Origin of the sequence: Dokdonia sp. Asnod2-E02, assembly GCF_045063915.1 — a bacterium.
Classification (GTDB): Bacteria; Bacteroidota; Bacteroidia; order Flavobacteriales; family Flavobacteriaceae; genus Dokdonia.
In genome coordinates this window covers 230687-461372 of the sequence record NZ_JBEFNX010000005.1, presented here as the reverse complement: position 1 = coordinate 461372, position 230686 = coordinate 230687, and the positions used below count along the sequence as shown (strand labels likewise).

General features: G+C 36.5%; 197 protein-coding genes and 1 other RNA gene (1 of these 198 only partly in view). 69 read left to right on the top strand and 129 right to left on the bottom strand.

Translation table 11 applies throughout. The features are described 5' to 3' along the window. From ACJJVM_RS01985 to clpB, 4 genes are all read right to left on the bottom strand, one after another. Positions 1-898 carry the 5' portion of an ATP-binding protein gene (locus ACJJVM_RS01985; RefSeq protein ID WP_405210627.1) on the bottom strand. 323 nt of this gene lie to the left of the window's left edge, so 898 of the gene's 1221 nt are visible here — the first part of the coding sequence; the start codon lies at positions 896-898; its stop codon lies beyond the left edge, outside the window. Positions 899-1234: 336 nt separating this feature from the next. Beyond that, positions 1235-1933 (bottom strand): hypothetical protein, encoded by a 699-nt coding sequence (locus tag ACJJVM_RS01980; RefSeq protein WP_405210626.1) that lies wholly within the window; start codon positions 1931-1933, stop codon positions 1235-1237. A gap of 244 nt (positions 1934-2177) precedes the next feature. Next, positions 2178-3104: an SMI1/KNR4 family protein gene (locus tag ACJJVM_RS01975; protein ID WP_405210625.1), complete on the bottom strand. Its 927-nt coding sequence runs from the start codon at positions 3102-3104 to the stop codon at positions 2178-2180. 213 nt (positions 3105-3317) lie between these two features. Then, positions 3318-5924 carry an ATP-dependent chaperone ClpB gene (gene clpB, locus ACJJVM_RS01970; RefSeq protein WP_405210624.1) on the bottom strand — a complete coding sequence of 869 codons (2607 nt, stop codon included), beginning with the start codon at positions 5922-5924 and terminating at the stop codon, positions 3318-3320. A gap of 231 nt (positions 5925-6155) precedes the next feature. Between clpB and ytxJ the strand changes: the two genes are divergently transcribed. After that, a complete protein-coding gene (ytxJ, locus tag ACJJVM_RS01965; protein WP_021779014.1) occupies positions 6156-6548 on the top strand; it encodes a bacillithiol system redox-active protein YtxJ in 393 nt (130 codons plus the stop codon). Here ytxJ and ACJJVM_RS01960 read toward each other — a convergent pair. The 14 genes from ACJJVM_RS01960 to uvrA (ACJJVM_RS01895) form a co-directional block, all read right to left on the bottom strand. Continuing rightward, complete coding sequence (locus tag ACJJVM_RS01960) at positions 6545-6694, bottom strand: hypothetical protein (protein WP_035324834.1); 150 nt, start codon at positions 6692-6694, stop codon at positions 6545-6547. The two genes, ytxJ and ACJJVM_RS01960, sit on opposite strands and share 4 nt — an antisense overlap. A 344-nt stretch (positions 6695-7038) precedes the next feature. Then, positions 7039-7164, bottom strand: a complete 126-nt coding sequence (locus ACJJVM_RS01955) for a hypothetical protein (protein WP_262485470.1) — start codon at positions 7162-7164, stop codon at positions 7039-7041. Positions 7165-7566: 402 nt separating this feature from the next. Then, positions 7567-10047, bottom strand: a complete 2481-nt coding sequence (locus tag ACJJVM_RS01950) for a M56 family metallopeptidase (RefSeq protein ID WP_405210623.1) — start codon at positions 10045-10047, stop codon at positions 7567-7569. Between the two features lie 4 nt (positions 10048-10051). After that, positions 10052-10405, bottom strand: a complete 354-nt coding sequence (locus ACJJVM_RS01945; protein WP_405210622.1) for a BlaI/MecI/CopY family transcriptional regulator — start codon at positions 10403-10405, stop codon at positions 10052-10054. Positions 10406-10620: 215 nt separating this feature from the next. Continuing rightward, positions 10621-11889: an amidohydrolase gene (locus ACJJVM_RS01940; RefSeq protein ID WP_405210621.1), complete on the bottom strand. Its 1269-nt coding sequence runs from the start codon at positions 11887-11889 to the stop codon at positions 10621-10623. Between the two features lie 150 nt (positions 11890-12039). Beyond that, positions 12040-13488 (bottom strand): RagB/SusD family nutrient uptake outer membrane protein, encoded by a 1449-nt coding sequence (locus ACJJVM_RS01935; protein ID WP_298350409.1) that lies wholly within the window; start codon positions 13486-13488, stop codon positions 12040-12042. 19 nt (positions 13489-13507) lie between these two features. Next, entirely contained in the window at positions 13508-16498 is a 2991-nt protein-coding gene (locus tag ACJJVM_RS01930; RefSeq protein WP_405210620.1) for a SusC/RagA family TonB-linked outer membrane protein, read from the bottom strand. Between the two features lie 350 nt (positions 16499-16848). Beyond that, positions 16849-18129, bottom strand: a complete 1281-nt coding sequence (locus ACJJVM_RS01925) for an amidohydrolase (RefSeq protein ID WP_405210618.1) — start codon at positions 18127-18129, stop codon at positions 16849-16851. 47 nt (positions 18130-18176) lie between these two features. Then, positions 18177-19565, bottom strand: coding sequence for a M28 family peptidase (locus tag ACJJVM_RS01920; RefSeq protein ID WP_405210617.1), 1389 nt, complete (start codon positions 19563-19565; stop codon positions 18177-18179). 114 nt (positions 19566-19679) lie between these two features. Next, positions 19680-20474 carry a sugar-binding protein gene (locus tag ACJJVM_RS01915; protein WP_405210616.1) on the bottom strand — a complete coding sequence of 265 codons (795 nt, stop codon included), beginning with the start codon at positions 20472-20474 and terminating at the stop codon, positions 19680-19682. 5 nt (positions 20475-20479) lie between these two features. Then, positions 20480-21259: a T9SS type A sorting domain-containing protein gene (locus ACJJVM_RS01910; protein ID WP_405210615.1), complete on the bottom strand. Its 780-nt coding sequence runs from the start codon at positions 21257-21259 to the stop codon at positions 20480-20482. A gap of 37 nt (positions 21260-21296) precedes the next feature. Further along, complete coding sequence (locus tag ACJJVM_RS01905) at positions 21297-22160, bottom strand: hypothetical protein (protein ID WP_405210614.1); 864 nt, start codon at positions 22158-22160, stop codon at positions 21297-21299. Positions 22161-22208: 48 nt separating this feature from the next. Further along, positions 22209-23051, bottom strand: a complete 843-nt coding sequence (locus ACJJVM_RS01900) for a hypothetical protein (protein WP_405210612.1) — start codon at positions 23049-23051, stop codon at positions 22209-22211. Between the two features lie 46 nt (positions 23052-23097). Continuing rightward, positions 23098-25893: an excinuclease ABC subunit UvrA gene (uvrA, locus tag ACJJVM_RS01895; protein WP_405210610.1), complete on the bottom strand. Its 2796-nt coding sequence runs from the start codon at positions 25891-25893 to the stop codon at positions 23098-23100. A 247-nt stretch (positions 25894-26140) separates the two neighbouring features. Between uvrA (ACJJVM_RS01895) and ACJJVM_RS01890 the strand changes: the two genes are divergently transcribed. Continuing rightward, on the top strand, positions 26141-26725 hold the full coding sequence (locus tag ACJJVM_RS01890) for an RNA polymerase sigma factor (protein ID WP_038600795.1): 585 nt from the start codon (positions 26141-26143) through the stop codon (positions 26723-26725). 279 nt (positions 26726-27004) lie between these two features. Here ACJJVM_RS01890 and nth read toward each other — a convergent pair whose 3' ends face one another. Then, the gene (nth, locus tag ACJJVM_RS01885) at positions 27005-27679 is read right to left on the bottom strand and encodes an endonuclease III (protein ID WP_021779031.1); all 675 of its coding nucleotides are present in this window, start codon (positions 27677-27679) and stop codon (positions 27005-27007) included. A gap of 177 nt (positions 27680-27856) precedes the next feature. On the opposite strand from nth, the gene bcp reads away from it, so the two are divergent. Beyond that, positions 27857-28312, top strand: coding sequence for a thioredoxin-dependent thiol peroxidase (gene bcp, locus ACJJVM_RS01880; protein WP_405210609.1), 456 nt, complete (start codon positions 27857-27859; stop codon positions 28310-28312). A 70-nt stretch (positions 28313-28382) separates the two neighbouring features. Here the strand turns inward: bcp and ACJJVM_RS01875 are convergent, their stop codons facing one another. Then, positions 28383-29840: a hypothetical protein gene (locus tag ACJJVM_RS01875; RefSeq protein ID WP_021779033.1), complete on the bottom strand. Its 1458-nt coding sequence runs from the start codon at positions 29838-29840 to the stop codon at positions 28383-28385. A gap of 127 nt (positions 29841-29967) precedes the next feature. On the opposite strand from ACJJVM_RS01875, the gene ACJJVM_RS01870 reads away from it, so the two are divergent. Beyond that, positions 29968-30759, top strand: coding sequence for an MBL fold metallo-hydrolase (locus tag ACJJVM_RS01870; RefSeq protein ID WP_405210608.1), 792 nt, complete (start codon positions 29968-29970; stop codon positions 30757-30759). A 2-nt stretch (positions 30760-30761) separates the two neighbouring features. Beyond that, positions 30762-31253 (top strand): hydrolase, encoded by a 492-nt coding sequence (locus ACJJVM_RS01865; RefSeq protein ID WP_405210607.1) that lies wholly within the window; start codon positions 30762-30764, stop codon positions 31251-31253. Position 31254: 1 nt separating this feature from the next. Here ACJJVM_RS01865 and ACJJVM_RS01860 read toward each other — a convergent pair whose 3' ends face one another. From ACJJVM_RS01860 to ACJJVM_RS01825, 8 genes are all read right to left on the bottom strand, one after another. Beyond that, positions 31255-31905: an alpha/beta hydrolase gene (locus ACJJVM_RS01860; protein WP_405210606.1), complete on the bottom strand. Its 651-nt coding sequence runs from the start codon at positions 31903-31905 to the stop codon at positions 31255-31257. Between the two features lie 21 nt (positions 31906-31926). Then, on the bottom strand, positions 31927-32256 hold the full coding sequence (locus ACJJVM_RS01855; protein ID WP_405210605.1) for a DUF4870 domain-containing protein: 330 nt from the start codon (positions 32254-32256) through the stop codon (positions 31927-31929). Next, positions 32256-33509: a dihydroorotase gene (locus ACJJVM_RS01850; protein WP_405210604.1), complete on the bottom strand. Its 1254-nt coding sequence runs from the start codon at positions 33507-33509 to the stop codon at positions 32256-32258. Before ACJJVM_RS01850 ends, ACJJVM_RS01855 begins: the two co-directional genes overlap by 1 nt. Further along, on the bottom strand, positions 33506-35431 hold the full coding sequence (locus ACJJVM_RS01845) for a BatA domain-containing protein (protein WP_405210603.1): 1926 nt from the start codon (positions 35429-35431) through the stop codon (positions 33506-33508). Before ACJJVM_RS01845 ends, ACJJVM_RS01850 begins: the two co-directional genes overlap by 4 nt. A gap of 40 nt (positions 35432-35471) precedes the next feature. After that, a complete protein-coding gene (locus ACJJVM_RS01840) occupies positions 35472-36665 on the bottom strand; it encodes an ATP-binding protein (RefSeq protein WP_405210602.1) in 1194 nt (397 codons plus the stop codon). Between the two features lie 75 nt (positions 36666-36740). Next, entirely contained in the window at positions 36741-37505 is a 765-nt protein-coding gene (locus ACJJVM_RS01835) for a TIGR02757 family protein (RefSeq protein ID WP_405210601.1), read from the bottom strand. A gap of 63 nt (positions 37506-37568) precedes the next feature. Next, the gene (locus ACJJVM_RS01830) at positions 37569-38234 is read right to left on the bottom strand and encodes an ABC transporter ATP-binding protein (RefSeq protein ID WP_405210600.1); all 666 of its coding nucleotides are present in this window, start codon (positions 38232-38234) and stop codon (positions 37569-37571) included. Positions 38235-38286: 52 nt separating this feature from the next. Beyond that, on the bottom strand, positions 38287-40758 hold the full coding sequence (locus ACJJVM_RS01825) for a DUF5916 domain-containing protein (RefSeq protein ID WP_405210599.1): 2472 nt from the start codon (positions 40756-40758) through the stop codon (positions 38287-38289). Between the two features lie 129 nt (positions 40759-40887). On the opposite strand from ACJJVM_RS01825, the gene folE reads away from it, so the two are divergent. From folE to hutH, 3 genes are all read left to right on the top strand, one after another. Continuing rightward, positions 40888-41484 carry a GTP cyclohydrolase I FolE gene (gene folE / locus ACJJVM_RS01820; RefSeq protein WP_298350452.1) on the top strand — a complete coding sequence of 199 codons (597 nt, stop codon included), beginning with the start codon at positions 40888-40890 and terminating at the stop codon, positions 41482-41484. A gap of 52 nt (positions 41485-41536) precedes the next feature. Continuing rightward, positions 41537-41848: a hypothetical protein gene (locus tag ACJJVM_RS01815; RefSeq protein WP_298350454.1), complete on the top strand. Its 312-nt coding sequence runs from the start codon at positions 41537-41539 to the stop codon at positions 41846-41848. Positions 41849-42179: 331 nt separating this feature from the next. Then, positions 42180-43688: a histidine ammonia-lyase gene (gene hutH / locus ACJJVM_RS01810; protein ID WP_405210598.1), complete on the top strand. Its 1509-nt coding sequence runs from the start codon at positions 42180-42182 to the stop codon at positions 43686-43688. Here the strand turns inward: hutH and ACJJVM_RS01805 are convergent. The 3 genes from ACJJVM_RS01805 to ACJJVM_RS01795 all read right to left on the bottom strand — a co-directional run bounded on the left by ACJJVM_RS01805 (position 43680) and on the right by ACJJVM_RS01795 (position 47203). Next, on the bottom strand, positions 43680-44045 hold the full coding sequence (locus ACJJVM_RS01805) for a hypothetical protein (RefSeq protein WP_298350458.1): 366 nt from the start codon (positions 44043-44045) through the stop codon (positions 43680-43682). The genes hutH and ACJJVM_RS01805 overlap by 9 nt on opposite strands. Before the next feature lie 78 nt (positions 44046-44123). Then, entirely contained in the window at positions 44124-44507 is a 384-nt protein-coding gene (locus ACJJVM_RS01800) for a hypothetical protein (RefSeq protein WP_298350460.1), read from the bottom strand. A 143-nt stretch (positions 44508-44650) separates the two neighbouring features. Beyond that, positions 44651-47203, bottom strand: a complete 2553-nt coding sequence (locus tag ACJJVM_RS01795; RefSeq protein WP_298350462.1) for an ATP-dependent Clp protease ATP-binding subunit — start codon at positions 47201-47203, stop codon at positions 44651-44653. Positions 47204-47456: 253 nt separating this feature from the next. Here ACJJVM_RS01795 and gyrA point away from each other — a divergent pair, with 253 nt between their 5' ends. Together gyrA and ACJJVM_RS01785 are read left to right on the top strand one after the other, a co-directional pair. Next, complete coding sequence (gene gyrA / locus ACJJVM_RS01790; protein ID WP_035337046.1) at positions 47457-50003, top strand: DNA gyrase subunit A; 2547 nt, start codon at positions 47457-47459, stop codon at positions 50001-50003. A gap of 63 nt (positions 50004-50066) precedes the next feature. Further along, entirely contained in the window at positions 50067-51314 is a 1248-nt protein-coding gene (locus tag ACJJVM_RS01785) for a tetratricopeptide repeat protein (protein ID WP_405210597.1), read from the top strand. Between the two features lie 81 nt (positions 51315-51395). On the opposite strand, the gene ACJJVM_RS01780 is transcribed toward ACJJVM_RS01785, so the two are convergent. Together ACJJVM_RS01780 and ACJJVM_RS01775 are read right to left on the bottom strand one after the other, a co-directional pair. Next, positions 51396-52145 carry a C40 family peptidase gene (locus ACJJVM_RS01780; protein ID WP_298350467.1) on the bottom strand — a complete coding sequence of 250 codons (750 nt, stop codon included), beginning with the start codon at positions 52143-52145 and terminating at the stop codon, positions 51396-51398. Between the two features lie 18 nt (positions 52146-52163). Continuing rightward, the gene (locus ACJJVM_RS01775; protein ID WP_405210596.1) at positions 52164-53345 is read right to left on the bottom strand and encodes an acetyl-CoA C-acyltransferase; all 1182 of its coding nucleotides are present in this window, start codon (positions 53343-53345) and stop codon (positions 52164-52166) included. A 138-nt stretch (positions 53346-53483) separates the two neighbouring features. Between ACJJVM_RS01775 and ACJJVM_RS01770 the strand changes: the two genes are divergently transcribed. Continuing rightward, the gene (locus ACJJVM_RS01770; RefSeq protein WP_405210595.1) at positions 53484-55532 is read left to right on the top strand and encodes an HD family phosphohydrolase; all 2049 of its coding nucleotides are present in this window, start codon (positions 53484-53486) and stop codon (positions 55530-55532) included. A 98-nt stretch (positions 55533-55630) separates the two neighbouring features. On the opposite strand, the gene ACJJVM_RS01765 is transcribed toward ACJJVM_RS01770, so the two are convergent. From ACJJVM_RS01765 to purL, 10 genes are all read right to left on the bottom strand, one after another. After that, positions 55631-58039, bottom strand: coding sequence for a thiamine pyrophosphate-dependent enzyme (locus ACJJVM_RS01765; RefSeq protein WP_405210594.1), 2409 nt, complete (start codon positions 58037-58039; stop codon positions 55631-55633). A 184-nt stretch (positions 58040-58223) separates the two neighbouring features. Beyond that, a complete protein-coding gene (locus ACJJVM_RS01760) occupies positions 58224-61055 on the bottom strand; it encodes a metalloprotease (protein WP_405210593.1) in 2832 nt (943 codons plus the stop codon). Positions 61056-61200: 145 nt separating this feature from the next. Continuing rightward, on the bottom strand, positions 61201-61890 hold the full coding sequence (locus ACJJVM_RS01755) for a TIGR00730 family Rossman fold protein (protein ID WP_298350478.1): 690 nt from the start codon (positions 61888-61890) through the stop codon (positions 61201-61203). 52 nt (positions 61891-61942) lie between these two features. Beyond that, complete coding sequence (gene uvrA / locus ACJJVM_RS01750; protein ID WP_405210592.1) at positions 61943-64774, bottom strand: excinuclease ABC subunit UvrA; 2832 nt, start codon at positions 64772-64774, stop codon at positions 61943-61945. A 163-nt stretch (positions 64775-64937) separates the two neighbouring features. Further along, on the bottom strand, positions 64938-65372 hold the full coding sequence (locus ACJJVM_RS01745; protein ID WP_405210591.1) for a methyltransferase family protein: 435 nt from the start codon (positions 65370-65372) through the stop codon (positions 64938-64940). Between the two features lie 67 nt (positions 65373-65439). After that, entirely contained in the window at positions 65440-67209 is a 1770-nt protein-coding gene (locus ACJJVM_RS01740) for a long-chain fatty acid--CoA ligase (protein ID WP_298350485.1), read from the bottom strand. A gap of 129 nt (positions 67210-67338) precedes the next feature. Continuing rightward, complete coding sequence (locus tag ACJJVM_RS01735) at positions 67339-69717, bottom strand: M14 family zinc carboxypeptidase (protein WP_405210590.1); 2379 nt, start codon at positions 69715-69717, stop codon at positions 67339-67341. A 132-nt stretch (positions 69718-69849) separates the two neighbouring features. Continuing rightward, a complete protein-coding gene (locus tag ACJJVM_RS01730) occupies positions 69850-70647 on the bottom strand; it encodes a type 1 glutamine amidotransferase domain-containing protein (RefSeq protein ID WP_299149524.1) in 798 nt (265 codons plus the stop codon). A 79-nt stretch (positions 70648-70726) separates the two neighbouring features. Next, a complete protein-coding gene (locus ACJJVM_RS01725; protein ID WP_081965027.1) occupies positions 70727-71227 on the bottom strand; it encodes a Crp/Fnr family transcriptional regulator in 501 nt (166 codons plus the stop codon). A 192-nt stretch (positions 71228-71419) separates the two neighbouring features. Continuing rightward, positions 71420-75079, bottom strand: coding sequence for a phosphoribosylformylglycinamidine synthase (gene purL, locus ACJJVM_RS01720; protein WP_405210588.1), 3660 nt, complete (start codon positions 75077-75079; stop codon positions 71420-71422). Positions 75080-75251: 172 nt separating this feature from the next. Here purL and ACJJVM_RS01715 point away from each other — a divergent pair, with 172 nt between their 5' ends. After that, positions 75252-78548, top strand: a complete 3297-nt coding sequence (locus ACJJVM_RS01715) for a GEVED domain-containing protein (RefSeq protein WP_405210587.1) — start codon at positions 75252-75254, stop codon at positions 78546-78548. 86 nt (positions 78549-78634) lie between these two features. On the opposite strand, the gene ACJJVM_RS01710 is transcribed toward ACJJVM_RS01715, so the two are convergent. Beyond that, on the bottom strand, positions 78635-79669 hold the full coding sequence (locus ACJJVM_RS01710; RefSeq protein WP_405210586.1) for an endonuclease: 1035 nt from the start codon (positions 79667-79669) through the stop codon (positions 78635-78637). A 9-nt stretch (positions 79670-79678) separates the two neighbouring features. After that, the gene (locus ACJJVM_RS01705; protein WP_405210585.1) at positions 79679-80890 is read right to left on the bottom strand and encodes an RsmB/NOP family class I SAM-dependent RNA methyltransferase; all 1212 of its coding nucleotides are present in this window, start codon (positions 80888-80890) and stop codon (positions 79679-79681) included. 69 nt (positions 80891-80959) lie between these two features. On the opposite strand from ACJJVM_RS01705, the gene ACJJVM_RS01700 reads away from it, so the two are divergent. Further along, the gene (locus ACJJVM_RS01700; RefSeq protein ID WP_405210584.1) at positions 80960-82084 is read left to right on the top strand and encodes a WD40/YVTN/BNR-like repeat-containing protein; all 1125 of its coding nucleotides are present in this window, start codon (positions 80960-80962) and stop codon (positions 82082-82084) included. 4 nt (positions 82085-82088) lie between these two features. Here the strand turns inward: ACJJVM_RS01700 and ACJJVM_RS01695 are convergent, their stop codons facing one another. From ACJJVM_RS01695 to ACJJVM_RS01680, 4 genes are all read right to left on the bottom strand, one after another. After that, complete coding sequence (locus tag ACJJVM_RS01695; RefSeq protein WP_299149537.1) at positions 82089-82547, bottom strand: hypothetical protein; 459 nt, start codon at positions 82545-82547, stop codon at positions 82089-82091. Between the two features lie 2 nt (positions 82548-82549). Further along, entirely contained in the window at positions 82550-83086 is a 537-nt protein-coding gene (locus ACJJVM_RS01690; protein ID WP_405210583.1) for a hypothetical protein, read from the bottom strand. A 33-nt stretch (positions 83087-83119) separates the two neighbouring features. Further along, positions 83120-83635, bottom strand: a complete 516-nt coding sequence (locus ACJJVM_RS01685) for an RNA polymerase sigma factor (RefSeq protein ID WP_366875527.1) — start codon at positions 83633-83635, stop codon at positions 83120-83122. 357 nt (positions 83636-83992) lie between these two features. Further along, a complete protein-coding gene (locus tag ACJJVM_RS01680; protein WP_013752207.1) occupies positions 83993-84859 on the bottom strand; it encodes an RNA polymerase sigma factor RpoD/SigA in 867 nt (288 codons plus the stop codon). Positions 84860-85066: 207 nt separating this feature from the next. Here ACJJVM_RS01680 and ACJJVM_RS01675 point away from each other — a divergent pair, with 207 nt between their 5' ends. Next, a complete protein-coding gene (locus ACJJVM_RS01675) occupies positions 85067-85513 on the top strand; it encodes a Dabb family protein (RefSeq protein WP_405210582.1) in 447 nt (148 codons plus the stop codon). Positions 85514-85589: 76 nt separating this feature from the next. Then, positions 85590-87341 carry an ABC transporter ATP-binding protein gene (locus ACJJVM_RS01670; RefSeq protein WP_405210581.1) on the top strand — a complete coding sequence of 584 codons (1752 nt, stop codon included), beginning with the start codon at positions 85590-85592 and terminating at the stop codon, positions 87339-87341. An 8-nt stretch (positions 87342-87349) separates the two neighbouring features. Here ACJJVM_RS01670 and ACJJVM_RS01665 read toward each other — a convergent pair whose 3' ends face one another. Continuing rightward, a complete protein-coding gene (locus ACJJVM_RS01665) occupies positions 87350-87730 on the bottom strand; it encodes a DUF2237 family protein (protein ID WP_405210580.1) in 381 nt (126 codons plus the stop codon). A 145-nt stretch (positions 87731-87875) separates the two neighbouring features. On the opposite strand from ACJJVM_RS01665, the gene ACJJVM_RS01660 reads away from it, so the two are divergent. Then, positions 87876-88238: a DoxX family protein gene (locus tag ACJJVM_RS01660; RefSeq protein WP_021779076.1), complete on the top strand. Its 363-nt coding sequence runs from the start codon at positions 87876-87878 to the stop codon at positions 88236-88238. Here ACJJVM_RS01660 and ACJJVM_RS01655 read toward each other — a convergent pair. Further along, positions 88231-88581 carry a DoxX family protein gene (locus tag ACJJVM_RS01655; RefSeq protein WP_052084125.1) on the bottom strand — a complete coding sequence of 117 codons (351 nt, stop codon included), beginning with the start codon at positions 88579-88581 and terminating at the stop codon, positions 88231-88233. The genes ACJJVM_RS01660 and ACJJVM_RS01655 overlap by 8 nt on opposite strands. An 80-nt stretch (positions 88582-88661) precedes the next feature. Then, a complete protein-coding gene (locus ACJJVM_RS01650) occupies positions 88662-88976 on the bottom strand; it encodes a hypothetical protein (RefSeq protein ID WP_405210579.1) in 315 nt (104 codons plus the stop codon). Between the two features lie 387 nt (positions 88977-89363). Here ACJJVM_RS01650 and ACJJVM_RS01645 point away from each other — a divergent pair, with 387 nt between their 5' ends. Continuing rightward, a complete protein-coding gene (locus ACJJVM_RS01645) occupies positions 89364-89810 on the top strand; it encodes a cold-shock protein (RefSeq protein WP_021779079.1) in 447 nt (148 codons plus the stop codon). On the opposite strand, the gene ACJJVM_RS01640 is transcribed toward ACJJVM_RS01645, so the two are convergent. Continuing rightward, the gene (locus ACJJVM_RS01640) at positions 89807-90379 is read right to left on the bottom strand and encodes a pseudouridine synthase (protein ID WP_298350519.1); all 573 of its coding nucleotides are present in this window, start codon (positions 90377-90379) and stop codon (positions 89807-89809) included. The two genes, ACJJVM_RS01645 and ACJJVM_RS01640, sit on opposite strands and share 4 nt — an antisense overlap. 57 nt (positions 90380-90436) lie before the next feature. Here ACJJVM_RS01640 and ACJJVM_RS01635 point away from each other — a divergent pair, with 57 nt between their 5' ends. Continuing rightward, positions 90437-90940: a hypothetical protein gene (locus ACJJVM_RS01635; protein WP_405210578.1), complete on the top strand. Its 504-nt coding sequence runs from the start codon at positions 90437-90439 to the stop codon at positions 90938-90940. On the opposite strand, the gene rlmF is transcribed toward ACJJVM_RS01635, so the two are convergent. The 4 genes from rlmF to ACJJVM_RS01615 form a co-directional block, all read right to left on the bottom strand. Further along, positions 90941-91789: a 23S rRNA (adenine(1618)-N(6))-methyltransferase RlmF gene (gene rlmF / locus ACJJVM_RS01630; RefSeq protein WP_405210577.1), complete on the bottom strand. Its 849-nt coding sequence runs from the start codon at positions 91787-91789 to the stop codon at positions 90941-90943. 122 nt (positions 91790-91911) lie between these two features. Continuing rightward, positions 91912-92196 carry an acetyltransferase gene (locus tag ACJJVM_RS01625; protein ID WP_299149554.1) on the bottom strand — a complete coding sequence of 95 codons (285 nt, stop codon included), beginning with the start codon at positions 92194-92196 and terminating at the stop codon, positions 91912-91914. Between the two features lies 1 nt (position 92197). Beyond that, positions 92198-93598 carry an exonuclease domain-containing protein gene (locus tag ACJJVM_RS01620; RefSeq protein ID WP_405210576.1) on the bottom strand — a complete coding sequence of 467 codons (1401 nt, stop codon included), beginning with the start codon at positions 93596-93598 and terminating at the stop codon, positions 92198-92200. A 97-nt stretch (positions 93599-93695) separates the two neighbouring features. After that, positions 93696-93971, bottom strand: coding sequence for an EF-hand domain-containing protein (locus ACJJVM_RS01615; protein ID WP_021779085.1), 276 nt, complete (start codon positions 93969-93971; stop codon positions 93696-93698). 207 nt (positions 93972-94178) lie between these two features. Between ACJJVM_RS01615 and ACJJVM_RS01610 the strand changes: the two genes are divergently transcribed. The 7 genes from ACJJVM_RS01610 (at position 94179) to mqo (ending at position 109454) form a co-directional block, all read left to right on the top strand. Further along, positions 94179-95279 (top strand): alkene reductase, encoded by a 1101-nt coding sequence (locus ACJJVM_RS01610; RefSeq protein WP_405210575.1) that lies wholly within the window; start codon positions 94179-94181, stop codon positions 95277-95279. A gap of 70 nt (positions 95280-95349) precedes the next feature. Beyond that, positions 95350-96396 (top strand): NAD(P)-dependent alcohol dehydrogenase, encoded by a 1047-nt coding sequence (locus ACJJVM_RS01605; protein WP_405210574.1) that lies wholly within the window; start codon positions 95350-95352, stop codon positions 96394-96396. 143 nt (positions 96397-96539) lie between these two features. Further along, positions 96540-98867, top strand: coding sequence for a choice-of-anchor L domain-containing protein (locus ACJJVM_RS01600; protein WP_405210573.1), 2328 nt, complete (start codon positions 96540-96542; stop codon positions 98865-98867). A gap of 154 nt (positions 98868-99021) precedes the next feature. Beyond that, positions 99022-104067 carry a translocation/assembly module TamB domain-containing protein gene (locus ACJJVM_RS01595; protein WP_405210572.1) on the top strand — a complete coding sequence of 1682 codons (5046 nt, stop codon included), beginning with the start codon at positions 99022-99024 and terminating at the stop codon, positions 104065-104067. 4 nt (positions 104068-104071) lie between these two features. Next, a complete protein-coding gene (locus tag ACJJVM_RS01590) occupies positions 104072-106342 on the top strand; it encodes a BamA/TamA family outer membrane protein (RefSeq protein WP_405210571.1) in 2271 nt (756 codons plus the stop codon). Positions 106343-106394: 52 nt separating this feature from the next. Further along, positions 106395-107648, top strand: coding sequence for an NAD(P)/FAD-dependent oxidoreductase (locus ACJJVM_RS01585; protein ID WP_405210570.1), 1254 nt, complete (start codon positions 106395-106397; stop codon positions 107646-107648). 321 nt (positions 107649-107969) lie between these two features. After that, on the top strand, positions 107970-109454 hold the full coding sequence (gene mqo, locus ACJJVM_RS01580) for a malate dehydrogenase (quinone) (RefSeq protein ID WP_405210569.1): 1485 nt from the start codon (positions 107970-107972) through the stop codon (positions 109452-109454). A gap of 190 nt (positions 109455-109644) precedes the next feature. Here mqo and ACJJVM_RS01575 read toward each other — a convergent pair whose 3' ends face one another. The 13 genes from ACJJVM_RS01575 to mnmE all read right to left on the bottom strand — a co-directional run bounded on the left by ACJJVM_RS01575 (position 109645) and on the right by mnmE (position 124121). Continuing rightward, the gene (locus ACJJVM_RS01575; RefSeq protein ID WP_405210568.1) at positions 109645-110232 is read right to left on the bottom strand and encodes a hypothetical protein; all 588 of its coding nucleotides are present in this window, start codon (positions 110230-110232) and stop codon (positions 109645-109647) included. Between the two features lie 226 nt (positions 110233-110458). Continuing rightward, entirely contained in the window at positions 110459-111316 is an 858-nt protein-coding gene (locus ACJJVM_RS01570) for an alpha/beta fold hydrolase (protein WP_405210567.1), read from the bottom strand. A gap of 392 nt (positions 111317-111708) precedes the next feature. Continuing rightward, positions 111709-112644 carry a hypothetical protein gene (locus tag ACJJVM_RS01565; protein WP_405210566.1) on the bottom strand — a complete coding sequence of 312 codons (936 nt, stop codon included), beginning with the start codon at positions 112642-112644 and terminating at the stop codon, positions 111709-111711. A 524-nt stretch (positions 112645-113168) separates the two neighbouring features. Next, complete coding sequence (locus tag ACJJVM_RS01560) at positions 113169-114950, bottom strand: DUF262 domain-containing protein (RefSeq protein WP_405210565.1); 1782 nt, start codon at positions 114948-114950, stop codon at positions 113169-113171. Between the two features lie 534 nt (positions 114951-115484). After that, positions 115485-116120: a hypothetical protein gene (locus ACJJVM_RS01555; protein WP_405210564.1), complete on the bottom strand. Its 636-nt coding sequence runs from the start codon at positions 116118-116120 to the stop codon at positions 115485-115487. Between the two features lie 152 nt (positions 116121-116272). Further along, a complete protein-coding gene (locus tag ACJJVM_RS01550) occupies positions 116273-116950 on the bottom strand; it encodes a restriction endonuclease (RefSeq protein WP_405210563.1) in 678 nt (225 codons plus the stop codon). Then, entirely contained in the window at positions 116947-117444 is a 498-nt protein-coding gene (locus ACJJVM_RS01545; RefSeq protein WP_405210562.1) for a hypothetical protein, read from the bottom strand. The genes ACJJVM_RS01550 and ACJJVM_RS01545 overlap by 4 nt, the downstream gene beginning before the upstream one ends. Positions 117445-118175: 731 nt before the next feature. Further along, a complete protein-coding gene (locus ACJJVM_RS01540) occupies positions 118176-119177 on the bottom strand; it encodes an HNH endonuclease (RefSeq protein WP_405210561.1) in 1002 nt (333 codons plus the stop codon). Further along, on the bottom strand, positions 119119-120216 hold the full coding sequence (locus ACJJVM_RS01535) for a DNA cytosine methyltransferase (protein WP_405210560.1): 1098 nt from the start codon (positions 120214-120216) through the stop codon (positions 119119-119121). The genes ACJJVM_RS01540 and ACJJVM_RS01535 overlap by 59 nt, the downstream gene beginning before the upstream one ends. Then, the gene (locus tag ACJJVM_RS01530; RefSeq protein ID WP_405210559.1) at positions 120213-121424 is read right to left on the bottom strand and encodes a DNA cytosine methyltransferase; all 1212 of its coding nucleotides are present in this window, start codon (positions 121422-121424) and stop codon (positions 120213-120215) included. Before ACJJVM_RS01530 ends, ACJJVM_RS01535 begins: the two co-directional genes overlap by 4 nt. A 5-nt stretch (positions 121425-121429) precedes the next feature. Beyond that, the gene (locus ACJJVM_RS01525; protein ID WP_405210558.1) at positions 121430-121633 is read right to left on the bottom strand and encodes a helix-turn-helix transcriptional regulator; all 204 of its coding nucleotides are present in this window, start codon (positions 121631-121633) and stop codon (positions 121430-121432) included. A 484-nt stretch (positions 121634-122117) separates the two neighbouring features. Next, positions 122118-122420 (bottom strand): hypothetical protein, encoded by a 303-nt coding sequence (locus tag ACJJVM_RS01520; protein ID WP_405210557.1) that lies wholly within the window; start codon positions 122418-122420, stop codon positions 122118-122120. A 312-nt stretch (positions 122421-122732) separates the two neighbouring features. Next, a complete protein-coding gene (gene mnmE, locus ACJJVM_RS01515; protein WP_298350600.1) occupies positions 122733-124121 on the bottom strand; it encodes a tRNA uridine-5-carboxymethylaminomethyl(34) synthesis GTPase MnmE in 1389 nt (462 codons plus the stop codon). Between the two features lie 78 nt (positions 124122-124199). Here mnmE and ACJJVM_RS01510 point away from each other — a divergent pair, with 78 nt between their 5' ends. Next, positions 124200-124565 carry a DUF4870 domain-containing protein gene (locus ACJJVM_RS01510; protein ID WP_405210556.1) on the top strand — a complete coding sequence of 122 codons (366 nt, stop codon included), beginning with the start codon at positions 124200-124202 and terminating at the stop codon, positions 124563-124565. Here the strand turns inward: ACJJVM_RS01510 and ACJJVM_RS01505 are convergent. Next, entirely contained in the window at positions 124557-124838 is a 282-nt protein-coding gene (locus ACJJVM_RS01505; RefSeq protein ID WP_298350603.1) for a DUF3817 domain-containing protein, read from the bottom strand. The two genes, ACJJVM_RS01510 and ACJJVM_RS01505, sit on opposite strands and share 9 nt — an antisense overlap. 59 nt (positions 124839-124897) lie before the next feature. Further along, positions 124898-125998: an esterase-like activity of phytase family protein gene (locus ACJJVM_RS01500; RefSeq protein ID WP_405210554.1), complete on the bottom strand. Its 1101-nt coding sequence runs from the start codon at positions 125996-125998 to the stop codon at positions 124898-124900. A gap of 157 nt (positions 125999-126155) precedes the next feature. Here ACJJVM_RS01500 and ACJJVM_RS01495 point away from each other — a divergent pair, with 157 nt between their 5' ends. Further along, positions 126156-126872, top strand: coding sequence for an SDR family oxidoreductase (locus tag ACJJVM_RS01495; protein ID WP_021779112.1), 717 nt, complete (start codon positions 126156-126158; stop codon positions 126870-126872). Between the two features lie 59 nt (positions 126873-126931). Here the strand turns inward: ACJJVM_RS01495 and ACJJVM_RS01490 are convergent, their stop codons facing one another. After that, positions 126932-127315: a hypothetical protein gene (locus ACJJVM_RS01490; RefSeq protein WP_405210553.1), complete on the bottom strand. Its 384-nt coding sequence runs from the start codon at positions 127313-127315 to the stop codon at positions 126932-126934. A 109-nt stretch (positions 127316-127424) separates the two neighbouring features. On the opposite strand from ACJJVM_RS01490, the gene ACJJVM_RS01485 reads away from it, so the two are divergent. Continuing rightward, positions 127425-127934: a DUF6155 family protein gene (locus tag ACJJVM_RS01485; RefSeq protein ID WP_405210552.1), complete on the top strand. Its 510-nt coding sequence runs from the start codon at positions 127425-127427 to the stop codon at positions 127932-127934. 104 nt (positions 127935-128038) lie between these two features. Further along, a complete protein-coding gene (locus tag ACJJVM_RS01480; RefSeq protein WP_035324756.1) occupies positions 128039-129562 on the top strand; it encodes a DEAD/DEAH box helicase in 1524 nt (507 codons plus the stop codon). Between the two features lie 81 nt (positions 129563-129643). Here ACJJVM_RS01480 and ACJJVM_RS01475 read toward each other — a convergent pair whose 3' ends face one another. Then, the gene (locus ACJJVM_RS01475; RefSeq protein WP_405210551.1) at positions 129644-130951 is read right to left on the bottom strand and encodes a dipeptidase; all 1308 of its coding nucleotides are present in this window, start codon (positions 130949-130951) and stop codon (positions 129644-129646) included. Between the two features lie 147 nt (positions 130952-131098). Next, complete coding sequence (locus tag ACJJVM_RS01470; RefSeq protein ID WP_405210550.1) at positions 131099-132349, bottom strand: hypothetical protein; 1251 nt, start codon at positions 132347-132349, stop codon at positions 131099-131101. Between the two features lie 331 nt (positions 132350-132680). Between ACJJVM_RS01470 and ACJJVM_RS01465 the strand changes: the two genes are divergently transcribed. Further along, positions 132681-132821 carry a hypothetical protein gene (locus ACJJVM_RS01465; RefSeq protein ID WP_021779118.1) on the top strand — a complete coding sequence of 47 codons (141 nt, stop codon included), beginning with the start codon at positions 132681-132683 and terminating at the stop codon, positions 132819-132821. A gap of 198 nt (positions 132822-133019) precedes the next feature. Beyond that, entirely contained in the window at positions 133020-134417 is a 1398-nt protein-coding gene (locus ACJJVM_RS01460) for an NAD-dependent succinate-semialdehyde dehydrogenase (RefSeq protein ID WP_405210549.1), read from the top strand. A 37-nt stretch (positions 134418-134454) separates the two neighbouring features. Here the strand turns inward: ACJJVM_RS01460 and ACJJVM_RS01455 are convergent, their stop codons facing one another. Further along, a complete protein-coding gene (locus ACJJVM_RS01455; protein ID WP_298351371.1) occupies positions 134455-135699 on the bottom strand; it encodes a multidrug effflux MFS transporter in 1245 nt (414 codons plus the stop codon). A 106-nt stretch (positions 135700-135805) separates the two neighbouring features. Beyond that, on the bottom strand, positions 135806-136306 hold the full coding sequence (locus tag ACJJVM_RS01450; RefSeq protein ID WP_405210548.1) for a pyridoxamine 5'-phosphate oxidase family protein: 501 nt from the start codon (positions 136304-136306) through the stop codon (positions 135806-135808). Positions 136307-136606: 300 nt separating this feature from the next. On the opposite strand from ACJJVM_RS01450, the gene ACJJVM_RS01445 reads away from it, so the two are divergent. The 3 genes from ACJJVM_RS01445 (at position 136607) to ACJJVM_RS01435 (ending at position 141080) form a co-directional block, all read left to right on the top strand. Beyond that, entirely contained in the window at positions 136607-137326 is a 720-nt protein-coding gene (locus tag ACJJVM_RS01445; protein ID WP_405210547.1) for a hypothetical protein, read from the top strand. Positions 137327-137871: 545 nt separating this feature from the next. Continuing rightward, on the top strand, positions 137872-139596 hold the full coding sequence (locus ACJJVM_RS01440; protein ID WP_405210546.1) for a purine-cytosine permease family protein: 1725 nt from the start codon (positions 137872-137874) through the stop codon (positions 139594-139596). Then, the gene (locus tag ACJJVM_RS01435; RefSeq protein ID WP_405210545.1) at positions 139596-141080 is read left to right on the top strand and encodes a mannitol dehydrogenase family protein; all 1485 of its coding nucleotides are present in this window, start codon (positions 139596-139598) and stop codon (positions 141078-141080) included. Before ACJJVM_RS01440 ends, ACJJVM_RS01435 begins: the two co-directional genes overlap by 1 nt. A gap of 128 nt (positions 141081-141208) precedes the next feature. Here ACJJVM_RS01435 and ACJJVM_RS01430 read toward each other — a convergent pair whose 3' ends face one another. Continuing rightward, positions 141209-143356, bottom strand: a complete 2148-nt coding sequence (locus ACJJVM_RS01430) for a response regulator (RefSeq protein ID WP_405210544.1) — start codon at positions 143354-143356, stop codon at positions 141209-141211. A gap of 370 nt (positions 143357-143726) precedes the next feature. Between ACJJVM_RS01430 and ACJJVM_RS01425 the strand changes: the two genes are divergently transcribed. Continuing rightward, complete coding sequence (locus tag ACJJVM_RS01425; protein ID WP_021779126.1) at positions 143727-144287, top strand: DUF4494 domain-containing protein; 561 nt, start codon at positions 143727-143729, stop codon at positions 144285-144287. A gap of 180 nt (positions 144288-144467) precedes the next feature. Here ACJJVM_RS01425 and ACJJVM_RS01420 read toward each other — a convergent pair whose 3' ends face one another. The 9 genes from ACJJVM_RS01420 to ACJJVM_RS01380 form a co-directional block, all read right to left on the bottom strand. Further along, positions 144468-145235, bottom strand: coding sequence for a hypothetical protein (locus tag ACJJVM_RS01420; protein WP_405210543.1), 768 nt, complete (start codon positions 145233-145235; stop codon positions 144468-144470). 207 nt (positions 145236-145442) lie between these two features. Next, positions 145443-146288 carry a YceI family protein gene (locus ACJJVM_RS01415; RefSeq protein ID WP_405210541.1) on the bottom strand — a complete coding sequence of 282 codons (846 nt, stop codon included), beginning with the start codon at positions 146286-146288 and terminating at the stop codon, positions 145443-145445. Continuing rightward, entirely contained in the window at positions 146264-146668 is a 405-nt protein-coding gene (locus ACJJVM_RS01410; protein WP_405210540.1) for an OB-fold protein, read from the bottom strand. Before ACJJVM_RS01410 ends, ACJJVM_RS01415 begins: the two co-directional genes overlap by 25 nt. A gap of 1 nt (position 146669) precedes the next feature. Beyond that, positions 146670-147212, bottom strand: coding sequence for a YceI family protein (locus ACJJVM_RS01405; protein WP_405210539.1), 543 nt, complete (start codon positions 147210-147212; stop codon positions 146670-146672). A gap of 10 nt (positions 147213-147222) precedes the next feature. After that, positions 147223-148137, bottom strand: a complete 915-nt coding sequence (locus ACJJVM_RS01400) for a DUF5777 family beta-barrel protein (protein ID WP_299150243.1) — start codon at positions 148135-148137, stop codon at positions 147223-147225. Positions 148138-148434: 297 nt separating this feature from the next. After that, complete coding sequence (locus ACJJVM_RS01395; RefSeq protein WP_021779133.1) at positions 148435-148683, bottom strand: cold-shock protein; 249 nt, start codon at positions 148681-148683, stop codon at positions 148435-148437. 124 nt (positions 148684-148807) lie between these two features. Further along, complete coding sequence (locus ACJJVM_RS01390) at positions 148808-150823, bottom strand: M13 family metallopeptidase (RefSeq protein ID WP_405210538.1); 2016 nt, start codon at positions 150821-150823, stop codon at positions 148808-148810. 33 nt (positions 150824-150856) lie between these two features. After that, positions 150857-151426 carry a hypothetical protein gene (locus tag ACJJVM_RS01385; RefSeq protein WP_405210537.1) on the bottom strand — a complete coding sequence of 190 codons (570 nt, stop codon included), beginning with the start codon at positions 151424-151426 and terminating at the stop codon, positions 150857-150859. Positions 151427-151505: 79 nt separating this feature from the next. Then, positions 151506-152333: a winged helix-turn-helix domain-containing protein gene (locus tag ACJJVM_RS01380; protein WP_405210536.1), complete on the bottom strand. Its 828-nt coding sequence runs from the start codon at positions 152331-152333 to the stop codon at positions 151506-151508. A 156-nt stretch (positions 152334-152489) separates the two neighbouring features. Here ACJJVM_RS01380 and ACJJVM_RS01375 point away from each other — a divergent pair, with 156 nt between their 5' ends. Further along, on the top strand, positions 152490-153056 hold the full coding sequence (locus ACJJVM_RS01375; RefSeq protein ID WP_405210535.1) for a YceI family protein: 567 nt from the start codon (positions 152490-152492) through the stop codon (positions 153054-153056). On the opposite strand, the gene ACJJVM_RS01370 is transcribed toward ACJJVM_RS01375, so the two are convergent. Together ACJJVM_RS01370 and ACJJVM_RS01365 are read right to left on the bottom strand one after the other, a co-directional pair. Beyond that, the gene (locus ACJJVM_RS01370) at positions 153053-154339 is read right to left on the bottom strand and encodes a DEAD/DEAH box helicase (RefSeq protein WP_405210533.1); all 1287 of its coding nucleotides are present in this window, start codon (positions 154337-154339) and stop codon (positions 153053-153055) included. The two genes, ACJJVM_RS01375 and ACJJVM_RS01370, sit on opposite strands and share 4 nt — an antisense overlap. A 43-nt stretch (positions 154340-154382) precedes the next feature. Beyond that, positions 154383-154832, bottom strand: a complete 450-nt coding sequence (locus ACJJVM_RS01365; RefSeq protein ID WP_298350666.1) for a KTSC domain-containing protein — start codon at positions 154830-154832, stop codon at positions 154383-154385. A 355-nt stretch (positions 154833-155187) separates the two neighbouring features. Between ACJJVM_RS01365 and ACJJVM_RS01360 the strand changes: the two genes are divergently transcribed. After that, entirely contained in the window at positions 155188-155514 is a 327-nt protein-coding gene (locus ACJJVM_RS01360; protein ID WP_298350668.1) for a hypothetical protein, read from the top strand. Between the two features lie 183 nt (positions 155515-155697). Beyond that, positions 155698-156027 (top strand): YtxH domain-containing protein, encoded by a 330-nt coding sequence (locus ACJJVM_RS01355; RefSeq protein WP_405210532.1) that lies wholly within the window; start codon positions 155698-155700, stop codon positions 156025-156027. Positions 156028-156106: 79 nt separating this feature from the next. Here the strand turns inward: ACJJVM_RS01355 and ACJJVM_RS01350 are convergent, their stop codons facing one another. Beyond that, positions 156107-157036: an EamA family transporter gene (locus ACJJVM_RS01350; RefSeq protein WP_405210531.1), complete on the bottom strand. Its 930-nt coding sequence runs from the start codon at positions 157034-157036 to the stop codon at positions 156107-156109. Between the two features lie 133 nt (positions 157037-157169). Here ACJJVM_RS01350 and ACJJVM_RS01345 point away from each other — a divergent pair, with 133 nt between their 5' ends. The 16 genes from ACJJVM_RS01345 to ACJJVM_RS01270 all read left to right on the top strand — a co-directional run bounded on the left by ACJJVM_RS01345 (position 157170) and on the right by ACJJVM_RS01270 (position 173784). After that, positions 157170-157742 carry a Crp/Fnr family transcriptional regulator gene (locus ACJJVM_RS01345; protein WP_298350673.1) on the top strand — a complete coding sequence of 191 codons (573 nt, stop codon included), beginning with the start codon at positions 157170-157172 and terminating at the stop codon, positions 157740-157742. 53 nt (positions 157743-157795) lie between these two features. Beyond that, positions 157796-158551 (top strand): acyl-CoA desaturase, encoded by a 756-nt coding sequence (locus ACJJVM_RS01340; protein ID WP_405210530.1) that lies wholly within the window; start codon positions 157796-157798, stop codon positions 158549-158551. A gap of 698 nt (positions 158552-159249) precedes the next feature. Continuing rightward, the gene (locus ACJJVM_RS01335; RefSeq protein WP_405210529.1) at positions 159250-159567 is read left to right on the top strand and encodes a DUF6660 family protein; all 318 of its coding nucleotides are present in this window, start codon (positions 159250-159252) and stop codon (positions 159565-159567) included. Positions 159568-159616: 49 nt separating this feature from the next. Next, positions 159617-161803, top strand: a complete 2187-nt coding sequence (locus tag ACJJVM_RS01330) for a TonB-dependent receptor (RefSeq protein ID WP_405210528.1) — start codon at positions 159617-159619, stop codon at positions 161801-161803. A gap of 2 nt (positions 161804-161805) precedes the next feature. Further along, the gene (locus ACJJVM_RS01325; RefSeq protein ID WP_405202333.1) at positions 161806-162219 is read left to right on the top strand and encodes a Fur family transcriptional regulator; all 414 of its coding nucleotides are present in this window, start codon (positions 161806-161808) and stop codon (positions 162217-162219) included. A 56-nt stretch (positions 162220-162275) separates the two neighbouring features. Continuing rightward, positions 162276-162638: a DUF3703 domain-containing protein gene (locus tag ACJJVM_RS01320; RefSeq protein WP_405210527.1), complete on the top strand. Its 363-nt coding sequence runs from the start codon at positions 162276-162278 to the stop codon at positions 162636-162638. Next, on the top strand, positions 162635-164587 hold the full coding sequence (locus ACJJVM_RS01315; RefSeq protein WP_405210526.1) for a heavy metal translocating P-type ATPase: 1953 nt from the start codon (positions 162635-162637) through the stop codon (positions 164585-164587). Before ACJJVM_RS01320 ends, ACJJVM_RS01315 begins: the two co-directional genes overlap by 4 nt. Positions 164588-165374: 787 nt before the next feature. Beyond that, the gene (locus tag ACJJVM_RS01310; RefSeq protein WP_405210525.1) at positions 165375-165908 is read left to right on the top strand and encodes a hypothetical protein; all 534 of its coding nucleotides are present in this window, start codon (positions 165375-165377) and stop codon (positions 165906-165908) included. A 647-nt stretch (positions 165909-166555) separates the two neighbouring features. Then, positions 166556-167065, top strand: coding sequence for a hypothetical protein (locus tag ACJJVM_RS01305; protein WP_405210524.1), 510 nt, complete (start codon positions 166556-166558; stop codon positions 167063-167065). A 34-nt stretch (positions 167066-167099) separates the two neighbouring features. Then, entirely contained in the window at positions 167100-167501 is a 402-nt protein-coding gene (locus tag ACJJVM_RS01300) for a hypothetical protein (RefSeq protein WP_405210523.1), read from the top strand. 133 nt (positions 167502-167634) lie between these two features. Then, complete coding sequence (locus tag ACJJVM_RS01295; protein WP_405210522.1) at positions 167635-168006, top strand: DUF2200 domain-containing protein; 372 nt, start codon at positions 167635-167637, stop codon at positions 168004-168006. Positions 168007-168540: 534 nt separating this feature from the next. After that, entirely contained in the window at positions 168541-169998 is a 1458-nt protein-coding gene (locus ACJJVM_RS01290) for an arginine decarboxylase (RefSeq protein WP_405210521.1), read from the top strand. A 34-nt stretch (positions 169999-170032) separates the two neighbouring features. Continuing rightward, on the top strand, positions 170033-170971 hold the full coding sequence (gene speB / locus ACJJVM_RS01285; protein WP_405210519.1) for an agmatinase: 939 nt from the start codon (positions 170033-170035) through the stop codon (positions 170969-170971). Then, positions 170961-171935 carry a deoxyhypusine synthase family protein gene (locus ACJJVM_RS01280; protein ID WP_298350695.1) on the top strand — a complete coding sequence of 325 codons (975 nt, stop codon included), beginning with the start codon at positions 170961-170963 and terminating at the stop codon, positions 171933-171935. The genes speB and ACJJVM_RS01280 overlap by 11 nt, the downstream gene beginning before the upstream one ends. Positions 171936-171937: 2 nt before the next feature. Next, positions 171938-172258, top strand: a complete 321-nt coding sequence (locus ACJJVM_RS01275) for a hypothetical protein (protein WP_405210517.1) — start codon at positions 171938-171940, stop codon at positions 172256-172258. After that, the gene (locus ACJJVM_RS01270; protein WP_405210515.1) at positions 172258-173784 is read left to right on the top strand and encodes a GNAT family N-acetyltransferase; all 1527 of its coding nucleotides are present in this window, start codon (positions 172258-172260) and stop codon (positions 173782-173784) included. Before ACJJVM_RS01275 ends, ACJJVM_RS01270 begins: the two co-directional genes overlap by 1 nt. A gap of 43 nt (positions 173785-173827) precedes the next feature. Here ACJJVM_RS01270 and ACJJVM_RS01265 read toward each other — a convergent pair whose 3' ends face one another. The 25 genes from ACJJVM_RS01265 to ACJJVM_RS01145 all read right to left on the bottom strand — a co-directional run bounded on the left by ACJJVM_RS01265 (position 173828) and on the right by ACJJVM_RS01145 (position 202836). After that, positions 173828-175162 carry a capsule assembly Wzi family protein gene (locus ACJJVM_RS01265; protein WP_405210514.1) on the bottom strand — a complete coding sequence of 445 codons (1335 nt, stop codon included), beginning with the start codon at positions 175160-175162 and terminating at the stop codon, positions 173828-173830. A gap of 95 nt (positions 175163-175257) precedes the next feature. After that, positions 175258-177273: a polysaccharide biosynthesis protein gene (locus ACJJVM_RS01260; RefSeq protein WP_405210513.1), complete on the bottom strand. Its 2016-nt coding sequence runs from the start codon at positions 177271-177273 to the stop codon at positions 175258-175260. A gap of 3 nt (positions 177274-177276) precedes the next feature. Continuing rightward, the gene (locus tag ACJJVM_RS01255; protein ID WP_405210512.1) at positions 177277-178413 is read right to left on the bottom strand and encodes a DegT/DnrJ/EryC1/StrS family aminotransferase; all 1137 of its coding nucleotides are present in this window, start codon (positions 178411-178413) and stop codon (positions 177277-177279) included. A 5-nt stretch (positions 178414-178418) separates the two neighbouring features. Then, entirely contained in the window at positions 178419-179381 is a 963-nt protein-coding gene (locus tag ACJJVM_RS01250) for a UDP-GlcNAc--UDP-phosphate GlcNAc-1-phosphate transferase (protein WP_405210511.1), read from the bottom strand. Next, entirely contained in the window at positions 179381-180310 is a 930-nt protein-coding gene (locus tag ACJJVM_RS01245; protein ID WP_405210510.1) for an NAD-dependent epimerase/dehydratase family protein, read from the bottom strand. The genes ACJJVM_RS01250 and ACJJVM_RS01245 overlap by 1 nt, the downstream gene beginning before the upstream one ends. Further along, complete coding sequence (locus ACJJVM_RS01240) at positions 180300-181436, bottom strand: glycosyltransferase family 4 protein (RefSeq protein WP_405210509.1); 1137 nt, start codon at positions 181434-181436, stop codon at positions 180300-180302. Before ACJJVM_RS01240 ends, ACJJVM_RS01245 begins: the two co-directional genes overlap by 11 nt. A 78-nt stretch (positions 181437-181514) precedes the next feature. After that, the gene (locus tag ACJJVM_RS01235) at positions 181515-182891 is read right to left on the bottom strand and encodes a phenylacetate--CoA ligase family protein (RefSeq protein ID WP_405210508.1); all 1377 of its coding nucleotides are present in this window, start codon (positions 182889-182891) and stop codon (positions 181515-181517) included. Positions 182892-182985: 94 nt separating this feature from the next. Next, positions 182986-184284, bottom strand: a complete 1299-nt coding sequence (locus ACJJVM_RS01230; RefSeq protein WP_405210507.1) for a glycosyltransferase — start codon at positions 184282-184284, stop codon at positions 182986-182988. A 27-nt stretch (positions 184285-184311) separates the two neighbouring features. After that, positions 184312-185481, bottom strand: coding sequence for an EpsG family protein (locus ACJJVM_RS01225; protein WP_405210506.1), 1170 nt, complete (start codon positions 185479-185481; stop codon positions 184312-184314). 114 nt (positions 185482-185595) lie between these two features. Next, the gene (locus tag ACJJVM_RS01220; protein WP_405210505.1) at positions 185596-186180 is read right to left on the bottom strand and encodes an acyltransferase; all 585 of its coding nucleotides are present in this window, start codon (positions 186178-186180) and stop codon (positions 185596-185598) included. Continuing rightward, on the bottom strand, positions 186177-187499 hold the full coding sequence (locus tag ACJJVM_RS01215; RefSeq protein ID WP_405210504.1) for a lipopolysaccharide biosynthesis protein: 1323 nt from the start codon (positions 187497-187499) through the stop codon (positions 186177-186179). The genes ACJJVM_RS01220 and ACJJVM_RS01215 overlap by 4 nt, the downstream gene beginning before the upstream one ends. Positions 187500-187564: 65 nt before the next feature. After that, positions 187565-188662 (bottom strand): hypothetical protein, encoded by a 1098-nt coding sequence (locus tag ACJJVM_RS01210; RefSeq protein WP_405210503.1) that lies wholly within the window; start codon positions 188660-188662, stop codon positions 187565-187567. Position 188663: 1 nt separating this feature from the next. Then, positions 188664-190961 carry an SLBB domain-containing protein gene (locus ACJJVM_RS01205; protein ID WP_405210502.1) on the bottom strand — a complete coding sequence of 766 codons (2298 nt, stop codon included), beginning with the start codon at positions 190959-190961 and terminating at the stop codon, positions 188664-188666. Between the two features lie 164 nt (positions 190962-191125). Then, positions 191126-192211, bottom strand: a complete 1086-nt coding sequence (gene wecB / locus ACJJVM_RS01200) for a non-hydrolyzing UDP-N-acetylglucosamine 2-epimerase (RefSeq protein ID WP_405210500.1) — start codon at positions 192209-192211, stop codon at positions 191126-191128. A gap of 3 nt (positions 192212-192214) precedes the next feature. Next, entirely contained in the window at positions 192215-193186 is a 972-nt protein-coding gene (locus ACJJVM_RS01195; protein ID WP_299150176.1) for a Gfo/Idh/MocA family protein, read from the bottom strand. Positions 193187-193191: 5 nt separating this feature from the next. After that, positions 193192-193773: an acyltransferase gene (locus tag ACJJVM_RS01190; protein ID WP_405210499.1), complete on the bottom strand. Its 582-nt coding sequence runs from the start codon at positions 193771-193773 to the stop codon at positions 193192-193194. A gap of 129 nt (positions 193774-193902) precedes the next feature. After that, complete coding sequence (locus ACJJVM_RS01185) at positions 193903-195297, bottom strand: UDP-glucose 6-dehydrogenase (protein ID WP_405210498.1); 1395 nt, start codon at positions 195295-195297, stop codon at positions 193903-193905. Positions 195298-195378: 81 nt separating this feature from the next. Then, positions 195379-196386, bottom strand: coding sequence for an NAD-dependent epimerase/dehydratase family protein (locus ACJJVM_RS01180; protein WP_405210497.1), 1008 nt, complete (start codon positions 196384-196386; stop codon positions 195379-195381). Between the two features lie 8 nt (positions 196387-196394). Beyond that, positions 196395-197195, bottom strand: a complete 801-nt coding sequence (gene cysQ, locus ACJJVM_RS01175; protein WP_405210496.1) for a 3'(2'),5'-bisphosphate nucleotidase CysQ — start codon at positions 197193-197195, stop codon at positions 196395-196397. Then, positions 197192-198067, bottom strand: a complete 876-nt coding sequence (rfbD, locus tag ACJJVM_RS01170) for a dTDP-4-dehydrorhamnose reductase (RefSeq protein WP_405210495.1) — start codon at positions 198065-198067, stop codon at positions 197192-197194. The genes cysQ and rfbD overlap by 4 nt, the downstream gene beginning before the upstream one ends. After that, entirely contained in the window at positions 198068-198622 is a 555-nt protein-coding gene (rfbC, locus tag ACJJVM_RS01165; RefSeq protein ID WP_405210494.1) for a dTDP-4-dehydrorhamnose 3,5-epimerase, read from the bottom strand. Next, positions 198622-199476 (bottom strand): glucose-1-phosphate thymidylyltransferase RfbA, encoded by an 855-nt coding sequence (rfbA, locus tag ACJJVM_RS01160; protein ID WP_405210493.1) that lies wholly within the window; start codon positions 199474-199476, stop codon positions 198622-198624. Before rfbA ends, rfbC begins: the two co-directional genes overlap by 1 nt. Continuing rightward, positions 199476-200519, bottom strand: a complete 1044-nt coding sequence (rfbB, locus tag ACJJVM_RS01155; RefSeq protein ID WP_405210492.1) for a dTDP-glucose 4,6-dehydratase — start codon at positions 200517-200519, stop codon at positions 199476-199478. The genes rfbA and rfbB overlap by 1 nt, the downstream gene beginning before the upstream one ends. Continuing rightward, positions 200519-201799 carry a nucleotide sugar dehydrogenase gene (locus ACJJVM_RS01150; RefSeq protein ID WP_405210491.1) on the bottom strand — a complete coding sequence of 427 codons (1281 nt, stop codon included), beginning with the start codon at positions 201797-201799 and terminating at the stop codon, positions 200519-200521. Before ACJJVM_RS01150 ends, rfbB begins: the two co-directional genes overlap by 1 nt. 38 nt (positions 201800-201837) lie before the next feature. Next, entirely contained in the window at positions 201838-202836 is a 999-nt protein-coding gene (locus ACJJVM_RS01145) for an SDR family oxidoreductase (RefSeq protein WP_298350766.1), read from the bottom strand. A 158-nt stretch (positions 202837-202994) separates the two neighbouring features. On the opposite strand from ACJJVM_RS01145, the gene ACJJVM_RS01140 reads away from it, so the two are divergent. Beyond that, entirely contained in the window at positions 202995-203486 is a 492-nt protein-coding gene (locus tag ACJJVM_RS01140) for a Dps family protein (protein ID WP_021779185.1), read from the top strand. An 82-nt stretch (positions 203487-203568) separates the two neighbouring features. Here the strand turns inward: ACJJVM_RS01140 and ACJJVM_RS01135 are convergent, their stop codons facing one another. From ACJJVM_RS01135 to ACJJVM_RS01120, 4 genes are all read right to left on the bottom strand, one after another. Beyond that, the gene (locus tag ACJJVM_RS01135; RefSeq protein WP_405210490.1) at positions 203569-204123 is read right to left on the bottom strand and encodes a 1-acyl-sn-glycerol-3-phosphate acyltransferase; all 555 of its coding nucleotides are present in this window, start codon (positions 204121-204123) and stop codon (positions 203569-203571) included. A gap of 5 nt (positions 204124-204128) precedes the next feature. After that, positions 204129-204848 (bottom strand): 3-deoxy-manno-octulosonate cytidylyltransferase, encoded by a 720-nt coding sequence (gene kdsB, locus ACJJVM_RS01130; RefSeq protein WP_405212157.1) that lies wholly within the window; start codon positions 204846-204848, stop codon positions 204129-204131. Positions 204849-204979: 131 nt separating this feature from the next. Further along, the gene (locus ACJJVM_RS01125; RefSeq protein WP_405210489.1) at positions 204980-205540 is read right to left on the bottom strand and encodes a DUF4126 domain-containing protein; all 561 of its coding nucleotides are present in this window, start codon (positions 205538-205540) and stop codon (positions 204980-204982) included. A gap of 179 nt (positions 205541-205719) precedes the next feature. Beyond that, positions 205720-207156: an ATP-dependent RecD-like DNA helicase gene (locus ACJJVM_RS01120; protein WP_405210488.1), complete on the bottom strand. Its 1437-nt coding sequence runs from the start codon at positions 207154-207156 to the stop codon at positions 205720-205722. A gap of 114 nt (positions 207157-207270) precedes the next feature. On the opposite strand from ACJJVM_RS01120, the gene ACJJVM_RS01115 reads away from it, so the two are divergent. From ACJJVM_RS01115 to ACJJVM_RS01105, 3 genes are read left to right on the top strand one after another with little or no spacing between them, the layout of a single operon-like run. Continuing rightward, positions 207271-207921: a hypothetical protein gene (locus tag ACJJVM_RS01115; RefSeq protein ID WP_298350777.1), complete on the top strand. Its 651-nt coding sequence runs from the start codon at positions 207271-207273 to the stop codon at positions 207919-207921. Beyond that, positions 207884-208705, top strand: a complete 822-nt coding sequence (locus ACJJVM_RS01110; RefSeq protein WP_405210487.1) for a DUF3822 family protein — start codon at positions 207884-207886, stop codon at positions 208703-208705. The genes ACJJVM_RS01115 and ACJJVM_RS01110 overlap by 38 nt, the downstream gene beginning before the upstream one ends. Continuing rightward, a complete protein-coding gene (locus ACJJVM_RS01105; protein ID WP_405210486.1) occupies positions 208702-209262 on the top strand; it encodes an RsmD family RNA methyltransferase in 561 nt (186 codons plus the stop codon). The genes ACJJVM_RS01110 and ACJJVM_RS01105 overlap by 4 nt, the downstream gene beginning before the upstream one ends. A 93-nt stretch (positions 209263-209355) precedes the next feature. Here ACJJVM_RS01105 and rnpB read toward each other — a convergent pair. The 4 genes from rnpB to ACJJVM_RS01085 form a co-directional block, all read right to left on the bottom strand. After that, an RNA gene (rnpB, locus tag ACJJVM_RS01100) (RNase P RNA component class A) lies at positions 209356-209676 on the bottom strand. Between the two features lie 58 nt (positions 209677-209734). Then, positions 209735-212314 carry a phosphoenolpyruvate carboxylase gene (locus ACJJVM_RS01095; RefSeq protein ID WP_405210485.1) on the bottom strand — a complete coding sequence of 860 codons (2580 nt, stop codon included), beginning with the start codon at positions 212312-212314 and terminating at the stop codon, positions 209735-209737. A 315-nt stretch (positions 212315-212629) separates the two neighbouring features. Next, the gene (locus ACJJVM_RS01090) at positions 212630-214699 is read right to left on the bottom strand and encodes a M16 family metallopeptidase (protein WP_405210484.1); all 2070 of its coding nucleotides are present in this window, start codon (positions 214697-214699) and stop codon (positions 212630-212632) included. After that, positions 214699-216018 carry a M16 family metallopeptidase gene (locus ACJJVM_RS01085; protein WP_405210483.1) on the bottom strand — a complete coding sequence of 440 codons (1320 nt, stop codon included), beginning with the start codon at positions 216016-216018 and terminating at the stop codon, positions 214699-214701. Before ACJJVM_RS01085 ends, ACJJVM_RS01090 begins: the two co-directional genes overlap by 1 nt. A gap of 227 nt (positions 216019-216245) precedes the next feature. Here ACJJVM_RS01085 and ACJJVM_RS01080 point away from each other — a divergent pair, with 227 nt between their 5' ends. The 4 genes from ACJJVM_RS01080 to ACJJVM_RS01065 are packed head-to-tail and all read left to right on the top strand — an operon-like array spanning position 216246 to position 219704. Next, positions 216246-216893 carry a DUF4159 domain-containing protein gene (locus ACJJVM_RS01080; RefSeq protein WP_375252444.1) on the top strand — a complete coding sequence of 216 codons (648 nt, stop codon included), beginning with the start codon at positions 216246-216248 and terminating at the stop codon, positions 216891-216893. Between the two features lie 12 nt (positions 216894-216905). Further along, positions 216906-217400 (top strand): TrmH family RNA methyltransferase, encoded by a 495-nt coding sequence (locus tag ACJJVM_RS01075; RefSeq protein WP_405210482.1) that lies wholly within the window; start codon positions 216906-216908, stop codon positions 217398-217400. A gap of 25 nt (positions 217401-217425) precedes the next feature. Beyond that, positions 217426-218523: an AI-2E family transporter gene (locus ACJJVM_RS01070; protein WP_298350802.1), complete on the top strand. Its 1098-nt coding sequence runs from the start codon at positions 217426-217428 to the stop codon at positions 218521-218523. After that, positions 218523-219704: a THUMP-like domain-containing protein gene (locus tag ACJJVM_RS01065; RefSeq protein WP_405210481.1), complete on the top strand. Its 1182-nt coding sequence runs from the start codon at positions 218523-218525 to the stop codon at positions 219702-219704. Before ACJJVM_RS01070 ends, ACJJVM_RS01065 begins: the two co-directional genes overlap by 1 nt. A 2-nt stretch (positions 219705-219706) precedes the next feature. Here ACJJVM_RS01065 and ACJJVM_RS01060 read toward each other — a convergent pair whose 3' ends face one another. Further along, complete coding sequence (locus ACJJVM_RS01060; protein WP_021779201.1) at positions 219707-219946, bottom strand: DUF1456 family protein; 240 nt, start codon at positions 219944-219946, stop codon at positions 219707-219709. Positions 219947-220195: 249 nt separating this feature from the next. On the opposite strand from ACJJVM_RS01060, the gene ACJJVM_RS01055 reads away from it, so the two are divergent. After that, the gene (locus ACJJVM_RS01055) at positions 220196-220390 is read left to right on the top strand and encodes a cold-shock protein (RefSeq protein ID WP_021779202.1); all 195 of its coding nucleotides are present in this window, start codon (positions 220196-220198) and stop codon (positions 220388-220390) included. Positions 220391-220483: 93 nt separating this feature from the next. Beyond that, entirely contained in the window at positions 220484-221266 is a 783-nt protein-coding gene (gene rluF, locus ACJJVM_RS01050) for a 23S rRNA pseudouridine(2604) synthase RluF (RefSeq protein WP_021779203.1), read from the top strand. 74 nt (positions 221267-221340) lie between these two features. On the opposite strand, the gene ACJJVM_RS01045 is transcribed toward rluF, so the two are convergent. The 3 genes from ACJJVM_RS01045 to ACJJVM_RS01035 all read right to left on the bottom strand — a co-directional run bounded on the left by ACJJVM_RS01045 (position 221341) and on the right by ACJJVM_RS01035 (position 222951). After that, positions 221341-221517 (bottom strand): hypothetical protein, encoded by a 177-nt coding sequence (locus tag ACJJVM_RS01045; protein WP_405210479.1) that lies wholly within the window; start codon positions 221515-221517, stop codon positions 221341-221343. A 62-nt stretch (positions 221518-221579) separates the two neighbouring features. After that, the gene (locus tag ACJJVM_RS01040; protein WP_298350816.1) at positions 221580-222266 is read right to left on the bottom strand and encodes an SIMPL domain-containing protein; all 687 of its coding nucleotides are present in this window, start codon (positions 222264-222266) and stop codon (positions 221580-221582) included. 52 nt (positions 222267-222318) lie between these two features. Further along, positions 222319-222951 (bottom strand): rhomboid family intramembrane serine protease, encoded by a 633-nt coding sequence (locus tag ACJJVM_RS01035; protein WP_035324710.1) that lies wholly within the window; start codon positions 222949-222951, stop codon positions 222319-222321. Positions 222952-223015: 64 nt separating this feature from the next. Between ACJJVM_RS01035 and ACJJVM_RS01030 the strand changes: the two genes are divergently transcribed. Continuing rightward, on the top strand, positions 223016-223927 hold the full coding sequence (locus ACJJVM_RS01030) for a lysophospholipid acyltransferase family protein (RefSeq protein ID WP_405210478.1): 912 nt from the start codon (positions 223016-223018) through the stop codon (positions 223925-223927). Between the two features lie 2 nt (positions 223928-223929). Here the strand turns inward: ACJJVM_RS01030 and ACJJVM_RS01025 are convergent, their stop codons facing one another. Together ACJJVM_RS01025 and glmM are read right to left on the bottom strand one after the other, a co-directional pair. After that, a complete protein-coding gene (locus ACJJVM_RS01025) occupies positions 223930-225435 on the bottom strand; it encodes an aminotransferase class V-fold PLP-dependent enzyme (protein ID WP_405210476.1) in 1506 nt (501 codons plus the stop codon). Between the two features lie 86 nt (positions 225436-225521). Further along, positions 225522-226910 carry a phosphoglucosamine mutase gene (gene glmM / locus ACJJVM_RS01020; RefSeq protein WP_035337156.1) on the bottom strand — a complete coding sequence of 463 codons (1389 nt, stop codon included), beginning with the start codon at positions 226908-226910 and terminating at the stop codon, positions 225522-225524. Between the two features lie 167 nt (positions 226911-227077). Here glmM and ACJJVM_RS01015 point away from each other — a divergent pair, with 167 nt between their 5' ends. The 4 genes from ACJJVM_RS01015 (at position 227078) to ACJJVM_RS01000 (ending at position 230553) form a co-directional block, all read left to right on the top strand. Continuing rightward, positions 227078-227662, top strand: coding sequence for an acyl carrier protein phosphodiesterase (locus ACJJVM_RS01015; protein ID WP_299150822.1), 585 nt, complete (start codon positions 227078-227080; stop codon positions 227660-227662). Positions 227663-227666: 4 nt separating this feature from the next. After that, positions 227667-228017, top strand: a complete 351-nt coding sequence (locus tag ACJJVM_RS01010; protein ID WP_035337160.1) for a hypothetical protein — start codon at positions 227667-227669, stop codon at positions 228015-228017. 21 nt (positions 228018-228038) lie between these two features. Further along, entirely contained in the window at positions 228039-229730 is a 1692-nt protein-coding gene (gene ggt / locus ACJJVM_RS01005; RefSeq protein WP_405210474.1) for a gamma-glutamyltransferase, read from the top strand. A 136-nt stretch (positions 229731-229866) separates the two neighbouring features. Beyond that, on the top strand, positions 229867-230553 hold the full coding sequence (locus ACJJVM_RS01000) for a hypothetical protein (RefSeq protein WP_405210473.1): 687 nt from the start codon (positions 229867-229869) through the stop codon (positions 230551-230553). The last annotated feature ends 133 nt before the right edge of the window (positions 230554-230686 follow it).

The window sequence follows — 230686 nt, the reverse complement described above, 5'->3', positions numbered from 1 at the left end:
TAGTTTGTAAGATATTTTTATCTGTATATAATTCAATTTTATCCTTTGGACTGTAGCTCAAAGAAATATTCTTGGCTTTTGATATTGATCTTTTTAGAGTTATTACTTCAACTATTTCTTCTGATAATGTGATTTTTTCTGGATTAAAATGAAGTTCTTTAGTTTGTGATTTTACCCAGGTTAATAAGTTGTCTAGTAATGTTAATGTATTCTTGGTTAAAGAATTTATTAGAAAAATATATTCTTTGGCTTCTTCATTCTCCGTATTGTTTAAATTCTCAATAAGTAGTTCCGAAAGGCCATTTATACCATAAAAAGGGCTTCTTAAATCGTGGGCAATGATTGAAAACAATTTATCCTTAGTTTTATTAAGCAGTTTTAATTGTAAATGGTTCTCTTTGATTGCGTCTTCTTGTTTTTTACGCTCGGTAATGTCTGTAGAAATTCCGCACAGTCCTACTATCTTGTTTTTATCATTTTTATCAAATAGGGGAGATTTAATTTCTAAAAATACTAATCTATTTCCGTCGTTATCTTTTGATTCTACTTCAAAATTTGTGTTCTCCCCAAGCTTTATTATGCTATCGTCAATTTTGGATATTACCTTAACGGTTTCTTTGGGAAAATAGCTTGAGTCATCACTCCCTTTTAGTTCGTTATCTGTACACTCAAAGAATTTGAGTGTTTTCTTATTAGCATATACATACTTTTTTTGATTGTCTTTTATGTAGATGTATGTGTCTAATTGATCTAAAGTAGATTCTAAATAGTGGATTCTACTATTTGCTTTCTCGTTGATACGTTGGGCTTGTTTAATATGGTCTGTTACTCGATCAAGCTCTAATTGCAAAAATTCATTTTGCTTCTTTAATTCCTTATAAGTAGGTTCTCTATTCATTAGTAAATACTAGTTTTTAATGCATTCTTAAAAGAACAAAATCATTAAAATAATGGGTGAAATCTAGAGGTAAATTTCAAATTGTTTAAAATAGGACTTCACATAAAGCAAGTACAGCTCCGACAACTATTGGAACTGCAGATGAGCCTATTTGATTGTTTTTTAATTGATTTTCTAAATATACAAGTATTTAAGAAAGATGACGCTTTCGCGAAAGGGTAATTTGAGATAGTCTCTGCTGTTAGAATTATGGATCAAAATTAGCTTAAAAGCTTGAGCTTAGCGCAGCCGAAGTAGACTGGTTTTTTAACTCAGATCTTCGTTGCCAGTATTTTTTTATTCATCAATTCCAATATATTGTAATTCGTTTTTTGTTTTTGAAAGTTGAAAGTGAAAGTGAACAGTTCCATCTTCCAGAGGTTCTCTTATATAGTATTCTCGGTTAAGATAATTCTCTGTTTCAAAATTCAATTCTTCAAAAGTTTCATAGTCCGCGGAAGGAAAATTATTTCTAAAATCTTCAACTTCTAAAAATCCTTTAGATTCTCTTATTTCCGTTGCAATTCTCGATTTGTCGGAATCTGAAATTTGAATTTTTAGTGTGTGTGCATAGTCCATAAATCCACCACTTTCATTTTTCAGAATTTTGAAGTCATCTTTTAATTCAATATTATGTTTCTCTAATAACTTTCGAGCGTCATTTTTGCTAAAAGTCCAGTCACTTATCCAAGGTGACATACATAATAGGATAAAACCTAAAGTCAAAAATGATGAGATATATTTTCCAGTTTTAGGTCTTTTAAATATTCTAAAAGTCCAGTAAGTCAAAAATATGATTTGAAAGACCAAAATAAATGGCCAAATGAAAATCACGAGAAATTCCAATTTAGCTAATATTGTCCAAGCAATTGTTAAGCTTAAAATAACCCCTGTTATAATTCCAGTTATTTTATTTCCGACTTTAAAAGGTAGCCAAAAACAAAGGACGGTTAATCCGAATAAAATTAAACTTGTTATAATATTGAAGTGGTTCATTCAAATTACTAGCAACAGGCCACAACATAAAGCGAGTACAACTCCATTGACTATTGGAACTGCAGATGAGCCTATTTGATTGTTTTTTAATTGATTATATAAATATACAAGTATTTGAGAAAGATGACGCTTTCGCGAAAGGGTAATTTGAGGAAGGCTCTGAGGTGTGAATTATTGATTGAAATTAACTTAATGGCTTGTGCTGGGTGCAGCCGAATTAGGCTTGTTTTTACTCAGTTCTTAGTTAGGTGCAGTTTTTTATTTGTTTATATACTTCGTGAATATGTTTTTCAGAAATAAATTGTTTTGGATTCTCATTCATTTCTTTAATTGACAAATCCAAGAATTCGTCAAAGCTGTCAGCTAAAACAATCATTTTTTCCTCATCACGTCCGAAAATAATGATTTGACCTTTTACTCCATTTATGTCAGGGTCGAGATCAATTCCAATAAAATTCCCTCCAAAATCGTGAAAAATAGGTAACCACTTATAATGGAAATATTTCTTTTTGATTTTATCTTTTGGATAAGAAGAAAAATCAATTTCATCTTCCCAAACATAATCTTTCCTTTCTACTGTAAATTTACCATCTGGTGTCATATCAAATTCTAAGCTATCCCAATTGTAGTTTTTCTGTTCCAATTGATGAAGTTCTCTTCCAAGAGCAAAAATTTTGTCTGAATACTTTTCTTTCACCTTAAAGTTTTCGGTTTGACCATTTTCATACTTGACCATAACTCCACTATATGATTCGTGTGAAGAATTAAATGATGCTTTCTCCCATTTTTTAGAGAAAAGCCCAAACTTTTTTTTATTTGGAATAGATTTTAAAAACAATTCCGAAATTCCATTGAGTATTTCTTCTGCCTTTTTTTGGTTAATTATTTTTCGTTCAGTTGGTTTAACAAGACTTAATGCAAAATCAAGATTTGATATTACTTTTTTAGTTGATATGAATTCAAGTCCGAATAAAATTCCATATTGATTACCTCCTTCACCATTGAATTTAGAATAAACCTCAACAAATTCTTTTGGTAGTTTTTCAGATACCATTTTTTCTATCTGAGCAAAATCATTCTCACCACTTCCTATATTAATTTCATTGACTTCTTTCTCAAAATTTTCTGCAGTCCACTTGGAAATATGTTCAATTTTTTCAGTTATGGTCATAGTTTAGTCAAATTGTAGTCAATAGCCACCACACAAAGCGAGTGCTCTATTTTATGATGTGCCTATTTTGATTGTTTTTTAATTGATTGTTTAAATATACACTTATTAGTGTATTTGTTACCGCACAAAGAATCTGAAAAACTCACCATTTAGCCACAAAAAAAGTGGATACCTATTGCTAGATATCCACTTTATATAATCATCAATCAATCTTTATTCTTCTTCTCCTGTGCGTTCTCCTTCGTTTCTAAAGACGAGTTTGTCGTCAAAGGAATCTACGAGTATCACACTGTCTGATGCTACTTTACCGCTCAAAATTTCTTTTGATAACTGGTTAAGCACCTCGCGCTGCATTGCTCGTTTTACAGGTCTTGCCCCATATTCTGGCTGGAAACCTGCTTCGGCAAGGAAGTCTATGGCTTGCTTTGTTGCGTCTAGCGTGATATTCTGCTGTGAGAGCATCTTTCTAATACCCTTGAACTGTAGTTTTACAATATCACGTATATCTTTTCGCGTAAGCGGACTAAACATTACAATGTCATCTATTCTATTTAAGAACTCTGGACGTATGTTTTGTTTTAATAATCCTAGCACATCTACCTTTGCAGACTCCATTGCAGCATCTACATCTGGAATTGCCTCAAAACGCTCTTTTATGATATGACTACCCATATTTGACGTCATTATGATAATCGCATTTCTAAAGTCGGCAGTGCGGCCTTTGTTATCTGTAAGTCTACCTTCATCAAGTACTTGTAACAACACGTTAAACGTATCTGGGTGTGCCTTCTCAATCTCATCGAGTAACACCACAGAGTAGGGGCGACGTCGCACGGCCTCCGTAAGCTGGCCACCTTCATCATATCCCACATATCCTGGAGGTGCTCCCACCAGACGGCTCACACTGTGACGCTCTTGATACTCACTCATATCTATGCGCGTCATCGCATTCTCATCATCAAAAAGATACTCTGCCAGTGCCTTTGCAAGTTCTGTTTTACCTACACCGGTTGTTCCTAAAAATAAGAACGAACCTATTGGCTTTTTCTGATCCTGCAATCCTGCACGGCTGCGTCGTACGGCATCACTCACGGCAACAATAGCCTCACGTTGTCCTACCACACGTTTGTGCAACTCATCTTCTAGCTTGAGTAGCTTCTCACGTTCTCCCTGTAGCATTTTTTGCACTGGGATTCCTGTCCATTTTGCAACGACCTCTGCAATGTCTTCGCTGGTTACTTCTTCCTTAATAAGCGAAGTATCTGCTTGACTTGCAAGATCCTTTTGTAGCTCCTCAAGATGCTCTTGAGCCTCTTTTATTTTACCATAACGTAGCTCTGCAACTAGGCCATAGTTTCCTTCTCGCTCTGCTTTTTCGGCTTCTAGCTTGTAGTTTTCTATGTCTTGTTTTGCACTTTGTACACTCTCTACAATATCCTTTTCAGATTGCCACTGTGCGTTAAGATCGTTGCGCTCCTCTTTAAGGTTTGCTAGATCTGCACGTAGGCTTTTGAGCTTATCTTCATCTTTCTCACGTTTTATCGCCTCAATCTCAATCTCTAGTTGCATCACACGACGGTCTAACACATCCAGCTCTTCTGGCTTAGAGTTGATTTCCATTCGCATTTTTGCGGCAGCTTCATCCATCAAGTCAATCGCCTTGTCTGGTAAAAATCTGCTCGTGATATAGCGCTGTGATAACTTTACAGCAGCAATGATAGCATCATCCTTAATACGCACCTTGTGGTGTGTCTCATACTTGTCTTTAATACCACGTAAGATAGAAATAGCACTCTCTGTATCTGGCTCATCTACGGTTACCTTCTGGAATCTACGCTCGAGGGCCTTATCTGCTTCAAAGTATTTTTGATACTCATCAAGCGTGGTAGCACCTATGGCGCGTAGCTCCCCACGAGCAAGGGCAGGTTTTAAGATGTTTGCCGCATCCATCGCACCTTGACCACCACCGGCTCCCACTAGGGTGTGTATCTCATCTATAAAGAGTACAATATCGCCATCACTTTCTGTTACTTCTTTAATTACCGCCTTAAGACGCTCCTCAAACTCTCCTTTAAATTTTGCACCCGCAATAAGCGCTCCCATATCCAGCGCAAATATTTGCTTGTTCTGTAGGTTTTCTGGGATATCACCATCTACAATTCTATGTGCAAGACCTTCGGCAATAGCTGTTTTACCCGTACCTGGCTCTCCTACTAGTATAGGGTTGTTTTTGGTACGGCGTGTTAAAATCTGTAAGATGCGTCGTATCTCTTCATCTCTACCTATCACGGGGTCTAGCTTGCCTGTGCGTGCTAGTTCGTTAAGGTTTTTTGCATACTTGCTTAGTGAGTTATACGTCTCTTCTGCACTTTGTGAGGTCACACGGTTACCCTTGCGCACTTCTGTAATAGCAGCTTGTAAGTGCTTCTCAGTCACCCCTTGATCCTTTAAGATCTGGGCTACTTTACTTTTTGTTCCGAAAATAGCGAGTATAAGATGCTCGATAGAGACATACTCATCATTCATATTTTTGGCAATAATATTAGCCTGAGTGATTGCTTTATTTGCTTCTCTCCCTAGCATTATATCACCACCAGACACCTTAGGATAACTCTCAAGGGTGCTGTCTAAAATTTGCTGTAATAAAGGCACATTTACATCAAGTTTTTGAAGCAAGAAAGGCGTTACGTGCTCATCTACTTCAAAAATTGCTTTAAAAATGTGCTCATTTTCTATTTGCTGGTGACCTAGCTCTTGAGCAATTTGCTGTGCTCGCTGTATGGCCTCCTGCGACTTTATCGTAAAATTGTTAATATTCATTTCATATGTTTTAAGAGACCATTACTTGCTGTAAAGCGCTTGCTAATGATTTCTGGTTGTACTTTTTTTGAGAGACAATAGTCAAGTATTGTTCCAAGACCGTATTACGACATAATGTCTTGTGAAGGCTTGAATTAACTGACTTTATGACTTATTTAAGAACTATTTTACGCTTTCGCGAAAGCGTAACACAGACACAACGACTACCTTTGTATAAAAGCATATTGAAGAATGGGAATATTTAATTCGATTTTTGGAGGAGATAAAGAACCTCAAGAGGAAAAAACACCAATGCCGTGGAAACAACTTACCACACTCGAGCAACTGGATCAAATCGCAAAAGATTCTGAAACGAAGCCACAGGCGATATTTAAGCACTCTACAACTTGCGGTATAAGCCGTATGGCAATACGCCAGCTAGAGGCACAATATGATATAGACCCAAACCAGCTAGATATTTATTACTTAGACCTCAAGGCGTACAGAGAAGTGTCTAATGAGGTGGGATATAAATTTCAGGTAATGCACCAAAGCCCGCAGATTATATTGATTAAGAATGGAACCGCTGTGTATTCTGACAGCCACGGAGCGATAAGCGCACAAGCACTTGCCGAAAAGATTTAACCTAACGCTTTTTTTGTCACCCACGTTCTATAGCCAATAATGGCAAGCTGAAACTTTGTGGCTTGTGTAAGGTCAAGACCACGTTTTGAATAGGAGGGAAGTACTGCCTTATTAACTTTGGCAAGAAATTTATAGAGTGTTTGCATACCGTCAAAAGTAGCTAAAAAACAAAGCCGTAACGCAATGCGTTACGGCTTTATTAGTTGGCTAATTCTGCTACGCGTTATGATAGTTAAGTAAAACTATGTACGTGTGCTTTTATGTGGTCCTTATGCGTCTAGCAGTTGGGTTGCTAGATGCGGTAGGAGGTGCAGGATATATTATCCTATTAGTATTTCTAAAATGGTAATGATTACTTGTGTCATAATGAATGGGTTTGGATTGAAAATGATTATTTAAAAAAATGATTGATGAATGAAAATTGATTGATGAATGATTGATTGATTGATGAATGTGATTAATTGACGAATGTGATTAATGATTACTATTATTACTTACCTAGTTGTAAAAAGGTCGTTACAATGTAAGAGATGCTAAGGCTTACCATAAAGATGGTATATAGACCTAATACTTTGTTTGTTTTTACTTGTTTCTGAGTGTGGACTGGCGTTTTCATAATAGTGAGATTTTGATTAGTAATTGTATCGTTGTTTGTTATTTATGAAGCAAAGAAGTCACCTTGAGCTCGATAAAACAAATAGAAAAGAAGTTTTTAATGAAATTAACAGCAATATTGTAACTAAAAAAACAACAACACTTTATATGTGTAATGCAATTATCTCCGATTGAGTTAGTAACTGTAACCTGTGCTGAATGATATTGCCGTATCTGTTAGTTTTGTAGAGGGTTTTTGACCTCTTTTGAAAATCTGTAGAGGAAAATGGGCTATAAATATGCTTAAAATGGTGTTTTCATCATTTTTGTCCAGTTTTTTACAAGAGACTCTTGTAAAAAACAGCACATAAAAAAAGTCCACTTTCTAATGGAAAGCGGACTTAAATACTAATTGAGGATATATTTAATAGGTGGTATCTATCTGAATTACTCCGTTCTTTCCTTTTTTACCATAAAGCTTAATTGCTTTCTCACCTTTATATATAGTAACACTCTTAATAAATGTAGGATCTAAGGCATCTATCATTTCTTTAGAAGCCTCTTTATCATTTATGTAATAGATTGCTTTATCAAGCCCACCACGTTTTATCATATCTTCTTCACGAGATAACGTCTTTGATTCTTCTTTACTTTTATCTTCTGCCGTGGACTCCTTGGCATTTACAAGTTCTTTATAGAGGGCATCACTCTCTTGTATCTGCACTCCCCATCTATTGTAAAATTTTCTTGATCTATCTGGGGTTTCTACATAGTAGTATGTGCCGTTTTCTAAAGTGACATAACCCGCTTTATTATTTTTAGCTGTTTTCTTAAGCTTTTTTCTTTTCGATTTAATACCCTCACGTTGCTCTTTCATTTGCATTTTCATACTATCACGTCTAGCCATTATGTACTGGCGCATAGAGTCGCTTTGTGCACGGCCTTGCAGGTTTCTACGTTCATCCATACGAGCGCGTAGTTCTTGCTTACGAACCGCCATACCTGCACGTAGGCTATCTCTATTGCTCAATAACGCCTTACGACGTTCTTCCATCTGAGCTCTCAAATTGTCATATGAAGCTTTTGAACCTTTATCCATATTTACATTACCCATACCCGTAAAACCATTTTCATCTTTATAGATGTAAATGTCATTAATAGGCTTAGGTGTTTGTAAGGTGTAGTTCTTATTATTACCCTTATCATCTATGAGATTAATTGCAATACTTGTAATCTCTTGACTCTTATTCCTTTTAATACCACTCACCTTGAGAGTAGCGTTGTGCTTTTCTCTCATTACTTTACTGAGTCCATCAATCTCCCAGTCTAATGTGTTTTTAGTAATGATATAGTTATAAGTTTCTTGTACTATTCGCGATACTACTCGTCTGGTGTCTGCCTTGGGACTGCTGTGTACAATGAGCGCACCGTCTTGTGCAATAGTTCCGTAGGCTTTGATAGCTTGGGCAGGAGGTAAGCTTGTGATACTATCACCTGTGACTCTTTTCTCTTTTTCTTCGCCCAGTACAACGTTATTATTCACAACTATAACGGGATTAGGTCCTAGTGCATCCTTTGTCGTATTATTTTCTTTAGCTGCTGTTTTTTCTGTATTTACAGCAACCTTCTCATCTGTGATGATTGTTTTATCTGGAGTGATGTTTATAAATGTGCCATCTTTTTGTTCCATTACAACAATCTCCTGTTCCGTATTAACCATTAGACTATAGCCTTCCCAAGAGGTATTTTCTTTTGCATTAAAAGAGAATTTATTGGTAAAAGCTTCTTGGTTTTCAAACTTCGCTTGTAGAAAGAAACCAGTAAGCGTGTTTTTTGCATTGAATTTTCTTTTGTTAAACTTAATGGCTACGTTCTCCCAGTGGTTTGATACATAGGCTTCTATTCGATCTAGTTTTGCCGGAGTGGTATTGCTATCTATAAAGAAAACATCTCTACCTTGATTTGCATAGGTGGTGTCTTTTTCCGCTTTCGCGAAAGCGGTATTATCCTCCTCCACATAATTAGTCACTTCTTTTACATTAAAAGAGTACATAAAGAGCGCAAGCACGGGAATGATAAGTGATAGCCTCCAAAGATTGTTTTTGTGGGATTGTGGTGTATTGATCATAACGATTCGTTTTTTGATAAATGATTGATAAAATTGATTAGTAAGTGCTGGGGCAAATGAGGGGGATGAGACCTGTACCAGCGTGCGTTGATATTGTTTTGGATTCTTAATTTCTTGTATAGCTTGGTGATCTGCTAGGTATTCTAGATTTTGCTCAAGACTGTTTTTATACAACCAGGCAAATGGGTTACACCATTGTACCACAAGCGTTATTTGAGATAAGAGCATATCTAGAGAGTGCCTTTGCTGTGCGTGCACTTTTTCGTGAGCGATAATCATCTCTAGTTCTTCTGGCGTGTGAAGCGCAGGATTGTAAACAATTTTTGAAAAGAAAGAAAACGGACTTATCGCTCTTGTAACTGCTACAAATGTATAGTGCCCTTTTGTACTGCGACTGCCAGATGCAATGAGCTGTCGTAAGGATATGTATTGCGCACAAAGCCTAAAGAGCATTATACAGATACCTATTATATATATTATGACAAGTACTTGCCACCAGTTTATAGCCTGTTCTACAGGTTGCGGTGCTACAGCGATGGGTGCAGTGTTTACTGAGCTTATATCCAAAGCGGGCATCACAAGCGCTTGCGAGGGTATAATCACCTCGATCTCACGTGTAAATTCTATAAAAGGAAGTGTGATAGCAGCAATGATACCGGCTATAAAGTAATGCCTTTTTGCGGTAAACAAGGTGTTTTTATAAAGTACGGTTAGGTAGATTACATAGAAGAGCCCGAGTATGGAGGCGCTTTTTGCAAGGAGTATGAGCGTTTCCATAAGCTTATTTTTCTTCTATGATTGCTAGTATTTCTCTAAGCTCATCTGCAGAGATCTTTTCTTCTTTGGCAAAAAAGGAAACCATATTCTTATACGAGTTACCAAAATACTTTTGACTAGTCGTCTCCATAAACTCCTTACGATAGGATTCTAAAGACACAGTAGGGAAGTACTGGTGTGTTTTTCCAAAGGCTTGGTATCCTACATATCCTTTATCTGCCAGATTTCTTATAATGGTAGAAACTGTATTATAATGATTCCCTTCTGGTAATGCGGCTACGACCTCTTTTACAAAGGCGCGCTCAAGCTTCCATAAAGCGTGCATAACCTGTTCTTCTTTATTTGTGAGTTTATCCATAAGAAACAATTTTATAATAGCGCTTTGCAAGCGATTGTATATTAGTGATTTGATTGATGATTCAAACATACAACGAAAAATATAGTTAAACAACTATTTTTATAGTTATATAACGAAATTTATAGTTTATGAGGGATTTGGGTATAAAAAAACCGTAAATAACTTATAACTATTTACGGTTTAATGTAGCTCAATCTATAATGCTAGAGTAGGGGTTATTGCCCTAGATAGTCTTGTGTCATTTGTACAAACGTTTTTACACCTAGAAGCATCCCACTTTCATCTATATAAAAATCTGGTGTGTGGTGCGGGAACGCCTCTGTGGTGCCTGGAGTTTTACCTCCTAAGAAGAAATAAAGCCCAGGAACTTCTTTCTGAAAGAATGAAAAGTCTTCTGCACCAGTAATTGCTTTTATCACGTGTACGTTTTCTTTACCAGCCGCCTTCTCTAGTGAAGGTACCATCTGGCTCGTAAGATTTTCATCATTATATGTAATAGGATACCCTTCAGGTATGGTAATGGTCGCTTCTGTGCGGTAAGCCGCAGCAATAGCCGGTACCATTTCCTTCATACGGTTATTAATATAGGTTTGCATATCATAATCTAGTGTACGTAATGTACCTACTATATGTGTTTCTTCTGGTATAATATTACTACGTACTCCCGCATTAATTTTACCTATAGATAATACTGCAGCCTCGTCTGTGAGTGGGATCTCACGTGATATGATGGTTTGTAAACCATCTATAATTTTTACGGCAGCCATAATAGGGTCACGACTAGTCCACGGGGTTGAGCCGTGACTTTGTTTTCCTTTTATATGTATCTCAAAGCTCTGTGAAGCCGCCATAATTCCGCCAGGCTTATAGGCTATGGTATTTACATCTTGCCCAGAACCTATGTGAAGGCCAAAAATGGCATCTACATCTGGGTTTTTGAGCACATTTTCTTTTACCATAAGCTCTGCACCACCTTCTTCGCCAGGAGGCGCACCTTCCTCGGCTGGTTGAAAGATGAATTTTACGGTTCCTGCAAAGTCATTATTTTTTGCAAGTATCTCTGCCACGCCCATAAGGATTGCGATGTGTGTATCGTGACCACAAGCGTGCATTACAGGCACGGCCTCACCACGATATTCTCCCATTGCTTCAGATTTAAACGGTAAGTCTGCACGTTCTTTTACGGGTAATCCATCTATATCTGCTCGTAGTGCGAGTACTTTTCCTTTACGCTTTCCTTCTAGTATGCCCACAACTCCAGTTTTGGCAACACCGGTTTGTACCTTCATCCCTAAGGATTTGAGGTGTGTGGCGATTTTTTCGGCAGTTTTAAACTCTCTGTTTCCTAGTTCTGGATTTTGATGAAAATCACGACGCCACTCTATGACCTTAGATTCTATATCATTAATTTGTTGCTCTAGATTGTTTTGCGCTTTCGCGAAAGCGAATACCAAAAAGGCTACTGCTGCGAGTTTTAGTTTCATAAGTATGATTTGCTGTTTAATAGTGCTTAATTTACAAATGATTTATGAAACAAGAGGTCATAATAAAGTGATAGTTTATAGAAAATAAGACATAAAAAAATCCCTAGTGGCTAGCTAGGGATTTAATACATCTAGTGGAATCTAAATGATTTAGTATCCTGGGTTTTGTTGTAGTTGAGATAACTCAATCTCTCTATTAGGAATAGGGAAGATTGTTTTATCTGCTCCAAATGCGCTCTCAACTTCGTTAGGCATTCCTGCTCTTCTTAAGTCAAGACCGTTTCTTAACAAGTCCATTCTACGTTGCCCTTCAAAGGCAAGTTCTTTACGACGCTCATTTAAAATATCGTCAAGTGTTACAGCTGTAAGTGCTACAAGACCTGCACGTGCTCTAAGTAGGTTGATATCTGTAAGTGGATCTGCACCTATAGATGAACCGTTTCTTAAGTTAGCCTCGGCTCTTGTAAGGTATGCTTCAGTAATTCTAAGTACTGGTGCGTTATCTGCATTGTTTATTCCATCAGGAAATTTTGCTGTAAATAAACGATCATTACCTGGCGCAGACTCTCCTATTTGTACAAGATCAGTATATCTAGCATCTGGTACTGGGTTACCTTCATCATCAAGAAGTGGGTTTCCATCTTCATCGATTTGGAATTCTTCAAGGTAAGCCGCAATTAGGTTATCGCTAAAAGGCGCATCACCACGACCAGTAGGAGCAGGGTTAGTAAGACCTGAGAATCCTTCTCCAGAATCTTGACCATCTGCAGAGGTGTTTACTAATGTAAATAAGTGCTCTGGTGATTGGTCATTAAAGAATTCATAATTCTCTGCTAGTTGGAAAGAACTGTTTATCGCATCGTTAGATAGGGTAGCAGCTTCTTCAAAACGCTCTTGGTATAAGTACAGACGTGCTAGTAACTGCTGTGCAGCTGCTTGCGTTGCTCTAGAGTTATCACTGTTAGTAAGTGCAGGAATTGCATCTACAAGATCAACTTCAATCTGAGTGTGAATCTCATTAAGTGTTGCTCTTTTTGGGAATAACTCCTCATCTGTTGCAGATGTAGGGTTAACTGGGTTAACCACTAATGGCACAGCAAGGTTTGTGCCACCACCTACTTGAAGTGGCTGTGCAAAAAGATCTGCTAGCTTAAAGTATACAAGCGCTCTCATAAACTTAGCCTGAGCTATAACATTTGCTCTACTTTCTTCTACAAAAGTTTCATCTGCAATTTCTGGTACGAAAGCAATGATTCTGTTTGCGGCATTAATTACCTCATAATTGTCATCATAGATTCCTTGAATAGAGGTGTTTGTAGATCTCGTGTCATAAGTTCTGATGTCATTAAATGTTGGGAAAGACCCTACAAAGTCAATGTTATCAGATTGCCATTCTGTAGCTAGGGCAGAAGTACCGTTAAGTACATCATCTTGCTGTGCAAGACTATAAACCCCTACTAGTGCACCATTTGCACCTGCTTCACTAGAGAATACTTGCTCAGGAGACTGATCGTCTTCTGGAAGTATATCTAAATCGTCCTCACAAGAGTAGAACCCTACGCTCAAAAGGAAAATAAGTGTGTATTTAAAAATTTTCATATTATTATTTGGTTTTATATTATAATTGGATCGTTGCTCCAAAGATGAAAGACTTTGATTGTGGTGGAGTAAAGAAAGTTTCTCCTTGTCCTAAAGCAGCACTAGTATCTGTAACCTCTGGGTCTATACCTTCTAAGTCACTTCCTTTTATAGTAATAAGGTTTGTTGCCGTAGCATATAACCTGATGTTTTTAAGGTGCTTAGTCTTTTCTAATACAGACTTAGGTATTGTATATCCTAATGTTATATTCTTAAATCTTAAGAAAGAACCATCTCTTAACTGTGCAGTAGATCTCTGTGCAAATGTGCTAAATGTTGGGCTGTCAAAAGCAGGTACAAAAGCATTGTCTCCTGGTTGTTGCCATACATCTAATAAAGCAGCTCTATTGTTAAATGATCCTGAAGCAGCGTTATCTGTAAAACGTAAACCGTCTACATAGATATCGTTACCAACACTAAAGTTAGTTAAAACGTTTAAGTCAAAGTTTTTGTACTTGAACGAGTTTGTAAGTCCTCCTACAAAGTCTGGGTTTGCATCTCCTGCAATAACTCTATCTGTAGATGGGTTAGGGTTTGTAGTTGCATTACCATCTGCATCTAGCCACTCTGCATCACCAGTTTGTGGGTTTACACCTTTGTAACGTACTAAGTAAAATGTGTTAATAGACTCACCTACAATAGCTCTTTGAGAAGCAGATCCAGCTATAAACTCTCTTCCTTCTGTATCAATAGATGCTCCTGGTAAAGAGATTACTTCGTTTGTATTGAAACCTATGTTAAGAGTTGTTGTCCATTTGAAATCACCATCTCTAAAGTTATTAGAAGTAAGACTAACATCAAAACCTCTGTTTTCAATCTCACCTACGTTACGAGCAATAGTATTATTTGTACCTGCTGCAGTAGAGATAGGAAGTGGAAGGTTTAAGATAAGGTCATCTGTTCTCTTCTTGTAATAATCAACACTAAAAGAAAGTCTGTTGTTAAACAGGTCTCCTGCTAGTCCAATATCAAAAGCTTTAGAACGTTCCCATTTTAAATCTGGGTTTGGTGCAGAAACAGGAGCAAGACCAGCTTGATCATTGTACTGTCCAAAAGTACCACCACTGTAAAGCGCTAGAGACTGGAAGTTACCTATACGATCGTTACCTGTTGTACCGAAACTTGCTCTAAGTTTAAGGTTATTAATCCAAGAGCTATCTTCTAAGAATTTTTCTTCAGAAAGGTTCCAAGCACCACCTAGTGCGAAGAATGTACCAAAACGGTTATCTTCTCCAAAACGTGATGATCCATCACGACGTAAAGAACCTTCAAGAACGTATTTACTGTCATATGCATAGTTAACACGTGCAAAGTAACCTACAAGGCTGTTTGCCGTAGCACTAGATGTAGTCGTAGTCTTTTGTGCAGCAGACTCAATGTTTAAACTAGAATCACTAGCAAAACCTGTACCTGCAACCGCAATAGTTCTAATTGTATTCTCTTCATAAGAGATACCTGCTACTGCTCCTAAATCGTGCTTATCTCCGAAAGTAGTATCGTAGTTAAGTGTGTTAGTAAGGATGTAACGGTTGTCTTGAGCATAAAAGTTAGATCCTGTTCCTCCTGGTGAGTTAAGTTCAAAAGAACGTTGCTGCTCTTCAACAAGAACTCTATCTATACCAAAGCGAGAGTTAAAAGATAATCCATCCATTAAAGAAACCTTTGCAGATACGTTACCTGTAGTTCTTGTTACGTCAGAATTATTGATATCAAGTGATTCAATTGCAATTGTGTTTGCAATAAAACCAGTGTTTACCAGGTTTCCATTCTCATCTCTAGGTTCTACCCACGGACGGATTAAGTAAGCAGAAGTAAGTGGAGCAAACGTACTGTTTTCTGCACCTACACGGTCAAACTCATTTCTTGTTATCCCTATGTTTGCACCTATTTCTAACCAATCTGTTGCAGTGTGGTTAATGTTTAAACGACCAGCACGTCTTTTTAAATCATTACCAATGATAAATCCTTCTTCATCTTTAAAGTTAGTACTGATGTAAAAAGAAGTTTTCTCACTACCACCACTTACAGATGCATCTATATTATTTGAAATACCCGTTCTAGTAACACCATCTACCCAGTCAAAACTTCCTTGAGGAAGATCTGCAGGATTATCTATTCCAAAATAGTTTGCATCTACAGCATATTGTCTAAACTGATCTGCATTCATCATTTGAAAAGTGTCTGTAGACTCACTGATTCCTGTACTAACGTTTAAAGTAACAGTAGTCTGTCCTCCTTTAGAACCAGATTTTGTTGTCACAATTACAACACCATTAGATCCACGTGAACCGTAGATAGCAGTTGCCGAAGCATCTTTTAATACAGAGATAGACTCTATATCATTTGGGTTAATGTTTGCTAGTGGGTTAAGACCTTGGTTTGCACCTTGGTTAGATGTAAGATCTGTGTCGTTAAGTGGTACACCGTCTACAACAAATAGTGGTCTAGATCCAGATGATACTGAAGCGACACCTCTAATTTTAATAGTAGGAGCTGCTCCCAGTACTCCAGAAGATTGTACAACCTGTACACCTGCTGCTTGACCTTGTAGTAACTCTTGTGGAGAGTTTGCCGGGATATCTTTAATAGCATCCTGACCAATTACAGATACAGATTGAACATTTTTCTTTTTTGTTTGTGATCCAAAAGCTACAATAACGACCTCATCCAGTGCATTATCTTCTTCTAGTGTCACATTAATAATAGACTGATTTCCTACAGGAATAGAAACTTCTTTAAAGCCTACATAGCTAAAAATTAATACATCTGTTGATGATGCTTCTATAGAGAAGTTTCCATCAAAATCAGTTTGGGTACCCGTAGTGGTACCTTGAATTAAAACACTGGCTCCTGGTAGCGGGCCATTTTGTTCTTTCACTGTACCTGTAATTGTTTTCTGAGCAAAAGTGACTTGCGCCATAAAGCCTAGAAGAGCCAAAAACAGATACTTTTGGATAATAGTTTTTTTCATTTATGTATGTTTTTAATGATGCGATAAAATTATTCATTTGGCCTAATCGTTAAGAATGTCACATCACAATTAACCTAAGTTTATCATAAATTTAAGAATTCACATTTTATGTTAATTTTTCTTACAAAAATCCTTTAACATTTATAATTGATTGAAAATCTATCAAGTAGGAATTTTCTTAACATTTTCAAGTTTATTTTTTAATAAATGTTTAACAAAAATCGCTCTTAAAGTTTACCTTAAGGTAACATTGCTCTTAACATATATTTATGATAATTATATCTTAATTAAAACCAAAAAAGCGCCTCTTCACAAGGAAGAGACGCTCTTTAAATCGTGTTTTGTTTAACTTATTTCGAAAGGTAATCTACTGTAAGCTGACTAAGGGCTTTTACACCTAGCTGAAATCCGCTTTCATCTATATAGAAATCTGGCGTGTGATGCGGAAAAGCTTCTTTGTTTCCAGGAGTCATTCCGCCTAAAAAGAAATAGAATCCAGGCACTTTTTCTTGAAAGAAAGAGAAATCTTCACCACCAGTAACTGCTTTCTGTAATTTTACATTTTCGGCACCGCTTACTTTTTGAAGTGTTGGTAATGATTGCGCCGTAAGATCCAGGTCATTATAGGTTACCACAGTCATATTTTGCCATTCAATTTCTGCCTCACCACCGTAAGCCTTTGCAATGTCGCGTGCCATCTCATTCATACGTCTTATGATTTTCTCACGCATATTTGGATCAAGCGTACGTACAGTACCTATCATTTCTGCACTTTCTGGTATGATATTAAAGCGTAATCCAGAAGTTATCTTACCCACAGTTATTACGGCAGCCTCTTCTGTTAAGTTACTCTCACGAGAGATAATACTTTGAAAACCGTCTATAATTTGAGCAGAGATAAGAATAGGGTCTACACCAGACCACGGCTGGCTACCGTGTGATTGCTTTCCTTTTACTTTTACAACAAAGCGCTCTGTTGCGGCCATAGTCCCTCCAGGTTTATATCGTATAGTTCCCGCCGGGGTAGCGCTATTAATATGTAACCCAAAAATGGCATCTACCTGAGGATTTTGTAATACACCTTCCTTCACCATAAGTTTTGCACCTCCTTCTTCACCTGGTGGTGGTCCCTCTTCTGCAGGTTGAAAGACAAACTTTACAGAACCTTTTATTTTATCCTTATTCTTAGCCAGTACTTCTGCAACACCCATAAGTATAGCCGTGTGAGTATCGTGACCACAAGCGTGCATTACACCAGTTTCGGCACCTAGGAACGTAGTGGTAACATTAGATTTAAAAGGAAGATCATTACGCTCTGTAACTGGTAATGCATCTATATCTGCTCGCAGTGCAACCACTTTGCCCGGTAAGTCTCCTTTTAAAAGTCCTACAACACCAGTCTTTGCTACACCGGTTTGTACTTCTATACCCAGTGATTTCAAGTGTTTGGCTATTTTTTCGGCGGTTTTAAACTCTCTGTTTCCTAGTTCAGGGTTTTGATGAAAGTCTCTGCGCCATTCTATTACTTTATCTTTTACTGCAGCGATGTCTTGATCAAAAGAGGTTTGCGCTTTCGCGAAAGCGGAAACTAAAATAGTCCCTACAATGCATAAGGTTTTTGTGTATTTCATATAGTTGTTATTAAGCAGACCCACATTTGAGTCTATATGGTATTAGGTTAATCTCTTATAATAGTGCTAGGGAATGCTACTGGACTCTCGTGACCATCTTTACCTACAGCAGCTACACCAAAGAAAAAGTTATCTATCACAATACCTTTAAGAGTGGCACTTGTACCACTTGTAATAAGTCTTGAGTTATCCCAAGTAGGAGAGGTGGTGTCTCTCCAGTACACTTTATAAGCTACTGCGCCCTCTACGGCATCCCACTGTAAACGTGCATTTGCCTCAACAATACCACCTATACCTACATTACTAGGAGTAGGAGGCGCCCAGGCGATGCTTGCAAGGTTTAAGGCATTTACGGCTGTAAGTTTTGCATTATATGGGAAGTTTACGTGCTCAAAAGTATCTCCATAATTGATTCCATTTTCTGTACGTATGTCTTGGTGTTGCTGTGTATAATTTTCGTGTGCTTCCATTATACGTATTCCAGCAAAACCAGCATCGTTAAAAGGTCTGTGGTGACCACCACGACCAAAACGATCTAGTCTATAAATCATCATAGGGTTCATCTCTGGCATATACGTCTTTGTGGTTTTGTAAATAAAACGAGCTAGTTGTCTTGATATACCATCTACCTCACCGCCATAAAAACGTCTTGCGTTGCGCTGTCTCTCTGTCTCAGTAGGAGGGACTGGCTCAGAAAATATTCTAAAGGTTCTATTATCTATTACCCCATCTACACCTTCTATATTACCTATCATATCATTGTTCATAATACCTATAATCTCCCAGCCTTGCTCTTTTGCGTAAGCTGCGAGCCCTTTTCCTCCAAAGAGTCCTTGCTCTTCTCCAGAGAGGCCTACATATATGATACTGTTTTCAAAAGTATATTTTGATAATACTCTTGCCGCTTCTAGTGTACCAGCCATACCGCTCGCATTATCATTTGCCCCAGGAGCGTCATCTGTATAATTTGTAGGATCAGAAATTCTACTATCTATATCACCGCTCATTAGTATGTAACGGTTAGGGTACTTGCTGCCTTTTTGTACGGCTACAACATTTACTACTTCTACATCCTTTACAATACGAGGGTTTGTACCTTTTTTTACTAAATCACTCTGGTAAAAAACATCTAGACAGTTATTACAAGCTTGAGATGTTTTTTCAAATTCACTTTTTATCCATCTTCTAGCGGCGCCTATGCCGCGAGTGTTTGAAACGGTATCACTTAAGGTGTGCCTTGTTCCAAAATCTGCAAGTTTTTTTACATCTGCCCGTAATCTGTCTTCAGATACGGCATCTATGATATCATAGATTCTTGTATCTGTTTGCGCTACACTTGTACCTATAGAAAGGCAAAATGTAAAAGCAGTAAGTACAGAGGTAGTGATGAGTTGTTTTGGATTTGGAATGTGTAGGGTGGGTAAATTTCTTAACATTGATATAAAGTATAAATTTTTGTTTTAAAGATAGTAAAGAATGTGTTGATGTGTAGACCGCTTTCGCGAAAGCGTGTATATAAACCTTACAGCTGAATTACAGCAACCGAAGATTTACTCCACGAGCTCAATAGTGCCAAAAATACCTGCGTCTATCCAGCCTCTGTTTTTATCTTCACCTGGCACAGCTACAGAGCCTATAAAGTTTTCTCGCTCTTCACTTGCATCATTATCACAATAGGCTAGGGCAAAGCCCATTTTTTTATTAGGTGCTAGTATTTTTTGCTCGTTCACACCACCATCTTTATAAGTAGCATCATAGATGGTCATCTTACACTCCCACAGCATCGTATTTTCTCCTACACTTGTAGTTTTAGATTGTACGTGGCTATTGTATAATGTAGGTGTTTTACCTGGAGCAACATCTACCACATTGCCGTCTAGAGCTACGTGATATGCAAAGGCATTGTGGGTAAACTGGTGACCACCACCAGAGTTGTCTTCATCTATAAAAATCTCTAGGCAGTCATCATCCCACCATAGGGTGAGTGGGTCTTTTTCTTTATCATAAATTACGTCATCTGTAATTTCTGCAAGTATATATAAGGCCTCTGGAGTCCAAGCAAGTTTGTAACGACCAGCGAAGTCTTGTGCAGTATAATCATCTCCTAGCCATTTTTGATCTAATTGTTGCCAGCTCACACTATTCCATATGGGATCATCTGCCTTTCCGTCCAGCTCTGGTGCAATAGTGGCCTTTTGAACTTGTAGTAACTGGTGGTCTATCTTATTATTAGGTATCTCGCTTGTATCTTCAACAAGGTCTGAAGATGGGGATACAGTTGTTGTAGATTCTTTACAGCTCGATAATGCGAGTGTGAGTAAACAGATGGTTAATAGGTGTTTCATTAATATTATAGTTTGTTGATTTTTTGAGTAATAATACCAGAGCTTGTAAAGACTTTTACAAAATAGATTCCGGACGGTGTGGCACTAAATGTTACAGGTGATAGAGTAGCCTGCGAGACTATTAATTTTCCTGTGATATTGTAGATTTCGAGTTTCTGAACGGCTGTGCCTGGAGCGCTTATATGTAGCGTCTCGCGTACTGGGTTAGGGTAGATTACTATATCATTTTGTGTGGTAACTTCTTCTATATCTAGAGTTCCTGAAACTACAAATCTAAGCGTAGCCTGAGAGTTAGGTCCTGTTTGATTAAGCCAGAAGGTATAAGTTCCGGTAGGTAGTGGTGGGGTAAAGCCTGTGCCTAGTTGCCCAATTTGTGGTAGTAAATCTGTATCTAGATTACCGCCACCGTACGTCATACCTCCTAGTAAATCACTTGCCGTTGTAGTCATTGCATCTGTTGTAAACGCATTGCCTTCTTGCAAGCCTATAAATGCCTCATTATTGGTGCCCTCTGCGGTATATCCGTCAAGAACAAGTTGATCTAGCTGTAAATCTGGAGGTAATGTAATCGTGATATAATCTATATCACGAGGATTACCCTGTTGGTCTGCTGTAATGCTATTATCTCCTACCTCGAGAATAAAAGGACCACTAGGAGCGTCAAATTGGTCTGAGAGGTCACCGTCAGTCCCCTCATTATAAGTAAAGCCTTGAGCAGTGACAATTACAGATGTGAGTATGAATGTCATACTCAAAATAAGCTGCCTATTCATTTTTGTCTTCATTGCGCTCTTGTTTTTCATCTTTATGATAGATAAATGATTACTCAGATTTTGGTTGTGAGATTGTAGATACAATAGCAATCTGATTACCACTAGGCGCAATAGCAAACCGTGTGATGTCTTGTAGCGCAGTATCTTTAAAACTATGGAAGACCTTCCACGCGTTTTTGTTTTTTACAAAAATGGTATTCCCCTTTGCCGCAAGTAATCGACCATCTGGTAGCCAGTTTATATCTTCTACGCCCTCATCTAGCGGTATTATGTTTTTTATCTTTTTTGTAGCTGGGTCAATAGATTTTACCATCCAGGGTTGTGAAGTTTTGTCTATAAAACTTACCAGATGAGTATCAGGTATTTTATGAAAAGATCTACCTACTGCTATCTTCAGGTCTTCTGTTTTTTTACTATCTAAGTGATGAATTACTAGATGTAAATTATCTTTAACAATATCTGCTCCTACAATGGTATTCTTGTCAAACCAAGTATAGTAAGCCACTACCGCATCTTTAACTAGGGTAGGAGTTTCTGTTTTTCTAGGTAGGTAGTGATATAAACGCTGTAAGCCATCTGGATCTAGACGCACTGCAGAGATTCCTCGTGTACCCATCATAAACTGCGGAGAGTATTCTCCTCCTTGAGTGCTTATGTTAAACTGTTTTGAAGTGCCTCTCGTATACTGTATGATTTCTGTTTGCCCTTCAAGAGTACCAGCATAAATAATCACATTATCTGCCAGAAATTGTGGCTGGCTGTCATAGCCTTTATTTTGACTAATGTTTTTTTTGTTGTTAAGCACAGGTTTTTCTTGCGTGGCATCGATATCAAATAGAAAAATCTCTGTATTAGATTGTGACCTCACAAACGTAATTGAAAACAGAAGTAACAGTAGTAATAGGTTTTTCATAATTAAACGTGTTGATGGTTTTTGTTACGTTTTCGCGAAAGCGTGATACTACATTTCTCGAGGTTTTGTTGAGTCATAATCACTATCTAGATCATCTGTCTCATAAATACTATCACTAGCATAAGTCGTTGATGACGAATCATAACTTGTTTTATTTTTATTTGATCTCAGATCGTGAGGTTCAAGGCTGTTATATGAAGAGCTAGTAGCACTAGATGAAGATAAATAGGTGGTTCCTGTCATTTTATTCCAGGCGGGAACTCCTAAAAAATCACTTAGTGTTACAGCATCTGTTTCAATACTCTTTCTGTGGCCGTGATCAACAATATTATAACGGCTACCATCTTCAAATACAAGGTTAATCTCATAGCTGGTGTAAGAGCTTTTATCACCACGCACACGCTCTGGTAAAATTTGTAAAGCCTTTATCGTGTCTAGCTTGAAATTATGTGCATCTTCTTGCACAGCTAGGCTTGTTACTTCTTTCTTTTTACTTCTATGAAAATAGCCTGATGACTTATTAAATGTAATTGTAGTATTGAATTTTTTAATTATAAAGATCCCTACACCAATAAAAATAAGAGGGATTAGTACAAAAATTAACGCTTCTACCTTAAAGCCTGTTTTAATAATAGTTGTAGTTCCTACAAGGATAAATACTATAGGGAAAATAATAAATAGTGCACCAAGTATTTTTCCAAAAGAGGAGGCTTTATATTGAAGTTCGCTATCAGAGATTTTTACTAAGCTTTTGGTCTTGAAGTTTGCGCCACCGCCAGCCTTAGGTGACCAACTAACCTTACTGGCAAGCTCATCATTAAATACACCAGGATCAAAAGCTGTAGTTTTTGTAGCTTGAACGAGGTTTTTTATAAAATTAGAAAGTCCCATTGTACTAAAATAGGACTTTCGGAGGTAATATCTAATTAGTAGATGCTTAGAGTTTTTCCTTTAAGTATGTACCGGTAAATGATTTCTTATTTTTTGCAACTTCTTCTGGTGTTCCGGCCGCTACGAGTTTTCCTCCATTTTTACCACCTTCTGGTCCCATATCGATAACATAGTCTGCACATTTCACAAGGTCCATATTATGCTCTACAACAATGATAGAGTGACCTTTTTCAATAAGAGCCTCAAAAGAAGCTAGGAGCTTTTTTATATCGTGAAAGTGAAGTCCCGTAGTAGGTTCATCAAAAATGAATAGCGTCTTGTCCTTTGTAGTTCCTTTTACGAGAAAGCTTGCAAGCTTTATACGTTGTGCCTCACCACCAGAGAGGGTAGAAGAGCTTTGTCCTAAAGTTACATATCCTAGGCCTACATCTTGAAGTGGCTTTAATTTACGTGTTATTTTTGCCTCATTATGTTCTGTGAAAAATGACACCGCATCGTCAATAGTCATCGTGAGGATATCGTCTATATTTTTACCATTAAAAGCTACCTCAAGCACTTCTTTTTTAAATCTCTTGCCTTTACACGTCTCACATACAAGATGCACATCTGCCATAAATTGCATCTCTATAGTTACCTCGCCTTCACCTTTGCAAGTCTCACAGCGACCACCATCTACATTAAAAGAAAAGTGCTTTGCTTTATAATTTCTTATTTTACTAAGTTTCTGACTTTCAAATAGTTTTCTAATATCATCGTAAGCTTTGATATAAGTTACCGGATTTGATCTAGAAGACCTTCCTATTGGGTTTTGATCTACATACTCTATGGTTTTTATGTTATCATAATTACCGGTGAGTTTTGTAAACTGTCCTGCTTTCTCACCATAACCTCCTATTGCTTTAAGCATAGCAGGGTAGAGAATCTTACGCACAAGTGTAGACTTACCACTTCCAGAAACACCTGTAACAGCCGTAAAAACTCCTAGAGGAAAACGGACATCTACATTTTTAAGATTATTTTCTCGAGCACCTATAACCTCTGCATAGTATTTTGAAGTTTTACGCTTTTTAGGTACCTCTATTTCTAATGTTCCATTCAGATATCCTGCCGTGAGTGACTCACTTTTAAGAATATCATCATAGTCACCTACTGCAACTACGTCACCCCCAAAGGTTCCTGCTTCAGGGCCTATATCTATTATGAAGTCTGCTTGTTTCATAATATCCTCATCGTGCTCTACTACGATGACTGTGTTGCCTAAATCTCTTAGAGACTTAAGGACCTCTATGAGTTTTTCTGTATCTCTAGGGTGTAAACCTATGCTAGGTTCATCAAGAATATACATAGAGCCTACAAGGCTACTACCTAATGATGTGGCGAGGTTAATACGTTGTGACTCACCACCAGAGAGAGTATTAGATTTTCTATTAAGTGTGAGATAGTTGAGTCCTACTTTTTGTAAAAACTGTAACCTACTTTTTATTTCTGTAAGTAATCGCTTTGCTACCGTAGTATCATATTCATTAAGCGTTAATCCATTAAAAAAGTCTTCTACTTCGTTAAGTGGTAACTCTACAAGGTCTACAATGTTTTTTCCTCCTATCTTCACGTAAGTTGCCTCTGGGCGCAGGCGTTTACCTTTACAGGTATTACATTTTGTCTTACCGCGGTAGCGAGAGAGCATCACCCGGTTTTGTATTTTATAAGCTTTAGACTCTAAGAATTTAAAGAACTTGTTGAGTCCGTCAAAGTGTGTATTACCTTCCCAAACAAGCTGCTGCTGTTCTTGCGTGAGTTCAAACCAAGGTTTGTGTATAGGGAAGTCAAACTTATATGCACGATTAACTAGCTGGTCTCTGTAATGACTCATACTATCACCTCTCCAAGGAAAAATAGCATTCTCATACACAGAGAGTGCCGTGTTAGGCACTACAAGATCTTCATCTATACCTATTACATCACCATAGCCCTCACAAGTAGGGCAGGCACCATAAGGATTGTTAAAAGAAAATAAATGTACGTTAGGCTCTAAGAATGACATTCCATCTAGCTCAAACTTATTTGAGAACTGGCGCCGTGAGCCGTCTTCCATTTTTTCTATAAAGAGCGTTCCTTTACCTTCAAAAAACGCCGTTTGTATAGCGTCTGAGAGACGATTTACAAAATCTTCATCTTCTGGATTTGTGATGATACGGTCTACCACAAGTAGGATGTCTTTCGCTTTAAGCTTAGAACCTATTTCGGCTACTTCATCTAGGCGTTTTACTTCTCCCTTTACTTGTATACGAGCATATCCTTGTTGTAAAAGGGCTTGAAGTTTTGATTCAATTTTTCTTCCTTTTTCTAAGTGAATAGGAGCGAGGAGCAGGAGTTTTTCTCTTTTGGTGAAAGCCAAAATATACTTTACCACATCTGTAACGGTATCCTTTTTTACTTCATTGCCAGACACAGGCGAGTAGGTCTTGCCTATACGGGCAAAAAGTAATTTGAGATAATCATAAATCTCTGTAGAGGTACCTACGGTAGATCTAGGATTTGTGCTGTTTACCTTTTGCTCAATAGCAATAGCAGGAGCAATACCTTTTATATAGTCTACCTTAGGTTTATCTAGCCTGCCTAAAAACTGTCTGGCATATGATGATAAACTTTCTACATAGCGACGCTGTCCTTCGGCATAGAGTGTGTCAAAGGCTAATGATGATTTACCAGATCCAGAGAGCCCTGTGATGACCACAAGTTTGTTTCTAGGGATAACAGCATTAATATTTTTGAGATTGTGGAGTTTGGCACCCTTAATGATAATATTCTTCTTAGGATTTACATCCTCAACGTCTATAAGCATCGCAATTCTTTAGATATCTAACAAAGATACCGAAAGTGTAGTGCTATTAAAACCGAGTAAAGACGGGTTTTAAGATGTTTTGATTAAAATATTGTGTAAATACCCTATTTTTTAAGAAAGGTTAACATAATTATTATATATTTACCGTTATAAACACAAAAACAAACTGCGTATAGCATAATACTACTTTATAAAATTTTGGGCTAGAATGGAGGTTCTAGCAATTTTAATCTACAAAGTGGTACTTATGAAAAGTGTTTTAATTACAGATGCTACGCTCGTTAGCAATTACATCAAAGGAGACGAAAAATCATTGGCTATGCTTATCGCAAGGCATAAGCAGCGTATATATAGTTTTATATACTCAAAGGTGTATGACCGCGATATCTCTGAAGATATTTTTCAAGATACTTTTATTAAAGTCATTAAAACGCTCAAAAAAGGAAAGTACAATGAAGAGGGTAAATTTTTACCTTGGGTAATGCGTATCGCTCACAATCTAGTGATAGACCACTTTAGACGTAATAACCGTATGCCTAAATTTGATAACACAGGTGAGTTTTCAATATTTTCTGTACTAAGTGATAATAGTCTTAATGCTGAGAAGCAAATGGTACGTGATCAAGTAAACAGAGATGTAAAACGCATCATTGAAGAGCTACCAGAAGATCAAAAGGAAGTACTTAAAATGCGTATTTACCAAGAGATGAGTTTTAAAGAAATCTCAGAGCGCACGGGAGTGAGTATTAATACTGCACTGGGTAGAATGCGTTATGCATTGATCAATTTGAGAAAAGTGATTGATACAAATAACATAGTTTTAACAAATTAACATAATAAGCCATACTTTTTTGCGTTCTTGATAAGAACCAAAGAAAATCCGAATGGCAAAACTTTACTCTAAACCTTCGTCAGGTAATAAAAAGACGACCCCATATGAACCAAAACAAGAGACTGTAGATTATCTCTTGAACTACTCTAAGGCTTTAAGTGTTATACATTATAAATCGATGAAGTTTGAAGCACTCATCAACTAAACTTTGAGAAAACCCCGACTAGTCATCGGGGTTTTTTTATGGGTTTTGAGTACGCTTTCGCGAAAGCGTAAAACTTATTTCTTCTTCTTTCTTTTGGCCATCATTTTTTCATAGTCTGCAAGTACTGTCTTACGGCCTATGGTTTTTGTAATGATATCTTTTTCTAAGTCCCATCCTCTAGCAGGTGAGTAATCACGGCCGTACCAGATGATTTGGAGGTGAAGATCATTCCAGAGATGTTCTGGAAAGAGGCGCTTTGCATCCTTTTCTGTTTGCACCACATTTTTACCATTTGTAAAGCCCCAGCGGTACATAAGTCTATGTATATGCGTATCTACAGGAAAAGCTGGTATACCAAAGGCCTGAGCAACAACAACACTTGCAGTTTTATGGCCGACAGCGGGAAACTCTGTAAGCTTCTCTATGCTAGCAGGTACAACGCCATTATATTTATCTATAAGGATTTGTGATAGCCCGTGTATTCCTTTTGCCTTCATAGGGGAGAGTCCTACAGGCTTTATAATCTCTCTTATTTCTTCTACGGTAAGCTTTACCATATCATAAGGATTATCTGCCACCTCAAATAATAGTGGTGTAATCTGGTTTACTCGTACATCTGTGCTCTGTGCACTCATAAGTACGGCTATAAGAAGCGTGTAGGGATCTTTATGATCTAGAGGGATAGGGATTTGAGGATAAAGTTCTTGTAGTGTATCTATAGTGAAGTCAACCTTTTCTTGCTTAGTCATTGCTTTATTGAGAATTTATAGCACCTTAAAAGTGTATTTCTTTTTGTTAATAGAGATAACTCGTAACTTTATAAAAGTGATGGTCTTTATGAGATGATCCTATTGTTATGTAAAGGTAATTAACCATTGTGAGATGTGAAATGAGATATCACAACCACAATAAATTTTAAATTGAAGATGAATACATTAGAAGTAGGGGATAAGGTCCCAGATTTTACTACAACAGATCAAGACGGAAATAGTGTAAGCCTTTCTGATTTTAAAGGGAAGAAGCTTATTGTATTTTTTTATCCTAAGGCTAGTACACCTGGATGTACGGCAGAGGCTTGTAATCTTAGAGATAATTATAAGGAACTACAAGACCAAGGCTACCACCTACTAGGTGTAAGTGCAGACTCTGAGAAGCGCCAGAAAAATTTTGCAACTAAGTATGAGTTTCCTTTCCAGCTTCTTGCAGATGAAGACAAGACAGTGATAAACGCCTTTGGTGTATGGGGACTTAAAAAGTTTATGGGTAAAGAATATGACGGCATACACCGTATGACCTTTAAGGTAGATGAGGAAGGTATAGTAACTGATGTTATCAAAAAAGTAAAAACTAAGGATCACGCTGCTCAACTGCTAGATGCTTAACAAGTGAATTAAAATCAAAAAAGCCTTAAGTAAAATACTTAAGGCTTTTTCTATTGCTATAATATTGATGCTATTTATCTGCTTCTAGTAATGCAGATGGTTGGTAACCGAATAGGTTACGAGACTTTATAAGTTCAGAAACGCCTTCTGGCAGCATTTCTTCCCATCCTTTTTCACCATCAGAAATCATACGTAATACTTCTCTAGAGAATATATCTGTGATTGCTGGATCATAATTTTCTATATCTAGTACTTTACCATTAAGCTTAAAGAACTTGTAAAGCTCTTTCATACGTGGGTGTACCTTAAGATTATCGCTTGTAGTGTACTCTCCAGTTTTAGAATCTTTCATAGGGTATAAGAATACCTTAAGATCTTTAAAGAATAATTTTCCAAAAGCCTCTAGTATACCTCCACTCAAGTGACGATAGTAGCTCGTGTCAAATATATCTATGAGATTGTTTACGCCCATTACTAGACCCATACGCTCTTTTGTGTAGTTTGAAAAATACTCAACTACACGGTAGTACTCTTTAAAGTTTGAGATCATCACTGTTTGCCCTAGTGAGCCTAACAGTCTTGCTCTTGCCATAAAATCTTCTTCATCTATATCTCCCTCTGCACGGAGGTTTGATAAGGTAATTTCAAAAATGGCCTCTGTCTTCTTCTCATTAACACGGTTTGCTTCTACAAACATTTTATATGCTTTCTCAAACATATCCATATTAACCTTAGTAACTGGTCTAAAGCTACCACGTAGGGCTAGAACGTTTTTCTTGTAAAGTAAAGCTGCTGGTAAGATGTTGTTACCTTTTGCATCAAACATTACGGCCTCTGTCATACCATTCTTTACAAGTTGTAAACTCATAAGACGGTTATCTACGTGTTCAAACTGAGGTCCAGAGAAGTTTATCGTGTCTATCTCTATCTGATCTTGATCTATGTGATCATACAGGTAACGCAATAAATTCTTAGGGTTATCGTGCTTGTAAAAAGCACCATATATAAGGTTTACACCTAGTGTACCTAGAGTTAACTGTTGTAAACGAGCATCATTTTCGTGAAAACGAACGTGTAAAATAATCTCATTAAACTCACCTTCTGGAGAGATTTGAAAACGTATACCTACCCATCCGTGTCCTTTATACTTCTTTGCAAAATCTATGGTAGCAACCGTATTTGCATACGTAAAGAAGATTTTATCTGGCTGTTTGTAACGAGATATGCGGTCTTCTATAAGCTTCATCTCGTGAGAAAGCATCTTTTTAAGACGCTTTTCGGTCACGTAGCGACCGTCATCTTCTACACCATATATAGCATCAGAAAAGTCTTTGTCATAAGCACTCATTGCTTTTGCAATGGTACCACTCGCACCGCCTGCTCTAAAAAAGTGGCGCACAGTCTCCTGTCCAGCACCTATCTCTGCAAACGTTCCGTATATATTATTGTTAAGATTTACTCTAAGAACTTTGTTCTTGAGGGGAGGTACCTTTTCAAAGTCTTTATCTCCTAAAATTGTAACAGCCATAGTATTGTTTTTTCCATCTTTTAATGGTTAACCAAAGATACAAAAAGGGTCTACTAGCCAAAAAAATAACTGTATTTTTGTGAGAGAATTATTAGCTATCACAGTTTCTTAATCTAGTTACACTTACGTGAAAATCACCTTTCTCGGTACCGGCACCTCACAAGGCATTCCCATTATAGGAAGCACGCATCCCGTGTGTCTTAGTGATGACGCACGTGATAAACGATTGCGCGTGTCTGTGCTCATAGAGTGGGAGGAGTATAACTATGTGATAGATTGTGGGCCAGATTTTAGACAACAGATGTTAAGTACGCTTTCGCGAAAGCGCACCCCAGCAGGCGATCCTGCTCCTTTACACGGTATATTATTTACCCACGAGCACGCAGACCACGTTGCAGGGCTAGATGATATAAGACCTTTTGTTTTTAGACAAGGTGATATGCCTATTTACGGACATAAAAGAGTGATTAAAAATCTAGAGGAACGTTTTGAATATATCTTCACTACAGAAAATAGATACCCCGGCGCCCCAAGTGTAACTTCTCACGAGGTTAAAAATAATGAACCAATCTCTCTGGGTAATATAGCGGTAACCCCTATAGAAGTTTATCACGGCGATTTACAAGTTTTTGGGTATCGCTTTGATAAAATTGCATATCTCACAGATGTAAAAACTATTGCAGATGAGGAGATAGCGAAACTGAAAAACCTTGAGATACTTGTTATAAATTGCTTACGTGAAGAGCCGCACAGAACGCATCTTAACGTTGATGAAGCTCTATCATTAATAGCTAGAATTAATCCAAAAAAAGCATATTTAACACATATAAGTCATCATCTAGGTTTTCACGCAGAAGCAGAAGCAAAACTCCCAGAAAACGTTTACATAGCCTATGATGGCCTTACCCTAACTACATAATTATGAGAAGAAATATTTTTCTATACCTATTTTTATTTGCAGCGTTGTATATCATTTTTCAATCTATTAATAGTAGTAAAGGTCTTGAGTATCAAGAACGCAGGATTAATAAACTTGAGAATAAGATAGCCAAGAAAGATTCTCTTTATAGCGTTCTGGAAGATAGACTTGCAAATACAGAGTACTTTACACTTTTAGGTAATGAAAACACAAAGGAATACTTTGATAATGATAACCTTGTTGTGGAAGATATTAAACCAGTTATAGTAGATGGTTTATATGCAAAGAATACGGCAAAGGGGAATGATCTTATAAACTTTGTAGGTGATGGGAGACCTTTTCAAATCAATCGTGTACAGGTTTTAAACCACAGATGGATTATAGCCGACTTCTCAGATGGTAAAAAATGGGGAGAGCTGCTAGTTGAATATTTTGTAAATGAAGATGGGTCTGTAGATTACAATCGTGTAGAAAGTTTAGTATATCCTAACTAAATTATACTTGCTCTTCAAGCCACTTTTTAAACTCATAAAAATTAGTAGGATGCACGCCGTGACCTACCGGAAACTCACTTAGAGTAGAGCTTATACCTACTTTCTCAAGGTAAGGAGGTGTTTTGCGAGCAGCATCTATAGGTATTACTTGGTCTACCGTACCGTGTGAGTTATATACATTGAGGTGCGCATAAGAAGGATTACTTTTAAGCTCAATAATTTCCTCATTAATATAGCCACTTAGACCTATCACATTTTTAATTTTTTCTGGATAGGTAAGAGCTACAGCATAGCTTAAAATGGTTCCTTGGCTAAAGCCTAATAACGTCACATTATGCTTGTCTAGTTTATAAGCTGTAATTGCTTCATCTATAAAATTTGCAATGAGATCTCTAGATTGACGTGCACCATCATTATCTGAAGATTTTACTCCATCTGGATCTATACTTATATGATACCACGCATTACCATACGGCTGCATTGCGATAGGAGCCCTCGCAGAAATTATGAAGTAATGATCTGGCAACTCTTCGGCAAAGCTAAAAAGATCTTCTTCATTACTACCATAACCGTGCAATAAGAGTAGGAGAGGAGCAGGTTGCGATGTTGTACTTACGGGTTTTCTAATTATGTGTTCTAGTGAGAGCTTCATAAATGTAGTGTTAGTCTAAGACTAGTTATTTCCTCCAAAAATATTTTGATAAAATGATCCTACTAAAGGGACCAGTTGTCTCTTTCCTTGAAAGGCAGAGATGATACCATATAACCAGAGGGCAAAAAATAGCACTAAAAACCCACCAGATGCCATAGGTATATTAAGATAGCTAAGGGGCATCATAATTAAGAAGTAGCTTAATGTTAATCCTAATGATTGTCTTAAGTGAAAGGCTGCAAATTCATTTTTTGACTCGCTATTTATAAAATAAGCTATGATAAGACCTACAAAGGTAATGTAGCTTACAACGGCAGCTGTTTTTCCTTCAAATACTGTGTTTTCATCCATTAGTTAAGTACTACTTGATTATTTGCTATAATACCATATACTTCTCCCTTCATCTTTTGGTTGAGGAAAATGGCGTTATGAGAACTAGACTTTATATGTTCTTTTTTAAATATACTTGTTCCTTTCGTTGAGAAAAGTGTGAGGTTTGCTGTAGCTTGTTCTTTTACTGGGTTCGTTTGTTTTGTAAATATTGCTCTTCCAGCGGTGAGCAAAGTGACAGCTCTCTTTTCTGACACGATGGTAAGAAGTGCCTTAAATGTAGCTTCTTGTGCGATGGTTCCATACATAGCATTGTCAAACTCTACATTTTTGCGCTCTATATCCAGCGGATTGTGATCACTCGTAACAGTATCTATAGTGCCATCTTTTACAGCCGCTACTAAGGCCTCTATGTGTTCTTTATTTCTAAGAGGAGGTAAGACTTTATAACGTGTATCAAAATCTTCTATAAGATCATCTGTAAGGCATAAATTATGAATTGCAACACTACAAGTGACGTTAAGTTTTTTACTTTTTGCAGCTCGTATTAAGGCAAGTCCTTCCTTTGTTGAGACTGTGGGTATGTGCAGTTTACCACCTGCATATTCTAGTATATGTAAATCTCTTGCTATCTGTAAACTCTCTGCAATGGCAGGTATACCTTTAAGGCCTACTCTTGTGCTCATCACACCTTCATTTACCATCCCTTTACCAGCTATTTGCTGCTCTTGCGGAAATGATAAAACAAGTCCATTAAATCCCTGTGTGTATTGTAATGCAATTTTAAGGAGATTTGGATTTTTAATAGGCGTCTGGTAATCGCCATAAGCGACCGCTCCAGATTGTTGCATATCATATAACTCTGCAAGATCTACGCTCTCACTATTTCGCGTAAGCGCACCTATAGGATATAATGATGTTGCGTGACCTTCGGCCATTTTTTTTACAAAAGTAACATCAGAGCTTGTGTCTACTATAGGATGTGTGTTTGGGTTGAGAGCCACTGCTGTAAAACCACTACTAGCTGCTACGTTAAGCCCGTTATCTATAGTTTCTCTCTCTTCATAACCAGGTTGACCCATACTCACACTCGTGTCAAACCAGCCTTGTGAGATGTATAAATCTTCTTTTTCTATGATGGTTTCTCCTTTAAGACTAGCGAGATTCTGGTTAATCTCTATAATCACACCATCTTTAATCCTGATATCTTGCGTTGAGCCGTGATACGAGCTCTCGGTATCTATGATTGTGGCGTTCTTTATGAGTACTTTCATTTATAGAATTTTAAAATCAGGATTTCTAATACTAGAAATAGTAAGGCAAAAATAATAAACCATTTCCAAAGAGATTGTATGTTATCTCTAGTCTCAAATGCATCAAATAAACTAGTAACACTGGTGTGATAGTTATCGTTTTTGTCTAGCTGTACGTACCTCAAGTTACTTTCTGACCTGTTGTAATTATAGCTTACTTGCTGTACCATTGTTGAGCCAGAGACTACATTATAAATACCTGCAGCTGCGGGGGTTTGTGTAGTAGTAATTTGCACTTTACTACCTTTAGACTGTTGTAGTGGTATGAGGTTATTTGAAGCACTTGTGTTTTGTTCTAGTGTTAAGATACCATCTTCTTGCAGTACGATAGGTATATCATAAACATTAGTCACACCGGCAGTCATATATAACTCTGGTAGCTGTAAACTCTGCCTAGCCATATTGTAAAAAGTAGGTACAATGAGTGGCGAACTTTTAAAGTTTGAATTTTTTTGAGCTATGCTTCCTGAGAAGGTATAAATGCCATTTTGTGTAGTAAGAAAATTGCTTCCATCTTGATATTTTAAAATAGGATCACCTCCAGAGATTACAAATGATTCACTTACAGATGGGTATTGAAAATTTTCTATTCTTGTATCAAAAACATCTCGATAAATAGGATGGTCATAGTTTATAGTTGTTACTAGTTTTTTCTCTTTACTAGTGTTACTTATTTGTAATGAACTCACATTTTGCAGTACGGTGCTATACGAGCTAGGTGATGTTGTACTGCTAGGTATAATGGTGCAGATTCCTCCCGCTTTCGCGAAAGCGTTTATAGCTCCACTTAATGATGGTGATATGTCTTCTACCTCATTAATTACGATATAGTTTACATCTGGTATGATGCTGTAATCTAAATCTTGAATACTAGTGGCTTTATACTCAAACTCTGGAGCTGTAAAGATGCGCTGTAAATAGCTAGAATTACCACCGTTAATAACCAGTACACGTATAGGTCTATCCTTGTTAATCGTAAAGAAAAGTGTGTTATCATAGGGTAATAATGGATCATCTATCTCTACGCGGCCTTCTATACCTGCTGTTGCGTCTACATCAAATACTACGGTAGCATCTAAGTTTTCGTTAAATGAAGCAGTTCCTTTTGCAAGTAATTTATTACCATCATATAAGGATACCGCGGTATTAGTCTCTCTCTTTTCAAGTGTTGAGATAGTTACTGAGAGTTCAATTCCTGAAGGTTTTCTTGAAGAAACGTAAATAGAATCGATGCTTACGTTGTTTTTTATAACTGGAGCTACCTGAATATAACTTTTTGTGATGGAAGCAACGTCTTGCTGGTATGTACTAGCATTATCTTGAAAATCTGATATAAAGACAAGTCGTTTACTTGTAGAAGCATCATTTGTAAATTCCTTCTGAGCTCTAAGAGTAATTGCCTCTTCAGATAATTGATTAGAAGTAAAGGGTAACTGGAGTAGGTCGTTTCTAATATCTTTAATAGTGATATCTCTATAGGTAGCATTATTAGTAAGCAATGTAAACTTTTGATCTTCCTTTATAGTTGTAACAAGATCTTGAGCAGCAGTTCTTAAAAGTTGGCCAGATGGACCTTTTGCTTGCATACTAAAAGAGTTATCTAGGTAGATTATGGTCTCTTTAGGTAAGGTAGCCTCGCTAGTCTCTGTAATAAAAGGTTGAGCAAAAGCAATGACTATTGCTGTTAGCGCTGCCATACGAGTGAGTAATACAAGCCATTTTTTTATGGAATTGCTTTTACGGGTCTGCGTTTTTATTTTCTTTAGAAATGCAACGTTTGTAAAAGACTCTGTCTTAAACTTACGTAACTGAAATAAGTGAACGAGAATAGGAATAAGCAGCAAGAACAGGGCATAAAGTAGTTCTGGATGTCTAAACTGCATAAGGGTTTTCTGATTTGTTCAAAAATAGATAAAAGACACTTTATCGCCTAATGGTAAAAGTGAAAATACTCCCTTTATTAACAGTAGAGTCTACGGTAATAACGCCACCTAGAGCTTCGACTAGTTTTTTTACTGTAGCTAGACCCATCCCGGTACCTTTATTACCATTACGATCATTTGTACCCATAGTCTTAAAAGGTTCAAATATAGTTGCTTGCATATCTTGTGGTATACCTACACCATTATCTGCCACAGAGATACTATAAAAATCTTTAGTTATATCACCACTTAGAGTTATCTCTGGATGCTCACTTGTGTTGTACTTAACACCATTATCTATAAGGTTAGATATAACTTGCTCTATAGCTACTACAGGTACTGCTTTAAGATTTATTGTATTTGCTAGAGAGATTATAATATCACCAGATTTATGAATGTTTTTCACCTCGTTTACAATAGTCTCAAGAGTTATATCTGCTCTTTTTGCCAGTAGTGTATCTGCTCTATAATACTCTAATAAGCCATCTATGTAATTTCTCATAGATTTTGCAGATGTGCTGAGATGACCCATAAACATTGTAAAATCTTCATCATTATCTTCTGCATAATCTTCAGATAATAAATTTACTAAGCCTTCTATACTTGCAAGTGGTGATTTTAGATCGTGAGCTATAAGCCTTGCAAAATCTTCTAGTCTATCGTTACGTAAAGCTGCCTCTTCTTGCGACCTCTGTAATTCTATATTCTGCTTATGGGCTTCAAATAGTAAAATCACTTGTTTTGCAAGACCTAGTAGCGCTTCTTGCTGTTGCTCGTCAAGTATTCTGGGCTTGTGATCATATACACAAAGTGTACCTAGTGCGTGACCATCTGCCGTTTTGAGAGGGACACCAGCATAAAATATTGCTTTAAAATCCTTTACGAGCGGATTATCTTGAAAACGCTCATCTAGACGTGCATCTTCTACTATAAAAATAGGTTTCTCTGTGAGTATTGCGTGCCCACAAAATGAGATATCTCTAGGTGACTCAGACATATCTATACCTAATCTAGATTTTAGAAAATTTCTATCTGCATCTAGAAGTGTAACTAGTGATATAGGGGTATCACATATATAAGAAGCTAGCTTTGTGATAGTGTCATAAGCCTCTTCTGGAAGTGTGTCAAGTAACTCATAGGAATGTAAAGCCTTGAGTCTTTCTTGCTCATTTACGGGTTGTTCTGGTTTCTTCACAGGTATAGATAAAACTAGTTAGTAGGTTTTAATATAGCGACATAACACGCCGCTCAAAGAATAATTAAAGATAAATTAAAAATTTTCAAAAGCACCGAGTCCAAATAGCGCAAAATCATATTTTACAGGATCATTAGGATCCATTTTTCTGAGGGCCTTATCTAGCTCTGCAAGGGTTTTACCATCATTTTGCTTTCGCGAAAGCAATCTCAGCTTCCTTGCAACATTGCTCGTATGTACATCAAGAGGGCAAGATAATAGGGCAGGAGAGATTGATTTCCATATACCGAAGTCTACACCACGGCTTGCATCTCTTATCATCCACCTTAAAAACATATTAATACGCTTTGCTGCTGAATTTTTAGACGGATCACTGACGTGCTTTTGCGTGCGAGGTAGGTGGTCTACCTCAAAAAATACTTTTTTAAAGTGAGTGATTGCGGGTTGTAAATCACCATCTTTAATTCCTGATAAAAAGACCTGTTCTAAGCCTCCGTGATTTGTATAAATATTTTGAAGCGCACGTATAAACGTTTCTAAATCGATACTATTAAAAGTACGGTGTACAAAACCGTCAAATAAATATGACTGGTCAGGATGATAATTTAAGACAAAATCGTGTGGAGTATTGCCCATTATATTCATCATTTTTGTAGCATTATTAATAATGCTCTTTCTATTCCCCCAGGCTATGGTAGCAGTAAGAAATGCGGCTATCTCAATATCTTCTTTAGTATCAAACCTGTGCGGAATTTGGATAGGGTCGTGGGGTATAAAATCATTGTTTTCATACTGAGCGGCCTTCTCGTCTAAAAATATTTTGAGCTCCTTTTTGTTCATCTTAAAATTAGAGATTAATACATAGTGTAGCCATCGCACAATAAGTACAAACTGCGTAGCCTTTTAAGAAGTTACAAAACTTCCATCTTTCATCACAAGTTTGCGATCTGCCATATCTGCAAGCTCTTCATTGTGAGTTACAATAATCACTGTTTGATTATACTCATCTCGTAGCTTGAAAAATAATTTATGTAGGTGATCTGCACTTTCTGTGTCAAGATTTCCAGAAGGTTCATCTGCAAGTATGAGAGAAGGATTGTTTATAAGTGCACGAGCGACAGCCACTCGCTGTTGCTCACCTCCAGAGAGCTCATTAGGCTTGTGGTCATAACGATGTGATAGGCCTAAAAAGTCAAGTAATTCTTTTGCTCTTTTTTCAGTAGGTGCTTTGTCTTTTTTTGCAATGTAGGCCGGTATACATACATTTTCTAATGCAGTAAATTCTGGTAGTAATTGATGAAATTGAAATATAAAACCTATATGCTCATTACGAAAGACACTCATAAGTTTTGCTTTCATACCAATGATCTCTTTACCATTAATATTAAGACTAGCATCTGCGGTTACATCAGGACTATCTAGCGTACCTATTATCTGCAGTAATGTTGTTTTACCAGCACCACTTTGCCCTACTATAGAGACGACTTCACCTTTATTTACAGTAAGTGAGACGTCTTTTAATACTTTAAGTTCACCAAAAGTTTTAGAAATATGCTGTGCCTTAACCATAAAAAAATTGCTTAGCTGTGAAAATACTATAATAACTTATTAGTCTAAGAAATTAAGAAACCTTTTTAAAGACGTGTTTAATATTATTATAGTCTATGAAGTAAGTTACTCTTAGTGATAATGTGTGATTAAGTGGTTCTTGAAAGAGGTTAGATAGACTTTCATTATACCCTATTGTAGATTGCTCATCAAACTTAGAAATTTGATTACGATAGAGTAGGGAAGCTTCACTCCCTGGAGCAAATCGCCATCTAAAACTTAAGTCTAAATTCCATACATTAAAATTTGCATTAGGGTCTCTACGCTCATCAAAATTATAATCTGCAATTTGAGACCTTGAGCCGTCATCATTGAGTGTATAATAGATATTACTACTATGATCTGAGGCTGCCCAGAAATTACGTAAACTAAGGTTTATGGCCTTATAAGGATCAAAATTAAAGTTTGCAGTAACTCTGTTTTCAAAAGACACTACATCTCTTAGTCCTAAAAAGACTTCAGTATCTGTATTATCTACCCACCCAAAGTTATTCTTTCTACTTGAGTAATTTGTAGCAAAAATAACAAGCAATTTTTCTGAAAATCGATATCGAGGAGAAAAATTAAAACTGTAATTAAACTGGTCTTGATTCCCAAACCATTGCCTTACCGCTCCTCCAGCATCAAATGCAAATTTCTTTCTAAAGTCTGTTGAGACAAAACCTCCACCACCTAAGTTAGACTCAAAAGTTACAAATCTACCATCTACACGTGGCTCAAAGTAATCTTGATTTTTACCATTAAGACTTAAGTTACCACCAAAGGCGAGTCGCTTTGTTGTAGCAAAAAATGAGTTAAAACGTATGCTGTTACGAGTTTTTACGCTGGGCTTGTATAAGCGCTGGTGGCGTACAGTAACATCAAATCTATAGTTATTAAATTTTCCCTTAGGCTGTATGAGTTGATAAGAACCTCCTAGAGTAAAATTATTGAAGTTGTTTCTAAAATTAACACCTAGATCATTTATATCAAGTTTAGTATTTGCAAAGTCGTGACCCACGCGATACCTCCAGTTCCCAGATATTTTTCTAAAATCAAATTCAGACTGAAAACCCGTAGTAGTCTCACCAGACTCTCTTACATTACTAAAAATCCCCCTACCAGATACATTATAGTTATTGTCCTTATCTGCAATGTCAAATACCCCTCCTGTAACATTTGCATTTCTAAAACCGCTACCGCTTCTTGTTACATTTGTATTTATGAGCGATACAGAAGAGTTTTGATTAAACTGTTGATCTAGTACAAAAACATTATAGTTAGATAAAGGTTCTATAAGCACCTCGCGACGTGAGGTCTCAATAATGCTACTGGTGTCGTCTTCGTCTATCTCTGTACGCTCTACTGTAGCAAAGGTTTTACTACCTATGGAGTTTAAAAAACCTATACCTAGGCCACCCTTTGTACGTCCAGATATTTTAATAGAGTTAAGTAATTTAACCTTTGCAGGGTAGTCTATAATTTCTTCACTTACAGTGTCGCTTTCTTCTAGAGTTACACTTCCAGTTGCAGGACCACCTATACGCCTTGAGAAAAAGATTCTCCCTTTATTAAACAAGTCAATACCTTCTGTAAAAAAGGCTCTGTTCTCACCAAAGGTTTGCTCAAAAGGACCTAAGTTAAGTACTACATTGTCAAAAGCTACTTGACCAAAATCTGGTATAAGCTGGGCGTCTAGTGTAAAACTATCCGTAAGACCATATTTAATGTCAAGTCCACCAGCAAAGTTTGTTTCTGTGTTTCCATCTTGAGAACTAACAGCAGTTTGTACAAAAGGAAAAAAAGTAAGTCGTACAGGAGGGTCTATATTACGTACTCCGGTTACTGTGCCATTATATTGTGTATCTCTGCCTATTCCACGTTCTATTCTGCTCCAAGTATGAGTCTCATTTTTATTTACAAGTCGTCTATAAAAATTTACACTCCAGTTTTGTACCTCACTCTCAGGAAAACGTAAAGCATTATAAGGAATACGATACTCAGCATACCAGCCTTTATCATCTCTAGATACTTTACATTCAAAAACCACATTAAAACCAAAGTCTCTTGTATTTTGAGTTACTCTCTGATCACCTATGGTTCCTGCGCTTGTTACATAAAATCTAGTTTCATTTATACCATCATCATAAGTGTTCAGAGCTACCATAAAATGATCTGCCTGAGCAAATACTTCATCACGCTGGCTAAACTGACTTGCAATATCTTTAGGGTTTGGGTCATATAAATATGCCGCAATGTAAATGGCTTTATCATCATATGCCATTTTAATCTCAGTGCGTTGATTTTCTTCTATAGTTCCTTCATTACCAGGCTCAAACATATGAAAGTCACCATAAGTGGGTAGCGTTTTCCAAATATTATCATCTAGTATCCCATCTATTTTTGGCACCTCGTCTATGCGCTCTGCGTTCAAGGTTTTTGTACCTTGAGAAAGTAGGTGGTTAGAATAGAGCAGACTAAGAAGTCCTAAAACAATAAAACGCATAAAAAAAGATTATTTGACCCAACAAATCTAGAGTTGTCATAGTGAGCAAACTCTAAATAAAAAGTTAAATATGAAAATTATAATGTTTAATAAATCGTATCTTTGGTTAAACAATTTTGAAACTAGAGAATGCCATACAGAAAATTTGAAGAGTACAACATCGAAGTAACAGAAGATGTAAAGAATAATTTTTCTTCTATAATAGAGAGCTTAGGAGAAGATACCACAAGAGAAGGTATTGTAAAAACTCCAGAGAGAGCTGCAAAGGCTATGCAATATTTAACCTCTGGTTATGAGATGGATCCTGCAGCGATACTCAAAGGTGCTATGTTTAAGGAGGACTATGATGATATGGTTATCGTAAAGAATATAGAACTCTACTCTCTATGTGAGCATCATATGCTCCCATTCTTTGGAAAAGCTCACATTGCTTATATCCCTAATGGACATATAGTGGGCCTAAGTAAACTCCCTCGTATTGTAGATGTTTTTTCTCGTAGATTACAGGTACAAGAACGACTTACTCACGATATTTTAGAGTGTATTAATACAACTTTGCAACCTAAAGGAGTTGCGGTTGTTATTGAAGCTTCACATATGTGTATGATGATGAGAGGAGTTCAAAAACAAAATTCTACTACCACAACTTCAGGTTTTAGAGGTCAGTTTGAAAAACAAGAAACACGTAATGAATTCTTAAAATTAATATCTTCAAATCTAGACTAATCATTTTTGGAATGTATTTTGATTAAACTAAAGTGTTATATTTAATACACTTATGGATAATCAAACTAATAAATTTAAACTTTTACTTATCGGACTGCTCATAGACGGGCTAGGCATAGTGACCTCAAGCTGGGTTTTACCAGTTATAGGTGACTTTGCAGACATTGCCTGGGCACCACTTTCTGCCTGGCTTATGACTCGATTATATAAAGGGACGGCCGGTAAGGTAGGAGGAGTAGTCACCTTTGTTGAGGAGCTAATCCCTGGGGTAGATATAATTCCATCATTTACGCTTATGTGGTTATACACCTATGTTTTTAAAGATTCAAAAGTGAGTAAAATGCTTGAGAACAAGTTAGATTAGTTCTCTCCATTGCATAATTTTTACGCTTTCGCGAAAGCGTAATTAGTAATCACATAATTTAATTTACTGTTATAAATAACTAATCTATTGTCATATTGTTAATCTAAATTGTTTTTCTGCAAATTTTTAATTGATGAAATACAATTGATTTTGTAATTTTTAAATATCTGATTTTCAATTTTTTAATTATGATTATCTTAATTGATATTGAAGATAAAATGAATTCTAAACTTTAGTAATCGCTTATTGTAAGATACTTTTTACGCTCTTGATTGTATAATTCTTAATTATATCATTGTTTTTTACGAAATTGCGTAAAAAATAAGACCATATGTCTCAAATACACTATATAAGTAGTGAAATTCTTGATCTAAAGACAATTGCTGCTATCTTAGAAGAGCATAAAAAACTACAACTTAGTGAGGAGAGTATCCTCAATATAAATACATCAAGAACTTATTTAGATAAAAAGATAAAGAACAGTAAGACTCCAGTATATGGCGTTAATACTGGTTTTGGAAGCTTGTGTAATGTAGCTATTCAAGACGAAAACTTAACTAAGCTTCAAGAAAACTTAGTAAGATCTCACGCCTGTGGTACGGGTGATTATGTGCCTAAGGATATCGTAAAATTAATGCTACTTCTTAAAGTGCAGTCCTTAAGTTATGGTCATAGCGGTGTGCATATTAATACTGTGCAACGGCTCATAGATTTTTTTAATTTAGACATTCTTCCCGTAGTTTATAACCAGGGATCTCTTGGCGCAAGTGGTGATCTAGCTCCTCTAGCTCATCTAGCATTACCGCTACTAGGTGAGGGTGAAGTGTGGAGTGGTGATACTATAATAAACGCTAGAGAAGCTCTTAAAAAGAATAAACTCTCTAAAATAACCTTACAATCTAAAGAAGGTCTTGCTCTCCTTAATGGTACTCAGTTTATGAGTGCTTATGGTGTAATTGCTCTCATAAAAGCACACAAATTATCATATCTTGCAGATGTGATAGGAGCAATATCTATAGATGCTTTTAATTGTAATTTATCACCTTTTAGTCCTCTTGTACATTATGTAAGACCGCATAGGGGCCAGATCAAAACTGCGGCTCGTATCTTATCTTTTCTTGATGACAGCGAGATTGCTGCCACAGAAAAAGAAAATGTACAAGACCCATACTCTTTTAGATGCATACCTCAAGTACACGGAGCTACTAAGGATGTTATAGATTTTACAACAAAAACATTTAAAACAGAAATTAATAGTGTTACAGATAATCCTAACATTTTTCCGGCAGATGATTTGATTATAAGTGGTGGAAATTTTCACGGTCAGCCCTTAGCTCTTGCTTTAGATTATTTATGTATAGCCTTATCTGAACTGGGTAGTATAAGTGAACGACGTGTTTACCAGCTAATAGGAGGTTTACGAGGTTTACCGCCATTTTTAGTAGATAGCCCTGGTCTTAATAGTGGTATGATGATACCTCAATATACTGCAGCAAGCATTGTAAGCCAAAACAAGCAACTTTGTACTCCAGCAAGTGTAGACTCAATCGTATCATCAAATGGACAAGAGGATCACGTAAGTATGGGAGCAAACGCCGCTACAAAGCTTCTTAAAGTTGTAGAAAATGTGGAAACATTACTATCTATAGAATTACTTAATGCAGTACAGGCATTACATTACAGGCAACCACTTCATACGTCAAGTTTTCTTCAGTCTTTTACAAAAAGCTATAGAGAAGTTGTACCCTTTGCAGATGAGGATAGAATCTTTGCTAACGATATTAAACTGGGAAAAACCTTTATAGGTAGCCTTAATATAGATCCAGAAGATTTATATTAAAACTTGTGATAACCAGTTTTTTGCATCTTCAACCGTTTTAAATGTTTCAAAGGGTTGATTAAAAAACTGTTTTTCGATAATGACGTTTGTCTCAATAACTGGATTTTGAGAAACAACAGCAATAGCTTTGAGTCCAAAATGATTTGCTGCATCTATATAAACAGTTGGGTCTACCGAGTAGGAGTGCTGTCTATGAGATAGATAGCCAAAAGGTTTTTTTTCAAAAACTTCGTTACAATAGGAGAGGAGCAACCTGTTAGATGCGGGGTCTATATGAGAGCCTTCTTTCATTATTCCGATAACAAGATTATCTTCTATGTGAAGTTCTCCAAATTCAAATTCTTTAGTAATTTTCAACGGATGTAGGGGATTTATTGAGCCGCAAAATTGATGAATTCAATTCAAATAGTAAAGAATTTTCCTATAAAAAATATGCTACTCTAAAAGCATTATATCTTTATGAATAAGAGCCTCTTCCATAGTTGCAAACAGTGCAAAAGGTTTACAGAAAAATAATTTTTCTATATTTTGAGCATCTTTAAAGTCTTTGTTGGGACTAACTACTATAAAACCTTTAAGGTTTTTAACCTTGGCAGTTTTTAAATAAATAGTAGGATCTATAGAGTAAGAATAAATTCTGTGGGTAATGTAAATAAAATTCCTTCCTGCAAAGTGGGTTTCTGCAACAGCTATTAATACATCATTAAAATTTGTGTGCACAGTTACACCTTCATCCATAATGACATATACATAGTCTTCATAGACCGTGACTTTGCCAAACGAGAATTCTAGTTGAATACCGAGTTGTAATTCTTTCATAAGTTGGGGATATTTGAATAGAATATAATTAAATGTAATTAAATAAATTATTAATTACCAGCACTTTAACTATTATGTAATTAAAAAATCCCTTACTAAACACTTAAGTTTAGTAAGGGATTTAATTTAATTATAAGAGATTTTTAGGACTCTGTAGTCTCTCCTTTTTTGATATCTATAATAAGTTCATCCTTATCTGTATCAAAATCCATAAAGATGCTATCTCCTTCTTCTAGCTTAGAGTTTATAATCTCTTCAGCTAGTGCATCTTCTATATACTTCTGTATAGCTCTTTTAAGAGGTCTGGCTCCATACTCTTTATCAAAACCTTTGTCACTTATGTAATCTTTAGCTTTCTCACTTAAAGATAGGTTGTAACCAAGTCCTTTGATTCTTGTAAAGAGTTTTTCTAGCTCGATATCAATAATTTTATGGATATCCTCACGCTCTAGTGCATTAAATACTACAACGTCATCTATACGGTTTAAGAATTCTGGAGCAAATGCCTTTTTAAGTGCATTTTGAATAACACTACGTGCGTTTTCATCTGCTTGAGTTTTACGAGATGATGTGCCAAAACCTACTCCTTGACCAAAGTCTTTAAGCTTTCTTGCCCCGATATTTGATGTCATTATGATAATAGTATTTCTAAAATCTATCTTACGGCCTAGAGAATCTGTTAAGAAACCATCATCTAGCACTTGCAGTAACATATTAAAGACATCTGGATGCGCTTTCTCTATCTCATCTAGTAAAACTACAGAGTAAGGCTTACGTCTTACTTTTTCTGTGAGTTGACCACCTTCTTCATATCCTACGTATCCAGGAGGCGCTCCTACGAGTCTTGAGATAGAAAACTTCTCCATATACTCACTCATATCGATACGGATGAGTGCATCTTGATTATCAAAAAGCTCTTTTGCAAGAACCTTTGCAAGTTGCGTTTTACCTACACCAGTCTGTCCTAAGAATATAAACGAGCCTATAGGTTTGTTAGGGTCTTTTAATCCAGCTCTGTTACGTTGTATTGCTTTTGCAACCTTTGCAACCGCCTCATCTTGACCTATTACGTTTTCTTTTATTGTTGCTGGTAGTTCTGCAAGTTTGTTACTTTCTGTTTGTGCAATGCGGTTAACAGGTATGCCCGTCATCATACTCACTACATCTGCCACATTATCTTCAGAGACAACTTCTTTATGAAGTTTAGAATCTTCTTCCCATCGCTCTTGTGCGATTGCAAGTTCTTTTTCTAAATTTTTCTCATCATCACGCAGCTTTGCGGCCTCTTCATATTTCTGCTTCTTTACCACAGAGGTTTTGAGTTCTCTTACCTCTTCTAGCTTATTTTCTAATTCTAAAATCTTTTTAGGAACATCAATATTAGTAATATGCACGCGAGATCCTGCTTCGTCTAGAGCATCTATAGCCTTATCTGGAAGAAATCTATCGGTCATATATCTATTAGTAAGTTTTACACACGCTTCAAGTGCCTCATCTGTATATGAGACATTATGATGCTCTTCATACTTACCTTTAATATTTTGTAGTATCTCAATTGTTTCTTCTACAGACGTAGGTTCTACAATTACTTTTTGAAAACGTCGCTCTAGAGCACCGTCTTTCTCAATGTGCTGGCGGAATTCATCTAGAGTTGTTGCACCTACACATTGTATTTCGCCTCGAGCGAGAGCAGGTTTAAACATATTTGAAGCATCAAGAGATCCTGTTGCTCCTCCAGCTCCTACAATGGTATGTATCTCATCTATAAATAAGATAATGTCATCATTCTTTTCAAGCTCGTTCATAACGGCTTTCATACGCTCTTCAAACTGCCCTCTATACTTTGTTCCAGCTACAAGGCTAGCAAGATCAAGAGTAACCACTCGTTTGTCAAAAAGGATACGAGATACCTTACGCTGTACAATACGTAGTGCAAGTCCTTCTGCTATGGCAGATTTACCTACTCCAGGCTCACCTATAAGGAGAGGGTTATTTTTCTTACGTCTACTCAGTATCTGTGATACACGCTCAATCTCTTTACTACGGCCTACAACGGGATCTAGTTTACCCTCGTCTGCCATTGCAGTAAGATCACGTCCAAAGTTATCAAGAACCGGAGTCTTACTTTTTTTAGTACCCTTAGGGGTTGTAGGGCTGTTAAAGGGGTTTTCCTTAGACTGCTCATCACCATTATCTGCATCATCGCTAAATGATTCAGACTTTATAGGTTCTATATATTCGTCGCTTTCGTTTGCCATCATTAGTTTAAATTGGTCTTTTACGTTGTCATAATCTACCTTGAGGCGGTTTAACAACTTTGTTGTTGGGTCATTCTCATTGCGTAAAACACAAAGTAGGAGGTGAGCCGTATTTATAGCAGAGCTTTGAAAAAGTTTTGCTTCTAAAAATGTTGTTTTTAGGGCGCGCTCTGCCTGTCTGGTAAGATGTAAGTTCTTCTTGTCATTATTTTGCAAGCTCACATTAGGATTTGCTGGACTTAAGATTTCTACCTTACGTCTCAAGTGCTCAAGGTCTATTTCTAGAGCTCCTAGTATATCTATCGCTTTACCGCTACCATCTCTTAATAAACCAAGCAGTAAGTGTTCTGTACCTATAAAATCGTGGCCCAGGCGCAATGCCTCTTCCTTACTATAAGCAATAACATCTTTTACTCTTGGCGAAAAATTATCATCCATATCTTTCCTCGTTCGTTCTTATGTAAATTTAAGCAAACTGGTTCAAAAATCATTCCGCTTAAAGTCCTCAGTCCAAATTACCAAAAATACCTGACAGTTTGCCCTACAATTAACAGGGTAGTTATTAAAAGAACGTGTTAAAATTTGTTGATAAATAGTACGCTTTCGCGAAAGCGTAACCCCATAAAAAATAACGAAAATGGTTACATTGCTATTTGTAAAAAATTTGACTTAAAATCTAATCAATTTATATATGGCTGAAGGAGAAAAGCTGATCTCGATTAATATTGAAGATGAAATGAAATCTGCTTACATCGATTACTCGATGTCAGTTATCGTATCACGTGCACTACCTGACGTGCGTGATGGTCTAAAACCAGTACACCGTCGTGTTCTTTACGGAATGCACGAGTTAGGAATACGAGCGAGTGGTGCTCACAAAAAATCTGCAAGAATAGTAGGAGAGGTACTAGGTAAGTATCACCCACACGGTGACACCTCTGTATATGATGCAATGGTACGTATGGCTCAAGAGTGGAGTTTACGTTATATGCTTGTAGATGGTCAAGGTAACTTTGGGTCTGTAGATGGTGATAGCCCAGCAGCAATGCGTTATACCGAGGCTAGAATGCGCAAGATATCTGAAGATATGCTTGCAGATATTGAAAAAGACACAGTAGATCACCAACTTAACTTTGATGATACCCTTAAAGAACCTACCGTATTACCTACACGTGTACCAGGGTTACTTATAAATGGTGCATCTGGTATTGCTGTGGGTATGGCGACTAATATGCCACCACACAACCTTTCTGAAGTTGTAGACGGTATACACGCTTACATAGATAATAATGACGTTACTATAGATGAACTTATGGAGCACGTAAAGGCTCCAGATTTTCCTACCGGAGGAACTATTTATGGTTATGACGGAGTACGCGAGGCTTTTAAAACAGGGCGTGGTCGTGTTGTAATGCGCGCCAAGGCAGAGTTTGAAGAAGTAAAAGGTAGAGAGTGTATCATTGTGACCGAAATACCATATCAAGTCAATAAGGCTGATATGATTAAGAAAACGGCCGATATGATCAACGATAAGAAGATCGAGGGTATATCTGCCATACGTGACGAGTCAGACCGTAATGGTATGCGTATCGTTTATGTTATAAAACGTGATGCTATCCCAAATATCGTACTTAACAAGTTATATAAGTACACGGCACTACAATCATCATTTAGTGTAAATAACATTGCTCTTGTAAACGGGCGTCCTGAGATGTTAAATCTTAAGGATATGATACACCACTTTGTTGAGCACCGCCACGAGGTAGTAGTGAGAAGAACAGAGTTTGAGCTTAAAAAAGCAGAAGCTCGTGCACACATACTAGAAGGTCTTATTATTGCTTCAGATAATATAGATGAAGTAATTGCCATCATACGTGCAAGTGCAAATGGTGATGAGGCGAGACAAAACTTAATAGAGCGTTTTAAACTCTCAGAGATTCAAGCAAAGGCTATCGTAGAGATGCGTTTACGCCAGCTTACAGGTCTAGAGCAAGACAAACTACGTAGTGAGTACGAAGAGATAATGAAGACTATAGAAGACTTAAAAGATATCCTTGCAAAGAAGGAGCGTCGTATGTCTATCATTAGAGAAGAGCTTCAAGAAATAAAAGATAAGTATGGAGATGAGCGTCGCTCTATTATAGAGTATGCAGGAGGTGATGTAAGCATCACAGATCTTATTCCAGATAAAAAGGTAGTGATTACTATCTCAAATGCTGGTTACATAAAACGTACATCACTTACAGAATACAAAACTCAAAATAGAGGAGGAGTAGGTACAAAAGCATCTACTACTCGTAATGAAGATTTCTTAGAGCATCTATTTGTAGGGACTAACCACCAGTATATGTTATTCTTTACACAAAAGGGTAAATGTTTCTGGATGCGTGTTTTTGAAATACCAGAAGGAAGTAAGACTTCAAAAGGTAGAGCTATCCAGAACCTTATTAATATAGAGCAAGATGACGAGGTAAAAGCATTTGTATGTACAGGAGACCTTAAAGATGAAGATTATATAAATAATCACTACATCATTATGGCGACCAAAAAAGGACAAGTGAAGAAAACAGCACTAGAGCAATACTCACGTCCTCGTACTAACGGTATCAACGCGATTACTATTAAGGACAATGATGAGCTACTGTCTGCAAAGCTTACAACGGGAGAGAGTCAAGTGATGCTTGCGCTTAAATCTGGTAAGGCAATACGCTTTGAAGAAAGTAAGACAAGACCTATGGGAAGAAACGCCTCTGGTGTTCGTGGCATAACTCTTGCTAATGATGAAGATGAAGTAGTAGGAATGGTGTCTGTAAACGATACAGAAAGTAACATCCTAGTTGTTTCAGAAAAAGGGTATGGTAAGCGTAGTAGTCTTGAAGATTACAGAATAACAAACCGTGGAGGTAAAGGAGTAAAAACAATCTCTGTTACCGAAAAGACTGGAGAACTAGTATCTATTAAAAACGTTACTGATGCAGATGATCTTATGATTATCAATAAATCAGGTATCGCTATAAGAATGGAAGTAGCTTCACTAAGAGTTATGGGACGTGCAACACAAGGAGTACGACTTATTAACCTTAAAGGAAACGATTCTATTGCCGCTGTCGCGAAAGTAAAAAGTGATGAGGACGATATAGATGATGAAGATGACACAGTAGATGGAACTCCAGTAGAAGGAGGGACAACTGCTTCAGAAACAACCCAAAACGAAAACTCTTCTGAAGAAGAAGAATAGACACATAAGGGTTGAGAAAAAAAAGAGTAATTTTGAAACCCTTATATTAATTAAACACTTATAATGAAAACTAAAATTTTATTTGCAATAGCATTTGCCGTAACGTCTATGGCTTTTGCACAAAAGAAGGAAGTAAAAGCAATCGAAAAAGCTATCAAATCTGGTAGCTATGGAGAGGCTAAGTCTTTAGTAGGAGCAGCAGATGCTCTTTTAGGCCAGATGGACGATAAGACTAAAAGCAAGTTTATGCTTTTAAAAGCTCAAGCATTTTTAGGAGTTGATAATAAAAATGTAGCAGACTTAACTAAGGCTGGTGAAGCATTTAAGGCTCTTGTAGGAACAAAAATGGATGGTCAAGCACAAACTGGACTATCTAACGTTGTAGCAGCACTTGTAAATAGTGCAGTACAAGATCAAAACACAGATAAATTTAGCGATGCTGGAGCAAAGCTAGAAAAAGCGTATGCTTTTAGTAATGATAATAAAGATTATCAATACTATGCAGCTTCAAACTATCTTAACTCAAAAGAGTATGATAAAGCTGCTGCTATCTTTGAAGATCTAATGGCTACCGGTTATACTGGTCAAGTAAATGAGTTTTATGCAGTAAATGCTGCTTCTGGAGAAGAAAAGAAGTTTGATAACAAACAAGAAAGAGATATCGTAGTTCTTTCTAAGGAATATGTAAAGCCTAGCGAAAGGTTGAGCGAGTCTAAAGAAAATGTTATTACTGAATATTTAATCAGCATCTACTCTTTTCAAGATAAGAATGACAAAGCACTTGCAATGTTAGATACTGCACTAGAGAAAAAGCCTAACGATGTAAAGCTTCTTACTTCAAAATCTAATATCTATTTAAAGATGGATAAGAAAGATGAGTACAGAGCTATCATTGAAAAAGTATTACAACTTGATCCTAATAATGCAGAACTTCACTATAACCTAGGTGTAACTGCAGATCAACAAGGTGATGACGCGACAGCTGTTGAATACTACAATAAAGCAATTGAGCTAGATGCTGGTTATGCAAATGCATATAATAACCTTGGAGCACTTATTTTAAGAAAAGATGCAACATTTGTAGATCAGATGAACAGCTTAGGTACTTCAAATGCAGATTTTGATAAGTATGAATCTCTTAAAGTTGAGCGTAAAGCAAACATCAGAAAAGCGGTAACTTATATGGAGAAAGTATTAGAGCTTAAACCAGATAATGCCGAGATAGCAAATAACCTACTTAACCTGTATCAAGTACTTGAGGATACAAATAAAGCAGACGCTATGAAAGCAAAAATTGACGCAATGAACTAATCATTGTTTCATATCCATAAAAAAACCCGCCAGTAAGGCGGGTTTTTTGTTTTTCAATATTCTCTTTAAGAAAATATATAATTAGATGATTTTCTTGATAACTCTTAGTTTATGTGTATGCGTACGTTTATGCACATTATATATACCAGAGTGATCTAATCTATCTATACGTACTTCACCGTGAGCGTGTATGATATAATTATCTTCCATAATAATACCTACGTGCGTTATAGCACCTTCTGCATTATCAAAAAATGCCAGATCTCCTGGTTCACTCTCTTCTATAAAACTTAAAGCTTCGCCTTGCGTAGCTTGCTGTGATGCATCTCTTTTAAGACTATAACCATTAAGTCTATAAACCATTTGTGTAAAACCACTACAGTCTATCCCAAAAGGAGTTCTACCACCCCATAGATAAGGAGATTTTAAATAAAGCATAGCTGTTTCTATAAGCTGTTCCTTACTGGTCTTTCCTGTGAAGCTGTTTCCTTCATAGGTATCTTTAAGCAAGCTTATATTTTCTACAGCAGCTCCTAGAACCACGGTAAGTAGTTGTTTGTGCTCTGTGGTTATAAACTGTACGGGATCTGTAGTGAGGGTGATAGGTTGCGCTTTCGCGAAAGCGTATTCATCCTCACTTATTTCTATATATTGCTTGTTATCTATCCAGCCCTCATACTTATCGTGTGAAAGTTTAATGCGGCTCCATTTTTTACGTTGCTCTACAACTTTAAAATGTTCACCATAGAGAACCTGGTTTACAAGTTCGCTAGGGTCCGAAGGTTCGGCACGCATTGGGACAATACTAAGCTGGCAGATACCGTAACGCATAGTTTTTATAAAATTCTCTTAGTTGTGATTTTCTATAACCATTGCAGATGCGCCACCGCCACCATTACAAATGGCTGCTGCACCTAGTGTAGCATTGTTTTGTTTTAAAACATTCATAAGGGTGATAAGTATACGTACACCACTACATCCTAATGGATGTCCTAATGATACTGCACCACCGTTTACATTTGTATTTTCATCTGTAAGACCTAATATTTTCATATTTGCAAGACCTACTACAGAAAATGCTTCGTTAAATTCAAAAAAGTCTATCTCATCTTGAGAAACTCCAGCTTTTGCAAGTGCTTTAGGTAAAGCCTTAGATGGAGAAGTGGTAAACCATTCTGGTTCGTGAGCAGCATCTGCATATCCTTTTATTGTACATAGCGGTGTGAGGTTGAGCTCTTTTGCCTTTTCTTCACTCATAACAATCACAGCTCCGGCACCATCGTTTATAGTAGATGCGTTTGCAGCTGTTACGGTCCCGTCTTTTGTAAAAGCTGGACGTAAAGCAGGTATTTTCTCCATCTTTACATTTGTGTACTCCTCATCACGATCTACAATAATATCGTCACCACGTCTTTGTGGTACTGGTACTGGTACAACCTCATTGTCAAATTTTCCTGCATCCCAAGCAGCCGCACTACGCTTGTATGATTGAATAGCATAATTATCTTGATCTTCACGAGAAAACTCATACTCTGTAGCACAAGCATCTGCACATACGCCCATAGCATTACCGTCATAGGCATCTACAAGACCGTCTTTTTGCATACCGTCTATCATAGATTGTGGTCCAAATTTATGACCGTTGCGTAGGTGTACATAATGAGGGATTCTACTCATATTTTCCATACCACCGGCTACTACAACATCTGCATCTCCTAGAGCAACAGCTTGAGCTGCCATCATCACGGCTTTCATACCTGAGGCACATACTTTGTTTACCGTTGTACAAGGAACAGTATCTGGAATACCAGCACCTAGTGCCGCTTGTCTAGCAGGAGCTTGACCTACACCAGCTTGTACAACATTGCCCATAAATACTTCATTTACAGAAGTGGGGTCAAGATTAATTTTATCTAGAGCTCCTTTTATAGCGATAGCTCCTAGCTTACTTGCAGTTACAGAGGATAATGACCCCATAAAACTACCTATAGGTGTACGTGCCGCAGCAACTATAACAACGTTTTTACTCATATTTTTTGTGTTTGAAGTGCTTAATTTTAGTCTTGCGAATGTAAGAAAAATTCTAAGATTTTTGAGGCTCGACATCAGTGTCTAAGGCTATTTGAAGCGATATTATTTTAGTACTTTAGCTTCTCACTAATATACCTTATGAGTACAACCGCACAGAAGTTTTATAAACATCAAGATCTTTTATATAAATTCTTGCTTATCATTATATGTGCTGGTTTTATAGTGTACTTTTTCCCTAAGAGTGGAAAATTTAAATATGAGATACAAAAAGGTTTCCCGTGGCAGTATGAAAACCTTTATGCAGACGAAGATTTTGCAATACTCAAAAGTGCAGACGAGATAGCAGAAGAAAGAGAGCAAATCAAGTCACAATCTGCAGTGTATTATGATTATAATCAAGATGTATTAGGTCAAGTACAGTCTGTTTTTAATACAAATTTTGATAAGGCCTTTCCAGATAGCATAACTTATAAGTTTGCAAAGCAAGAGCTTAGAGATTATGGTAACAACCTTCTTAGTAGTTTTTATAAAAAAGGAGTCGTAAAAGATAAACCAGTTTATAATACAGGTAGACTAGTCTATTTAAAAAGAGGTAACGAAGTTTCAGAAATGAAGCTGGATGAGATTACTGTGTTGAGTAACTTACCAGACGCATTAAGTGCTGCAACCCAATCTAGCACTTACAGGGACTACTCAAACAAATATCTACAAGCATTTTTTGATGGTTTAGAGGCAAATATTTCTTTAGATCAAGAACTTACTAGAGAGACACTTGATCTTGAGTTGTCGAGTATATCAGAAACTCATAATATAGTTCCTAAGGGAAGTATCATTATTGCAAGAGGAGAACTAGTAGAAGGAGAAAACCTTCAAAAATTATTATCTCTCAAAGAGAAGTATGAATCACAAAACATAAGCGAGTCTAGATATAACTGGGTGCTTTTTGGTTATGTGTTGCTTGTATTGCTAGCCTTAGTAATGCTGCTCCTTTTTATAAGAACTTATAGACCTTCTGTGTTTCTTAATAACACAAAAGTGACCTTTGTATTCTTTAATGTCCTGCTTATGGTTTTACTTACAACCATTGTGATAAAGTGGAGCCCACAGTATGTATATGCTGTACCTATGTGTATACTGCCTCTTATTATAAAGGCGTTTTTTGATGCGCGATTAGGGCTTTTTACACACGTTATTGCTATACTTCTTTTAGGGTTTATAGTTCCAGACAGTTTTGAATATTTCTTCTTACAAGTTATTGCAGGTATAGTAACTATTCTTACTGTACCAGAACTTTATAAGAGAGCAAACTTGTTTATTTCTGTTGGTCAAATAACATTAATTTACATACTTGCATATTTTGCTTTTCATATTATTAGTGAGGGAGGAGTAGAGGGGCTTGCCTGGCCAGATTTCGGTATGTTTATGCTTGCAGGGCTTGCCACACTCTTTGTGCAACCGCTTATATATATTTATGAGAAAATGTTTGGGCTCGTGAGTGACGTCTCACTTCTTGAACTTTCAGACACAAATAGTAAGCTTTTAAAAAGACTTGCAGATGAGGCTCCAGGGACTTTTCACCATAGTCTTAACGTTGCAAATCTATCAGAAGCAGCAGCAAATGAAATAGGGGCAAATGCAATGCTTGTACGAGTAGGGGCTCTCTATCACGATATAGGAAAGATAGAAAACCCTACAGATTTTACAGAAAACCAAGCCACAGGGATTAATAGTCACGACGACTTATCACCAAAGGAAAGTGCACGTATCATTATAGATCACGTTCTTAATGGTATTGAGCTTGCGCGAAAGTATAATCTACCAGATCGTGTCATAGATTTTATAAGAACTCATCACGGTACCAGTACTGTGCAATATTTCTACTTTAAGGAAAAGGAAAAAAATGAAGATGCTGCCCTTGAAGATTTTCAGTACCCAGGACCTCTACCATTTAGTAAGGAAACCGCTATTTTAATGATGGCAGATAGTGTTGAGGCGGCAAGTAAGAGTCTTAAGAATCCTACATCAACACTTATAGATGCTTTTGTGGAGAAGATTATCAAGAAGCAAATGGACGAAGATCAGTATCTAAATGCTGATATTACATTTAAAGAAATCCAGCAAATAAAGAAGGTTCTTAAAAAGAAGCTCAATAATATCTATCACCTTAGAATAGAGTACCCAGAGTAGGGAGTATGTTATTATTCCGCTTTCGCGAAAGCATAAAACTAAAAAACGAGACACATTATGTATCTCGTTTTTTTATAACTATCTATTTCTGTTTTAATCTATCGTAGTTTTGGAAAACTTGAAGGATTTGCCTCGTGCATCATTCCATATATCTTTTCAAAAATATCATCTGCAGATGGTTTTGAGAAGTAATCACCATCGGTACCATATGCTGGCCTATGCTGTTGTGCAGCGAGTGTTTCTGGCTTACTGTCAAGATATTTATAAGCATCTTGTTTGTTAAGTACTTCATCAAGAAGATAAGCACTTGCCCCTCCAGGCATATCCTCATCTATTACGATAAAACGATTTGTTTTCTTTATACTCTCAACGACATCGTGATTAAGGTCAAAAGGTAGTAGTGATTGTGCATCTATAACTTCTGCATTAATACCTACAGATAATAGATCTTTTGCTACGTCCATAATAATACGCAAAGTACTACCGTACGATAAAATTGTAATATCTGTACCTTCTTTTACAGTCTCTACAACTCCTATAGGTGTTTTAAATTCTCCTATATTAGTAGGTAAGTTTTCTTTTAGTCTATAGCCATTAAGACACTCTACAACTAGTGCAGGTTCATCACTTTCTAAAAGTGTGTTATAAAAACCTGCTGCTTTTACCATATTACGTGGGGTAAGGACATACATACCTCTTAACAGGTGTATAATCGCTCCCATTTGAGACCCACTATGCCAGATACCTTCTAGCCTGTGACCACGAGTTCGCACTATTAGTGGCGCTTTTTGCTTACCGTGAGTTCTATATCTTAATGTAGCAAGGTCATCACTCATTATTTGGATAGCATATAGTATGTAATCTAAATATTGAATCTCTGCAATAGGGCGGAGACCTCTCATAGCCATACCAATACCTTGACCTATAATTGTTGCTTCTCGTATACCTACATCTGCCACGCGCAGCTCACCATACTTTTCTTGCATTCCCTCAAGACCTTGGTTTACATCACCTATAGCTCCTGCATCTTCTCCAAAAACTAATGTATTAGGATATTTTGCAAAAATTGCATCAAAGTTATCTCTTAATACAACACGACCATCTACTAGGTTTTCTTCTCCGTAAGTAGGAGCAATAGCAGGTACAGACGTTGCACCATTACCATTCTCATTATATAAATGAGCACTGTATTGAGGCTGTATTTTTGCTGTGTAGTTATCTATCCACTCTATGAGTTGCGTTCTAGCTGGACTATCTTCTCCTATTGTAAACCTAAGCGCCTTTCTAGCTGTGCCTAAAAGATCAGACTTAAGAGCTTCTTTATTTTCTACTAGTGGTGTGAGTAGTGGCTTTATAAAACTACCGTTACTAGAATTACTTATAAGTGTTTCTAATATGGTAACAATTTTTTGCTTTTCATTTTTGATAGGATGTAAAAATGCTTCCCAAGCAGCTTTTTTACCATCTCTTACTTTTTTCTTAAGGTCTTTATCTATCACCTTAAGCTCTTCATCTGTAGCGAGTCCTTGATCTAAAATCCAGGTTCTAAACTGTACATTACAGTCAGACTCACGCTCCCACTGTAATCTATCTTGATCTTTATAACGCTCGTGTGAACCAGACGTAGAGTGTCCTTGTGGTTGTGTAAGTTCTACCACGTGTACTAAAACAGGTACGTGCTCTTTACGAGCAATAGCACCAGCACGCTCATAAGCATCTACTAGGGCAGGGTAGTCCCATCCTTTTACTTTTATAATCTCATAACCATTATCTTCTTCATCACGCTGGAAGCCTGCAAGAATTTTTGATATACTTTCTTTTGTAGTTTGATGTCTGGCGTGTACTGAGATCCCATACTCATCATCCCATACACTTATTACCATAGGTACTTGTAGTACACCAGCAGCGTTTATAGTTTCAAAAAATAAACCTTCACTGGTACTTGCGTTACCTATAGTTCCCCAAGCTACTTCATCACCGTTGTTTGAGAAATTTTCGCCTTGAGCTTCTTTTACATTTCTGTAAATCTTTGATGCTTGTGCAAGACCTAATAATCTAGGCATTTGCCCAGCCGTAGGTGAGATATCAGAACTTGAATTCTTTTGTTGTAGTAGGTTTTTCCAATTTCCATCTGGATCAAGACTATGAGTGGCAAAATGTCCACCCATTTGCTTCCCGGCACTCATAGGGTCAAAAGCGATATCTGTATGAGCATACAGACCTGCAAAAAACTCTTCTATAGAGAGATGGTCTATGGCCATCATAAATGTTTGATCACGGTAGTACCCTGATCTAAAGTCACCATTTTGAAAAGCACGAGCCCAAGCAAGTTGCGGCAACTCCTTACCATCACCAAAAATTCCAAACTTTGCCTTACCTGTAAGAACTTCTCTTCGTCCCAACAAGCTACACTCTCTACTCGTTACCGCAATGCGATAATCATTAAGTACAGATTGTTTAAAATCTTCATAAGATAAAGCTGCTTTAGTATCTGGTTTACTTGCCATAGGTATATTTGGATTAAGTCGTAAAAATAGCCAAAAGATTGTCGTAATGCAATACAGCAATGCGTTAAATACTTATAAAATTCGCACTAAAGCTGGCTTGATTTGACTTTATTTTTAAAAAAATGCAACAATCTTCTTTTCTATTGCGGATATGTCAACTGTAGAGCGTGTTTTTTGTAGACTTTTAATACCACTTTCGTGAAAACAACCCTATAACAGTATCAACACTTAATTGAAGTTGAAATCTTATTTTTTGATCATAGTTGGGTTGACCAATTTCCCACCCAAGGTTTGAATAAATCGGGAAGTACAACTCAAAGTAGTCATCTAGTAAACTTACTTGTATCCCGGAGTCATATACAAGCTCGCCATTTGCTCTTTTATTTTTTACAACACCTACGTCTCCATATGCATAGAAGTATTTCCAAAGAGTCGTACTAGCATTTGCTGTAAACATCCACTCGTTTGCAAATACAGGTGCAACTGCATCGAGTTGCGATTTAAAACCACCTTCTGCTATAATTATTTGTTGAGAGAACAATCCACTACTTTCAGAACGACCATAATAATTATAATCAAAAAGATAGTCTGTAGGTCTATCAAGTGCAAAACTAAAGAAATTGCCATCAGACTGTGTTTTGTTATACGTAAATACTCCTCCAAAAAGGCGCACATTAAGCTGTCTGTTATTTAAAAAGAGTCTTCTGTAAAAGATGCTTCCAGAGAGCTTACCAAAGTTTCTTGCAAATTGCACATCACCCATAAGATTAAGTGTGTGAATAATACCTGGATTAAACCGACTATATCTTAAATTAAGCACATCATAATTAGGTGTAGGCAGCGGTACTAGTGGGTCTTCTTGACGCTGCACACTCACATATCTTGCAGACACAAATTGACGCTTATCTGCTCGTAAATTTGAAGTTCTAAACCTCAAGTTTACAAAGGGAGTTACCCTAGTAAATAGTAAATCTGGAGCATAAGAAAATCTATTGCCAGAAATACCATAGCGCAGTCCATAAAGCCCTTGGTTTTGAAAATCGTGTCGGTATGATATAGAGGCACTACCTATGAGCTTTTTTGATTTGAGCCCTATCTGTGGTTCTATTTTATAGTTAAGTGCTTTTGTAAGTAATGTTTTATTATACAATTTTACTCCTGGAGAAAAACCATCATATATATTAAACTCTGCCACAGGCATAAAGAATAACTGGTTTTTTGAAGGGTTTTCAAAATCTTGAAAAAATTTAAATTGCAATGGCTTGTCTATGCCTAATAAAGCTCCAGGCTTTTCATAATTATTTCTAAGATTATTTTCGGGAACTATATTTTTATAATTGAGAACAAAACGATCTGCTTCTCCTTTAGGGTATGAAAGTGTGGTAAGCTTTTCTTTTCCAGAAACCCAACGTGTACTTGTAAGACTATCATCTTTAAAACTATAAACTGGTATAGGAGTTTTACGTCTCTTTTTATTCTTTACAGTTACGTAGATAGAATCTCCTTTTACCTTAGAGTTTTTAAGCGCATAATCTATACGCTCATTTGAGGTGATGTAGTCATTAAAAAACCAACTAACATCCTTCTCCGTTTTTTTAAGAACTAAATCCTTAAAAGCCTTAGATTTAATAGGCATAGAGGCGTTTGCTTCATAAAATGATTTTATGATTCCATCTAGTGCGTCATTATCTAGATACTCATTAAGATAAACTAAGCCCACACCACTTTTATAAGAATAGCCTATATTCTTGTTGTACTTTATGAGCTTATCATATGGAGTATTAAGACCTTGATCAAGGTTGAGTCTTGATATATGACTGTACAACACAGAAAACTGATCGTTAAACTCTAACTGTGATGCATAAAACTGCCTTACAAGCCAGTATTTATCTAAGCCACCCACAACTTTTAGGTCGGGATAAAAAGTGTCTATATAATTCTGCAGTAGGTATACTTTTATACCATCTATAAGCCACCTATCTGTACGAGGGTTTACAAGTAGTGTATTATTTACATAATTGTTTATGGTAGTTTTAAGGAGTTTAATCTCATACTTAAACCCATCTGGAAATGGGCTTATAAAGCTAGGCAACTCATTAAGACCATAAACAGGTTGCTCCCTATAATCTAAATCTGTTACGAGAATTTTATCAAACGGATAAGCTCCTAAGTTTTTATCAAGATAACCCGCAATACGATCTGTTATAACCGCTCTTATTTGAGGTGGGAGTGTACCATTATGCAAGTTTGACACAATAGTTACATAGTCTGTTTGTACTTCTTGATAATTAGAATTTTTAAGAAGAAATATTTTGGCATCTGTACGCTGTTTTCCGGTGAGACGTGTCAGCTTTTCGCCTTGAGCGTATGAAGAACCTTGAATCGCTTTTTCTAGATCTGTTACTAGTGTAAAGCCATTAGGTATAGAAAAACTAACGGTAATATCAGACTGCGGGAAGTATCTGTCATTAAGATTTTTATTACTGTAAAATTGCCATCCTCCATCATAAACCGCGGGTGTCATAAACCAGTATCGCAGGTTATAATCTCCATTGCGAGTAATTCCATAATCTGTAAACTTAGCATCTGGTAGTGTTATGTTGTATTGCAAATTTAAAGAAACCGTCGTGCCAGGTTGTATAGCCGTTTTGAGAAGTACTTTAATTATATCTGGAAAGCCTTCTGGGCGTGTATATTGTAAAATACCGTCTGAGCTGGATATTGCTTTAACTTTTGTAAAGCCACGTTCGGCATCTGTTGCTAAGTGAAATTTTTTCTCAAAAGACTCAGCAAATCTTTTTGCTAGGGGAGTAGTCTTACTAGAAAAACTATTTGCCCAGTCTGTGAGATATACCTCTTCCCAAACATCTGTAGAGTTGTTTTGTATAGAGATTTGTTGCTGGATGATAATGGATCTATCATCTGGCTGTAATTGAGCATTTATGGTCATCGCATTCTGACCTACCGCAACAAAGCTAGATATAATCAAAAATAGAAATGAGTAAAAATGTTTCAATATAGATGTAAATGGGGTTTATTATTAAAACGATATTAAAGGAGATTTATGATATGCACGGTGTTTAAACACTTTATAAATCTCCTTAAGATCTCTTAGTAAACTTGTATGGTGTAAGTTACGCTTTCGCGAAAGCGTAAACCTACTAGAAGTTAGGACTTAATTTATACTCATCATAGAAGTTGTTGAGTACTTCAATAACCTCGTCAGACGTGTCTACAAGGTGTATGAGATCTAAATCTCCTGCACTTATATTATTAAATGAGTCAAGCAAAGTTTCTTTTACCCAGTCCATTAAACCTCCCCAAAACTCAGTACCCACAAGAATGATAGGAAACTTCTGAATTTTATGAGTTTGTATAAGTGTGATTGCTTCAAAGAGTTCGTCTAGTGTACCAAAACCTCCTGGCATTACCACAAAGCCCTGAGAGTACTTAACAAACATTACTTTTCTTACAAAGAAGTAATCAAAGTCTAGACTTTTATCACTGTCTATATATGGGTTATCGTGTTGCTCAAACGGTAGTTCAATATTAAGCCCAACAGATGTTCCTCCTGCAAGGTGAGCACCGCGGTTACCAGCTTCCATAATACCTGGCCCTCCACCTGTGATGACTCCGTAACCGTTATCTGCAATCTTTTCGGCAACCTCTACGGCTAGTTTGTAATATTTGTGGTCTGGTTTTGTACGTGCACTTCCAAAAATGGATACACAAGGCCCTATACGGCTCATTTTTTCAAAACCATTTACAAACTCACCCATTATTTTAAATATGGCCCAAGAGTCGTTTGTTTTTTTCTCGTTCCAACCTTTTGGTCTACTTTCGTTGCGCATTCTAGTATTTTTATATTGTTAGTAAGACGTTTTTGCTATGTAAGCGTTGCGTCTAGTTCATTTCTTTTTTTAAGAACTCAGCCGTGTAGCCTTTATTCTTTTTAATTATTTGTTCTGGCGTACCTACGGCCACTACCTCGCCACCGCCTTTACCACCTTCATAACCTATATCAATTATATGGTCTGCAATTTTTACAACATCCAGATTGTGCTCAATGATAAGAATGGTGTTTCCTTTATCTACAAGCTTATTAAGAACTTCCATTAATACTCGTATATCTTCAAAATGGAGTCCCGTGGTAGGCTCATCTAATATATAAAAAGTATTGCCAGTATCACGCTTACTAAGCTCTGAAGCCAGCTTGATACGTTGAGCCTCTCCACCAGAAAGGGTAGTACTTTGCTGTCCTAGAGTTATATAGCCTAGCCCTACATCTTTTATAGTTTTTAACTTTCGGTGTATTTTTGGGATGTTTTCAAAGAAGTCTGTCGCCTCATTCATCGTCATTTCTAGTACATCTGCGATAGATTTACCCTTATAACGTATCTCAAGTGTCTCTCTATTAAAACGTTTACCTTGACAGGTCTCACATTCTACATATACATCTGGTAGAAAATTCATCTCTATAACCCTAAGGCCGCCACCTTTACAGGTCTCACACCTACCTCCTGTAACGTTAAAACTAAAACGTCCAGGCTTGTAGCCTCTTATAAGTGCTTCTGGAGTTTTTGCAAATAGACTACGTATCTCATCAAAGGCCTTTGTATAAGTAGCGGGATTTGATCTAGGCGTTCTACCTATAGGTGATTGATTGATGTCTATAACCTTATCACATTCATCTAGACCCTTTATACTCTTATAGGGCATAGGTTTCTTAACGCCATTAAAGTAATGTGCATTCATAATAGGGTAGAGGGTCTCATTAATAAGTGTAGACTTACCACTACCAGAAACACCGGTGACCGCTATCATTTTACCTAGCGGTATTTTTATAGATACATTTTTGAGATTATTACCCGTAGCACCTTTAAGCTCTATAAATTTCCCGTTTCCTTTTCTACGTTTTTTAGGGATTGTAATTTCCTTCTCTCCATTGAGATATTGTGCAGTAAGGGTGCTGTGATTTAAAAGTTCTTCTGGTGTTCCTTCACTTATAATCTCACCCCCATAATTACCAGCTTTTGGACCTATGTCTATCACGTGATCTGCACGCTCTATCATATCCTTATCGTGCTCTACAACTATCACAGAGTTCCCTATATCTCTAAGTGATACAAGGGAGTTTATAAGCTTCTCATTGTCTCGCTGGTGAAGCCCTATACTGGGCTCATCTAGAATGTAAAGTACTCCTACAAGTTGTGAACCTATTTGCGTAGCTAGACGTATACGTTGTGCTTCTCCACCAGAAAGAGACTTAGAGCTTCTGTTTAAGTTTAAATAGGTAAGACCTACATCTACAAGGAATTGTATTCTTGATTTTATTTCTTTTATAATTTCAGAACCTATCTTAAGTTGCTTTTCTGAAAGTCTCGAGTCTACTGTTTCAAACCAGTCTTTAAGCTCAAGGATATCCATAGATGCGAGGTCTGCAATGCTCTGGTTATCTACTTTAAAATAAAGAGATTCTTTACGTAATCGTGATCCCTCACAAACTGGACAAGCTACTTTATTCATATAGCTTTTTGCCCATCTTACGAGAGAGGTAGACTCACTATCTTTATAGGTGCTTTCTATAAAATTTGCGACACCTTCAAAATCTATTTTATAATCTCTTGTAACTCCTAGTTGTTTTGAAGAAACAGAAAATTTCTCATTACCTCCGTAAAAGATAAAGTCCATCGCCTCTTGTGGGATGCTTTCTATGGGGTCTGTAAGTTTAAAGTCAAAACGCTCTGCTATGAGCTGTAACTGTTTAAAAATCCAATTATTCTTTTTTGGACCGTGTGGGTCAAGCCCTCCAGCATTTATAGACTTTTTAGGATCTGGAACAATCTTTTTGGGGTTTACCTTATAAAGCTCACCTATACCATTACAATTAGGACAAGCACCCTTTGGCGAATTAAAAGAAAAATTATTAGGCTCAGGATTAGGGTATGAGATGCCGGAAGTAGGACACATCAAGTTACGGCTAAAATAGCGCACCTCTTGTGTATCGTGATCTAGCACCATAAGTACATCATCACCGTGATACATCGCAGTATTTATACTTTCGCGCAAGCGTTTACTATCCTCATCACTTTTTTTAACCTGCATACGGTCTATCACAATCTCAATGTCGTGCACCTTGTAACGGTCTACCTTCATTCCTTTTGTAATATCACGCACTTCACCATCTACACGCACTTTTACAAATCCCTGCTTCGCAATTTGTTCAAAAAGCTCCCTGTAATGCCCTTTACGAGAGCGTATGGTAGGAGCCAGTATATTTATACGTTTACCCTCATAACTCTCTGTAATGAGCTCCTGTATTTGCTCATCACTATAGCTCACCATTTTCTCCCCCGTATTGTACGAGTAAGCATCTGCTGCACGGGCATAGAGTAGGCGTAAAAAGTCATAAATCTCTGTAATAGTCCCAACGGTAGAACGCGGGCTTTTACTCGTGGTTTTTTGCTCAATGGCAATTACTGGAGATAAACCTAAAATTTGATCTACATCTGGACGCTCTAACCCACCCAGAAATTGTCTAGCATAAGCCGAAAAAGTTTCGATATAACGACGTTGTCCCTCTGCATAAATCGTATCAAAAGCGAGCGAACTCTTACCACTGCCCGAAAGTCCAGTAATAACAACCAGTTTTTCTCTAGGTATCATTACATCAATATTCTTTAGGTTATGAGCGCGAGCACCATATACTTCAATACGTTCTTCTTGTTCTGTCATAGAATTTTAGGCAAGTAACAAATTTACCGCTTTAAGGCTTAATTAGAAAGTGAGTACTACTATAAGAGATTGTTAATATTAATGCCTGAGCGTGGTTTTTTTACGCTTTCGCGAAAGCGTGATTCTACCCCATAAAACTATATGAAATTGCAAGATATTTTTTTTAAAACAATAACGGAATAAGACGGTAGGTTGTCTTCTTATATGCTTTATAGGTAGCTCCAAAATGACTTGACAGCAGTTGCTCTTCTCTGTAAATCTTTAAAATTAGCACTACAACAAGTGCTATATATAGCATTGAATTTATAATACTCAAAGGAATAAAAGCAGCCGGAATAAAAAATAAGAGAATACCCGTATACATAGGATTGCGCAAGATTTGATAAGGACCACGGGTTACTAAAGCCTCAGATTTAACCTCTGGCTGAATATTAAAATTACCGATACGCATTGCAAGTACTCCCCATAAAGCTATCGCAAACCCAAATACCTTAAACAACAGCGGTATATACTCCACACTAAAACTATCTGAACTGTAGAGTAGGGCGCCTATGAGGAAACCTTGAGCAATGACGAGTATTAATGAAGATCGAGACACGATGTTAAATTTACTAGGGTTTTATGTATTAAAAAAGGGTTACGATATCGTAACCCTTTTGAAAATTTTATAATCCGTAGATGTCATTGTAAAGATGAACGTAGTTCTCTTTAATGATTTTACGTTTAAGCTTCATAGTAGGAGTGAGGTGACCACCTTCTACGGTCCAAGCATCTGGCGTAAGTCTAAAGGCTTTTACCTTTTCCCATTTTGCAAAGCTCTCGTTTGCCTCATCAACTTCCTTTTGGTAGCGCGCTTGCACTTCTGGGTTTGCAATAAGATCTTTTTGTGAGGTGTAAGTCACATTTTTCATCTTTGCCCAGTCTTCAAGAAACTCAAAATTAGGTTGTATTAATGCAGCTGGCATTTTTTGCCCTTCACCTATAACCATTATTTGCTCTATAAAACGTGATTGCTTAAATCTGTTTTCTAATAATTGTGGTGCAACATATTTACCTCCAGATGTTTTAAACATTTCCTTCTTACGATCTGTAATTTTAAGGAAACCATCTTCATCTATGTGACCTATATCCCCCGTGTGGAAGTAGCCATTTTTAAGGACTTCGTTTGTCTTTTCTGCATCCTTATAATAACCTAGCATTACATTAGGTCCTTTTACAAGGATCTCTCCATCTTCTGCTATTTTTACTTCTACGTCCTTTATAAGCTTTCCTACAGTACCTATTCTAAAATTACCACCTCGCATATCATTTACAGAACATACTGGTGATGTTTCGGTAAGACCGTAACCTTCCATAACACCCATCTGCGCAGCATTGTATATTCTAGCTAGACGTGGTTGTAGTGCAGCACTACCAGAAGCAATCACTTTAAGATTACCTCCTAATGCCTCTTGCCATTTTGAAAAGATTAATTTACGGGCAATTGCAAGTTTACGCTCATATAACCATCCATTTTGACCATATGGCTCATATTCTAAACCTACATCTACAGCCCAGAAAAATAGTTTTTTCTTTATACCTGTAAGATCTGCTCCCTTTGCAATAATCTTGTCGTATACCTTCTCTAGTAATCTAGGTACAGCTGTCATAATCTCAGGTTTTACCTCCTTAAGGTTGTCTGAGATAGTCTCTAGCGACTCTGCAAAGTAGATTGCTACACTATTGTACTGATATAGATACGTAATCATACGCTCATATATGTGGCAAATAGGTAAAAAGCTCAATGCCTTTATGCCTTCGCCGCCAGTAGGTACACGTTCTGTACTTGATATGGCGTTACTCACAATATTTCTATGCGATAGCATCACGCCTTTAGGTCTACCGGTAGTTCCAGATGTATAAATAAGCGTAGCAAGGTCATCTGTCTTTACAGAATCCATAAGCGCTTGTACTTCTGGTTGATTACTATCATCTGCTCCTTGATCTAATACCTGTTGCCAGTTATCACAACCGTCTATATCATCAAAAGAGTATACCCCTTGTAATGATGGTACTTTATCTTGAGCTTCTCTAACTTTTGCTAGTGTTTCTGTACAAGAAACAAATACATATTTACTTTCAGAGTGATTAAGTACATATGCATAATCTTCGGCAGAGATGGTAGGGTACATAGGTACGTTTTGAGCACCTATTTGTAAAATACCTACATCACAGATATGCCACTCTGTGCGGTTAGTCATTGAGATAACTGCAATTTTATCATTAGGTTTTACTCCTAATCGTAATAGTCCTCTACTAAAAGCATTTGCTTTATCAATATATTCTTGCGTAGATGTCTTAATCCATTCTCCATTTACTTTCGTACATAGGGCATCAGGCAGGTTGTTTGTTTCCAGTTGATGATAAGGAAAGTCAAATAATCTAGTAATTTCCATAAGTTTCATTTAATTCGGTGACAAAATATGAAAAAATGCACGGTTTCTATTGAGTTATTCTTAAAATAAGGCACTATATTTTACAATTTGGAGATATTACATTGATTTACTATAAGATGCGTTTTTTACTTAATTCTTAACAATTTTAAAAATTGCACTGTTTTCCTCTGTTTCTAGTCTCAAAAAGTAAATTCCATCTGGTAGACCAGTATAATCTATAAACGCATTTCCTTGCTGTACTGTAGCGTTTGAAACTTCTTGACCTAAGACATTATAAACGCTGCTTGTGTATGAGCCTAGAGAAGTACGTACTTTTAATAGGTTCTTTACAGGATTAGGAAATAACTCAAAACCTGCTTTAAAATTTACATTTTCTACCTGCAGCGCCTCATCTGTAATTACAGAAAAATTAAGATCATCATAATAAAAGCCATCTCTTGTTACAGCTCCATCAGAAACAAGTCTGAATCTGGCCAAGATAACCTCTCCTATATAATCACTTAAATTAATTTCCTCAAATACCCAGTCATTCTGTACCCCATCATATAAAGGCTCTCCTACTGGTTGTGCATTAGTTCCTGCACTTGTAAAATTACCGCATTGTGGTTGCCAGCTGGCACCATTATCTGTAGATATTTCAAATTGTACATAATCCCAAGTATTTTCAATATCCCACTTTGCATAAAATGATACAGCTGCGGCTGTGCTTTGAGTAAGATCTATGGGGTCTGTAAGTGTGATACTACTATTTTCATTATCGCTATAATTACCAGAAGGTGAATCTGTAATAGATGATGAAGGTGATACAAAAGTGGAACTTGTTACTCCCCAGCTAGTATTCTCATAACTATCTATTGTATCTCCATTATCAAGAAATACATTAGTTAACGCTCCATATACTTTACTTACACGGATATTATTATCATAAAACCCATTGTTAACCACGAGGTCAAATTCTATACTATCACCTATCTCAATAGTAGGGTCTAGTGTATAAGTGATTGTTCCGCTAGCAGTTTCTAATGGCGCTAAAGCATCAAAATTTACCGCACTACCATTACTAGTAATATTGCTCGATACAGGGCTAAAGCTTACGATAAAGTCCCCAGTACTTGCAACTCCTAATCGTTTTAAATCAAAAGAGGTCGAGAGAGACGTGTTTTCTCCTACAAAGCTATTTGTAGTTTCTACAAGAGCACCATAGTTTGTTACCATCTGTGCAGCCGTAAGGTTCATAAACATCATCTCTTGTGAAATAGATATAATGTCACTTGCTGGTGGCCAGAAAGAAGTCCCTATCTCTGGAGTGAAGGCAAAAATCTTATCGTGAGTACCTACTGTACCATACATAAAATCATCACTCTCGCCAGCAAATGGATTGTCTCGTATAGGAGTATAACCGTTTATAGATGTGAGTTGCGCACCTAGACCTTGATACAATGCATCATCTGCCGTTGCGACATCTGCATACCCAAATGGATAGTACAACAACTCACCAAAGGTGTGATTATTAAGTGCCAGCACAAAGTTATGTTGCTCTACAAACCATTTTATTGCCTGATTTTCTATCTCAGAAAATGGCCCTGTACCGTGATAAGTGTTAGATCCCGGATTTGTAGATGATCCTGGGCCTCCCCAAGAGCCATTATTAGGATCTCCATTTATATGGTAATCATAATTTCTATTATTATCTACACCGTTGCCATTTTTTCTATTTTTACGCCATAGTCCACCTCCATTAGGATCGGTCACTTGATTATATAAATAACCATCTGGGTTAATCACAGGTACAAAATAGAGCTCAGTATTATCTACAATCGCTTTTACTTCTAAATTGTCCTCATAATTTTCTAATAAATACCACATATAATAAACAAGCTGCATAAGTGACATAGGCTCACGTGCGTGATGTATAGCCGTATATAGTATTTCTGGTTCGGTTTCATCTACGTTAGGGTTCTCACTTATTTTAAGCCAATATATAGGGTTAGAACCTATGGATGGTGTTACAGATGTATCTGGCTCGCCTTCTGTAAGAAAATCACTTATAGGTGACTTTGCAGTGATAAGTTCTGGGTACTGAGCCACCATTGCATCTACCTCTTCCAGAAACTCTTGGTAGGTGAGATATCCTCCCATAGAACCTTGATTAAAATTTACTGGGGTAGGGTAACTAGCTTCACTTGTTGAGCAGCTTGTGTTTTGTTGTTGAGATTGTGATCTATTGCTTTGAGATTTATAAAATGAGGCTACATCATTAATTAAAACGTCCACTTTATAACCACTTTGTCTAGCCAGATTAATCTCATCTGTAGAGAAGTCTGAGATTACAAAAGTACCGTCCTTATGGACTACGTGGTCTACGGCTACATCTAGATTTTTAAGATTTTGAAGCGTGTGGCTGCTAGATAGATATATTTTTGCTTTATGATATGTTAAAGGGGTTTGTTGCGCTTTCGCGAAAGCGTAAAATGTTATAACAACAAGCAGCGTAAGTAGTTTTTTCATCTAGTAGTCTTTATACAATAAGGTTTATAAAGATATAACACCTAAGCTTATGATTTTCCTACTTTTATGGTAAGAAAAAAGCCTAAGCTTATAAAGCTTAGGCTCTGGAATATCCACTATATTGAGGGGGAATTATAGGGATAATTTATGTAATAGTTTTTCTGCTACTAGCTCAGAAGAAGCTGGGTTTTGTCCAGTAATAAGAAGTCCATCTTCTACAGCAAACTCACCCCAGTCTGCAACTTTTTCATACTTTCCTCCGTTTGCAATGAGCATATCTTCTACTAAGAATGGTACTACATCTGTAAGTTGTACAGCATCTTCTTCAGAATTTGTAAAACCTGTAACACGTTTACCACTTACTAGTGGTGTACCATCTTCATTTTTTGTGTTCTTGAAGATAGCTGGTGCGTGACATACAGCAGCTACTGGCTTCTCATTTGCATAAAAGCTCTCAATAAGGGCGATAGAATTTTTGTCTTCTGCAAGATCCCATAATGGCCCGTGACCTCCTGGATAAAAAACAGCGTCATAATCTTCTTGACTAACCGTCTCTAGCTTAATAGTAGCAGCAAGTTTATCTTGCGTTTCTTGGTCTGCAAAGTATCTTTTGGTTGCAGGTGTTTGTGCATCTTCTGTATTACTTTTTGGGTCTATAGGCGGTTGTCCACCTTTAGGCGAAGCAAGTGTGATATTTACACCTTTGTCCTTAAGTAGGTAATATGGTGCAGCAAACTCCTCTACCCAAAATCCTGTTTTTTCTCCTGTGTCTCCTAAGTCTTCGTGACTTGTTAAAACAAATAGTACCTTTTTCATAGCATTTTCTTTTTTTGATTCTACATTAGTTAAAGTAGTTACTTCGTTTTCATTTCCTTGTTTACAAGACAATGCAACTGCAAGCAATACAATCGCTGTGAGCGTTTTTTTCATTAGTATTTTTTAGTTGACACAAAAATACAGTGCTCAATTTCTCAAAAAATTGATTTATGATAATAAAAGGGATTTTTAACTATCCTTTGGCAATTTCCTTGCGTATGCGGCTTAAACTTTCGGTAGTTATCCCTAAGTAAGATGCTATATGATAGTTCTTTACCGTTTTTTCTATAGTAGGGTAGGTGGTAATAAAACTGTGGTAACGTTCCCTGGCAGATAAGGAGATATTACCCAGAATACGCTTCTGAAAACTAGCAAAAGCTCCTTCCATTTTCTTTCTAAAAAAAGATTCAAGCGATGGGATGTTCTCGTAGAGATTATCTAGTTTTTCCTTAGGTAATTTATAAATCACCGCATCTTGAAGACACTCTATAGTGACAATGGCCGGCGCCTTTGTAAAGTATGCTGTATAGTCACTTATCCACCAGTCATTTATGGCAAACATAAGTGTGTGCTCCTTACCCACAGTATCTGTAAAATAGGAGCGTAGACAGCCACTATGCACATAGTATTGATCTATTACAACCTGGTTTACATCTATAAGAATTTCTCCTTTTTTTACTTCAATGCGCTCCATCCCTTGATTTATAAGGTTTATGGCTATAGTATCAAGATCTATGTTCTTAAAAATTTGGGTTATGATATTTTGATTTTCCAGGATTATAAAGTGTGGCGGTTTGAGTAAATATACGCTTTCGCGAAAGCAAAATAAAAACTCCCACTATCTTTAAAAGAGCGTGGGAGTCTATAAATATGCGATGTTGCTTTCTTATTTATTCTTCTCTACCCAAAGTCTTGCATTTACAAAAGCCTCTAGCCAAGGACTTAACTCGTCTGTATGTTGAGCAGGGTAGTGTGCCCAGTTCCAAGGGAAAGTAGATCGCTCTATGTGCGGCATAGTTGCAAGGTGACGTCCTGTAGTATCACAAATCATTGCGGTATTAAAGTCAGATCCATTAGGATTTGCAGGGTACCCTTCATAACCGTAGGTTGCTACAATATCATAAGCATCTTTGCCCATAGGTAAGTTAAACTTACCTTCTCCGTGTGATATCCATACGCCTAGCGTAGTACCTTCTAGTGAAGATAACATTACACTATTGTTCTTTTCAATTTTTACAGAGGTAAAATTGCTCTCGTGCTTGTGACTATCATTATGAGACATCTTTGCAAGTTGCTTATGCTCTGGATTGATAAGGTCAAGTTCTAAAAACAACTGGCAACCATTACAAATACCTACTGAGAGCGTATCCTCACGAGCAAAGAAATTCTTTATGGCCTTATTTGCCTTCTCATTATATTTTATAGCACCTGCCCAACCCTTTGCAGATCCAAGCACATCACTATTTGAAAAACCACCTACAGCTCCTAAAAACTGGATGTCTTCTAGCGTCTCACGTCCTTCTATTAAGTCTGTCATATGCACATCCTTAACATCAAAACCAGCTAGGTACATTGCATTTGCCATTTCACGCTCAGAGTTACTTCCTTTCTCTCTTAGTATAGCGGCTTTAGGTCTAGGTTTACTTGTGTCAAGTACTGGTTTTTTACCTGTAAAGTGTGCAGGAAATGTATAATCTAGCGCTTGATTTTTATAGTTGTCAAAACGATCTTGAGCAAGTCCATTTGCTGTTTGCTTATTATCTAGTAAGAATGAAGTTTTAAACCAAGTATCACGTAGTGAACTCACGTTAAGACCCATCTCGACACCATTGCTTTTAATTACAAGCTCTGCGGTATCTGTTACATTTCCTATTTTAAAGAAGGCTACATTATTTGCTGTAAGAACATCTTCTACACCAGCATCTGCCTGAAAGACAACACCAGCATTTTCTGAGAAGAGTAATTTTATAAGATCTTGTTCTCCTATTTCTGTGAGATCAAGACTTGCACCAAGATTTGTATCCGCAAAGCAAAGTTCAAGAAGTGTTGTGATAAGACCACCACTAGCTACATCGTGTCCTGCTTGTATTTTATTATCTTTTATTAACTCCTGTAATGTGTTAAAAGCTGTTTTGAAGTTATCATCACTTACAACAGTAGGAGCTTCATTACCTATGCTATGACATACTTGTGCAAAACTAGAACCACCTAGTTTATGACTATCACCAGACATATTGATGTAATAAATGGCGCCACCATCCTTTTGAAGTACTGGTTCTACTACTTGATTTATATTATTACAGCTACCAGCTGCACTTATCACAACGGTACCCGGAGCAATTACATCTCCATCTGGATATTTTTGCTTCATAGAGAGACTGTCTTTACCTGTAGGTACGTTTATACCTAGGTTAATAGCCATCTCAGATATAGCTTCTACTGCTTTGTAAAGTCTAGCATCTTCTCCTTCATTTTTACAAGGCCACATCCAGTTTGCAGATAGACTTACAGACTGTAATCCATCTGTAAGTGGCGCCCAAACAATATTAGTAAGTGACTCTGCGATACTGTTTTTACTACCAGCTACTGGGTTTATAAGTCCAGATACTGGTGAATGACCTATAGAGGTTGCAATACCTTCTGTACTCTTAAAATCCATAGCCATCACACCTACATTATTTAAAGGAAGTTGTAACGGACCTACACATTGTTGCTTTGCTACTCTACCACCTACACAGCGATCTACTTTGTTAGTAAGCCAGTCTTTACAAGCTACTGCTTCTAGCTGCAAGACCTGCTCTAAATAGTCGTGTATCTTACCTAACTCATAAGTTGGCTCTTTATAATTACGTGCTACCGTAACATCTGTCATTACTGTTTTAGGCGAACTACCAAACATATCATCTAGGTGCAAATCCATAGGACTTTTTCCTGTGGTAGCACTTTTAAATGTAAACCTGTGATCTGTCGTCACGTCACCTACTTCATACATAGGAGATCTCTCACGATCTGCTATACGTTGTAATGTATCAATGTCTTCCTTTCCTATCACGAGTCCCATACGCTCTTGAGACTCGTTACCTATAATTTCTTTTGCAGATAGGGTAGGGTCACCTACAGGAAGTTTATCTAAATCTATAAGACCCCCAGTATCTTCTACAAGTTCTGACAGACAGTTTAAGTGTCCACCAGCACCGTGATCGTGAATAGATACAATAGGGTTTACATCACTCTCCACCATACCACGTACAGCATTTGCAGCACGCTTTTGCATTTCAGGATTAGAGCGTTGTACGGCATTAAGTTCAATACCAGAGTCTAGAGCTCCTGTATCTGCACTTGATACTGCAGCACCACCCATACCTATTCTATAATTCTCACCACCTAGTATTACAATTTTGTCACCATCTTGAGGTGTATCTTTTAATGCCTGTTCTTTCTTTCCGTAACCTATACCTCCGGCTTGCATAATTACTTTGTCATAACCTAGACGTTGCCCATCTTCTTGATGCTCAAAAGTGAGTACTGAACCAACTATAAGTGGTTGTCCAAATTTATTTCCAAAGTCTGAAGCTCCATTTGATGCTTTTATAAGAAGGTCTATTGGGTTTTGATAAAGCCACTTTCTTTCTTGCATACCCTGTTCCCAAGGGCGGTCTTGCTCAAGCCTTGAGTACGGCGTCATATACACAGCAGTACCTGCTAGCGGTAAAGATCCTTTACCACCTGCTAGTCTATCTCTTATCTCACCACCAGAACCTGTAGCTGCACCATTAAACGGCTCAACCGTAGTAGGGAAGTTGTGAGTCTCAGCTTTAATAGAAATCACAGATTCAAACTCTTTTTCTGTGTAGTAATCTGGTTTGTCTGCCGTATTTGGTGCAAACTGAGTAGCCTTAGGCCCTTCTATAAATGCAACATTATCTTTATAAGCAGAGACAATCGTATTCGGATTTTCGGCAGAAGTCTTTTTAATAAGCTTAAATAGTGAAGATGGCATTTCTTCGCCGTCTATCACAAACGTTCCATTAAAAATCTTGTGACGGCAGTGCTCAGAATTTACTTGGCTAAAACCAAAAACTTCAGAGTCTGTGAGCGGTCTTCCTATTTTGGCAGCTACACCTTCTAGATATGCCACTTCCTCATCACTCAGCGATAGCCCTTCTTTTTCATTATATGCGGCAATGTCTGTTATAGGGAGAATTTCTTCTGGTGTAACCTCAATATCAAAAATAGTTTGGTCTAATGAATCAAACTGTTGAGATATCATTGGGTCAAAAGTTGTTTCCGCTTTCGCGAAAGCGAACTCTTCTATTCTCACAATACCCGTAATACCCATATTTTGAGTAATCTCAACCGCATTAGTACTCCACGGAGTAATCATAGCTGCACGAGGGCCAATAAAAAAAGCGTCAATAGTAGACGCTTCAATTTGTGGGGAGTTGCCAAAAAGCCATACAAGCTTAGCAATATCTTCTTGTGTAAAGTCTTGTGTAGTTTGCACCGCATACACAGTGCTCTGAGGGTTACCAAAAAAGTGGATCATCCGAGTGGTTTTGTTGTGTGTTTTTGAAAAAGTAAAATTACTTAATATTTATTTATGTTAATGGTAGGAATTAAGGAGATTGAAATGTTTATTAAATGAGTTGTTAACCACAAATGTGAATAAATTATTATTAAAGCTGTATCTTAAAGACTCACAATAAAATGTATCCAAAATGATAAGAAAATTACTTGCAATTTCTTTACTAGTAATGAGTATGTCGGTATTTGCACAAGAAACACAACCTGTTTCTACTGTTGGCACTGGAACTTATTTAGGTAAAACTGAACCCCTACGAGATTTCCCCACTCTTTCTTCAAGTCCAAGTTATGGATTTTCTGAACTCAATATTGTAGAAAATAATTTTGGTGTGTCACCCGGCGCATCAGAAAATGCGTTACCACTTAATGGAGATCCCATAGGGCAGCGTACGATGGGAGAAAATATGAGCTATGCGCCCATAGTAAACTTTGATGGAGCAAATGCTTCTGAAGGTCAAGCTACACCACCAGATCCATCTGGGGCTGTAGGACCTAATCACTATGTACAAGGTGTAAACCTTGTGATTAAAATATATGACAAAACAGGTACTCTACTAGCCGGGCCTACATCATTAGGAGAATTTTTAGGAAATGGCGCAAATAATGGAGATCCTATTATAATGTATGATCAACTTGCAGATAGATGGTTTGTAAGCCAATTTCAAACTTCAAATAATGCATTAATTATAGGTATATCTGAAACTCCAGACCCTACTGGTGCTTATTTCTTATATGAATATCCGCTAGATTCATTTCCAGATTATCCACACTATGCAATCTGGCCAGATGCTTATTACCTTACATCAAACAAGGGTGGCGCAACCACATACGCATTAGACCGTGATGCATTACTTGCTGGTGAAGCAAATCCCGCAATACAAGGTTTTAATTTACCTGGTGTTATTGCAAACCCTAATACAGTATTTAGCCCAGAACCGGCAAATCTAACAGGATTTTCATTTCCTCAGGGTGATGTGCCAGGCTACATTGTTTATTTACAAGATGACGGATGGGGTGCGGCTTTTGACCACCTTAAAGTATGGGAGCTAGATATAGATTTTGAAAACTCAGCAAACTCAACGGTATCTGCACCTTTAGAAATACCAACTGCACCTTTTGATTCTTTTATTGCACCTTTTGGAGCTGGAGAACTTGATCAACCAGGTACTACGAATAAAATTGATATGCTAAGTGGTATTATTTCTTATGCAGCAAATTATAGAACTTTTGAAGATCACAACTCTTGGCTTATCACTTTTAATGTAGATGTAAATAGTGATAATACCACATCTGGTATACGCTGGATAGAGTTACGTAATAGCGACACAGAGCCTTGGTCAATTTTTCAAGAAGGAACCTACGCACCAGATGATGGTAATAGCCGTTTTATGGGAAGTGGTGCTATGGATGCACAAGGTAATATAGGGCTTGCCTTTAATGTAGGTGGACCAGATCTAGAAGTAGGTATTAGTTATACTGGACGTTTTGACGGTGATACTCTAGGAGAAATGACAGCAGCTGAGGAAATCATAGTAGAAGGTGGAGGAGTACAGTCTAATACAAACCGCTTTGGAGATTATTCTCACCTTACTATGGATCCAGATAACTTTACATTCTGGCATACTTCAGAATATTTTTCTGCTGACAATTTTTGGAATACACGCATCGCGTCTTTTAATCTTTCTGCTGGTTTTGAAACAGATTTAGGTGTTCTTTCTATAGTAACACCAGAAGATGGAGCACTTACCAATGCAGAAACTGTAGAAGTTACTGTACGTAACTTTGGAACAGTAGCTCAAAGTGATATCCCTGTTACCTTAACCTTAGACGGTGTCGAGATTGCAAATGAAGTTATCCCTGGGCCTATTGAACCGGGTACTTCTATAAATTACACATTTACTGCTACAGCAGATATGTCTACAGAAGGACAGACTTATATACTTGAAGCTACAACTGGCTTATCTGGAGATCAGGCTGCTGTTAATGACTCTGCGATTAAAGAAGTTATGCACCTCTTTATGGCAGATGTAGGAGTAACAGCACTAATAACGCCTGTAGATGCATCGGGATTAACAGATGTTGAAACTATAACTGTAGACATTACAAACTTTGGTTCTCAAGATCAAACAGGTTTCCCTGTACAATACACAATAAATGGAGGCACTCCTGTTGTAGAAACGTATACGGAAACTCTAGCAGCAGCTAGCACAGCCTCATTCTCCTTTGCTACCACTGCAGATCTTTCTAGCATAGGTTCTTATGATTTTGTGATTGAAACTGCCTTACCTGGTGATCAAGTAGTAGCAAATGATGTGTTTACAACTACAATAGAAAATCAAGTATGCTTGCCAACAGCCCTATTAGGTTGTAATGTAGATGGTATTAAACAATTTATCCTTAATACAATAAGTGCAGATGATGGGGCAGATGGTTGTAATACTGAGCCAGACGGCAGCCCAGCTGGATATGCAGATAGAACAGACCTTAGTACAGAATTAAGTAATCTTGCAGGGTCAAATGTATATACACTGAGAGCAAGACAAAACTGGGGAGGCGGAGCCGGTGTTGAAGCGCTTTCTGTTTGGATTGATTTTAATGACAATGGAGGTTTTGAACCAGAAGAACAGCTTATAGCTGGTGAGTTTTTTCAATCATCAAATGTATTAGAAGACTTTACACTTACTATACCTGAAGGAGCGGCTCTAGGCTCTCACAGGCTTCGTGCAAAAGCAATTGACACTTCTGCAAATGGAGATATAAATAATCCCTGTAGTGATTTTTCTTATGGAGAAGTACACGATTATACAGTTCTTATAACAGACCAAATACAAACAGCAGATATTGGAGTAGTAGCTATCACAGCACCAGAGTCTGGTGTAGAGCTAGGTAATCAAGATGTTACCATCGAGATGTCAAATTTTGGTTCATTAGAGCAAATTAATTTTGATGTACAGTATACTGTTAATGGAGGTACTCCAGTTGTAGAAACTATTGATACTGCAATAGGTCCTGGGTCGTCTATCTCATACACTTTTGCACAACAAGCAGACTTAAGTGAAATAAATACTTATGAGTTTGAAGCTAGAACACTACTAGCATCTGACTCTAATGACACTAATAATGCGGCTACCACTACTGTGGAATCTACGCTTACGGTAGATGACTTAAGTACAGACTATACGGCACTTACAGTTACTAAACTTGAGAATAATAATTTTGATGTGTTGCTTACTACAAATTTTGAAGGCCGTGTATTTATAGGGCTCTCAAACATATTAGGACAACAATTGAAGTATAAGCCTATAGCGAAAGATGCAAACGGATATCGTGTCAACCTTGACTTATCAAGTCTTTCTTCAGGGATTTATGTTATCAAGGTAAATGACTTAAGAGGTGATTTTGTAAAAACAGCTAAAATTCTAGTTGAGTAAATTCAATTTTCAGCTTAATCAAAAAGGGATGGACCTCGTGGTCTATCCCTTTTTGATTTTCAAATAACTAGATGTAGTTATGTAAACTACCTTATGACTAGTCTCTTTGAAGCATCATTAATTTGTAATATATATATACCGGATGTAAGATTTGAAACGTCTAGTGTTTTATATCTTTTACGGTTAGAGGTAGTCTCATTATATAAAACTTGTCCTAATAAGTTATATATTTTTAAAGAAGTAATATCTTGATTGCTTTCAACTTGAACCAACGTATTTGCTGGGTTAGGAAAAATACTAGCCTCTATAAACTCAGAAGAAGGAGCAGAGAGCTCTCCCCAAAAATCCTCAGCAGGTTCGCCTCCCCAAATATTTGTAGCCAGTATAGGGTTGTCTATAAAGGGGTTTCTACTTCCATATTCTGCCTCTAGAGGGTCATTGCGTTGCATCTCTACGTCAGATACTGGATCTTCTACATTCCATTCTAAAAATAGTTGCAACATCTGTGTATCACCCTGTAATGGACCTTGTCCCACAAGTGATGGTAAACATTGCTCACCATAGCGCACATACATATACATCATCGCACGTGCAACATCACCTTTCCACTCATCACCAGGATACCAGTCACCAGAACCTACGTCACCAGAGTTTCCTGTGCCATCGTTAAACTTTTTTGAGCCTCGGTTACCATTGCGCTGCACATCACTAGGTCGTAAGTTATGGGGATCTGCTACGATACCATTACTACTATTACTAGCAGAACCCATAGCAGGGTTTGCTAGGCTACGTGGGAAGGTATGCTCTCTATTATACTCACAGTTATCTCCACCAAATTCATCATTTGATCTTGTAATATCTGTGGTACAGTTGCCATCGTTATCATTAAAGCCATAAATAAGTAAAACCTCAGAGTCATCCTCAGGATTGGCATCTGTAATTTTGGTAGTATCTCTAAAATCTCCGTAAGTATAATTTTCATTATAAACAGAAAGTTTTAACCGTAGCTCTTGCAACAATTCTGTACCCGTAAGATATACAGCTGTATCATCATAATACGATTGCTGCGCTATACTTATAATGGGTAGGAGTAAAAGTAAAAGTGAGGAATATCTTTTCATAGTCTTCTTTTATTGCTTTCGCGAAAGCAAAGCCATATAAAATCCATCATATCCAGATTTTGCTGGGCTTACTGTCTCTTCTTTTTCTAATTCAAATTTCTGACCCTGCTCTGTAGCCAAAAATGCTTGCACTTGTTCTTGATTTTCTCTAGGAAGAATAGAACAGGTTGCATACACCATCTTACCACCCTCTTTTAAAATCTTGCTGTAGCTCTGGAGTAAGTCTGCTTGACGCTGTACTACCTTATCTACAAAGTCTGGTTGTAATTTCCATTTTAAATCTGGGTTACGTTTTATAGTACCAAGACCTGTACAAGGTGCATCTATAAGAACCCGATCTGCAGAGTTGTATAGCTTTTTAAAGACTTTAGTAGAGGTAATTTCTCTTGTCTCGATATTATGTGCTCCTGCACGCTTAGATCTTCTTTTGAGCTCTTTAAGCTTACCAGCATAAATATCCATTGCTATTATTTGCCCTTTGTTTTCCATAAGAGCAGCTAGGTGAAGTGTCTTACCACCAGCTCCTGCACAAGCATCTACCACACGCATACCAGGTTCTACCTCTAGCATACGAGCAACCTTTTGAGATGAAGCATCTTGTACCTCAAAAAATCCATTTTTAAATGCTTCTGAGGTAAAAACATTTTTACGCTCTACAAGTTCGAGTGCATCTGGGTGGTTATCAAGTATTTTAGTATCTATATCTTGGTCTGCAAGTGTATTGCGCACTTCTTTTACCGTAGCTTTAAGGGAATTTGCCCTTAATACAACCTGAGCTTGCGTGTTAAGTGCTGCTAGCTCTGCTCCCCATTTTTTTCCGAGGGCTTTTTCACCCATCTCATCCATCCAGTCTGGAATAGACTCTTTGTATTTTCTAATTTTTGATAATTCATCAAAACGTCCTTTAATACGGCGAGTAGGGATAGGCTCCATTTGTTTCCAATCTGGCACCTCTATACCACGTAGTGTCGCCCACACTGCAAATAGCCTAAATAAATTAGGTCTACTATATGGTGCTTTTACCTCTGCAATCTCAGAGTATAAACGTTTCCATCTTACAATGTCATAAACTGTTTCTGCAATAAAACTGCGATCTCTTGATCCCCAGCGTTTATCAAATTTGAGAACCTTGCGCAGTACTTTATCTGCTTGTTCTCCATCATTAAATATCATTCCCAATGCATCTACTGCTGCAAAGACTAGATTTCTGTGTAATTTCATACTTTATTTTGAAGGTGCAAAGGTATTGGTTCTTGAATGAATAGTACTATTTTTACTAAAATTTTGACAATGAGAATACTATCTATTTTATCACTTTTACTACTTATATCACTTTCTTGTAAACAAGAGAGTAAAAACACGCAAAAAACAGAGAATGAGGTTATTACTCCTTTTTCTAACATTGAGATAGAATTTTTACACCAAGATAGTACGAGTATAAGAGCTATAGAAGTTACAGAAGATGCTGTAATGTATGCAGGAAGTAACGGGCATTACGGCATTTATAAACTAAACATTAATAATTTAAAGACTACAGATGCCGCCGTTGCATCACAATATGAAGTAGCAAATAAAGGGCGTATTGACTTCTTAGGCAAGAACCCTTCTTTTAGAAGTATAGCAAGTACAAGCAAGGCTTTCTACATATTGTCTATTGAGAATCCTGCATTGTTATATAGATATGATAAAGAGAGTAACGCTGTTACCTTAGTTTATACAGAGCAAAATGAAAATGTGTTTTATGATGCTATGACGTTTTGGAATGATAATGAAGGTATCGCAGTAGGTGATTCACTAGATGGATGTTTATCTATTATAGTGACTAGAGATGGAGGTTTAAGTTGGGGCAAGCTAGCGTGTAGCTCTTTACCAAATCAAATAGCTTCTGAAGGTGCTTTTGCAGCAAGTAATACTAACATAAAAACCATAGGCGATAAAACTTGGATAATTACTGGTGGAGGTACTTCACGTGTCTATTACTCTGGAGATAAAGGTAGAAGCTGGAATATTTATAGTACACCTGTCGCTCAGGGTAAAAGTACACTAGGTGCTTATACTATGGATTTTTATGATGAAAATCGCGGTATTATTTATGGAGGAGATTATGAGCAAGCTCAAGATAACAATGATAATATTGCGATAACAACAGATGGAGGTAAACAATGGCAGATTATAGCCTCTGGAGCAAATGATGGTTACAAAAGCTGTGTGCAATATGTGCCTAACTCAAATGGACAAGAACTTATAGCTTCAGGGTTTACAGGTATTTCTTACTCAAAAGATGGGGGAGAAAGCTGGTCACAAATCTCAGACGCACCGTTTTTAAGTTTTAGATTTGCAAACGACAGTACTGCATATGCTGGCGGTCGTAATGCCCTTGCAAAACTTACCTTTAAAAGAACTCGTAGTAACTAGCGAGTTATCTTTTGTCACGTTTGTGATTTTTATCACCACGTAACTTACGTATCAAGTCACGTCTAAAATCATTTTCGGCCTTCAGGAGGACTAATATCTTCTTTGAGGTGATTTTATCTTTTAAGCCGCTCAATAATTTTGTGCGTGCTTCAAGTTTTTGTTTTTCTAGTGCTTGTATGTTCTTTAATGTGGTTGTTGCAGTAGCCTCATCCATCGAGTCAAACTCAGACTTGAGCTCTCTCATAACCTTACGCTCGTTATCATAGATATCACCCATACGACCGTCATATATATTATATACCGGCCAGAAAGTTTGAGCCTCATCTGGGGTAAGTTCTAGTCGTTCTGTAATAAAGGCTACTTTAAGCGCTTTTATTTTCTCACGTTTACTTCCTTTATCTTCTTGTGCTATAGCTGTTGTAGCTATGATAAATGTGAGTACTAATGTTATATATGCTTTCATAATTAATCTATGTATAAATCAAAACCATCTACGCGCTCATCTAGATAATCTATAATAGTAGACTCATCTAGTGCGAGATCATTTTGAAGATCGTTTATATCATCTTCTGTAAGCCACTCTGCAAATTCTATGCCTTCTAGGTCTGCAGCGTCATCATCAAAATAAGCTGCAATAGAATTGAGATCTTCACTTGAAGAACTTTGTACTTGGGTCCAAAAAATACTTACCATTATAAGTAGTGCTGCCGCAATACCCGCAATAGGGTAGAGGTACTTCCTCAAACTAATAACCTTAGTCTGGCTAGCTTCAGCATTTAGATTTATAGTTGCGTCTTCATTACGCTTTCGCGAAAGCGTATCTAAAATATGTTCCTTACTCGTATCAAAATAATCTTCTGGTACTTCAAAAGCTGGAACAACAGTATTATGCAACTTTTCATCTAGTGCTATCTGACTTAATAACCGCTCTTTACTATCTTTAAAATAGTTTTCTGGAGTGGTGTAGCCTCTATCCTTTGGTATGTTGTTTATTGTTTTCACGTTACTTATGAGACGTTTAAAATGTCTAAAGGTTTAATCTTGAGTTAAAATGCTTGTTAATTTTTTTGTTGCGATGTGATAAGAACTCTTTAATGCGCCCACAGATGTGCCTAAAATCTCGCTTATATCGTCATACTTCATATCTTGATAGTACTTCATCTGGAAGACAAGCCTTTGCTTTTCTGGTAATTGTGAGAGTGCCTTTTCTAGCGCGATTTGTATATCACTACCTGTGAAGTAAACATCACTTTCTAGATTGTCTATTATTCTATCTTGTAACTCCTCACTTGATATCTGGGCTTGTTTTGCTCTTTTTTTTAGAAAGGTAAGCGACTCGTTTGTGGCGATTCTATAAAGCCAGGTGTACAGTTTACTATCACCCTTAAAGTTTTTTATACTCTTGTAAACTTTTATAAACACATTTTGAAGTACATCATCTGCATCTTCGTGATTTTTTACAATCCCTCGTATATGCCAATAGAGAGGCTTTTGATACGTGTCAAGTAATAACGAGAAGGACCTAGTGTCGTCCTTCTGGAGAGATGCTATGAGTTCTTGTTCTTCTATTTTAGTATACTTTTCTTAATTATTGGACTCTATAACTTGTAGAAGGTTTAATTATCTTCAATAATAACTTTATGGTAGTCTTTATTTAACATTAAAATTTCACTTTTATCGATAAAGTGCATTTTATAGCGATAAAATACACAAAATGCTTGTGAGCTTTAAAAACATCTTTTATATTTACACCATCATAAAGAAGTTGATTAATTTAAGAATACCCCAATTCATATATTGATTTAATGATTGATAAGTGCCTTACCCCAAATTGGGCATTTTTTATCTAACCTACTAAACTAAAAAAGCCCGTATAAACGGGCTTTTTTTATGAATTAGAACTACGTATTATCCTAAGTATTTCATTAAGATTTTACTCTTAGAGGTATGGCGCAATCTTTTAATTGCTTTCTCTCTAATCTGACGTACACGCTCACGACTTAGGTCAAAAATATCACCTATTTCTTGAAGTGTCATCGCTGGTTGATTACCTAAACCGTAGTTAAGACGTACAACCTCTGCTTCTTTTTCTGTAAGTGTATCTAGCGCTCTATTGATCTCAATACTTAGTGACTCTTGCATAAGCTCTCTATCTGGACGAGGTGACTCGCTAGAACTTAATACGTCATAAAGGTTATTATCATTTTCTCCTTCTGCAAATGGCGCATCCATACTAAGGCTACGACTCACGTTTTTAAGAGATATTTTTACTTTCTCCTCAGAGATATCAAGATACTTTGCAATCTCACCAGAGGTAGGCTTACGCTCGTGTACCTGCTGTAAGTATACCATTGCTTTGTTAATCTTGCTTATTTCTCCAATTTTATTGAGAGGTAAACGTACCGTACGTGCGTGCTCTGCTATTGCTTGTAAGATAGACTGTCTAATCCACCATACAGCATAAGATATAAATTTGAAACCTCTAGTTTCGTCAAAACGTTTGGCAGCCTTTACAAGCCCTACGTTTCCTTCATTAATAAGGTCAGAAAGTGATAGACCTTGGTTTTGATATTGCTTTGCTACAGATATAACAAAACGAAGGTTTGCGCGTGTAAGTGCATCTAGTGCTCGCTCATCTCCTTTTTGAATACGCTGTGCTAACTCAACCTCCTCTTCGGCAGTAATCAAATCTATCTTGCTCACATCCTGAAGATAATTATTCAGGGATTTCGTCTCTCTGTTAGTAACCTGCTTGGTGATTTTGAGTTGTCTCATATGGTATAATTGAATTAAAGTATATGGTTTAGTATAATCTAAATAAGAGTTAAAAACAACTATTTAACTAAACCTGTTAATTAATAGCCTCTGAAAGTAAGAAATATATAAGTACTTGTACTTTTTTACATTATACTCTCTGGCCTCTAATTAATTTATACGTAGAAATTTCTATTTTGTTACATTTATTAATAAAAATTATTTAAAATGAAAAGATTATTAGCCGTTATATTCTTATTACTAATGTGTTACGTCTCTTGTAATAATACTAGTAATGTCGAAAAAAGTAACTCTAAGGATACAATTACCTCAAAAGATAGTGATATATACACCACTTTTGACCCCACTTATGCACACGTTGTGTATTTCTGGTTCAAAGAGGGTACCACTCAAAACGATCGAGCACTATTTGAGAAGTCATTACGCACGTTTTTAAACAAGTCAAAATATGTAAAGACTAACTTTATAGGGACACCACCTAGAGCAACGCGTGATGTGGTAGATGATAGTTTTACTTACAATCTTATATTAAGTTTTGATTCGGCCCAGGCGCAGGAGGCATATCAAGATGAGCCTGCTCACAAAGTATTTATAGACGAGTGTGCTCATTTATGGGAGAAAGTTATTGTGTATGATGCTACCCAGATACTATAGTTAAAAAATACTTTAGAGATGCTATGTAATTATGAGTACGCTTTCGCGAAAGCGCATTTATAACTAGCTTTACCTTATGACAAAGAAAACAGATAAGAAGAGTAAAGTTACTATAGCATCAGCATTTAAATCAATTATCTGGCCGCGCCGCAAGCTAGTCTTTATAGGTCTTATTTTAATTGTTATAGGTAGACTCGCTAGTCTTGTTTTACCTTGGAAATCTAAGGCACTTCTTGATGATATCATTCCTAATAAGGATATGAGTGCTCTTTATGATCTACTCTGGCTCGTAGGTTTTGCATTACTCATACAAGCAATCACTTCCTTTTTACTCACCAGGATACTAAGCGTACAAGCACAGTACCTCATATCAGAACTACGTGCTCAAGTTCAAAAAAAGGTACTGTCATTGCCTATTAGTTTTTTTGACAATACCAAGTCTGGAGCTCTTGTATCTCGTATAATGAGTGATGTAGAAGGAGTGAGAAACCTTATAGGTACAGGGCTCGTTCAACTAGTAGGAGGAACGATTACTGCCATAGTCTCACTAGTATTATTAATAAGAATTAATGCGTTAATGACGTTATTTGTCTTTTTACCAGTAGCCATTTTTGGCTATGTAGCGTTGCGAGCATTTAAGTATATACGTCCCATTTTTAGAAATAGAGGTAAAATAAATGCCGAAGTAAAAGGAAGACTTACCGAAACGCTTGCAGGGGTGCGCGTCATAAAAGGTTTTGGAGCAGAGGCACAAGAAAATAAAACTTTTGAAGAAGGTGTAGACAAGCTATTTCAAAATGTAAAGAAAAGTCTTACTGCAACAGCAGTAATGACCAGTAGCTCTACATTTTTACTAGGTCTTGCCTCTGTAGGTATAATGGGTATAGGTGGTTACTTTATGATACAAGGGGAGATGACTACTGGTGAGTTTTTATTTTTTACACTCTTACTAGGTTTTATGATTGCTCCCATTGTACAAATGAGTAATATAGGCAGCCAGCTCACAGAGGCGCTTGCGGGCCTAGATCGTACAGAGGAGTTAATGAATATGACTCCAGAAGATGAGCTAGGTAATCGAGATGTTATACTTGACAAGCTACACGGTGATATTAAGTTTGATAATGTTTCCTTCTCTTACGAGAAAGGTAAACAAGTGATACATAACATCTCTTTTGAAGCAAAAGCTGGCACTACTGTAGCCCTAGTAGGAAGTTCGGGTTCTGGAAAATCTACCATTGCTGGACTATCTGCTACTTTTTTAAATCCCCAGGCAGGAGTGGTTTCTATAGATGGAGTGGATTTATCAAAAGTAAAACTGGCAAGTTTTAGAAAGTATCTTGGGGTTGTACTACAAGATGAGTTTCTTTTTGAGGGAACTATACGCGACAATATTTTGTTCCCAAGACCAGAGGCAAGTGAGGAGCAATTACAGCAGGCTGTAAAAGCAGGTTATGTAAATGAGTTTACAGATCGTTTTGAGGAAGGTCTAGATACATTAATAGGAGAACGTGGCGTAAAACTTTCTGGAGGACAGCGCCAGCGCATTGCCATTGCAAGAGCCATTCTTGCAGATCCTAAGATAATCATTCTAGATGAAGCCACTTCTAACCTTGACACAGAGAGTGAGGCGCTTATTCAAAAATCGCTTTCTGAGCTTGTAAAAGATAGAACTACTATTGTTATTGCCCACAGACTAAGCACCATTAAAAAAGCAGATCAAATTCTAGTGATAGAAGATGGGCGCATAGCAGAGCAAGGTACGCACGAGTCTCTCATAGCAAAGGAGGGAAGGTATTATGACTTATATACTTATCAAGCTAAAATCTAGGATAAAACCTAAAGAGCATAGGCCTCCAGTACCTCAATAGTTGTATACTCTAGTGCTTTTTGATGTGTAGCTGCTAGATTGAGTAGGGGAGCAACCCCAGCTTTTTCTGCTTCTAGCCAGCGCATTATGCAAAGGCACCATCCATCGTTAGGTTTAAGACCGGGAAAATTATATTGAGGTATAGGAGTAGAAAGATCATTTCCTCTAGTCTTGGTGTAGTTTAAAAATGCCTCGGTCATAACAGCACAAACTACGTGTGTGCCTCTATCTATACTTGCCGTGCGGCAGTAACCATCTCTAAAATAACCAGTCATAGGTTCTGTACAACAGCCTATAAGTGTTTCTCCGTAAACATTATATTCTATAGTAGATGATGGTGTATGACTCATTTCTAAAAATTTGTTAATGATTATAGCGTGTTCTTAATAAAGATATAAAGTTACGGTTATACCTTCTTATAATTATCACAATATGTAAATCCTTGTTTAATAAAAACGCTAAATTTATAAACAACTAATCATAAGAAAATTAAAAATGGATTATTTATCAATTATCTTAAAGTGTATTGTAGGACTAAGCATCTTAAACGTATGGTTACTGCGCACGGGTACATCTTCACAATGGAGAGGCGGTAATGCGAGCACGCTCAAAGAAGAGTTTGCACACTATGGACTATCAGAAAGTACAATGAAGATTGTAGGAACTATAAAATGTTTACTTGCTGTAGGTTTACTAGTTTCAATTTTTTATAGTCCGTTAGAATTTTATAGCGCCTTAGGTATTGCGATAATGATGGCTGGAGCTATTAGTATGCACCTTAAGGTAGGTGATGCTCTTAAAAAGTCTTTCCCAGCATTTTTATTTCTGGCAATTTCCGTTCTAATTATTCTTATCTAAGAACTATTAGATAATAGGCTAAGTAAGCATTGAGAACAAAAAATGTAAACGCAGGTAGTGAGGCAATAAAGCTATCTTTTATGCGAAGTCTTACAAACCATCCCAATAGCATAAGAAGTGAAATACCTATTAAGGCACTTATTTGTAATGGTCTATAAAAGAAACCTATAATAATACCCAAACCACCTAGTATTTGTGCAACACCAGTAATTTTACGTTGTGTTGCAGAGAGACCAAAACGTTTAAACTCGGTAGTCATAAAGTTTGAAGATAAACAACTTATGCCGTAGTATAAGAATGAAAACCCTATCAAACCTATAAGAATTATATGTGCTGTTTTCATAGTTAATAATTGTTTTACAAATGTACTACCCACATAAAATAAAAGCGACCCGTAGGTCGCTTTTAATATGATTATTATATCTATTTAATATACTGACTACTTTGCTCTTCTAAGTTTTCATTAGACTCACCACCTTGACTATAGAGCATATTTTCTTCATCTTTAATTCGGTTTGTAGTTTTTTTACTGGCCTGCGTTCTTCCTGGTACATCTAGGTCTTTACCAGCAAAGTCTACTTTTTCTGATCTATTAGTAAGAGCTACATCATCCCCACCATCTTGGCGTATGTTATTTTCAAAATCTTGACCTAAAACCTTAAGATCTTCTGGTGTAACATCAGAGTTGTAAGTAGTATCTGTTTTTTCGGCTGTAAGCTTATTGCTTGTATCTTTCATTGGTTTCATAATGTTCTTTTTTATTAAAGTTACGACTATGTACCACCTTTCAAGACTATTTTAACCCGCCACTAAGAAAAAGATAACAGACTTGTTAAAATAGTGGGCTGTCTTAACTTTTGACTTTACTGCCCCAAAAGACTTCTATATGTTATGTAAATAAGCTCTTAATACAACGTAGTAGTGTGTTGTAAGAATAATTACGCTTTCGCGAAAGCGTAAAAACCACTTTTAATTCCTATCTTTACAATAATCACAATATATGGCAAAGCATACTACAAGCAGAGTCACAGTTATTTATGTAAGTTCTTATAATAAATAGCGACTAATATGTGAACGTTAAGAGATATTCTCGCAACGTAATAATTAAACACGATAAAAGAGTTAATGGCTAGACCACAAGAAACCTTTGGTAAAAAAGAAAGAGAAAAGAAGAGGCTTAAAAAAGCAGAAGACAAACGCAAGAAAAAACTTGCCCGTAAAGAGAGCGGAGAGAAATTAAATGAGTTTGTATACGTAAACCACCTAGGTCAACTAGTGGATACGCCACCAGACCCGTCACTTAAAGAAGAAGTAGATGTAGAAGACATCGTTTTAGGAATTCCTAAAAAGGTAGAAGGTGATGAACCAGATCCTATAAAAACTGGTTTTGTAGAGTTTTTTGACTCTTCAAAAGGTTTTGGATTTATTAAAGATGCAGATACTCCAGAAAAGTACTTCGTTCACATATCTGAAGTTATAGAAGGAGAACTTAAAGAAGGAAACAAAGTTTCTTACGAAATAGAAAGAGGACAAAAAGGAATGAACGCTGTACGCGTTAATAAGATTACTTAAAGTAATTCTTTTACCTCAATAACTTGGCTAGGCTCCAGACCCTTTAGGGTTTGTGAGCCTATTCTTATTCTTACAAGTCGTAGTGTAGCAAAACCTACCGCGCTAGTCATCTTACGTACTTGTCTAAATTTACCCTCAGTAATGGTAATTGAGATCCACGGTGCTGGACCGTGTCGTAAGTCTCTTATCTTTTTTGCTCGTTCTGGAAAACCAGGGTCACCATCTATACGTCTTGCTTTACAAGGCTTTGTTATATATTTTTTACCCTCTACACTTATTTCCACTCCTTGAGTTAATGCGAGAATTGCCTCATCTGTAATAGCGCCATCTACTTGAGCATAATACTCTTTTTCTACCCCAGAAGTGTTTATAGTGTGAGACAGCTTACCGTCTGTAGTCATAAATAGTAAACCTTCTGAGTGCTCATCAAGTCGCCCCACAGCCATTGTGCCTTCTGGAAAATCATAAAACTCTTTTAAAAACTTTTTTTTACGAGCTTGCCTTGCATCATTAGTAATGAGCTGACTTAAATAACCATACGGTTTGAACAATTTAAAGTGTCTATGCATAGATTGTGAGAAAGTCTAACGAAAGTATAGGATTCATTATAATTCTTATATTTATTAATGCAAAAATTAATAGTATGCTTGGTTATATTCTTATTTACAACTTCTTGTACAAATGAGAAATCTACTCCATTTAAGGTTTCTAGTAATATTAAAAAACTTATCGCGGGTGATAGTTTAAAGACTTGGAAACTTGCCAAAAGGTATAATGGTAAAACCCGTATGAATATGGGAGATTGCTTTTTACACTACAGGCAAAGCTTTTATAGCAATGGCACTGTAACAGACAATAATGCACAACACCCATCTTGTGGACCATCTTTATCTGGCACTTGGAGTGTCATAACAGATAGCCTAGGATATACTCATATTAGAATAACAAGTGTAAAACTCAAAGAGCTCCTTCATATAGACGAAGATTATAAGGATTTTAGAATCTTTTATGCTAGTAAAGATTCTTTACACCTATCATATACTCATAAACAATTTGGTAAAAAGCGAAGAATCTCAGATTATCTTGTGAGTGAAGAACTAAGCATACCTGACCGTAAGTTTCATCACTAATTACTCTTTAAAACGCCAAGCTAGAAATCTTGATTTCTTATTGCCCTGAGACATATCTACCGTTTTATGCTCTGCCTTAAGTTTTTCTAATTGCTTTCTTATTTTAGGCAAGTGCTCGCTTTTTGATACTAGGGTAGTAAACCAGCCTACTTGATCTTTAAAGTGTACACTTTCTTTTACCATACGTTTTATAAATAGTGCCTCACCACCGTTACACCACAACTCGTTAGATTGCCCTGCAAAGTTACGTTCAACCTCTTTGAGCTTTAGGTTTTTTGATTTTTCTTTAGTTGCCTTAAAAGCCTCTTTTTCTGAGCTATAAAAAGGAGGGTTACACATTGTAAAGTCATACTGCTCACCAGGAAGAATAGCACCTTCAAAAATTTGAGCTCTTTGTTGCTGGTATACAGCAGAGAGAAAACCTTTGAGGTGGGTGTTTTTTTCTAGTAATAAATTTGCGTTTTGTACGGCCTTTGGGTCTATATCGACACCTTTTATTTTCCAGTTAAATAATGATCCTCCTAGTAATGGATATATAAAGTTTGCACCAGTACCTACATCAAGGCCTTGCGCTTGCTTATCTGTATTAAGAAAGTCTTTAAGATATAAGATATAATCTGCACGACCAGGTATTGCAGGTGCCAGATATCCCTCTGGAATGTCATACCAGTTAAGAGAGTAATCATTTAGTAAGATGGCTCTGTTAAGCTCTAATACAGCTTTGGGATTAGAAAAATCTATGGTTTGAATACCTCTGTTAGTTTCAAGTATATGAGGTGCAAGCTCCTTATTTGCTTTACGTAATTGTTTAAAGAGGTAAGGACCTATATTCTTATTATCTGGGTGCATAAAATTGTATTTGAGCACAATAAGAATAATTAAGTATTTCCTTGTGCTTTTAAGAAGCACAAAACTACAACTAATGCTGGTATCACCCCTTACAATTCTTAGTAAATACGTCTTATGACTAGTTAAGCAAGTTTACCTCTGTATGCGAGAGATATCATATTATGAGACAATAGTGTGCTTTTATCATCCAGATAGGTAGACAAATAAGATATGACAAGAGCGCGTTGCTCTGTAGATAAGTTCTTATAAGCTGGCCGGGCAATACGTTTATCCCATTTTGTACCTACTACATTGTCTAGTGCAATGCGCAAGTAACAGTGGTTCTCAAAATTGAGCTCTGGATACTTTTGTGCTAGTGTATCAGGTAGCTGTAGGTAGTAGGTTTTATAATCTAATGTGGTGTTCATATCAGGCAGAAATAGCTAGGGGAATTATACTTGGGTTTTTATGTCTACGCAGGTAACTTCTCAAAATAACATCTGTGTGGTAGGTACTTTTCTTAAGATTAAGATATGAAGCCACTTCATCAAAATGACTAAGCTGCTCTGTCTCTGGCACAAAACCAAAACCTTTATAAACTCCTTTATCTATGTAGATAAAAGCCGTTTCATCTTCAGTACGGCCACGTTCTTTAATAAGATATGTTTCATTTTCTGAGTAATAAGCTGCTAGTGCTTGATGTACTCGCTCATTATAATCTGCGATGGCTTCTTCGTCATTACACACTCCTTTACAACCTTTAAGACGGTAATGTGAACACTGACCAAAAGTGGCTTGTAACCCACAATAACGGGCGCATAGGTGATACGTTTCACAAAGTTCCATTAAACGCTCTGTGGCTTTTGCTTTCGTATAAACTTTATCTGTTGCACTTGCACGATACTTAGACTTTGCAACCGCTAGCTGTAGTATTCCTTTCCTATTTTCATAAGAAACAATGGCATAGGTGCTCACAGGTATTTTTTGCGCTCTATTAAATTTTGGAAAATACTGTTCTATATATTCAGACTCAAGTAGTAGTGCGCAAAGCTCATTACCTGTTACTTCATAATCTATTTGATATGTTTCTTGACCTAGGAGATATTCCTTATTCTTTTTATCATAAAAATGCGATAATACGCGCTTCTTGATATTAATTGCTTTCCCTACATAAATGATTTTACCGGCACGGTCTTTAAATAAATAAATACCTGCCGTTTCTGGAAGCTCTTGAATAATACGTGAAGGTAGGTGAGGAGGTAATGTAGCCTCTTTAGACCGTACATTTAGAAATGCGTTCATAACCTTTTTGCCCTCATCTAGATCTAGTAACCTTTTAAAAAGAATAACAGTAGCATCTGTATCACCTTCTGCTCGGTGTCTGTTATTAAGAGGGATCCCTATTGACGCACAGAGATTACCTAGGGAGTAACTAAATAAATTAGGAATAAGCTTGCGCGAAAGACGTACCGTGCACAACTTTTTACGCACAAATGAAACTCCAAGTCTTTTAAACTCTCCTTTAATCACATTAAAGTCAAAGTTGACATTGTGAGCTACAAAAATGGCACCCTCTGTAATTTCCAAAACGCGCTGAGCGATCTCTTCAAAGAGGGGTGCATCTTCTACCATTGCATCATCTATACCAGTAAGATTAGTAATAAATGGTGGAATGTATTGCTCAGGATTTACAAGCGATGTAAACTTGTCTATTATTTCTCCATCCTTAAGACGTACGGCGCAAAACTCGGTAATGCGATTACCGTTTATTCCTTTACCCGTGGTCTCAACGTCTATAATACAATGATATGTAGGTGCTAACTCAGTCATAATTGAGTAACAAAACTACACTTTATTTTTGACTATTAGGAATTATTCCTAAAAAATGGAATAAAATATGCGCTCTATTGGACAAAATGTGAACTCATTAGTCTTTATCTTTAATTTCATCAAGTGCTGCCTTAAATTCTTCCCAGCTCACATTATCATTTCCATCTTTGCTATACCCATCTATTAAGGCATTTGCCACGATAGATCTTATAAATCCGCTTATTTCAGCTTTTTTTAGAAGGGTCTTGATTTCGCTTTTAGAGAGTGTGCCATTTCCATCTTTATCAAAAAATGCAAAAGCCTGCTCAGGGCTATCAAATTCTTGAGTTATGAGGATTTGCAGTTTATTGAGGATCATATCTTTGGTAGCCATAACTGTATTATTTTAAATTATATATCTGTTTTTCTATGCTTGTCGCATTTTAAAAATACATAATCTATTGTCTATTGCTCGGCTTAAATAGTGAGAGTTTCCATTTTCACGAAAGTGAAATTCTTTGTGAAACCCTTTATTTTCATTTAACAACGCATTAACGGAGAAGCACGTTGAGACGCTCTAAATTTGTTAAAAAAAGAAACTATGGATATTAATAACCAACTATTATCTCCTCTTAGCAATAGTCGTCTAGAGCTTAAAAATAAAGTAGTAATGGCACCTCTCACAAGGTCTAGAGCTACGCAAGAACATATACCTACAGCAATAATGTCACTCTATTACGGGCAGCGCGCTGGTGCTGGATTAATAATCACAGAAGGAACAGCTCCTTCACCTAATGGTGTAGGCTACGCACGCATACCAGGTATATATAATAGTGACCAAGTAGAAGCTTGGAAACCTGCAACAGAGGCCGTTCATAATAAAGGTGGTAAGATCTTTATGCAACTTATGCATACGGGTAGAATCTCGCATCCAGATAATATGCCAGAAGGGGCAAAAATACTTGCACCATCTGCCATACAACCAGAAGATACAAAAATGTATGTGGATGGTAAGGGCGAGTTAGAAATCCCAGAGCCTGCTGCGATGACTCAAGAAGACATTAATACCGTGGTTGAGGAATATGTACAAGCGGCAAAAAATGCTATTGAAGCTGGTTTTGACGGAGTAGAGGTACACAGCGCAAACGGCTATTTATTGGATCAATTTGTAAACGCAGGTACAAATAAAAGAACAGACAATTACGGAGGCTCTGCCGAAAACAGAAGCAGATTAACACTAGAAGTCACTGCACAAGTTATTGAGGCTATAGGAAAAGATAAAGTAGGTATACGCTTATCTCCTAATGGGGCGATGAATGATTTAGGACCTTTTGAAGGGCAAGAAGAGACGTTTGATTATCTATCAAAAGAGCTAGAAAAACTAGATGTAGTTTATATACACCTTGTAAATCACGGCTCTATGGGAGCGCCAGCTTTACCAGATGACATACGTACTAATATACGTGGCAATTATAACGGTATACTTCTCTTAAGTGGAGGATATGATGCTCAAAGCGCAAATAAAGCCTTAGAAGATAATAAAGGTAATCTTGTTGCCTTTGGCCGTAAATTTATTGCAAATCCAGATTTGGTAACGCGATTTAAAAAAGATGCATCCCTTAATGAACCACATCAAGATACATTTTATACTCCGGGTAAAGAAGGATACACAGATTACCCAACGCTAGAAGAAAGTAAGTAACCCCTAAGAGTGGTTATAATTACGCTTTCGCGAAAGCAAAAACACTAACTAATTAGTTTAAAAAATTATTATGACAGAAGTAAAAGCATACGGTGCTCAAGATAAAGAGGCAGATTTAAAGGAAATGACAATAGAACGTCGTGACACCTTACCTACAGATGTAAAAATTAAAATAACCTATTGTGGCGTTTGTCACAGTGACATACACACTGTGCGCAGTGACTGGGGACCTTCTATGTACCCTGTAGTACCTGGTCACGAGATTGTAGGTGAAGTAATAGAAGTAGGAGACGAGGTTTCAAAATTTAAAAAAGGAGACCTAGTAGGCGTAGGATGTCTAGTAGATTCTTGCCAGGAGTGCTCATCTTGTGAGAGCGATCTAGAGCAATTTTGCCTCAACGGCGCTACGTGGACGTATAACAGTAAAGACAAGCACACAGATGGTCACACCTTTGGAGGGTATTCTCAAGAGGTAGTGGTTGATCAAAATTTTGTACTTAACATTCCAAAAAACCTAGACACAAAAGCAGTAGCACCACTATTATGTGCAGGTATTACAACCTTCTCTCCATTACATCACTGGGGTGTAAAAGAAGGAATGAAAGTAGGGGTTGTAGGTCTAGGAGGTTTAGGTCATATGGGACTTAAATTTTCTCACGCAATGGGAGCAGAGACAGTAATGATTACAACTTCTGAAGGAAAGGCAGAAGATGCAAGGAGACTAGGCGCAGATGATGTACTTATATCAAAAGATAAAGACGCTATGAAAGCTCATAAAGGGTCTTTTGATTTTATTCTTAATACCGTGCCTGTAAGCCACGACATTAATCCATACCTGGAGCTGCTAGCGATAGATGGCACAATGTGTATGGTAGGAGCCATAGAGCCGCTACCAGATGTGCACGGTGGTAACCTCATCTCTGGTCGTAAAAGTGTAGCTGGATCTCTTATAGGAGGCATAAAAGAAACTCAAGAAATGCTTGATTTTTGTGGTGAGCACAATATTGTAAGTGATATTGAGATGATAGATATGTCTAGCATTAACGAGGCTTATGAGCGTGTACAAAACAACGATGTGAAATACCGATTTGTAATCGATATGGAATCATTGAGTTAAAATCATATTACAATTAAAAAAAGCGAACTTTTAAGTTCGCTTTTTTTATGACCCTAGGTTTAAGATCCATCTTTCTGTTATTAGTAAGTTCATTGCAATATAAAAGCAGTAGTAATTACATTTGTAACATCCATAAACTACTAATGCGGCACTTTATAGTTTTTTGTTTTCTTATAATATCTAATAGTCTCATAGCACAAAACGTGGTGGTAGATAGTCAAACATATACTCCACAGCAATTAATAGAAGATATTCTCATAGATAGTAACTGTATCTCAAACATACAGGTCACAAACGTTGTAGGAGGAGATTTTGGAGGTCAGGAGAAGAGCTATGGCTACTTTAATGCAAACGATAGTGACTTCCCTCTTCAAGAAGGGATTGTTTTAAGTACCGGAAGATTGCAGAATGTGCAAGGCCCTAACACGAGTCTCAGTGATGATGATGCTCCAGACTGGCTAGGAGATACAGATCTTGAGTTTGTACTTGATGAGCAAAATACGACTAACGCAACTATACTAGAGTTTACTTTTCAATCTACAGCCTCAGAGGTACGCTTTAGATATGTATTTGCCTCAGAAGAGTATCAAGAAGGTAATCCTAACACTTGTAATTTTTCAGATTTATTTGGGTTTCTTATTAGAGAAGAAGGAGAGCAAGGATATGAAAATATTGCCTTAGTTCCAGACACAACTACCCCTGTAAAGGTTACAACCGTACATCCAGAAATACCTAATGGCTGTCCTGCCATAAACGAGTTTTACTTTGAAAGCTTTAATGGTAACACAGCACCCATTAACTTTAATGGGCAAACCAAAGTAATTGAAGCAAAAGCAATTATACAGCCTAATGTAAACTATCAAGTTAAGCTAGTAATAGCAGATGAGCAAAACTTTAGATTTGACTCTGCTGTCTTTTTAGAGGCGGGAAGTTTTCAGTTAGGCACAGATTTAGGTCCAGACAGAACCGTAGCCGGGGGAAATCCCATTTGCGGTGCAGGAGAAACCACACTTGTAGTAAATGAACCTCTGGCAACAGCATTTATGTGGCAACGTGACGGTATACCACTATCAGAAACTTCTAATGAACTTACGGTTAACCAAGATGGATTCTATACTGTAGAGATTACGCTTGATAATGGTTGCGAAGCCTTTGGAGAAGTCACAATAGAGTTTGCTCAGAACCCTACCGTTTCTAATAGTACGTTACAACAGTGTGATGCAAATGGAGACGGCTTATCGCAGTATAACTTATTTGACGCATTAGATGACGTAACTGTAAACGATAGTAGCCTCGTCATAACAGGATTTTATTACAGCCTTACAGATGCCGAAAGTGAAGTAAATGTAATTGCAAATCCTAATACATTTCAAAACACACAAGTAAATCAGGTTGTATACGCACGTGTTGCATCACAATTAGGATGTAGTGCTCTTGCTAGCGTACAACTTACTACGGGCAATAGTACGCTAGTTTTGGATTCATTAGAAGTGTGCGACACAGATGGTTTTATAGATGGTATTACAGAGATTGATTTAAGCACGCTCTCATCACAGGTACAAGACCAAGTGCCTGCAGGAGCAACCATAAGCTTTTATGAGAACGAGGAGGCTGCATTTAATCAGCAAGGGGAAATCACTACTTCATTTACTAACACAGAGGCTTTTAATCAAACCATTTATATCCGTGTTAATGATAATGGGCAGTGCCTGTCTATCACAACGGCAGATATAGTTATTCTGTCTCCACCAGTAATGGCCGATGATGAATTGCGTTTTTATTGTATAAATAACTTTCCTGAAACTATAACGCTTAGTGCGGGAGTAATAAGCAATACTGCTGGTTTACAGTATGCCTGGCAACATAATGGCACGCTACTTATAGACAACACATCAACTATTGCGATTAATGAACCCGGGAACTATCTCGTAACCGCTGTAGGAGCTAATGGCTGTGAGTCGTCAAGAAGTATTAATGTAACTCCATCAAGTACAGCAACTATAACTAATGTTTCGGTTGTAGACGGAGGAGAAAACAATACCGTAACGATCACTGCAGAAGGTAGTGGCGTTTATGAGTATGCCTTGGGAAGTATTTTAGGTCCCTATCAAGAAGAATCTACCTTTCAAAACGTACCCGCTGGTTTATATAACGTATTTATACGCGATCTTAATGGTTGTGGTATTGTTACTCAAGAGATATCCGTCATAGGTTTTCCTACCTATTTCACACCTAATGGTGATGGTATAAATGACACTTGGAAGCTTGAAGGCGCTCGTCAAGACCTCACCACTACGGTCAGGTTTATCATATTTGACCGCTTTGGGAAGAAACTGTATCAATCACGTGCAATGGGTAGTGGATGGAACGGGAAGTACAAAGGGGCTACGCTTCCGCGAAATGACTACTGGTATCTTGTAGAGCTGCAGGATGGTCGTATCTTTCGAGGTCACTTCTCTTTACTGAGGTAAGATAAATAGATTCACGCTTTCGCGAAAGCGCAATAAAAACACTCAAAAAACAGCTTTATAGTGTCATAGATGGCGTTTTAACAATACTTTACAGCGGCAAATTATGTTAAAATGAGCAAACGGCGTTAATTTGTTAAAAAATTGAAGCCCTCTGGTGACAAACCCTGAAAACAAAGCGCCACAAACACAAAAACCTAAACGAAAATTTAGGTGGCTACGCATTCTGGCTCGCACGTTATTTGTTCTTCTTGTACTTATGATACTCTTGCTTTTATTCATAAGAAGTGAGTGGGGACAAAACATTGTTGTTTCTAAAGCAGTGAGTTATTTTTCTGAAAAAACGCAAACTAAAATTGAGCTTGAAAGGGCTTTTATAACCTTTGACGGAGATGTTGCTATAGAAGGCCTATATCTCGAAGATAAGCAAGGCGACACGCTTGTATACAGTAGGTCTCTAGAGGCAGATATCCCTTTGTGGCCCATTATAAATGGTACTGGTATAGGCATAGAGAATGCACAATGGGAAGGTGTACGAGCAAATATTATTAGAAAAAATACGATAAGCGGATTCAACTTTGACTTTATTGCAGCTGCTTTTGCAACTCCACCATCTCAACAAACAGATACAACTAGCACGGCACCAATGGATCTTATTATAGGTGATCTAGACCTCAAAGATTTTGATGTAGTGTATAACGATGTTGTTACAGGTATAGATAGTAGGTACACTTTTAAAGAGCTACGCATATCACCAGATACAGTAAACCTGGACGAGATGAGATTTACTGCCAGTGAGGGATATATAGAAAATGCTCAAATTAAGGTTAATCAGGTACCAGTACCATCAGACCCAAATGCCGAAGAAATACCACTGCCATACCTAGCTTTTAACAAGCTTACCCTAAAAGACGTAAGCGGAAACTATACAGGTGAGGAGGTAGGCGTGTCTTTTGATTTTGACTTTAAAGAGCTCGAAACAAGTATTCCCAAAGCAGATTTTAACAGCTTTGTCATTGCTATAAATGACATTGTAATAAATGATAGCGCGATAGGTATTGATATGTCTAGTACTACTACCGCATCACAAGTACCTATTGAATCTAGCAATTCCCCATTTCCAGACTATAATATTACAGTAGATAAGGCTAGCGTGACTAATACGAGTATACGATATACCGTAAATGGTGCGGTAGCTACAAAAGGTGTCTTTAATCCTGAAGCGGTGTTTCTCTCTAATGTGAATCTAGAAAGTACAGACACTTATCTAAAAGATTTTGTGGCGGGTGGTAATGTAAAAAGTCTGTCAGGAAGAGAAGTCTCTGGTATAAATGTCAAATCAGTTTCTACAAATTTTCTTGTTTCTGAAACAGATTTACAGCTTGAAAATATGAATGCGGCTATCAACTCAAACACACTGAGAGGAGATATCGTGATGAGTTACCCTTCGCTAGATAAGATAGCGACACAACCAGAAAATGTGCAATTAGACCTTAACATTACAGACGTAAAGGTAGCGCTAGGTGATTTATTTCTATTTCAACCATCTCTAAGAACTAACACGTATTTACAGACAGTAAGTAAAAATCGCATTGCTGGGGCAATAACGGCATCAGGCACGCTAGCAGATTTGACGGTTCCTAATCTTGCTTTAAGTTGGTCTAACACTGATTTAAAGGCAAATGGTAACCTTAAGAATATAAATGATATAGAGAGTCTATATTTTAATCTGCCTAACATTAATGCTTCTACTAGTAAGAACGACATATCAAAATTTATAGCAACAGATTCTTTAAGTATTAATCTGCCGCAAGACTTAAAGCTAGTAGCTGCCGCAAAAGGTACCCTTACAGACATTACGACTACTGCAAGGCTTACGACTACACAAGGTCTCGCAACCATAGATGGTACTTTTAAGAATGATAATACTATTGCTTTTAACACCACACTGGCAATAGAAGAGTACAACCTAGGTGAGCTTCTTCAAAACAATAGCTTAGGGAACCTCAATCTCACACTCAAGGGACAGGGCTCGGGCACTTCATTAAACACGCTTGATGCAAATGTAGAAGCTACTGTAGCATCGTTTTTATACAATGACTATGCTATAAAAGACCTAACGATTACTAGTAAAATAAAAGATGGTGAGGGTGCTATTACATCAAGCTACAAAGACAGTAATCTTAATACAAACCTTACAGGCTTCGTTGTGCTAGACACAATTGCAACTGCAGCTAGTATTAATCTTGATGTCATAGGAGCAGACTTACAAGCTCTAGGACTAATGCAACGTGATGTACGGACAGGTTTTAAACTAACCAGTACCTTTAAAGGCACTATAGCGAGTTATGATGTAACAGCAGTAATGGATGATGGAGTGATCGTTTATGACGACCGTACGTATTTAATAGGTAATCTAGAAGGGTCTGCGCGTGTACGTCCAGATAGTACTTCTGTACAATTTGACAACAAGATATTGAACCTTGATTTAAGATCTAATGCTGACCCAGCGAGGATAGCAACTGCTTTACAAAATCACGTAAACAGTTATTTTTACAGAGATGCTATTATAAAAGATACCATTACAAACCCAGTAAATGTTGTACTTAAAGGGAAGGTGAGACAATCACCCTTACTCAATGAGGTTTTTCTAGTAAATATGAAGGATCTAGACACGATTGCTGTTGACCTTGATTTTAGTGAGGCTACCCGTAAATTAGATGCCTCGATAAAAGCACCACACATTAATTATGCAGGTAATGAGCTGGATAGCCTCTCATTTAGTATGAACACAGACCGAGATGCATTTACCTTTGATTTAGGTTTTGACGGCTTAACTGCAGGGCCTATCGCTATACAAGAAACACGTATAAAGGGTAATCAAATTAACAATGAGCTTTCACTAGATTTTCTTGCCTATGCAAATGATGACAAACTCATACAAGTACAGTCAGACATTACAGGGAGTAGGGAGCGATTACGTTTTCACGTAAGTGAAGACAGTCTTATTTTTAATAAAAAAGATTGGAAAACTCCGTCGAGTAATGAAGTTCTTATTACAGATGGAAAATTGGCTTTTAATGATTTTCGCTTTACGCGAAAATTGCAATCTGTCGAATTTACAGACAAACTTCCTACACTTGAAAAGAATCACATAGCTATCGATTTTCAGAATTTTAAAATAAGTGAGTTTCTGGCTTATCTTAATCCAGATGAAAAACTTGCAAGCGGTAGTCTCAATGGTGACTTTGTGGTAGAAGAGCCCTTTGGTGACATAGGTTTTCTGGCAGATATTTATGTTGAGCAGCTACGAGTACTAGAAGAAGACCTAGGTATTTTAGAACTTACAGGTAGATCAATAAATGGCAATAAATACGACTTTAATCTAGCTGTTTCTGAAGGGGTGGCAGATCTAGAACTTACCGGAGACTACATTGCAGATATAGATGGCGCTACCATTAATATGGATCTAGACATTAATGAACTCAAAATGGAAGCCTTAGATGGTTTTTCTCTAGGCGAGCTTAATGATGGTTCCGGAACTCTCAATGGTAATTTTAAAATGAATGGTAAGCTGGTAGATCTTGAGTATCAAGGTTTCTTGCGTTTTAATAATGCCGCGTTTACAGTAACTAAGCTCAATGCACCATTTACTTTACTTAAAGAAACTGTTTCTATAGACAATGAAGGTATCTCAATGTCAAATTTTACCATACGTGATGCAAAAGAAAACAAACTAACAGTTGACGGACTTGTAGGTACAGAGCGTTTTATAAACCCAACGTTTGATTTAAAAGTGGTTGCAAATGACTTTCAAGCCCTTAATGCCGAAAAAGGCGATAACGACTTTGTATACGGGACAGCGGTTTTTGACGCTACTGCCTCCATCACCGGTGATTTACAAATCCCCATAATAGATCTTGACGCTACAGTGGGCGGTAGTACAGATATCACCTACATTATGCCTACAGCAGCGGCAAACATAGAGTCTAGTGATGGTATTGTAGTGTTTGTTAATAGAGAAAATCCAGACGCCATTCTCACACGCACCGAAGAAGAAACGGGAACAATTACAGGTTTTGATATAAAATCACTGCTTAAAGTAAATAGAGATGCACAAGTAACCATACTTATAGATGAAGAGACAGGTGATAATCTAAAGGTAAATGGTGATGCAGATTTAAATTTCACACTACAACCCAATGGGCGTATGAATCTAACAGGGGTGTACGACGTGGCTGGTGGGCAATATGAGATGAACTTATATAACCTAGTTAACCGCACATTTACGCTTGACCCAAGCAGCCGAGTATCTTGGTCTGGAGATCCTTTTGACGCAAAACTTGATGTGCGTGCCGTATATTCGGTTGATGCTTCTGCGGCGCCACTTATGGCTATTACAAGCACTAGTGATGATCCCGCAGCCCAGTCACAATACAGGCAACAATTGCCGTTTTTAGTTTACCTAAACATAGACGGGGACCTACTTAGTCCAGAGATAAACTTTGCTTTAGACCTGCCAGAAGATGAGCAAGGAGCACTAGGAGGTGAGGTATATAGTCGCGTACAACAAGTTAATCAACAAACTGGAGAGTTAAACAGACAGGTCTTTTCACTCTTAGTACTCAATAGATTTTATCCTGACTCTAACTCAGATGGGAGTCAGGGAGGGTTTGCTAGTATTGCTAGAGATAACCTTAATGATGCCTTGTCTGACCAGCTTAATATTTTTTCTGATAAATTATTAGGCAACACAGGATTCCAGTTAGATTTTGGACTCGATACGTTTACAGATTATCAAGGAACAACTCCACAAGAACGCACGCAGCTGGACATTGCTGCACAGCGTAAGTTCTTTAACGATAAACTTACCGTACGTGTGGGGAGTAGTGTAGACGTGGCGGGCGAGAGTGCAAGTGGCGATGCCACACCGCTTATAGGTAATGTAAGTCTAGAGTATGAACTTACTGAAGATGGACAGTACCGTCTCAAAGGCTTTAGACGTAGTGAGTTTGAAAACGTGATAGATGGACAGACCATTGTAAGTGGGATCTCGCTCATATTCCAGCAAGAGTTTAATAAATTTAGTCAGTTGTGGAGTGCTATTTTGAGAAAGAAGCAACAACAACTCCTTCAAGAAGAAGAGCAAAAGGAAGAACCCAAACCTTCCCTGGAAAATAGAAAAACTAATAAGATAGATTAAGCACGTGCAGTACCGTAAATTAATACACATAGTCCTTTTCATAGTAAGTATCACGCTCTGCTCGTGTAGTGTAGAAAAGTATATACCTGAGGGAGAACGATTATATACGGGTGGTGAGGTTATAATTACCTCAGATAGTACTATAGTTAATCAAAATTTACTCAAGGCAGAGCTAGAAAGTGTTTTAAGACCTTCTCCTAACACTAAAGTCTTGGGAATGTATCCTAATCTAAGTGTACACTACAAAGCACAGCGAGAAAATCCCGGAGTGATAAATAAATGGCTCAATAAAAAAATAGGAGAGGAGCCCGTTTACCAGTCAGATGTAGAGGAGTTTGAGGTAGAGGCATTATTAAGAAACAGACTTGAGAACCGTGGCTTCTTTTATAGTGATGTGAGTTCTCGCTTTCGCGAAAGCGAAACAAAGAAAAGAGCTTCTATAGCATATACGGTTAAGGTGCCTACACCATACCGTATGGAGACCTATCAGCTCGACACACTCTCGCCGCCTATTTATAGAGAGATGATAAGTACGGTTAAGAGTTCGCCATTCAAAAAGGGAATGCGATATGACCTCTCAAATCTAAAACAAGAGCGCGACCGCATAGACTACAAGCTTAAGAGAAAGGGGTATTACAACTTTAACCCATCGTTTCTCATTTTTGAGATTGACACAAATCAATATAAGAACAAGCGTTTTGATATGTTCTTAAAGATTAAAAAAGATGTTCCTAACAAGGTCATTGTGCCTTACAAAGTGCAAAAAATTAATGTGTATCCTAACTATGAGCTAAAGGATACCTTACAGCAAAATATAGTCCGCTACGATAGTCTCAATATGATACAAAACGAGACCTATTTTAAACCTAAATATCTTGCGCCATACATCACACTTAAAGAAGGATCGCTTTATAATCCAGATATCTCACGCAACACAGCCAGACGATTATCTACCATAGGGGCTTATAAATTTGTAAATATCCAGTATGGAGAAGTAGACAGCCTGCGCACAGATAGCTTAGGGATTCTAGAGGCAAACATATACTTATCACCTCTTAATAAAAGAGCCATAAGAGCAGAGATACAAGCAGTCACAAAGTCTAATAATTTTGCTGGGCCCGGCCTGGCACTTACCTACAGCAATCGAAACCTCTTTAAAGGGGGAGAAGTACTAAACATTACGGGCTCTGCAGGTTATGAAGTGCAAGTAGGTGGTGGCGAGTCTTTGAGCAGTATTGAGCTGGGACTTGCAAGTGAGCTTGTATTCCCTAGAGTGATTTTCCCAATTAAGATTAATACAGATTTCTTTAAATACAACATTCCAAAAACGGTCACTGCGCTAGGTTTTGATTATTTAAACAGGTCAAAGCTATACACGCTTCTCTCTGGTAACGCAGGCTTTGGCTACACTTGGGATGCAAATAAATATGTGACGCATAAAATAAACCCTATCTCATTAAGCTACACGAGATTGTCTAATACTACTGAGGCCTTTGACGAGATACTTGAAGAAAACCCATTTTTAGAACAGAGTTTTGAGCAGCAATTTATCGCCGGTCTCACCTATAGTTTTACCTACAATGGGATGGTAGATACTAGTGATACACACCAAATATTTCTTAATACAAATGTTGAGATTGCTGGTAACACGGTAAGTCTACTTGGTCAAGAAAATGAGGATACCGAAAACAACACCTTTTTAGGACTAGAGTATGCACAGTTTGCAAAGATAGATGCAGATTTTAGGTATCATTTTAACTTTGGTAAGGAGCAAAAAATTGCCACTCGTTTATTTGCTGGTTATGGGTATGCATACGGCAACTCAGAGATATTACCTTTTGTAAAACAATATTATGCAGGCGGTCCATACAGCGTGCGAGCGTTCAGAATACGGTCTTTAGGGCCTGGTACGTCAACAGGTAACTCTGAGAGTGGGAGCTTTTTTGACCAGATAGGTAACATACGCTTAGAGGCAAATGCAGAGTATAGATTTCCTATCTTTAATTACCTTAAAGGAGCCTTTTTTGTAGATGCGGGTAATATCTGGAATAGCGTTGAGAACGAAGATCTGCCGGGCAAAGATAAGTTTACCTCAGATTTTATAAAAGAGCTTGGTATAGGTGGTGGTTTTGGACTACGTGTAGATGTACAAGGCTTTGTAATACGTTTTGATCTCGCTGCTCCCTTCCACGATCCATCGCTTGCAGAGGGAGAACGCTGGGATTTCAAATTTGATGAGCCTATCTTTAATTTTGCTATAGGCTATCCTTTTTAAATAATTTACGCTTTCGCGAAAGCAAAAAAATAACACTCATACTACTTCATATATGAACAATTCTACTCATAAAATACACATTATAGGCGCCGGAATAAGTGGCCTCATTGCTGCCATACAATTGGAACAGAAGGGATATGCACCCACCATTATAGAAGCTACAGATCGTGCTGGTGGTCGTGTAAAGACAGATGTTGTAAACGGTTACCAGCTAGATCACGGTTTTCAAGTGCTACTAGACGCATACCCAAAAGCAAAGGAGTATCTAGATTATAAGGCCTTAGAACTACAATCTTTCTTACCAGGCGCTACCATATTTAAAAACCGCAAATCTCAATCTATAGGCGACCCTACACGCAGTATCAAGATGCTTATACCTACAATGACCTCATCTGTAGGTACACTAGGTGACAAGGTTAAGGTGCTTAAGCTTAATAAAGATTTAAAAAACAAATCTATAGAAGAGATTTTTAATACTCCAGAGAGCTCTACGTTAGTTTACCTGCGCAAGAGAGGCTTTAGCCAGGCGATGATTACAGATTTCTTTAAGCCGTTTTTCAGTGGTATTTTCTTAGAGACAGCGCTTAGCACCTCAAGCCGTATGTTTGAGTTTGTGTATAAAATGTTTGGAGAAGGGATGGCTACTGTGCCAAAAGCCGGAATAGAAGCAATACCTAAACAACTCTCTTCACAGCTCAAAAACACCACTTTTATGTTTAATACGAGTGTAGCAAGTGTAAAAGATAACACCATTACCCTCACAAACGGAACCTCCCTAGAGAGCGATTATACCATTATAGCTACAGAGGCTAGCCAGTTTATAGCAAACCTAAGAGGCCAAGAGACTCCCTGGAAGTCTTGTGTAAACTTATATTATGAAGTGGAAGCAGTAGGGAAGAAGCAACCCTTAATCCAACTTGTAGCAGATGAGAATACGAGAATCAATAACCTCTTCTATGTAGATGGGCTAGAAACTGCAACTACTGGAGCAAAAAATCTACTCTCTGTAACCGTAGTAGACGATCAAGATTTATCTGAAAAAGCACTTGTTGCAACCGTTACTTCAGAGCTTGCAACTTACTGTAATATCACAGATGTTACTTTCTTAAAAGCATATGTGATTCCGCGAGCTTTACCTAAACTTGACAATTTACGTATGGATTGTGAAGCGTCTGAAACGCAACTTAAAGACACGATTTTTCTTGCTGGAGACCATCTTCTTAACGGCTCTCTTAACGCCGCAATGATCTCTGGAGAAAGAGCTGCTCAAGCTGTCATAGAAAAAATAGAAGGACTGCTACAGTAGTGCATAATTTGTCTAAAACTCCCACTATAGACATTGTTTATAGTGGGAGTTTTAGATTAAACATATTTATTCTAAACACTTATAATCAAATACTTATAGGATTTATATAAAGTTTTTATTTAATACTAAATATGTGCTTTATAGAGAAACTCTATTACTCTCAAAATAGTGATTTTAAGTTAAAATTTAACGTATAAGAGATGTCTATACTGGGTTTTTGAGGCCAGTTTAGCAACATAGCAGGTTATATATTTTATTAATAAATGAGGGTTCAAATTGTAAGTTTAGATTTCGATACCTTTATACCATAAACCCTTTTTTATGAACAGAGAAATTCCAAAAAATCATTACGACCTCATTTGTGTAGGTGGTGGAATTATGAGTGCAAATCTTGCACTTATGGCAAAGATGCTCAAGCCAGATTTAAGCATTTTAATTTTAGAACGTCTAGGTGATGTTGCTCAAGAAAGTTCGGCCGCTTGGAATAATGCAGGTACGGGTCACTCCGCACTTTGTGAACTCAATTATTGCCCAGAGCAAGAAGATGGTTCTGTCTCCATAAAAAAGGCCATAGAGATCTGTAAGCAATTTGAAATTACAAAACAGTTCTGGGCACATCTCGTAGAAAAAGGATTTATAGAGGACCCTCAGCGCTTTTTAAAACCCATACCACATCATAGTTGGGTAACAGGAGAGGAGAACGTCACGTTTCTTAAAAAGCGTTTTGAAGCCTTTAAAGAGAACTTTATGTTTGACACCATAGAGTATACAGATCAAATAAGTAAGATGAGGGACTGGTTCCCGCTTATAATGCACGATCGCACAGAAGATGAGGTAATGGCTGGATCACGTATAGATCGTGGCACAGAGGTTAACTTTGGCGTACTTACTAAGCGTTTATATGAAATACTAGCAACAACGTTTGACACACCCGTACACTTTCACAAAGAGGTAGAAGATCTTGACCCGTTAGACAATGGTAACTGGACTGCAATTACAAAAGATCTTAAAACAGGTAAGAAACAATCTATAGAGGCAGACCATATTTTTATAGGTGCAGGTGGCGGCGCGTTGTTACTACTTGAGACCGTAGAGATAGAGGAGAAGGATGGTTTTGGCGGTTTTCCTGTGAGTGGTGGCTGGCTGGTTTGTAAAAACAAAGAGCTTATAGAGCAACACAATGCAAAAGTATATAGCAAAGCGGGAGAAGGCGCGCCACCTATGAGTATGCCGCACCTAGACACTCGCTACGTAGATGGTGAGAAGCAACTTATGTTTGGCCCTTTTGCTGGTTTTAGTCCCAAGTTTTTAAAGCAGGGGTCTAATCTAGATCTCGTAAAAAGTGTCAATTTTAATAATATTCCTTCTATGCTAGGTGCTTTCTGGCATAATCTAGATCTTACAAAATATCTCATAGGCCAGGTCACTATGACCTTTGATGACCGTATGAACGAGCTACGTAATTTTATAAAAGATGCAAAAAACGAAGACTGGCGTATAGAAGTTGCCGGCCAGCGTGTACAAACCATAAAACGAGATGAGTTTAAAGGTGGTAAACTAGAATTTGGAACTCAAATCGTAAGTGGTTCTGACGGTAAAATCACTTGTTTACTTGGTGCATCTCCAGGAGCATCTACCGCGCCCAAAATAATGCTAGACGTACTAGAGCAAGCCTTCCCAGAGATAATGAACTCCCCAGAAGGAAAGAAAAAACTTAAAGAAATTGTACCCAGCTACAAGGAAGAAATCACCAAAGAGCATTTTAATAAAGAATTACAGCGCACCACGGCTATTCTTAACTTATAAGTTTAATGACTAAGTATACAACTACCTTTTGTAAAGCTTATTTTGTCGTGAACTGCGAGCCCTTGGGCAATCAGCCACCACATTCTCGGCGATTAGTAGTTGCGGGTTTACTTGCGAGGATTATCCGCAGGAAAATCAGACGTTACAAACACGCAACTACGTTTGATTAAGCACTAAGCCGCAATTATTTTCATAAGGAGTTAGGCACAGTTATTTTATCTATTTGAGTATTCATTATTTGTCTCATTAGTATGAACGAAAACTTCACACCTTCCTTTTCCGAAATAATGTTTTTTAAATAAATTTTTGATTCAGTTTCATATTTATACGGAAATTCAATACTTAAATATGTCATTTCTTTCTTTTCTTCTTCCCAAAATCTATATTTAATCTCTTTATGACCTTGGTATTTATTTAAAAATTTGTCAATCGTTAAACCTTTCCTATACCAATTCACAAGTGATTTGGTTATAAATACTTCGTCCCAAGATGCGTAAAAAGGAAAATGAGAAACTACATTTCGGACAAATTTGAATAGTTCACTACCTATTTCAGATTCCATTGGTGGTCGAGCAGTTTTTAAATGCTCAATTACTTGTTTTATGGGTTCGTAATTTAATAGTTCTGCATATATAGAAAATGCTTGTTTGATTTTCGAAAATCTTTCCCATTTATCTTTTTTCCAAAAATTGTCATCAAAAACTTCAGCATACAAATCTAAAAATCGATTATAAGCTAAAGTTAAAAATTCGGTTTCTGCTTTATTCGGTCGTTCCAATGTTTTTTTTCTAATTGTGCCTAACAGACCACTACACAAAGCGAATACGGCTCCCGATAGCCATCGGGATTGCTTGTGTGCCTGTTTTTTGTTTTTAAATTGATTGTTTAAATATACGAGTATTTGAGAAAGAGTACGCTTTCGCGAAAGCGTAAAATCAGGAAGACGCTATGATGAAAAATTTTAGATTAAAAAAGGTTTAGAAGCTCTGTAGAGCCTTGTCTAGTTATTCATTTTCATTCAACCAATTTGTGGCTAGACTCCATAATTCTTTTTTTCTCTTACTAAAGAATTTCATATGTCCAATATCTTTGTAACCGTAGTCTGCAGGAGATAAAGTCAATATGGTTGATTTGATATGAGGATGCACGCTAATCATATCTTCAACATTTGCATAATTTGCAATGTCATCATCCTTTGCGTGAACCCAAAGTGTATTAAGGTCTAACTCGTTGTATAGGTGTTCTGTTATTTTAGTGTCTAAATCTACTTTTACATACCCTTTTCCGTTACACCACTTAGTCCACTCCTTTCCCACATTTTTAGGGAGCGGTTCTCCCATACCTACCCATTGTGATTTTGTATGTCCAAAAAAGAGATTACTTACTGGAATGTAAAAATTGAGCCAAAAAGAAGATTTTAGTTTAAACGGGTATGTTGCATTTTGTAAACTCCCTGATGAACTGCCAAAGTTGAACATTGACTTTATTTCTCGAGCATTTTTCATTAGTCCTACTAATTGCCCACCAGCACTGTGTCCTATAAGATGATAATCAGTATTAGGGATTTCGGCTTTAAGATATTCTAGTGCTGCTGTCATATCTAGTTTTCCCCAGTTAGTAAGCGATGCATTTGAAGAGTTTATGTTATCACCCTTAGACTCACCAATTCCTCTATTATCAAAAGTCAAAGTAGCAAATCCATTTTCGGCAAGATAATATGCAAATGAGGCATAAAACTCCTTTTTAATTCCCGTAGCGGGTGCAATCATTACAGCAGATGAGATCTTTTGTGGCTTAAATAACTTTCCAGATAGTTTAAAACCATCTTCACATTCTATTGTGATTTTTAATTCTTCTATCAATGTAGGTCTTGTTTAATTATACACAACAGGCCACTGCATAATCGAGTACGACTGCCGATAGCCATCGGGACCGCCAGTTTACCTGGGTGGTTGTTTTTAATTGATTCTCTAAATATACAAGTATTTAAGAAAGATGACGCTTTCGCGAAAGCTTAAAATCAAGAAGACATTGCGATGAGAATTATAGAATGAAATTAGCTTAAAAGCCTGTGCTGAGTTCTGTAGAAGTAGGCTTGTTTTTAACTCAGTTCTTTGTTATAAGCTGGTCTTTTTTCCAGTTTTATAGTATTCTTTCTTCGCTTTTTTCTGTTTATAATAAGCAACAAATATCAATGATAATGGGAAAAATAATATTATCAAAATCCACTTAAATATGTTCAAAATCAAATTCATTATCCAAATATTGAGTAAATAAAAATCAAATTGACGATTAATGTTAATCCGATTGTAACAAACATTGTCTGTTTAGAAATCTTAAAAATATCTCTAACTCCATCTTTACAGTTTAGAAATAAAAATCCGCCATAAAATAATAAGGTCATTATGTACACAGCTGGCGAAACTCTTGGAAAAATATTTTCGAGTGCTGGAATGTCAAAAGGTTGTCTTCTTAAATTCATAAAGAGCAATACAATTGCATTAAATGCAGAATAGGTCAAAAATATTGAGAGTAAAATCCACCCAACTTTATTGCTTTTCCAAAATAGAATTACTGCTATCGGAAGTATAATTATCGGGAAAAAGTATTCTACCATACTCAAATCCCAATCTGAAATCCCTTCGTGAAATATAATTTGAAACATTCCGAATTGTTGGTAAAGTCGATAGACTGCTAAACAACCAAAAATTAGAATTGTCAATCTTATAATTTTTTCAGGTGTTTGAATTCCGTTTTGAATTGGGTTTATAGTCTCAAATAGAGTGGAAGTACTCTTTTTTATTCTTTTCTCACGCTCTTTTCTTTTCTCAATTTCACGCTTTTTAGCATTCTCTTTTTCGGCTATATTGGATTTAGCTTGATTTAAATCGTGCTCGGTAAGTTGTCGGCTTTCTATTTCCGTTTTGGCTGTCTCGACTGCAATTGGATTATATTTTTCCGATTCCGCAACAATTTTTAAAAGTTCACTATTTGACAGCTTTTGGTATAATTCAGTAAATTCGGTCATTAAGTACGAATGTTTTTCTTGGCTTGCTTGTAACAGGCCACTACATAAAGTGAGTGTGGCATACTTCGACAAGCTCAGTACAAGCTTTGCTGGAGTGCCTGTTTTTTGTTTTTTAATTAATTTTTTAAATATACACTTATTTGTGAATCTGTCGTCGCGCATAGAGCTTTCAAACCTGCCACTGACGAGTGAGGAACGAAGAAGATGAAGGCATAAATTCGCGTTATGTAATAGTTCTTGCATCCGCCGAGAGAGGAACGACCGAGAGGAAGGCACAAGGTGGCGGCTGATTGAGTAGGGTGGGAGCTTTAAAATCCTAGCGGATTTGCTCTATGATCTATCTGTGCTAGATCCTTGATTATAGCTCTTACAATCGTTCTTAAACCGATTTTGAAGCGTAGCCATACGATTGCGGAAATTACCAAGTATGCAACTGCCTTTTGTGAAGCTTATTTTTTCGTGAACTGCGAGCCCTTGGGCAATCAGCCGCCACGGTCTTGTATATGAAACGTAGCGTGTAAAAGACGCTGACTTTTCGGATTAAACACGAGCCAAATTTTTAAATTTTTCTTTTTATCTTTATTTTACTAAAAGCCAAATTTAAAAATTTGGCGGTCTTTGCAAATACACACAAACCTTTCGGAAAGCCTGTAATAGATATGTTTTATATACGTTGTTAGCCCACGTTATTTATCTTCCGCTAACACACTTTCTCTCGTATCAATCACTTCAAATTTAATTCCGTTTAGTCTTGACCTTAATTGCTCAATTATTAAATCAATTCTTTGTTCGATAAATAAGTCCAATGCGTTTTCTGGCATTTCGGGCAAACTTGACCATTCCAATATTTGTTCAGGAATTAAATGTGATTCAATAGCTTTTGGAAAATCAGGATTTGTTTCATAATCACAGATATAATCTAATGGATTTTTATTGCTAATCTCCAAATTTGTAATTTGAGTTAAATATGCAATATTCATTAATGAATTATTGTTAATGATATTAGCTCCTGGATTTTTAGCGATATAATCTGTCGGGAAAATATGGTGTAAATTTGGTTTGTCTGTTGAGAAAAAGAAATTTTCTGCAATTACATTTCTATCTGTAAATTTCCAATCTTTCGGTTGATTAGTTGCATAAAGTGCAAGTATTGCTCTTGAATAAACACCTTTTGAACTATATGAAGCATTTCTCAAAGCGTCACGGTCTATTAAGAAACGTTCAAATTGATATTCTTCTTTATTTTTCTCTTGGTTTAAAAATGCGATATGGTTTTTAATATCTGTGGTATTGCTTAATAGGTCGTCTCTGTGTAAACTATTAAACCAAAAGTATTTTTTAAGAAAATCGTAGTTTGGATTACTGTTTTGATAAAAGTAATTCGATATTGTCAAATAGAAATATCTGTATGGAATAAGCTGTGGACCTTTTAAATTTAGCGTGTTCTCAAAGAAGTCAAATGTCTTTAAAATTGCTTTTTTTGAATCTGTCCAAATTGTTTCTATTTGTTCAGTTTTTATATCATTTAAATATCTAGGTGTAATATTCACAATTCCCGAGTTTTCTATGTTTTCTCGAATTAGAATTGATAAAATTTGTAAATAGTCAAAATCACTTAATTGTAGAAATCTGCTGTTGTTGATTTCACGAAAACCGTCTATTAAATCTCTTAAATAAAAACCGTTTTCAGAGTCCGATTTTGGTCTAAATGTTTTGGCAACAACAATATCAAAAATATCTAATGGTTTACCTGCTTGGTTTATTCGCTCAAATATTTGGCACACTTCTGAAACTTGAATTCCTTTTAGTTCAATAAATGAAAGTCTATAATTATCAAGAACTTGTTTAATTCGACCAAGTTCTTCAATATATTGGTGGTCAAAGTTTAAGTCAATTTCTGGATGTTTAATAACTGTTTTTTGAATGTCATTATATTTCTCTTTTATGTCAATCAGTTTTAAAATCAGTCCTTCGTCAAACTTTTTTTTCTTGCTTATATTCCTTTTGAAAGTTCCTTTTTTATCATCTATTTCGTCCCAATACAGAAATCGTTTTTTGTAACTTTCATCATCTGTGTCATCAGAACTTTCTACTGTAATATCTACATAAAGTGCTGGGTCAAAATCTTCTCTTCCCTCAATTTTCCCACCATAAAGTGAAGTCAGTAGAGAAGTGGTTCTTTGTTGTCCGTCTAATAAGTATTGATATTCAGTTCGGTTGAAATTATCGTTAACAATTTTGTGCCCTCCAATTTCTCTGTGATTTTGAAGTTTTAAATCAGTTTTCCAAACAAGAATACTACCTAAAGGATAGAATTTGTAAATGCTGTCCCAAAGTTTTTTTACGTTTTCTTTTTCCCAAACTACGTCTCTTTGAAAAGTAGGTATTTGATAATCTTGATTTTTTAATTCGTCAAGGTAAGTTGTTATTCCTTTGTCAGTTGGTTTAATTCTATCTGTAAAGTTCATTTAGTTTTTCGGTGTTTCTTTAATGTGGGCTAACAGGCCACTACATAAAGCGAGTGCGGCATTTTGCTGGTGTGCCTGTTTTTTGTTTTTTAATTGATTGTTTAAATATACACTTATTTGTGAATCTGTCGCCGCGCATAGAGCTTTCAAACCTGCCTCCGACGAGCGTAGCGAGAGGAAGGCACAAAGTAGCGACTGATTGAGTAGGGTAGGAGCTTTAAAATCCTAGCGGGTTTGCTCTATGGTAACTCTGTGGCAGATCCTTGATTTTTGCTCTTACAATCGCTCTAAAAGCGATTTTGAAGCGTAGCCATACGATTGCGGTAATAACCAAGTATGCAACTGCCTTTTGTGTAGCTTATTTTATCGTGAACTGCGAGCCCTTGGGCAATCAGCCGCCACGGTCTCGTATAAGAATAGTTGCGTGTTTGCGTGCGAGGAATTTCCGCAGGAAATTCAGACGTAGCAAATACGCAACTACCTTTGATTAAGTACTAAACCGCAATTATTTTTATACATTGTTACACGCAGTTTTTATTCTAATAGATGTTCGGCAAATATTTCACAAAGTCTCTCTTGCCAACAAAATCCGGTCGATGATGCGTTCAATACGAACCAACCAATTCCAACTGAGAGGTAAAGATGCTTTCTAATATCAAACACTTTGTTTAAGTCCGTTTCTTTCCATTCTTTTAGTGCAATAATATCTGACATTGGAAGTCTTTCTATAATAAAAGAAACTCTCCAGAATTCATCTTTATTTATTATTTTATTTCCAAAAAGAGCTAGTGCACGACCAAGTAGAATTGATTTAGAACCTGTTTCTAACTTATCGATTATAGCAATTAGTTTCTCTCCAGATTCTGCTTGATAATCTTCTTCGTCTAACTTTTCGATAATATCTTTTCTAGCTTCATCAGATAATTTCGAGGATTCGCTGAGAAACAATAGCATTTTTCTCAAAAATCGATGGTCGTTAATAGCTACTCCAGTTTTCCAAACACCAACTAATGCACCAACAATTGGGAAATCTCTTAAAACACCTTCATTCATTATAGAATCAATTGTGATTTCTGCGATTTCAGTTCCAATTCCACTTAATTCAGAACTTGAAATAGTTTCTTTAAGTGAAGTAGATAATTCTTTATTCGATTCTTCTTTGAATTTCATTGGTTTTCTCAAATTGTGTGTAACGGTTAGTATATGAAAAGTAGGCGATTTCGAAGCACCAAATTTTCAGTAAAGCACTGAGCTTGATACGAACTAAAAGCCTTGTTTTTACTACTGTCCCGCCTATTTTTTATATACATTGTTAGCACCTGTTATTTTTTCATTTTCAGTCCCGTAGGTCTGTTTGTTAGGTCAAATATTTCTGTATTTCCAAGAATTAAAACAATACCCGAAGAAGCTCTATCTTTGTATTCTTCATTAATGTAAGACCGAGTAATTTCTCCATTTTCGAGTAGGTGATTTATTGTCTTTTTGAAAATCTCAATTTTTATTCTTTGAGGTTTTCCATTGGAAGTAATACGCTGAATTCCTGACCAATCTACTTTCTCAATTTTGTTTGTCTTTCCATCTGGTCTTTTGATTATTTTACCTTCCAATGGCATTACATATTTCTCCCAAATGTTTTCAAATGAGTTTGATTTAGTCGTCCTTTTGGTTTTGTTGGAAGTCCTAATTGCTGGTATGTCTAAAATTTCAATACTTAACTTGTTGGCGACTTCAAGTGCATTGTCTATTATTCTTCCGTTTGTTGCTATGATTGCTTTTGTGCAGTCGAAATAGTCTTTTGCTCCGTGAAGTTCCATAACCATTTGTCTATTTATTGGTCGAGTTGAACCACCAAACATTTTTGCTTGAATTGCTATTTTTTCTTTGCCTTTAGTCGCAAATACGTCAACACCGTAATCATTTGAGTATTGAGAAACGGTTGTTTTGTAACCTTTTGTTTCAAAGTGTTCTGCTACAATATGTTCATATTCATCAGGTCTCATCCGGTCAAGTTTGCAAATGGTCTAACACCAAATTGTTTAATGTATGCGCTCAATAATTGCTTTTCAATTTCTCTTGGTTCATCTTTTGGTGTTGGCTTCCAACAGAACACTAGGTCGCTATGGTTTTTAAGTTGCCATATTAATCTACCGCCCCAATGTCCAACATTTTTCGTTTCTCCAAATCTCAAATACTGTCCAAGTCTTGAGTTTAATGTGGCTTGTCCTGTTGGGCTTCCTGCTTTTCCAATATAAACGACTTGTGAGTTGTCAACGTGATTGTTTTGCAGTTCAGTAATTGAAACATTTGGGTCTTTCCCTTTAAAAAATCCACCTACTCCTGGATTAATAAATTCAGTTTTCTTAAATGTCGGGTTGATAACGAGATAAACTCCTTTAATTTTTGGAATACTCGATTTGTCTGTCCATAGGTCACGGATTGTTTTAAAATCTGTGAAACCATTTTTCTTTATGTCGTCAATGTCATTAAAATTCACTGTCGTCTTTTTTAATAGGTGCTAACAGGCCACTACATAAAGCGAGTGCGGCATTTTGATGGTTTGCTTTACTTTGTGGTCTCGATTTGTTTGGACTAAATATACAATGAATTTTGGATTTGTACGCCGCGCATAGAGCTTTCAAACCTGCCTCCGACGAGCGTAGTGAGAGGAAGGCATAAATTCGCGTTATGTAATAGTTGTGGCTGGTTGCAACTACGTTTGAGCTTTCTATAATTGAGATATATGCCCTAGGCATTTTTGAGTAGTGGCCTGTGGCGGCTGATTGAGTAGGGTGGGAGCTTTAAAATCCTAGCAGATTTGCTCTATGATCTATCTGTACCAGATCCTTGATTATAGCTCTTACAATCGCTCTTAAACCGATTTTGAAGCGTAGCCATACGATTGCGGTAATTACCAAGTGCGCAACTGCCTTTTATGTGGCTTATTTTGTGGTGAACTGCGAGCCCTTGGGCAATCAGCCGCCACGTGTTTGTATATGGTTTGTTGCGTGGTTTAAGCACCTAATTTAGCAAATAAAAACCGATTATAAAATCCGCGAGGACTTTCGTAAGTAGGCGATAACTAGCAATGAATTATACACGGTGTTGTACACTGGCTTTCATTCCGCAAACTTGCTAGCGTGGGCAGAAACCATACTTTTTTTTGCAATTTTCGGCTTGTGCATTGGCTGTAGCGAATTGCAAATGTTTATGGCTTCAAGCGTTGGCTTAATCATTGGATATTCCTCTGGTTTGATTAGCAATTTTTATATTTCCTATATTTGGTCGAAGAGTGTGATTTGCAGGAATCTGAATTTTGTCGAAAGCAAGTTTCTCAAATTTTCTAATTCCAGAATCTAGTCCAACTTTTTCAAGATATTCCATTTTACTCTCATTAATAAGTATATCTAATTGTTCATCAAAATATATCAACGAGCGGTCATATGCTGTATGATGTAATGCACAAAGGCTTATGCCGTTGTCAATTGCATCTGTACCTAATTCGTGTGAATGTGGTACAATATGAGCAGCCTCAATTAATTCTAAACCAATTCCGCACATTGCACACTTTTTATTATAAGCATCATAAACTTTAATTCTGAAATTTGGATCTCTTTTTTGTCTTGCGTGTGTAATAGTAAGAACACCTTCTGAAGTGTCAAATTCTCCATCCGCATTTTGATTATTAAGATTGTCAGATTGTTCTACGAGGTTTTTTAATTCTAAATCAGAAAGAAGGTGAATTGAATTCAGATTTTCAAGATATAATCCAAGATAATCTGGTATGAAGCTAATTACAGATTGGTCATTATTGTCTCTGTAAGCTGCGATTTTTTGAACTTTAGCAAGTTTTTGAATTGAAAATCTTGAGTACAATGAAATTGTCTGTCTTTGGTTAAATCTATCTCGCATCATAAAAGGATTCCAAGCCGTAAAAATTTTTTCATCAGCAAAATAACCCAAAACAATAACGTCATTCCCTGAATTTAAAGCTGCATTGAAATTTTGTGATTTCGCAACTTGAATTCGACATTCATCTTGATTACCTCTTCCGTCTCCTGATTCGTGTACATTTTTAATCAGTACATAATAAGTTTTTTTGTTTATTGAAAACCTGTAAGGATTGTTACCATCAATAAACGCGACGTTATCAGAATAAAGTCTTAAACTATCAATAAGTAGATACCTTAAGTCTTTCCTGTCTAGTATTATCGTGTCTCTTACGCTCATAGTTACTAAAATATTGTTTTTTCAATTGTTCAGCAAAAACGTTAGCTAGTTTTGGAGGGACAGCATTACCCACTTGTCTCCATTGTTCTCTAAAATTTCCTAAAAAAATATGTTTGTCTTCAAACGATTGAATGCGTTTAATTTCTTTAATTCTTAAAAATCTATTTTTCCAATGAAATGGTCCCATATTGTTAGAATGACTTGCTTGAATTGTCCAAGAGGGTCTATTTGGAGATAATTTCAATAAAAAAGACCAATAGCGTGAGCGCCATTTAAAAATTGGATTTGGATGACCTCTTTCTTTTGTGAAAAACAAATAATTGTCGCCTGGTGGAACTAATTTTAAAAGGTCTTTATGTTTTGAGCCAGCTTGCATTTTTTCATCTTCTGGCAAGTCAAAATCAATATCATTTAAGATGTCTCCACAAGTTACCCAAGGCAATGTACCTTTTACATCTTTTTTAGGGTCCGAGTGTGAAGGTTCAGGATATTTAAAGTCTTTCATTTCTTTCTTTACTCCAATACAAATAAACCTTTGACGAGTTTGTGCTACTCCATAATCAGCTGCATTAACAACTCTGTGAAAAATTTTATAACCTAATCTTTCACTTTCTGCCTCAACCAATTCTAAAGCTGCTTTATGAGGTTTAAATACAAAGCCGTGAACGTTTTCAAAGAAAAAGAACTTTGGTTGTAGTTCTTCCACAGCTCGAAAATAATTTGAAACTGTTGTGAATCCGTCGATATCATCAATACCTCTATCTTTTTCAGTTCTGTAAAATCTAGATTTAGAGAAAGGAGGGCAAGGAGGACCTCCAACTAAACCATCAATTTCCTTATGTTTTGCTTTTATTTTCTTAAAGTTTATATTAACAATGTCATCACAAACTACTTCAGAATCATTGAAATTTACTTTTAATGAATCACAAGCTCTATCCCAAATGTCAGATGCAAAAATGGTTTGAAATCCAGCTTTTTCAAAACCAAAATCAATACCACCTACACCTGAAAAAATACTTACAATTTTTGGTTTTGTCATATGTTAGAAATTAAATGTTTAACAATTGCTTCTCCTAACAAAGAAGGAACAGCATTTCCAATTTGTTTTTGTATTGAACGTCTTGTTCCAACAAAATGGTAATCTTCAGGAAAGGTTTGTAATGCAGCTATTTCAGGAACTCTTAATCTTCTATTATTCCAATGAAAGGGACCAACCCAAGGACCAGGTTGAGCAGCAACAGTCCAAGAAGGTAAATTTGGATGCAATTTTAGCAGAAAACTCCAAAATCTTTTGTTCGCCTCAAATTTTGGATTTGGGTGTCCGTCTCGCTCGGTTAATGCGAAATAGTTTTTACCAGGAGGAATTTGTTTTAATTCTTCGTCATAAGTTTTTCCTGTTGTTAATTCTTCAGGTTCAAAGTATTTGTCCTTATCAAATTTACCAATCCAATCAATTACTCGTTCGTGTGGTTTTAAATTACTATTTAGAATTATTTCTTTTTCCGTTCCGTGTGTTTTAACGGGTTCTCCTGAAATACCACTCTTTGAAGCAATAAAGAAAACTCTTTTTCTTTTTTGAGGTACACCAAAATCAAGAGCGTTGGCTCTGTAAATAATGTATTTGTAACCTAATTTGTCTATTGCTTCCTCTAAATCTTGTACAGCTTGTTTGTTTTTAGGGTGAAGTAAACTCTCAACATTTTCAAGAATAAAACCGTCTGGACTCAATTCATCAATCATTCGCAAATAATTACCAATCATATTTCTTGGGTCTTCACTACCTAGTCTGTTTTTATGTGTAACCCAATAACCAGCTTTGGAAAATGGTTGACAAGGTGGACCTCCGACTAGAATTAATTTTTCAGGATTATTCTCTTTAATTATTTTCGAATAGTCTAAAGCACTCATTTCTTTAATATCTCTATGAAAATGTGCTGAATGTGAAAAGTATTTGTTCCTTTTCATTGTAGCAACACTATCTCTATCAAAATCTAAACTAGATATTACTTTACTTCCTCCTAATTGAGAGCCTATGTCTAAACCTCCTGCACCTGAAAAGAACCCAATAGTTTGAATTTTGCTGTCAATTATTTGCTCAACTTTATCATTGACAGTGTAACCACGTTTGTCAAATTTAATTCCTAGGAACTCATCTTTTTTTATTTTAAAATCACTTTCAAACAACCTCAATTGAGGTTCTTGTAGAAGTGATAAAAATTCTCTGTCTAACTTGTAAGTTGCTAGCATATATTTTAGTTCTTTTTTTCTAAAGATGTTACAAGTAAATCTTTAGCTTCAATATTTAAAATTTCTCCAATCTTGAATAAATCTTCAATACTTGGTTGTCTTCTGTTTTGAACATAGGAGTTAACCATATTGTAACTTTTACCTAGTTTTTCAGCAAGCCAAGTTTGCTTTATACCTTTTTCTTCTAAAACTTCTTTAATCCGATTCATTTAAGAATGTTTTCTATTTCTCAAAAATACAGTGATATTTTATTATCTCACTTAATGAGCTAAATATTTATTAACAATCTTAAGCGTTGGGGGAAAGGTAAGCTCTTCTTATTTTTTGAGGCACGAAAAAAATGAAATGTGCTTGACTGTGCGGTTGGCTTTTCAGGGCTTGTGTACAACGTGTTTGTGTATGATTTCGTTGCGAATTTCAGCACTAAAGTTAGCAAATAAATCACAGATAGAAAGTTCGCGAGGACTTTCATAAGAAAGCTATAACTAACAATGAATTATACACGGTGTTAGCAAATCGTATTTTAATCCATATATCCATCGTATTCAATCAGTTTTAAGATTCCAGATTCAAATATTAAATTGAAAACAGACATTTGTTCTAAATTTCCGATTTTTAATGTGTCGTTTTGAATTCCTTTTGCAAGAGATTTTTCAACAACATATTTTTTCGTTCCAACTTTTATAAAGTCGTTCAATTCAAATTCAGAATTCTCGATTTTAGCTTTATAAATCCATTCTTCAGTTGTTGCTTTATAAGACGTAAGTTTTGTGTTTTCAAAAGCCGAGTTATGATAGTATCTACTAAATTGTCAACGTGTCTATTTTGTATTGGTTTTTTCTCAATCGTGAACTTTTCGTTAAGAGCAATTTTTTCCAATTCAGATTTTAACACAATTACCAAACTATCATTTTCAATATACGATTCTGCAACAGAATTTGATTCAGACGTTTCTTTTTCTATTTCCACGACATCTTTTACTTCTGATTCGTCCATTTTTTTCGATTCGGTTTGCTTACAAGAATTGAGTGAAATTAAAATTCCGATTATTATTAGTAGCTGTATGGTCATATGTTTGCTAACAGGCCACTACATAAAGCGAGTGCGGCATACTTCGACAAGCTCAGTACAAGCCTTGCTGGTTTGCTTTACTTTGTGGTCTTGATTTGTTTGATCTAAATATACAATGAATTCTAAATCATTTTAACTACCCAAACAGATTATTAAAACTTAGTAATTACAGTTTCGCGAAAGCGTAACTACCACAATACATTGGTATAGCTATCCTCTCATAAAGTAAAGCACCTCCTACTTCCCAATACAAAAGTTTGCAAAGATGTTACCCAGTAGCTCATCATTAGTCACCTGGCCAGTAATCTCCCCAAAATGGTAGAGCGCCTCACGTATATCTATCGCCATAAGGTCGCCAGAGAGGCCGGTGTCAAGACCGTACTGTACTTTTTCTATTTCTTCTAGGGCTTTGAGGAGGGCATCATAGTGACGTGAGTTTGTAACTATGGTCTCGTCATTGCGCAGGGCGCCTGTGTTTACAAAGTCTAAGAGTTTGTTTTTAAGAGCGTCTACGCCTTCGTTTTCTTTGGCAGAGAGTAGGTGTAGGTTGTCTATTTTTGTCGCTATCTCATTGAGTTCTGTAGGAGATAGGGCATCTATTTTATTTGCCACAACAAGTAGTGGCTTGAGTGGGAATTGATTTTTAATTTTTTCTATCTCAAGTTTTACGCTGGCTGTCTGGTGTATGACTTCGCTAGCGGTGTGTAGTAATACAACTACTTGTGCTTGTTTTATCTTTTCAAAAGTCTTTTTAATCCCAAGACCTTCTATCACGTCTTGGGTCTCACGTATCCCTGCTGTATCTATAAATCTAAAGCCTATCCCGCCTATAGATAGCTCGTCTTCTATAGTGTCTCTGGTGGTACCCGCTATGTCAGACACGATGGCACGCTCCTCATTAAGCAAGGCATTGAGCAGGGTAGACTTGCCCACATTAGGTTCTCCTACAATGGCTACAGGTATACCGTTTTTTATAACGTTACCGGTGGCAAAGGAGTCTATAAGGCGCTTGAGTACTTTTGTAATACGAGCTATGAGGTCTTTAAACTGGGTACGATCTGCAAACTCTACATCTTCTTCAGAGAAGTCTAGTTCTAGTTCTATAAGTGAGGCAAAGTTGAGTAGCTCCTGTCGCAGTTGTGCAATCTCGTTAGAAAAGCCTCCACGCATTTGCTGCATTGCTATCTGGTGTGCTGCCTCATTATCACTTGCAATAAGATCTGCCACGGCTTCTGCCTGGCTCAAGTCCATCTTACCGTTTATAAAGGAGCGCAGGGTAAACTCTCCAGCCTTTGCTGCTCTACAACCAGAGCGCAGTAAGAGCTGTATAATCTCTTGCTGTATATAGCTTGAGCCGTGACAAGAAATCTCTACTGTGGGTTCTCCAGTATAAGAGTTTGTGCCCTTAAAAAGGGATACAAGTACCTCGTCTATGGTGCGCTGCCCGTCCATAATATGCCCTAGGTGTATGGTGTGGGTTTTTTGATTTGCAAGTACTTTGCCGCTTACAGATTTAAAAATGGGTGAGCATATGGCAAGTGCTTCTGGACCAGAAACGCGTATCACGGCAATGGCTCCAGCTCCTGCAGGACTGGCGAGGGCAACTATGGTGTCTTGTATATTCATCACTGCAAAATTAAACAAACGTGTAACATTTTCGCGTAAGCGTAGACGTATATGTTAATCAATCAAAAATCTGTTATTATGGAAATTATACAACAAACACCACACGTAAGGGAAGACAAAACGCTTCTAGTACTCACACATTTATCACAGCTATTACATTATGTAGTAGGTTTTGGCGGTCTTATCGTACCACTCATTATCTGGGCGGCAAACAAGGAGCGCGTGCAAGAACTAGATGAAAATGGAAAGCAGATACTTAACTTCCAGATAAGCCTTATTATATATGCACTATTGAGCATACCGGCTATCCTTTTACTAGGCCTGGGGCTCATCACATTACTAGGGGTCGCTATCTTAGGGTTTGTACTACCTATTGTAAATGCCGTAAGAGTAAATAGGGGAGAGAAGCCTAATTATTATATAAGCATCAAGTTTTTAAGCTAGCGGGCGGAGATATTTTTTATCCATCCAGAAAGTACCAAATGGAATGATAGAACACAGCAGTACAATGGCAAGTGTTTTATTGTTCCATTTTAATACGGGCTTCATCATAATAGCCATCACGACATAGGCAAGAAATAAAAAACCGTGTGCCATCCCGATTACTTTGTTTGGCGCACCATTGTCAAAAGCATATTTTAACGGCATCGTGATAAAGAGAATCACAAGAAATGAAACTCCTTCTAGTAAACTAAGTATTCTAAAGCTTTTGAGCATTGTTTATTTTTTTGACAAAAATAATACGCAACGTAAAATGAGCCAACAATAAGCCACACTTATTCTACCGCAAAGAGGATAAGCTGGTTAAGCTGTTTCCCAAAAGAGTTAAAATTATTATCAGATATTACTATAAGTGACCGTTTCCCGCTCTCTAGCAAGGGTCCAAAGGTCATTCCCTCTATATTATCTATCATACCATCTGTAAGTTGTGGTCGCAAGGTCTCCATATCTAGTAAAAGCGTTTTAGTCATAGGAGTATATGATGCCTCCTGCAAGCTTGCTATATCACGCACGTTTGTAGCACCTGCGGTATTTACCTTATAAATCTTGACATCATTACCGCCATCACTATGGCCAGAGGCATAAGAGCGCTCTAGTACCAGAAAAGAATCTTTATCATAAGAGAGGATCTCTGTCACACCATTTACCTCTAGCTTGCCAGGTCTTGCCACCTTATCTAGTAGATACACATACTCTGCTGCAAAGGTGCCATCTGCCTCTATATGTGCCATACGCACCGGTGACTGTGCTTTTTTATATGTAGGTTCATTACCGTCTTGCATAAGCGGTAACTCTGTGGTAATCCAGTAGCTATTATCGCTATAGTCTCTTGTGAGTGCTTCAAAAACGCCATTATTACGAGGTCCTTTATACTTTTGAGAGATCAAAAACTTAGGAGCAACCGTCATATCTTTTACATAAGCTCCGTCTTTTGATGCCACACGTACAAAGGGTTGTATCCCTTTTGCCACATTGCCCTCACTGCTCCATATAATGTGATTATCATTTGTAACGCGCAGCGCCTCGGGATCTGCAATGCCAGGTGTAAACACGCTATCCTTATCCTTAAAATAAGTAACTGCTGTAAACACAGGTTGTGATATACCGGCAGCGCTAGTTGCTATGCGCGCTGTATAAAATCTAGGTTGTGCTCTGTCATCACAAATCATAAACCACTGTCCGTTTGCATAATCTATAGAAGAGAGACCGCCCACCTTAGTCCCGTTATAAGTGGTAGCTGCAGGTATAATAGTCTCATCTATAAAAGTGAGCGCTGTAATTTCGGCCTTAGCGGTGTTTTTTACGCCTTTTGGTAAGGAGTTGCAAGAAGTTATGAGTAATAAACAAAGAAGCGGGAGTAGGCTACGTAGCTGCATAGGTGCATATCATTTTAGGCTACAAAGGTCTGTCATTTTATGATAATATAACGTTATCATTCTATATTAAGGGCGTGGCAAATTTTCACAATACTTTAAAATAGTATGTTTCCGCTTTCGCGAAAGCGTGATTACCTTTATACAAAACTCAATCACAATGGAAGATTTAAAAGATAAAGTTGCCCTCATCACGGGCGGTACCAAAGGAATAGGGAGAGGCATAGCCGAAGCATTACTCCATCAAGGAATGAAAGTAGCCATCACCGGAAGAGATGAAAAAAGCACCAAAGAAGCTGCCACAGAGCTCACCGAAAACGATAATTACATACTAGGCGTCGCTGCAGATGTAAGAGATTACGATAGCCAGCAGGCTGCCGTAAAGGCAACTCTTGACAAGTTTGGGAAGATAGATGTACTCATTGCAAACGCGGGCTTGGGACATTTTGAAAACATCACAGATATGACACCCCAGCAATGGAACGAGACTATAGATACAAACCTCACGGGCGTATTTTACTCTGTAAAAGCGTCGCTAGAGGCTATAAAAGAGTCAAAAGGGTATATGATTACCATCTCTAGCCTTGCGGGTACCAACTTCTTTGAGAAGGGTACGGCATATAATGCGAGTAAATTTGGCCTTACAGGGTTTTCACAAGCCTTAATGATGGATGTACGTCAGGATGATGTTAAGGTAACGACTATTATGCCTGGGTCTGTGAGTAGCCATTTTGGCGGGAGAACGCCAGATGAGGGTACAGACTGGCGCATACAGCCAGAAGATCTAGGGCAACTCACTGTAGACTTGCTTAAGATGCACCCTAGAACGTTACCTAGCAAAGTAGAGGTGAGACCGGCAAAACCGCCCACAAAATAAGGACATAAAAAAAGCCTCAAATATCAATTTGAGGCTTTTTTTATAAGTGACTTATAGGCTTAGTAATCTCTAAGCGCCTGTACATACACACGTAGCTCGTCTTCATTAGTCTTTTTGTCTATATTCTTTATAAGAGACATAAAGTAGTGAAAACTCTCTTCTGGAGTACTTTCGGCAACTTCTACTTCAGAGATGATTTCATCATTCTCATCTGCGATATCCTCATCTTGTGGGATAGGGATGGCAAAAGTTCCATACTCTTCTATATGCTCTGCAGAGAGGCGTGTAGCCTTTGCAAGTAATGGTAATTGTTCTGTAATAGTATGTGGGCGTAAAGCTTTAAGGTCTTCAACTACGGTATTTGTAATGATTCCGTTTTGAGCAACATCAGCGATCATTTTTTTGATCAAGTTTACGGCTTTACTATCTTGTAATGTATTCATTGCAGGTGGTGGTTTAGTAACTGTATTGGTATTGTTACAAAAATAGGTTTTTGAATCGCTTCTTGCCACTATTTTTTATTTTAAATTCGCTACAGGTAATCACTTCTTAATGAGTAAACGAGCACTTAAAAAACATCTTACCACCTTAGATAACGCTGCCTTACAAGAGCAAATTATCGAGTTATATGACCGTATACCAGCGGTTAAGACCTATTATGATTTTGTTTTCAACCCTAAAGAAGACAAGCTGGTAGACGAGGCAAAGGTTAAAATAAGTAATGAATATTTTCCTACCCGCCGTAAACGAGCAAGAAAAAGGAGGTCTGTTGCTCAAAAATACATCAAGCACTTTAAAACACTAGGGATGAACCCCTTACTTCTTGTAGATGTAATGCTTTTTAATATTGAGATAGCACAAACCTACGCCCAGGGCACCACACCACAACCAGATGCTTTTTATAAAAGTATGCTCAACTCTTTTAAAGAACTTGTGCAGTATGCGACCTATCATCATTTACTAGAAGAGGTAGGAGATCGCATAGAGCGCATTGTAAGTCTTACCGAAGATGAGCGCTGGCCTAATGCAGCACTTTTTGACGAAGCAGCAGACCCAGAGTAAGATTTTGTAAGATTAGTACTATTTTTTTTGCGGTACGCTTTCGCGAAAGCAGAAAAATCCCTTAGTTTTGCAAGATTCACTTTTAACCGAAGAAACCTACACTTTTGAGCGACCTCATTAAAGAAAAAGACACTCCAGAAAAGAAATTATACGACTACCAGCTGAAGGATCTAGACGCCGTTTTTAGCGTGATGGATAGAACCACTCCAGATTATAACCTGTTGTACCAGCTGCCTACCGGCGGTGGTAAGACGGTAATATTTTCTGAGATTGTACGTAACTATATAAAACGTGCAAATAAGAAGGTAGTTATCCTTACACACCGTATTGAGCTCTCTAACCAGACCTCGCGTATGCTTACGGAGTTTAAGGTGCCTAATATGATTATAAGTAGTGATGTAAAAACCCTAGACGAAGCAGATGATTATATGTGCTACGTAGCAATGGTTGAGACACTCACAAACAGACTACAAGAAGAGCAAATCACAATGGAAGATGTGGGGCTCGTGATTATAGATGAGGCACACTATAACTCGTTTAGAAAACTCTTTAGCTACTTTAAAAATGCTTTTATACTAGGTGTGACAGCAACACCGCTAAGTTCTAACATAAAGTTGCCTATGAAGGACAACTATCAAGAACTTATGATAGGAGAGAGCATACCTGCACTTATAAAAAGAGGGTTCTTGTCTAAGGCAGAAACCATAAGTTATAACGTAGGACTAAGTACCTTAAAGCTGGGTATTAATGGAGATTATACTGTAAAATCTTCTGATATCTTATATACAGATGCCTCTATGCAGCAAAAGCTGCTTAGCGCCTACGAAGATCAATCTAAGGGTAAGAAGACGCTTATTTTTAATAATGGTATTAATACGTCTAGATACGTACACGAGACCTTTAGACAAGCGGGATACGACATACGCCATTTAGATAACACAAATAGTGCTAAGGAGCGTGCAGAGATATTAGACTGGTTTAAAAACACACCAGACGCGATACTTACCTCTGTAAGTATCCTTACAACAGGTTTTGATGAACCTACGGTAGATACCATTATACTCAACAGAGCAACAAAGTCGCTTACACTTTACTTCCAGATGATAGGTCGTGGGTCACGTATAGCGCCTGGTAAGACTACCTTTAAAGTATTAGACTTAGGTAACAATGCAGCACGTTTTGGTCTTTGGGAAGCACCTATAGACTGGAAAGAGATATTTGCATACCCAGATTTTTACCTTGAAAATCTTATTGCAGATGAGGAGATAGAGCGCAACTTTACATACGTTATGCCTCCAGATCTTCGTAAAGAGTTTGCAAATACAGAAAAGATACACTTTGATATAAAGAAGGAATATAAAAAGGTAATTAAAGAAGGTAAGAAAGCAAAGACCGCACTAGAAAATGCCATCGAGCAACACGCACAGATGGTGGTAGAAAACAGTGAAGACGTTTTTGATGCTCGTGTGCTGGCTCGTAAATTACGAGATGATATTGCTTATAGAGTACGCCAGTATTCTTATAGTATTATGAATAACACTCAAAACTATAGAGACTGGTTACAAGAAGATTACGAGCGTAAGTTAAAGCGTAGGATTAACCAAATATGTCGTGAGCGAGATATGTAATATCTCTCAATCATATAATATAAAAGAGCCCAAACAATACGAGATTGTTTGGGCTCTTTCTTTTTAATCATTTACAGCTCACTAAGATTTCATCTCAGTGGCATAGGTTTGCACCTCGTCAAGTACGCGTAATAAATTACCACTCCATAGTTGTTCTATTTGTGCTTCTGTATACCCTCTCCTTACAAGTTCTATAGTAACATTCATCGTTTCTGAAGCATCGCTCCATCCTTCTATACCGCCACCACCATCAAAATCTGATGAGATGCCTACTTGATCTATTCCCATCTTCTCAACTAGGTAATCTATATGATCTACAAAGTCTGTCACATCTACAGCAGGAGGGAGGTCTGTGCGCTGTGCGAGTTTCTTTTTTTGTACCGGTAGCATTACGGTTGTATACTTCTCATAATAATCTGCTCGCTGCTCTTGTGGTAAAGCCATTACCTCTTTGCGCTCCATCCATTTAAGACCTATAGAGTCTGCAATTTCTTTTAGTATTTGCTGTGCTTCTGCTTCATAGGCATCGTGCTTCTCTGTGTTTAGGTAGCTTTTAAAAGCCACTGTCTGTACAACGCCACCGTTTTCTACCATCCACTGTAGTTGTTCATCATCGAGATTACGGCTGTGGTTACATAATGCTCTCGCAGAGGAGTGTGAAGCGATTATAGGTGTCTCACTTAGTTCTATCATTTGTCGCATAGCTTCTTTACTAGGGTGTGATACATCTATCATCATACCTACGCGATTCATCTCTGCAATAACCTCTTTACCTAGATCACTGAGACCATTGTGAAGCCATACATCATCTGCCTCACCGGTATTACTATCACTTAGCTGGCTGTGGCCATTATGAGCAAGAGACATATAGCGCGCACCTAGGTCGTAAAACTTCTCAACGTTTGTAATGTCTGTACCTACAGGATATCCGTTCTCTATTCCTATCATTGCCACTTTTTTACCAGATTTCCAGATCTCTCTAGCTTCTTTTGCACTTGTGGCTAGCTGGATTTGCTCTGGAGCTATCTCTTCACAAAGTTTATGGATAGCGTCAAATTTTGACATAGCATTTTCATAGGCGGCTTTATAGCCTTCTTCATTAAGTTCACCTTGACCTGTGTAAACGATAAACCAAGGCACATCTAGACCGCCTTCTTGCATTTTTGGTAAGTTTACTTGAGAGGTAAGCTTTTGTGTGTAATTTATAGAGTCTGTAAAGTTCTTGACGTTTATATCACAGTGCGTGTCTAGCGTCATAACATTTTTATGGATGGCCGTGGCCTTTGCTATAAGTTGGCTTTCTGTCATTTTTTCTGGAGTTTTTACTTCTTTCTCTTGACAAGATTGTAAGAGTAGCACACAAGCAACAACATAAAATAGTTTATTCATTGGTTAGGATGTTTGGATTAAGCATCCTAAGGTACTAAAAATGTCTGCTTTATCGTCTAAAAGATATGGCACTATATAACAAAAAGAAAACCCTAGCGCATATAGCAACTAGGGTCTTCCAAACTAACCAACCAAAGTTATTATCTCCTATCCTCTTCTTGATCTCGTAGTGGTTGCTCTACTTGATTTTTTACTTGATGAAGATCTAGCGCTTGTACTTCTTGTGCTGCGCTGTGGTGTTGCTTTACGCTGTGTACTACGTTGTGAAGTTGCTTTTCTTGCATTAGTACTTCTTGATGTAGTTGCTCTCTTTTGAGAAGAGCGTTGCGTTGTTCTCGCCTGTGGGCGTGATGTTCTGTTACTTGCTACAGACTTATTGCTAGAGCGTTTTGTCGCTGTTCTAGTAGTAGGTCTTGTTGCTGGTCTCGTCGTTCTAGTAGAAGCCTTGCGAGCTGTATTACCAGATCTTGACGTTATTGCCTTTGTACCTCTGCTTGAGTTTCCTCTTGCTGTTGTAGTAGGTCTCCCACGTTGAGCACCATCACGAGCTACTGCAGTATTTCTTTTTGTATTTGTAGTTCTTGCAGCTGTATTACCTCTTGAAGTAGTGCGGTTTGCACGACTTATAGTTCTTTGTGAGTTTCCTCGACTTGCTACTCTACCAGTATTTGCACGAGTAAAGCGAGCGTTGTTACGATCTACATTATCACGACGACCATTGTTATGTGCTACACGACCTCTATCTGGACGTCTAAAGTCTCTACGAGCATTTCTATATCCATTATTATAACCTCTGTAATAGTTGTTTCTATGAAACGCGTAGTTATAACGTATAGGAGTGTAAAATCTTCTGTAAGGCGTTGTATACACTAGACATCTATTAAAGAGTGGTCTATAGTAATAGTTGTGATATGGGTGAAATACATAGTTTCTGTTATACACATTTATAAAACCTGTGTAGTGTGAAAAAGCGCCAAAGTTATTATAGAATACCTGTAAGCCACCTACACGAGAGATTCTGTTGTTTCTGTAAAAGATATTTACATCACCTGCTTGTGAGATACGACCATAGTTGTCATAATATAGAGGTGTATTTTCTATCTGTATCACAGCTCCATACTCATCATATTGTACGTAAGGGTCATAATCAAAACCTGTGTTAAAACTTATCCCTACAGGTCCAGCGTTTACAGATAGACTTACGCCCTCTACATATTCTGGAATGTAAAAATCAAATTCGCCATCTGGAAAGACAGAAAACTCTATCCCGTTTTCTACAAAGATGTATTTACTTCCGTCGTAAACTGTTCCTCGTCTTATTGATGTATCTTCTTCTGCTGCATAGGTACTTCCTGCAAAGGTGAGTAGACCTATAAATAATAATGCTATCTGTTTCATAATATTCGTTTTTTATCAATGTGGATTGATGTTCACGATTACCTAAATACAAGTAGCGTGCCAAAGTCCGAAAACGTTATCGTGTTAAGAGGGTGTGTATTTACGCTTTCGCGAAAGCGCAACAAGGATTAAACAGATATAATTGTCTGAAATACAGTTATTTAAAATCTAATTTATTTTGATAATTATATATGTATCTATGATAAATTATGGTATTTGAAATATCCCATATTCTTATAAAAATAAGTTTGAGTAATAGGTAAATTGTTAATAATCTGTTATTTAAAAAGACAGCATTTAGATTTTAAAATACCTTTACAATAAAAAAGCTATGCATAAGTCAACCACAAAAAAACACGCAGATTTTCAAGATCCCTATCGTCGTTCGTCAAATTTTAGACGCATTATCCCAAAGGAAACTTTTGCCGTAGAGGGTGATGGCAACGTGACTTTAGATACAGAAGAGAACTAGGCACGAGCCTAAAATTTATTTACACAATAAGAGAAGCCTTTTTATCAATATGATAGAGAGGCTTCTTTTTTTTTGCTTTCGCGAAAGCGTAAAACTCCATTGTTAAACTTCTCTCAATACACTTCACAAAAACTATTAAAGCCACTTTGCTCAGCACACAATCCTTGTAATTTTATAAAAAAAACCAAACAAGATATTATGGAAAGAGAGATAAAAGGAGGTTTTAGAACCATTAATCCGCATACTGAAAAAGAGATTGCAACCTATACATACTTTACAGAAAGTGAAGTAAATGATGCAATAGACAATTGTCACGAAGCTTTTCTAGAGTGGAAAGATAAGTCACTAGAAGAGCGCGCCACTATTATAAAAAATATAGGTAAGGAGCTTAAAAATCATAAAGAACAACTCGTACATTTAATGACAGACGAGATGGGGAAAGTGGTGACACAAGGAGGATCTGAAATAGATTTGTGTATAGGCATAACAGAATATACTGCAGCAAATGCAGGAAAAGAATTAGAACCTATAGAGCGTGAGTTACCAAATGGAGGTAAAGGAATCATTACCTACTCACCAGAAGGTGTAATATACAGTATACAACCGTGGAATTTTCCAACATACCAACCGCTACGTGTTGTGATAGCAAACTTAATGGCTGGTAATGGAGTACTATTAAAGCACGCGCAAAATGTGACCGGAAGTGCATTGCTCGTAGAAGAAGTGCTACGTAAAGCAGGAGTGCCAGAAGGACTTTTTAAAGTACTAGTAATAGATCACAGCCAGTCTAATGATGTGATTAAGAATGATAAGGTACGTGGAGTGACTTTTACAGGAAGCTCTGCCGGTGGACGCAAAGTAGCCGAAAAAGCTGGTGCTGCCATCAAGAAAACAGTTCTTGAGTTAGGTAGTAACGACGCATATTTAGTTCTAGATGATGCAGATATTGAAATGGCTGTAAAGGCTTGTGTACAAGGACGCCTTATTAATAACGGAGAAACCTGTATCGCTGCCAAACGTTTTGTGGTGGTAGATGAAGTGTATGATGCTTTTAAGGAAGGATTTGTACAAGGTATGAAAGATGCCGTAATGGGAGATCCTAACAATGAAGATACACAGCTAGGACCTATTGCACGTGAAGATTTAAGAGATTTACTTGCAGAACAGGTAAAGGAAAGTGTAAAAAAAGGTGCCGTGATAGAAGTAGGAGGAGAGGTGCCAGATAACACGGGGTATTATTACCCATCTACCGTATTAAGTAATGTAGAGCCAGGGCAACCCGCTTATGATGATGAGCTTTTTGGCCCAGTAGCATCACTTATACGTGCAAAAGATAATGAAGATGCGATGCGCATTGCAAATGATAGTCGTTTTGGACTAGGAGGAGGAATCTTCTCAAAAGATGAAAAAGCTGCTATAGAACTTGCTCAAAAGCACTTTGATACTGGGATGGTATTTGTAAACTCATACGGACTTGCCCAGCCTATGATGCCTTTTGGAGGCGTAAAAGACTCTGGGTATGGTAGAGAGCACGGAGGTTTTGGACTTAAAGAGTTTGTAAATGCAAAATCTGTAATGCTCGTAGAGGAGTCGTAAGATATACGCTTTCGCGAAAGCGAACTAAAGATCCATATTATGATGAGGGCTTCAAGGAAATTTTCCTTGGGGCCTTTTTCTTTATCCAGAATAGAATACCTAACGATATTGCTGCACAACTAGAAAAACCTATAAAAAGCGGTAGGGTAGTGTTCTCTACAAAGCGACCTATAAAAGTACTTATAGGTACAGCCATAAGTGTGGAGATGAGCCCAGTGATAGCCGCTCCTATACCAGCAATATGACCTACAGGCTCCATTGCGAGCGCACGTAAGTTTCCAAACATAAAACCTATACAAAAGAACTGTAGCGCAAAGAAAGCGACAAGTATATAAATAGAAGGGTGTAGTACATCATAAAAGAGTATCACATATAGTAATGACACACAAAAAAAGCCTGCAAGGGCATAGGTAACTAGTTTTTCCATACCTAGACGTACTACCAGTGTGGCATTAAGAAGTATAGCAGCACCTATAGAGGCGGCTAGACCTGCAAATATGTATGGAAACTCATCTTCGAGGCCATATTGATTTTCAAAAATCTGCTGGCTGGCACTTAGGTATACTAGAAAAGAGCCAACGATGAATCCCTGTATAATAGTAAATGCGATGGTGCGCTTGTACTTTATGGTTTCATAAAAGCCACTTAAAATTCGTTTTACTGAGTAAGGTATGCGCTTGTCTGGAGTGAGCGTCTCGTGCTGGCGTTTCCAAAACCAGAACATAACGAGCACACTTATGATAACCTGTACTATAAAAATACCTTGCCAGTTCCAGGTGTCTAAAACTACTTTTCCCATTGCGGGAGCAACGATGGGTATGAGTAAAAAAACTACCGTTACAAAAGACATTATACGTGCCATATAATCACCTTCATATAGGTCTCTTATAATAGCAACACAAATAGTACGCGGTGCAGAAAGTCCAACTCCTTGTAATATTCTACCTAAAATCATCACTTCAAAACTACGCGTATAAACACATATAAATGAAGCGATTATAAAAATAAAAAAACCTATATAAACCGACGATTTACGCCCGCGAGCATCTGCCAGTGGCCCAAAAATAAGCGGACCAATACCTAGCCCTAAAAAGATCATTGTGATGAGCAGTTGGTTATCTGCCGGTGTCTTAGTTTGTATGGCTTCTCCTATGATATCAAGAGCAGGAAGCAATGCATCTATAGCGAGCGCCGTGACAGACATAAGTGCTGCCATAAGGGCGATAAATTCTATTTGCGAACTACGGGATTTTTGCATCCGGCAAAAGTACGCCGTATTTATAAGCTAGCCGTTGCTATTTCCTTAAAGGAATATTAAAAGTGTGTGACCTTAACGCATATAAAAGCCAGCAATAGCTGACTATGAAAATCTCAGTAGGGTAGTAGCTCTATAAATCTAGATCTCCAGACTCACCTAGATCTTGCTTGTGGCCAGTTAAGGCTCCTAGTCCAATTTTAAATAAAGTAGTAATCATACCATCTTTTGTGTCCCAATAATGTGCTTCTTGCGGTACGACCTTGATGGCTGTAATATTAGGATCTGTAGGCCCGTTAAACCAGGCATCATCGCTGGTTGTGTATAGCTTTTTTATGGTCTCCAGATCGTTGTAAATAAAAGCTTGACCGTAGATGCTCATATACTCCATCGCTGTAGGCTTTGAGTAGAGTAGTTGTACGTCTTTGTCTTTATGGATAAAGCTATTGTGATCACTGTCTTTATTACTTAAAAACCAGAGGCTTCCTTCTTGATCACACTTTTTTGTACTCATAGGGATCACGTGTGTAGGTCTTGCGCCCAGATTAGTCTCAAACATTGCATAGTCTATGCTTTCGGCTAGTTCTTTCAGTTTATCGTATGCTTCTTGATTAGATAGGTTCTTTGTGCTCATAATGTTTCTTTTTTCATAAAGTTAGCGCTCGTGTGAGGCAATCGCTAGGTCTTTAACGCCAGTTTATAAAGGTTTAACGAGCTTTTAGCACTGTGTGGAGCATTTGTTATGAGTAAGGTTACGCTTTCGCGAAAGCGTACTCAAAACCTAATAAAAGCATAGGGGAGACACTCCAAAAAATAAACTTATAGATACCAGGCTTATACAGTTAGTTACAATACCGAAAAGGGTGATAACTCGTTATAAACTAGTATCTAAAACGTAATTTATTTGTATTTTCAGCTAGCTAATGAAGTGTTTATGAAATTATTTAATCGTTTTAGAAAGAATGTAATAGCAGGCAGCGGTCTTAAAAAGTATCTTTTATATGCTGTAGGAGAGATCATATTGGTCGTTTTTGGGATACTTATTGCACTGGGTATTAATCAGGCGTCTGAGGAAGGTGATAAGCGCAAGGAAATGTATCGCATTGCAGAGTTAGTACAATCTCAAATGAAAGATGATGAGAAAAACATAGAGAAGACTCTAAAAGAACTGGATTTACTTGAAAAAATGATTGATACGGTTTTATATAAAACGCCACAAAATAAGTCTATAGATGCAAACTGTGCGAGTTGTTTTCAAGTTTTATTAGGATCGCCAGTGCCCAATACATCGGTGCGTGTTCCTAATCTTATAAGACAGAATCCCTTAGTTAAGGGAAATATTGAAAAACAGTTACATAAGATAGAACTTCTTTATAATGATGCTTTACAGCAACAGGAGCTTTATGATCAAGTAGTGTATGATCAACTCACAGAAAATATTAATCATTGGAAAAATAATTATGACTGGTTTGCCGGATACTTATCTAGAGGTAGCTGCGAAGGAGATTGTTTAGACTATTTTCAAAATAGCTCAGATTATAGAAACCGTGTGGCATACTTTGAGTTTACTATTGTTATAGCATACTATGCAGAGCTTGATATTTTTAGAAAACAGATTATGAAGGAGCGTGAGGTACTAGAGGCCTTGTTGTAGGTTTCTAAATATCCTATTTGACATAATATAAATTATAATACAAATTGATATATCTAAAAAAGAGAGGATAGCGCGCTTTTCAGCTCTATTTGACATAGTTACAGATATAACGACACCACAGGTGTTTTATATCGATAGTAATTATGTCAAAGCTCTTTTTCAGACTTATTGCTATAGTTGACTTTAAAAGATTCACGGAATCCCATAACTACAATATAAACCTGTGAGTAATTATTTCAAAGCTCTTTTTCAAATTGATCAATACTTACAGCTGTAAAATCCTTCGTTTTTTCTTTTGCTTATAATTCGCTTATATGGGAAAATGTGCGGGATAATTTTGTTTGAGCGATTCTCGTGGATTGTGTTTTTGCGTAGAAAATAAATTAAGGTTGCAAAAAACACTTGTAAACAGTCACCGTCCAATTCCTTTCTGTAATGTCCCCACCACAAAAGCGATTAACTATCCACATAAAAGACCGTGTCATATTACTGCTCACTTACAGTTTTTATTTACCTTAGAAGTTCCAGAAAAATGATCGCAACATATGAGTAAACAAACCAAAGAGTTCGACCACTTAAAATCGGTAGATGAAGAACAGTTACCCGTAGGAAAAAACAAATTAAAAGATTGGACTCATTTTGCGGGTCTCTACGCTGCAGAGCACGTAGCAGCAACAGAGTTTGTTATTGGGGCGACCTTTGTTGCACTTGGCGCCAAAACTTCAGATATTATTCTAGGTTTGTTAATTGGTAATATTCTGGCTGTATTAAGTTGGAGATTCATCACCTCCCCTATCGCTGTAGAAACTCGTTTAAGCCTCTACACCTATCTTAATAAGATTGCGGGTGACTCGATGACCAAGTTATATAATTGGGCAAATGTGATTATCTTTTCTGTTATTTCGGCGGCGATGATTACGGTATCGTCTACGGCGGTACGTTTTGCATTTGATATCCCAGCACAACTTAATTGGTATCCCACAAATGCTTGGTTTGTATTGATTGTATTGGCAGTGGGTATTGTTGTGGTTTCCATCGCTCTTTATGGTTTTAATGCTGTTTCTGAGTTCTCTGGGCTTTGTGCGCCCTGGCTATTTGTAATGTTTACAGGAGGTGCAATGGTACTGCTGCCTGCATTGTCTCTAGATGTATTAGATAAAACCATACCGTCAAATTGGGCAGATTTTATGACGCTGGGTAATCAGTCCATCTGGACAGGTATTAATAGCGATGGAGAAACTGGAATTGGACTTGTAGAAGTTATCGGTTTTGGATGGGCGGCAAATACAATCACCCATTTTGGACTCGTGGATATGGCATTGTTACGTTTTGCCAAAAAGAAAAACTATGCCTATGCTTCTAGTACGGGTATGATGTTTGGTCACTACGTAGCGTGGATTGCTGCAGGAATTATGGGAGCTGGTGCTGCCGTAATTTTAGGTAAATCTATTGTAGAACTTGATCCAGGTGATGTTGCATATTATGCTTTAGGTTGGTCCGGTTTTGTCATTGTGATTGTTGCAGGATGGACCACGGCAATAACAAATTTATATAGAGCAGGTCTTGCTGCTCAGGCCATTTTTTCAAACCATTCTAGAAAGAAAACAACTATTGTCGTTGGCTTGGTAACCGTGACCATCGCTTGTTTTCCTTTTGTATTCTCACAGATTTTACCACTCCTCACCTATGCAGGATTGCTCGTAGTCCCAGTAGGTGCGATTGTATTTACAGAGCACCAAATCTTCCCTCGAATAGGTTTTACAAGATACTGGTCATCATACCGCAAGCTTAAATTTAGTATGCCGGCTGTTGCCTCTTGGGGATTAGGCTTGGTTTTCGGCTTCGGACTGCAAGCGCTAGATGTGATATCCTTTTACTACCTCTTTATCCCTACTTGGTTTTTTACCATCGCTATGTACACCTTCCTTGCATCTAGATATGGGGCAAAAGATAGCTATACAGAAGAGGTAAAAGAAGAAGCCCTTAGAGAGGAAACTATAAAACGTTTTCAAGAGCAACAAGCCGCTCAAGAAGATGTGCAGGTTAAGGATACTTCTATGTTTTCAAAGGCATTAAAATTTCTAGCAATTTCAGCACTTGTAGCTAGTCTAGCACTGGCTTGCAATGTGATGTTTGGCAGTGCTTCTGAGGCAGAATATATTGACAATAGACAACTATTTTATACGTACACTTTTATCTGTACTATCCTTTATTTTGTATTAGCATATTGGGCATTACGCAGAGGAAAATTAAATAACGCAACTATCTAATGGGAGAATTGACACCACTTAATCAAGAAAATCTAGCCGAAATAGGCAATAAAATATCAGTACCTACCTATGACCGTTCGCCAGATAAGGCGAGCATTGTACACATAGGCGTAGGTGGTTTTCATCGCGCTCACCTTGCATACTACGTGCATCAACTAAGACAACTGGGTGAAGCATCAGAATGGGAAATTTGCGGGATAGGCTTGCGCCAAAATGATAAAAAACTTCACGATATTTTCAAGAAACAAGACCATCTATACACCTTGATGGTACAGCATCCAGACGGAAAAAAGGAGGCAGAAGTCATTGGCTCTATCGTAGATTTTAAAATGGGTACAGACAGTCCAGAAGCTGTCATCACTCGTATGGCAGCACCTGAAACAAAGATTGTATCATTGACTATCACTGAAGGTGGATACAATTTTAATCCTAATACAGGTGAATTCAATTTTGAAAATCCGCAGATTCAGCACGAACTCGCACATCCTGACGACCCAAAAACGGTATATGGTTTTCTTACAGCATCCTTAAAAAGACGCCGTGATGAAGGACTTCCTGCTTTTACCGTACTGTCTTGTGACAATATTGAGCATAACGGCAATATGATACAGAAAATGTTGCTCGCTTTCGCGAAAGCGCAAGACCCTACACTAGCACAGTGGATAGAAAAAGAGGTAAGTTTTCCCAATAGTATGGTAGATCGTATCACGCCAGTAACCACGCAAGAAGACATCAAACTACTAGCCGAAACTTATGGCGTGGAAGATGAATGGCCCGTTACCTGCGAACCTTTTATACAGTGGGTAGTAGAAGATAATTTTTCTAATGGAAGACCCGCTTTTGAAAAAGTTGGCGTCCAGTTTGTACCCGATGTAGTTCCTTATGAGAAAATGAAATTACGCCTCCTTAACGCTGGACATTCTGTGTTAGGACTTTTAGGTGTGCTACACGGCCACACTACTATAGATGTATGTGTACAAGATGAGCTATTTGCACAGTATTTACGTGCCTTTTTTGACGAAGAAGCAACACCCGTTTTAGGTGAGATTAAAGGCATTAATCTAGCAGATTATAAAGACAGCTTGCTGGAGCGATTTGGAAATCCTAACATTAAGGATAATGTAGATCGTATCTGTTCAGAGAGCTCGGCAAAGCTTCCAAAGTTTCTAATTGCAACCATTCAAGAGAATTTAGCTGCTGGTGGGAGTATCAAATATGCAACACTTGTTTTAGTTGCTTGGTGTTATTATAGTGATAAACAAGAAAATCAAAACGGCCAAAAACTAGTCATTCAAGACGAAATGAAAGAGGAGTTGCATCAAGCAGCAAAGAAGACTACAGAAGATGCTTTAAGCTTTATAAAGCTGGAATGTATTTTTGGAAACCTTATTGATAACAAGAGATTTACAGATCTATACACAGAGATGGTCAATCATTTTTACAATGACGTTGATATCAAAAAGTATATGCAAGAGCTGTTGTAAAGAGCCTTAGTTGATTCTCCTTAGACCCTATTTTTGCCAGTTAAAGTGATTGATAGTACTCAAGGTGTGAGCTTTGGTAATAGAAAGCAATAAAATGCTATGCTGTAGAAGTTATACACTTTAAGAAGCTAGGTACTTTTTACGAAGGAGAGATTCTTTCTTATAATATCCTCTAGAGCTTCTTTATCTACAGGTTTATTTACGATAGCACATATTCCCACATTGTGACATCGTTCTTTAACCTCGCTAATTTCTAGTGCTGTTAATGCAATGATAGGGATATTTTTATTTTCTGTGGAGATTACTTCTGAGGCTTCAAATCCATTCATCACAGGCATATTGAGATCCATAAGTATTAAGTCAAAATGGGTGTTGTTGCATTCTTTTATAGCCTCTTCTCCATTTACAGTAATGGTACAGCTGTGACCCAATGAGCTTATTAGTTTTTGGGTTACTAACTGGTTGATTTTGTTGTCTTCAACTATTAGGATATGTAAACTCTTATGTATAGAAATATCGTCTAACTGATTGTCTTCGTTTGTAATTTCACATTCTAGTGTAAATGAGAATTGTGACCCTAAACCTATATCACTAACTACAGTTAATTTACTACCCATAACCTCTATCAACGACTTAACAATAGGCAGTCCCAAACCAATGCCGTACGCGGTGTTTTCTTCTGAGTTACCTTGTTTAAAACTATCAAAAATAACGGCTAGATTTTCTTTAGAAATTCCTGTTCCAGTGTCTGAGATTTTAAATGTTACATGATCTTTGCTTTTTTCTCTTTTTGATAAGCTTACACTTAGAGTTACGGTACCTTTTTGAGTGTTTTTTATCGCATTATCAATAAGCTTTAATAGTACATCAGAGAGATTTACTTCATCCAGCATATAATACGTGTAAACCTCTTCTTTAATATCTAATATCAGTTGAGTTTCTTGTTGATCTGCGAGATATTTTAATGAGTTTACAACGTTCTCTAGAAGGGTTTTTATATTGACCTTAGATTGATTGACTGTGATTTTATTAGATTCTACCTCGTTAATTTTTAGAATGTTATTTACAACAGATTTTAAATGATCTCCAGAGAATTTTAAAGAGTTTAAAAGTCCTTTTTTCGTTTTAATGATGGAAGGATTTTCCATAAGCATCTCAGTAATGCCTACAACGCCATAAAGTGGTGTTCTTAAATCGTGACTAATATTGACTAGTAGCTCTGATTTGATTTGATTTGCGTGTTCAGCTTCATTTTTTGCTTGCAATAAGGCATCATTTTTTTTCTCAAGTTGTGTAAAAGATAACCGTCTCTTATAATTATAAAATACAAGAAAGCAAGTACTTAAAAATAATAGTATACCAACTCCTAATATGGCGATAAAATTTGATTTTAATTGAGATGCTTCTGCTTTTTGTTGAAACTCTTTTACTTTAAAATCTGCTTCAACCTGCTCTATTTGAAGAGTTTTTACCTCATTAAAATCTAAATCTTTATAATAAAAATGTTTTTTTAGACTTGCTAGTGCTAAATCATATTCCCCTCGCTCTTGATGTATCTCACTTTTAAAATCATAAATATCTATAAGTTCTCTGGTGAGGGTATGCTCCTCTCCTATTTCTAGCGCTTTATCAATATATGTTAGCGCGAGTGTATGGTTTTCCTTTTGGTTGTAATAGATAGCAAAGTTTAACTGTTGTAAGAGTACATAGATAGGATCTTCTTCTTGAATAGTAGGTAACAACTTATTAGCTTCTAAAATGTAGGGATAAGCCTTATCTGGATCTTTAAAATTAAGATACATACCAGCTATATTATAGTAGGTGTAAAAAGAATGCTCAGTGTTACCTGCTTCTAATGTATAATCTATTGATCTTTCAAAGAAAGCTGCAGCCTTGTCTGCAGTGGCAATATCCATAGAATATATATTACCGAGACCATTAAGTGAAGCTACGTTTACAAAGTAATCATCCGTATTTTTATCTAATGCGAGGTTGTAGTATTTTTTTGCCTCAGCATAATCTTTTATAGCTTGATAGGTATTGGCTAGACTTACGTAGGCCTTTGCCTGTAGTGATTTATCCTTATACTGATTTGCATATTGCACAGCAGAGGTGGCATATTGTAGCCCCTCTTTGTAGTTACCGCTTATGTTTTCATCTTTAGATAAAGACAGAAGAACAGTTACACTATCTACTACTTTATTATTACCAGTCTGGCAATAAACGAGCCCACCGTAACAACATATTATTATGATAATGAGGAGCTTGTTTTTCAAGAGAATTATTTTTTGGGGTGTTAAAAGATAGACAAGAATATTTTAAAAATAGGTGAAAAGCCTATAATTATGACTAAGAGCATAACATTAGTTATAAATAAGATGCACTAATTTACAGTGTATTGTAATCAGTATTAGGTATTCTTTAAGGTGCTATATCAACCGTACTACGTTCATATTTATTCGCAACATATCGTTTTATTACATCTATAGCATCTTTAACCGAAATTTTTTGCGACATAAAACCTTTAAAGTATTCACTATAAACACTGTATAAATCACATATTCAAATTGTGAATATCTATTACAAGGCATTACTTTTTTGACATTTACAATACCCTATTTTTGGCAACCTTAAAACAAAATAGATATGAGCGCAACGTGGTACGAGTGTAAAGTAAAATATAGAAAATTAGATGAAGCATCGGGAACGCAAAAGGTTAAAACAGCACCTTTTCTAGTAGATGCAATTTCATATACAGAGGCCGAAAGTAGAATCACACAAGAGATGGCAGCTTACCTTCCAGATAGTGAAGAAATTAAAATTACAAACATCAAGGTGGCAAACTATGCAGAGATTCACCCTTTTGAAAATACAGACAGATGGTTTAAATCACGTGTATCTCTCATAGCTTATGATGAGGAAAGCGGTAAGGAGCGCAAAACGAGTCTATACCTACTCGTGCAAGCAAATGACGTTAAAGAAGCCTTTGATAACACGGTTTCTACTATGAAGGATACTATGGGTGAATACACCATACCGGCCATTGCTGAGTCACCTATAGAAGATGTCTTTCCATACTTTTCTGGTGAAGAAGGAGATCTAGAACGTCTGGAAGAGTTTACAAGAGTAAAAGATTCTGTGCCTGTAGATAATAGTGAGAATGAAGAGCTTGCAATGGCAGACTCTCTTACTGGCGAAGAAGAATAACAGATGTCTATAACTTTTATGAAGGCGGTTTACATCAAGTAGACCGCCTTTATCTATTTACTATTAAAACCTATAAGTACGCTTTCGCGAAAGCGTAAAAAAAGCCTCTCAATCAAGAGAAGCCTTTTTAAACATACATAGTCAACCACCAATTATTGGTGCTTTATCAAATGGGGAGATTTAGCCTATTGTGAGACCAAACCATAGCGCTACGTCTTCAGATTGTTGTGGTGCCTTTTTTTGACCACCACCCTGTCCTTGTCCACCGGGACGGCCTCCACCTCCACCACGGTTTCCTCCACCAGGACCACCTTGTGATCTACCGCCACCACCTAGAGACAAACCTCCACGGTCTTGAGGGCCTTGATTTTCTCTTTCGGGTAGTGATGTAGAAATGATACCTAAAGTTAGTTTTTCAAAATCAATAGGATTCTCATCAATTTTTGAAACGGGTATTTTGAGTTTATATACAAGAATGCCTCCTTGTGGTTCTTTTTGATAACTGTAGTTAATTGTGATATCTAGCGCATTAAAGTCTAGGTGAAACTCTTGCGCGCTGTCGTCTTTTATATAAACAGCTTTACGGTCTATATCTTCTATCATACGTGCAACGGGCAATTCTCTTTCTTCGTCAGAGTTTCTAGATTCTCTTTCGTTAGAATTTGACGGGGTATTACCTAGTTTTTTTCGATCTAATGTAGGACTGCTTACTCCTACTCTTTTTTTCTTTTTTCCCTTTTTATCAAAATATACTGTAAAACCTCTTCTTAAAAATGAAGTGATAACCCCCTGATCTGCAGTGCGTATGTCTACATAGATATACGTACCATCTGTGGTGGCAGTTGGTGTAATCTTTGTATCCTTCTTTTTACGATAGTCATTAGGAGATGTAGCATTTACAAGGGCTACATTCATCACAATTAGTAGTATGGCTAGTGTTTTTGTCATAGTAAGCTTATCTTTTTGTTTGATAAATGTACTGTGATTAAACGTGTGCTTTTTTGATTTTAAGTCGTTACAGTATGACTTTCTGTAAAAGCCCCTTTATACTCTGCGATTCTTTTATATAGCGATATTACGCTTTCGCGAAAGCGTAAAAAAAACTCCATAAACACGAATATGCTTATGGAGTTTAACCTTGTTATATGTCTTTATCTATTCTTCTAAGAGAATGTCTATTGTAACATCTACATCTTCCCATAGTTTATTCTCGTGATATTCACCACAAACGGCTTCTAGAGCATCATAACCAGCATCCCAGTTATAAATACTTAGATCAGGAATGGATCCCGTGAGTACAAGTCTATCCGAAAGTATTGTTACGTCAAAAACTTGAGTAGTGGTAATTGAGTTCATTTCAAAATCTATAGTGACAGTTGTGTCAGTAAAGCTTGTTACTGTCCCTACTATATCTGGGGTAAATGCCGCAAAAAATGTAAATACATTTTGAGTGCGTTCTGACTCATTACCCACGTTTACAGAACTGGCATCTACTGTTACAATTGCATCTTCTAGAATTGAAACCGGTGTATCACCACTTTCATTAAAAGTATATGTTACTGTATCAAATGTACCGCTCACTCCTGCCCTATTATCATAATCTGGATATTTATAAGCTGTCCACTCTATTTGCACGCGTGGCTCTGGAGTATCATCATCTGCATTGAGAAGGTCTAGAAACTCTTGAAAGTAACTTGCCTCTTCTTCGGTAAGTTGTGTGGCATCTGCTGGAGGCATTACGGTATTTGAGCTAGAGTTAATTCTACTCACCATCTGTACAATGTTAGACTTGGTCTTCTCATAATTATCATATCGATTATTACCCTCTACGTGGTAGATATGACAGGAGATACACTTGGTGTCTATTACATTTTTAAGTGTACTAGTATAAAAGGCTTGCGCCTGTGCATCATTTACAGGATACAAACTATCTGCCTGCTCTGTTGTACAACTTATAGCAGTGCAAATAAGTAGTATTATGATTGCTTTACAATAACGCATTTTGAAAGTATAATTTCATTAAACATTTCTTCTAGTCCACTATAAATACCACGTATAGTAACCTGGCTACCTGTTGTAATGGTACTATCTATTTGTGCATTTTCAACCTCACAAGTAATGCGCTCATTGATTACGATAATGCTTGTAAGCTCTCCTTTTTCAATAAGAGTTATGGTACCGGTTACTTCTATTATATCACTTAGTAGCGTTGTTGCTACCTCAGATTCGCTATCAAATTTTGTGATTAAGTCTTCTGCGCTCATTGTGATATCTGCAGTAGCGCCTACTGCTGTTTTTGCCGGTAGGTTGTATAAATACAAAGCATATGAGGCTGCTACCATAACAACCACAATACCTACCGATAGGATCTTTTTAATCATATTACTTGTAGTTTGCTTCTAAGTTTACATCTATATCTGCAGAGATTTTATCTTTTACCAGTGATGGGATCTCAACCTTGTATGTTGCAAGGGTGATTTTAAAATCACTTGTTACTTTTACAGATTTATCTTCCATTACTTCTATAACAGCTTTTACAGTTTTTGGAGACGTCACACCGTGTAAAATCATAGAGCCGCTTATAGTCACATCATTATATACTTGTGCAGTATTAAGATCTATATCTTGATCTATAGTCCCTTTAAACTTTGCTGCAGGGTACTTATCTGAGTGCACATACTTTTCATTAAAGTGTTCTTCCATAAGTGCTTTTTCAAACTTGAAGGACTTTAAAAGAACATTAAATGCAATTACATTTTTTGAAGTGTCAAAAATACTAGCAGCCTGGCTGCTAGTAGCTTCTATGTTTTCCATAGAAGTCTCTGAAGAAAAGGTGATCACACCTGTACGAGTGATAAGTTTTTCTTGTGCCTGAGTGACAGCAACAGTAAGAAGTACGAGTAAGAGTGTAAGTGATTTGTTCATAATATATGCGTTATTTTGATTTTTTTGAAAATGAAAATTCCCTAAGAATACTGAACCCAAAATTGATATCTCTATTAAAGAAATCACCACTTTGGTTAATAGCAAACTTACCAGGGTGTAATGCAAAGGCATTTGTAAAGTATAATTGAAAAACGTGACCTCCAGTTTCTATATCCATCCCTACGGCCAGCGTGTTTTTACTACCGTCGTGCGTGTCAAAAGTGGGTAGCGTATAGTAATACTCTGCATTAAGTGATATAGATCGTGATATAAGATAACGTCCTCCCATAGCTATAGAAAATATAGCATTAGGGTCATTTTCTGTCTCAGTAAGGTTTCTATATACAAATGTAGGTGACACTTGTAAAGAAAGGTCTTTATTGAACTTACGGCTTATGAGTAGCTGGTTTACATACTCTAGTCTACCACTAAAGTTTTTATTGCGAGCTTCTGGAAAATACTCCCTAGTTTTTATATCAAGACTTCCAAAATAGCTTAAAGCGAAAGGAAAAGGTGATGCACCATCTCGCTGTCTCAATGCACTTATTTTAATACTATTAGAATAGGTTTTATCTGGTTTGTTTGATCTTGCAATGCCCAGTTGTATGAAGTCTGTCAACCCGTATTCAAGACTTATGTGCATATTATTAATCTGGTCGAGACCAAAAAAATTATCAATGCCCTTAATTTTTCCAAAGACGTGGGAAATTCTAAAATGAAGCTGGCGTTGCTTTACTCTCTCTGTAGACTGGCCTATAAGTAATCGTGTAGACTTAAATGTGGCAATTACTTCGTTATCACTCTCGATGGTTAGATCGTCTAGTTCTGCAAATAAATCATCATCCTGTTGATTATTGGTAGGTTCTTGTGCGTAAACCGATAAGGAGCATACTATAAGTAATAGTACTGCTAAGCGTTTTTTCATTGATTGATGTAATATATTGTCATATTAAGTTTAAATACACATCATATTATAAACGGAATATTGAGAATTTTCACACAAATCTAAACTATTTTAACAATTAATACACTTGTAAATACCCTATTTAAGAATGGAAGTTTTTTTTTATGAATATGGCAATATTTAATTGTATTCTAGGTGGTTAGGTAGTTTATTTTAATAAAACTTTAAGAATCTAACATTCCACAAAAAAATAGCGAGTATCAGATTGATACTCGCTATTAAAATTTCGCCTTGAGCGTATAAAATATGTAGTAAAGATTATTTCTTAACTCGCTTTACATTTACAGCGCTAGGTCCTTTTTCTCCGTCTTCTACTTCAAATGTAACTTTGTCATTCTCTCTCAATCTTCCAGTTACGTTTGTAGTATGTACAAAAACCTCCTCGTCAGAATTGTCTATGGCAATAAATCCAAATCCTTTTTTTGTATTGAAAAATTTTACCTTTCCTTCTTTTCGTATCGATGCTTTAGTAGACCCAAAGAGTCTATTAAAAAATGCTTTAATCATTATATCTTAATTTTATTTTGGTTGTTTTAATTAAGTCCTAGTGATTGTAATCTCTTCTTCCTCATCACTATTTTTAATTTTTTACGTGGCAAATATCGTAAATACAAATCTCTTGTAAATCGTATTACCAGATTTTAATTCTTTCTTCTAGTGTTTTAAAGTTCTTTTGCCCCTCTTTTACGTCAAAAGCTTCATAAAATGGAGTGAAGTTCATAAGTGGTCCATTTACACGCCAGATAGGTGGTGAGTGCGGATCTGTAGCTACATAATTTCTTAAATACTCATCTCTTGTCTTGACACGCCAGATACGCGCTACAGATAAAAAGAAGCGCTGGTCTGGAGTAAAACCTCCTATTTTTGTGGTGTCTTGACCTTGCTTTGTTCTTTTAAAGGCATCATAAGCGATAGAGATTCCGCCATTATCTGCCGTGTTTTCTCCTACTGTAAGTGCTCCTTTAAGGTGTACACTGTCAAGAACAGTAAAGCTGTCGTACTGCTCTATAATTTGCTGTGTTTTTGCTTTAAACTTGGTATAATCTTCTTCTGTCCACCAGTTTTTTACATTTCCTTCTTTGTCATATTGGGCTCCTTGATCGTCAAAGGCGTGTGTAAACTCGTGACCTATTACCATCCCTATACCACCATAGTTTACAGCATCGTCTGCATATAAATCAAAGTATGGCGCCTGTAATATTCCTGCAGGGAATACTATCTCGTTAAGTGATGGGTTGTAATAAGCGGTAACTGTAGATGGTGTAGTACCCCATTCATCACGGTTAGGTGCCTTATTAAGTTGTTTAAGTTCGTACTGGTAACTGTCATTACGTAAGGCAACTACATTCTCAAAAAACTGATCTCTGTTTATCTCTACGTCGTAGGTTCTCCATACATCTGGATATCCTATTTTTTTATTGATAGCAAAGAGTTTCTCCTTGGCTTTTACTTTAGTACTATCACTCATCCACTCCAGGTTTTCTATGCGTTGCTCGAGTGATTTCTGAAAATTGTTCACCAGGTCAAGTGCTCTTTCCTTTGCTTCTTCATTAAAATATCGCTTTACATACAGCTGGCCTAAGGCAAATCCTATTTGTCTATCTACATTGCGCACCATACGTTTAGTACGTGACTGTTGCTCGCTTTGTCCAGAGATCACCTTAGTATATGCAAAAGAGGCATCTTGAAAAGGTGTACTTAATATATTATCGTGGTTACTTAAAGACTTTGCCTTTACATAAAGTTTTAAATCTTTGAGAGAAGTACTCGCAAGTACATCATTTACTTTATCATAGTATGCCGGCTGTCTCACATTTAATGAGTCTATATCTGTACCTAGCGTTGTAAAAATATGTTTCCAGTCTATTTGATTATGTCCATTATTTAGATCTACTACCGAGACTTTGTTGTAATTATCTTTTATAACGCGACGCTGTATTCTTGTTTTATGAGAATCTGCAAGTTCTTTTTCTATAGCGTAGACTATTGCAGCGTTCGCCGCCGCTTCTGTATCACCTACTAATTCAAAAAGTGTAGTTAAATACGTTTTATACGCATCTTGTATGGCTACAGATGAAGGATCTTCATTAAAGTAGTAATCACGATCTGGTAGACCTAATCCCGTTTGAGCTAGATGCAAGATGTTAAGCTTGCTGTTTTTTTGATCTGGTGAGATGTAAGGTGCTAGAAAGGAATAATCACCCGTTTTAATTTGATTTGCTACTACATCCATCAACTCCTCTGTAGTAGAAGTACCATCTATCTTTTCTAGCAGTGGTTGTATAGGCGTGATACCACGCTTATCAATACTGAGCGCATCCATACCAGAGGCATAAAAATCTCCCACTAGTTGCTCAACACTACCCTTGTCGTGTGATTGCTCAGAAACCTCTTCGAGTATATTTTTAAGAAGCTCTTGTTGTGGTATGTTAAGAAAACGATATGCTCCCACTCCCACTTGGTCATCTGCAATGACAGCATTATCATACCAGTTTTTATTCACGTGATTATAAAAATCATCACCTGGAGCAAATTGTTCAGATATTCCGTCAAAGACTACCTCAGGGTGTGTTTCGTTTTTTTGCTCAGACTGCTCACAGGCTATAAAGCTAGCAGCAATCATTGAGAGATACCATAGTTTTTTCATAGTTGGTTGTGTTTGTTGTAATCTCGTTATTATTTAATCTTTCCAGCCCCAAGGCGCTTCTGGTGTGGCAATAGGCTTTGTGATATCCATCACTACTTTAAAGACACTATCGCGGCCTAGTCTTCTTAAATTATATGTAAAGGTGGTGTCATCTAGAGTTACCCACCAGACGTTTGTTGCTGCGGCAGGTATAAGTTGTTGTGTATGTGGATCTGCAGGAAAGAATTGAATATCTACCTTCCCCATATTACTTGCTGTACCTCCATATTGAGTTACGGCATCTTCACTACCGTCCTCGTGGCGATGATCGTGTTTTAAAGTGATAATACCATCCTTCTTTGTAAAGACCCAAGTACGCGATCTATCTTCTCCTACAAAGAAAGGAACCTTTATCTCGTTATCTGAGCAAGAGCGCACGTGCATTACGAGCTCTTTACCGCCAAAGGCTTCATCATTTTCTGGTAAAGCAAGATGACCCTTGTAAGCTTTACCGCAATGACTAGCGAGTGTTTCCCAAAATATATCTGAAGGTTGCTTTTCTTGAGCAAATAGGTTACTAGTTAAGATAAGACTCACTAGTAAAAGGCTTTGTTTTAATGTCATAGCCAAAGCTAAGTAATAATAACAAGGCTATAATTATTTATCTGCAGTAAATTTGAAAATGAAAAATTGCTTTTATCTACTACCTTATCTCTAGTTTATACCCAACTCCGTGTATGTTTGTTAGCCTTATAGAAGGGTCTGTTTGCAGTTTTTTTCTAAGTTTTGAGACATAAGTGTCTAGACTTCTACCCACAATCACTCCATTATCTTCCCAGACCTTTTTTGATAACTCTTCCCGTTTAATTATTTCATTAGGTTTTTGAGCAAATAGGGTTAGTAATTCACATTCTTTTTTTGATAAGACAAGTTCATCGTTATCTCTCATAAGCTTATGCTCTTCTGGGTAGAAATTAAAACTACCTAGGCTCACTCCTTTTTTAGAAATTGAAATGATTTCTTTTTTGCTTTCGCGAAAGCGGAATCCTAAAAATAATAAAGCACCACCTGCTATAAATAGTAGTCCCATCTTTGAATAGGATGTTTGAGAAGGGGCAATATTTTCTTCTATAAATTGGATTTTGATTGTATAACAATCTAACGGCAACTTGCGGCCAGAGCAGGGAACAATCGTATTTGCAATGGTTTTATTGATTTCAAAACTATAAGCTACCTCATTATCATAGCACTGATAAACTTCGATAATATAATTTTTAGGAAACTGAGCTCTAGTAAATTGCTCACTAGCGATGGCTACAAGCTGTTCTGGTAAGAAGGATAAATCACTAGAGAAAGCAAGTACGTAAATGTCGCTCTCAAGTTGACGCACAGGTAGTATGCGAGATATAGTGTCTCGTTGTGCAAGTAATAGCTGGTTACCCACTTCGCGTATAACAATCTTACTGCGTTCTTCACGCATAGTAGCCGGCATATCGGCTTGAGGTAATAACCAAGATATGCTTGCACACATTACAAAAAGACATATTAATAAGAGTCTCGTTTTATTCATCCTATCACAAAGAACCGCCAAAAAATCGAGATTTTACAACCGTTGACAGTTCTTTTACATTCTTTTGACACTTTTGTAGCGGTGTGCTTCTAGTTTTACTTCCAAAATATTAAACCTATGTATAAGCTCATAAGCACACTCATTATTTTAGTAGTAACTTCTCAAATACACTCACAAGTAGTCGCACCAGAAACTCACAATCTCGACACGGGTAAAAGTATCTTGCACTGGAAGGGGTCATACGTTTTTAACGTAAGTGAACACAATGGCGAGGTATACTTTAAAGATGGTTATCTCAACAGTATAAATGATAATGTGATAGGTGGTTCTTTTACGATAGATATGACGTCTATTACTAATGAAGATCATCTACATAACAGAGGTCCTGTGACGCATCTCAAAGATGAAGACTTCTTCTATATAGAAAAATACCCAGAGGCGAGTCTAACCATTACTTCTATTACATATTTTGAAGATACTAATACACACGAAGTCTTTGCAGACCTTACTATTAAAGAGGTTACAAAAAATATAAAGTTTTATGCCATCTTAGATGGTCAAGCAAGATCCTTTAAAGCTCATTTTAAAATAGATCGTACGCGCTGGGGTATTACTTATAATAATGAAGTAAAGAACCGAGCCATCTCTGAAGCAATAGAATTTAAGGCAGACTTACAGTTTTAAGAGGTCTGCCCTGCAAGTAGCTTATCTATAAGTTCTTCCTTAGTAAGGTGGTGAAAAACCTTGTGTACTTTATCTCTTAGTTCTGGTGAGAGCTCACGATTAGGCTTTGTTTTAAAAATTTTACGCGCCCAGAGTATGAGATTATTATCTGCGATTTCTTGAGGTGACGCTTTCGCGAAAGCGGAAAAAGTGATTCCCAGCTCTTCTTCAAATTCTGGTATTTCTGCAACTTCTTCTTGTTGTAAAACAGTAAGCGCATAGCCTGTTTTTCCTGCTCTGGCAGTACGTCCCGTTCTATGTACATACATATCATAAAACTCTGGTAAGTGGTAGTTAACCACATAAGAGATTTCTTTTACATCTATACCACGTGCCGCAAGATCTGTCGCTACGAGTATGTCTATATGACCTTCTCTAAACTGTCCCATCATACGGTCACGTATAGCCTGGCTCAAGCTACCGTGCAAGGCCCCAGAAGAAAACTTATTAATAGCCAGGTTTTTTGCAAGTTTATTTACAGCTGCCTTTGTCTTACAGAAGATAATACCACGCTCCCCTATTTTTGAGTTTAAGAAATGCATTAATACATCTAGCTTCTCTATAGGCTCTACGACTACATAATCGTGTGTGATTTTGTGACTAGCGAGATTTGCTCGCTCTGCAGTAATCTCTAGCGGATTTTTAGACAGGTAATTTTGTACGAGTTGTTTAACCGTACCAGGCATCGTTGCAGAAAATAAGAAGGTACGCCTATTATTAGGCATTGTCTCTACAATGATATCTATACTATCTTTAAGAGCACTTACCATCTCATCTGCCTCATCTAGCACAAGATAATTGGCTTGAGAGATGTTTATTGCTTTACGCTCCATTAAGTCTATAAGACGTCCAGGTGTTGCAATTACAATCTGAGCGGGCTCTTTAAGACGTTCTACATTTTCTTTTACAGGTATTCCTCCATAAAACACCGCTGCCGATACTTCTGGTAATTGTGCTGCATAGGCTACAATGTTTGAATATATCTGTTGTCCTAGTTCTCGTGTAGGGACAAGTATAACAGCCTGCACCGTAGGATTAGTACGATCTATAAGTTGCAATAAAGGCACGCCAAAGGCTAGCGTTTTACCAGTACCAGTTTGCGCTAGGGCCACGACATCCTTTTTTGACGTAAGTAGTGCAGGTATTGCTTGTTGCTGTATGTCTGTAGGTTGTGTGATATCAAGAGCAGCCAGTGCTTCTTGTATTGAGTTTGTGATTCCTAGTGCTGTAAATGTACTTGTCATATATAATGTGCCTTATAATCTGTTTACTAGATGTGCGTTTGTTTTATGCTTCTTGTAAATGTCTTTTTGACTTACGGTAGTTATGCTTAGGGTAAATACTACGCTTTGCAAAACGGTTAAGATTACCTGCGTTAACCATCTTTATATACGTTTTCTTAGTAACGCCAAAATACTCGTAAGTTGTCCCATCTGTAAAAGTAACCTCAAGAAGTAACCCTTTATGTTGGTAATCTGCAATGGCAGCATTTGTTATGGTTTCTGTATATGCTTCAAGATTTGCTTCCTTAGTCTCAGGTGCCATACTTACTAGAAAGTGGTAACCATCTATGATGCGACGGCTTTGCAGCTCTGCCTCTTCTTGCTTAGGATCTCCTGCTTGAAACTTATCTGGATGCCACTCTTTTACAAGGTTTCTATAGCTCTTTTTGAGCATTTTAAGATCTATTTCTTTTTCAACTCCAAAGAGTTTTTTGTATTCATTTATTCGCTTCATAATCAGGGCTTTTATAAGAGCGCGAAAGTACGCCTTATTTATGGTTTTAAGAGCGCGTTTATTTAAAGAAAATAACACAACAAATTACTTAAGAGCTCAGTGCCGTCCTTTATCAAAAACGTAAGCAGAAAAACATATAGCGCTAATAATCAGAACAATACTTAATTTGATCAATAAAGTGTAGCTCACAAAAGATCTAACTGGGCTATGTAAAACGTACAATTACTAGCGTCTTCTTGTTTTGTGCAACCTTTAACAATTCAAGTTAAACAATTTATAAATTACTGATAGTTAGATTTTTATTAACACTTAACATTTTACTTTTATGATGTTCAAAAGAAAAAAACCAAACGCTATGATCCAACCAAACAACACCATCGTAAGAAGTATTAGTAATCTTATAGAGTACTCTACAGACTTCCGTTATCAACGTAGAGCCAGCTTTAAACAATTGCATATCGCTATTATTAAAAATCATTTTAATGCTACATCTGTGGTACTTGATATAGATAATGGCACCGCATTACTAGGTGTAGATATGCTAGAAAAAGGAGCCGAGGTAGAAATTACTTTTGACGATTTACAGAAGTTTTTAAAATCTTGTATACGTGAGACTAAAGAAAACATCTCTTTTTATAAAAACATCTTGCACTATTATGCAATGACAGAGGCTGTAGCTTAGTAATAATTGAGCTATTTTTTGTTATGCTTTCGCGAAAGCGTAATCACATATGTAAAGTGATGATGTCATAAATAAATTCTGCTTTTTGCTAAAAGTGTATTAACAAAATCCCAATACCCTACTGCTGTAAAAAGAATTGGTTCAGAATTTGTATATTATATATTCAACTTAAAAGATATAATTATGAATAATAACACAAAGGGAATACTAGGCCTACTTGCTGTTGCAGCGGGAGCTCTAGGCTTATATAAATACAATAAACTATCACCAGAGGAGAAAGCAGCTCTTAAGGACAAAGCAAGAAAGGCTGGTGATACACTTAAAGAAAGTTATAACGAAGTAGAAGATCAAGTGTCTGAAAAACTCACAAGTTTAAAAAATGCTCTTGACAGAGAGTTATCTAAGGCAAATAATACGGCACAACATAAAACTGCTCACGCAAGTGATATTGAAGACGCAACTATAGTAGATGCAAAGGAAGCTCTAGATACACAAGAAACAAAGTTTGTATAGTAGAATTCATAGCTTATCATAAAAAAAGTCTCGCCTTGAAGCGAGACTTTTTTATATACTATAAAGCGTTTTAAATCCTTTAGCCCCTACCTCTACGCCAGGGCTTTCTTAAGGCTGTATTATGAGTTTTCTTTACACTATTTATAAAATAAACACCGCTTAGAAGTACTACGGCAGCAATCATAGATTGTAAGGTGACTTGCTCATCAAGAAAATACCACCCTAAAAATAATGCAACCACTGGATTTACATAGGCAGAGGTTGCAACCTTCTCTGTAGATACTTTCTTGAGTAAATAGTTAAAAGAGGTAAATGCAGCAATCCCACCAAATATAACGAGGCACACCATAGATATTTGTGCGCGTGTGCTCCAGGCGTTTGGAAAAACCCACGATTCATTAATAATTAGGCTTATAATCCATAATAAGATACCAGCGCTTACCATCTGGTACCCTGTTGTGATGAAGAAGTTTTTAGGAAGGTCTGCTTTTGCTACAAATAGACTCCCTATACTCCAACTTAAAATACAGGTGAAAATCATTCCTATACCTAGAGCAGCACCTTCTTTCATCGCAATTTCTTGCTGTGACACGAGTAAATACATACCTATAAGCCCTAATAGTACGCCTATAATAGATTTAGGCTTGAGACCTTTCTTTTGGGTAATTCTCATTAACAATAAGATGGATAGCGGTTGCAGCGCAGCAAGCAATGCGGCAAAACCACTATCTACATAATTAAGTGCCCATACAAAAACTCCATTACCATACACCAGAAAGAAAAACCCCGCCAGAACACAGTTGCGCAGCTGTTTTGGAGTAACCTTAAGTGATTTTCCTGTCATCTTTGCTATGAGAAAAATAAGCGATCCAGCCATTGTAAATCGCAATCCCGCAAGCATAAAAGCGGGAGCCTCACTCACTACAATCTTATTCCATAAATAAGTAGAGCCCCAAAAGACATAAATTGAGAAAAACGCAAGAATAATTAAGTAGGTTTCCTTTTTCATAAGTGACTGTTTTATGGGGGATAAATAAGGCTATACGAACATAACGATAATTACTAAAGTAAAAACATCTTTAGATAACGATTTTAAAGAGATGTATGAGTAGTATCTTTGCTATACAAACATTTGCAAACCGTTGACAGAGATACGTAATTATATAAATAAGTTTTCACCCGTTTCAGACAGTGATTGGGAGCTCTTTAGCTCTAAGCTAAAAGAGCGTACTTTTAAGAAAAAAGAAATCATTCATAAAGCTGGTGTAGTAGAAAATTATATCTCCTTTATTACTACAGGTACGGTGCGATTATTTATACCAAAACCCAAAACCGAAAAAGAAATCACCTTTGGCTTTTGTTTTGAGAATCAATTTGTGAGTGCTTACGACTCGTTTTTGTTACAACAACCTTCTGAGCACGCTGTACAGGCACTTTCTAATACGAGTATGCTTAGTATTTCTTATAATGATCTTCAAGAAATTTACAATAAGACGGCCATAGGTAACCTTATAGGAAGGCTCACTGCCGAAAACCTCTTTATTACTAAGTCAAAAAGGCTACAATCGCTTCTTGATCAAACGGCAGAGCAACGCTATTTAAGTATATTTAAAGAACGACCACAGCTTCTCAAGGAGGTATCTCTCAAATACATAAGCTCTTACATAGGCGTGACCCCACAAGCCCTAAGCCGTATACGCAAGCGTATTACTTAATGTAGGTTCATTGTATTGCCTTTACTGCCAGAGTACCTTTGCATAAAAAAGAAATGCTTATTCTCATCTTTGTTATAGTGATGTGGTATAGTGGCCTGTTTTTTCAGTCATTCTTTCTACATAGATATGCCGCTCACCAGACATTTACAATGTCAAAAACTGCCGAAAAAATAACCTTTGTACTAACCTGGCTTTTTCAAGGGCCTAGTTACCTTAGCGCATATGGCTATGGTATTATGCATAGAATGCACCACGCCTATACAGATACAGATAAGGACCCACACTCCCCTAGTTATGATGAAAATCCATTTGCTATGATGTGGAAAACAAAAAATATCTACCAAGACATTAATAACGACCGAGTAGCAGTAGATGAAAAGTTTAAAAAGAACGTTCCACAATGGAAACGTTTTGATGCTTTTGCTAGTTCTCGTTTCTCTAGATTGCTTTGGGGCGCATTATATATTGCCTTTTTTGTCGTATTTACAACCGCCTGGTGGCAATGGCTATTTTTACCAGTAGTACTTGCTATGGCGCCTATACACGGTGTGATTATTAACTGGTTTGGACATATTTTAGGTTACCGAAACTTTAAAACGAAGGATACTTCTAAAAATCTCTTTCGCTTTGACTTCTTGATGATGGGAGAAGGATATCATAACAATCATCACAAGTTTGGTTCTAGACCTAACTTTGGAGGTGTGCGTTGGTATGAGATAGATGTGACGTATCTCATTATGCGATTTTTACACCGTATACATCTCATTCATATGAAGCCTATCAAAATAGACGTACAAAGACATCGCTAATTTTTTAAAAAGCTCAGATTGATATTTCTTTCTGAGCTTTTCTAATTTTGGAAAGATGTATCTTTTGCAAAACGGGCAGTAAGCGTCTGTTTTGTAGTCATTTGTTATTTCTCACGAGACGGTTTAAATACGCAAATGTATAGCACCCTGGTGATGATTTTGTCTTAACTTTGAAGTTGTACCTTGCTTAATTCCGCTTTCGCGAAAGGGTATTGCACCACATTACACGCATAAATGGCAGAGATGTATTGTAAAGCAAATCTGCTAGGATTTTAAAGCTCCCTCCCTACTCAACGAGCCGCCAACTTGTGCCTTCATCTTCTTCGTTCCTTCTCGTCGGAGGCAGGTTTGAAAGCTCTATGAGCGACGACAGATTCACAAATAAGTGTATATTTAAAAAATTAATTAAAAAACAAAAAACAGGTACTCCAGCAAGGCTTGTACTGAGCTTGTCGAAGTATGCCGCACTCGCTTTATGTAGTGGCCTGTTGTGCATAATGCGAAAAATCATTCTGAAATTGAAAGTTTGAACTAAAAAAGCCAACGCGCAAACAGCACATTTATTTTTTTGCCAACGCGAAAGCCAACGCTTAAAAAATAAAAGAGCTGTTTCTTTGCCAACGCTAATTCCGTTCTTGACAATAGGAATAAAAAACTTTGCAACGCCATTGCATCATTAAATTTTTATCTTTGTAATTGTGAAATTTGCAACAATCATATTATCCTTAATAATACTATTGCTTTCAGCAAAGCCTTGTTCTGATGGTCTAAACATAGAAGACCAGCATCAAGACGAAATAAGTACAAATAACAATCATCAAGAAGATAGTGACGATTCTTGTCCTGTAACTTGTATTTGTAATTGTTGCGGTATGACTATTACTTACGAACCAATCAAGACGTTTGATTTAAAACTTAATGTTGAAATCTCAACGGAGTTAATTTCTACATATCAGCCTATTTACGGGTTTAATTTCCTTTCCAATATTTGGCATCCGCCACAAGTAATAAGCTAAAACAAATCGATTTTATATCAATTATTTAGTTAATTACAAATACAATTCAATGAATAAATACCTATTGAGCATAAAGCTCATATCAATACTTTGCCTATCGTTACAGGCACAAACGTCAGACATACAAATAAAAGTCCTAACAGAAGCTGATAACGAGCCTTTACTGGGTGCTACGGTTTACTTTGAAGCATTAGAAAAAGGAGCAGTAACCGATTTTGATGGTATTGCAACTTTTACAGAAATTCCAGATGGTCAGCATCAAATAATAATTTCTTTTTTAGGCTTTGAAACATTTGAGACAACAATTCAAATTCCAAGCAATTCAGCGTTAGTCTTTAAATTAAAAGAAGGTGGCAATCAATTAGATGCAGTAGTATTGCAATCTTCAAGAAGTACAAGAACCGTAAGAAAAATACCGACACGTATAGAGTTTATAGGTGCAGAGGAATTAGGAGAAAAAGCAATAATGAATCCTACTAATATTTCTATGGTGCTTCGAGAAAGCACAGGAATACAAATGCAACAAACATCATTAAGTAGTGGGAGTACCAATATTCGTATTCAAGGATTAGATGGCAGGTACACACAGCTTTTAAGAGATGGGTTTCCATTATATGGTGGTTTCTCAAGTGGTTTGAGTATTTTACAAATACCACCTTTAGACTTACAACAATTTGAAATTATAAAAGGAAGTTCGTCAACACTTTACGGTGGAGGTGCTATTGCAGGATTAGTAAATATGGTATCTAAAACACCAGACTTTGAACCTGCATTAGACATAATGCTTACACAAACACAAGCGTTAGGAAGCACAGCCAATGTATTTTATAGCAAACGAAATGAAAAATTTGGTATTTCACTTTATGGCTCTGGTCATTACCAAAAAGCATACGACCCAGAAGATGATGGCTTTAGCAATCTACCAAAAACAACATCAATTTCATTTAATCCTAAATTGTTTTATTACCCATCAGAGAAAACAACACTTTGGTTTGGATTAAACGGAACGTATGATGATAGAATTGGTGGAGATATGACAAAAATTGAAAGTGGAGAAAATGGCGTACATCAATATACTGAAGAAAACAATTCAAAACGATTAAGCAGTCAATTGGTATATCAAACACAATTAGATTCTGTTAGTTCATTAGAGTTTAAAAATAGTGTCTCTTTTTTCGATAGGAATTTAACAGTTCCAGATTTTAATTTTGATGGCAAACAAACAAATACGTTTACTGAAATCTCATATAATACAGTATCAGAAAAAACGGATTGGATAGTTGGAGCTAATCTTTATACCTCAAATTTTGATGAAAATGATAACGCACAACTACAGCGAGACCAGAAAGATGTGACCTTTGGCGCATTTGCAAATAATATTTATGACTTATCAGATAATTGGATATTAGAAACAGGATTAAGAGCAGATTATAATACTGATTTTGGTTTTTTTCCACTTCCAAGAATTTCACTACTCTACAAAAATGATAGTGGATTTTCAAGTAGAATTGGTGGAGGTTTAGGGTATAAGATTCCAGATATTTTTACAGAAGAAGCAGAGTATATTAACTTTGAAAATGTCCTCGCCATAGATAAATCAACAATAGATGCAGAACGTTCTTATGGTGTTAATTTCGATGTAAACTATCAAACACGATTATCTGATGAGATTGGTTTTTCTATAAACCAATTATTCTATGTGACTGCAATAAATGATGGCTTACTCTTAAATTCAACTAATAACGGTTTATTTCAGTTTGAAAATGCACCAGATGAAATCTTTAGCAAAGGAGCAGAAACCAATATAAAATTTACTTACAAAGACTTTAGATGGTTTTTAAACTATGCGCTTATTGATACCAAACTAAATTATTTACCTGGTAATCCACAGAAGCCATTAACCGCAAAACATAACGCAGGTAGTGTTTTAATGTACGAATCTGAAAAATGGCGAATTGGTTACGAAACCTTTTATACAGGGAAACAGTTTTTATCTAACGGAACAGAGACTACAGACTTTGTAACTATGGGTTTATTGGTTATGCGTAACTTTAAATTAGGAAGTGTATTTGTAAATTTTGAAAACTTTACAGATAGAAGACAAAGCAGATTTTCACCTTTGGTTTTACCGCCACACGACAATCCTGTTTTTCCAGAGATTTATGCACCTACAGATGGTTTTATATTTAGTGTAGGTCTTATTATCAAACCATTTGGAAACGAAGACCACGATTAGCTATGGAAACAATAGAACAAGTATTAGAGTCAAAAAATATTCGTGTAACAGCAATGCGTATGTTAATTTATAAGTTTCTTGCAGAAAAAGAGATAGCGGTAACATTAAGTGATATTGAAAATGCTTTTGAAAAAGCAGATAGAACTACCTTGTACAGAACTATTAAAACCTTTGAAGAAAAGGATATTGTGCATCAAATTGACGATGGTACAGGGATTACAAAATATGCGTTATGCGAAAAGGGATGTAATTGTGATATAAAAACCGATTTGCACTTACATTTCCATTGTAACAATTGCAATGAAACCGTATGCTTAACAGAACATAAAATACCGCAGATTAAAGTACCTGATGGTTTTGTGTCAGAGAATGTAAATTTGGTGGTAAAAGGTATTTGCGATAAGTGTAGTAGCTAATTATTGCACTTCCATTGCACTTACTATTAAAGTACATTTATCCAAAATTAGAGGATATGAAGTTTAATACTAAAATACCTAAACATCTAAAACAGGCGTATAACGAAGAATTAAAACAATACAGTTTCTGTTTAGAAAATAAACAATTTGGTGATGCTTGGTATCATTTAGAACGTAGTCATATAATAGGACAATCTTACCCAATAGAACATACCTATTCACATTGGCTTATGCTAAAGTTTGGATTTAGACAAAAAGATACTAAAGAAGTAATAGGTCAAATAATTAGGTTGCTTGTGGGTGGCTGGAAATCATTTATAAATCACGTTCCACTTGGTAATACAGGTGGAGCAAACGTACCACCATTAAAACGAATGCCTATTCCCAATGACATTAAAAAATTATTAGATATTAAATGAAAAAAAAGAAAGTCAATTTAAGAGATTTAAAACCAAATTCAGAAGAACAACATTCTCACGATGATGGTCACGACCACGGAAATGGAAGTGCATTCAAAACATACATTCCTGCTATTATAAGTTTTGTTATGTTAATGGTAGGTATCGCTGTAGATTATTTTGATGCCATTCCTCAATTTGAAGGATGGATTCGAGTAGTTTGGTACACTTTAGCATATATTCCTGTTGGATTTCCAGTAATTAAAGAAGGATGGAAAAGTCTTATAAAAGGCGATGTTTTTACCGAGTTCTTTTTAATGTCTATTGCTACAATTGGTGCATTTATAATTGGTGAATATCCAGAAGGTGTTGCAGTAATGCTATTTTATGCAGTAGGTGAATTATTTCAAAACGCAGCAGTAAATAGAGCAAAAGGAAATATTAAAGCATTATTGGATGTTAGGCCAAAAGAAGCCAATGTATTTCGTGATGGTGATTATGTTAGTGTGTCGCCAGAAGCTGTAAATATTGGAGAGAAAATTCAAATTCGTGTAGGCGAAAAAATTCCATTGGATGGTATTTTATTATCCGAAAAAGCATCTTTAAATACAGCAGCATTAACAGGCGAAAGCAAACCAGATTCTATTCAGAAAGAAGCCAAGGTTTACGCAGGTAGTATTAATTTAGAAAGCGTTATTGAAGTTGAGGTAACCAATAAGTTTGAAGACAGTTCTATTGCGAGAATATTAGACTTGGTTCAAAATGCTACAGCACGTAAATCTAAAACAGAATTGTTTATCAGACAGTTTGCTCGTATCTACACACCAATTGTAGTGTTTTTAGCTATTGGTGTTACTTTTATACCTTACTTTTTTGTAGATGATTATTTCTTTAGAGATTGGTTATACAGAGCATTAATTTTCTTGGTAATATCTTGTCCTTGTGCGTTAGTGATTTCAATTCCATTAGGTTATTTCGGTGGATTAGGAGCAGCTTCAAAAAATGGAATATTATTTAAAGGTGCTTCATTTTTAGATGCAATGACCAAGATAAATACTTTGGTAATGGACAAAACAGGAACCGTTACCAAAGGTGTTTTTAAAATCAAAGAAGTAAAAGCAATCGGTTGGAATGAAACCGAATTTATGCAATACTTAATGGCGATGGAAGAACAATCCACGCATCCAATTGCTAAAGCAATTTTAGAGTATAAGGCTGAAGGAGAGGATTTTGAAGCACAAGACGTTTCTGAAATTGCTGGTAAAGGTTTAAAAGGCATTGTAAATGGTAAAACAGTTTTAGTAGGTAATAAAGCCTTAATGACAACTAATAATATTGATGTACCATCTGAAACGGAATCAATTGTAGAATCGATAGTATTAGTTGCAATCGATAATCAATTTGCAGGTTATGTAGTCATAGCAGATGAATTAAAGGAAGATGCAAAAGAAACTATTACAGCATTACAAAAAGTAGGCATTAAAAATATTATGATGCTTTCCGGTGATAAAGATTCCATTACGCAACAAGTCGCTAAAGAGTTGAACATCGAAAATGCTAAAGGTGGTTTGCTACCAGAAGATAAATTAAACGAAGTAGAAATTTTAAAGAAAAATCCTGAAAACAAAATAGCCTTTATAGGCGATGGTATTAACGATGCACCAGTGTTAGCAGCGAGTAACGTTGGTATTGCAATGGGTGGTTTAGGTAGTGATGTAGCTATTGAAACAGCAGACGTTATCATTCAAACCGACCAGCCTTCGAAAGTAGTTAGAGCCATTAAAATAAGTCGTTCCACACGAAAAATTGTTTGGCAGAATATCATTTTAGCTTTTGGTGTTAAAGTCATTGTCTTGATTTTGGGAGCAGGTGGTTTAGCTACAATGTGGGAAGCAGTTTTTGCAGATGTAGGTGTAGCATTATTAGCAATTTTAAATGCAGTCCGATTACAAAAAATGAATTGGGATTGAATAACATTGCGGAAAAATTCGCTACAAACTTGAAAAATCGATAACCAAAATGCCAACGCTTAAGCCATACACATTTACAGTCGCATCATCCAAACTCGCCAAAACTGTAAAAGAGTATGTCTTGCTAACGCTCACATCTTAACTAAACAACAAACATCGGAAAACCAAGCTGAACGTGAAAAGCACTATGCACAACAATGTATATAAAACATAGCTATTAAAGGCTTTTCGAAAGTTTTTTGCTTCTTTATTAAGTCCACCAAATTTTTCTTTTTGTATATTTAAAAAAATGAAAGTTAATCATAAAAAATAAAAATTCGGCTCGCGTATAATCCGAAAAATTAGTGTTTATTTATACGCAACGTTTCATATACGAGACCGTGGCGGCTGATTGCCCAAGGGCTCGCAGTTCACGATAAAATAAGCTACACAAAAGGCAGTTGCATACTTGGTGATTACCGCAATCGTATGGCTACGCTTCAAAATCGTTTTAAGAGCGATTGTAAGAGCTATAATCAAGGATCTGGAACAGATGGATCATAGAGCAAATCTGCTAAGATTTTAAAGCTCCCACCCTACTCAATCAGCCGCCACCTTGTGCCTTCATCTTCTTCGTTCCTCACTCGTCGGAAGCAGGCTTGAAAGCTCTATGCGCGGCGCACAAATTCAAAATTCATTGTATATTTAGTCCAAACAAACTAGACCGCAATACAAAGCAAACCAGGAAAATGCCGCACTCGCTTTATGTAGTGGCCTGTTGTAAGTAATTTAAAAAACAGATGTCATAATGTTTAAGTATCTAGGATTTCTAATTCTGACAGTATCAGTGGCTTTTGGGCAATCAAAAGATGTTTCTGGAAATATAATTGACGATTTAGGAATACCTGTAGATAATGTAACTGTATATAATTTATCAAATAAATCTTCAGTTCAATCTGATTGCGAAGGCAATTATCAAATTAAAGCCTCAAAAAAAGACACATTAAAATTTAGTAAAGAAGGGTATTTTGGAAATCAAAAAAAGGTGTCTAAATACAGAAGAAATAAAATTATAATGGGCTTTGACTACGAGTTATTTGTTTTCGAATTAGAAAGAAACAAGAATATGTCCGAATCTATTCGTAATGGTGGCCAACCGTTATTTATTGTTGACCGAAAACCTGTTGAAAAAAAAGTTGAAAATTTATTTGAAGAGGATATTAGAGTCGTGAAAGTCGTAAAAGGAGTTAAAATAGCAGAATATTATGGTGATGTTTATTCCAAAAATGGTGTAGTTCTGATTTTTACAAATTGCAATTATAAATCGAAATCAAGTCAATAAACTACTTACAACAATGTATATAAAACATAGCTATTATAGGCTTTCCGAGAGGTTTGTGTGTATTTACGAAGACCGCCAAATTTTTAAATTTGGCTTTTTGAAAAAATTAAGATAAAAAGAATAATTTAAAAATTCGGCTCGTGTATAATCCGAAACGATAGTGTCTTTTTACACGCTACGTTTCATATACGCAGACGTGGCGGCTGATTGCCCAAGGGCTCGCAGTTCACGATAAAATAAGCTTCACAAAAGGCAGTTGCATACTTGGTTATTACCGCAATCGTATGGCTACGCTTCAAAATCGGTTTAAGAGCGATTGTAAGAGCAAAAATCAAGGTTCTGGAACAGATGGATCATAGAGCAAATCTGCTAAGATTTTAAAGCTCTCACCCTACTCAATCAGCCGCCACCTTGTGCCTTCCTCTCGGTCGTTCCTCTCTCGTCGGATGTAAGAACTATTACATAACGCGTCCCGAAGTACATCGGGATTTGAAAGCTCTATGCGCGGCGACAGATTCACAAATAAGTGTATATTTAAACAATCAATTAAATAACAAAAAACAGGCACTCCAGCAAAGCTTGTACTGAACTTGTCGAAGTATGCCGCACTCGCTTTATGTAGTGGCCTGTTGGCAAAAATTTAAGAAATGACGAAATACGTTAAAATTTTTATAATCATTTTGACATTATCTGCTTGTGGACAAAAAGAAACTGAAAAGAAAACAACAGAAAATGTTAATGAAAAGTTTGTGAAATCGGAACAAAAAACTGAACCTGAAAAATTGGAAAAATGGACTGATTCGAATGGCAACGTTTTCACCGAAAAAGGCAATGAAATTTCTATAATTCCTGCCAAATACAATAAAACTGGTAAAACATACCAAATCTTTATTTACAATGAAACTTCTCACGATATAGGAATTATTGAGAACCTAAAAATAGAACCAAATGAGTTCCGAGTTTTTAACTTAAAAGACATTGATACACTTAAATTAGACAACGGAGTGAAATTTATGTTTGGAGAAACTTATGGACTCGAAATTGAGGATAAGAAATCTCAAGTTAGTGGTCTTGGCGGAAAGTTTTTAGATGAATATAAAGTTCCTGAAGAGGTTGAATGGGCTTTTGTTATAGTTCCAAAAGGACAAGGAGATTAAAAAAATATCACCCACAATTTGAAAACAAAATTTAATGAAATTAATATTAGTAAGAATAAGTGCTTGGTTTTCGTCAATATTCTATTTGATTATGTCTTTCGTGAGTTTAGTAATAATGTTTGTCGAAAAAATTGAATATGGAATAATAATAACATTTTTTATGTTTCTATTAATGTCAGCAACAGGTTGGAACGCTCGGAAGTTTGGTTCAACAAATTTTAATGTAAATAAATATTCAAAAATACTCGGAATTTTGACATTGATATTTGGAATGTTTTTTCTTGTATTTACACCAATTATTTTTGCTTCTCAGTTTGGCTTTGGAAACTCTTACGTTGCGATATTGACCTTATTTATTTTGTTCTCACCAGCGATAATCTCTGCAATTGCCATATTATTTGGTGGAACAAAAGAAAATACAGAAATAGCTGAATAAAAAAAGAAAAACTGTTGCCAACAAAGAACTGAGTTAAAAACAACTCTACCTCAATTACATTCAGCACATCATCACATCTTCATCGCTATCTGTAAATAATTGTATATTTAAGTTCATTAATATACACAACACTATGAAAGTTACTACTGCAAAAGAAGATAAGGTTGCACAAATGATATTTGCATCCATATACCCACTTTACTGGAATAGACTAGAAAAAAATGGACGTACCAGGGAGGAGTTTCATCAAGTTATAGAATGGTATACCGGTTATAATGAGGCACAACTACAGGCACTTATAGACGAGAAAGTGACATTTCAAACCTTTTTTAAAGAAGCAACCATTCACCCTAATGCCCATCTCATAAAGGGTGTTGTATGCGGTTACCGCATTGAGGAGATAGATGATGAGTTTGAGCTCTACAGGCAGTGCAGGCAGATGGAAAAACTTATAGACGAGCTGGCCAAAGGTCGCAAGATGGATAAGATATTAAGAACGTCTTAATAGGTACATCGCATCCTTAAACACATTCTTAACACTTATTATGTACGCTAGCGGCATAACGGTATTAAGTACGCTTTCGCGAAAGCGTAATCACACTACATCAAGATGTTTTAAGTCTAGAATATAGCATACCTGAGTAACAATTATCTCCTTAAAACACAAATCAAACTATTGCTATTCAGTTAGTTGAAAATAATTTTAAAATTTTTACAAAAAAGTTTTTTGATTTGTTTTTTTCACTATGTTTACCGCATAATTCGAGCATAGTTAAATCGAATTGTCATAACGATGAAATCTTTTTTCATATTCGGGCTTAGAAGGATAAGGAAGTCTACTTCGAAAGCTGCTCTAGGGATAGAGACCCGAATTTTTAGGCTGACTTCTGAAATCATTACTACCCTTACTTCATTAAAGCTTCTAAGCTTTGATCCTTATACGGTATTCATTTTCCGCATCTGAATGTACTAGAAGATCACTCCATTGCCCTATTATCACTGGGCCCACATCTCTATTTACATATTTTACAACTTTATAATGAAGACAAAATACTTTGATCTTATAGATCAAACTTTTGATTTTCCGCAGGAAGAGTTCACCCTAAAAACAAATGAGCTCCAGTTCCACGGGATAGATTTAATGGCACTTATAAAAGAACACGGTGCACCACTTAAGTTTACATACCTACCTAAAATCTCTGATAATATAAACAGAGCAAAAACCTGGTTTACAGCTGCTATAAAAGAGCACAACTACGCCGGTAGTTATAACTACTGCTATTGTACTAAGAGTTCGCATTTTAAGCACGTGCTAGACGAGGCTTTAAAAAATGATATCCATATCGAGACATCCTCTGCTTTTGATATAGATATTGTAGAAAATCTCAAGGCACAGGGCAAGATCAATGACGACACCTTTGTGATAAGCAACGGTTTTAAACGTGACCAATATGTTCAAAACATCGCACGTCTCATAAACAATGGTCATAAAAACTGTATCACGGTTATAGATAATTATGAAGAGATCACCCTGCTGAGTGATGCTATAGATGGTAATTATAACATAGGTATACGTATCGCCTCAGAAGAGGAGCCTAAGTTTGAGTTTTACACCTCTCGTTTAGGCCTGGGTTATAAAAACATTGTGCCCTTTTTTAATAAAGAGATAAAGGATAACCCTAAGGTGACCCTTAAGATGCTGCACTTTTTTATAAATACGGGCATACGCGACACCGCATACTACTGGAACGAGCTTCTTAAATGTATGAAGGTGTATGTCTCTCTTAAAAAGGTGTGCCCATCACTAGATAGCCTTAACATAGGTGGTGGTTTTCCTATAAAAAACTCACTCGCCTTCGACTATGATTATGCATATATGGTGAGCGAGATTATAGGCCAGATTAAGCAAACTTGTGATGAGGCTGGCGTGGCGGTGCCTCACATTTTTACAGAGTTCGGCAGTTTTACCGTAGGAGAAAGTGGAGGTGCGATTTACCAAGTGCTATATCAAAAACAACAGAATGATCGCGAAAAGTGGAATATGATAAACTCATCATTTATCACCACCATACCAGATACCTGGGCGATTAATAAACGTTTTGTAATGCTTGCCATAAACGGCTGGCAAAAAGAATATGAGCGCGTTTTACTAGGTGGTCTTACCTGTGATAGCGATGATTATTATAACAGTGAGCAGCATATGAACGGGATCTATCTACCTAAATATAATAAAGATAAACCGCTATACATAGGCTTTTTTAATACGGGTGCTTATCAAGAAACTATAGGCGGTTTTGGCGGGTTACAACACTGCCTCATCCCTACCCCAAAACACGTTTTAATAGATCGTGATGAAGATGGTAAGCTGGTAACTAGCGTTTTTGCAGAGCAGCAAACCTCTGAGCAATTGCTATCCATTTTGGGATATGATTATGGGGTTAATGACGCTTTCGCGAAAGCGGAATCAAAAACTACCTCACAAACCAAGAAACAGTAAACTAACACAAATAACAAAACTTAAACAAATTACAATGAAATCTCAAAAAACGTATGCCGGTATAGATGAAAAATATGCCAGCGCCGAATCTTCAAAAATCGTATTAATTCCTGTCCCTTATGACGGTACTAGTACCTGGGGAAAAGGTGCAGATAAAGGTCCTGAAGCCTTTTTACACGCATCTGAAAATATGGAGCTGTACGATATAGAGACAGATACAGAGGTTTATAAACAAGGTGTATTTCTTGCAGAGGCTCTTACGGGGCATAACACTCCAGAAGAAATGGTAGCTGAAGTACACAAGGAGGTAAAAGCCGCTATTTTACGCAATAAGTTTGTCACGATGATGGGTGGAGAACACTCTGTATCTATAGGGGCTATACGTGCTTTTAATGAGTGTTATGATGACTTAACTGTACTACAACTAGATGCACACACAGACCTACGTAAGGAATATGAAGGCTCTGTATATAATCACGCTTGTGCGATGTATGAAGCAAATGAGACTACAAACCTTGTGCAAGTAGGTATACGCAGTATGGATGCCTCAGAAAAAACAGTGCTCAATGAAGAAAACGTATTTTATGCACACGATATGAGTACAGATGACTACTGGATGGATAATGCCTTAGAGCTTATTACAGATAATGTGTACATAACGCTAGATCTTGATGCCTTAGACCCTTCTATTATGCCATCTACCGGTACTCCAGAACCAGGTGGACTTTTATGGTATGAGACACTTGAGTTTTTAAGAAAGGTTTTTGAAGAAAAGAATGTGGTTGGCTTTGACATCGTAGAGCTATGTCCTAATACCTCAGAAAAATCTTCAGACTTTCTAGCGGCTAAGCTTTACTATAAAATGCTGAGCTACAAATTTATGGAGCACGATGCAGATGAGGATAATGATAATCTCTATGCAAAAAATCAAAACACAATCACAAAGTTAAAATACGATCAAGATGAAGACTAAAGGAGCAATCTCTCAATTTATAGAGAAGTACTACCTACACTTTAACGCAGCCTCTGTAGTAGATGCAGCAAAAGCCTACGAGGAGCAACTTAATAAGGGCTCAAAAATGCTTGTATCTCTTGCAGGTGCTATGAGTACGGCAGAGCTAGGTAAAATATTTGCAGAGATGATACGTAAAGATAAAGTACAGATCATCTCTTGTACTGGTGCAAACCTAGAAGAAGATGTAATGAATCTTGTAGCGCACAGCCACTACGAGCGCGTGCCTAACTATCGCGATCTAACCCCACAAGATGAGTGGGATTTATTAGAACGTGGTTTAAATAGAGTTACAGATACGTGTATTCCAGAAGAGGAAGCCTTTAGGAGAATACAAGAACATATTGTAAAAATCTGGAAAGATGCAGAGGCTGCCGGTGAGCGCTACTTCCCACACGAGTTTATGTATAAATTATTACTCTCTGGCGTGCTTGAAGAATACTATGAGATAGACATAAAAGACTCGTGGATGTATGCTGCCGCACAGGCAAACCTACCTATCATAGTGCCAGGTTGGGAAGATAGTACAATGGGTAACATTTTTGCTAGCTACGTGATGAAGGGTGAACTTAAAGCAAGTACCGTAAAATCTGGTATTGAGTATATGACCTATCTAGCAGACTGGTATACGGCAAACTCAGATAACGGTATAGGTTTCTTTCAGATAGGTGGTGGTATCGCTGGCGATTTTCCTATTTGTGTTGTGCCTATGCTTTATCAAGATATGGAGCGCACAGATACACCATTCTGGAGTTATTTCTGCCAGATAAGTGACTCCACAACTAGCTATGGCTCTTATAGTGGTGCTGTGCCTAATGAAAAGATAACCTGGGGTAAACTAGATATGAACACGCCTAAGTTTATTATAGAAAGTGATGCAACCATCGTAGCACCACTCATATTTGCTTACCTTCTAGATATGTAATTATGAAAAGCTCAAATAATCCAAACCTCAATAGAGTAATCGTAGACTTCAAGAAATTAACTCCTGAGATACTTGCCCTAGTGGTCGAGAAGTATCCTTACGGTTATGATGATAATGATATCATACGTTTTAGAAACGTAAAAGATGAACTCGTAAAGTGTATTGAAATTATTACAGAGGACACAAAATACCTAGTAAAAATTAGTGCAAAACTAGAACGTGTGATGGAACAATATGATGAGGATGACTACGAGTCATACCAAGATAATGACCCCACAGCTGTGCAAGATCCTTTTGACACAGACGAGGATATAAAAGAATAATGAAAACTGGAGATATACAACACATTGAGCTCAAGTATCTTGAGCTCAATGACTATCAAGAACTTAAAACGGCTATGATATCTGCATATACAAATATGCCAGATTCATACTGGGAGGAGAAACATATATCAACATTGATTAAAAAGTTCCCAAAGGGACAAGCGGTCATAAAAATTAATGGCCAAATTGCCGGCTGTGCACTATCTATCATTGTCAACTATGATGATTTTGAAGACGACCACACGTATAGAGATATTACTGGCAACTACACATTTTCTACCCACTCAGATGATGGTGATGTTCTTTATGGTATAGATGTATTTATCAAACCGGCATATAGAGGCCTGCGCTTAGGTAGAAGGCTCTACGATTATCGCAAAGAGCTATGTGAAGAACTTAACTTAAAAGGCATCACCTTTGGCGGTAGAATGCCCAATTACAGTCTTTATGCAGAAGACCTGAAACCTAAAGAATATATAGAGCAAGTTAAGCGCAAAGAGATAAATGACCCAGTGCTTAACTTTCAAATCTCTAATGACTTTCACCCAGCAAAAGTTATGAGAGGATATCTAGAAGGAGATAAAGCATCTGGAGAGTTTGCTATACTGATGGAATGGGATAACATTTACTATAAAAAACCATCTAGAAAAGCAGCTACAAATAAATCAAATGTTCGTCTAGGGCTCATACAGTGGCAAATGCGACCTTATAATAGCTTAGAGGAGTTACTTAACCAAGCAGAATATTTTATAGATGCTGTTGCTGGTTACAGATCTGACTTTGTGTTATTTCCAGAGTTTTTTAATGCACCCCTTATGGCAAAAGATAATCATCTCAAAACGTCAGATGCGATAAGAAAACTTGCAAGGCATACGGAAGCTATAGTTAAACAATTTTCTGAATTTGCTATAACCTATAATATCAATATTATAGCCGGTAGTATGCCTGAGATACGTGATGGACGCTTATACAATGTAGGCTATCTATGTAGACGTGACGGCAGTACAGAACGGTATGAAAAACTACACGTTACTCCAGACGAGGCAAAAGTGTGGGGTATGCAGGGTGGTACTGAGCTTAAAACATATGATACAGATTGTGGTAAAATAGGAATATTAATATGCTATGACTCGGAGTTTCCAGAGTTAAGTAGGTTACTAGCAAATGAAGGAATGGATATACTCTTTGTTCCCTTTCTTACAGATACACAAAATGGATATTCAAGAGTGCGCCACTGTTCACAAGCAAGAGCTATAGAAAATGAATGTTATGTAGCAATTGCTGGTAGTGTAGGTAACTTACCTAATGTAGAAAATATGGATATACAGTTTGCACAATCTATGGTGTTTACTCCTTGTGACTTCTCCTTCCCTACTAATGGCATAAAAGCAGAAGCAACACCAAATACAGAGATGATATTAATTGCAGATGTTGACCTAGATTTACTAAAAGAACTCAATCAATTTGGCGCGGTAAAAAATTTACGTGATAGACGCACAGATCTTTTTGAAGTGGTTAGAAGGTAAGTATCTGTTTTTGAGATGCAACACTTAAACAACCTTGATTCTACTAGTTATTTATTGTATAATAATATCCTAGACTAAGACCAAAAACAGGTTTTTCATAGTTTTTTACATCTAAGCCTAAATCTATATTAAAGATTCCAAATTTGTCGGTATTATATTTTGTGGATAAATAGCCTAAGAAGCTTTTCTGCTTTGGTTCAAAGGGAGCTGCGTATGTACCTGAGCTCTCAAGATATGTTAGTTTTGCTTGAAAATAAAAGTTACCTGTGGCTGCACCCGCGCCAAAATGGTGAGCGATAACCCTATTATTTGTAATACCTAGTCCTGTCTCTGGATTAAGTTCAAAAAAAGGCAAACCTATTATATCGCTCTCATACGTCCAGCCACTTCTATAAATGATATTGCTAAAATAATTATCACGACCGCTTCTCCCTGAACTTCCGCTTTGACTTCGAGTATCTACGTACTCGTATAAAAGGTTTTTAAAAAACTTATTATTTTTAAATGCATAATTAATTCCCCAAACACCATCCGGAAAATTTTTGAATGCCGTTCCAGAACCATCATCAAAAAGGTGTAAATGATACATTTTCAAAGTTCCATTCTCAAAGTTTCTTTGGTATGAAAAATCAAAACTCCCCAAGTGGTTGCCTAAGGCATTTACTTGTTCGCCTTCATCAGAATTATCCCCACCTGATTGAGCTAAGAATATTTTAAAAAAATCACTAGCACTATTAGGTAAATCTCCATCAATTGGGCTTTTACCTCCCCACTGAGCATAATGTTGCACACCAGCGGTAAATACGCCATATGATTCCGTTGTATATTTTACGTTTATACGCTTATAGTGCACTCGAGTATTTTTTACATAACGCATATCATTTAGTACGTAATGACCCAGTCCATAATCTATATACATATTCTTTAGAAGAGGTATAAATTTTGGCGACTCAATAACTAAACCTGGAAAAGTACGTGTATTTCCGCTATTTAAAATATTATTATTGGTACTTGAGAGACTATTTACAACGTCTGCACTTTTAGAACCTAGTGTAATTTGATAATGTTTAGCCTTAAAACGTACATATAAGTCTCCACGTTGTAAACGTTCTAGACTACCATCCCTGTAAAACAATGATATGCCTCCTTCTAAAGTAGATAATGGGGTTAATTTGTATTTAAAGCTAGAGAATGCACTCAATGCAGCGTTTGAGTTGGATTTAACAAGACCTTCAGTATTTCTGTAAAACCAGAAAGGCAATTCACTTTCACTTAAATAAGTGTTTACGTTTATAGCTCCATTAATTTCTATATTTTCCTGAGCCTCGAGTTGGGATGAAATTAATACTAATAAAAACAATAATTTCCCAAACTTCATAAAACTACTTTTGTATATAATTAAAGTTATAGCCTTTGAAATATTTAGCTAAAGATATTCTCTGGATTTGCAATAATTTCCATTACTCATATTGCCTACTTAAAAAGATCTTGAGGTAAGTCTTCTTCCATTCCTAAGTTCTTCGAAATATCTTCTGTCACTTCTACATCAAGAATCTCATATTCAGAATTATTACTTTTAAACTCAGGAACTAAAGATTTAAGCTTTGCTACACTTATCGTGTTATTATTTTTTATTGCGGCTTTGATAATTGAATTTATGACCGTATTTACCTGCTCATAGTCATTCTCTAGGTCCTCACTTATCATTATTTTATTATGATGAGTAGGCAAGGTTTTACTTTCATTACTTAGCAATTCCTCATAGAGTTTTTCTCCAGGTCGCAGTCCTGTAATTTTTATTTCTATATCTTCATTAAGAGTGTGCCCCGCTAGTTTAATCATCTTTTCTGCAAGATCCATAATGCGTACAGGCTCTCCCATATCAAATATAAAAATCTCACCTCCTTTACCCATTGTTCCAGCTTCCAAAACTAGTTGACAAGCTTCAGGTATGGTCATAAAATAGCGTATGATATCTGGATGTGTTATCGTAACTGGCCCTCCACTCTCTATTTGCTTCTTAAATAATGGAACCACAGACCCATTAGACCCAAGTACATTACCAAACCTAGTTGTAATAAATCTGGTGCTCTTCTTTTTTCCTTTGGCTTGTAAATTAAAATACTTAGACTGCACATACATTTCGGCAGCCCTTTTTGTAGCACCCATAACATTTGTTGGGTTTACCGCCTTATCTGTACTTACCATCACAAAATGACTCACTTTATGCTTAGCTGCAATGTCTGCAAGGTTTTTTGTACCATATATATTTGTGAGTATAGCTTCAGAAGGGTTATTCTCCATTAAAGGTACGTGCTTGTAGGCCGCTGCGTGATAAATTATATCAATTTTAAACGCATCAAAAAGAATTCTCAACCTATTTCTATTTGCTACATCACATATTACAAACTCAAAATCTATATCTGGAAAAGCTCCTTGTAATTCTAAGCTAAGAGAATGCAAAGGTGTTTCTGCTTGGTCTAATACAATTAATTTATTTGGATTATAAGAAGCAACTTGCCTTGCTATTTCGCTACCTATAGAACCAGCTCCTCCCGTTACTAAAATTGTCTTTCCTTGAAGTTTACTAGACTTTACACTATCATTAAGCTGTATGGGATCTCTGTTTAATAAATCTTCAATCTGGAGACTTTTTAGCTGATCTGTTACCGTTGTCTTTTCACTCCAATTTATCACAAGCGGAGAGTTATACACTTTAATATCGTGCTCGAGACATTCTTTTACGATTGAAAACCGTTCTTCTGCACTCATTGAGTTTCCAGCAAAGACAATTGCCTCAGCATTTAGTTTTTGCACTAAATGCTGGACGCTTTTATCAAGTTCCAATACTGGTTTGTCAAGAATTCTTAAACTCTTATTCTGCCTTTTAGAAATAAACCCTTTGATTATAAAACGCTGTGGATGCTCTATATCTAGGGCAGCTGCAACAGATATTGCCCCATCATCTACACCTACAATAACTGCGTTAATTATCTCTGCATTGTTTTGAGCGATTTTAAAACGTTCATACAGTTGTTTTACTGCAAGCCTAAAAGTAAATAATGCTGTAAACGATATAAATGAAAAAAGAATCAGACCCGTTGTAATAAAAACTTTCAGGTCATATATATATTGCCAAGTCAAATTGAAGACCATCAATGTAGCAAAAGTTGCAACAGTTGCAAACAAAAGCTTCATAGCATCCATAAAAGAAGAATGTCTTATGAGACCTGCATATGTTTTAAAAACAAGTAAAAAAACAAAATTGACTCCTATTACTAAGCTTAACTGTTGTCCACTGCTTATAACGCTTAATGGCTTTATATGTAGATCTGATAATAAAAAATAAGTAATAAGTATTGATACCAAAATCAACGAAGTATCTATAAACAGGACTGTCCATCTAGGTAAATAGCGAACATTACGAATATCTAACTTGTTTTCGTCAGAAAACAACCTATCTATAGCGGCTTTTAATCTACTTAACATTTATTAAAATCTTTTAAATAATTCAAATATAACTTTTTGAATTCGTTCTTTATCATCATTTGTTAAATTTGATCCGGACGGTAAACATAATCCGTTTTTAAAAAGCTTATCAGAAACTCCTGCCCCATAGAACTCTGCTTTCTCAAAAATGGGTTGCAGATGCATCGGTTTCCACAATGGCCTGGACTCAATATTCGCTTTCGCGAAAGCGTTACGTAAATTCTCTCTATCAATACCTCTTGTCTTTAAGGGATCTATAAGTACAGTATTAAGCCAGTAATTAGAATTATAATCTGCACTAGGTTCCTCATGTAATGTCACACCGATAATATTTTTAAATAAAGAATTGTAAAAATTAAAATTAAGTATTTTTTTCTCTAAATTAACTTTCAATTTATTAAACTGAATTATGCCTAATGCAGCATTTAAATGACCAATTCTATAATTATACCCCAGTGTCGTATGGTGGTAATAACTTAACTTCTCCTTAGCTTGAGTCGCTAAAAAGACTGCCCTTTCCTTTTCTTTTAAGGTATTTACTACAAGTACCCCACCTCCTCCAGTAGTGACAATTTTATTTAAGTTGAAAGAGAGTATCCCATAATCACCTATAGTTGAGAGTTTTTTATTACGATAAGTGCTACCTAATGCTTCTGCACTGTCTTCAATTACTTTTATATTTTTAGCTTTAGCAAAAGCAAGAATAGCATCCATATTGCTCGATAAACCATACAAACTAGTTACAATAATAGCTTTAGGTACCTTTCCTCTTTTACAACAATCAAAATATGCTTCTTTTAAAAATGTTGGAGACATATTCCACGTATTTTCTTCGCTATCAACAAACACGGGTATCGCACCTTGATATAAAATAGGATTTGCACAAGCTACAAATGTCATTGACTGGCATAGAACGAAATCTCCTTTTTGAACACCTGCAAGTATTAATGCCAGATGAATGGCAGATGTACCAGAATTAAGTGCGACTACCTGCTTTGTAGTATCTAGAAATTCTTGTACACGAGTCTCAAAGTCTAGAATGACTTTGTTTATACTTTCGTAAACATCCCCAGATTTTATATCTGGAATAACAATACGATCTTCGTAAACTGGTGGTGATAGATATATAGGCTTCTCCATAAAACTTAAACGGCTCTTGAACGTAAATTCAAAAAACGTCGTACAAATAAGAAGTAGCTAACCGCTAGACTTATTAATACAATTAATGCAATTAGAATTTGAATAGACATTGCAAGGTTATAAGTAGAATAAACCACAAGACAACATAATAACTGTATGAAGGCATATATCAATGAGGTGTCTATGTGGGATAATTTATTAGAATCTACAATTATCTGATACAAGTGATGTCTGTGTGCCTCAGATATTTTTTCCTTCATCTTAATTCTTCTTACAATAGTAAGTACACTATCTATACCATATACTGCTACTAGCAATAGGCTCACTGGGGCTTTTGTAACGACATAAAACTTATAAACAAGAAAAAACACAACTACAGCCAACGAAATACTTCCTACATCTCCAGAGAAGAAAAGCGCCTTCTTTCTAAAATTATAATATCCAAAAATCACTAATGAAAATAGTAAGTATGCTAACAATTCCCCATTTACAAAAATTGTTTGAGTAGCATTAAAGAAAAATAAAAAGCCAACTATAACAATAGAATAAATACCTGTTAAAGCATTGATGCCATCCATAAAATTGTAGGCATTTATAAACCCTACGCCTACAATAAGAAGGATAATTAAAGAGATAATCGGAAAACTAATACTAACCTCATAAATCGCCATTGTTATAGCAACAAATTGAACAGGTAATCTAACTAACGGAGGTAGCGGCTTTATATCATCTATAAAGCTAACTAGAGCAATAATAGAAGTTCCTAGAAATAAATAAGGGTATAAAAAGCCACTTGTAACAAAAAATATAACGAGAGCTAGATAAAATATGACCCCACCTCCTCTTATGGTTATCTGAGTGTGAGAGCTCCTGTGGTTGGGTTTATCAATAATATTAAATCTATCTGCGAGCTTATAATAACCAAAAGATAGGGCTACCAATAAGATAAATACTATAATATATGTCATTAGATCGCTTTAAAAGATTTTATAGTAGCTGTTAATCCAGTTCTAGTGTCAAAATGTTTATCAATTTTCAAAACATCCTTTATTTTATTATTACTCACTTCGTAAGACTCTGTCAGTTTTTGTAACCGCTCTTTATTAAAGGGAAGTCGTAATGATGTCCCTAGACCTGCAATAAATATTACTAAAGAATTATTTACCGAAAGTACTTTTGGTTTTCTATTAATGGCAAGGGCTATAACTCTTATCAAATCATTAGTTGAGATTGCATAATCATCTGCCAAATTAAAAACGTTAGAATCAGGTAACCTATTTAATAACTTATCTATAACCTGCGTGATAGTATTAATAGAAACAAAAGAACGCTTATTATCAAATGCTCCTAATGGGTAAGGTATACCTTTGTAAACAACCTTATATAGTAAATTTAAATTTCCCTTGTTCCCAGGACCGTGAATCATACAAGGTCGGAGTATGTATAATTTTTTATTTGAAGGTAATTCTTTATTTAATAAATATTGTTCGGCTAGTGCTTTTGATTTACCATAAACGGTTCCTGGTTCATAGGGATGATTTTCAGTTAAAACACCTTCTACTTCATCTGCAACCGCTTTTACAGAACTAAAATATATAAATACTTTAGCATCAGACTCTAGAAATAAATCGAAAAGACGTTTTGTGAGCTCTGTATTTACCTCATAGTATTCTTTGTCATTAGAGGTTTTTTTTAAATCGTGTGCTTTTCCTGCCAAATGAATGAATGCATATGAGCTACTAAAATCATTAACAGTAAGATTATTGTAATCTAAAGAAATACTACTTTTCTGTCTTCGCGAAAGCGGTATAACATTCCAGTTTTTAGTCTCTAGATAAGGAACTAAATTTTGTCCTACAAAACCACTTGATCCAGAAATAATTAATTTATTGCTCATAAAGTTCTTGATAGATTTCAAAATGTTTCCTAACGACATTTAACTGGTCAAATTCTTTCTCAGCCTTAACTCTTGAAGCTAACCCCATTTTTAACATCAATTCTGGATTGACGATTAATTTTTCAATTGCATTTGCTAGTTCAATAGTAGACTTTACAGGGACTTTAAATCCGTTAACACCTTCGTCAACACACTCTCTACACCCTATGGCATTTGTAGTAACAATGGGTCTTCCTATAGCACAGGCTTCTATTAAAGTTCTAGGCATACCTTCTCTATAGGATGGTAAAACCACTATATTAGAACTGTTATAAACCGCTACCATATCTTTTTGATAACCTATCCATTTGACATATTCACCATCTTCCCAATCTTTAAGATAATTAGAGCTTACTCCTGCTTTGTTATCATTATCAGCAAGTCCAGATAATATAAATTGTATACGGTTGCTATACTTATCTTTTAATAAGCGGGTTGCTTCTCTAAGCTCTGCAACTCCTTTATCCCATAACATTCGCACAGGAAATAAGATAACTAACCTATCTTCATTAGGTAGTGGAGTTTGATTGAATTTTTTTAAATCAACGCCAGAACCTTTTATATAAAATATTTTATTTTTTTCATTTAGGACTCCTAGATCTCTAAGTTCTGAGTAATCGTCTTTGTTTTGAAAGATAAAACCTATATTCTTATGTTTGAAACCTACCTTCATAAGCTTAATCATAATCTTAGCTACTCTACCTTGATTGTCTCCGGTGAAATTATATCCTAAACCACTTACTGCATTAACAACGGATGGAATCTTAGTGAATTTAGCAGCGAGCGAACCATAAATGACCGGTTTTAAAGTAATGTGATGCACTATATCTGGTGCACTATCTTTATACAATTGTCTGAATTTTATAAGCAGTTGTAACTCAATAAAAGGATTAGTTCCAGATCTGGAGAAAGGAAATGATATAAAATTTATCCCACTAGCAGTAATTTCTTTACTTCTACCACTATCTTCTGCTGCAACTATAACTTCCCAACCGTTTTCTATTGCCTGTTCAGCTATACAGAGTCTATGCGAGATAAAGAACCAGTCTACGTTTACAACGTAGAGTATTTTAGGTTTTCTTGTCATTAAATAAATCTTTTAAGGTTTCGAAAAGATATGAGTTAAGTAAAACTTTGATGAATTTACAATAAATTGTTCAAGTAATTAATCTATCAAATGCTTAATATTATTTTTCACCAATCGGAATTTACCACTTTTTTCTAGGGGTATTTGAGATACATATTCAAATTTCAAATCGATTTTACTTCCAACCCTATCTATCCAATTTTGACGAAATTTATCTTCGCTTTTTGTGGTGAACGATTTTGGATCTTTTATAATTTTTATCAAAATATGGTCAATATGATTTTGCTCTGCTTGAAACTTAATGATTCCATTTATATCCTTGAGTGTATTTGAAACATTTCCAAGATTAATTTTACCTTTTTCTATAGAATAAACATAGTCATCTATTCTACCCAAAATCTCTTTTACTAAGGGGTTATTATTTCCGCAATTGCAAACTTCAGTACTTAATTCTATAGAATCTCCTATATCATATCTTATTAGGGGTGTACCGTGAGTAGTAAAACTCGTTACAACAAGTTTTCCAGATTGAGCAGGCTCATTATCCTTATTTAAAACCTCAAAAACTCCACTTTGAAGTTCTAAATGAAGATTCCTATTTGAGCATTCTATAATAAATGGTGCTCCTTCTGATGATGCATACTGATCATATACACCACAGTGAAAAAATGATTCTATAATATTTTTATTAACCTCTGTGATACTCTCTGCAGTGGGAAATATAGCCTTTACAATTCCTTTGGGAAAAGATATATTTTCTGCAATACCATATTTTGCAATTTCAACTATGTTTGAAGGAAAACCAACTAAAAATTCTGGAGCAAATTCAATCAAATCTTTAATATAAAACCTTAAATAGTCTTTCTTTATGTGAAAAGTTGAATAATACTTAACGTTATAAATATAGTCTTCTTTCCAGAATCTATTTTTTTTAACGTCTTTGTCTGTAAGAATATTTTTTCCAGAAAACCAGGCAGTCTTTTTACCTAATTCATAACCAAAGTTAGATCTAAAATTATCCAACATTGCAAAACGCTCTTGGTAATCTTCTTTAGTAAAGTAAACTTCTAAAGATTTGCCTGTAGTACCCCCCGTTTTTGAAATAACAGCCCCTTTCTTACTAATGGTATAAACATCATTGAGATTAACTCTTATATCTTCTTTAGATAAAATGGGTAATTGAGATATTAGCGAAAAATCTGTTGGGCTTTCTATATTGTTAAATTTTTTTTTAAAGTAATCCGAGCGTTCAATGGCGTTGCATATGAAAGATTTATAACGATCTTTTTGTACTACTTTAAGTTGTTGAAGACTTAAAGTACTATTTTCCTTAAAAATCTTTCTGTAGTTCTTGTACTTCCCACCATATCTTATTCTATTGTTAGAATAGTTGTATAAAGAGATTAAGAAATTTTGAAAAAGATGAGGAAGTAATTTGTAAACTTTTTCTCTCATATAATTATGTAATTACAGTTTTCACTTGGACTAAAAATTGCTCCTTAGTATTTATATAATAATCGGTGTTGTAATTAAAAAACAAACATTATTTTTATTCAATTATTCTCTCTAAAAGCTTAGTTTGATTTTTCCTATCAAATATACCTAGCACTTTCTCTTGAGATACTACACTTAGCTCATCACCCTTCCACATTTTTATTATATTCGTAAGCTTATCAAGCTGGTTCTCCTTTGTATCATTGTAAATATCAAAATTTGATCCTAGATTATATGTATCGATGAGAGCTGATGGTTCTGAAGCATTTGGCGCGAAATTAATAATATATTTATTTGCTGCGAGGTATTCATAAAATTTTAAAGGAACCCCTGTATAATGTGAGAGCTTCTCCCCTACTATTAACCACAATATGGTAGACTGTTGATATTGTTTCAAGACCTCATTGCGCGGTATTTTACCTATGTAATCTACTACTGCATAAGATTTAAAACTTGCCATTTCATCTTGTAGTGATTTTTCAAAATTACCAGCAATCACAACTTCAACATCATCTAGAGACATCAGTCCCTCCTCTATTGCCCAATCTAATAATTGCAAAAGCCCTTTTGGAGACCTAATACCGCCATAGAAGCTACCAGCATAAAATATCCTTATCTTCTCTGAGCTTCTCGTTATTGCCTCTGTCTCCACGTTAAAATCATCTGCATCAAACCCATTGTAAATCACAGAAAATTTTTCGGCATCATTTTGATAATGCTTTGCATAAATATCACGCATTGCATTTGAAATAAAAGTAATCTTATCAGCCTTTTTAAGGATTTTATTTTCAAATCTCTTATGAAAAAGAGAGAGTGGCCAGGGCGAATGTAATTCCTGACCGTGTATGTAATGATAATCTCTTAAGTCTCCTATAAGTTGCACGTTTGGATTCATCTTCTTTACGTGCATCCCAAGTAAATGATTTGTCATTGATGGTGATGTTGAAATAACAGAATCCAAACCATCTATAAGACTTTGGTTCTCCAATAAATACTTTTTTGCTTCCTTATACCAAAAAATTGCTTTGTCTGGTATTAGAAAATAAGAGCCTATCTTAACAATACCTCTTTTCAATTTCGTTTTAAACCCCTTTGATGTGCTATCCATTTTAGCACTTCTTAAGTCTTTTCCTATATTACTTTTTAATAAACTTTTTACAGCGATAAGCTCAACAGCAGGTAATGCATTATCCATAGAACTATCCGTACCAAGTGAACTATCTGGATTACTACACGTTAATACAGTTACCTTATACTTACTCTTATCTAAATATTTTGCCCAGCTATAAGGTCTTCTGGCTGCAGGTGCATTATAAGGTGGGTAGATGTAACTTATGATGAGTATGTTTTTCATTGGTTTTTCTATTAAATAGATGAATTTTTATAAATAAATGAAAGTATAATCCCAACCTTCATAAATGATCCAGAGTAAGTTACCGTACCAGATAGTTTTACTCGTAATGGAAATGCTTAGAAAAATGACATTAAAAAAGAACGTGAATGAATAGGCAGGAATTAATAACAATACAAATCTACTATTTAAATAATTTTCATATTCTCTCAGAATCATTAAAATTACAAACAAAGCAAATAAATAGCCTACCATAAGAAATCTCCCACCAGAAGGCATAGTTGCAATAATGAATGAAAAAGTAAAATAAAAGAAAACAAAAGCCAACATCTTATTTATCACTAAGTCTTTAACACTATTCTTTTGTAATTCACGCTTCAAATAAATAAGTATAGTGAAAAAAGCTATTTTTATAAGATTCTGAAAGAAATTAGATACCATTAAAAATGGGGAACTTGAAGCTCTCTCTTTGTAAATATCAGCTACTTCGGAGCTATTATATGTGCCAATTTTATTTGATATACTATCTGAAGGTACAAGAGACCCTATAAAGTCTAAACTTATAATATTAGATGCCAATACCCAAGAAGCGATGAAACTGAAAATAAAAGAATAATATAATAAGTTATTTACGCCAGTATTACTGTAGGTGAATTTTTTAATAATTACGTATAATAGAATAACTATAACACCGAATAAGAAAGAAAAATGGACCAAAGGTGCACACAGAACTAATAATAAATATCTATTCTTATTATAAAGGACGACATTAATGACTCCATAAAAGAATACCCAAATAGCAGTATTAAAACGAGCTCCATTAATATTAGTTATTGGATTGATTATTATAAATAAAAAGAATAATAAAGATGCGTAGAACCCAGAATAGTTAGCTTGTTCTTTTTTGAAAAGACGAATAGAGAAATACCAAAAAAAACCAAAAACTAAACCAAAACTCGCAAAAAGTATCTTAGGATTATCAGTGAAAGACTTCAAAAAGGCATAAGTAAGAAATCTATAAAGATCTGGAGCTCCACCTAATAAATATAACTGATATATATCATAAATAGACTGATAATTAAACTCATTAAAAACTAGTGCTACTCGATAAGAATCTACAGAGTCATTTGAAAATGCAAAGGAAAACCCAAATAAGGTACAGAATGCAACAAACAGAATCCCATTCGTTCTAGATTTCAAATTTCGTATAGCTATTAAAAAAGATACAAAAGGAAAAATGAAAAATATAGGTATGTTTAATAATGAGTTTTTATTTTTCATTTAACAATAACAAACAAGATTATTTCAAATTAATTAAGAGCTACAACTACAATTACTATTTGCCTTATGCTTTTTTTCGCATTTAGTACAAATATATGCTATAACTTTAGCTGGGTTTCCTACTGCGATTGAATTACTAGGTATATTTTTAGTAACAATAGCACCAGCACCAATTATGGAATTATCTCCTATATTAACTTCTGGAAGCACTACACAATTACTACCCAACCACACATTTTTACCTATAATAATTGGCTCGCTTAAACTATGTTTAGTTAAATCATCACTTGAATGATTTGCGCTAATAAAACTACAATTATATGCCCATATGGTTCCCTCACCAAATTCAATACCGTTTATTGCCTGATAGTAACATCCGCCTGAAGTTGCGAGACTTAAATAGACACTCTTAAGATTATTACCCGTTAATTTAACATTAGATGGATTATTGACCCTAGAAGTATAATGTAATAGAAAAGGACTAGGGGCATTAATACGCAATATAACCTTAACAAATGAATTTAGAAGATAAGTTCCTATGCCTGTAGCATAATACTTTCTTTCAATTAGTCTATTTACGAATGGAATAAATGCAAAAAACTTAACAATTTTCATCATCTCAAATAAGCTATTATAATTAATATTTGTAATACAAATATTAATTTGTTAAAAGTGACTATCTGCAAATATCGTTTTAACATATCTTCTTTTACTAAATAGATGATCCACATTACAGAGGTAGAGAATAGAGTACCAAAAACAACTCCCCTAATACCTAAGAAGTAATATAAGCCGACAGAAACTATTAAATTTAAAAATAAAACCAATAAACTAATTTTTGTTATCAATTTAGTTTGACCTTTTGCAGTTAATAAAATACCATAGTTATTATTTCTAAAAAGTAAAACCAATAAATATGTTTTAAATAATGTTACTGATGCAGTGTAGTCTTTACTATAAACAAAGAAAATAATATCATCAGCAAAAAACATTGCTAATAATATAAAAGGATAGGTTATAAAAGAAACCTTTTTTGTGGTTAGCAGCCACAAGAGTTTTGCCTCAGATTCTTTATTGGACTCAATTAATCTAACCATTTTTGGAAATATTTGCTGTGAAAATGCCGCACTAAACATTGCAAATATTGGTATCTCAAAAGCACCCACAGCAAAAATTGCGAATGTGGTATCATCTTCAAAAATATTAACTATGGCCTTATCTAGATATGCACTAAAGAGGCCTGTAAATGTAGCCAAGTAAAGTGGAAACCCATAAACCCATAACTTTTTTAAAATACCTTTATCAATTGATAAAACCTTAAATGTTAAACCAGAATTATAGAAATAAAATAGACTAGGAAAAAAAAACACAGAAAAATAAGTGAGTATAGCAACTCCAATATAGTATTCGGGTTTTAAATCTAAAATATAGCAGCCTAAAAATACAATACACAAACTACTCAATGCTCCATAAATAGACAACATTGTTAACTTTTCCTCTAGATTAATATTTATATAAGTATATCGAAGGATTTTATTTAAAAGATATGCTAAAAGTGGTAATGGAAAAAAAATAGAATATAGATAATAACTCCCAAGATTTACCAAATTAAAAAAGTGAAAGAGATTGAAAACGCATAGTATAGTAAATAGAATAATACCTATTCGAAAGAAAATAAGTATTACATTATTTAGATAATACTCGACATTAACTATGTCTTTAGCAATGAAAAATTTATAACTTTCTGCAAAACCAAATGAAACTAATGGAATACCTAAATTGAGTAGAAAAAAAACTTCTTTCCATAATCCAAAATCATTCACTTCGAGTTTTTTCGAAAAAATAAAATCAATTGCAATAAAAAGGACGGCCACAAAACTCTGTGATATCGCAATGTGAAATGATTTAACTGTAGTCCCACTTCTATATTTCTCCAATATTGAAATAACTTTCTTGTACAAATTCAAAATAAATTAAGGTTACTCTATAAAAGGCAATAAAATTAAACTTCAGTCCACAGACTCCTTATATATTTTTTTGATACAATAAACACGTACCTAAATACTGCAAACATAAATCCTATAATAGCAAATAGGAGAATTTTAATTAACGTATTACCATTTTCCGGTTGTAGAGGAACTACGGCGGGATTAATTAATGTGAAATTTGGAGTATCTTCTTTTATTTTTAAACTTTGAGAGATTCGCTGTTGTTCAAGATCTGAATATAAGGTATAGAGTAAAGTAGCCTCATTTTCGAGCTGTCTTTTCCTTATAAGAGATGACTCTGTAGCATTAAATCTATTGCGGTCTGTATAGCTCGCCAGCCTAACCTGAGCATCTTTATATTCTTGCTTTGTCTCTTGATATTGGCTTTCTATAAAATTATATTTCTCTCTAGCTTTGGCTATTCTATATCGTATAATTTCTTTCTGTAAACGAACTTGAACTTGTTGGGCAAGCTGTGCAGCTGCAATCGGTTCTTCGTTTATAATGGTCTTTATTTCTAGCGTACCATCCTCTTCACTTATGCTAAAAGAAAGTTTGTCTTTTAAAGATTTGAGAACTTTTTTATCATCACTAGTTATATATTCTAGTGAATCTAATTTATTAACAACTCTTTCTGGAGAAGAGTCATCACTAAAGATTAGTTTAGGTAACCCTATCGTATATTTTACGATATTCTCACTTAAGGATAATCCCTCTTTATTTATAACATATTCTTCAAAAGTAATTAAAGAATCTTCATTTTTAAGTTTAATTGGAATATCAAAAAGTTGTTTTCTAAATTCCCAACTATTTATTATTTGTGGATACAAAAATGTTGGTATATCACTAGAACTTGAAGACTTAATAGATCCTCCACTAATTAGGGAAGCTATACCCCCAAGACCACTAGATTGAGCACTACTAGAGTCTTGGGTAATAAATAACACCCTCGAGCTATAAGATTTTGGAGTAAATAATACCACCACAATACCTAATAGAACAAATATTAAAATAGATACAATGATAAATTTCTTAGTTTGCAGAAAACCTTTAACTAAGCTGAGGATGATTTTATAATCATTCTCATTTGAGTGATCAATTCTTTCTTCCATATTAGTTTGAAAATAATCTTTCTACTAGGAGCGCTATAGTAGCAAATCCTGTTGTAATACCCAACACTTCTTCGGTACTCATACCACCTGTGCGTTCAGCTTTTGAGGGCACTACTACTAACGAACCTGGTTGTATAGGTGGATAGGTCTTAAAAAATAAAAAGCTTTTTGTTGCTGCAATATCACCATTGGGATAAATCACATAAGACTTTCTCTTCTTGGCTTGATTATTAAAACCTCCAGACTTGCTTATGTAATCTTTAAATCTTAGCCTTTTATCATATCTTACTAGTGATGGAAGTAGCACTTGACCTTCTATCTTAATAGTTTCCTTTATCGTAGGAATTATAATTCTATCACCATCTTTTAAGACCATATTCTGTGAAGATCCTGGTCCCTCTTTAAGTAACTTATTAAAATCTATAGCAACGCGGTACTCCTCAAGATTATTTAAATCAATATTTACGTTTTTTGTTGACGTACTGTCATTAATTCTATCTGAAGTTAATTGTTGTATAACTTCCTTATAATATGGATTTCTTCTCACAAGGCTTCCTCCTTGCTTAAAAGCATAAGGAGATAAACCACCAGCCTTTTCTATCAGATCAAGAATACGTTCATTTCTATAAGTTACATCATACGCTCCAGGGAACATTACCTCTCCCACTACAGAAATACCTATTTGATCTCCAGAACCTTTAAGATATCTTACAGTAATCTTATCATTAGGCATAAATACAAAAGGTGTATTTGTATTCATATCTAGCTTAGTATTACCAGATATTTTAAAAGTCTGATTAATGGTTTTATAATCATCATCAATAATCTCTCTTGTAACATCTATTACTCTAGGATCTGCATCTTTTTCATATCCACCAGCTAGGAGAACTAGTTCTTCTAGTCCTACTCCATCTATATAAGACATAGTCTGTGGGTTTTTTACTGCTCCACCTATGGTGAGTGTGCCTTGCTCTTTTAAACTATACTTATCAAAAACACTTACGACATCATTAACCTGTAATGTAATATCTACACTACCGTCAATTACGTCTTCAAGTGAATATGATGATGAAGTACTATTTTTTCCTTCTGGATTACTTGTTATCACTACCCTATCTAAATATGCCGTTTCCAAAACTCCACTCGCTTTATCTAATAGTTGCTTTAGTGACATATTAGGTGTAAACTCATAATCACCAGGCCTATAAACCGCTCCATTTATCGAGACTCTATTTTCTACCTTATCAATAATTTCATTGATTACAATTGCATCACCATCACGCAACCTAGCATTTCTAAAATCTCCGATATTCAATTCTTTTAAAACCCTTCTATCACCTTCTATACGTTCTAATTTTATTACATCTTTAAAAGCATTTGATGTAAAACCACTTACGTACTTAAGAAGGTCTGCAAAAGTTTCATTTGTCTTCATCTCATAGACTCCTGGACGTTTTACCATCCCACTAACATTTACTTTAGATATATATGGTTTGACAATAATGACATCTTGATCCCTCAATGTAGCATTTCCTGTCTGACTACCATTTACTAAATAATTATAAATATCAAAGTACGGAAGTTCAACACCATTACGCACAAGCTTTATTTCTCTAAAAGTACCTTGATCTGTAGGGCCTCCAGCTGCATATAATGCATTGAGAACTGTAGATAATGCGCTTAAAGAATATGTGCCAGGTACTGCCACCTCTCCTATTATATTAACCTGGACTGTTCTCACACTAGATAAAGAAATATCTGTAAAAATTTTATAAGGACTACTAGCTGGTGCAGAGATACCTCTATATACGTTAAGTAACTTACTTTTAATTTTAGAGCTTGCCTCCTCAATAGTTAAACCACTTACTAATACTTGACCTATATTAGGAATTTTTACACTTCCATTTCTATTAACCTCTAGATCAAAAGTATTTTCGGCAGCACCCCATAAACTCACTACAAGCCCGTCACCAGGCCCTAACTGATAATTTACAGGAGTTGCAAGATTTAAATTAGGTTGAAAACTAATCTTTGGATTATTAAAAAAATCGTATCCAAACAAGGTAGACTTTTTTAACTCTCTAAAATTTTCTTGATTTACATCTGTAGTATCCTTACGAATTGCTAATAGGTCTTGACTATTATTACCTACATCTTGCGCACCTTGCATTTTACCTGCAAGTGCGTTTACCTGTTCTGGTGACAACCCTTTTGAGGCTGCAAGCGCCCTAAGCTGCTCTGGAGTATATCCGCTAGCTTTAGCTTTGGAAACTAAGCTTTGCACATCTTGTGACGGCATAGCGTTTATATCTTCTACGGTCTGGCTGTAAGAATTTGTTGTTATTAGTATAATAAAACAAAAAACACATAGAGAGCGTAAATTCTTAATTATTGTCATATATCGTAAAATATTTTTCGTCAAAATTTATTAAATCTAAATCAATTTCATTTTGATTTAATTATTCATTTATGCTTAAGTAAACCTTCTATAATTTTTTTACTAGCCTCTCCATTACCGTATAGATCTAACGAAAAATCTGGTGATTGAGAATGAGCATTTTTAAAGGCAGCCATAATAGTTTCAAAATCGGCTCCTACAAGTTTGTTAAAACCATTATCTATCAATTCAACCCACTCGGTCTCATCACGTAAGGTTAGACAGTATTTCTTAAAAAAATAGGCCTCTTTTTGTAAACCTCCACTATCTGTTAGTACAAGAGAACAGTTTTTTAGTAAATACAACATTTCAACATAACCCACAGGGTCTATACAGTGTAGGTTACTTCCTATTTGTATATCATATTTTTTTATAAAACTTTTAGTTCTAGGGTGCAATGGTAAGACTACAGGAGTCTCTTGAGATATGGTGTTTAGTGCTTTAAAAATATTCTTTAATCTTTCAGGGTCATCAGTGTTTTCTGCCCTATGAACAGTTGTAAGGATAAAGTTAGATGGGATTTCTTCTTGTGGTGCTTTCGCGAAAGCGGAAAACATAAGACTTGCATCCATCATCACATCACCATTCTTAACGATTGCGATATCAAGATCATTATACCCTTCTTTTTCTAGATTACTTATTGCCGAATCTGTGGGGCAAAAAAGCACACTACTTACTCTATCTGTCAGAATACGATTAACCTCTTCTGGCATACGCATATTAAAAGAACGTAACCCTGCTTCTATATGAGCTAATTTAATATGCAGTTTTGATGCAGCTAGAGCTCCAGCAAGTGTTGAGTTAGTATCACCATAAACCATCACCCAATCTGGTTTTTCTATAAGTAATACTTTTTCTATTTCCTCTAGCATTTGTCCCGTCATAGCACCGTGTCCAAGTCCATTTATATCGAGTTGATATGCAGGCTTTGGAATATCCATTTGCTCAAAAAAGACATCACTCATATTGCTGTCGTAATGCTGTCCCGTATGCACTATAACCTCACTTATAGATTCCTTTGGATTGGTTTGATTGTACTCTATAAAAGATCTACTAACCGCTCCAGATTTAATAAATTGAGGTCTAGCTCCTATAATTGTAACGACTTTCATTATTTATTTTTTTCTAAAAGGGTGTATAGCCAGTGCTTTCTTTGCAAAAGGGTGATATTCTCCTTTGAGACCTATTGCTTCTGAATTACGGATATCATAGACAATATCTATGGCTTGTGCAGCATCTTCTATACCATAACCATTACCATTTAATATTTCTTTATAACTGGTAGTATGCAAATCTGTAAAGCCTCCACTAAACTCTAACTCTTCCCCCTCAATGGTAATAGATCTATATGTTCTCTGTCCTTTCTCTACAACTTCTTTTGGTAAGACTTCATCATTTATAGACAAAAACCACCTTACTCTTGCACGCTCAAGTTCTAGATAACCAGAAGCTCTATCGTGCTCATAGATATGCGTGATATTTTGTTTTACACCTCCAAAAATCCAAGATAACATATCAAAGAAATGTACACCGATATTTGTTGCTATACCGCCAGATTTTGACTCATCACCTTTCCAAGATGTATAGTACCAGTTACCTCTTGAGGTTAAATAAGTAAGGTCTACATCATAAATTTTATCTTTGGGCCCGTCATCTATTTTTTTCTTAAGATCTATTATACTTTGATGTACACGTAGCTGAAGAATATTATATATTTTTTTACCCGTCTCCTTTTGTATATTCTTTAATGAATCTACACTCCAAGGATTTAAGACAAGTGGTTTCTCACATATAGCATCTGCCCCCTGTCTTAATGCAAAACGTATATGAGCATCGTGTAAATAATTCGGTGTACAAATACTTACATAATCTAAGTTTATATTTTTATCGTACTTAAGCTTAGAGATATGACGATCAAAACGCTCAAATTCAACAAAAAAATCAGCATTTGGAAAATAACTATCTATAACCCCTACACTATCAAAATTATCTAAGCCTGCAATTAAATCATTCCCAGTTTCCTTAATGGCCTTCATATGCCTAGGTGCAATATATCCTGCAGCCCCTATTAATGCGAAATTCTTCATATAATTTATGCTATGCGTTTAACTTTATTATCATTTAGACTATACTGCTGACTAGTCTCAGGACAGATAGCTATATTATTGTTATCAAATGTCAATCTATGACCATATTCACTTACCCAGCCAAGTTGTTTTGCGGGGTTTCCTACTACCAATTCATAGTCAGCAATCTCTTTTGTAACTACCGCTCCAGCTCCTATAAATGCAAACTTACCTATATCATTACCACAAACAATTGTTGCATTTGCCCCGATTGATGCTCCTTCCCTAACAATGGTTCGTGCATACTCAGATTTACGGTTTACTGCACTTCTTGGATTTATGACATTTGTAAAAACCATCGATGGGCCTAAAAAAACATTATCCTCACAAGTAACCCCTGTATATATTGAGACATTATTTTGAACTTTCACGTTACTACCTAATATTACATCTGGCGAAATAACAACGTTTTGACCTACGTTACAATTCTCTCCTAGTGTAGAATTTGTCATAATATGTGAAAAATGCCAAATTTTACTTCCATCACCAATGGAACAATTATCATCTATAACTGCCGTTTCGTGGGCAAAATAAGTTGTTTTTGACATCGATAAAAATTATTTTTCTAAGCTTTGTTTAAGTTGCAAATATAGTTTTTCTGTATCGCATCTACTAATTAAAAGATTGGCTAAAATTCTAAGCTTTTAACTGTTATACACTTCATTCAAAGTGAAAAACTAACCTTTCCCTATTGTATAACATTCAAAACCTATATTCACAATTTTTTGCGTGTCGAGCAGGCCCCTTCCATCAAAAACAAAAGCAGGCTTTTGCATCTCATTATAAATTTGTTCCCAGTCATAATTAACAAACTCATCCCATTCTGTCATAATAGCAATGGCGTGCGCATTATCACAGGCTTCCATAGGGTCGTTAACTACTGTAACCAAAGCTCTATTTTCAGCTTCAGAACGCGTGTTTAAATAATCCAGATCTGCTAGAATCTGTTCCTCAGAAACCTTTGGGTCATATATAACTACCTCTGCTTGTTCATTGAGCAAATAGTCTGCCACATAAATGGCTGCCGATTCTCGCGTATCATTAGTATCCTTTTTAAATGCCCAACCTAATAATGTAATCTTCTTACCAGAAACGGTGTTAAACAGGGTCTTTACTATCTTTTCTGCAAATCGTCTTTTTTGGTGGTCATTCATAATAATAACCTGCTCCCAGTAATCTGCCACCTCATTAAGTCCATATGACTTTGCAATATAAACGAGGTTTAAGATATCTTTTTGAAAACAAGATCCACCAAAACCAACGGAAGCCTTTAAAAACTTTGGCCCTATCCTCGAGTCTGTGCCTATGGCTCTGGCAACTTCTTGAACATCTGCTCCAGTAACTTCACAAAGCTCAGACATCGCGTTAATAGAAGAAACGCGTTGAGCAAGAAAGGCGTTTGCCGTGAGTTTAGACAGCTCTGAGGACCATACATTTGTTCTTAAGATACGCTCTTCTGGAATCCAATTTGAATAAATGTCTGCAAGAGCTTCTGTAGCCTTTTCACCACCAGGAGTATTTTCTCCCCCTATAAGTACACGATCTGCATTAAGTAAATCTTGAATTGCAGTACCCTCGGCTAGAAACTCTGGGTTTGATAAAATATCAAAGCGTACACCTTTACCTGTATTGTGAAGTATATTCTGTAATGCTTCGGCAGTACGTACAGGTAGTGTAGATTTTTCTACTACAATTTTATCTGTAGTCGCTACTCTGGCAATCTGGCGAGCACATAGTTCTATGTACTTTAGATCTGCTGCCATCCCTTTACCTACTCCATACGTTTTAGTAGGTGTGTTTACAGATATAAAAATAAGCTCTGCTTCATCTATCGCCTTATCTACTTCTGTAGAAAAAAATAGATTTCTCCCTCTAGCTTCTTTTACAACTTCAGCCAGGCCTGGTTCATAAATGGGTAGGTTACTTACATCTTCATCATTCCAAGCTGCGATGCGCTTCTCATTAAGGTCAACTACAGTAACTTTTATATCTGGACATTTTAACGCAATTACAGACATTGTAGGTCCTCCTACATAGCCTGCTCCAATGCAACAAATGTTTTTTATGCTCATATTTTTAAATTATTGGCAAATCGCAAATATAGCAGTTTGCATACTAATGACAGGAAAATCTTACGCTTTCGCGAAAGCGTACTAATCCTTATAATAACTTTTATACCATTTTACAAAGGCCGCTATCCCATCTTCGACACTTACAGATGGTTGATAGTTATAATGTTCACGCATAGCCTTTACACTTGCCCAAGTCTGGTTTACATCACCATCTTGCATAGGAAGCATTTCTTTTTTTGCTTTTTTACTAAGTTCTAGTTCTAAGGCTTCTATAAAGTCTAATAGCTTTACAGGCTTGCTATTACCTATGTTTAAAATCGTATTTCCGGATTGCACTTTATTTTGTATTACAGACTTAACACCATCTATGATGTCTGATATGAAAGTGAAATCACGTGAGAGATTACCTTCATTAAAAACCTTAATAGGTTTATTATTTATTATCGCATCTGTAAATAAAAACATTGCCATATCTGGTCTTCCCCAGGGACCATACACTGTGAAAAAACGTAAACCAACAGCATTTATACCGAATAGATGTGCGTAGGTATGCGCCATTAACTCATTAGATTTTTTTGTAGCGGCATAGATACTTATGGGCTCGTCTACAGACTGTTTTTCTGTAAATGGAACATTAAGACTATTGCCGTATACACTAGAGCTACTTGCATAAACAAGTTTTTTTATATCATAATTACGACAGCATTCTAATATATTTAAAAAGCCTACAACATTTGTATCTATATATACCTCTGGATTTTCAATAGAATATCTTACGCCCGCTTGAGCTGCAAGATTACATACGAGGTCGAAAGACTCTTTTTTAAAAAGCTCAGGCAACGCTTCCCTATCCTCAAGATTCATACGCACAAATTTCAGTGCTTTATGCTTGTGGCTTGCCACTGTCAAATTCCAGACTGATGCTTCTGCTTTTGATATACCTAATTGCGATAATCTATCATACTTAAGATTAGGGTCGTAATAATCGTTAACATTATCAAGAGCCACTACAGTATGTCCCTCGTTGAGCAATTGCTCACAAAGATGATACCCAATAAAACCAGCGCCACCTGTAACAAGAATTTTCATAAACAGTATTAATAAGCTTCAAAGTTAGGACTAAATAAGGACTTCTTATTATATGTTAATTTCTCCGTTGTTCCTGCAATAAAAACAGTAATTCCAGCGGTCTCACATATAGCATCACCAGCAGCCGTATCCCACTCCATACAAGGAGCAAATCTAGGGTATCTATCTGCCTTTCCTTCTGCAAGCAGACAGAATTTAAGCGCACTACCCGCAGGAAGTAAGCTTACCGAATTGGTATTTTTTTTTAAATCCTCTATATACGCTACTGTTTGCTCATTGAGGTGAGAGCGACTTGTCACGACTCGTATCTCTTTTTGTGATTTTAGCTTATTTGTAAAAATTATATGCTTATCATCCACTACTTGATTCCACCCCATCTCTATTGTAGGATTTGAAATCTTATAGCTTTTGCCTAGTGAGCTTCCACCTAGATATAGTGTATCAGACACCGGAATATAGATAATACCAAAAACTGGCCTAGCTCCTATTATCAATGCAATGTTTACAGTAAATTCTCCATTGCGATTTATAAACTCTTTGGTGCCGTCTAATGGATCCACGAGCCAAAAGATGTCCCAAGTACTTCTTTCTTCATAAGGGATTTCGGCGGCTTCTTCACTTAAAACAGGAATGTTTGTAGCACTCAGCTCCTTACAGATTACCTCGTGGGCACGAGTATCTGCAACTGTAAGGGGTGAATCATCACTTTTAAGAATGCTGTCAAATGCTGTCGCATACACCTCTCTAATTACATCACCAGCTTGAAGCGCAGCTTTGACAGCGATACTTTTAAATTGATCACTTATCATAATTTAACCAGCATTTTCTCAAGACTTTCTTCCCAAGGCACATTTTTAATCCCTAAAAGGTTGATGATTTTAGAACTTTCTAATTTACTATTTTTTGGGCGCGTGGCCTTTGTTACAAAGCGGTCGCTGGACACAGGTAAAACGTTTATACTCATTTTCTTGTAGCTGAATACCGCTTTCGCGAATGCGTACCACGTAGTGACACCCTCATTTGTATAATGATATACACCTGCATTATGTGTAGTAAGCACGTTTGACAACTGTAAAATAATACAAGCTAGATTATTTGCCAACGTAGGTGATCCATATTGATCGTTTACAACCGAAATCTCGTCTTTCTCATTACCTAATCGTAACATAGTCTTCACAAAATTACTCTCGTAAACACTATAGACCCAGGAGGTTCTTATAATAGCATAGTCGAGAAGCCCTGAAGTAATTATGGCCTGCTCACCAGCAAGTTTAGACTTGCCATAAACCGTTGTTGGATTTGTAATATCTTCCTCTGTATATTCTTCTGGTTTTTCTCCGTCAAAGACATAATCTGTAGAAATGTGAATGAGTTTGATTCCATTATCCTTACAAGCTTGAGCTAGATTCTTTACTCCTATTACATTTACTAGGAAAGCTTTCTCTTTATCCTCTTCGGCGGCATCTACAGCAGTGTATGCGGCTGTGTTTATTATAACATCTGGTTGATGTAAATCAATCGCTTTTTTAATAGAAGATGTTGATGTGATATCTAACTTAGATTTTGACAGATGTACACTCGTAACATTCTCAAAAGTAGCTTCTTCCTCCTTTATGGCTTGTGCCAGCTGACCACCACCACCTGTAATGAGTAATCGTATATTTCGCGAAAGCGTACTCATTTAAAATAGGTTAGACGGTAAATCTGAAAGCATCGTATTTTCCTTATCTTTTTCTGAAAGGATGACATCCTGCTTATCTAATAACCAATCGATTTGCAATGATGGATCGTTATATGCCAGACCACGCTCACTCTCTTTATTATAGTAGTTATCGCATTTATAAATAAACGTTGCGGTATCGCTAAGTGTTACAAAACCGTGCGCCATCCCTTTTGGAACGAAAAGTTGTTTTTTATTTTCTGCACTGAGGTGTATGCTATAAGCTTTCTTATAAGTAGGTTCGTTTTTTCTTAAATCAACAACTACATCAAGTACCTCACCTGCTACAACCCGTACGAGCTTAGATTGTGCAAACTCCCCTATTTGAAAATGAAGCCCACGCAAGACGCCATATGTAGACTCCGACTGATTATCTTGAACAAAATCTGGTTCAAATCCTGCAAAGCTTTGAAATGCTTTTGCATTAAAGGATTCATAAAAATAACCTCGATCATCTTCAAACACCTTAGGAGTGCATATAATTAAATCTTTGAATGCTGTTTTTTGAAATTCCACTATAGTGTATTTATGTATTGTGCATATGCACCTTTACCATATCTTGAAGCACTTGCCTTAAGAGCTTCGTATGATATCCAATTCATCTTGTAAGCAATCTCCTCAAGACAAGCTATCATTGTGCTTTGATTACGTTGTAAAACTCTTATAAATTCTGTCGCATCATCTAGTGCATCTACTGTGCCTGTATCAAACCAAGACATCCCTCTACTCATAACACCTACAGTAAGCTTTTTACGAAGTAAATATTCTTGATTTATTGCTGTAATCTCAAGCTCTCCCCTATGAGAGGGCTTAATTTCTTTTGCAATAGCAACTACATCATTATCATAAAAATAAATACCAGGTACGGCGTAGTTAGATTGTGGACTCTCTGGTTTTTCTTCGATACTCGTGACATTCATATCCTTATCAAAAGCGACAACTCCAAAACGCTCTGGGTCACGCACAGGATATGCAAATATTGCACCTCCATCTACTGTTACTTTGCTTTGTAATAGCTTACTGAGACCATTCCCATAAAAGATATTATCACCTAGTACAAGAGCTACTTTATCATTTCCAATAAAGGATTCTCCTATAATGAAGGCTTCTGCAAGTCCGTTGGGCTGTTCTTGCACCTCATAAGAAAAGGAACATCCAAGTCCTGATCCATCACCTAATAGCCTTTCAAATAGATGACAATCTTCCGGCGTTGTGATAATGAGAATCTCACGTATACCAGCAAGCATAAGTACTGATATAGGGTAATATATCATAGGCTTATCATACACAGGTAGCAATTGCTTGCTTACAGCAATGGTAAGTGGTGACAGTCTAGTTCCAGACCCTCCAGCAAGTACAATACCTTTCATTAAGTATACATTTTATTGTAATATTCTTGATATGCTCCAGAAGTGACGTTCTCTAGCCAAGAGCCATTGGCAAGATACCAATCTATTGTGAGTTCTAGCCCTTCCTCAAAAGTAACAGATGGTTTCCACCCCAGTTCTTTTTCAATTTTTGAGGCATCTATGGCATATCGCTTGTCGTGACCTGGTCTGTCTTTTATAAAGGTAATAAGAGATTGAGAGGTATTACGCTTTCGCGAAAGCTTCTCATCCATCTTATCACATAATAACTTTACGAGATCAATATTTTTCCATTCATTAACCCCACCTATATTGTAGGTTTCGCTTAGTTTTCCCTCTTTAAATATACGTGCTATAGCGCTTGCGTGATCTTTTACAAATAACCAATCTCTTGTATAGTTGCCATCACCGTAAACAGGAAGCGCCTTGTTTAAAATAATATTATTTATAAATAGAGGAATGAGTTTTTCTGGAAACTGATTAGGTCCATAATTGTTAGAGCAATTACTAATGATATATGGTAAACCATAGGTTTCTCCATAAGCTCTAACAAAATGATCTGAGCTTGCCTTAGACGCAGCATAGGGTGAGTTTGGGTCGTATGACGTAGTTTCTGTAAACAAGCCTGTCTCACCAAGTGTACCATACACCTCGTCTGTGCTTATATGGTAGAAAAGCTTGTTATTAAAGTTATCTTTCCATATTTCCTTAGATGCATTGAGCAAGTTTAATGTTCCAATAACGTTAGTCTGCACAAAAGTTAGAGGGTTTTTAATACTTCTATCTACGTGAGACTCTGCTGCTAGGTGGATTACCTTATCAAATTGATATTTGGAAAATAAGGTCATCAAAAAGGGGGCATCATTGATGTCCCCTTTTATAAATGTATAATTGCTAGACGCTTCTACATCAGCCAGGTTCTCTAGGTTACCTGCATATGTAAGTGCATCAAGATTGTAAATATGACTCTCTGGAAAAACTTCTAGAAATAGCCTCACTACGTGAGAACCTATAAAACCTGCTCCTCCTGTAATAAGAATGTTCATTACAGCTTAGCATCTGCTTTATTGCCTAAAACTCCTTTGACGTCATAGACAACAGAATTATCATTTTTTAATATATCTAAATCTAATGTTCTAAATTCATTGTGTGATACTGCTTGAACAATAGTATCAAACTTCGCATTTGGCAACTCAGTTAAGGCTTTAAGACCATACTCGTGCTCAACTTCATCTGCATTAACCCAAGGATCATATACAGTCACGTTAATGCCAAAATCTTCAAGATGTTTGATTACATCGACGACTTTAGTATTGCGAACATCAGGGCAGTTTTCCTTAAATGTAATTCCTAATAAAAGTAGGTTTGCACTTTTCACTTTTATATCATTTTTAAGCATAAGCTTCACAACTTCTGCTGCTACATAAGCTCCCATACTGTCATTAAGCCTTCTACCGGCAAGAATAATTTCTGGATGATATCCTAGTTCTTGTGCCTTTTGAGCTAGGTAATAAGGATCTACTCCAATACAGTGCCCACCAACTAAACCTGGCTTAAATGGAAGGAAATTCCATTTTGTGCCAGCAGCTTCAAGTACATCGTGTGTATTGATCTCCATAAGGTTAAAAATCTTAGCCAGCTCATTTACAAATGCAATGTTTATATCACGTTGTGAGTTTTCAATAACTTTTGCAGCCTCGGCTACTTTAATTGTAGGCGCTAAGTGCGTCCCAGCGGTTATCACAGAAGCATATAAATCATCTACCTTCTTACCTATTTCTGGTGTGCTTCCAGAAGTAACTTTAAGAATTTTTTCTACAGTATGCTCTTTATCTCCTGGATTGATTCTTTCTGGAGAATAGCCTACATAAAAGTCTTCATTAAATTTGAGTCCGCTCACACGCTCTAACACAGGAACACACTCATCCTCTGTTACTCCAGGATATACTGTGCTTTCATATATAACAATGTCACCTTTTTTTAGAACCTTCCCTACAGTCTCGCTACTTTTATAAAGAGGCGTGAGTACTGGTCTATTATTTTTATCTACTGGTGTAGGTACTGTAACTACATAATAGTTACAGTCTTCTATATCCTTACTATCTGCGCTACAAAAAAGTCCATTAGCATCATTTACCTCAGTTTTTAATACGCTTTGAAGAACCTCGTCAGACACTTCTAATGTACTATCAGTACCAGACCTTAACTCATCTATACGCTCTTGATTAATATCAAAACCTACCGTATTATACTTTGTTCCAAATAACCTTGCTAATGGAAGACCAACATAGCCTAACCCTATAACTCCTACTTTAATTTTTGTCATATATTGTTGTATTTACGCTTTCGCGAAAGCAAAAAAAATTATTTTAAATTCTTCCAGTACCAAGCCATTGCCTCTTTGAGACCATCTTTAATACTAAATTCTGGATTATAACCTACTCGTTCTCTAGCTCTATCGATACTTGCTAAACTGTGAGGCACATCACCGGCTCTTTTCGGTCCATACTTCACCTCTACTTGTGCAATTTTCTCATCAAATTGACTTAATTCCTCTTTTAAAATATTTACAAGTTCATTGAGGTCTGTGCGCTCTCCGAATGCAACATTATAAACAGTGTTAAGTGCGTCTTTGTTGTCAGTAAGCATTGCGCGTATATTCATTTCGATAACATTATCAATATACGTGAAATCTCTAGAATAGCTTCCATCTCCGTTCATAACAGGAGAATCGTGATCCATTAGTAGTTTTGTAAACTTAGGAATAACAGCCGCATAAGCGCCATTTGGGTCTTGTTTTCTACCGAAAACATTAAAATACCTAAGCCCTATACAATCTATCCCATATGTTTTATGAAACACATCTGCATACAACTCATTTACATATTTTGTTATCGCATAAGGAGACAATGGTTTCCCTATGATATCTTCTTGCTTTGGTAATCCTTGAGAGTCTCCGTAAGTCGAAGAACTTGCCGCATACACAAAACGTTTTACACCTTTATCTTTAGATGCGATGAGCATATTCAAAAATCCACCTACATTGACTTCATTACTCGTTGCAGGATCTTTTATTGATCTTGGTACAGATCCTAATGCAGCCTGATGCAATACATAGTCACTCTGAGATACTGCCTTTTTACAAGTTTCTATATCTCTTATATCACCTTCTATAAAAGTGAAATTTGAATGATCTCTAATAGCATCTAAATTATGTTTATGCCCTGTAGCAAGGTTATCTAAACAGGTTACAATTGCACCATTCTTTATAAGAACTTCACATATATTAGAACCTATAAAACCAGCACCTCCTGTTACTAAAATTTTCTTATCCTTTACTTGAGACTGTATACTCTCTAACATTCATCTAATTTTTGGCAAATATAAAGTATTTTCTATGCCGTCAGAACATTGTTTTTTATCACAATCTTAGCATATCGGGTTAAACTTATCCCAAACCAACTCTCAAATAACCCTCAGACCTCTAAGCCTTTGTAATTTTATATAAAAACCAAAGAACTATGAATTATTTAAACTTAGACACAAAAAAAACTAAAGAGACAGTTACAGAGCTCAACATACTTTTATCTGACTATCACGTATACTACCAAAAACTTCGCAATTTTCACTGGAATGTTTCTGGTGAGAACTTTTTTGACTTACACGAGCAGTTTGAACAACTTTATGATGATGCCAAAATTAAAATCGATGAGATTGCAGAGCGTATCCTAACATTGCGTTTTGCACCAGTAAGTAATCTCTCAGATTATCTTGAAGCATCTAGCATTAAAGAGTCAAAATCTGATCTGTCTGACAGAGATATGGTAGACACGATACTTGGAGATCACGGAAAAATTCTCAAACAACTAAGCGCTGTTGTGAAAAAAGCAGACGACGCTGGTGACGAAGGTACCATAGACCTTATAGGAGCTTACATACGTGAACTAGAAAAAACAAGCTGGATGCTAGACGCCTGGAGAAAGAAAACTGCAGGCACATACAAAGAAGCATAAATGCTAATCACTCTTACAAATTAAAAATGCCTCAATACTTTAAATAGTATTGAGGCATTTTATTTAAGTACTTATAAAATATCTACTCATCTGGAGTAAAACTATATTCTGGCACCTTACCTACAGTTCCCTTAAAAAACTCGTGTATAAGTGCAAGGTCTTCATCTATATTACCTGACGGATATAAAGGCTTAGATATACGTTGCTCCTTTTTACCAAAATCAAAAGCAACCATTATAATAGGCACCTCTGCTGCAAGAGCAATGTAATAAAACCCCGTTTTAAGCTTATCAACTTTTTTACGTGTTCCCTCCGGGGCTATTGTGAGTCTAAACTCCTCTTTATCCTTAAAAACATTTGCGATAGATTGTACTTTATCTTGACCTGGTGTACGGTCTATAGGCGCGCCTCCCATTGCTTTAAAAATAGGTCCCATAGGCCATTTAAAAAGCTCTTTCTTACCGATGAAGCCTATCTTAACATCGAGCATAGTACGAAGTAAAATACCCATATAAAAATCGTGCCAGCTGGTGTGGGGCACAGCGATTACTACAGCCTTCTTTACTGTGTCTTGAGAAAAGTCACCTTTTACCTTCCAGCCTAAAATATTTTTATATATAAACTTTGCAAGTCCCATATGCGCTACTTATTCGAATAAATTTTAATTGCTTTTTCTAGATCTTCTGGAGTATCAATACCTATTGCAAGCCTTGATGAACGTACCATTTTAATTTTCTTACCATACTCTAAGAAGCGTATGCACTCTATTTTTTCTGCCTTTTCAAGAGGTGTCATATGCATAGATGCAAAGTCAAGTATAGCCTGCTTTCTAAAGGCATAAATACCTTTATGCTTATAAGTAATTATACCAACTTCATTATCGCGCACATATGGAAGTGGTGACCTAGAGAAGTATAGTGCAAAGTCAAAATTATCCACAATAACTTTTACATTATTAGGATTTAAAATCTCTTGCTCCTCCTTCATAGGCATCATCACACTAGCAAGATCTATTTGTGCAGCATCATCTCCATAAAACACGTCTAGCACTGGTGCTAAGTCCTCCCTACTCGTAAAAGGTTCATCTCCTTGTACGTTTACAACCACATCTACATCTAGAGAAGCCACTGCCTCTGCAATTCTATCACTACCGCACTCGTGCTCTTTAACACTCATTATGGCTTTACCGCCCTCGGCTTCTATTGCCTTATAAATAACATCACTATCTGTAACTACATATACTTCGTCAAACAACTTTGTGGCTACAACACTGTCATAGGTGCGCACAATAACAGGCTTACCTGCAAGATCTTTCATCATCTTACCGGGGAACCTAGACGCAGCATAACGTGCGGGTATCATTGCTATAATCTTCAGATTTTCTTTCAATATATTGTCGTTTTGATGTCTTATTCTGGTTATAATTACGCTTTCGCGAAAGCATAAAACACCATAAAACAAGTTGCAAAGTTACTTAAAAAGAAATGTAAAACTTAGGCCCTTCTTAGCCTAGAAATAATCTTCCAGCCAAGACCTATAAGTAACAATACAATCACTAGTGCAAGTATAGGCGAAAAGATACTCGCTACTGAAACTGTAGTCGCTGCAATGGTTTCTGTACCCGCAACTAGTGGGTTTCCAATACCGCCTGTAGTTGCTGTACTCCCTAATCTGGTAGCGCTCGTAGTACCAGAAACAGCTGCTGCTGCTCCGCCACCAGCAATGATGGCCAGTGCCCAAGTAATAGTAGGATCCATATCTCCCATAGTAGCTACCATAAGTAATGTACCCGCGATTGCAGCTAGTGGTACAGATATCGTATCCAGCAGGTTATCAATCCAAGGAATAAAATAGGCTCCTACTTCAAATATTGTAGCAACACCAAGTAAAACTAGCGCCGGAACGCTACCTACCCACTGCCAAGTATCGTTTACAGGAAACCAACCAAAGTGGGCAGATAAACTTAAGACTAATAAAGGAACAAATACTCTAAAACCAGCGGCGGCGGCAAGTGAAAATCCTAATATGATACTTACTATTAATTCAAAACTCATAATTGTAAACTTACTTATTTATATACAGACGTTATAATCAAAAAACTAGCCATAAATATATAACTATCTAGTCCCTAGCCCCGATTGTAGTGAAAATCCCGCAAGAGCTGGCGTAGCCGCGATGAGGAATTGTAGCGTAAAGCGGGAAATAGCTCCTAAAGCAATTTTATATAACAACGCTACTCTGCTTCTACAAACATTTCGTCTTTAAAACCTATTAAGTACAACTTACTTTTTGCTCTGGTAATAGCAGTATACAGCCAGCGTAGGTAATCTTTACTCATCCCGTCTGGAAGGTAGGGTTGCTCTATAAAGACATTTTCCCACTGCCCACCTTGTGATTTGTGACAAGTAATAGCATAAGAGAATTTAACTTGTAAGGCATTAAAGTATTTGTTGTTTTTTATTTTTTGGAAGCGTTTGTAATTCGAAGTTTCGTCTACATAGTCTTTTTGGACTTCTTTATAGAGCCGATCTCCATCTTCATAAGGTAGTGCTGGTGTCTCAAGTGTGAGCACATCTAGCATTACTACAGTCTCAAATGGTTGCATTTGTGGGTAATCTACCATTTGCACTTTTACCTCTGCAAAGCGAAAGCCGTAGAGTTCCTTAATAGCTAGTATTTCTAATACTTTTACAATATCACCGTTTGCAATAAATCCAGCATCACTTTTTGCATCTAGCCAGAAGTAATTATTTTTTACCACCATTAAGTGATCTCCTGCAGATATTTCTTCTTCTTGAAAGAGAATACGATTTCTTATTTGCTGGTTATATAGGTTTGCTCTTTTGTTTGATCTTACAATAATTGCAGTTTCTTCTGTACCTACAGAGCTGTAACAATCATTAATGGCATCCATAATCTCGTGTCCATCTATGAGCCTAACAATATCGTTATACCCTTCTAATTCAAATTTAAAATCTTCATAAAACCCTTCTGATAGCTGTTCTCTCAGAAAAGTGGCATTCATAAGTATACCACTATCTTCTCCTTGACGCATTACCTCGTCCAGCTGTATAGTCTCTACGGTTTTATTAAACTGCAATGATAAAACATCAATATCTAGAGCTGGTGACATCTCAAGTTTTACAGGCGGTAACTGTGCCTCGTCACCTACTAAGATAAGTTTGCATTTATAACCACTATAGACATATTGCATCATATCATCCAGCAAAGATCCATTATCAAAAAATTTTGAACTTGTAGCTTTATCTGATATCATTGAAGCCTCATCTACTATAAAGAGACAGTTTCTATGTTTATTGGGTTGAAGCGTAAATGAGACGCCTCCTCCACGTTCTTTTTTTGGAAAATAAATTTTGCGATGTATTGTGTAGGCCTGTTTTTTACTATAATTACTAGCAACCTTTGCAGCTCGACCCGTAGGAGCCATAAGCACTGATGACATTTTTGCGTGCCATAGATTCTTTACTACCGTCCCTATAACGGTAGTCTTACCAGTACCGGCAAACCCTTTAAGAACGAATACTTTATCTTTAGAATCATCAAATAAAAAAGTAGATAACTGCTCTAACAACCTATCTTGTTTTAAAGTAGGTGTATGTGCAAAATCTTTAATTAACAGCTTATAGAATGCTCGTGAATCTTTTATCATAGAAGGCTTAGAATGCAACGAAATTACGCAAAGGAAAAATGAGATAATAAATTTTTGTAAGTAAAAAAAAATTGTAGATTTGTTGTTCACCATAACTAATTTAAACAACATTACATGAAACTAGTATTACAGCTTGTACTTTGGGTAGTAATTGCCGCATTAGGTTACCTTCTTTTTAACGCAATTTGGGGAGAAGTAAAATTTAATGAAGTTAAGGAAGCGCGTTATAGTGCTGCCATAAAAAATATGCGTGATCTCAGACAGGCGCAACTAGCTCATAAAACCGTTACAGGAACTTACGAGAAAGACTTTGATAAATTAGTACGTTTTATAGATACTGCAGAATTTACAATTACTCAGCGTAGAGATACAACAGTACTTGATGAAGAAAAGACAAAGCGTTTCCGTGTTGATACCTTTAAAGAAATAGTTGTAATTGATACACTAGGTACTCGCCCAGTAAAAGATTCTCTATTTAAAGGATCTGATCGTTACAAAACAATGATTAACGTACCTGTAGAAGGTGTGAATGCAAAATATACTATGGACGCTGGTCAGATAGAAAAGAGTAACACGATGTATCCTGTGTTTCTTATCTCTGTAAAGAAAGATGTATTACTTGCAGACCAACCTAAAGATTATGTTGCCAAAGAAAAGCAAATCGTATCTGTAGATGGTGTTAATGGAGATGCACTTACAGTAGGATCTATGGAAACTATTAATACAAATGGTAACTGGCCTAAGAGTTATGGGGCTAATGACTAGTCAAGACAATACAAACTCATTATATAGTCTGTCCATCCAAATACATTTGGATGGACTTTCTTTTTTTACTCAAAACATCCATAGTAAAGAAGTTGTTGATGCACAGATTATTGCATTTAGCACGCAAGTAAATCCTGCTACACTACTTACTGAAGTTCAAAATGCATTTAAAGATAGTCCCGTGCTATCTCAAAATTTTGATAAAGTAACTGTGGTATATTCAAATGAGTTATTCACAGTAGTGCCTAACGCATTATTTGACCCTACAAAGGCAGCAGATTATTTAAAGTTCAATACAAAGATTCTTAGTACAGACCATATTGCACACGATAGTATAGACTTTTATGACATCGTTACCGTGTATGTGCCCTATACTAACGTAAATAATTTTTTCTTTGACACGTTTGGATCATTTGATTATTATCATAGCACGACTATTTTTACAAAATACCTTTTAGGTAAATTTACAAGTGGCGAAGATCCTCAAGTACTTATCAACCTACAAGGCTCTTATTTTGAAATGGGAGTTGTGCAACATAAAAAACTCTTATTTGTAAACCGCTTTGAAATACGAAGTAAAGAAGACTTCATATACTACGTACTTTTTACAATGGAGCAGCTAGAACTAAGCTCAGAAACCACTGCTGTAGTTCTTACAGGAAGTATTACAAAGGAAGATGCATATTATAAAATCGCACACACCTATATAAGACATCTCACTATTGCAGATGCCGAACATTCCCAAATACAACAAGCCCAAGCAATACTTGGCAGTTTATTATGACACGTATCATATCTGGAAAATATAAAGGCCGAAGAATCGCGGCACCAAAAAAGCTACCCGTACGCCCTACTACAGATATGGCTAAGGAGGCCCTTTTTAATATTATAAGAAGTAACTATCACATAAGCCAGCTTAGGGTGTTAGACCTCTTTGCAGGCACTGGCAACATAAGCTATGAGTTTGCCTCTCGTGGTACAGATCAAATTACTGCGGTAGATGGTCATTATGGTTGTGTGCAGTTTATAAATAAAACGTCACAAGAGTTTGATTTTTCTATACACGCCATAAAAAGTGATGTCTTTAAATACTTGGAACGTGCAACAGGCAGTTACGACATCATATTTGCAGACCCTCCGTACGACATTGATATTAAAGAATTTGAAAAAATTGCAACACTGGTATTTAAGAATAATCTTTTAGAACAAGATGGTGTTCTCATCATCGAGCACGGTAAGTATTCTAAACTTGATAGTTTTATAAACTACGTACAAACCCGTCATTATGGTGGTAATGCCTTTAGCTTTTTTGAACTACCAGAAAGTGATGAAGAAGAATAAGAACGCTTTCGCGAAAGCGTAACAACATACAGTAAAATTAATAAATCCCGCTATTTGCGGGATTTATTGTTATTTAGATTAATTTGTATTCATAAAATAAGCAGGCCTATAAGCCGGATTCTGTTCAATCTAGATGCTTCTAGAAATTCCTTATTATTTATCTGGGATTATCATTACTAATAATCTCTATCTGTCTACCCTCCCACAACGCGCGGATCGCACTTAACTGTGAGTATACTTGACATTGCACCGCATAGAGTTTACCTGGGTTCGCTACAGCATTACCTGTACATTCTTTCTGTTGCACTTGTCCTCTCCCAAAACGAGTTTGGGATGACGGCCGTTAGCCGCTATGCTATCCTGTGGTGTCCGGACTTTCCTATCCATTACTGGATCAATAAGGCGGCCTGCTAGCGCAAAGGTAGTCTAAGTATGACAAGGGAGCAATAGATACTCCCTTATCATTACTAGTTTATGCAGAATTTCTACTCGCGTTTATGTTTCCAAAGAGTGATCTCGTTACCATACGCTCATATACTTTTGCCTTATCTGTTTGCTCACCAGAGCGTTGCATATCTTGTATAGCCCTAAGCGCATATTGCTGTATGGTAAGTAATGGCAATACAATGCGTTCTCTTTCTTGTATAGACGCTTTACCTGCCTTCTCATTTTCCATAAGTTCTGTGAGACCAGCTACTTCTAGCATAAGACGCTTGCTACGTTTGTACTCTTCAAAAAGTAACTTCCAGAACTCACCAAACTCTTGATCTTCTTGCATATATGCTGTAAGACCAAAGAATGACTTTGTAAGACTCATCATACTATTCTCAAGTAACGTTCTAAAGAATGAACTATTTTTATATAGCTGCTTGACATCCTCTAGTTTACCAGCATCTTCAAAAGAGGCAAGTGCTGTTCCTACTCCATAAAAACCTGGCACGTTTTGCTTGAGTTGACTCCAACTACCTACAAATGGAATCGCTCTAAGATCCCCAAAGTCTAAGGTACTTTTTTGAGATCGCTTGCTAGGGCGGCTACCTATATTAGTCTTTGCATAATACTTAAGTGTAGACATACGTTCTAGGTACGGCAAGAACTTATAGTGCCCCTTAAATGCCGTATAAGCCTCATAACTCTTTTGTGCGAGTGCTTCTAGCGTTTCTCTATCTGATGGTGAGATATCATTATGTGCTCCCTTAAAGACCTCGTTATTAACACCACTACTAAGTAGTTGCTCTAGATTGTACTGGCAAGAATCTACCGTTCCAAAATTAGAACTTATAGTTTGTCCTTGTACTGTAATCTGAATTTCTTGTGCTTCTATATTAGGTCCTAATGATGCATAAAACTGGTGTGTTTTACCACCTCCACGTGCTGGTGGTCCTCCTCTACCGTCAAAGAAAATTACGGTTACCCCATACTTTCTAGACATAGCGGTCATTGCCTCCTTAGCCTTAAAGATACTCCAGTTTGCCATTAAATAACCACCATCTTTTGTTCCGTCAGAAAAGCCTAGCATTATAGTCTGTCGCATACCGCGACTCTTTAAGTGTTTACTATATGTAGGATTTGTATACAGTGCTTCCATCACAGCGGGTGCAGCGATAAGATCTGGTACGGTCTCAAATAGTGGTGCCACATCTGCCGTAGGAGATTCCCAGTCACAGAGTCTTAAAAATGTAAAAGCTTGCATCACGTGCAGTGCGCTTTGTGAGTTACTTATGATATATCTGTTTGAGCCACGCTCACCATTTTCGTCTTGAATGGTTTTCATCGCATAGATAGAGCCAAGGGTTTTAGTCACAACTTCCTCTTCAAAACTTTCTGGATCTAGCGCTCCGTGCACGTTATTTAAGAAGTCTATTTGCTCGTTTTCGCTTAAAGCGAGATAACCCTCCGGAAAAATATTTGTCCCATCTATAGTTGCATTTTCAACAATTTGCTCAAAAACTATTTTATGAATACTACTATCCTGACGTATATCTAACGATGCAAAGTGAAGTCCAAAAAGCTCCACTTTATGTATGAGGCTATCTATTTTATCAAGATATAGGCTCTGGTGCTTTTCTCTTACTACATCACGTATATCTTTAAGTGTTTTGAGAATAGACGCTTGTGAGATAGCTGGTTTCTCTTCAGAAAAAATGGCTGTATACAGTTGATCTTCTAGTTCTGAAAGTGGTGCCTCCGTTCCTCTAAAGGTGATTCTTCTCCTTAGTTGCTTCACCTCTCTATAGTAATTTCTCAATACAGAGCTGCGCAACTTTCTAGCAACCTTAAGTGTAATGGCTGTGGTAACAAATGGATTACCATCACGATCCCCTCCTGGCCAAAAACCAAGATCTACCAGCGTATTACTAAAGCTTTCATCTTGTATTAAATGCTTGTGCAGGTAGTCATATATAGCTCCCGCACTGTGATAAAATACATTCTCAAGATACCAAATAAGACTCACAGCCTCATCATATGGTGTAGGTTTTTCCTTTTTAAAGAATGGCGTTTTACCTAGCTGTGCTAGTAGCGTTTTTATATCTTCAAGACGATCTTCTCTTATTGCTGCACTTAGGTCATTTATAATACCAAGCACTACCCCTGGGTAAAATTGTGTAGGGTGTGCAGTAAGTACAGGGCGTATGGTAAACCTGTTTAAGTAAGAGATGAGCTCTTCCTTTTTACCCGTTGCCTCTGCCTCTTCTTTAATATTACGCAGGGTACCGCGACCATCCATATTATTTACGATACGATATGAGGCATCCTCTATTGCATCAAAGAGTACTACTTGACGCTCTATATATTGTATAAACTTAAAGAGTAAATCTTCTCGCTCCTTTTCGGTTGCATCCCGCATATAGCGTTCAAAGAAGTACTCAATAATCTCTGTTGGGTTTTTATTATCTCTATATCCTTCTGTACAAATAGAATGAAACAAAGGCAAAAGTACTCCCGTATTTGAAATACCATCAAAGGGAAGCGTCATAAATATTCCATTATAGACTTCGTATTTTGACTTTACATTTGCATTAAATCGCTCTATTTTCGGCTCTCTTGACATCTGTTAATATTTTTATTAAAAATACGTAAACCACAAGTATCGCACGCTTAGCAAAGTCAGTTTTGGCAATCTCACAATAAAAGACCGCCTTTGTTTTAATATGTATTATTTGCAATCGATTTCGAGCATTTTTATTTCATTATATCTAACTATAACTTTTACTAGTTATGAGTACGCTTTCGCGAAAGCGTAATACTACCTATTATAGCAGCTTGTTTTTATAACCTTATAGTACTCTCTATTACAAACTGTTAACTCTATAACATAAAAAAGGCCAGCAAAAGCTGACCTTTAATAGTAGTTTATAGAATGAAATTACTCAAAATCTGCATTTGTGATTCCTTCGTTAACTTTAATTTCTGTCACATTAAAATCTATAGATTGTGGGCCAAATGACTGACTTAATACAAAAGGAAATTTGATTCCTCCCACATCTTGATATTTACTAAAGGTGATAGACGTTTTTATGGTCTGACCTTGCATTTCTTGTATAGTTACCTCCTGAAGTTTAAGCCCCGTTTTTGTACTGTAGTAGTTCATTTTACCGTCTGCTACTTTAACGACATAAGCATCTTCTCCATTTACTTTTTCTATACCTTCTAGGCTCGCTCCACCGTTTAACCAGTTTACTTCTGGAAACGGAGATGACTCAGATTTTACCTTCTCTACATCTTCTCCTTCTAGATCTTTGCGTTGCCCTTGTACTACCACATATCCTTTATCTCCATCGAGTACTTGTTTTGAAACTGAGTTTCCTCCCATCATAATGTTTTGTACAAACTGCTCTTTTGTAGTTTTCTTAAGTTCTAAATCAAGCGTCATACCTTGCATAGCTCCTTGTGCTTTGATATAAACCGAGTTTACCGCAGCAAGCTTATCTTTACCACCTATAGCAACAATGTAAGATTCTAGGACCTTATTTACCGTAAGATCTGCAGGAAGTTCCTTTTTGAATTCTGGTTTTTCTATTCCTTCACCGTATACGTCAAAGTACTTTACAGGTATAGTCTTACCGTCTATAACCACCTTATTTAGATTATCTATTACCTCACTACCCTTACCAGTCACAACGATTCTTGCGTTATCACCTTTAAATAGTTTACTAGCTGCATTTTGTACATCTTTTTGAGATACCTTATCTATATTAGAAAGGTAGTTTTTGTAAAAATCTTTAGGGAGCCCTTTACTCTCAATATTATATGCATAGTTTGCAATAGTTTGTGGTCGCTCTAAAGCGAGTACAAAACTTCCAGTGTACTTTGCTTTTGCATTTGCTAGCTCTTCTGGCGATACAGGCTCAGACCCTATACGGTTAATCTCTTTCACAATCTCTACCACAGAGCTATCTGTAACTGTATTACGCACACTTGCTGTAGCGCTAAAACGAGTTACTGTCTTTTCATTAGAACCTATTCTAGAATAAGAACCATAAGTATATCCTTTATCTTCACGTAGGTTATTAAAAAGACGGGCTTCTCCTCCACCTCCTAAGATGTTATTTGCAATAAGAGCTGGAAAATAATCTTGGTCTGTCATTTTCAGCTCAACAGTATTTTGAACTGCAATTTCTGACTGAACGGCATTGTCCATATTAACAAAGTTGATTTCTGTAGTAGGGACATTTTGCTTTTCAGAAAATGGTGTTTCTGGTATAGTTCCTTTTTTCCACTTCTTGAAGTTGTCTTTTACTACCTTCTTTACAGTCTCAAAATTTACATCACCTATAATGATTAAGTAACCATTATTAGGTCTAAAGTAATCTGAATGAAACTTCTCAACATCTGCAAGTGTTACATTATTTACAGTCTCCTCTGTAGTAAACTCTCCATAAGGGTGGTCTGCACCATAAGCTAGTACACTTTGTACTCGACCAGCGATAGCTGTCACACTCTTCTCATTAGATTTTAATCCTTCTATGAGACGTTCCTTTTCTTTATCAAACTCTACTTGTGTAAAATTTGGATTTATACCAGCATCTGCAGTAAGTTCAACTAGACGTTCAAAATACTTAGATAGACCGCTTGCAAATGCGCTCTGAGACCCAAAGCTAATGTTTGCTCCAAGGTAATCTACCTCTTCTTCAAACACATCTTTTGCAATACTCTTTGACCCTTTACCTAACATAGATGAAGTAAGGGCAGCTACTCCAGCCTTTTCTCCCTCTACAATAAGAGGGTTATCTATAGTAAGTTGTATAGATACTCTAGGTAGCTTTTTATTTTCTACAACTAGTACTTTAAGACCATTTTTAAGCTCAAAAGAGGCTGGGTCTTTAAGATTAATCTCAGGAGCTGGACCCGGCTCAGGTTGTTTACTTCTGTCCACTTGTGCATAACTAGCTGTTGCTAGCAATAACATTGCACCTATTATAATATTCTTCTTCATTATTTTTCTTTTTGAGATTCTGGTAAGTACTCTAATATTACACGCTCATTTTCTTTAAGATATTTGATAGCTGCTGCCTTAATATCTTCTCTAGTTATTGATCTATAAATATCAATCTCAGTATTAATAAGATTAGTATCATCATATAACATATAGTTGCGCGCTAGTGAGTTTGCAATACCTTCTACACTACTGTTAGAGTTTACAAAACGGTTTTCAAATTTGTTCTGAAGCTTCTGGTAGTCTCTTTCTGAAATTAAAGTTGTTTGAAGCTTTACAATTTCCTCATCCATCTCTGTAATTAAATCATCTAGAGAGTTATCACCTAGTGGTAAAGCACCTATTAAATATGATCCATAATCTTCTTGTGCACCACTAAAAGCAAATACTTGTAGCGCCTTTTTCTTAGTGTCTACTAATTTTTTATAAAGTCTAGAACTCTTACCATCACTTAATACTGATGATACCATATCGAGCACATAAGCATCCTTCTCTGTTTGAGCAGGTGTTCTATAAGCTAGAAAAATAGCAGGTATCTGTATATTAGAATCATAAAACGTCTCTCTTACTGGTACTACAGGATCTTCCTTAAAAGTATTACGTACAATATCCTTTCCTCTAGGTATTGGTGCAAAATACGTATCAATCATCTTTTTTGTCTCTGCAACATCAATATCTCCAGCCACAACGAGCACGGCATTATTAGGCACATAATATGTATCACTAAATTTTTGAAAATCTTCTAGTGTTGCACTAGCGAGATGATCAAGAGACCCTATGGTAGTCCAACGGTATGGGTGCTTCTTAAAAAGCATCTTACCTATTACTTCTTGAAAACGGCCGTAAGGTTGATTGTCCACTCGTAAGCGCTTTTCTTCTTGAACTACTTCTTTTTGAGTATCAACACCTATTTGATTAATAATAGGGTGAAGTAAACGCTCAGACTCCATCCACAGACCAAGCTCTAAGTTATTAGAAGGAAAGACTTCATAATAATAAGTACGGTCTTGTGTTGTATTTGCATTGTTTTTACCTCCGTTAGAAGTAACTATTTTAAACCACTCACCACGCTCAATATTTTCTGTCCCTTCAAAAAGAAGGTGTTCAAAAAAGTGAGCAAATCCTGTTTTACTTGGATCTTCATCTTTTGCTCCTACGTGATACATAACAGATGTTGTTACTACAGGTGCGCTGTTATCTTGGTGTAAAATAACGTGCATACCGTTATCAAGATCATACTCTTCAAAGCTAACTTCTTGTGCTGTAAGGACTACGCCACTCAACATAAAAGCTGCCAAAGCATACATTTTCTTTTTCATATTAAAAATTAAAATTAGTGTTAGTACGTAAGTCGCAATCGTTGTAAATTGTTACAACTTACTAGAGTAAATTTAAGAACTCATTATACTAACAGCAAGCCTAGGCAGTAGTTATCATCTCACTGGGAACTGGTTTTTAGAACTTTATGATTTCTGTTTAACTTTAATATAATTTAGTACACTCATAATTTAAGTTATCAGTATTTTTAATTTTTATAAATTCATTTATGCATCGCACCTTACTAGCAGTCATTATACTATTGTTAACCAGCGGGTTTATAACTGCCCAAGATCTTGCAGTACTAAAATATAAAGGAGGTGGAGACTGGTACAGTAATCCCACTGCCCTGCCTAATCTCATACGTTTTTGTAATAAGAACATAAACACAAAGATGAATGATAAACCAGAATCTGTAGATGCTGGTAGTATCGACGTGTTTCAATACCCACTGCTGCATATGACGGGTCACGGTAATGTACTTTTTACAGACGACGATGTAGAGAACCTTAGGGATTACCTAACTAGTGGCGGTTTCTTACACATAGATGATAATTATGGAATGGCTGAGTATTTACCTAAGGAACTCAAAAAGATTTTTCCAGACCAAGAGCTTACAGAGCTTGCCGCTAGCCACCCCATTTTTTCTAGTGCTTATAAATTTCCGCAGGGACTACCTAAAATACACGAACACGATGGAAAGAGACCACAAGCACTAGGGCTCTTTTATGAAGACAGACTCGTCGTATTATTTACAACAGAGTCAGACATAGGAGATGGCTGGGAAGATCCAGAAGTACACGGCGACCCAGAGAGTGTGAGACAAAAAGCGCTCCAAATGGGTGCAAACATTGTTAAGTATGCTTTTGAAAATTAAAACACTCACCCCTTGCAATTAACTCATACACATCACACCCCAGCTTCTCATAACAAAGAGATTATCATTGTATGTGATCACGTTTCTGGTCCGGCAAATGTGGGTAGCATTTTTAGGCTGGCAGATGCTTTTGGTGTACAAGAGATCATTTTTTGCGGCAACGCTCCAGATGTTACTAGTAGTAGACTACGTAAGACGGCTCGCAATACAGAACGTACAGTCCGCTTTCGCGAAAGCGAGAATATAGCGAATACACTTATTAATCTTAGAGAGCAAGGGTTTAACTCTATCGCACTAGAGATAGATTCTACAAGTATTCCCATTGCCGAAGTTCATATTGCTAATATGTCAAAAATTTCGCTTGTCATAGGAGCCGAAAGTACTGGTGTCACTCCAGAAGTATTAGAACAATGTGCTGTGATTGCACATATACCTATGCACGGCATTAATAGTAGTATGAATGTAGCACAAGCCGCAGGCATCGCACTTTACGAGCTCACACGATAATAAAACCAGTATCTTTGACCTTTATATGAAGCCACTAAAAGCAAAAGAAATAAGTTATGGAATCTTACGCGCCGTAGGTGTCGTTGTGGGTATCTTAATCTTACTCTGGCTTCTTTATACCATACAAAGCGTGCTTGTTTATCTTGCCGTTGCAGCTGTACTATCACTAGTGGGTAGACCGGTTGTAAAGTTTTTAAGGTACACACTTAAGTTTAGCCCTACCTGGGCAGCGATAGTCACAATATTTATATTACTACTGGTAATACTAGGGGTATTTATGCTTTTTATACCGGTGGTTATAGACCAAAGCCAGCATCTGGGTCAGATAGATTTTGAAGAGGTAAAAGTTAATATTAATAGGCTCTTTGGCGAGATTGCAACTTATTTTGGCCTAGATAAGATGACTATAATACAAGGAGTTCAAGAGGCAGAGCTCGTAAAGAATTTTGATTTTAGTATCATCCCTGCATTTTTGAACGGAATTATAGGCAATCTAGGTGCCGCGGGCATTGGTACATTTGCTATTATATTTATTACTTTCTTCTTTTTAAAGGATAATAGATTGCTTGTAAATAGTTTACTCGCTTTCGCGAAAAAAGGCAACGAGGGCAAATTCTTACGCGTGTTTGAAAAGATAAAATACCTTCTATCTCGCTACTTTATAGGGCTCATAATACAAGTATTTACGATGTTTGTCTTATACGCTATAATTCTCTTATCATTTGGTATAGAAAACGCGCTTGCCATAGCGCTCTTTTGTGCTGTACTTAACCTGGTTCCCTATTTAGGCCCTCTTGTAGGTGGTGCTGTTATGCTATTACTGGTTACCTCGAGTAATATTGAGATGGATTTTAGAACCATTATTTTACCTAAATTACTCTGGATCTCCTTATGCTATGGCGCAGCACAAATGGTTGATAATTTTGTGATACAACCTTTTGTTTTTGGAAACAGTGTGAAGTCACATCCGCTAGAGATATTCTTAGCTATTATTATTGCTGGATTGTTATTTGGAGTATTTGGGATGATACTTGCCGTTCCTGTTTATACCGCACTTAAAGTGATCTCAAAAGAATTTTTGAGCGAGTATAAGATTGTACAAAAACTTACACAAGACTTATAATGAATACCGCGCTTTTACAGCCCGAAGTGCGTGCTTATTTACAAGAACACGAGCATACACCACTCCACGCTTTTATTTTAAAAGGAAGCCCTTTTAAAGATATTACCGTACAGGAGCTTGCACAACAACTTGAAGGTAAACGTAAAGCCAAAGGAAAATTACCGCGCTGGCATAACACCGCTGGTATCTTATTCCCGCCTAAACTCAATATGGAGCAAACCTCTTCTGAGGCAACGGCAAGTTACAAAGCCAGTATTATGCAAGGTACTACCCTAGCAGATGGTACAGGTGGCTTTGGTATAGATGCTTATCACTTTGCACAGACTAACAAGCAGGTAATCCACATAGAGATGGACGCCAGTTTATCAAGACTTGCACAGTCTAATGCAGAAGTTCTCAAGCAAGAAAACATAGAGTTTATAGTAGATAATTCAATGCATTATTTTGAAACCTGCGATACTCGTTTTGACACCATTTTTTTAGACCCAGGGAGACGTACAGATAGTAAGGGAAAAGTTTTTATGCTTAAAGATTGTCTACCTAATGTACCGCTTTACAAAAACCTGTTATTGTCAAAGTGTAAGACCCTCTGGATAAAAACATCTCCCATACTAGACATTGCAGCAGGTATAGAAGAACTGCGCAGCGTGACCGAAATACACATTGTAGCTGTAAAAAATGAGGTGAAAGAGTTGTTATGGAAACTTACTTCACAGCACAGTAAAGACATAAAGTTTACTGTTGTAAACTTACAATCATCAGATCCTGTAGTGAGTTTCTCTCATAGTGATGCTCTTAATGCGCAAACCGTTATAGACACCCCTCAAAAGTATCTTTATGAGCCTAACAGTGCGCTTATGAAGAGTGGCGCTTTTAACTGGGTGAGTACGTATTTTAATGTTTCAAAACTGCACGAGCACTCACACTTATATACCTCAGAAGAGCTCATCTCATTTGCAGGCCGTCGTTTTGTGATAGAGCAGATTGTTCCTTACTCAAAAAGAATTGCAAAGGAATTAGGGATCACAAAGGCAAATATCACTACTCGCAACTTCCCTATGCAAGTAGATGTGATACGTAAAAAGTTAAAGATAAAAGATGGTGGAGATGTATACCTATTTTTTACCACGCTAGATGATGGTAAGAAAGTAGTTATCTCGACTAAAAAAGTGGTACAATAGCACTACTTCTTTTTAGGAGGCATAGGTCCTCGCTTGTGTATTACTAGACCATTTAAAAAATTACGTAAAAACTGGTCACCACACTCCATAAATTTAGGATGATCTGGCTTACGAAAAATAGCTCCTAGCTCACTTTTAGAAACTTGAAAATCGACAAGCTTACATATCTCTATGATTTCATCATCTCGCAACTGCAGCGCAACTCGTAATTTTTTAAAGATATCGTTGTTTGTAAGTGCCATTTGTATCGGTTTTGAGCGCAAGTTACGGGTTAACAAACAAAATATCCCTACTTATTATTTGCAAAAACATCACAACACATCCTCATAAGACTATGTCATAAAATTGTCACACACTATAAACAATGGGATGAGAGGTGATTACGCTTTCGCGAAAGCGTAAAAAAAGTATTTTAAAACAATAACACACAATTGTGAGTTTCTGGATTAAATAGCAGTAAGTTTGCAACTTAACATATTTAAATTATTATAATGCACAAAGGAACAGTAAAATTCTTCAATGAAACTAAAGGTTTTGGATTTATCAATGAAGAAGAAGCAAACCAAGAGCACTTCGTACACGTAACAGGACTTATCGATGAGGTAAGAGAAGGTGATGCTGTTGAGTTTGAATTAAAAGAAGGTAAGAAAGGATTAAATGCAGTAAACGTCAAAGTAATTGACTAAGCACATATAACTTTTTAGTTCACTTTTTTGAACTTGTAATGCCAGTCTCACGACTGGCATTTTTTTATTCTATAAATAGTACTTTTGCTCCTAATGGAAGAGAAAAAACAAACCCGTATCAATAAATACCTCAGCGAGGCTGGCTATTGCTCACGTCGCGCTGCAGATAAACTTATAGACCAAGGTCGCGTTACCATAAACGGTAAGGTGCCAGAAATGGGTACAAAAATTACAGAAGGTGATGAAGTGCGCGTAAATGGTGAACTTATAACAAGCTCTACAGAAAAGCCTGTGTATATCGCTCTTAACAAGCCTGTAGGTATCGTTTGTACGACAGACACGCGGGTTGAAAAGGATAATATCATAGATTTTATAAACTACCCTTCTCGTATCTTCCCGATAGGTAGACTTGATAAACCTTCTGAAGGTCTAATCTTCCTTACTAATGATGGTGATATTGTAAACAAGATATTACGAGCTCGTAATAACCACGAGAAGGAATATGAAGTGTGGGTAGATAAGCCTATCACACCCTCGTTTATACAACAAATGAGTAATGGTGTACCTATACTAGATACCGTGACACGTAAATGCCACGTAGAGCAACTGAGTAGGTTTTCTTTTAAAATCATACTCACTCAAGGCCTCAACAGGCAAATACGTAGAATGTGTGAAGCGCTAGATTATGAGGTTACTCGCTTAAAGCGAAATAGGATTATGAATATTGAACTCGATGTACCAGTGGGTAAATGGCGTTACATTAGCGATACAGAGATGGAGGAGATTAATAGACTTGTAGAAGACTCTGCAAAGACGCATACAGATGCTCCTAAAGAACCTAGACATCCTAACCTACGCAGAAACAGGAATAGATAGTAAGGCGACATCATAAAATTAAAAAAGGTCAAGGAGAAATCTCCTTGACCTTTTTATTTACACACAAAATAAAATTACTTTTTCTTTGCTCTCTGAAGGGCTTCATCTTTTGCTTCTTTTATCGCAAGTTTAGACGGATCTCTATGCACTCCGTTACCTATAGATATGGGTTGCGGGTCATCTCTCACGATGCGTGCATCTATCTCTTTTTCGCGCTCAGATTTGTTGGTTTCCTTTTCTTTCCTTTTCATATCTTAAAGATACTTTGAGAAAGCTATAAGGATGGTTAACAAGTCGTTAATCTTAGTTAAGCTTATTTTAATTCAAAACTTACAGAGATTTTTGTAGTGATTGTAAGCTCTCCTGGAGCGATGGTCTCCCCTCCTGCAGAGTTATCCATCTCCATAGACATCATTCTGGCCTTGTACATAGGTGGTTGTGGTGAAGCACTACCCTGCTCACTTATTTGTACTGCTTTACCTATAGTTTGACCTAAAGCACCGGCATATGCTGTGGCCTTGTCTTTGGCATCTTTGATTGCTTTCACACGCGCGTCTGCCTTAAGAGCATCCATCTGTGAAGAGGTAAACTGTACGTTATCAATACGATTAATGCCAGAATTAAGAAGTCCTGCCATTACACCTTCATACATCTTTAAATCCTTGAGTTTTATGGTAAGTGTTTGATTTGCATTATAGTTGTAGGTCTTACTGTTATAATCATAGTTTTTATTAAGATTTATGTATTCTGTCTGCACATACTTACTATCGATACCTTGACTACGTAAGAACTTTATAACATTATCTATAGCTTGATCGTTTTCTGCTTTTACTTGTTTTGCTTCCTTGCCTTGATTTTCTACGCGCACGCGTATGTTTACACCGTCTGGCACTACCTTAACAATACCTTCACCGGTAACATTTACTAGGGGTTGCATTGTGTTGTTTTGAGCAGATATAGACATTGTGATTAATAGAATTAATGCGGTTATATATTTCATAATTATTGGTTTTTTGTTTCTCTCAATATAAAAAACAATAAAAGAGGTTTCCTTAAATCTTTCCTAATTTAAAAAGAATAAAGAAAGCAATAATAGGTAAAGCTAGCGCAATAACTATTAAAAGTCGCTCTTCTAGGAGTATAGGCGCAGAGATAATGGCAATTACATAGCCAGCAATAGCACCTCCAAAATGGGCATCGTGCCCTATATTATCATTACGCTTCACCATACCATAAATAGAGTAAATCATATACCCCACTCCAAATACCCAACCTGGCATAAAATAAATTTCTAACCTTGGGTTGAGAAGTATCCCAGCATACACTACACCCATTACTGCACCACTAGCTCCTACTGCAGAGTAGTGATACTCATCTTTATGTAGAAAATAAGAAAGTAAATTTCCTAAAAGCAGACTTGAAACATACACCAGTAAAAATCTAGGTACACCTATAGTGTAGATAACAGCATTTGCAAAGAAATATAGCGTGAGCATATTAAATAATAAGTGCTGCGTATTTGCGTGTAAAAAGGCAGAAGATACCATACGTACTTGCTCTCCTCTACGTATAGCTCCTACGTTAAATTTATATTTCTCAAACATTGAGTAGTTTTTAAAACCACTCATAGAGAATAAGACATTTGCTAAGATAATTGCAATTGTAACTGGATGTAAATCCGCCATAAATACTAAGTTTTACTTGTAAAGATAGCTATATTTGTGAGATTAATATCTTAACTATATCTGAATGAAAGCTATTGTTTTCTGGTTGTTTTACCCGCTATTATGGCTCATCTCCATACTCCCTTTTAAAGGGCTTTACCTGCTTTCAGATTTCTGTTATTTTGTTATTTATAAAGTTATAGGTTATCGTAAGAAAGTAGTGAGATATAACCTAAAGACTACCTTCCCAGAAAAATCTGAAGAAGAACTCCATACCATAGAACGTAAATTTTATAGCCATCTCTGTGATATGTTTCTGGAGATGATAAAATCTATGAATATAAAAAAGGAGGATCTTCTTGAACGTTACCAATTTTCTAACAAGGAACTCATTACAAAATATGATAAGGAAGGACAAAGCTCACTCCTTATGATGGGACACTACGCAAGTTATGAGTGGATTTTTGCACTACAGCTATCTATGGAAAATCCGGGTTACGGAGTATATAAAAAGATAAAACACAAACAGTTTGATAACCTCATACGCAAGATACGTAGTAGATGGAACACCTATCTTATAGACTCTAAGGATACAATGCGCTTTATAAGAAAAAATGAGAGTGATAATAAAACAGGCTGTTATGGCTTTGTAGCAGATCAATCGCCTAGATTTCACCGTGCTCGCTACTGGACACAATTTTTAGGTCACGAGTTGCCTTTTTTTACTGGGGTAGAACGTATTGCAAAAGAGTTTAAACTACCCGTATTTTACTACGGTACAGAAAAGATAAAACGTGGCTACTACAAAGGTTCTTTCCAACTCATTACACCAGATGGTTCTCAAACAGAAGATGGCGAGATTATGACAAATTATGCCGCCGCCCTTGAAGCTCAAATACGTAAAAATCCAGAGTATTACCTCTGGACTCATAAACGTTTTAAACTCTTAGGCAAAAAGGAGGAAGTCCTTTCTGAAATAAATAAGTCTAAGAAATAGCATTAAAATTCAAACCAAGAGTCTATAGCCGTACTACGACTCAAAGAGGTTGCCTTATCGTCTTTATGTAAGTACTCGTTTGAGTAAGGTAGGTATATATAATCTTGAGACCAGTCTTTGTGATGTAAAGCTAGTTCTTTTATACACGCGCATACATAAGCTATTTCCTCATTTGTGATGGTAGGGTGAATAGACATACGTATCCATCCTGGCTTTTGTATTAAGTTACCTGCATCTATCTCACAAGCGAGCGAGTTTGATGTTTTTTGATCTACATTAAGTAAATAATGCCCATAAGTTCCTGCGCAGCTACAACCGCCCCTAGTTTGTATCCCAAAACGGTCATTGAGTAATTTTACTGCTAGATTAAAGTGCAATTCTTCTATATAAAAAGAAATAACACCTAGTCTATCCTTGTGATCACCTGCAAGAATTTTTACGTTTTCTACCGTTTCTAGCTCATTCCAAATGATGTCTATAAGTTCGTGCTCACGAGCGAGTATATTATCTACACCCATCTCTTCTTTTACTTTAATTGATAAGGCTGTACGTATGGTTTGCAAGAAACCCGGAGTACCCCCATCTTCACGCTCTTCTATATTATCTATATACTTATGCTCACCCCAAGGGTTTGTCCACGATACGGTGCCTCCTCCTGGGTTATCTGGTACCACGTTTTTATATAAATCTTTATTAAAGATTAAAACTCCAGAAGAGCCTGGACCTCCTAAAAACTTGTGTGGAGAGAAGAAAATAGCGTCTAGGCGCTCTTCTTTATTCTCTGGATGCATATCAATATGCACATAAGGCGCACTACACGCAAAGTCTACAAAACATAAACCACCGTGAGCGTGCATAAGTCTCGCCACATCGTGATATGGTGTCTGTATACCTGTTACATTACTACAAGCAGTAATAGATGCTATTTTAAAAGGGTGATCTTCATATTTGAGCAGTTCTTGTTCAAACATCTGTATACAAAAGCGTCCATCTTCTTTGGCAGGCACGACTACTACTGTTGCCGTGGTCTCTAGCCACGTAGTTTGATTACTGTGATGCTCCATATGTGTTACAAAAACAATGGGCTTTATCTCTGCAGGTACTTCTGTAAATTTCTTTATGTTTTCTGGCACTTTCAATCCCAGTATGCGCTGAAATTTATTAATCATACCCGTCATACCATTACCACCTACTATGAGTACATCATTCTCATCTGCATTTACGTGCTCTTTAATGATGTGCTTTGCTTTATGATAGCTCATTGTCATAGCAGTACCTGAGACAGTCGTCTCTGTATGGGTATTTGCTACATAGGGACCAAAGTCGCGTAACATCTTATCCTCTATGGGACCATATAATCTTCCTGAAGCGGTCCAGTCTGTATATAAAAGCTGCTTTGTTCCGTATGGAGATTGAAAACTTTGGTTAATACCAATGATGTTTTCGCGAAAGCGTGAAAAGTAATTCTCTAGTTTACCGCTAGGCTTAGTAGACTTTAATGTATTCATAATCAATAGTTTGCACTGTAAAGATATTTAAAATTAAGCACAAAAAAAGAGGGCAATCGCCCTCTTTTTTTAATCCCTATATCTGTCTAGATACCAGCTACTTCCTTTATAGTAGCAATCATATCATTTGCAACTTGGTCTGCTTCGGCTTGTGTGCTTGCCTCTGTATAAATACGTATAATAGGTTCTGTATTAGACTTACGTAGGTGTACCCAGTGATTTTCAAAATCTACTTTTACACCATCTACCGTAGATACATCTTCATTTGCATATTTGGCAGCCATCTTTTCTAGTAATGCATCTACGTCAAGACCTGGTGTGAGCTGGATCTTTTGCTTACTCATAAAGTATGGAGGATAACTAGCTTTGAGTTCGCTCACAGAGATTTTAAGCTTTGCAAGGTGTGTAAGGAAAAGCGCCGTACCTACCAGGCTATCACGACCGTAGTGCGATGCTGGGTAGATAATTCCACCATTTCCTTCTCCGCCTATTACAGCGTTTTGGTCCTTCATAGTTTGTACTACGTTTACCTCTCCTACGGCACTTGCAAAGTATTCTCCGCCGTGTTTTCTTGTGATATCACGTAGCGCACGTGATGAAGATAAGTTTGATACCGTGTTACCCTTAGTCTCTCCTAGTACATAATCTGCACAAGCAACGAGGGTATACTCTTCTCCAAACATTTCTCCCTTATCATCTATAAAAGCCAGACGGTCTACATCTGGATCTACTACGATACCAAAATCTGCATTCTCATCTACCACCATCTTACAAATGTCACCTAGGTGCTCCTTAAGCGGTTCTGGGTTGTGAGGGAACTCCCCGTTAGGTGTACAGTATAATTTTACTGCCTCTACGCCTAGCTCTTCTAGTAATCTTGGTATGGCAATACCTCCCGTAGAGTTTACACCATCTACCACTACTTTAAACTTAGCATCTTTAATAGCGTTTACATCTACAAGCTCAAGGTTTTTTACCTCTTCTATATGCAAATCTATGTAGGCATCATTTTTTGTGATTTTACCCAGATCATCTACCTCTGCAAAGGTAAAATCTTCATTATCTGCATAATTTAAAATTTTCTCCCCTTCTACTCCATTAAGAAACTCTCCCTTACTGTTTAATAGTTTAAGCGCGTTCCATTGTTTTGGGTTATGCGAGGCAGTGAGTATAATACCACCATCTGCGTGTTCCATAGGTACGGCAACTTCTACCGTAGGTGTGGTAGAGAGACCAAGGTCTATAATATGGATTCCCATACCCACGAGCGTGTTCATCACAAGCTCTTGTATCATAGATCCAGATATACGTGCATCACGCCCTACTACTACTCTGTAGGTTTCTTTATTACGATCATTTTTGAGCCACGCACCGTATGCTGCAGCAAATTTTACTGCATCTACTGGTGTAAGGTTTTCACCCGTGCGACCTCCTATGGTACCACGTATTCCTGATATAGATTTTATTAATGTCATATGTAAATTTTGAGTACGCTTTCGCGAAAGCGTAATTAATCTTCGTTTTTTTGATTGTTAAACAAAAGTACTAAAACACATACGTACCAGCCTAACGAGAATGCATTGCTTAACAATGCCTCATAAAATCTTTGAACAGGTTAATTTTTCCTATTAACTTCACCACTATGAATTTTCTCGCACACATTTACCTTACCGATGGCTTACCTATGGAAACTATAGGTAACTTTATGGCAGATGGTATAAAAGGTAAAAAGTACCTCAAGTATAGTGATGATATACAGCGAGGTATACTCGTGCATCGCTGGATAGATAGCTACACAGATAGTCACCCTATTGTAAAGCAGAGTACAAAACGCCTGCACGCAAAGTATGGTCACTACTCTGGTGTGATAGTAGATATTATTTATGATCACTTTCTAGCCAAAAACTGGAACAACTATCACGATACATCGCTAGATGTGTACATAGATAACTTTTACCAGCTACTACAAGACCATCACCACTTGCTCACGGGTCGCATACAGAAAATGATGATCCCTATGATGGAGCAAAACTGGCTCCTCAGCTATGCAACTATGGAAGGTATAGGCACTGTGCTTTACAATATGAACATACGCACAAAACGCCGCGTAGCAATGGATAAAGCCATAGAAGACCTTGCGGAACATTATGAAGCCTTTGAAGATGAGTTTACACGCTTTTTTAAAGAATTACAAGCCTTTGTTGCATTAAAACTAGAAGAGCTTTAAGTTTATGATTTGGGGATTGTTATTCATACTGATTCTGTTATATTTAATCCTGTGGAACTCTAAAGTCACATTTTTAAAAATGCGCAATGCAAGCAAGCCCTTAACCGCAAAAGTTGTTGAGTATAGAAATGAGAAAGGACCTATGAGAAATGATTATACATTGTTACCATATCCTTATGTGTCTATTAATGATAATACATCTGAATTAAGAAAGCTGAAATACGCAAGTAGCAATTCAAAACCATTTGAAATAAACGATGAAATTACTGTCTTTTGGTTTTCAGGTACACTCTATTATTGGGGTTCATTTGACAGAGGTATTTATAAATATCTACCAGGACAAATTAAATTTTAATATCCATTACAAATCCAACCTATGAAGTATTTACTCTTACTCTGCATTCCCCTATTATTTATAAACTGTAAGACAGAAGCGCCTGCTCCTGCGCCCGTACAGGGACTTATTGCTCAGGAAGCTATGGTCGTTTCGGCGAGAGAGGAGGCTTCACGCATAGGCGTTGAGATTATGAAGCAAGGTGGTAACGTTTTTGACGCAATGATTGCTACAGATATGGCGCTCAATGTGACATACCCGTTTGCCGGTAGTCTAGGTGGTGGTGGTTTTCTCGTATACCGTACTAAAGATGGTAATATAGGAGCGCTAGACTATCGCGAGATGGCACCTGGTGCGGCTACAAGTGATATGTACCTAGATGAAGACGGTAATGTAATACCAGGTTTAAGCACAGAGGGAAGTCTCGCTGTGGGTGTGCCAGGTGGTCTTGCAGGTATGTTTGCCGTGCACGAAAAGTTTGGCTCACTACCTATGGAGACCATTCTCAAGCCCGTAATTGACCTTGCTCGCAATGGGTATGTGATTACAGAAAACCAAGCAGGAAGGTTTGGCGCTTTACAAGATAAATTTAAAGAGCTTAACGGAGATAGTATTATATATGTAAACGCTTTCGCGAAAGCGGACACCCTTAAAAACGAAGCCCTCGCACAAACACTAGAGCGCATCGTAGCAAATGGTAAAGACGAGTTTTACCAAGGTGAGACGGGCCAAAAACTGGTAAACTTCTTACAATCTAAAGGTGGGATCATCACAATGGAAGATCTTGCGGCATACGAAGCAAAGTGGCGCACGCCGGTTACCTTTGAGTATGATAACTTAAAAATGATCTCTATGAGTCCGCCTAGTTCTGGTGGGGTTTGTTTATCACAAATTATGCAGATGATAGAACCGTATGACATCTCACAATATGATCACAACAGTGTGGAGAGTATACAACTACTTACAGAGGCAGAGCGTCGCGCGTATGCAGATAGAAGTTTTTACCTAGGAGATCCAGATTTTGTAAACATTCCTATAGACACACTCATATCTGATGTGTATGCAAAAAACAGAATGGAAACCTTCTCTTGGGACACCGCTACAAAGTCTAGTGATATGGCACACGGTGCCTTGCCAGGTTATGAGAGTATGGAAACAACGCACTACAGCGCGGTAGACCAGTATGGTAACGCCATTGCAGTAACGACCACGCTTAACGGCGCTTATGGATCTAAATTATATGCGAGTGATATAGGCTTCTTTTTAAACAATGAGATGGATGACTTCTCTAGTAAACCAGGAGTGCCTAATATGTTTGGGCTTATAGGCGCCGAGGCAAATAAAATTGAGCCAGGCAAGCGTATGCTGTCTAGTATGACTCCTACCCTAGTAGAAAAAGATGGCGAGTTCTGGATGACCGTAGGTACGCCTGGAGGATCTACCATAATTACCTCTGTGTTACAAACGGTACTTAACGTACACGAGTTTGGGATGACAATGCAGGAGGCGGTAAACGCACCACGTTTTCACCACCAGTGGTTACCAGATGTGGTATTATTTGAACCTAACAGCTTTGATCCAGCCATCATAAGCGGACTGCAAGAAAAAGGTTATGAAACCAATGAAGAGCGCTCTCCTGTAATAGGAAAAGTAGACGGTATTTTAGTCCTCCCTAATGGCACACTTGAAGGAGGCGCAGATAGACGTGGTGATGATACTGCGGTAGGGTTTTAGGGGGTTGATTTAGATTGAGTTGCTTTAGAATTTTATAATAAATGAAAATAGGCAGACCAACAAAATGCGACACTCGCTTTTTGTTGTGGCCTCTTTAGTGTAATATTAAATGAACGTAGACAACAAACATAGATTATTGGACAAAGAGGAATGCAAGTGGTATCCAATCAGTATTAGTTCACTTGAAATGCATTTAGGTTGTCTTATTAAGACAAATCAATGTTTACCGTACTCAAAAGTATATCCACTGAGGAAAAACATAGCGTATTCATTGCAGTATATTGAGTTTTTAAATAAAATAAGAACTGACATTTATATGACTGATGTTTTATTGACACAAAATATTAAGTCTATCCTCGTTCACGGAACTACAATAATAGAAGCAATTTTTTATTATCTAATAGAGATTAATGGATTAGCAAACAAAACGGAATGGATTGAATCTAAAAGAGTAAAAACCTCTGAATATGAATTGAATGGAAAAAAAGTCAAAAATGAAGTTGTTTTATTTGAAAAAACTGAAAACCCAATAAAAACGACTATGACCTTTGACCAGATGTCAAAAAAAGTTGAGAAGAAAAAGTTACTTGGTAATAAATTCAAAAACTACAGTCGAATAAACGCTTTAAGAAAATTAAGAAATAAAATTCATATTCACGATACCAAACATAATTTCGACACAGACTGGAACAACTTCAATTATAAAGAGTTAGTTTTAATATATGATATTCTACATTCAATTATAACATCTGATTTATTTAAAGAAAGCACATATAGGAAAAGATTTAATTACTTAATTATTGAAGAAAAAAATCACAAATAAAACTACACCATCTAACCACGACTATAATTCACTGAGGCAGAATGACCATTCAGCAATTAAAGTATAGTAAACCTTAGAATTCTCTTGGTAACTCCTCCCTTGTCAAAGGAAAGATTTAAAAAATTGTAAAGAC

Excerpts from the sequence above, each read along its gene's own strand:
- ACJJVM_RS01980 (WP_405210626.1), bottom strand. The coding sequence starts at position 1,933 with ATGAACCACTTCAATATTATAACAAGTTTAATTTTATTCGGATTAACC.
- ACJJVM_RS01975 (WP_405210625.1), bottom strand. The coding sequence starts at position 3,104 with ATGACCATAACTGAAAAAATTGAACATATTTCCAAGTGGACTGCAGAA.
- clpB (WP_405210624.1), bottom strand. The coding sequence starts at position 5,924 with ATGAATATTAACAATTTTACGATAAAGTCGCAGGAGGCCATACAGCGA.
- ytxJ (WP_021779014.1), top strand. The coding sequence starts at position 6,156 with ATGGGAATATTTAATTCGATTTTTGGAGGAGATAAAGAACCTCAAGAG.
- ACJJVM_RS01960 (WP_035324834.1), bottom strand. The coding sequence starts at position 6,694 with ATGCAAACACTCTATAAATTTCTTGCCAAAGTTAATAAGGCAGTACTT.
- ACJJVM_RS01955 (WP_262485470.1), bottom strand. The coding sequence starts at position 7,164 with ATGAAAACGCCAGTCCACACTCAGAAACAAGTAAAAACAAACAAAGTA.
- ACJJVM_RS01950 (WP_405210623.1), bottom strand. The coding sequence starts at position 10,047 with ATGGAAACGCTCATACTCCTTGCAAAAAGCGCCTCCATACTCGGGCTC.
- ACJJVM_RS01945 (WP_405210622.1), bottom strand. The coding sequence starts at position 10,405 with ATGGATAAACTCACAAATAAAGAAGAACAGGTTATGCACGCTTTATGG.
- ACJJVM_RS01940 (WP_405210621.1), bottom strand. The coding sequence starts at position 11,889 with ATGAAACTAAAACTCGCAGCAGTAGCCTTTTTGGTATTCGCTTTCGCG.
- ACJJVM_RS01935 (WP_298350409.1), bottom strand. The coding sequence starts at position 13,488 with ATGAAAATTTTTAAATACACACTTATTTTCCTTTTGAGCGTAGGGTTC.
- ACJJVM_RS01930 (WP_405210620.1), bottom strand. The coding sequence starts at position 16,498 with ATGAAAAAAACTATTATCCAAAAGTATCTGTTTTTGGCTCTTCTAGGC.
- ACJJVM_RS01925 (WP_405210618.1), bottom strand. The coding sequence starts at position 18,129 with ATGAAATACACAAAAACCTTATGCATTGTAGGGACTATTTTAGTTTCC.
- ACJJVM_RS01920 (WP_405210617.1), bottom strand. The coding sequence starts at position 19,565 with ATGTTAAGAAATTTACCCACCCTACACATTCCAAATCCAAAACAACTC.
- ACJJVM_RS01915 (WP_405210616.1), bottom strand. The coding sequence starts at position 20,474 with ATGAAACACCTATTAACCATCTGTTTACTCACACTCGCATTATCGAGC.
- ACJJVM_RS01910 (WP_405210615.1), bottom strand. The coding sequence starts at position 21,259 with ATGAAGACAAAAATGAATAGGCAGCTTATTTTGAGTATGACATTCATA.
- ACJJVM_RS01905 (WP_405210614.1), bottom strand. The coding sequence starts at position 22,160 with ATGAAAAACCTATTACTACTGTTACTTCTGTTTTCAATTACGTTTGTG.
- ACJJVM_RS01900 (WP_405210612.1), bottom strand. The coding sequence starts at position 23,051 with ATGGGACTTTCTAATTTTATAAAAAACCTCGTTCAAGCTACAAAAACT.
- uvrA (WP_405210610.1), bottom strand. The coding sequence starts at position 25,893 with ATGCTTATAGACGTTGAGGATGTAAATCCTAAGAAGAATATTATCATT.
- ACJJVM_RS01890 (WP_038600795.1), top strand. The coding sequence starts at position 26,141 with ATGAAAAGTGTTTTAATTACAGATGCTACGCTCGTTAGCAATTACATC.
- nth (WP_021779031.1), bottom strand. The coding sequence starts at position 27,679 with ATGACTAAGCAAGAAAAGGTTGACTTCACTATAGATACACTACAAGAA.
- bcp (WP_405210609.1), top strand. The coding sequence starts at position 27,857 with ATGAATACATTAGAAGTAGGGGATAAGGTCCCAGATTTTACTACAACA.
- ACJJVM_RS01875 (WP_021779033.1), bottom strand. The coding sequence starts at position 29,840 with ATGGCTGTTACAATTTTAGGAGATAAAGACTTTGAAAAGGTACCTCCC.
- ACJJVM_RS01865 (WP_405210607.1), top strand. The coding sequence starts at position 30,762 with ATGAGAAGAAATATTTTTCTATACCTATTTTTATTTGCAGCGTTGTAT.
- ACJJVM_RS01860 (WP_405210606.1), bottom strand. The coding sequence starts at position 31,905 with ATGAAGCTCTCACTAGAACACATAATTAGAAAACCCGTAAGTACAACA.
- ACJJVM_RS01855 (WP_405210605.1), bottom strand. The coding sequence starts at position 32,256 with ATGGATGAAAACACAGTATTTGAAGGAAAAACAGCTGCCGTTGTAAGC.
- ACJJVM_RS01850 (WP_405210604.1), bottom strand. The coding sequence starts at position 33,509 with ATGAAAGTACTCATAAAGAACGCCACAATCATAGATACCGAGAGCTCG.
- ACJJVM_RS01845 (WP_405210603.1), bottom strand. The coding sequence starts at position 35,431 with ATGCAGTTTAGACATCCAGAACTACTTTATGCCCTGTTCTTGCTGCTT.
- ACJJVM_RS01835 (WP_405210601.1), bottom strand. The coding sequence starts at position 37,505 with ATGAACAAAAAGGAGCTCAAAATATTTTTAGACGAGAAGGCCGCTCAG.
- ACJJVM_RS01830 (WP_405210600.1), bottom strand. The coding sequence starts at position 38,234 with ATGGTTAAGGCACAGCATATTTCTAAAACTTTTGGTGAACTTAAAGTA.
- ACJJVM_RS01825 (WP_405210599.1), bottom strand. The coding sequence starts at position 40,758 with ATGCGTTTTATTGTTTTAGGACTTCTTAGTCTGCTCTATTCTAACCAC.
- folE (WP_298350452.1), top strand. The coding sequence starts at position 40,888 with ATGCCATACAGAAAATTTGAAGAGTACAACATCGAAGTAACAGAAGAT.
- ACJJVM_RS01815 (WP_298350454.1), top strand. The coding sequence starts at position 41,537 with ATGGATAATCAAACTAATAAATTTAAACTTTTACTTATCGGACTGCTC.
- hutH (WP_405210598.1), top strand. The coding sequence starts at position 42,180 with ATGTCTCAAATACACTATATAAGTAGTGAAATTCTTGATCTAAAGACA.
- ACJJVM_RS01800 (WP_298350460.1), bottom strand. The coding sequence starts at position 44,507 with ATGAAAGAATTACAACTCGGTATTCAACTAGAATTCTCGTTTGGCAAA.
- ACJJVM_RS01795 (WP_298350462.1), bottom strand. The coding sequence starts at position 47,203 with ATGGATGATAATTTTTCGCCAAGAGTAAAAGATGTTATTGCTTATAGT.
- gyrA (WP_035337046.1), top strand. The coding sequence starts at position 47,457 with ATGGCTGAAGGAGAAAAGCTGATCTCGATTAATATTGAAGATGAAATG.
- ACJJVM_RS01785 (WP_405210597.1), top strand. The coding sequence starts at position 50,067 with ATGAAAACTAAAATTTTATTTGCAATAGCATTTGCCGTAACGTCTATG.
- ACJJVM_RS01780 (WP_298350467.1), bottom strand. The coding sequence starts at position 52,145 with ATGCGTTACGGTATCTGCCAGCTTAGTATTGTCCCAATGCGTGCCGAA.
- ACJJVM_RS01775 (WP_405210596.1), bottom strand. The coding sequence starts at position 53,345 with ATGAGTAAAAACGTTGTTATAGTTGCTGCGGCACGTACACCTATAGGT.
- ACJJVM_RS01770 (WP_405210595.1), top strand. The coding sequence starts at position 53,484 with ATGAGTACAACCGCACAGAAGTTTTATAAACATCAAGATCTTTTATAT.
- ACJJVM_RS01765 (WP_405210594.1), bottom strand. The coding sequence starts at position 58,039 with ATGGCAAGTAAACCAGATACTAAAGCAGCTTTATCTTATGAAGATTTT.
- ACJJVM_RS01755 (WP_298350478.1), bottom strand. The coding sequence starts at position 61,890 with ATGCGCAACGAAAGTAGACCAAAAGGTTGGAACGAGAAAAAAACAAAC.
- uvrA (WP_405210592.1), bottom strand. The coding sequence starts at position 64,774 with ATGACAGAACAAGAAGAACGTATTGAAGTATATGGTGCTCGCGCTCAT.
- ACJJVM_RS01740 (WP_298350485.1), bottom strand. The coding sequence starts at position 67,209 with ATGGAAATTACTAGATTATTTGACTTTCCTTATCATCAACTGGAAACA.
- ACJJVM_RS01735 (WP_405210590.1), bottom strand. The coding sequence starts at position 69,717 with ATGAAAAAACTACTTACGCTGCTTGTTGTTATAACATTTTACGCTTTC.
- ACJJVM_RS01730 (WP_299149524.1), bottom strand. The coding sequence starts at position 70,647 with ATGAAAAAAACGCTCACAGCGATTGTATTGCTTGCAGTTGCATTGTCT.
- ACJJVM_RS01725 (WP_081965027.1), bottom strand. The coding sequence starts at position 71,227 with ATGGAGCGCATTGAAGTAAAAAAAGGAGAAATTCTTATAGATGTAAAC.
- purL (WP_405210588.1), bottom strand. The coding sequence starts at position 75,079 with ATGATCCACTTTTTTGGTAACCCTCAGAGCACTGTGTATGCGGTGCAA.
- ACJJVM_RS01715 (WP_405210587.1), top strand. The coding sequence starts at position 75,252 with ATGATAAGAAAATTACTTGCAATTTCTTTACTAGTAATGAGTATGTCG.
- ACJJVM_RS01710 (WP_405210586.1), bottom strand. The coding sequence starts at position 79,669 with ATGAAAAGATATTCCTCACTTTTACTTTTACTCCTACCCATTATAAGT.
- ACJJVM_RS01705 (WP_405210585.1), bottom strand. The coding sequence starts at position 80,890 with ATGAAATTACACAGAAATCTAGTCTTTGCAGCAGTAGATGCATTGGGA.
- ACJJVM_RS01700 (WP_405210584.1), top strand. The coding sequence starts at position 80,960 with ATGAGAATACTATCTATTTTATCACTTTTACTACTTATATCACTTTCT.
- ACJJVM_RS01695 (WP_299149537.1), bottom strand. The coding sequence starts at position 82,547 with ATGAAAGCATATATAACATTAGTACTCACATTTATCATAGCTACAACA.
- ACJJVM_RS01680 (WP_013752207.1), bottom strand. The coding sequence starts at position 84,859 with ATGAGACAACTCAAAATCACCAAGCAGGTTACTAACAGAGAGACGAAA.
- ACJJVM_RS01675 (WP_405210582.1), top strand. The coding sequence starts at position 85,067 with ATGAAAAGATTATTAGCCGTTATATTCTTATTACTAATGTGTTACGTC.
- ACJJVM_RS01670 (WP_405210581.1), top strand. The coding sequence starts at position 85,590 with ATGACAAAGAAAACAGATAAGAAGAGTAAAGTTACTATAGCATCAGCA.
- ACJJVM_RS01665 (WP_405210580.1), bottom strand. The coding sequence starts at position 87,730 with ATGAGTCATACACCATCATCTACTATAGAATATAATGTTTACGGAGAA.
- ACJJVM_RS01660 (WP_021779076.1), top strand. The coding sequence starts at position 87,876 with ATGGATTATTTATCAATTATCTTAAAGTGTATTGTAGGACTAAGCATC.
- ACJJVM_RS01655 (WP_052084125.1), bottom strand. The coding sequence starts at position 88,581 with ATGAAAACAGCACATATAATTCTTATAGGTTTGATAGGGTTTTCATTC.
- ACJJVM_RS01650 (WP_405210579.1), bottom strand. The coding sequence starts at position 88,976 with ATGAAAGATACAAGCAATAAGCTTACAGCCGAAAAAACAGATACTACT.
- ACJJVM_RS01645 (WP_021779079.1), top strand. The coding sequence starts at position 89,364 with ATGGCTAGACCACAAGAAACCTTTGGTAAAAAAGAAAGAGAAAAGAAG.
- ACJJVM_RS01640 (WP_298350519.1), bottom strand. The coding sequence starts at position 90,379 with ATGCATAGACACTTTAAATTGTTCAAACCGTATGGTTATTTAAGTCAG.
- ACJJVM_RS01635 (WP_405210578.1), top strand. The coding sequence starts at position 90,437 with ATGCAAAAATTAATAGTATGCTTGGTTATATTCTTATTTACAACTTCT.
- rlmF (WP_405210577.1), bottom strand. The coding sequence starts at position 91,789 with ATGCACCCAGATAATAAGAATATAGGTCCTTACCTCTTTAAACAATTA.
- ACJJVM_RS01625 (WP_299149554.1), bottom strand. The coding sequence starts at position 92,196 with ATGAACACCACATTAGATTATAAAACCTACTACCTACAGCTACCTGAT.
- ACJJVM_RS01620 (WP_405210576.1), bottom strand. The coding sequence starts at position 93,598 with ATGACTGAGTTAGCACCTACATATCATTGTATTATAGACGTTGAGACC.
- ACJJVM_RS01615 (WP_021779085.1), bottom strand. The coding sequence starts at position 93,971 with ATGGCTACCAAAGATATGATCCTCAATAAACTGCAAATCCTCATAACT.
- ACJJVM_RS01610 (WP_405210575.1), top strand. The coding sequence starts at position 94,179 with ATGGATATTAATAACCAACTATTATCTCCTCTTAGCAATAGTCGTCTA.
- ACJJVM_RS01605 (WP_405210574.1), top strand. The coding sequence starts at position 95,350 with ATGACAGAAGTAAAAGCATACGGTGCTCAAGATAAAGAGGCAGATTTA.
- ACJJVM_RS01600 (WP_405210573.1), top strand. The coding sequence starts at position 96,540 with ATGCGGCACTTTATAGTTTTTTGTTTTCTTATAATATCTAATAGTCTC.
- ACJJVM_RS01585 (WP_405210570.1), top strand. The coding sequence starts at position 106,395 with ATGAACAATTCTACTCATAAAATACACATTATAGGCGCCGGAATAAGT.
- mqo (WP_405210569.1), top strand. The coding sequence starts at position 107,970 with ATGAACAGAGAAATTCCAAAAAATCATTACGACCTCATTTGTGTAGGT.
- ACJJVM_RS01565 (WP_405210566.1), bottom strand. The coding sequence starts at position 112,644 with ATGCGCGACGACAGATTCACAAATAAGTGTATATTTAAAAAATTAATT.
- ACJJVM_RS01560 (WP_405210565.1), bottom strand. The coding sequence starts at position 114,950 with ATGAACTTTACAGATAGAATTAAACCAACTGACAAAGGAATAACAACT.
- ACJJVM_RS01555 (WP_405210564.1), bottom strand. The coding sequence starts at position 116,120 with ATGAAATTCAAAGAAGAATCGAATAAAGAATTATCTACTTCACTTAAA.
- ACJJVM_RS01550 (WP_405210563.1), bottom strand. The coding sequence starts at position 116,950 with ATGAGACCTGATGAATATGAACATATTGTAGCAGAACACTTTGAAACA.
- ACJJVM_RS01540 (WP_405210561.1), bottom strand. The coding sequence starts at position 119,177 with ATGAGCGTAAGAGACACGATAATACTAGACAGGAAAGACTTAAGGTAT.
- ACJJVM_RS01535 (WP_405210560.1), bottom strand. The coding sequence starts at position 120,216 with ATGACAAAACCAAAAATTGTAAGTATTTTTTCAGGTGTAGGTGGTATT.
- ACJJVM_RS01530 (WP_405210559.1), bottom strand. The coding sequence starts at position 121,424 with ATGCTAGCAACTTACAAGTTAGACAGAGAATTTTTATCACTTCTACAA.
- ACJJVM_RS01525 (WP_405210558.1), bottom strand. The coding sequence starts at position 121,633 with ATGAATCGGATTAAAGAAGTTTTAGAAGAAAAAGGTATAAAGCAAACT.
- ACJJVM_RS01520 (WP_405210557.1), bottom strand. The coding sequence starts at position 122,420 with ATGGACGAATCAGAAGTAAAAGATGTCGTGGAAATAGAAAAAGAAACG.
- mnmE (WP_298350600.1), bottom strand. The coding sequence starts at position 124,121 with ATGAATATACAAGACACCATAGTTGCCCTCGCCAGTCCTGCAGGAGCT.
- ACJJVM_RS01510 (WP_405210556.1), top strand. The coding sequence starts at position 124,200 with ATGGAAATTATACAACAAACACCACACGTAAGGGAAGACAAAACGCTT.
- ACJJVM_RS01505 (WP_298350603.1), bottom strand. The coding sequence starts at position 124,838 with ATGCTCAAAAGCTTTAGAATACTTAGTTTACTAGAAGGAGTTTCATTT.
- ACJJVM_RS01500 (WP_405210554.1), bottom strand. The coding sequence starts at position 125,998 with ATGCAGCTACGTAGCCTACTCCCGCTTCTTTGTTTATTACTCATAACT.
- ACJJVM_RS01495 (WP_021779112.1), top strand. The coding sequence starts at position 126,156 with ATGGAAGATTTAAAAGATAAAGTTGCCCTCATCACGGGCGGTACCAAA.
- ACJJVM_RS01490 (WP_405210553.1), bottom strand. The coding sequence starts at position 127,315 with ATGAATACATTACAAGATAGTAAAGCCGTAAACTTGATCAAAAAAATG.
- ACJJVM_RS01485 (WP_405210552.1), top strand. The coding sequence starts at position 127,425 with ATGAGTAAACGAGCACTTAAAAAACATCTTACCACCTTAGATAACGCT.
- ACJJVM_RS01475 (WP_405210551.1), bottom strand. The coding sequence starts at position 130,951 with ATGAATAAACTATTTTATGTTGTTGCTTGTGTGCTACTCTTACAATCT.
- ACJJVM_RS01470 (WP_405210550.1), bottom strand. The coding sequence starts at position 132,349 with ATGAAACAGATAGCATTATTATTTATAGGTCTACTCACCTTTGCAGGA.
- ACJJVM_RS01465 (WP_021779118.1), top strand. The coding sequence starts at position 132,681 with ATGCATAAGTCAACCACAAAAAAACACGCAGATTTTCAAGATCCCTAT.
- ACJJVM_RS01460 (WP_405210549.1), top strand. The coding sequence starts at position 133,020 with ATGGAAAGAGAGATAAAAGGAGGTTTTAGAACCATTAATCCGCATACT.
- ACJJVM_RS01450 (WP_405210548.1), bottom strand. The coding sequence starts at position 136,306 with ATGAGCACAAAGAACCTATCTAATCAAGAAGCATACGATAAACTGAAA.
- ACJJVM_RS01445 (WP_405210547.1), top strand. The coding sequence starts at position 136,607 with ATGAAATTATTTAATCGTTTTAGAAAGAATGTAATAGCAGGCAGCGGT.
- ACJJVM_RS01440 (WP_405210546.1), top strand. The coding sequence starts at position 137,872 with ATGAGTAAACAAACCAAAGAGTTCGACCACTTAAAATCGGTAGATGAA.
- ACJJVM_RS01435 (WP_405210545.1), top strand. The coding sequence starts at position 139,596 with ATGGGAGAATTGACACCACTTAATCAAGAAAATCTAGCCGAAATAGGC.
- ACJJVM_RS01425 (WP_021779126.1), top strand. The coding sequence starts at position 143,727 with ATGAGCGCAACGTGGTACGAGTGTAAAGTAAAATATAGAAAATTAGAT.
- ACJJVM_RS01420 (WP_405210543.1), bottom strand. The coding sequence starts at position 145,235 with ATGACAAAAACACTAGCCATACTACTAATTGTGATGAATGTAGCCCTT.
- ACJJVM_RS01415 (WP_405210541.1), bottom strand. The coding sequence starts at position 146,288 with ATGCGTTATTGTAAAGCAATCATAATACTACTTATTTGCACTGCTATA.
- ACJJVM_RS01410 (WP_405210540.1), bottom strand. The coding sequence starts at position 146,668 with ATGATTAAAAAGATCCTATCGGTAGGTATTGTGGTTGTTATGGTAGCA.
- ACJJVM_RS01405 (WP_405210539.1), bottom strand. The coding sequence starts at position 147,212 with ATGAACAAATCACTTACACTCTTACTCGTACTTCTTACTGTTGCTGTC.
- ACJJVM_RS01400 (WP_299150243.1), bottom strand. The coding sequence starts at position 148,137 with ATGAAAAAACGCTTAGCAGTACTATTACTTATAGTATGCTCCTTATCG.
- ACJJVM_RS01395 (WP_021779133.1), bottom strand. The coding sequence starts at position 148,683 with ATGATTAAAGCATTTTTTAATAGACTCTTTGGGTCTACTAAAGCATCG.
- ACJJVM_RS01390 (WP_405210538.1), bottom strand. The coding sequence starts at position 150,823 with ATGAAAAAACTATGGTATCTCTCAATGATTGCTGCTAGCTTTATAGCC.
- ACJJVM_RS01385 (WP_405210537.1), bottom strand. The coding sequence starts at position 151,426 with ATGACATTAAAACAAAGCCTTTTACTAGTGAGTCTTATCTTAACTAGT.
- ACJJVM_RS01380 (WP_405210536.1), bottom strand. The coding sequence starts at position 152,333 with ATGTGTGCAAGCATATCTTGGTTATTACCTCAAGCCGATATGCCGGCT.
- ACJJVM_RS01375 (WP_405210535.1), top strand. The coding sequence starts at position 152,490 with ATGTATAAGCTCATAAGCACACTCATTATTTTAGTAGTAACTTCTCAA.
- ACJJVM_RS01370 (WP_405210533.1), bottom strand. The coding sequence starts at position 154,339 with ATGACAAGTACATTTACAGCACTAGGAATCACAAACTCAATACAAGAA.
- ACJJVM_RS01365 (WP_298350666.1), bottom strand. The coding sequence starts at position 154,832 with ATGAAGCGAATAAATGAATACAAAAAACTCTTTGGAGTTGAAAAAGAA.
- ACJJVM_RS01360 (WP_298350668.1), top strand. The coding sequence starts at position 155,188 with ATGATCCAACCAAACAACACCATCGTAAGAAGTATTAGTAATCTTATA.
- ACJJVM_RS01355 (WP_405210532.1), top strand. The coding sequence starts at position 155,698 with ATGAATAATAACACAAAGGGAATACTAGGCCTACTTGCTGTTGCAGCG.
- ACJJVM_RS01350 (WP_405210531.1), bottom strand. The coding sequence starts at position 157,036 with ATGAAAAAGGAAACCTACTTAATTATTCTTGCGTTTTTCTCAATTTAT.
- ACJJVM_RS01340 (WP_405210530.1), top strand. The coding sequence starts at position 157,796 with ATGCTTATTCTCATCTTTGTTATAGTGATGTGGTATAGTGGCCTGTTT.
- ACJJVM_RS01330 (WP_405210528.1), top strand. The coding sequence starts at position 159,617 with ATGAATAAATACCTATTGAGCATAAAGCTCATATCAATACTTTGCCTA.
- ACJJVM_RS01325 (WP_405202333.1), top strand. The coding sequence starts at position 161,806 with ATGGAAACAATAGAACAAGTATTAGAGTCAAAAAATATTCGTGTAACA.
- ACJJVM_RS01320 (WP_405210527.1), top strand. The coding sequence starts at position 162,276 with ATGAAGTTTAATACTAAAATACCTAAACATCTAAAACAGGCGTATAAC.
- ACJJVM_RS01315 (WP_405210526.1), top strand. The coding sequence starts at position 162,635 with ATGAAAAAAAAGAAAGTCAATTTAAGAGATTTAAAACCAAATTCAGAA.
- ACJJVM_RS01310 (WP_405210525.1), top strand. The coding sequence starts at position 165,375 with ATGTTTAAGTATCTAGGATTTCTAATTCTGACAGTATCAGTGGCTTTT.
- ACJJVM_RS01305 (WP_405210524.1), top strand. The coding sequence starts at position 166,556 with ATGACGAAATACGTTAAAATTTTTATAATCATTTTGACATTATCTGCT.
- ACJJVM_RS01300 (WP_405210523.1), top strand. The coding sequence starts at position 167,100 with ATGAAATTAATATTAGTAAGAATAAGTGCTTGGTTTTCGTCAATATTC.
- ACJJVM_RS01295 (WP_405210522.1), top strand. The coding sequence starts at position 167,635 with ATGAAAGTTACTACTGCAAAAGAAGATAAGGTTGCACAAATGATATTT.
- ACJJVM_RS01290 (WP_405210521.1), top strand. The coding sequence starts at position 168,541 with ATGAAGACAAAATACTTTGATCTTATAGATCAAACTTTTGATTTTCCG.
- speB (WP_405210519.1), top strand. The coding sequence starts at position 170,033 with ATGAAATCTCAAAAAACGTATGCCGGTATAGATGAAAAATATGCCAGC.
- ACJJVM_RS01280 (WP_298350695.1), top strand. The coding sequence starts at position 170,961 with ATGAAGACTAAAGGAGCAATCTCTCAATTTATAGAGAAGTACTACCTA.
- ACJJVM_RS01275 (WP_405210517.1), top strand. The coding sequence starts at position 171,938 with ATGAAAAGCTCAAATAATCCAAACCTCAATAGAGTAATCGTAGACTTC.
- ACJJVM_RS01270 (WP_405210515.1), top strand. The coding sequence starts at position 172,258 with ATGAAAACTGGAGATATACAACACATTGAGCTCAAGTATCTTGAGCTC.
- ACJJVM_RS01265 (WP_405210514.1), bottom strand. The coding sequence starts at position 175,162 with ATGAAGTTTGGGAAATTATTGTTTTTATTAGTATTAATTTCATCCCAA.
- ACJJVM_RS01260 (WP_405210513.1), bottom strand. The coding sequence starts at position 177,273 with ATGTTAAGTAGATTAAAAGCCGCTATAGATAGGTTGTTTTCTGACGAA.
- ACJJVM_RS01255 (WP_405210512.1), bottom strand. The coding sequence starts at position 178,413 with ATGGAGAAGCCTATATATCTATCACCACCAGTTTACGAAGATCGTATT.
- ACJJVM_RS01250 (WP_405210511.1), bottom strand. The coding sequence starts at position 179,381 with ATGACATATATTATAGTATTTATCTTATTGGTAGCCCTATCTTTTGGT.
- ACJJVM_RS01245 (WP_405210510.1), bottom strand. The coding sequence starts at position 180,310 with ATGAGCAATAAATTAATTATTTCTGGATCAAGTGGTTTTGTAGGACAA.
- ACJJVM_RS01240 (WP_405210509.1), bottom strand. The coding sequence starts at position 181,436 with ATGACAAGAAAACCTAAAATACTCTACGTTGTAAACGTAGACTGGTTC.
- ACJJVM_RS01235 (WP_405210508.1), bottom strand. The coding sequence starts at position 182,891 with ATGAGAGAAAAAGTTTACAAATTACTTCCTCATCTTTTTCAAAATTTC.
- ACJJVM_RS01230 (WP_405210507.1), bottom strand. The coding sequence starts at position 184,284 with ATGAAAAACATACTCATCATAAGTTACATCTACCCACCTTATAATGCA.
- ACJJVM_RS01220 (WP_405210505.1), bottom strand. The coding sequence starts at position 186,180 with ATGATGAAAATTGTTAAGTTTTTTGCATTTATTCCATTCGTAAATAGA.
- ACJJVM_RS01210 (WP_405210503.1), bottom strand. The coding sequence starts at position 188,662 with ATGGAAGAAAGAATTGATCACTCAAATGAGAATGATTATAAAATCATC.
- ACJJVM_RS01205 (WP_405210502.1), bottom strand. The coding sequence starts at position 190,961 with ATGCCGTCACAAGATGTGCAAAGCTTAGTTTCCAAAGCTAAAGCTAGC.
- wecB (WP_405210500.1), bottom strand. The coding sequence starts at position 192,211 with ATGAAAGTCGTTACAATTATAGGAGCTAGACCTCAATTTATTAAATCT.
- ACJJVM_RS01195 (WP_299150176.1), bottom strand. The coding sequence starts at position 193,186 with ATGAAGAATTTCGCATTAATAGGGGCTGCAGGATATATTGCACCTAGG.
- ACJJVM_RS01190 (WP_405210499.1), bottom strand. The coding sequence starts at position 193,773 with ATGTCAAAAACAACTTATTTTGCCCACGAAACGGCAGTTATAGATGAT.
- ACJJVM_RS01185 (WP_405210498.1), bottom strand. The coding sequence starts at position 195,297 with ATGAGCATAAAAAACATTTGTTGCATTGGAGCAGGCTATGTAGGAGGA.
- ACJJVM_RS01180 (WP_405210497.1), bottom strand. The coding sequence starts at position 196,386 with ATGAAAATTCTTGTTACAGGTGGCGCTGGTTTTATTGGGTATCATCTT.
- cysQ (WP_405210496.1), bottom strand. The coding sequence starts at position 197,195 with ATGATAAGTGATCAATTTAAAAGTATCGCTGTCAAAGCTGCGCTTCAA.
- rfbD (WP_405210495.1), bottom strand. The coding sequence starts at position 198,067 with ATGAGTACGCTTTCGCGAAATATACGATTACTCATTACAGGTGGTGGT.
- rfbA (WP_405210493.1), bottom strand. The coding sequence starts at position 199,476 with ATGAAAGGTATTGTACTTGCTGGAGGGTCTGGAACTAGACTGTCACCA.
- rfbB (WP_405210492.1), bottom strand. The coding sequence starts at position 200,519 with ATGAACATTCTTATTACAGGAGGAGCAGGTTTTATAGGTTCTCACGTA.
- ACJJVM_RS01150 (WP_405210491.1), bottom strand. The coding sequence starts at position 201,799 with ATGACAAAAATTAAAGTAGGAGTTATAGGGTTAGGCTATGTTGGTCTT.
- ACJJVM_RS01145 (WP_298350766.1), bottom strand. The coding sequence starts at position 202,836 with ATGTTAGAGAGTATACAGTCTCAAGTAAAGGATAAGAAAATTTTAGTA.
- ACJJVM_RS01140 (WP_021779185.1), top strand. The coding sequence starts at position 202,995 with ATGAATTATTTAAACTTAGACACAAAAAAAACTAAAGAGACAGTTACA.
- ACJJVM_RS01135 (WP_405210490.1), bottom strand. The coding sequence starts at position 204,123 with ATGGGACTTGCAAAGTTTATATATAAAAATATTTTAGGCTGGAAGGTA.
- kdsB (WP_405212157.1), bottom strand. The coding sequence starts at position 204,848 with ATGATACCCGCACGTTATGCTGCGTCTAGGTTCCCCGGTAAGATGATG.
- ACJJVM_RS01125 (WP_405210489.1), bottom strand. The coding sequence starts at position 205,540 with ATGAGTTTTGAATTAATAGTAAGTATCATATTAGGATTTTCACTTGCC.
- ACJJVM_RS01120 (WP_405210488.1), bottom strand. The coding sequence starts at position 207,156 with ATGATAAAAGATTCACGAGCATTCTATAAGCTGTTAATTAAAGATTTT.
- ACJJVM_RS01115 (WP_298350777.1), top strand. The coding sequence starts at position 207,271 with ATGAAACTAGTATTACAGCTTGTACTTTGGGTAGTAATTGCCGCATTA.
- ACJJVM_RS01110 (WP_405210487.1), top strand. The coding sequence starts at position 207,884 with ATGGTAACTGGCCTAAGAGTTATGGGGCTAATGACTAGTCAAGACAAT.
- ACJJVM_RS01105 (WP_405210486.1), top strand. The coding sequence starts at position 208,702 with ATGACACGTATCATATCTGGAAAATATAAAGGCCGAAGAATCGCGGCA.
- ACJJVM_RS01095 (WP_405210485.1), bottom strand. The coding sequence starts at position 212,314 with ATGTCAAGAGAGCCGAAAATAGAGCGATTTAATGCAAATGTAAAGTCA.
- ACJJVM_RS01090 (WP_405210484.1), bottom strand. The coding sequence starts at position 214,699 with ATGAAGAAGAATATTATAATAGGTGCAATGTTATTGCTAGCAACAGCT.
- ACJJVM_RS01085 (WP_405210483.1), bottom strand. The coding sequence starts at position 216,018 with ATGAAAAAGAAAATGTATGCTTTGGCAGCTTTTATGTTGAGTGGCGTA.
- ACJJVM_RS01080 (WP_375252444.1), top strand. The coding sequence starts at position 216,246 with ATGCATCGCACCTTACTAGCAGTCATTATACTATTGTTAACCAGCGGG.
- ACJJVM_RS01070 (WP_298350802.1), top strand. The coding sequence starts at position 217,426 with ATGAAGCCACTAAAAGCAAAAGAAATAAGTTATGGAATCTTACGCGCC.
- ACJJVM_RS01065 (WP_405210481.1), top strand. The coding sequence starts at position 218,523 with ATGAATACCGCGCTTTTACAGCCCGAAGTGCGTGCTTATTTACAAGAA.
- ACJJVM_RS01060 (WP_021779201.1), bottom strand. The coding sequence starts at position 219,946 with ATGGCACTTACAAACAACGATATCTTTAAAAAATTACGAGTTGCGCTG.
- ACJJVM_RS01055 (WP_021779202.1), top strand. The coding sequence starts at position 220,196 with ATGCACAAAGGAACAGTAAAATTCTTCAATGAAACTAAAGGTTTTGGA.
- rluF (WP_021779203.1), top strand. The coding sequence starts at position 220,484 with ATGGAAGAGAAAAAACAAACCCGTATCAATAAATACCTCAGCGAGGCT.
- ACJJVM_RS01045 (WP_405210479.1), bottom strand. The coding sequence starts at position 221,517 with ATGAAAAGGAAAGAAAAGGAAACCAACAAATCTGAGCGCGAAAAAGAG.
- ACJJVM_RS01040 (WP_298350816.1), bottom strand. The coding sequence starts at position 222,266 with ATGAAATATATAACCGCATTAATTCTATTAATCACAATGTCTATATCT.
- ACJJVM_RS01035 (WP_035324710.1), bottom strand. The coding sequence starts at position 222,951 with ATGGCGGATTTACATCCAGTTACAATTGCAATTATCTTAGCAAATGTC.
- ACJJVM_RS01030 (WP_405210478.1), top strand. The coding sequence starts at position 223,016 with ATGAAAGCTATTGTTTTCTGGTTGTTTTACCCGCTATTATGGCTCATC.
- ACJJVM_RS01025 (WP_405210476.1), bottom strand. The coding sequence starts at position 225,435 with ATGAATACATTAAAGTCTACTAAGCCTAGCGGTAAACTAGAGAATTAC.
- glmM (WP_035337156.1), bottom strand. The coding sequence starts at position 226,910 with ATGACATTAATAAAATCTATATCAGGAATACGTGGTACCATAGGAGGT.
- ACJJVM_RS01015 (WP_299150822.1), top strand. The coding sequence starts at position 227,078 with ATGAATTTTCTCGCACACATTTACCTTACCGATGGCTTACCTATGGAA.
- ACJJVM_RS01010 (WP_035337160.1), top strand. The coding sequence starts at position 227,667 with ATGATTTGGGGATTGTTATTCATACTGATTCTGTTATATTTAATCCTG.
- ggt (WP_405210474.1), top strand. The coding sequence starts at position 228,039 with ATGAAGTATTTACTCTTACTCTGCATTCCCCTATTATTTATAAACTGT.